The sequence below is a fragment of the Pedobacter frigoris genome (genome assembly GCF_005116445.1).
GTDB lineage: Bacteria > Bacteroidota > Bacteroidia > Sphingobacteriales > Sphingobacteriaceae > Pedobacter > Pedobacter frigoris.
The window spans coordinates 1-230,686 of the sequence record NZ_SWBQ01000001.1 but is presented as its reverse complement, the minus strand read 5'-3'; the positions used below and the strand labels follow the sequence as shown (position 1 = coordinate 230,686).

General features: G+C 41.1%; 182 protein-coding genes and 1 tRNA gene. 69 read left to right on the top strand and 114 right to left on the bottom strand.

Annotated elements, in window-relative coordinates; genetic code table 11:
- Positions 1-24: 24 nt before the first annotated feature.
- Both FA047_RS00900 and FA047_RS00895 read right to left on the bottom strand, forming a co-directional pair.
- Entirely contained in the window at positions 25-801 is a 777-nt protein-coding gene (locus tag FA047_RS00900; protein ID WP_136834109.1) for a tetratricopeptide repeat protein, read from the bottom strand.
- The gene (locus FA047_RS00895) at positions 798-1,367 is read right to left on the bottom strand and encodes an RNA polymerase sigma factor (protein WP_136834108.1); all 570 of its coding nucleotides are present in this window, start codon (positions 1,365-1,367) and stop codon (positions 798-800) included. Before FA047_RS00895 ends, FA047_RS00900 begins: the two co-directional genes overlap by 4 nt.
- 178 nt (positions 1,368-1,545) lie before the next feature.
- Here FA047_RS00895 and FA047_RS00890 point away from each other — a divergent pair, with 178 nt between their 5' ends.
- The 3 genes from FA047_RS00890 to FA047_RS00880 all read left to right on the top strand — a co-directional run bounded on the left by FA047_RS00890 (position 1,546) and on the right by FA047_RS00880 (position 7,356).
- Positions 1,546-2,529, top strand: coding sequence for a hypothetical protein (locus FA047_RS00890; RefSeq protein WP_136834107.1), 984 nt, complete (start codon positions 1,546-1,548; stop codon positions 2,527-2,529).
- A gap of 97 nt (positions 2,530-2,626) precedes the next feature.
- Entirely contained in the window at positions 2,627-4,663 is a 2,037-nt protein-coding gene (locus FA047_RS00885; RefSeq protein ID WP_136834106.1) for a DUF7849 domain-containing protein, read from the top strand.
- Complete coding sequence (locus FA047_RS00880; RefSeq protein ID WP_136834105.1) at positions 4,651-7,356, top strand: CHAT domain-containing protein; 2,706 nt, start codon at positions 4,651-4,653, stop codon at positions 7,354-7,356. Before FA047_RS00885 ends, FA047_RS00880 begins: the two co-directional genes overlap by 13 nt.
- On the opposite strand, the gene glgB is transcribed toward FA047_RS00880, so the two are convergent.
- The 3 genes from glgB to FA047_RS00865 form a co-directional block, all read right to left on the bottom strand.
- The gene (gene glgB, locus FA047_RS00875; RefSeq protein ID WP_136834104.1) at positions 7,310-9,217 is read right to left on the bottom strand and encodes a 1,4-alpha-glucan branching protein GlgB; all 1,908 of its coding nucleotides are present in this window, start codon (positions 9,215-9,217) and stop codon (positions 7,310-7,312) included. The genes FA047_RS00880 and glgB overlap by 47 nt on opposite strands.
- Positions 9,217-11,682: a glycoside hydrolase family 31 protein gene (locus tag FA047_RS00870; RefSeq protein ID WP_136834103.1), complete on the bottom strand. Its 2,466-nt coding sequence runs from the start codon at positions 11,680-11,682 to the stop codon at positions 9,217-9,219. The genes glgB and FA047_RS00870 overlap by 1 nt, the downstream gene beginning before the upstream one ends.
- 183 nt (positions 11,683-11,865) lie before the next feature.
- On the bottom strand, positions 11,866-14,736 hold the full coding sequence (locus tag FA047_RS00865) for a TonB-dependent receptor (protein WP_136834102.1): 2,871 nt from the start codon (positions 14,734-14,736) through the stop codon (positions 11,866-11,868).
- A 296-nt stretch (positions 14,737-15,032) separates the two neighbouring features.
- Here FA047_RS00865 and FA047_RS00860 point away from each other — a divergent pair, with 296 nt between their 5' ends.
- The 6 genes from FA047_RS00860 (at position 15,033) to FA047_RS00835 (ending at position 21,246) form a co-directional block, all read left to right on the top strand.
- Positions 15,033-17,471 carry a penicillin acylase family protein gene (locus tag FA047_RS00860; protein ID WP_136834101.1) on the top strand — a complete coding sequence of 813 codons (2,439 nt, stop codon included), beginning with the start codon at positions 15,033-15,035 and terminating at the stop codon, positions 17,469-17,471.
- Between the two features lie 4 nt (positions 17,472-17,475).
- A complete protein-coding gene (locus tag FA047_RS00855) occupies positions 17,476-17,826 on the top strand; it encodes a hypothetical protein (protein WP_136834100.1) in 351 nt (116 codons plus the stop codon).
- 28 nt (positions 17,827-17,854) lie between these two features.
- A complete protein-coding gene (locus tag FA047_RS00850; RefSeq protein WP_136834099.1) occupies positions 17,855-18,838 on the top strand; it encodes a LuxE/PaaK family acyltransferase in 984 nt (327 codons plus the stop codon).
- Positions 18,839-19,184: 346 nt separating this feature from the next.
- On the top strand, positions 19,185-20,495 hold the full coding sequence (locus tag FA047_RS00845) for an ATP-binding protein (RefSeq protein ID WP_136835121.1): 1,311 nt from the start codon (positions 19,185-19,187) through the stop codon (positions 20,493-20,495).
- Positions 20,496-20,497: 2 nt separating this feature from the next.
- Complete coding sequence (locus tag FA047_RS00840; protein WP_136834098.1) at positions 20,498-20,956, top strand: carboxypeptidase-like regulatory domain-containing protein; 459 nt, start codon at positions 20,498-20,500, stop codon at positions 20,954-20,956.
- Positions 20,953-21,246 carry a hypothetical protein gene (locus FA047_RS00835; protein ID WP_136834097.1) on the top strand — a complete coding sequence of 98 codons (294 nt, stop codon included), beginning with the start codon at positions 20,953-20,955 and terminating at the stop codon, positions 21,244-21,246. The genes FA047_RS00840 and FA047_RS00835 overlap by 4 nt, the downstream gene beginning before the upstream one ends.
- Before the next feature lie 2 nt (positions 21,247-21,248).
- Here FA047_RS00835 and FA047_RS00830 read toward each other — a convergent pair whose 3' ends face one another.
- Genes FA047_RS00830 through FA047_RS00815 form a run of 4 tightly spaced genes read right to left on the bottom strand, consistent with a single transcriptional unit; the run spans position 21,249 to position 27,730 of the window.
- A complete protein-coding gene (locus FA047_RS00830) occupies positions 21,249-24,170 on the bottom strand; it encodes an FAD-binding and (Fe-S)-binding domain-containing protein (RefSeq protein ID WP_136834096.1) in 2,922 nt (973 codons plus the stop codon).
- Positions 24,171-24,176: 6 nt separating this feature from the next.
- On the bottom strand, positions 24,177-25,706 hold the full coding sequence (amaB, locus tag FA047_RS00825) for an L-piperidine-6-carboxylate dehydrogenase (protein WP_136835120.1): 1,530 nt from the start codon (positions 25,704-25,706) through the stop codon (positions 24,177-24,179).
- A gap of 15 nt (positions 25,707-25,721) precedes the next feature.
- Positions 25,722-26,627, bottom strand: coding sequence for a DUF1338 domain-containing protein (locus FA047_RS00820; protein WP_136834095.1), 906 nt, complete (start codon positions 26,625-26,627; stop codon positions 25,722-25,724).
- 11 nt (positions 26,628-26,638) lie between these two features.
- Positions 26,639-27,730: a saccharopine dehydrogenase C-terminal domain-containing protein gene (locus FA047_RS00815; protein ID WP_136834094.1), complete on the bottom strand. Its 1,092-nt coding sequence runs from the start codon at positions 27,728-27,730 to the stop codon at positions 26,639-26,641.
- A 78-nt stretch (positions 27,731-27,808) separates the two neighbouring features.
- On the opposite strand from FA047_RS00815, the gene FA047_RS00810 reads away from it, so the two are divergent.
- The 5 genes from FA047_RS00810 to FA047_RS00790 all read left to right on the top strand — a co-directional run bounded on the left by FA047_RS00810 (position 27,809) and on the right by FA047_RS00790 (position 35,947).
- Entirely contained in the window at positions 27,809-28,705 is an 897-nt protein-coding gene (locus tag FA047_RS00810; protein ID WP_136834093.1) for a LysR family transcriptional regulator, read from the top strand.
- Between the two features lie 166 nt (positions 28,706-28,871).
- Entirely contained in the window at positions 28,872-29,474 is a 603-nt protein-coding gene (locus tag FA047_RS00805) for an RNA polymerase sigma factor (RefSeq protein ID WP_169304293.1), read from the top strand.
- Between the two features lie 93 nt (positions 29,475-29,567).
- Complete coding sequence (locus FA047_RS00800) at positions 29,568-30,752, top strand: FecR family protein (RefSeq protein ID WP_136834091.1); 1,185 nt, start codon at positions 29,568-29,570, stop codon at positions 30,750-30,752.
- 103 nt (positions 30,753-30,855) lie between these two features.
- Complete coding sequence (locus FA047_RS00795) at positions 30,856-34,209, top strand: TonB-dependent receptor (protein WP_225872595.1); 3,354 nt, start codon at positions 30,856-30,858, stop codon at positions 34,207-34,209.
- A 13-nt stretch (positions 34,210-34,222) separates the two neighbouring features.
- On the top strand, positions 34,223-35,947 hold the full coding sequence (locus FA047_RS00790) for a RagB/SusD family nutrient uptake outer membrane protein (protein WP_136834090.1): 1,725 nt from the start codon (positions 34,223-34,225) through the stop codon (positions 35,945-35,947).
- A 50-nt stretch (positions 35,948-35,997) separates the two neighbouring features.
- Here FA047_RS00790 and tyrS read toward each other — a convergent pair whose 3' ends face one another.
- Entirely contained in the window at positions 35,998-37,284 is a 1,287-nt protein-coding gene (gene tyrS, locus FA047_RS00785; RefSeq protein ID WP_136834089.1) for a tyrosine--tRNA ligase, read from the bottom strand.
- Positions 37,285-37,386: 102 nt separating this feature from the next.
- On the opposite strand from tyrS, the gene FA047_RS00780 reads away from it, so the two are divergent.
- From FA047_RS00780 to dapA, 3 genes are read left to right on the top strand one after another with little or no spacing between them, the layout of a single operon-like run.
- The gene (locus tag FA047_RS00780) at positions 37,387-38,073 is read left to right on the top strand and encodes an ACP phosphodiesterase (protein ID WP_136834088.1); all 687 of its coding nucleotides are present in this window, start codon (positions 37,387-37,389) and stop codon (positions 38,071-38,073) included.
- Between the two features lie 23 nt (positions 38,074-38,096).
- Positions 38,097-40,109: an NAD-dependent DNA ligase LigA gene (gene ligA, locus FA047_RS00775; protein ID WP_136834087.1), complete on the top strand. Its 2,013-nt coding sequence runs from the start codon at positions 38,097-38,099 to the stop codon at positions 40,107-40,109.
- Positions 40,110-40,119: 10 nt separating this feature from the next.
- Positions 40,120-40,998: a 4-hydroxy-tetrahydrodipicolinate synthase gene (dapA, locus tag FA047_RS00770; protein WP_136834086.1), complete on the top strand. Its 879-nt coding sequence runs from the start codon at positions 40,120-40,122 to the stop codon at positions 40,996-40,998.
- 135 nt (positions 40,999-41,133) lie between these two features.
- On the opposite strand, the gene FA047_RS00765 is transcribed toward dapA, so the two are convergent.
- From FA047_RS00765 to FA047_RS00675, 19 genes are all read right to left on the bottom strand, one after another.
- The gene (locus FA047_RS00765) at positions 41,134-41,310 is read right to left on the bottom strand and encodes a histone H1 (RefSeq protein WP_136834085.1); all 177 of its coding nucleotides are present in this window, start codon (positions 41,308-41,310) and stop codon (positions 41,134-41,136) included.
- A 260-nt stretch (positions 41,311-41,570) separates the two neighbouring features.
- The gene (locus FA047_RS00760; protein WP_136834084.1) at positions 41,571-42,812 is read right to left on the bottom strand and encodes an aminotransferase class I/II-fold pyridoxal phosphate-dependent enzyme; all 1,242 of its coding nucleotides are present in this window, start codon (positions 42,810-42,812) and stop codon (positions 41,571-41,573) included.
- A 165-nt stretch (positions 42,813-42,977) separates the two neighbouring features.
- Positions 42,978-44,612: a cell division protein FtsZ gene (gene ftsZ / locus FA047_RS00755; RefSeq protein ID WP_136834083.1), complete on the bottom strand. Its 1,635-nt coding sequence runs from the start codon at positions 44,610-44,612 to the stop codon at positions 42,978-42,980.
- A gap of 129 nt (positions 44,613-44,741) precedes the next feature.
- A complete protein-coding gene (gene ftsA / locus FA047_RS00750; protein ID WP_136834082.1) occupies positions 44,742-46,100 on the bottom strand; it encodes a cell division protein FtsA in 1,359 nt (452 codons plus the stop codon).
- Between the two features lie 25 nt (positions 46,101-46,125).
- Entirely contained in the window at positions 46,126-47,082 is a 957-nt protein-coding gene (locus tag FA047_RS00745) for a cell division protein FtsQ/DivIB (protein ID WP_136834081.1), read from the bottom strand.
- Entirely contained in the window at positions 47,075-48,430 is a 1,356-nt protein-coding gene (gene murC, locus FA047_RS00740) for a UDP-N-acetylmuramate--L-alanine ligase (protein WP_136834080.1), read from the bottom strand. The genes FA047_RS00745 and murC overlap by 8 nt, the downstream gene beginning before the upstream one ends.
- Entirely contained in the window at positions 48,420-49,544 is a 1,125-nt protein-coding gene (gene murG / locus FA047_RS00735; protein ID WP_136834079.1) for an undecaprenyldiphospho-muramoylpentapeptide beta-N-acetylglucosaminyltransferase, read from the bottom strand. Before murG ends, murC begins: the two co-directional genes overlap by 11 nt.
- A 7-nt stretch (positions 49,545-49,551) precedes the next feature.
- The gene (locus FA047_RS00730) at positions 49,552-50,715 is read right to left on the bottom strand and encodes an FtsW/RodA/SpoVE family cell cycle protein (protein WP_136835118.1); all 1,164 of its coding nucleotides are present in this window, start codon (positions 50,713-50,715) and stop codon (positions 49,552-49,554) included.
- Between the two features lie 11 nt (positions 50,716-50,726).
- Complete coding sequence (gene murD, locus FA047_RS00725) at positions 50,727-52,070, bottom strand: UDP-N-acetylmuramoyl-L-alanine--D-glutamate ligase (RefSeq protein WP_136834078.1); 1,344 nt, start codon at positions 52,068-52,070, stop codon at positions 50,727-50,729.
- A complete protein-coding gene (gene mraY, locus FA047_RS00720; RefSeq protein WP_136834077.1) occupies positions 52,070-53,317 on the bottom strand; it encodes a phospho-N-acetylmuramoyl-pentapeptide-transferase in 1,248 nt (415 codons plus the stop codon). The genes murD and mraY overlap by 1 nt, the downstream gene beginning before the upstream one ends.
- Positions 53,317-54,774, bottom strand: a complete 1,458-nt coding sequence (locus FA047_RS00715; RefSeq protein WP_136834076.1) for a UDP-N-acetylmuramoyl-L-alanyl-D-glutamate--2,6-diaminopimelate ligase — start codon at positions 54,772-54,774, stop codon at positions 53,317-53,319. Before FA047_RS00715 ends, mraY begins: the two co-directional genes overlap by 1 nt.
- A gap of 1 nt (position 54,775) precedes the next feature.
- Complete coding sequence (locus tag FA047_RS00710) at positions 54,776-56,875, bottom strand: penicillin-binding protein (RefSeq protein ID WP_136834075.1); 2,100 nt, start codon at positions 56,873-56,875, stop codon at positions 54,776-54,778.
- Positions 56,865-57,278 (bottom strand): FtsL-like putative cell division protein, encoded by a 414-nt coding sequence (locus FA047_RS00705; protein WP_136834074.1) that lies wholly within the window; start codon positions 57,276-57,278, stop codon positions 56,865-56,867. The genes FA047_RS00710 and FA047_RS00705 overlap by 11 nt, the downstream gene beginning before the upstream one ends.
- On the bottom strand, positions 57,275-58,180 hold the full coding sequence (gene rsmH / locus FA047_RS00700; protein WP_136834073.1) for a 16S rRNA (cytosine(1402)-N(4))-methyltransferase RsmH: 906 nt from the start codon (positions 58,178-58,180) through the stop codon (positions 57,275-57,277). The genes FA047_RS00705 and rsmH overlap by 4 nt, the downstream gene beginning before the upstream one ends.
- On the bottom strand, positions 58,170-58,643 hold the full coding sequence (gene mraZ / locus FA047_RS00695; RefSeq protein ID WP_136834072.1) for a division/cell wall cluster transcriptional repressor MraZ: 474 nt from the start codon (positions 58,641-58,643) through the stop codon (positions 58,170-58,172). The genes rsmH and mraZ overlap by 11 nt, the downstream gene beginning before the upstream one ends.
- Positions 58,644-58,855: 212 nt before the next feature.
- Positions 58,856-60,049 carry a phosphoglycerate kinase gene (locus FA047_RS00690; RefSeq protein WP_136835117.1) on the bottom strand — a complete coding sequence of 398 codons (1,194 nt, stop codon included), beginning with the start codon at positions 60,047-60,049 and terminating at the stop codon, positions 58,856-58,858.
- A gap of 419 nt (positions 60,050-60,468) precedes the next feature.
- Entirely contained in the window at positions 60,469-61,470 is a 1,002-nt protein-coding gene (gap, locus tag FA047_RS00685; protein ID WP_136834071.1) for a type I glyceraldehyde-3-phosphate dehydrogenase, read from the bottom strand.
- Positions 61,471-61,550: 80 nt separating this feature from the next.
- Entirely contained in the window at positions 61,551-62,420 is an 870-nt protein-coding gene (locus tag FA047_RS00680) for an MraY family glycosyltransferase (protein WP_169304292.1), read from the bottom strand.
- A gap of 178 nt (positions 62,421-62,598) precedes the next feature.
- The gene (locus FA047_RS00675) at positions 62,599-63,348 is read right to left on the bottom strand and encodes a glycosyltransferase family 2 protein (protein ID WP_136834069.1); all 750 of its coding nucleotides are present in this window, start codon (positions 63,346-63,348) and stop codon (positions 62,599-62,601) included.
- Between the two features lie 121 nt (positions 63,349-63,469).
- On the opposite strand from FA047_RS00675, the gene FA047_RS00670 reads away from it, so the two are divergent.
- Genes FA047_RS00670 through FA047_RS00630 form a run of 9 tightly spaced genes read left to right on the top strand, consistent with a single transcriptional unit; the run spans position 63,470 to position 74,004 of the window.
- Positions 63,470-65,773, top strand: coding sequence for a GumC family protein (locus tag FA047_RS00670; RefSeq protein WP_136834068.1), 2,304 nt, complete (start codon positions 63,470-63,472; stop codon positions 65,771-65,773).
- Positions 65,774-65,777: 4 nt separating this feature from the next.
- Positions 65,778-66,908: a glycosyltransferase family 4 protein gene (locus tag FA047_RS00665; RefSeq protein WP_136834067.1), complete on the top strand. Its 1,131-nt coding sequence runs from the start codon at positions 65,778-65,780 to the stop codon at positions 66,906-66,908.
- Complete coding sequence (locus FA047_RS00660) at positions 66,905-67,750, top strand: ABC transporter permease (protein ID WP_136834066.1); 846 nt, start codon at positions 66,905-66,907, stop codon at positions 67,748-67,750. The genes FA047_RS00665 and FA047_RS00660 overlap by 4 nt, the downstream gene beginning before the upstream one ends.
- Positions 67,747-68,421, top strand: a complete 675-nt coding sequence (locus FA047_RS00655) for an ABC transporter ATP-binding protein (protein ID WP_205943217.1) — start codon at positions 67,747-67,749, stop codon at positions 68,419-68,421. The genes FA047_RS00660 and FA047_RS00655 overlap by 4 nt, the downstream gene beginning before the upstream one ends.
- Positions 68,418-69,560 (top strand): glycosyltransferase family 4 protein, encoded by a 1,143-nt coding sequence (locus FA047_RS00650; protein ID WP_136834064.1) that lies wholly within the window; start codon positions 68,418-68,420, stop codon positions 69,558-69,560. Before FA047_RS00655 ends, FA047_RS00650 begins: the two co-directional genes overlap by 4 nt.
- The gene (locus FA047_RS00645) at positions 69,547-70,941 is read left to right on the top strand and encodes an exosortase Y-associated Wzy-like protein (protein WP_136834063.1); all 1,395 of its coding nucleotides are present in this window, start codon (positions 69,547-69,549) and stop codon (positions 70,939-70,941) included. The genes FA047_RS00650 and FA047_RS00645 overlap by 14 nt, the downstream gene beginning before the upstream one ends.
- An 11-nt stretch (positions 70,942-70,952) precedes the next feature.
- Positions 70,953-72,101, top strand: coding sequence for an XrtY-associated glycosyltransferase XYAG1 (locus tag FA047_RS00640; RefSeq protein ID WP_136834062.1), 1,149 nt, complete (start codon positions 70,953-70,955; stop codon positions 72,099-72,101).
- On the top strand, positions 72,098-73,531 hold the full coding sequence (locus FA047_RS00635) for a glycosyltransferase (RefSeq protein WP_136834061.1): 1,434 nt from the start codon (positions 72,098-72,100) through the stop codon (positions 73,529-73,531). Before FA047_RS00640 ends, FA047_RS00635 begins: the two co-directional genes overlap by 4 nt.
- The gene (locus tag FA047_RS00630; protein WP_136834060.1) at positions 73,456-74,004 is read left to right on the top strand and encodes a WcaF family extracellular polysaccharide biosynthesis acetyltransferase; all 549 of its coding nucleotides are present in this window, start codon (positions 73,456-73,458) and stop codon (positions 74,002-74,004) included. The genes FA047_RS00635 and FA047_RS00630 overlap by 76 nt, the downstream gene beginning before the upstream one ends.
- Here FA047_RS00630 and FA047_RS00625 read toward each other — a convergent pair whose 3' ends face one another.
- The 5 genes from FA047_RS00625 to FA047_RS00605 all read right to left on the bottom strand — a co-directional run bounded on the left by FA047_RS00625 (position 74,005) and on the right by FA047_RS00605 (position 80,339).
- Positions 74,005-76,791, bottom strand: coding sequence for a hypothetical protein (locus FA047_RS00625; protein WP_136834059.1), 2,787 nt, complete (start codon positions 76,789-76,791; stop codon positions 74,005-74,007).
- A gap of 5 nt (positions 76,792-76,796) precedes the next feature.
- On the bottom strand, positions 76,797-78,314 hold the full coding sequence (locus FA047_RS00620) for a hypothetical protein (RefSeq protein WP_136834058.1): 1,518 nt from the start codon (positions 78,312-78,314) through the stop codon (positions 76,797-76,799).
- 2 nt (positions 78,315-78,316) lie between these two features.
- The gene (locus FA047_RS00615; protein ID WP_136834057.1) at positions 78,317-79,129 is read right to left on the bottom strand and encodes a fimbrial biogenesis chaperone; all 813 of its coding nucleotides are present in this window, start codon (positions 79,127-79,129) and stop codon (positions 78,317-78,319) included.
- A gap of 101 nt (positions 79,130-79,230) precedes the next feature.
- Positions 79,231-79,764, bottom strand: a complete 534-nt coding sequence (locus tag FA047_RS00610; RefSeq protein WP_136834056.1) for a hypothetical protein — start codon at positions 79,762-79,764, stop codon at positions 79,231-79,233.
- A 41-nt stretch (positions 79,765-79,805) separates the two neighbouring features.
- Positions 79,806-80,339 (bottom strand): hypothetical protein, encoded by a 534-nt coding sequence (locus tag FA047_RS00605; RefSeq protein WP_136834055.1) that lies wholly within the window; start codon positions 80,337-80,339, stop codon positions 79,806-79,808.
- A 426-nt stretch (positions 80,340-80,765) separates the two neighbouring features.
- On the opposite strand from FA047_RS00605, the gene FA047_RS00600 reads away from it, so the two are divergent.
- Genes FA047_RS00600 through FA047_RS00585 form a run of 4 tightly spaced genes read left to right on the top strand, consistent with a single transcriptional unit; the run spans position 80,766 to position 85,697 of the window.
- On the top strand, positions 80,766-81,020 hold the full coding sequence (locus tag FA047_RS00600) for a hypothetical protein (protein WP_136834054.1): 255 nt from the start codon (positions 80,766-80,768) through the stop codon (positions 81,018-81,020).
- 59 nt (positions 81,021-81,079) lie between these two features.
- A complete protein-coding gene (locus tag FA047_RS00595) occupies positions 81,080-82,252 on the top strand; it encodes an HlyD family secretion protein (RefSeq protein ID WP_136834053.1) in 1,173 nt (390 codons plus the stop codon).
- Between the two features lie 9 nt (positions 82,253-82,261).
- On the top strand, positions 82,262-84,436 hold the full coding sequence (locus FA047_RS00590; protein WP_136834052.1) for a peptidase domain-containing ABC transporter: 2,175 nt from the start codon (positions 82,262-82,264) through the stop codon (positions 84,434-84,436).
- 37 nt (positions 84,437-84,473) lie between these two features.
- Positions 84,474-85,697, top strand: a complete 1,224-nt coding sequence (locus tag FA047_RS00585; protein WP_136834051.1) for a TCR/Tet family MFS transporter — start codon at positions 84,474-84,476, stop codon at positions 85,695-85,697.
- Positions 85,698-85,703: 6 nt separating this feature from the next.
- Here the strand turns inward: FA047_RS00585 and obgE are convergent, their stop codons facing one another.
- From obgE to FA047_RS00570, 3 genes are all read right to left on the bottom strand, one after another.
- Positions 85,704-86,708: a GTPase ObgE gene (gene obgE, locus FA047_RS00580; RefSeq protein ID WP_136834050.1), complete on the bottom strand. Its 1,005-nt coding sequence runs from the start codon at positions 86,706-86,708 to the stop codon at positions 85,704-85,706.
- Between the two features lie 73 nt (positions 86,709-86,781).
- Complete coding sequence (locus FA047_RS00575) at positions 86,782-87,351, bottom strand: adenylate kinase (RefSeq protein WP_136834049.1); 570 nt, start codon at positions 87,349-87,351, stop codon at positions 86,782-86,784.
- Positions 87,352-87,431: 80 nt separating this feature from the next.
- On the bottom strand, positions 87,432-88,337 hold the full coding sequence (locus FA047_RS00570) for an AraC family transcriptional regulator (protein WP_136834048.1): 906 nt from the start codon (positions 88,335-88,337) through the stop codon (positions 87,432-87,434).
- Positions 88,338-88,516: 179 nt separating this feature from the next.
- On the opposite strand from FA047_RS00570, the gene FA047_RS00565 reads away from it, so the two are divergent.
- Positions 88,517-90,382 (top strand): M60 family metallopeptidase, encoded by a 1,866-nt coding sequence (locus tag FA047_RS00565; RefSeq protein WP_136834047.1) that lies wholly within the window; start codon positions 88,517-88,519, stop codon positions 90,380-90,382.
- Between the two features lie 60 nt (positions 90,383-90,442).
- Here FA047_RS00565 and FA047_RS00560 read toward each other — a convergent pair whose 3' ends face one another.
- From FA047_RS00560 to FA047_RS00530, 7 genes are all read right to left on the bottom strand, one after another.
- Positions 90,443-91,114 carry a peptidylprolyl isomerase gene (locus tag FA047_RS00560; protein ID WP_225872594.1) on the bottom strand — a complete coding sequence of 224 codons (672 nt, stop codon included), beginning with the start codon at positions 91,112-91,114 and terminating at the stop codon, positions 90,443-90,445.
- 9 nt (positions 91,115-91,123) lie between these two features.
- The gene (locus FA047_RS00555) at positions 91,124-91,843 is read right to left on the bottom strand and encodes a hypothetical protein (protein ID WP_136834046.1); all 720 of its coding nucleotides are present in this window, start codon (positions 91,841-91,843) and stop codon (positions 91,124-91,126) included.
- 72 nt (positions 91,844-91,915) lie between these two features.
- Complete coding sequence (locus FA047_RS00550) at positions 91,916-92,392, bottom strand: DUF4625 domain-containing protein (RefSeq protein WP_136834045.1); 477 nt, start codon at positions 92,390-92,392, stop codon at positions 91,916-91,918.
- Positions 92,392-93,351, bottom strand: coding sequence for a DUF4625 domain-containing protein (locus FA047_RS00545; protein WP_136834044.1), 960 nt, complete (start codon positions 93,349-93,351; stop codon positions 92,392-92,394). Before FA047_RS00545 ends, FA047_RS00550 begins: the two co-directional genes overlap by 1 nt.
- Before the next feature lie 24 nt (positions 93,352-93,375).
- On the bottom strand, positions 93,376-95,790 hold the full coding sequence (locus FA047_RS00540) for a TonB-dependent receptor (RefSeq protein ID WP_136834043.1): 2,415 nt from the start codon (positions 95,788-95,790) through the stop codon (positions 93,376-93,378).
- Positions 95,791-95,884: 94 nt separating this feature from the next.
- Positions 95,885-96,226: a hypothetical protein gene (locus FA047_RS00535; RefSeq protein ID WP_136834042.1), complete on the bottom strand. Its 342-nt coding sequence runs from the start codon at positions 96,224-96,226 to the stop codon at positions 95,885-95,887.
- Positions 96,227-96,284: 58 nt separating this feature from the next.
- On the bottom strand, positions 96,285-98,057 hold the full coding sequence (locus FA047_RS00530; protein WP_136834041.1) for an SGNH/GDSL hydrolase family protein: 1,773 nt from the start codon (positions 98,055-98,057) through the stop codon (positions 96,285-96,287).
- A 213-nt stretch (positions 98,058-98,270) separates the two neighbouring features.
- On the opposite strand from FA047_RS00530, the gene FA047_RS20375 reads away from it, so the two are divergent.
- A complete protein-coding gene (locus FA047_RS20375) occupies positions 98,271-98,429 on the top strand; it encodes a hypothetical protein (protein WP_169304291.1) in 159 nt (52 codons plus the stop codon).
- Between the two features lie 96 nt (positions 98,430-98,525).
- Entirely contained in the window at positions 98,526-98,798 is a 273-nt protein-coding gene (locus FA047_RS00525; protein ID WP_136834040.1) for a hypothetical protein, read from the top strand.
- Between the two features lie 170 nt (positions 98,799-98,968).
- Here FA047_RS00525 and FA047_RS00520 read toward each other — a convergent pair whose 3' ends face one another.
- From FA047_RS00520 to FA047_RS00490, 7 genes are all read right to left on the bottom strand, one after another.
- Complete coding sequence (locus tag FA047_RS00520) at positions 98,969-101,611, bottom strand: metallophosphoesterase (protein WP_169304290.1); 2,643 nt, start codon at positions 101,609-101,611, stop codon at positions 98,969-98,971.
- Between the two features lie 11 nt (positions 101,612-101,622).
- Entirely contained in the window at positions 101,623-103,077 is a 1,455-nt protein-coding gene (locus FA047_RS00515; RefSeq protein WP_169304289.1) for a RagB/SusD family nutrient uptake outer membrane protein, read from the bottom strand.
- A gap of 38 nt (positions 103,078-103,115) precedes the next feature.
- Entirely contained in the window at positions 103,116-106,436 is a 3,321-nt protein-coding gene (locus FA047_RS00510; protein ID WP_169304288.1) for a SusC/RagA family TonB-linked outer membrane protein, read from the bottom strand.
- Positions 106,437-106,723: 287 nt separating this feature from the next.
- Positions 106,724-107,779, bottom strand: a complete 1,056-nt coding sequence (locus tag FA047_RS00505; protein WP_136834036.1) for a FecR family protein — start codon at positions 107,777-107,779, stop codon at positions 106,724-106,726.
- 81 nt (positions 107,780-107,860) lie between these two features.
- Entirely contained in the window at positions 107,861-108,262 is a 402-nt protein-coding gene (locus FA047_RS00500; RefSeq protein WP_136834035.1) for a hypothetical protein, read from the bottom strand.
- Between the two features lie 127 nt (positions 108,263-108,389).
- Entirely contained in the window at positions 108,390-108,809 is a 420-nt protein-coding gene (locus tag FA047_RS00495) for an ATP-binding protein (protein ID WP_169304287.1), read from the bottom strand.
- A gap of 57 nt (positions 108,810-108,866) precedes the next feature.
- Complete coding sequence (locus FA047_RS00490) at positions 108,867-109,448, bottom strand: RNA polymerase sigma factor (RefSeq protein WP_136834033.1); 582 nt, start codon at positions 109,446-109,448, stop codon at positions 108,867-108,869.
- 363 nt (positions 109,449-109,811) lie between these two features.
- Between FA047_RS00490 and FA047_RS00485 the strand changes: the two genes are divergently transcribed.
- The 7 genes from FA047_RS00485 to FA047_RS00455 all read left to right on the top strand — a co-directional run bounded on the left by FA047_RS00485 (position 109,812) and on the right by FA047_RS00455 (position 120,230).
- On the top strand, positions 109,812-110,390 hold the full coding sequence (locus FA047_RS00485; protein WP_136834032.1) for an RNA polymerase sigma factor: 579 nt from the start codon (positions 109,812-109,814) through the stop codon (positions 110,388-110,390).
- A gap of 65 nt (positions 110,391-110,455) precedes the next feature.
- Positions 110,456-111,676 (top strand): FecR family protein, encoded by a 1,221-nt coding sequence (locus tag FA047_RS00480; protein ID WP_225872593.1) that lies wholly within the window; start codon positions 110,456-110,458, stop codon positions 111,674-111,676.
- Positions 111,677-111,869: 193 nt separating this feature from the next.
- Positions 111,870-115,250, top strand: a complete 3,381-nt coding sequence (locus FA047_RS00475; protein ID WP_169304286.1) for a SusC/RagA family TonB-linked outer membrane protein — start codon at positions 111,870-111,872, stop codon at positions 115,248-115,250.
- Between the two features lie 16 nt (positions 115,251-115,266).
- Positions 115,267-116,685, top strand: coding sequence for a RagB/SusD family nutrient uptake outer membrane protein (locus tag FA047_RS00470; protein ID WP_136834030.1), 1,419 nt, complete (start codon positions 115,267-115,269; stop codon positions 116,683-116,685).
- Between the two features lie 36 nt (positions 116,686-116,721).
- Entirely contained in the window at positions 116,722-117,516 is a 795-nt protein-coding gene (locus FA047_RS00465) for a DUF4843 domain-containing protein (protein WP_136834029.1), read from the top strand.
- Positions 117,517-117,521: 5 nt separating this feature from the next.
- Positions 117,522-119,033, top strand: a complete 1,512-nt coding sequence (locus tag FA047_RS00460) for a PKD-like family lipoprotein (protein ID WP_136834028.1) — start codon at positions 117,522-117,524, stop codon at positions 119,031-119,033.
- Between the two features lie 3 nt (positions 119,034-119,036).
- Complete coding sequence (locus tag FA047_RS00455) at positions 119,037-120,230, top strand: TlpA disulfide reductase family protein (protein WP_136834027.1); 1,194 nt, start codon at positions 119,037-119,039, stop codon at positions 120,228-120,230.
- A 329-nt stretch (positions 120,231-120,559) separates the two neighbouring features.
- Here the strand turns inward: FA047_RS00455 and FA047_RS20735 are convergent, their stop codons facing one another.
- Positions 120,560-120,889, bottom strand: a complete 330-nt coding sequence (locus FA047_RS20735; protein WP_225872592.1) for an ORF6N domain-containing protein — start codon at positions 120,887-120,889, stop codon at positions 120,560-120,562.
- A gap of 416 nt (positions 120,890-121,305) precedes the next feature.
- On the opposite strand from FA047_RS20735, the gene FA047_RS00445 reads away from it, so the two are divergent.
- A complete protein-coding gene (locus tag FA047_RS00445) occupies positions 121,306-122,385 on the top strand; it encodes a TlpA disulfide reductase family protein (RefSeq protein WP_136834026.1) in 1,080 nt (359 codons plus the stop codon).
- A gap of 109 nt (positions 122,386-122,494) precedes the next feature.
- Entirely contained in the window at positions 122,495-123,505 is a 1,011-nt protein-coding gene (locus FA047_RS00440; RefSeq protein WP_136834025.1) for a zinc-binding alcohol dehydrogenase family protein, read from the top strand.
- 32 nt (positions 123,506-123,537) lie between these two features.
- On the opposite strand, the gene FA047_RS00435 is transcribed toward FA047_RS00440, so the two are convergent.
- Positions 123,538-124,410, bottom strand: coding sequence for an AraC family transcriptional regulator (locus FA047_RS00435; protein ID WP_136834024.1), 873 nt, complete (start codon positions 124,408-124,410; stop codon positions 123,538-123,540).
- A gap of 162 nt (positions 124,411-124,572) precedes the next feature.
- Here FA047_RS00435 and FA047_RS00430 point away from each other — a divergent pair, with 162 nt between their 5' ends.
- Positions 124,573-126,828 (top strand): glycosyl hydrolase family 95 catalytic domain-containing protein, encoded by a 2,256-nt coding sequence (locus FA047_RS00430; protein ID WP_136834023.1) that lies wholly within the window; start codon positions 124,573-124,575, stop codon positions 126,826-126,828.
- Positions 126,829-126,935: 107 nt separating this feature from the next.
- On the opposite strand, the gene FA047_RS00425 is transcribed toward FA047_RS00430, so the two are convergent.
- The 8 genes from FA047_RS00425 to FA047_RS00390 form a co-directional block, all read right to left on the bottom strand.
- Positions 126,936-128,117: a TlpA family protein disulfide reductase gene (locus FA047_RS00425; protein ID WP_136834022.1), complete on the bottom strand. Its 1,182-nt coding sequence runs from the start codon at positions 128,115-128,117 to the stop codon at positions 126,936-126,938.
- Between the two features lies 1 nt (position 128,118).
- Positions 128,119-129,273, bottom strand: a complete 1,155-nt coding sequence (locus FA047_RS00420; protein WP_136834021.1) for a peroxiredoxin family protein — start codon at positions 129,271-129,273, stop codon at positions 128,119-128,121.
- A gap of 10 nt (positions 129,274-129,283) precedes the next feature.
- Positions 129,284-130,831, bottom strand: a complete 1,548-nt coding sequence (locus FA047_RS00415) for a PKD-like family lipoprotein (RefSeq protein WP_136834020.1) — start codon at positions 130,829-130,831, stop codon at positions 129,284-129,286.
- A 10-nt stretch (positions 130,832-130,841) separates the two neighbouring features.
- On the bottom strand, positions 130,842-131,597 hold the full coding sequence (locus FA047_RS00410) for a DUF4843 domain-containing protein (RefSeq protein ID WP_136834019.1): 756 nt from the start codon (positions 131,595-131,597) through the stop codon (positions 130,842-130,844).
- 8 nt (positions 131,598-131,605) lie between these two features.
- Positions 131,606-133,012: a RagB/SusD family nutrient uptake outer membrane protein gene (locus tag FA047_RS00405; RefSeq protein ID WP_225872591.1), complete on the bottom strand. Its 1,407-nt coding sequence runs from the start codon at positions 133,010-133,012 to the stop codon at positions 131,606-131,608.
- A gap of 18 nt (positions 133,013-133,030) precedes the next feature.
- Positions 133,031-136,435, bottom strand: coding sequence for a SusC/RagA family TonB-linked outer membrane protein (locus FA047_RS00400; RefSeq protein WP_136834018.1), 3,405 nt, complete (start codon positions 136,433-136,435; stop codon positions 133,031-133,033).
- Positions 136,436-136,619: 184 nt separating this feature from the next.
- Positions 136,620-137,549, bottom strand: a complete 930-nt coding sequence (locus FA047_RS00395; RefSeq protein ID WP_136834017.1) for a FecR family protein — start codon at positions 137,547-137,549, stop codon at positions 136,620-136,622.
- 37 nt (positions 137,550-137,586) lie between these two features.
- The gene (locus tag FA047_RS00390; RefSeq protein ID WP_136834016.1) at positions 137,587-138,171 is read right to left on the bottom strand and encodes an RNA polymerase sigma-70 factor; all 585 of its coding nucleotides are present in this window, start codon (positions 138,169-138,171) and stop codon (positions 137,587-137,589) included.
- 242 nt (positions 138,172-138,413) lie between these two features.
- On the opposite strand from FA047_RS00390, the gene FA047_RS00385 reads away from it, so the two are divergent.
- The 3 genes from FA047_RS00385 to FA047_RS00380 are packed head-to-tail and all read left to right on the top strand — an operon-like array spanning position 138,414 to position 140,456.
- The gene (locus tag FA047_RS00385; RefSeq protein ID WP_136834015.1) at positions 138,414-139,748 is read left to right on the top strand and encodes a sulfatase-like hydrolase/transferase; all 1,335 of its coding nucleotides are present in this window, start codon (positions 138,414-138,416) and stop codon (positions 139,746-139,748) included.
- A 4-nt stretch (positions 139,749-139,752) separates the two neighbouring features.
- Positions 139,753-139,953, top strand: coding sequence for a hypothetical protein (locus tag FA047_RS20730; protein WP_225872590.1), 201 nt, complete (start codon positions 139,753-139,755; stop codon positions 139,951-139,953).
- Between the two features lie 26 nt (positions 139,954-139,979).
- Entirely contained in the window at positions 139,980-140,456 is a 477-nt protein-coding gene (locus FA047_RS00380; RefSeq protein WP_262709963.1) for a 3-keto-disaccharide hydrolase, read from the top strand.
- Positions 140,457-140,475: 19 nt separating this feature from the next.
- On the opposite strand, the gene FA047_RS00375 is transcribed toward FA047_RS00380, so the two are convergent.
- The 4 genes from FA047_RS00375 to FA047_RS00360 are packed head-to-tail and all read right to left on the bottom strand — an operon-like array spanning position 140,476 to position 147,457.
- A complete protein-coding gene (locus tag FA047_RS00375; RefSeq protein ID WP_136834014.1) occupies positions 140,476-142,638 on the bottom strand; it encodes an FN3 associated domain-containing protein in 2,163 nt (720 codons plus the stop codon).
- 9 nt (positions 142,639-142,647) lie between these two features.
- Positions 142,648-143,673, bottom strand: coding sequence for an NHL repeat-containing protein (locus tag FA047_RS00370; RefSeq protein ID WP_136834013.1), 1,026 nt, complete (start codon positions 143,671-143,673; stop codon positions 142,648-142,650).
- Between the two features lie 4 nt (positions 143,674-143,677).
- A complete protein-coding gene (locus tag FA047_RS00365; RefSeq protein WP_136834012.1) occupies positions 143,678-145,132 on the bottom strand; it encodes a DUF1501 domain-containing protein in 1,455 nt (484 codons plus the stop codon).
- A 3-nt stretch (positions 145,133-145,135) separates the two neighbouring features.
- The gene (locus tag FA047_RS00360) at positions 145,136-147,457 is read right to left on the bottom strand and encodes a PSD1 and planctomycete cytochrome C domain-containing protein (protein ID WP_136834011.1); all 2,322 of its coding nucleotides are present in this window, start codon (positions 147,455-147,457) and stop codon (positions 145,136-145,138) included.
- Positions 147,458-147,906: 449 nt separating this feature from the next.
- On the opposite strand from FA047_RS00360, the gene katG reads away from it, so the two are divergent.
- Positions 147,907-150,183 (top strand): catalase/peroxidase HPI, encoded by a 2,277-nt coding sequence (gene katG, locus FA047_RS00355; RefSeq protein ID WP_136834010.1) that lies wholly within the window; start codon positions 147,907-147,909, stop codon positions 150,181-150,183.
- A 150-nt stretch (positions 150,184-150,333) separates the two neighbouring features.
- Here the strand turns inward: katG and FA047_RS00350 are convergent, their stop codons facing one another.
- The 9 genes from FA047_RS00350 to FA047_RS00310 all read right to left on the bottom strand — a co-directional run bounded on the left by FA047_RS00350 (position 150,334) and on the right by FA047_RS00310 (position 162,041).
- Positions 150,334-150,786, bottom strand: coding sequence for a nuclear transport factor 2 family protein (locus FA047_RS00350; protein ID WP_136834009.1), 453 nt, complete (start codon positions 150,784-150,786; stop codon positions 150,334-150,336).
- A complete protein-coding gene (locus tag FA047_RS00345; RefSeq protein ID WP_136834008.1) occupies positions 150,783-151,463 on the bottom strand; it encodes an MBL fold metallo-hydrolase in 681 nt (226 codons plus the stop codon). Before FA047_RS00345 ends, FA047_RS00350 begins: the two co-directional genes overlap by 4 nt.
- Positions 151,464-151,521: 58 nt before the next feature.
- On the bottom strand, positions 151,522-152,076 hold the full coding sequence (locus FA047_RS00340) for a Crp/Fnr family transcriptional regulator (protein ID WP_205943216.1): 555 nt from the start codon (positions 152,074-152,076) through the stop codon (positions 151,522-151,524).
- 365 nt (positions 152,077-152,441) lie between these two features.
- Positions 152,442-153,731, bottom strand: coding sequence for an RICIN domain-containing protein (locus tag FA047_RS00335; RefSeq protein WP_136834006.1), 1,290 nt, complete (start codon positions 153,729-153,731; stop codon positions 152,442-152,444).
- Between the two features lie 111 nt (positions 153,732-153,842).
- Positions 153,843-154,730 (bottom strand): metallophosphoesterase, encoded by an 888-nt coding sequence (locus FA047_RS00330; protein WP_136834005.1) that lies wholly within the window; start codon positions 154,728-154,730, stop codon positions 153,843-153,845.
- A 12-nt stretch (positions 154,731-154,742) separates the two neighbouring features.
- Entirely contained in the window at positions 154,743-156,503 is a 1,761-nt protein-coding gene (locus tag FA047_RS00325; RefSeq protein ID WP_136834004.1) for a RagB/SusD family nutrient uptake outer membrane protein, read from the bottom strand.
- An 18-nt stretch (positions 156,504-156,521) separates the two neighbouring features.
- Positions 156,522-160,016 carry a TonB-dependent receptor gene (locus FA047_RS00320; protein WP_136834003.1) on the bottom strand — a complete coding sequence of 1,165 codons (3,495 nt, stop codon included), beginning with the start codon at positions 160,014-160,016 and terminating at the stop codon, positions 156,522-156,524.
- 130 nt (positions 160,017-160,146) lie between these two features.
- Entirely contained in the window at positions 160,147-161,319 is a 1,173-nt protein-coding gene (locus FA047_RS00315; protein ID WP_136834002.1) for a FecR family protein, read from the bottom strand.
- Positions 161,320-161,462: 143 nt separating this feature from the next.
- The gene (locus FA047_RS00310; protein WP_136834001.1) at positions 161,463-162,041 is read right to left on the bottom strand and encodes an RNA polymerase sigma factor; all 579 of its coding nucleotides are present in this window, start codon (positions 162,039-162,041) and stop codon (positions 161,463-161,465) included.
- Between the two features lie 225 nt (positions 162,042-162,266).
- On the opposite strand from FA047_RS00310, the gene FA047_RS00305 reads away from it, so the two are divergent.
- Positions 162,267-163,442, top strand: a complete 1,176-nt coding sequence (locus FA047_RS00305; protein WP_136834000.1) for a DUF4419 domain-containing protein — start codon at positions 162,267-162,269, stop codon at positions 163,440-163,442.
- Here the strand turns inward: FA047_RS00305 and FA047_RS00300 are convergent.
- The 5 genes from FA047_RS00300 to FA047_RS00280 all read right to left on the bottom strand — a co-directional run bounded on the left by FA047_RS00300 (position 163,439) and on the right by FA047_RS00280 (position 166,881).
- A complete protein-coding gene (locus FA047_RS00300; RefSeq protein ID WP_136833999.1) occupies positions 163,439-163,795 on the bottom strand; it encodes a response regulator in 357 nt (118 codons plus the stop codon). The genes FA047_RS00305 and FA047_RS00300 overlap by 4 nt on opposite strands.
- A gap of 94 nt (positions 163,796-163,889) precedes the next feature.
- The gene (locus FA047_RS00295; protein ID WP_136833998.1) at positions 163,890-164,258 is read right to left on the bottom strand and encodes a nuclear transport factor 2 family protein; all 369 of its coding nucleotides are present in this window, start codon (positions 164,256-164,258) and stop codon (positions 163,890-163,892) included.
- 771 nt (positions 164,259-165,029) lie between these two features.
- Positions 165,030-165,103 (bottom strand) — tRNA-Arg (locus FA047_RS00290).
- 110 nt (positions 165,104-165,213) lie between these two features.
- Positions 165,214-165,678 carry a redoxin domain-containing protein gene (locus FA047_RS00285; RefSeq protein WP_136833997.1) on the bottom strand — a complete coding sequence of 155 codons (465 nt, stop codon included), beginning with the start codon at positions 165,676-165,678 and terminating at the stop codon, positions 165,214-165,216.
- Between the two features lie 288 nt (positions 165,679-165,966).
- Positions 165,967-166,881, bottom strand: a complete 915-nt coding sequence (locus FA047_RS00280) for an SDR family oxidoreductase (RefSeq protein WP_136833996.1) — start codon at positions 166,879-166,881, stop codon at positions 165,967-165,969.
- Positions 166,882-167,207: 326 nt separating this feature from the next.
- Between FA047_RS00280 and atpD the strand changes: the two genes are divergently transcribed.
- The 13 genes from atpD to ilvA all read left to right on the top strand — a co-directional run bounded on the left by atpD (position 167,208) and on the right by ilvA (position 183,699).
- On the top strand, positions 167,208-168,710 hold the full coding sequence (gene atpD, locus FA047_RS00275; protein ID WP_136833995.1) for a F0F1 ATP synthase subunit beta: 1,503 nt from the start codon (positions 167,208-167,210) through the stop codon (positions 168,708-168,710).
- A gap of 100 nt (positions 168,711-168,810) precedes the next feature.
- Entirely contained in the window at positions 168,811-169,053 is a 243-nt protein-coding gene (gene atpC / locus FA047_RS00270) for an ATP synthase F1 subunit epsilon (protein ID WP_136833994.1), read from the top strand.
- 788 nt (positions 169,054-169,841) lie between these two features.
- On the top strand, positions 169,842-170,732 hold the full coding sequence (locus FA047_RS00265; protein ID WP_136833993.1) for a branched-chain amino acid transaminase: 891 nt from the start codon (positions 169,842-169,844) through the stop codon (positions 170,730-170,732).
- A 59-nt stretch (positions 170,733-170,791) separates the two neighbouring features.
- Positions 170,792-172,489: a dihydroxy-acid dehydratase gene (gene ilvD / locus FA047_RS00260; RefSeq protein WP_136833992.1), complete on the top strand. Its 1,698-nt coding sequence runs from the start codon at positions 170,792-170,794 to the stop codon at positions 172,487-172,489.
- A gap of 34 nt (positions 172,490-172,523) precedes the next feature.
- Positions 172,524-174,263, top strand: a complete 1,740-nt coding sequence (ilvB, locus tag FA047_RS00255) for a biosynthetic-type acetolactate synthase large subunit (protein ID WP_136833991.1) — start codon at positions 172,524-172,526, stop codon at positions 174,261-174,263.
- A 10-nt stretch (positions 174,264-174,273) separates the two neighbouring features.
- A complete protein-coding gene (gene ilvN, locus FA047_RS00250) occupies positions 174,274-174,891 on the top strand; it encodes an acetolactate synthase small subunit (RefSeq protein ID WP_136833990.1) in 618 nt (205 codons plus the stop codon).
- Positions 174,892-175,091: 200 nt separating this feature from the next.
- Positions 175,092-176,573, top strand: a complete 1,482-nt coding sequence (ilvC, locus tag FA047_RS00245) for a ketol-acid reductoisomerase (protein ID WP_136833989.1) — start codon at positions 175,092-175,094, stop codon at positions 176,571-176,573.
- Positions 176,574-176,649: 76 nt separating this feature from the next.
- The gene (gene leuC, locus FA047_RS00240) at positions 176,650-178,056 is read left to right on the top strand and encodes a 3-isopropylmalate dehydratase large subunit (RefSeq protein WP_136833988.1); all 1,407 of its coding nucleotides are present in this window, start codon (positions 176,650-176,652) and stop codon (positions 178,054-178,056) included.
- Between the two features lie 11 nt (positions 178,057-178,067).
- Positions 178,068-178,652 carry a 3-isopropylmalate dehydratase small subunit gene (gene leuD / locus FA047_RS00235; protein ID WP_136833987.1) on the top strand — a complete coding sequence of 195 codons (585 nt, stop codon included), beginning with the start codon at positions 178,068-178,070 and terminating at the stop codon, positions 178,650-178,652.
- A complete protein-coding gene (locus tag FA047_RS00230; RefSeq protein ID WP_205943215.1) occupies positions 178,652-180,142 on the top strand; it encodes an ATP-binding cassette domain-containing protein in 1,491 nt (496 codons plus the stop codon). Before leuD ends, FA047_RS00230 begins: the two co-directional genes overlap by 1 nt.
- 19 nt (positions 180,143-180,161) lie before the next feature.
- Complete coding sequence (gene leuB, locus FA047_RS00225; RefSeq protein WP_136833985.1) at positions 180,162-181,253, top strand: 3-isopropylmalate dehydrogenase; 1,092 nt, start codon at positions 180,162-180,164, stop codon at positions 181,251-181,253.
- An 11-nt stretch (positions 181,254-181,264) separates the two neighbouring features.
- On the top strand, positions 181,265-182,437 hold the full coding sequence (locus tag FA047_RS00220; RefSeq protein ID WP_136833984.1) for a 2-isopropylmalate synthase: 1,173 nt from the start codon (positions 181,265-181,267) through the stop codon (positions 182,435-182,437).
- Positions 182,438-182,448: 11 nt separating this feature from the next.
- Entirely contained in the window at positions 182,449-183,699 is a 1,251-nt protein-coding gene (gene ilvA, locus FA047_RS00215; RefSeq protein WP_136833983.1) for a threonine ammonia-lyase IlvA, read from the top strand.
- 48 nt (positions 183,700-183,747) lie between these two features.
- Here ilvA and FA047_RS00210 read toward each other — a convergent pair whose 3' ends face one another.
- The gene (locus tag FA047_RS00210) at positions 183,748-184,905 is read right to left on the bottom strand and encodes a glycosyltransferase (RefSeq protein ID WP_136833982.1); all 1,158 of its coding nucleotides are present in this window, start codon (positions 184,903-184,905) and stop codon (positions 183,748-183,750) included.
- Between the two features lie 193 nt (positions 184,906-185,098).
- Here FA047_RS00210 and FA047_RS00205 point away from each other — a divergent pair, with 193 nt between their 5' ends.
- Positions 185,099-185,515, top strand: coding sequence for a hypothetical protein (locus FA047_RS00205; protein WP_136833981.1), 417 nt, complete (start codon positions 185,099-185,101; stop codon positions 185,513-185,515).
- 60 nt (positions 185,516-185,575) lie between these two features.
- On the opposite strand, the gene FA047_RS00200 is transcribed toward FA047_RS00205, so the two are convergent.
- The 14 genes from FA047_RS00200 to hemA all read right to left on the bottom strand — a co-directional run bounded on the left by FA047_RS00200 (position 185,576) and on the right by hemA (position 198,097).
- On the bottom strand, positions 185,576-185,944 hold the full coding sequence (locus FA047_RS00200) for an iron chaperone (protein ID WP_136833980.1): 369 nt from the start codon (positions 185,942-185,944) through the stop codon (positions 185,576-185,578).
- Between the two features lie 21 nt (positions 185,945-185,965).
- Positions 185,966-186,958 (bottom strand): ABC transporter ATP-binding protein, encoded by a 993-nt coding sequence (locus tag FA047_RS00195; RefSeq protein ID WP_136833979.1) that lies wholly within the window; start codon positions 186,956-186,958, stop codon positions 185,966-185,968.
- 82 nt (positions 186,959-187,040) lie between these two features.
- On the bottom strand, positions 187,041-187,841 hold the full coding sequence (locus FA047_RS00190) for an outer membrane beta-barrel protein (protein ID WP_136833978.1): 801 nt from the start codon (positions 187,839-187,841) through the stop codon (positions 187,041-187,043).
- Between the two features lie 5 nt (positions 187,842-187,846).
- Positions 187,847-188,563: a hypothetical protein gene (locus FA047_RS00185; protein WP_136833977.1), complete on the bottom strand. Its 717-nt coding sequence runs from the start codon at positions 188,561-188,563 to the stop codon at positions 187,847-187,849.
- Positions 188,544-189,110 carry an RNA polymerase sigma factor gene (locus FA047_RS00180; RefSeq protein WP_136833976.1) on the bottom strand — a complete coding sequence of 189 codons (567 nt, stop codon included), beginning with the start codon at positions 189,108-189,110 and terminating at the stop codon, positions 188,544-188,546. Before FA047_RS00180 ends, FA047_RS00185 begins: the two co-directional genes overlap by 20 nt.
- Positions 189,111-189,189: 79 nt before the next feature.
- A complete protein-coding gene (hemJ, locus tag FA047_RS00175; protein WP_136833975.1) occupies positions 189,190-189,738 on the bottom strand; it encodes a protoporphyrinogen oxidase HemJ in 549 nt (182 codons plus the stop codon).
- 7 nt (positions 189,739-189,745) lie between these two features.
- On the bottom strand, positions 189,746-190,768 hold the full coding sequence (gene hemE, locus FA047_RS00170; protein WP_136833974.1) for a uroporphyrinogen decarboxylase: 1,023 nt from the start codon (positions 190,766-190,768) through the stop codon (positions 189,746-189,748).
- A 16-nt stretch (positions 190,769-190,784) separates the two neighbouring features.
- Positions 190,785-191,300, bottom strand: a complete 516-nt coding sequence (locus FA047_RS00165; protein WP_136833973.1) for a hypothetical protein — start codon at positions 191,298-191,300, stop codon at positions 190,785-190,787.
- Positions 191,300-192,004 carry a response regulator transcription factor gene (locus FA047_RS00160; protein ID WP_108203296.1) on the bottom strand — a complete coding sequence of 235 codons (705 nt, stop codon included), beginning with the start codon at positions 192,002-192,004 and terminating at the stop codon, positions 191,300-191,302. The genes FA047_RS00165 and FA047_RS00160 overlap by 1 nt, the downstream gene beginning before the upstream one ends.
- Positions 192,005-192,006: 2 nt before the next feature.
- Entirely contained in the window at positions 192,007-192,873 is an 867-nt protein-coding gene (locus FA047_RS00155) for a sensor histidine kinase (protein ID WP_136833972.1), read from the bottom strand.
- A 37-nt stretch (positions 192,874-192,910) separates the two neighbouring features.
- A complete protein-coding gene (gene hemL / locus FA047_RS00150; protein ID WP_136833971.1) occupies positions 192,911-194,284 on the bottom strand; it encodes a glutamate-1-semialdehyde 2,1-aminomutase in 1,374 nt (457 codons plus the stop codon).
- 3 nt (positions 194,285-194,287) lie between these two features.
- Positions 194,288-195,256 (bottom strand): porphobilinogen synthase, encoded by a 969-nt coding sequence (gene hemB / locus FA047_RS00145; RefSeq protein ID WP_136833970.1) that lies wholly within the window; start codon positions 195,254-195,256, stop codon positions 194,288-194,290.
- A gap of 9 nt (positions 195,257-195,265) precedes the next feature.
- A complete protein-coding gene (hemC, locus tag FA047_RS00140) occupies positions 195,266-196,846 on the bottom strand; it encodes a hydroxymethylbilane synthase (protein ID WP_136833969.1) in 1,581 nt (526 codons plus the stop codon).
- Between the two features lie 24 nt (positions 196,847-196,870).
- Positions 196,871-198,097, bottom strand: coding sequence for a glutamyl-tRNA reductase (hemA, locus tag FA047_RS00135; protein ID WP_136833968.1), 1,227 nt, complete (start codon positions 198,095-198,097; stop codon positions 196,871-196,873).
- 171 nt (positions 198,098-198,268) lie between these two features.
- Here hemA and FA047_RS00130 point away from each other — a divergent pair, with 171 nt between their 5' ends.
- The 3 genes from FA047_RS00130 (at position 198,269) to FA047_RS00120 (ending at position 200,817) form a co-directional block, all read left to right on the top strand.
- Positions 198,269-199,081 carry an alpha/beta hydrolase family protein gene (locus tag FA047_RS00130; protein WP_136833967.1) on the top strand — a complete coding sequence of 271 codons (813 nt, stop codon included), beginning with the start codon at positions 198,269-198,271 and terminating at the stop codon, positions 199,079-199,081.
- A gap of 696 nt (positions 199,082-199,777) precedes the next feature.
- Positions 199,778-200,020: a hypothetical protein gene (locus FA047_RS00125; RefSeq protein WP_136833966.1), complete on the top strand. Its 243-nt coding sequence runs from the start codon at positions 199,778-199,780 to the stop codon at positions 200,018-200,020.
- Positions 200,017-200,817 (top strand): Fic family protein, encoded by an 801-nt coding sequence (locus FA047_RS00120; RefSeq protein ID WP_136833965.1) that lies wholly within the window; start codon positions 200,017-200,019, stop codon positions 200,815-200,817. Before FA047_RS00125 ends, FA047_RS00120 begins: the two co-directional genes overlap by 4 nt.
- 47 nt (positions 200,818-200,864) lie before the next feature.
- Here FA047_RS00120 and FA047_RS00115 read toward each other — a convergent pair whose 3' ends face one another.
- Positions 200,865-201,407 (bottom strand): hypothetical protein, encoded by a 543-nt coding sequence (locus tag FA047_RS00115; RefSeq protein ID WP_169304285.1) that lies wholly within the window; start codon positions 201,405-201,407, stop codon positions 200,865-200,867.
- Between the two features lie 632 nt (positions 201,408-202,039).
- Here FA047_RS00115 and FA047_RS00110 point away from each other — a divergent pair.
- Positions 202,040-202,477: a hypothetical protein gene (locus FA047_RS00110; RefSeq protein WP_136833963.1), complete on the top strand. Its 438-nt coding sequence runs from the start codon at positions 202,040-202,042 to the stop codon at positions 202,475-202,477.
- Between the two features lie 33 nt (positions 202,478-202,510).
- Positions 202,511-202,996, top strand: coding sequence for a hypothetical protein (locus FA047_RS00105; RefSeq protein WP_136833962.1), 486 nt, complete (start codon positions 202,511-202,513; stop codon positions 202,994-202,996).
- 57 nt (positions 202,997-203,053) lie between these two features.
- On the opposite strand, the gene FA047_RS00100 is transcribed toward FA047_RS00105, so the two are convergent.
- The 5 genes from FA047_RS00100 to FA047_RS00080 all read right to left on the bottom strand — a co-directional run bounded on the left by FA047_RS00100 (position 203,054) and on the right by FA047_RS00080 (position 208,085).
- Positions 203,054-204,253, bottom strand: a complete 1,200-nt coding sequence (locus tag FA047_RS00100) for an ATP-binding protein (RefSeq protein WP_136833961.1) — start codon at positions 204,251-204,253, stop codon at positions 203,054-203,056.
- A 139-nt stretch (positions 204,254-204,392) separates the two neighbouring features.
- Positions 204,393-205,160, bottom strand: a complete 768-nt coding sequence (locus tag FA047_RS00095; RefSeq protein ID WP_136833960.1) for a hypothetical protein — start codon at positions 205,158-205,160, stop codon at positions 204,393-204,395.
- A 189-nt stretch (positions 205,161-205,349) separates the two neighbouring features.
- Positions 205,350-206,147: an SDR family NAD(P)-dependent oxidoreductase gene (locus tag FA047_RS00090; RefSeq protein WP_136833959.1), complete on the bottom strand. Its 798-nt coding sequence runs from the start codon at positions 206,145-206,147 to the stop codon at positions 205,350-205,352.
- 20 nt (positions 206,148-206,167) lie between these two features.
- Positions 206,168-207,334, bottom strand: coding sequence for a mandelate racemase/muconate lactonizing enzyme family protein (locus FA047_RS00085; RefSeq protein WP_136833958.1), 1,167 nt, complete (start codon positions 207,332-207,334; stop codon positions 206,168-206,170).
- A gap of 307 nt (positions 207,335-207,641) precedes the next feature.
- Positions 207,642-208,085, bottom strand: coding sequence for an RraA family protein (locus FA047_RS00080; protein ID WP_136833957.1), 444 nt, complete (start codon positions 208,083-208,085; stop codon positions 207,642-207,644).
- 169 nt (positions 208,086-208,254) lie between these two features.
- On the opposite strand from FA047_RS00080, the gene FA047_RS00075 reads away from it, so the two are divergent.
- Both FA047_RS00075 and FA047_RS00070 read left to right on the top strand, forming a co-directional pair.
- On the top strand, positions 208,255-209,121 hold the full coding sequence (locus FA047_RS00075; protein ID WP_136833956.1) for an AraC family transcriptional regulator: 867 nt from the start codon (positions 208,255-208,257) through the stop codon (positions 209,119-209,121).
- A 231-nt stretch (positions 209,122-209,352) separates the two neighbouring features.
- Entirely contained in the window at positions 209,353-211,365 is a 2,013-nt protein-coding gene (locus FA047_RS00070) for a tetratricopeptide repeat-containing sensor histidine kinase (RefSeq protein ID WP_169304284.1), read from the top strand.
- On the opposite strand, the gene FA047_RS00065 is transcribed toward FA047_RS00070, so the two are convergent.
- The 14 genes from FA047_RS00065 to FA047_RS20370 all read right to left on the bottom strand — a co-directional run.
- Positions 211,360-211,773 (bottom strand): L-rhamnose mutarotase, encoded by a 414-nt coding sequence (locus tag FA047_RS00065; RefSeq protein ID WP_136833954.1) that lies wholly within the window; start codon positions 211,771-211,773, stop codon positions 211,360-211,362. The two genes, FA047_RS00070 and FA047_RS00065, sit on opposite strands and share 6 nt — an antisense overlap.
- 16 nt (positions 211,774-211,789) lie before the next feature.
- Entirely contained in the window at positions 211,790-213,433 is a 1,644-nt protein-coding gene (locus tag FA047_RS00060; protein WP_136833953.1) for a sodium:solute symporter, read from the bottom strand.
- Between the two features lie 19 nt (positions 213,434-213,452).
- Positions 213,453-214,220, bottom strand: a complete 768-nt coding sequence (locus tag FA047_RS00055) for an SDR family NAD(P)-dependent oxidoreductase (protein WP_136833952.1) — start codon at positions 214,218-214,220, stop codon at positions 213,453-213,455.
- Positions 214,221-214,231: 11 nt separating this feature from the next.
- Positions 214,232-215,455 (bottom strand): enolase C-terminal domain-like protein, encoded by a 1,224-nt coding sequence (locus FA047_RS00050; protein ID WP_136833951.1) that lies wholly within the window; start codon positions 215,453-215,455, stop codon positions 214,232-214,234.
- 13 nt (positions 215,456-215,468) lie between these two features.
- Positions 215,469-216,779, bottom strand: coding sequence for an alpha-L-fucosidase (locus FA047_RS00045; protein WP_136833950.1), 1,311 nt, complete (start codon positions 216,777-216,779; stop codon positions 215,469-215,471).
- A 77-nt stretch (positions 216,780-216,856) separates the two neighbouring features.
- Positions 216,857-218,308 (bottom strand): alpha-L-fucosidase, encoded by a 1,452-nt coding sequence (locus tag FA047_RS00040; RefSeq protein WP_136833949.1) that lies wholly within the window; start codon positions 218,306-218,308, stop codon positions 216,857-216,859.
- An 18-nt stretch (positions 218,309-218,326) separates the two neighbouring features.
- Positions 218,327-219,235, bottom strand: a complete 909-nt coding sequence (locus FA047_RS00035; RefSeq protein ID WP_136833948.1) for an AraC family transcriptional regulator — start codon at positions 219,233-219,235, stop codon at positions 218,327-218,329.
- 67 nt (positions 219,236-219,302) lie between these two features.
- Positions 219,303-220,034 carry an NUMOD1 domain-containing DNA-binding protein gene (locus FA047_RS00030; protein ID WP_136833947.1) on the bottom strand — a complete coding sequence of 244 codons (732 nt, stop codon included), beginning with the start codon at positions 220,032-220,034 and terminating at the stop codon, positions 219,303-219,305.
- A 206-nt stretch (positions 220,035-220,240) separates the two neighbouring features.
- Positions 220,241-222,184, bottom strand: a complete 1,944-nt coding sequence (locus tag FA047_RS00025; RefSeq protein ID WP_136833946.1) for an OmpA family protein — start codon at positions 222,182-222,184, stop codon at positions 220,241-220,243.
- A 25-nt stretch (positions 222,185-222,209) separates the two neighbouring features.
- On the bottom strand, positions 222,210-223,181 hold the full coding sequence (locus FA047_RS00020) for a PorP/SprF family type IX secretion system membrane protein (protein WP_136833945.1): 972 nt from the start codon (positions 223,179-223,181) through the stop codon (positions 222,210-222,212).
- Positions 223,182-223,183: 2 nt separating this feature from the next.
- Positions 223,184-224,482 carry a gliding motility-associated C-terminal domain-containing protein gene (locus FA047_RS00015; RefSeq protein ID WP_136833944.1) on the bottom strand — a complete coding sequence of 433 codons (1,299 nt, stop codon included), beginning with the start codon at positions 224,480-224,482 and terminating at the stop codon, positions 223,184-223,186.
- 3 nt (positions 224,483-224,485) lie between these two features.
- On the bottom strand, positions 224,486-224,989 hold the full coding sequence (locus FA047_RS00010) for a hypothetical protein (protein WP_136833943.1): 504 nt from the start codon (positions 224,987-224,989) through the stop codon (positions 224,486-224,488).
- Positions 224,990-225,007: 18 nt separating this feature from the next.
- The gene (locus tag FA047_RS00005) at positions 225,008-228,769 is read right to left on the bottom strand and encodes a hypothetical protein (protein ID WP_136833942.1); all 3,762 of its coding nucleotides are present in this window, start codon (positions 228,767-228,769) and stop codon (positions 225,008-225,010) included.
- 99 nt (positions 228,770-228,868) lie between these two features.
- Positions 228,869-230,686 (bottom strand): hypothetical protein (locus FA047_RS20370; RefSeq protein ID WP_394347547.1); only part of this gene is annotated, 1,818 nt, incomplete at its 5' end.

Sequence of the window (230,686 nt, the reverse complement as noted above, 5' to 3'; positions counted from 1 at the left end):
TATCACTTATTATTCTGCAAAATCCTATTTCAACTTACTGATCAGCTCCTGTGCCTGCGTATAATTTGCTGTTCCTTCAGGGATTTTCTCCAGCCAGGTACGTGCATCCTTTTCATTTTCCTGCTTTAAGAAACTAAGTGCAGTATAATAAGCAGCATCGTATTTAAACACCGACTCCCCGTTGTAAAGCTTTAAAAACACGGTACGAGCTTCTGCTTCTTTACCTGTTTCGACTAAAGTGATGGCAAAGTAATAAGCCAGCAGTGTATTTTGAGGAGTCTCCATATACATTGGCTGTAATATTTTACGTGCTCCTGCATAGTCTTTTGCATTGTACAACGCAGCTGCTTTCTCAAGTGAGTTTGGCTGGTCTGCACCACGCTCTGCTACAGACATTTCTTTACTGATGCCATATTTCTCATATAGACTGGCCGACCAAGGTGCCCAGATCAGTAGACCGATCACCAAAACAGCGGCTATACTCATCCATTTCAGGTATGGTGCTATAGATAGTTTTGCTACCGGCACATCTGCTCTCTGTTCAGCAGGCAAATCTTTAATTAAATCAGCCGAATTAAAATATTGTTTATTCAATGTTTCCAGTGTCACCTGTACATTTTTATCTTCCACAGAAGGTGCAATCTTCATTTTTAAGGTTTGGTGAATATTGTTGTATTCAGCAACTAATTGTTGAAGTTCTGCATCAGCCTCCAGTTGTACCGCAAACCCTTCTTTTTCCTGAAGCTCCATATCACCCTCAAGGTAACGGGCAACAGTTAATAATTTCTCCTCATTCATCATTCTTCCGTTTTATAAGATTGAACCAATTTTATCAGAGAAGCCATGCATTCAGATTTCTTTTTTCTCAGGTAACCATAGGTGACACCCAAAGATTCAGCAACCTTTTCCTGTGCTTCTCCTTTCATGCTCCATTCTATGATCTCCCTGCAACGATCTCCTAATTTCTCAAATGCCCTAAAAAACAATTTGGACTGTGCCTCCTGGTTTTCAAGCTCATCTGCGTTAGCAAAAGTATCTTCTCCGATATGTAATAAATCCTCCTCGCTATTTGTTACCGGTAGAATTGATTTTTTTTTGATTTCATTCAGCCATTTGCGCTTGCATATCAGCAAGATATAAGGTTCGATGGGACAGGTAAGCTCCAGTGATTTGTATTTAGCCTGCCGGTAAACATCCATCAGTGCTTCCTGAAATATATCGGCAGCATCATCTTCACTCCCATTATTAAAGGTAATCCAGGATTTGACTTTGGCAGCACAACGTTTATAGATCTCATTGATGATCACGGCGTCATTGTTTACCAATCCGATAATATAACGCTGATCTGAATGTATGTTTTTGGCCATTGGCGGTGGTTATATAAAGGATACCGGCACTAATTTATAACTTCTTTTGATAGTGCGGTAAAAAAATATCGAAACAGGGGGTAACAAAATTCAAACGTCATTGATATCTATTCGAATCACATAAATGGCGGACGCTGAAAAGCCTGAAAAGAGTAAGCAATTTTTAAAATATGAAATCATGAAAAAGTTCAACTTAACATCAGCATTATTTATCGCATTGATCTCTTTAGGTCTGGCTTGTAAAAAAGAAAATGGCAGCGTAAGAAGTAACACTGTAAATTCAGCTAAGGAATTTACAGCTAAATTTGGTGCTCAAAAACAAACTAAGGAAATCAACGCTTCAGCACTTCCTCAGAGCGTAACTTTCCTTGACGGAACTAAAGTAACTTTCCCTGCGGGTTCATTAACTAAGGGAGGTGTACCGGTAACAGGTAGTGTCACTGTAGAGGCTTATGAAGTATTGAAAAGAAGTGCAGTCATATTAACTGGTGCAAATACAAATCATTTTTCAGGCGCTCCTCTTGCTTCTGACGGCTTTGTTTTTATTGATGTAAAATCTAACGGTGCTAGTGTTGACCAAAACCTGGCTGTACCGATTCAGGTTGCCATTCCTGCTAAACGTGACGGTGTTACACAGCTTTGGCAAGGTGTAGACCAGAATGACAAACCTCTGGTAGCTGGTGATGCTGCTCAAATGGCATGGCAGGCACCACGCAAAGCTAACGGCGTGAATGTAGAAGTAAATGCAGTTGCAAGTACGTTTACCTTTAACTTTGGAAACCTGGGATGGATCAACTGTGACGTATTTTATAACTATGCAAATCCTAAAACTACGGTAAGGGTTGAAGTACTGAACAATCCCGGATCGATGGCCAGCTTCCATTCTTATAGCGGCGAAACCTATGTATACTTCTGTGCTAAAGGCAGCAATGTAGTTGCTCAATTGTATACTCCTGATGGTGCTAATAAAGTAAAAAGTTATGACAACATGATGCCTATCGGTTCTCAAGGTCGCATGTTCTCTTTCTCTATCAAAGATGGCAAATTCTACTATACTGCCGTTGAAACTACAATCACAGCGAATCAGAACATTACCCTTAGCTTAACTGAAACTACTGAAGCTGCTGTGCAAGCTGCCATAAATAGTCTGGATAATTACTAACATCTGCTTATAAATACACCTTAAGATAAAGTCCTTTGATTAGGGCTTTATCTTTTTTTAGTTATTCTAGATAATATTGTTAATTTTATTACTCAGGATGAAAAATTTACTTTGCGCAATCTCTCTCCTGTGTTTCGGAACTGCCGGAGCACAAACCCAGCCTATCCCCCCTAAGATAGTTGCTGCCGATACTGTGCCTGCCATCATCAACCACAAGATCGAGAATGGCATAGTTAAATTTAGTTCTGTTTTGAGGCCTTTGAGGCCAATAGCCGGTGCACCGGAACCATTCTACACCTATTTCTGGGAATTTGGGGATGGTAAATTTTCCTTTGAAAAAGAACCTGAACATCAATATCCCGACTCGTTACTTTACAACGTTCGCCTGTTTGCAACCAACAGCTATGATGATGGAAAACCACCTCCCTCAAGACCAAAACCCTTAAAACCCGGAAGCAGTAGACCAATTTTGGCTTCAAGCCATACTGAACCTTCATTTTTTAAATCCGGAGGATCAATAGAAATTAAGACGAATTGCATGCCTAAACCTGGAGAAGACATGATGCTGATCCTGGGCTATAAGAATAAACGGGAGAGTGGACTTGCCAGCTTAAATGGCACCCTATCTGTCTTCTATAACGACAAGGAATTTACCAAAGACAATTTCGCCCTGGTAGAGACGAGAGCTTACAACAATGAGAAAAAGACAACCATTGAAAAAGAGGGCACATTTGCCGCTTTAAAACCCGCTGTTTCAGCACATCCTTTTTATGCCATTGGCGGACCCAATATTCCCGATTTTGACGCTGCTGTACTGGATCCCGATGGTACGGCTTTGATCCGCGAAAAAATGGCTGCATTCAGAACTACCGAAAGCTGGAAGTTTGAGGAACTTAAGGCTGGCGAGGAAAGGTTCCTGTTCATGCAATTCAAGACTACACCTGAGATGATCAAGGATACCAACGCCGTGGTAAAGCTAACGGGTATGTTCGTCCCTGATAACCCTTTGGCCACTACCGAGTTCTTTACCATGGAACTGCAGATTGTAGCCTCACATGACCCAAATAAGATGATGCTGAAAAACAGCCGAATGAACTATAGGTTCACAGGCAAGAAAAAGCAGCTTACTTATAAAGTAAGGTTTCAAAATACGGGAAAGGGTCCCGCAAAAAAAGTAGATGTGGGCGTAGCTATTGCTGAAGTGCTGGATATGAACAGCATTAAAATCCTGGATTCAAAACCCAAACTGATCATGGCCGACTCGGCCTATGCCAATCAGAGTGCGATGGATACCGTTCACACTGCCGACAGTGTGCATTTTGTATTCAAAAACATTTACCTGCCTGGTATGCAACAGAAAGGTGTAAAGGATGCCGACTCCACTATGGGTTATATCGAATACAGCATCGGTTTTAAAGTAAAGCCAAAGAAACTTCCTTTTAAAAGCGGAGCGGCCATTGTATTTGACAAAAATGAACCTATTTATACCAATAAAGCTGCAGGAAGGTATAAGATGGGCTTATCGCCCGGAATTATAGCCGGCTACGGATTTCCGTTTGAAAGCGGCAATACACCTTTTGCCGGACAAAAAAACATCACCTTTGGTGCTACATTGGCTCCTTATGCACCGCACAGGTATTACTGGCAGCTAGAACTGTACGCGAGTTCCTTTGCTGAAAAAGAATACCTGATACAAAGAACAGAGGGAAATGACCGGATCGTACCAGTGCTTGTAAATGGCAAGCAAGTAGAGGGCCGGCTAAAATATTCGGACAGTACCGCAAAAGTGAAAGTAATGACCATCAATATAGTTCCATTGCAGCTCAGGTATAATTTCAATAAGTATTTCGGTGCGGGAGCAGGTACACTGGTCTCTTTAAATATCAACAAGCAGTCCACTCCAGCCAAAGAAAGCTTATACGAAGTATTGAGTGCGAATGGAGTTGGAACACCATTGACTGTCAAGGAATCTTTTGATAAGATCAGCAGCAATTTCAGCGACTTTCAAAATACTTTATTTGCCGATGTTCAAATCGGGAAAGTACATGTTGGGCCATCGATAGGATTCAGATATTTGTTTACCTTACAAAACACAAATAACAGATTGATCACTTATTTAACGTGGAAGTTTTAACCCGGTTTTTACTAGTTTCACTACTCACATTTACTGTGGTCCAGGCTCCTAAGGATTCTGAACAGCACGTTAAAACCGCCTTAGATTCGTTAAAAAAGACCAACAACCTTACCGACTGGCTTTACACCAGAATAGACCACAGCAACATTAACCGTAGGAAAAGCCTGTCATTTTTAATGAAAACTGAGCAGGACGCCTGGAGAAAAGCTAAAACGCCAGACGAACACGGTGCCTGGCTAATGCTCCTGAGTAACCAGGGATACAATCAGCTATTTTCCGGTAATATTTTAGAGTCTATTAACAGCTATGAGCATGCCTATAATTACTGGACGAAGCATAACCTGAACATAGAAATCACCGACTACATATTAAAACCTTGGGCAAATAACTATACCAGGCTTGGCGATTATGAAAAAGCATTATTTATTCAGCAGAAGATACTGGACTTTGCGATAAAAGAGCATGATAATGAGCTCGCTGCCTCTACTTATAACAACATGGCCATATCTTACCGCTCTTTGGGTGATTTTAAGAGAGCAGAAGAATCCATCAGGCTCGGGATCACAAAAACTCAGGCCAATTCACGGGTGCGTATCTTGCTGGACAATACCCTGGCTGATATCTATAAAGATAAAAACGATCTTTCAAATGCGGAACAGATCATCAGCGCCAATATTGCCAGGCAAAAGAAACTGCAACTTGATATTCAAACCGCCTACTGGCTGCTCAGCAGTTACATCACAGCGGGTAATGTGCAACTGGCCAAAAGAAACTACACCACGGCAGAAAAATACTATCATCTCGGACTTTCAATAAACAACCAGTACTACAAAGGAAACCGGCTAAGGGAGAAAGCAAATATCATTACTGAACTCGGTAAAATTAAGCTGAACCAGGGTAAGGCAGTAGAAGCGATCAATTATTTCAATCAGACTTTGAGTACGTTTGGCTTATTGAGCCCATCAGGCAGTGTAAATGAAACAGCTATTTTTGGCGACAATCGTATCATTGATGTCTTCTATCAGAAAGCCCTTGCCTATTTAAGTTTGGGTGATGATCAATCGGCACTTGAAAACATCAGGCTGTCATTGTTTGCTGTCGATAAGATCCGTTTTGAACTGGCTGATGTAAAGACCAAGCAAAGGTTTCAGGGAGAAACGAAACAAATGGCCGAAAAGGCCATTGAGATCGCCTTTAAGCTGCTGGAACAAACAAAGCAACACCACTATGCCGAGGTAATTCTCGATATCATTGAAAAAACCAAAGCAAGAACTTTACTGGATGACATCAGGAGGAACCAGCAGCAGCTCACACTGCAGACCAAAGACAGCTTGTTTTTATCGAAACAACGTTTAGAGCGGGCAATAACATATAATGAAAAACAGTTGCTCCAGGATCCTGAAGAAATCAGGTCGTTGAGTAAAAGTAATGCCGATCTTAAATTCAAACTGGAATCTGTAGAGAAGCAGTTGAGAGAGAAATACCCGGCTTTGGGAAGCGTAACAGAAGCTAGAAAACTGGCTTCATCCGGAGTCCTGAAAAAACTGCCTCAGCAAACACACATCATCGAGTTCTTTATGGGCAAAGAAGTCATCTATGTGATAGAGGTAAAAAACAGGCAGGTCAAACACATCAAAAAGATCGTTAATGCATTGCCGGTAAAGAATTCCATCAACGAATTTGTAAACACTTTTTATCGTCATGGTCCGGCTGCAATGTTGGATCAGCCTAAACAGTTTTTCATGGCTTCGAATGCGATTTACAAAACACTACTGGCTGATTTTGAATTGCAAAATAGTCAGCAGGTAATCATTATTCCTGATGAGGTACTCGGACACCTGTCTTTTGATGGCTTGATCACCGACGACAAATACAATCCTTCAATTTCCGCATGGCCTTACCTGATCAAAAAAACCAGCGTATCTTACGCATTTTCGATACAAACTTTACTGAATCAGTCTGAGCAAAGAAAAAACGACAGTAAGGCGTTTGCGGGCCTGTTCATTACCCACGAGAACAAAGGAACAAAGTACATTCCTGCAGTAGCGAAAGAAGCCGAATCCATTAAAAAACTGGTGGCGGGCGACTTTATAACAGGCAAAGATGCTGACGTAAATCACTTCTTTGAGGCCTTCGATAAAGCCTCCGTTTTACACATCAGCACGCACTCCTATCTTTCCGGACTCCAACAGGAACCAACACTTGCATTGGAAGACAACCAGGTCTTTTTGTTTGAACTATCGGCCCGCAAAACAGCACCTTCATTGGTAGTATTGAGCGCTTGCCGGACTGCAGATGGCATTATGGCCTCAGGAGAAGGGATCATTAGTCTGAGCAGGGGATTTGCAGCAATAGGAACGCAGGGAACTATCGCAGGTCTATGGAATGTGAATGATGAAGCTGCTGCAGCCATTACCGCTGACACGTATCAAAACCTGATCAATGGAAAGGAAATCAGCAAAGCTTTACATCAGTCCAAACTAAATTGGCTAAATGGTAAAAGAAACGGCGAACAGGAATACCTTCCCTATTACTGGGACTCGCTGATTTTTATAGGTCATGATCAGAAACTGGCTATAGAACCTGCCGGAATGCCAATTCACATTTTACTAATCATTGGATCGGCGATCTTATTGGCATCCGGTATTATTTACCTTGCTTTAAAACGATTGCGGCCAAAGGTGGCACATTGATCTCTATGGAATATTCACGACCGTGGCAACTGACCTGCTGAGGTAATAATACGTTTTCATTCAGCTTTCCGCTTCCAAAAAACTCCGTTGCATCAGTATTGAATATTTCTTTCCACTTTGCTTTGAAAGGCAGCCCTACAAGATAGTTTTGCCTGTAAACAGGTGTCAGGTTCAGGATCACAATCAACGTATCTTTTGCCTTTTTTCCTTTTCTTATATAAATAAATATGGAGTTATCTGCATCATCAGCGGTGATCCACTCAAACCCTTCATGAGAAAAACTATGTTCGTATAAAGCAGGTTCGGATGTGTACAATTTATTAATGGCCCGTACTGTTTTTTGCATCCCTAAATGAGGAGGATGCTGTAGCAGATGCCAGTCTAAAGAGTTCTTAAAGTCCCATTCGTGTGTCTGGGCAAACTCATTACCCATAAACAGCAGTTTCGTACCGGGCTGCGTAAACATGTAAGCATACAATACCCTTAGGTTCGCAAACTTCTGCCATTCATCACCCGGCATTTTATAGATCATGGATGATTTACCATGCACCACTTCATCATGTGAAAAGGGCAGCATAAAATTCTCACTAAAAGCATAGGTGATGCTAAAAGTCAACTGATGATGGTGGTATTTCCTGTTGATCGGATCATTTTTAAAATACTTCAATGTGTCATTCATCCAGCCCATCATCCACTTCATTCCGAAGCCTAATCCACCTGCGTAAACCGGACGCGTAACCCCCGGATACGTACTGCTCTCTTCTGCAATGGTCTGCACACCTTCGTAGTTCCCATAGACAGCCTCATTTAAATCCTTAAGGAACAGTACTGCACCCAGATTTTCACTTCCGCCAAATTCATTGGTAGCGGCTTCTTCAGCCTTTCTGGAGAAGTCAAAATATAACATAGAAGCCACTGCATCTACCCGTAAGCCATCAGCATGGAATTTATCCAGCCAGTACAGTGCATTGCTGATCAGGAAAGACCTGACCTCATTTCTGTCATAGTTGAAAATATATGACTTCCAGTCGGGATGAAAACCCTTACGCATATCTGCGTGCTCATACAAATGCGTTCCGTCAAAATTGTACAGTCCATGTGCATCTCCCGGGAAATGCGAAGGAACCCAATCCAGTATCACAGCAATGTTGTTCTTATGCAGTTCTTCTATCAGGAACATCAGCTCCTGTGGTGTCCCGTGCCGGGAGCTTGCCGCAAAATAGCCTGTGATCTGATACCCCCATGATGGATAATAAGGATATTCCATAATCGGCATCAGTTCCACGTGTGTAAACCCCATGTCGAGTATATAAGGTACCAAACTAGCTGCTATTTCCTTATAAGTAAGCACACGTTTAGGATTGCTCGGATCGCGCTGCCAGGAACCAAGATGCAGTTCATAAACGGACATTGGAGCATTTAATGCATTTACTTTAGGGCGCTTTTTCAGCCAGGCCTTGTCCTTCCAGGTATAATCCATATCCCACACTACAGAGGCTGTCTTTGGCGGGTGTTCCCACCTGGTCGCATACGGATCGCCTTTTTCTATGGCGCTGCCATCAAAACCTGTGATTGCATATTTATAGACTGCTCCTTTCTGAACATTAGGAATAAAGCCTTCCCAGATTCCGGAGGAATCCAATCGCCGGTTTAAGGAATGCGCTTCCTTGTCCCAATGGTTAAAATCACCTATTACACTCACTGTCTGGGCATTGGGAGCCCAGACAGCGAAGTATGTACCATCTGCACCATTCAGTTTGATAAGGTGGGCACCAAATTTTTCGTATAGCCTGAAATGCTTGCCTGAGATGAATAATGATATGTCAAAATCGCTAAATAAACTGTGGGCAAGCACTTCCATTAATTGTATATTTTAATCGTGGTGAAATTTTTATTTGATTTAAAACGCAAACAGTTACGTTCATCTATTGTATAATCCGTGATGTCTGCATCATCAACAGTGATCTTATTTACATTGAAAGGTAAGCCGATCACATTGTAATTGTACAATTCATAGTTTGGAGTATACAATCCATCTCTGCTTTGTTCTATGGTCAAGGCGTATTCAGTTCCTTTTACAATGAATTTTTTCTCCGAATAGATATCCTGCTCATAAGCAAACGTATCTCCATGATCTTCGAACAGGAATGAATTGACCTCGTAATCGGCAAAGTAGACATTTAACATCACTTCGTCTATATCTTTTTCACCCACATACTGCATTACAGGATATTCAGGTATTACAGAACCAGCCCTTACAAACAAAGGCATGTGATCCAGAGGTGTTGCAATGTTGTGCTCGCTTTCGCCATTCAATACCTCATGCGTCCAGAAGTTATACCATTTGCCTTTTGGCAGATAGACCATGCGTGATGCGGCTCCCTGTTCCAATACAGGGCATACAAGAATTTTATCTCCAAACGTAAATTCATCCTGACGGAAGCTATTTCCGATATTTTCCTGTTCCAGCATGACCAAAGGCCTTAAAATAGGAAAACCATAGCGGTGATGTTCCCAGAACACAGAATAAAGATATGGCATCAATCTATATCTTAATTCGATGTAAGTCCTGTTGATGCTGGTATACGGTTCTCCAAAGCTCCATGGTTCTCTTTCTGCAGTATCTCCTGCAGAGTGCGCACGCATGAACGGAGAGAAAGTACCCAGTTGAATCCATCTCGTAAACAATTCCGGATCCGGCTCTCCACTAAAACCGCCTATGTCGGTTCCGCAGAACGGCACACCAGAAACTGACATCCTTTGACACTGGATATTCCCAATCTTCAGGTGCTCCCATGTGGCCACATTATCGCCAGTCCACACACAGCCATAGCGCTGCATACCAGAGTACCCGGCACGTGTGATGGTAAAAGGACGTTTATTGCGCATTAGTTTTTTCAACCCATCATAAGTAGAGCGTACCATTTGCATTCCATAAACATTATGTGCCTTACGGTGTGAGCCGCGGTAACCATCGTAGTTGTGTCTTACATCGTTCGGGAATGTTCCTGAACCGAATACTGCTGGTTCATTCATATCATTCCAAACACCGGCAACGCCTATATCTACCAGCTCTTTATACAAGCCTCCCCACCATTCACGAACGGTAGGATTGGTAAAGTCGGGAAACTGGCATCTGCCCGGCCAAACATGGCCTTCCATAAAGTAATCGTCACTTCGGCGACAAAAGAAGTTATTTTCTTTCCCTTCTTTAAACACCCAATAGTTGTCATCCACTTTAATTCCCGGGTCAATCATCACTACTGTTTTAAACCCGTCATTGGCCAGTTCCTTGATCATTCTCTTAGGATCAGGAAAGTGACTTTTGTTCCAGGTAAAGCAGCGGTAGCCATCCATATAATCTATATCCAGGTAAATGGCATCGCATGGAATGTTTCTTGAACGGAAACCATCTGCTATTTCTTTAACTTTCTTCTCCGGATAATAGCTCCAGCGACATTGGTGATAACCCAAGGCCCATTTCGGAGGCATCGGATGTGTACCGGTAAGTGTCTGGTATCTTTTTACCACGTCCATCATATGCGGACCGTGGATATAGTAATATTGCAATTCTCCGCCATCAGCCCAGAAACTGGTTTTGCTGTTGTCTTCTTTTCCAAAATCGAAATAAGAGCGGAAGGTGTTATCGAAGAAGATACCGTATGCCGCTTGCTGGTGAACGCCTGTGTAAAATGGTATTGTTCTATATAACGGGTCCTGGTCCCAGCCAAAAGAATAAGCATCAGTATTCCAGTTTTGGAAATGACGCCCTCTTAAGTTCATGTTTCCAGACTTGTCGCCCAGGCCAAAGAAGTTCTCCTCTGACTGGCACTTTTTGGTAGCATATACATAATAGCCTCCAAATTCAACGTTCTCTTCCCAGTGCATTGCAGAATCGTCTTCACTCATCACCATCTGACTAAGATTCTCCGTAAATGACACCAGAAAATCACTCTTTCTTACCTTACAGGTAATGGTATTTGTAGATATGGCGTAGTAATCCTCCTGCTCTTCCAATTTAAACGTGGTGACTTTCTGATCAACCACAGGAACTGCGTAAGAGAAATCATCCAGGAAGACACCATGAGGGGCAAGTCTTACGCGAATGATCTCATCGCTTACTACCCTTATTTCCACCCGGGCATTGCCATCTCCAAAAAAGAACTTATTGCCTTCGTTCGCTACGTTATTTACCGAACTTAAATATTTCTTAACGATTGGCTTTAAGTCTGTAACCGGGTTATTTAAATGCTGAATGATTTCTTCAGTTTCTTGAGTATTTATATTTTCTAGTATTTCTTTGTCTTGTCCGTTTATTTCTTCCATGAAAAATCGCTTTAGTAAAATTTATCCCACCATATGATCCTGCGTCAGATCGTGTATTTCATACACCTAAAAGTGTTAAAATTTCTATAAAAACCAAAGGATTATTGTGAGATAAAATAAGCGCATAAAAAAGGCCCTGACGATAACATCAGAGCCTTTTTTATAATTATTGATAGTTTAATCCTAAGGATTATAAGTAAATCCGATATAATATAATGCACCTACTGCAGGATTACCATATGAAGTAAAGTAGTACTTGTTCAAGATATTTGATCCGCCTACTTTAATCATAGATTTAACTGAAGGTATCTTTAAATTAACCTGTGCATCCAAAGTGCTGAAAGCAGGTACTTCTCCAGCTGCAAATGACGAGTTCCAGTAGAACTTGTCCTGCCAGCGATAGTTCACGTTAAATCCAAAGTTTTTAACGATCTCTTTATTACCTAAACCAAGGTTATAACGAACTTTAGGGGTATTGAAATCATTGATATAATCTGCAGGAAGATCCTGAAGTTTATTGTAAGACACGTTACCACTCAAGTTATAATTACCCAACAGGTAATCAATACCAAGGGCACCACCGTAAGAATTCACTTCTCCGTTAGCATTTACAGGTGCTCCGAATTTAGAGAATTTTGTTCCATTTTGCTGATACACCTCTACCGCAGTGATGAAGTCTTTATAAGTGTTATAATAAGCATATGCATCGATCAGGAATTTCGGACCAAGCAATCCTTTATAACCAATCTCATAAGCTTGTACACTTTCCGGACGAACACCGCGTGGGTCGAATTCATAAGCTTTTAACAAAGCAGGATTAGGTGCTCCGGTTGCAGCTGAGGCTAAGAATGCTCTGTAGCTCACATCTGTAAAAGCTTTGTTGGTAGTGAGCAAGTTATATTTATTCAACATTTCAGGAATACCACCAATTAAACGTTGTCTTCCGCCCGCAACTGATAAATCAATATATTGATTCTGTGTAGTTGGATTACGGTAACCGGTTTGGTAAGACACGCGAATGTTATTGTTTGGAGCTACTGTAAGTACACCAGACACCCTTGGAGTGAAACGACCATCAAAGTTAGTACTCTTATCGTATCTACCTGATACTGATAATTTAAACTTATCATTGAACATCTTTTTAGCCAATTGCGCAAATGCACCGTACTCGTTGATGTCAATTTTATCATTCAAATCGTCAAAGATAGTTCCGCCTGACCTCAGTTGATAGATTCTGTAAGATCCACCTACCTGTACTTCCAACGCATTGTTGAAGGCATCAGAGAAATCGTACATACCTTCGTAATGGTATAAATTGGTTTTGTCATTAAATCTAGCTCCCTGTCCAGATGAAATAGTACTATTTACAATAGCACTTTTTGCACCTTCAAACTGTGGTGTTCCAGGCATAAAACGGCCCCTGTCTGCAAATGACCTCGCAGCCGTATGAGCAGCCACATCACTTGCGCCGGTTGATTTTGCATCTCCATAAGCAATTGCGTATTGAGCGAACCAGCCTGAAGTAGGATCTGTTGCCGGACCCTCACTTGGACGATAAGCCTCATTGATAAAAGATCCAAGAATTGAAGAAATATAAGAATCTCCTGATCTTTCCTGCGTAGTGTAACCTCTAAGGAAGAAATCCTGACCCTTCAATTCCAGTTTATATTGTCCGATACTGAAATTACGTAATGAATAACGGTCAGAACCTGTATAAACAGAAGTTCCTCTACCCCAGTTCAGTTGTGCAATGGCCTGAACAGTAGAAGTAATCTTATAGTGTAGTGATCCTGATGCTTTTAAAGATTCCGTATCGTAATCTACCAGATTAACCTCATTATATCCTGTTCTGGATACATCCTGGTTAGAAACCAATCCTTTATTTAAGCCATAATATACACCGATAAGAGGCTGAGCAGCTGTTCCTGCCAAACTGGCTTTAATATTTGCATAAGGTATATTAGCTGCTATAGCATTATTGATATTGGTAAGCGCTGCCGGAGGCAGTTGGGCAACGAATCCACCCTGTAAGAGTCTTGAAACTGAAAGTACGTTTGCGTTTACTTCGTCACCATATACGTTTATACCATCGTAATTAGGATCAGAGGCTCTGTCTCCTGATTTAAACATCCTTGCATTACGGTCAAAGTTGCTGTAGTTATCTGCCTGCCAATCTTTAGCTTGCAGGAAGGAGAAAGTACCTTTAACTGCAAATCTATTCCATGCTTTAGCCATGCGCACATCCAGCTGATTGTACTGCTGATTGCCGGTATTGTCATCATTCAGGTGATTGATACCAGTTTTGAACTGGAAGCTTGCACCCTGATAATCATATGGGTTTTTAGAAGTCATTAACATGGTACCATTGATACCGCCGGCACCATACAAAGCAGATGATGCTCCCGGCAATAACTCCACATTGTCCAGATCCAAATCGGAAACACCAATGATATTACCAACTGAAAAGTTCAGTCCCGGAGCCTGGTTGTCCATACCGTCTACCAATTGATTGAAACGGGTATTACCATTTGAATTGAATCCCCTGGTATTAACAGACTTAAATGTTAAACTTTGGGTACTGATCTCTACCCCTTTCATGTTGTTCAATGCATCATAAAATGACGGCGCCGAGATTTCCTTAAGTGCTGCAGATCCCATGCGCTCCACAGATACTGGAGATTCCAGGATGCGTTCAGGAGTTCTGGAAGCAGAAATTACAACGTCCTGCCCAAGAACAATAGTCGACGGTTCCAGTTCAAACGCCAGGTTGGCCGTATTACCGGTAATTTCTTTCTCGAGTGAAGTGTACCCGATAAATGAAATAACAATTGTAAAAGGGGCTTTTTGCGTTGTACTGAATGAGAATTTACCATTTTCATTGGTCGCCGTTCCGGAAGTTTTTCCCTTGACAGTAATCCCAACACCTGGTATTGGTTCCCTTGTGGTCTTATCCGTTACAGTACCACTAATGGTTACACTTTGTGCCTGTGCTACTACTCCTGTAATACACAACAATAAAAGCGTAAAGATTGCTTTAGTAAAAGTTTTGCTCATACTTAGATTTTATACTAGGTTAATTTTATTATAAATCTAATACAAATTTTTAATTTTCCAAATTTGATTTTTTTTAAGTCAAATTATTCATCTAAATCTCCTATTCATTGAATTTGATTTGTTTTTCAATTGTGATGGAGCTATCAGATTTTTCAATGAATTAAATTTGTCCATACCATGCCGTGGTTTTAAAATCATGATGGTTTTCATTGCATTTGATTTAAGTTTTATGTTAAATTGCAAAAGCAAACCAGATATTCTATTCCAAAAAGTGGTTGTACCTTAACTGAGCTGTAATGAACAAAATTAAAGCACTAATTTGTGTTGTCATCCCCATATTAATAGCCTATATTTTTAATACAAAATTTGGCGACACCCCACCACTTTTGAAATTCCTGAATCCTTTTACCGGATTTTGGCAGAATGCAGAAAATGTAACCGTAAAGAAAAACAAACAGATCGTTCTGAAGGAAACAAAAGAAAGCGTTGAAATTGCTTTCGATGACAGGATGATCCCACATATTTTTGCTCAAAATGACTACGATGTTTATTATGCACAAGGATATGTGACGGCCATGCACAGACTTTGGCAAATGGATTTTCAAACCAGATTTGCCGCAGGAAGATTGTGTGAGGTTGTTGGTAAAAAAGCGCTGGAACTGGATAGGTACCAAAGGAGAATGGGCATGGTCTATGGTGCAGAAAAATCATTAAAAGGTATGATGGCCGATCCTAAATCGAGGGAAATGATCCTGGCCTATACTGCTGGAATCAATGCATATATACATTCCCTATCGAAGGCTAAACTACCTTTAGAGTATAAATTACTTGATTTTAAACCCGAAGACTGGACCCCGATAAAATGTGCATTATTGCTGAAACAGATGTCGGCCGTACTAGCCATGGGTTCTGATGAATTCTACATGACCAACATCAGGAAAAAATTCGGCACTGACGTGGTTAAGGATCTTTTCCCTGATTATCCTTTTAAAGAAGACCCAATTATTCCGGTTGGGACAAAATGGGATTTTACTCCCCTGCCTATTCCGCAAGCCCCTGCTGTTGCCGATGATTTAATAGCAGGCAATAACATCAGAACCAAACAGAAGGTAGAAGGCATCGGCAGTAACAACTGGGCGCTGTCCGGAAAAAAGACAGCCTCAGGTTATCCTATACTGGCAAACGATCCACACCTTGATTTGTCTCTTCCATCAATTTGGTATCAGATTCAACTTCATGCTCCGGGATTAAATGCCTATGGTGTTTCCCTCCCTGGTGCTCCCGGCGTAATCATTGGGTTCAACCAAAACATAGCATGGGGTGTTACAAATGTCGCTGCCGATGTGCTTGATTTCTATCAGATTAAATTTAAAGACAATACCAACGAAAGCTATTGGTACAATAACGAATGGAAGAAAACGAGTACCCGTTTAGAAAAAATAATCATCAGAGGGGGTAAAACAGAAACAGATACTGTTTTTTACACACATCACGGACCTGTTGTTTATCTGACAAAACCAGAGAAGTTTTCCAAATCACAAAACATTCCTACAGGAAGTGCACTAAGGTGGATTGCTCATGAGGAATCAAACGAGCTGAAAACATTTTATCTACTGAACAGAGGAAAAAATTACAACGACTACCGCTCAGCACTGACTTATTACACCGCACCGGCTCAGAATTTTATTTTTGCCTCTGCTGAAAATGACATCGCAATCACCGCCAATGGCAAATTCCCTTTAAAATGGAAAGATCAGGGCAAATTTATCCTTGACGGAACAGATCCTAAAAGCGACTGGCATGGCTGGATACCAGCATCTCAGAATCCTACCGTTAAAAACCCTCCGAGAAACTTTGTCAGCTCGGCCAACCAATCGTCCACAGATCAGACTTACCCGTATTACATCAATTGGGAATTTAGCCCGTACGAACGTGGAAAGCGCATCAACGACAGGCTAACCGTGATGACCAATGCCACGGCCGACAGTATTAGAAAAATGCAGACCGACAATTACAGCATTTACGCACAAAATGCACTTGGAACATTGATCAGCAATGTAAATGCTGGCTCACTAAATGCCACTCAAAAAGAAGCACTTTCTTTGGTATCCAAATGGAATAAGCGGTACGACGCCAATGAAATCGCAGCCAGCATTTTCGACTTGTGGAACAAACGTCTGCAGTTCAACATCTGGGATGATGACTTTACCATTGCCGATGTACCCATGCGCTACCCTACCAGGGACAGGACACTGCAGTTGATGCTAAATGAGCCTGATTCAAAATGGATTGACAATATAAAAACTCCTGCAAAAGAATCTCTGGCCGATCAGGTCAATGAAGCCTTTAAATACAGCTGCGACAGTCTGGAACGGAAATATGGTCCTATCGGCAAACTCTGGGAATGGGCCAATGTAAAACATACGACCATACAACACCTGGCTAAAATACCAGGAATGGGATCGCAGCCGCTGTTAATTGGCGGCGGCAAGATGACCATCAATGCAATGAATGAAGGCAATGGGCCTTCATGGAGAATGGTTGTTGAGTTGGGCAAAACGCCTAAAGGCCACGGGGTGTATCCTGGCGGACAATCAGGAAATCCAGGCAGTAAATTCTACGACAATATGATCGGCACATGGGCAAAAGGTGAATTGTATGATCTATATTTCATGAATTCTCCGGATGATAAATCGGCCACAATAATTTCTAAACTAAAAATATCAAAAAAATAGCCATATGGTTTTTATAGTAATACTTATCGCATCGTTTCTTCTTCAGATGGTTTTACCCTGGTGGATCATTGTGGTCATCAGTTTTGCTGCCTGTGGGTTGATCGGAAAAACCGGAAAAATAGCATTATGGTCGCCTTTCTTTGCGATCTTGCTGTTGTGGACCGGAATGGCATTATTTAAGAGCATCCCCAACAACCACATATTGGCCTCACGTATCGCACAAATGTTAGGCGTAAGTTCTTACATCCTCATTTTCATTTTGAGTTCATTACTTGGTGCATTCGTAGCCGGCATCAGCGGTTATTGCGGGTATCATTTTAGAAAAGCCGTACTGCTTAAGAAAACCAATCCCTAATTAAATTTTGTTGTGTATTTTTGCCAATGTGAAGGAATTAATCGACAAAATATTCTCAATACAGACACCAGATCAATTTGAAAACACCTGTCTGGAGGTATTCTACCATCAGGCAAAGCATTGCGATACTTATAAAGCATATATGACTCACCTGGGTGTGGTTCCCGAACAGGTGAATCATACAGCCGATATTCCTTATCTGCCGATTGCCTTCTTTAAAACACACGACATCTTAAGTTCGGGGGATGCGACGGAGATCATTTTCAGCAGTTCGGGCACTACCGGGATGTCTCAAAGTCGCCATTACGTTACAGATGTCAGCATATATGAACGCAGCTTTAACCAGGCATTTGAACAGTTCTATGGAAAAATAGAGCACACCTGTATCCTTGCACTTCTGCCCTCTTACCTGGAAAGAGATGGCTCTTCGCTGATCTACATGGTAGATGCTTTGATCAAACAAAGCAAGCATCCTGATAGCGGTTATTTTCTGCACAACCATGCTGACCTTCATGAGAAACTAAGTAACCTTAAAATAAGTGGGGTTAAGACCATTCTGATCGGAGTAACCTATGCTCTTCTCGATTTTATTGAAACCAATCAAATTGATTTCCCTGAACTGGTGGTGATGGAAACCGGCGGTATGAAAGGCAAAAGAAAAGAAATGGTGAGAGAAGAACTGCACCAGTTGCTGCAGAATGGTTTTGGTGTAAGCGCTATCCATAGCGAATATGGAATGACGGAGTTACTGTCTCAGGCATATTCCTATGGTTTGGGTATATTCGATTGTCCGCCCTGGATGAAGATTCTCCTGAGAGATACCAATGACCCATTGTCTTTAATAACCGGTCCGAAAACAGGTGGTATCAATGTGATCGATTTGGCCAATATTAACTCCTGCTCTTTTATAGCGACTCAGGATTTAGGCCGTGTTTTCGAGAACGGCTCTTTTGAAGTATTAGGGCGTTTCGACAATGCGGATATCAGGGGGTGTAATTTGCTGGTAGGCTAAGTCAGTCTGGTTCATCAAGTTTTTCAACAAATAACAGCCAGCAATCAATTTTTATAGCCTTTAGGGCACAACCTATTTCCTCTTGAAATAAGGGTGAGCCTGGACTGTGCAAGTATTTTACCTTACTTTATTTTTACTTCTATATTGCTATATTTTTGCCTTCATTTTGCTAAAAGCAAAAGGATAGCAAAAGAAATATACTACACAGAGCGAGTACAATTATACTCTAACGTTGTTCTTTTTATAGAAAATCAACCTATATACACTCTATTAAATAAAATACTATTTTTGTAACGGAGATTATCTTAATGAACATTAAGATAATCTCCGTTACAAAATAATGAACATGGAGTTTTACGGCAGAAAAAAAGAACTTGAAATCTTACAGATCAACGAGGTTCAATCTAAAAGAACCGCATGCTTTACCGTTATGGTTGGTCGGCGGCGTATTGGAAAAACATCCCTTTTGCTTGAATCTGTCAAGAACCAGAGATATTTGTATTTATTCGTCTCAAGGAAAAACGAGCAGCTCCTTTGTACCCAATTTCAAAAGGAAGTACAAGAAGCATTGGGACTACAGATATTCGGTTCGATCACATCGTTTGCAGATATTTTTGAGCAGTTGCTGATTTACTCCGTGAAAGAACATTACACCCTGATCATAGATGAATTTCAGGAATTAGAGTATGTGAACGCTTCTATTTTTAGCGATATCCAACGATTATGGGACAAATACAAAGACCAGGCGAAGATTAATTTCATTGCCTGCGGTTCTATATATTCTATGATGCTGAAGATTTTTGAAAACAGAAAAGAACCGTTATTTGGTCGTTTGACTTCGAAAATCGTCCTTCAGTCGTTTTCCGTAGGGGTGATGAAAGAGATTCTAGAGCATTATAATCCAAAGTATACCTCAGAAGATTTGCTTTGCATGTATACCATTACAGGTGGAGTCGCCAAATACATTACCTTGCTGATGGAGGCCGGAGCTACGACGGAAACGAGGATATTTGACCTGGTCACGCGTCCAGACTCTCCTTTTCTTGTGGAAGGGAAGGATCTTTTGGTGTCGGAATTTGGCAAAGAGTACGGCACTTATTTCTCTCTTCTACAACTGATTGCCTCAGGAAAGACGACGCAAACGGAGATGGATTCCATAGTTGGCAAAAACACCGGTGCCTACCTCGTCAATCTGGAGAAAGAATATTCGTTGATTGGCAGGAACAGACCTATGTTTGCTAAACCAGAAAGCCGCAAGTCCAGATGGAGCATCAGTGATAATTATTTGCGGTTCTGGTTCAGGTTTATTTATCCTAGTCAATCCATGATTGAATTGGGTAAGCATGAGTTGCTCCGTGAATACATCGTTCAGAATTATGAGCAGTATAGTGGATTGTTACTGGAAAAATATTTCAGGGAAAAGTTGTCCGAAACTGAACGCATTACGGCTATTGGCAGCTATTGGGACAATAAAGGAGAAAATGAAATTGATCTGATTGCGATTAATGATATTGATAAAACTGGTATCATCGCTGAAGTGAAGCGCAACCCTAAGAAAATCAACATTGACCTCTTAACAACAAAAGCTAAAGCATTGCAAAAAGAGCTGGCTAAGTATAAAATTCAAGTGAAGGGGTTTTCTATGAAGGATATGTAAAAATGGACCTAACTAAAAAGACACCACAGCAGTTTGTAGTTTTTGTACTCATGCTGTTCTTCTTTTCATTTCAATTTAGTGATGCCAGCGCTCAGGTAGTTTACAAGGGTACAGTGATGAGCGAAAACGAAAAGAAACCCCTTGTGTTGGTGACGGTAAAACTACAACAGCAGCAACGAGATACCATTTCTAATGAAAAAGGGATTTTTGAAATTCATGCTACTGAACAACCGGATACCCTGATCTTTAGCCATATCGGCTATAACACTAAAAAAATATCTACGACTAGCTTTAAAGATGGTCAAACTGTACTGTTGAATGAAGATAACTTCACACTCGGCGAAGTGCAGATCAGCTTGAAAAAAGAACATGAAGTTTTAGGCAAGTTCTCTTACGACCAGGCCAACTATATGAAACGGGCTATCCTGCTGAAGATTTATGCAATGAGGAAATCAAAGTGATCGCAGCATATGGAGATCAAATTCATGTAAATCTTTCAGAATATAAAATTATGGTCCCGAAAGGGGATTTCTTTATCGCCATACAATGGCTGCCAACCATTGGAAATGCAAGTCAGATCTCCTATACCACATTTTCCACGACCAAACTGACCGGTTTCAAACCCTTTATAGGAGCGCAGCCAATCAATGGTAAAGAACGTACTTTTTTAGTGAAAGATTACTCGGGAAACTGGCTACCAAGTACGGATAAGGCAAAATTGGCTATAGCTGTTACGGGCAGGGCAGAATAAAACTATCGTAACGCGGCATGTAATATTTCAACAGGATGGAGCGCCCTTTTACCAGTTCCATCTTTAATCTGGTGTCTGCAGCTGGTTCCCGGTGCGGCGATTACTACGTTTTCAGGTTGTTTTCTTACTTCGGGAAATAAAACCAGTTCGCCAATCTGCATAGAAAGTGCATAATGCTCCTTTTCATAACCGAAAGACCCCGCCATACCGCAGCAACCGGAGGCGATGGTTTCTACGTTATAGTTTTCAGGGAAACGCAGCAGTTGCTCGGTAGCAGTTAATAGTCCTAACGCTTTCTGCTGACAATGACCATGCAGTTTGATGGTTTTTTCATCAGTCTTAAACTGTGATTTTGAAATGCGGCCGGCTTTGATTTCATGAAGCAGAAACTCATCTATCAGCATTGTATTTGAGGCCAGTTCTCTTGCGGAAATGACCTGTTCTTCGCCGACCAGATCCGGGTATTCATCTCTGAAGGTAAGGACAGCTGAAGGTTCTATACCAATAAGAGGACTGTCTGCAGAAATCAGGGGGGCCAGCTGTTTTACATTGTAATCTGCAATTCTTTTTGCGCTACGCAGCAGGCCTTTAGAGATACTGGCTCTTCCGCTCTCCTGATGTTTAGGAATAATAACCTGATAGCCTAACTGCTCCAGTAACTGCACGGCTTTAATACCTATTTCAGCATCCTGGTAATTGGTAAACTCATCACAGAAAAGGTACACTTTTCTTTTGTTCATAACCTCAGGTTCACGTGATCTCCATCTGCTGTTAAACCATTCTTTCAGTGTGATATGGTGCAGCTCCGGCATGCTGCGTTCGACTGCAAAGCCCATGAATTTCTTAATTAGTCTGCTCATGATCCTGCCCGTTACCACGTAGTTGTACAGGTGGGGAACCAATGCTGTGAACCTGGATATGGTGTTAAAATTAGCGATCATTCGAGAACGGAACTGTATGCCATTTGTATCCTGGTATGCCTGTAAAAACTCGGCTTTCAGTTTGGCCATGTCTACGTTGGAGGGGCATTCGGATTTACATCCTTTACAGCTCAGGCAAAGATCCATCACCTCTTTTATCTCTGGATGATCAAAAGGATTAGCTTTGGATGAATTGGAAAGGAATGTGCGAAGCACGTTGGCCCTGGCCCTGGTGGTGTCTTTCTCATCACGGGTAGCCATGTAGGACGGGCACATGGTACCTCCGGCCAACTGTGTTTTGCGGCAGTCGCCCGACCCATTGCACTGCTCAGCATGCTGCAATACATTTTGCCCATAGTATCTAAATACAGTCTTGATTTCTGGTGCAGACTGGCCGGCAACATATCGCAGGCTGGTATCCATAGGTGGTGTGTCCACAATTTTCCCGGGATTAAAAATATGTCCGGGATCCCATGTATCTTTTAACTCCCTTAGCAATGCATAATTTTTATTGCCAATCATTCGTTGTATAAATTCACCCCTGAGCCTGCCGTCCCCATGTTCTCCACTGAGCGAGCCCCTGTATTTCTTCACAAGCGCAGCGACTTCTTCCGCAATCAGCCGGAACATCCGGGTGCCCTCCTCCGTTTTCAGATTAAGTATCGGTCTGAGATGCAATTCGCCAGATCCGGCATGGGCATAGTGAACGGAATGTAAACCATGCTTGATCAGGACTTCATTGAACTCACGGATGTAAGCCGGCAAGTCCTGAACATCTACTGCTGTATCTTCAATTACCGGCACAGCCTTTTCATCACCAGGCAGGTTGCTCAACAGACCAAGTCCGGCTTTTCTGAGCGTCCAGACCTTCCTGGTATCTGCACCGTACAATACCGGAAAATGATACCCCAACCCCATGGCGCGCATTTCGGCCTCAACCAAAGCGGCTGTCTGTTCAACCTCTTCCTGGCTATCCGCAGCATATTCTATAACCAGTAAAGCAGCCGGGTCGCCCTTCACAAAAAAACGGTTCTGCAATTGCTCCAAGTTACTTTTGGTACACTCCAGTATGTAGTGGTCGATCAATTCTACTGCGTAGGGTTTGTACTTAAGCGCAATTAGATTGGCCTTCAAGGCATCCTCTACCGAAGAAAAATGTGCACACAGTAAGCCGTTATGTACCGGAGGCAATGGTTCCAGAGACAGTGTGATTTCTGTGATGAAAGCCAGCGTACCTTCCGACCCGCAGATGAGCTTACAAAAATTGAATTCCCCAGCCCCTGCGGTGAAAGGATTGGTCTCCAGCAGCAGGTCTATCGCATATCCGGTATTTCTCCTTTCTATACTTTGCTTAGGAAATTCTCTGCGGATTTCCTGTTGGTTTTCATAATTACTGAGTTGACTGCGTACCGATCGGTAGAGTTTTGCCTCAAGCGTATCTCCTTCGCATTTCTTAATAAATCCTTCAAACGTGAGCTCCTTAAACTCTACTTCAGTGCCATCACTTAGCAGGGCCTTTACAGCCAGCGTATGTTCCCTGGTACTTTTATAGACCACTGAATTGGAACCACAGGAATTATTCCCCACCATACCACCTATCATTGCGCGGTTAGCCGTAGACGTTTCGGGCCCGAAAAAAAGCCCATGGGGTTTTAAGAAAAGGTTCAATTCATCCCTGATCACACCTGGTTGTACACACACCCGGTGCTTGATGGTATCCACCTCCAGGATACGGTTGAAATATTTGGAAATGTCTACAACAATCCCGCCGCCGACCACTTGTCCGGCTAAGGATGTACCAGCAGCCCTGGGAATCAGAGAGGTCCCTTCGCGATGGGCAAAAGCAATGAGCTGCCTGAGGTCCTCAACATCTGCGGGCAGACAAACTGCCAAAGGCATCTCTGAATAAGCTGAAGCATCTGTCGCGTAAATTGTACGCATCAACTCATCACTATAAAATTCTCCGGAAATGAGTCGCGACAGCTGCTCCAGCTTTGCTTTCATCGCAAACTACAGATCAAATTGAATGCCCTGAGCCAGAGGTAATGTGTTGGAATAATTGATGGTATTGGTTTGTCGGCGCATGTAGGCTTTCCAGGCGTCTGATCCGCTTTCCCTTCCGCCACCTGTTTCTTTTTCGCCACCAAATGCACCACCTATTTCCGCTCCGGAAGTACCAATATTGACATTGGCTATGCCGCAGTCGGAACCCGCAACCGACAGGAACTGTTCTGCTTCTCTTAAATTGAGGGTCATTATCGCTGACGACAATCCTTGAGGAACACCGTTCTGCAAGGCGATTGCCTGGTCGAGTGTTTTATATTTAATGAGGTACAGAATTGGTGCAAATGTTTCCTCCTGTACAATTTCGTAGTGGTTTTCTACCTCGGCAATGCAAGGTTTCACATAGCAGCCAGAAGTGTAAGCCTCGCTGTCCAACACGCCGCCTTCAACCACAAATTCAGCACCTTCTTTTTTACCCTTAGCTATCGCCTGTGTGTACTGTTCAACCGCAGCTGTATCTATGAGTGGCCCAACATGGTTGTGCTGGTCTAGCGGATCGCCAATACGCAGCTGGCCATATGCTTTGACCAGTTTATTTTTAAATTCCTCGTAAATATCTTCATGGATGATGAGTCGCCTTGTGGACGTACAACGCTGTCCGGCTGTACCTACGGCACCAAACACAGCACCGATGATTGACATCTCCAGATCGGCATCTTTAGAGATGATGATGGCATTATTACCACCAAGTTCAAGGATACTACGGCCAAACCTTGTGGCTACGGCCGCAGAAACGATCCGTCCGACACGGGTTGAACCGGTAAAGGAAACCAGCGGAATCCGCTTATCGTTATTGATCTTATCGCCTACCGCATTGCCAACCAGCAGGCTGCTGATACCTTCAGGCATATCGTTGTCTTTAAGCACCTTTGCAATGATGTGCTGACAGGCGACGGCGCATAAAGGTGTTTTTGAAGAAGGTTTCCATACACATACGTTTCCGCATACCCAAGCGAGGGCTGTATTCCAGCTCCATACCGCTACAGGAAAATTAAAGGCCGAAATGATCCCCACAATCCCCATAGGATGCCACTGTTCGTACATGCGGTGATTTGGACGCTCGGAATGCATGGTTAAGCCATACAGCTGGCGCGAAAGTCCAACTGCAAAATCACAAATATCGATCATTTCCTGTACCTCGCCCAAGCCTTCCTGCAGACTTTTACCCATCTCGTAAGACACCAGGACACCGAGGTCTTCCTTATGTGCGCGCAGGGCATCTCCAAACTGTCTGACAATCTCTCCCCTTTTTGGGGCTGGTACGGTACGCCAGAAAACAAAAGCCTCTTCTGCCTTTTTCATTACAGACTCATACGCAGCTTCATCAGCTACCTGCACACTGGCAATGGCCTGTCCGTTTACAGGCGAATAAGACACTATGTTTTTACCTCCGGTTTCCAGCCAGTTGTTACCTGTGGATGTTCCGGAGTTCGTTTCTTTAATACCCAATCGGGTCAATATTTCAGTAATGTTCATCATTTCTTTTTTTGATCAGCCTTTTGTTTGTTTGGTATAAGTGCTTTCAAAGATCTTATCTGCATTGCCAGTTTCAAAGCCTTCTCTGCGATGGATATTTTCAAGCGCGCCTTCAGGCACATTTATAAATTGAGGAAGCACTAAACGTTCAGCAAACTCTACATAACTACCTGCAATATCCATTTTTTCGCCATTTGCAAAAACCGCTTCCTGCATTTCTGCTACCGTGCTGCTTTGGCGCAACAGGCCGTCGGGGCTTACTTTTATTTTCCCACCCTCTGTATTCAGTTTCAATCCTAAAGATTCCACAAAAGTATTAAAATCCTCCAGATGTCTATATCCCGGCTTGAGGTCGTGCACGCTGATGGTATAGTGGTTCAGGTAATACCTGTTGTAAATTACCCAGGCGGCATACTCGCTTTCTTCCAGCAAAGCCTGATAGTCGGATTTTTCAGGCAATTGCCACAAAGGCTGGTGAAAAAACTCGCCGATCTGCGCCCCGTTGTCGAGATCAAGCGCATCAACGGGATCCGCATTGATGTGTTTGGTGTATTTTTCAATCAAAGCCTGGCCCTTGTTGGAAAGTTTCCCAACCATCAGTTCACTCATAAAAATCCGCGGATATTCCGGTGAAGGTGGAGCATACCAGTAAGCATTCAGTTTTTTCCCTTCAAAGTAGTAGTTGTCCCTTTTCTGATAGCCATGGTGCAGAAATATTTTCTCAAAAGATGCAATCCCGAGATGCGGCACACCCAATGTGCGGAAAGCAATATGATCGTTAGTGATTTCTTCCTGTCCCTCAATTACACCAGTACTGATCAGTGCATTGGTTATTTTTTTTACTGCCGGAACCTGCTGACTGTACCTTTCAAAAAGGATATTTAAAAAAATGTCCAGCGGACTTTGATTGTCAAACTTCATCAGTTTTGTATTTATGCTACTTCAATTTCACCCAAGATACCCTTTTCGAAAAGCTGACCGGTCTGCGTGGCCAGTAATCCTTCAAATGGAATGTCTTCCTGCTTAATGAAACCTTTGGACGGTAAAGCACCATTGGCTACCATTTCAATAACTGCAACCAGACTGGCTGCTGTAGTCCAGGAAATTGCCCGCCAGGCCTGTCCATCTATGGTTACAGGATTATAAGATTTACAGAATTCGTTCCTTTTCAGTTGTCCATCTTTCCAGCCTTCGGCCACGGCATATACCAGTACTACATCTTCCTCTACTTCCGGCTTTGCATTTTTAAGGATATCCTCCAGCTGCTGCTTGTTATTTTTCATGTGCAGCTCATGGATCAAAAAGTTCATCAGGTTGCAATGGCCAGGATAGCGAATGGTCTTGTAATCCAGTTTATCTACACGTCCTGCATAGGTTTCGCACATCGTGCCCAGTCCCCCAGAAGTATAAAATGCTTCATAGGCTGCGCCTTCGATATTGATGGTTTCCTTGCCCTGCAGACTCACAACCTGCTTACGCCGCCCATTATGAATGGCTTCCGCATCGTTGATGTATTCATTTACGACACCGGCGGCCGACCAGGTAAAGGAATAGCCCAGCTCGCCGTTCGGATATTTAGGCAGAGCACCCACACGCATTTCAATAGAACGCAGTTTTTGAAAATCCTTTGCCAGGTGAGCACCGATAATGCCAATGATCCCAGGTGCAAGTCCACATTGCGGGGCCATTACCGCTGTGGCTGTCTCACTTAAGCCAATGATGTATTTGGTCGTCTCTACATCTTCCGTAAGGTCGAAATAACTTTTACCTTCCTGGTGTGCAATTCTTGCGATGGTTTTATTAAGAAAATAAGGCAGGGCCGAAACCACGGCATCATGACCGGCAATCATTTGCTGCATCAGTACTTCATCTGTGACATCGCCCGTAATCACATTAAAAGGAAGTTCGTAAGGATAATGAGGTGCCTGCTTGTCCATACCGGTTACCTGAAACTGCTTGCTCAGCAGCACGCCAACCAGTGTACCTACTTTGCCGAGGCCAAGTGTCAATACTTTTTCAATCATTGGTCTATATATATTTGGTAATAACAGCTCAAATATCCATACATTTACCATTAGTAAACAATACATAATAATTAACAAATGATAAGCACAGCTAATCAATTAGAACTTCGACAGCTTAACTATTTTAAGGTACTGGCTGAGGAACTTCATTATAGAAAAGCTTCAGAAATTCTTTTCATCTCACAGTCGGCCTTAAGTCAGCAGATCAAACACCTGGAAGGCATACTGAAAGTTTCACTGTTTGAACGGACCAACCGAAAGGTTTTGTTGAGCGATGCGGGCAGGCTTTTTTATAAAGATATATTACAGGTATTAAACAAAGTTGAAATTGCTGCAACCAATATTAAACTGTACACTGCCGGAAATACTGGTCAGATCGGGATTGGTTTCGTGGCTTCAGCAATGGCTTCTGTTTTGCCTGGTTTACTTAAGCAGTTCAATAGCGATTGCCCCAATATCAGGTTCAGGCTGGATGAGCTCAACAATGCAGAACAATTGGTGGCCCTGCAAAATGAGACACTTGACCTGGGCTTTATGAGATCCAACCACCTGCCGGATGGTTTTAGCAGTAAAAGGGTATATACGGAGACGTTCTCTTTGGTTTTACCGACGAATCACCCGATTACCAATGCCGAATTCAGCAATATAGGTCAGTTCAGGGAGGAAAATTTTATTTTGTTTCCGAATGACCAAAGTCAGCTGTATTACCAGCAAATCATTAATCTATGTGCCGACCAGGGTTTTGCACCAAAGGTTGCCCATCGTTCTATTCACGCGCCAACCATTTTCAGACTGGTAGAAAACGGGATGGGACTTTCGGTCATCCCTAGTTCATTGGCGTCCACTGAAAACCCGAACATCCGCTTTATTGAATTGAAAGGTATTCCGCAACAAACAGCTTTATATGCGGTCTGGAAAAATTTAAATGGTAATCCGGCACTGCCTTACTTTTTAGAAATGCTCGTCGCAGTTTGATATGCGATATTTTGCGGGCTTTAATTTTTCTGTCAGACCAATATTACTTTCTCCTGATTAAAACAGATAGACTTAACCTGCATATGAAATTCGAAATTTTGTAATTCATTATAGAAATATGTATAAATGACCAATTTATATATCTTCGCATAGAATTAGTAATTTAGTGATCAAAAAAGAACACAACGAATCAGATCTTATTGAGGCTATCGCCGATGGAGATGAAAAAGCATTCAAAACTTTATATACACTCTATTTTAAAAAATTACACAAATTCCTTCTTAAGGTAACCCACAATAACGAAGATGCCGCTTCTGATATTTTACAGGAGTCGTTTTTAAGAGTTTGGCTCAATCGTGACAGGCTCAAAGAAATAGACAACTTTCAGGCATGGATCTATAAAGTTGTCAGCACTGAAGCTTTGACCCTGATCAGAAAAGAACTTCATATCAAGACAAAGGCCGACAGGCTGCAATCGAACATAGAAAACGAAAATTCAACCTTTTGCATCCAACAATCTGTTGAGTTTACTGAAATCAAGTCGATCATAAACGTAGCTGTACAGGGCCTGGCCCAACAGCGCCAGACCATCTACCTACTAAGTAGAGAAGAAGGGCTAAGCCCGGACCAGATCGCAAAAAAATTAAACATCTCTATTAATACTGTTTACAATACCCTGACCACTGCACTCAAACTGATTCGCCAGGAACTGGTGAACGCTGGCTATTCTGAATACCTGAGTATCCTCATCATATTAGGTATTTTTTAAAAAACTTAATATTCCAATAGTAGTCATATACAAAAGTCTATTCATACTATTAATCTGGATGAAAATCCAAACTAACCAAACAAAAGAACCCGCATGCGTAACGAACGAATCCGTTATTTACTGGAACAATATTATAGTAATACGCTGTCTGATCATGAGGCTGCAGAATTGTCTCAATTACTCGACACCATTGATCAGGAAGAATTAATCGATATACTCGGCCTGACGATCCCTCCCCTTTCAGCAACAGAAAATTTCATTGTGGACGAGGCTGAAATAGATGCGAAGGTCAATCAAATACTGGCGCTGGACAAAAACTTTCAACTGAAAACAACCCGCAGCATTTCTATACTTAGAATGCTGAAATATAGTGCTGTGGCGGCTATCGCCATTTTAATTGGATCCTATTGGTTGTTTAATCAAACCTTCAATGCCAGCACTGATCAAAAAACAGCAATTGAAAAAGATGTACAGCCAGGAAAAAATGGAGCCATATTGGTGTTGTCAGACGGCACGCAGGTTTCGCTTGATAGTGCCCTCGACAGTAAAGTAATAGTTAGCCGCAATGGCTCAAAAATTAGGATAAGCAATGGACAAGTGGTCTATCTGGACAGCAAAAACGTCAAAGAAAATGAGCTAAACAGCATTGAAACACCTGTGGGGCGCAAATACAACATTACTTTATCTGACGGGACCAAAGTCTGGCTAAATGCCTCCAGTAGCATTAGCTATCCTATTGCTTTTTCGAAAAAGACCAGAAAAGTGACCATTTCCGGAGAAGTTTATTTTGAAGTGGCAAAGAATCCCCGAAAACCGTTTATCGTAAACATTCAAAATAGCCAAACAAACATTGAAGTTTTAGGAACGCATTTTAATGTCAATACCTATGCAGATCATGGTAGTTACAAAACTAGCCTATTGGAAGGCAGCATAAAGTTAAATGCCGGTAAGCGAAATTACTTATTAACGCCCAATCAACAGGCAGTTAGCCAGCCTGGTTCTGAAAATGTACGGGTAATTAGTGACATCAATCCGGAAGATATTATGGCCTGGAAAAATGATTTGTTCCAGTTTAATGAAGCAGATATAGATGATGTGATGTTCGAACTGGCGAGATGGTACGACATTAAAGTGGTGTATGACGAAAACAGGCCTCCAGGCACTTTCACAGGAAAAATCCAAAAAAACCTAACGCTTAGACAAGCCCTTAAAATATTGGGTGCTACACGCGTCAAATATGAATTAACACAAGACAACAAACTAATCATCAAAAACTAAACCCAAGATCATATGAGTAAACACTAACATGCTACCTGAAGAAGCCATGTGCTTCGAAAAACTACCAACTAAAAACATTTAAATCTAAAATCTTTAGCTAAAAATGAACCCTAAAACTAACCAAAAACGAAACTACCACTTGAAGAGCGGGAATGGCAAAAAGCCTTTCGGTCTCTTTTTTGCCACCATGAAGATTGTCACCTTCCTTACGGTATTTATTTCAACCTTTGCGAACGCAAAAACTTTCTCACAAACTATTAAGTTACAGCTGAAATCTGCGAAAATCTCGGACATTTTAATTGCAATTGAGAAACAGTCTGACTACTCTTTTTTCTATAAAACGGACGACCTAAAAGGAATTAAGAAATTGGATGTAAACATTAATGAAAATTCAATTAACAGTGTACTACAACAAGTATTAGTGGGCTTGCCGTTAGAATATATTATTGAAAACAAAACTATTGTTGTCAATAAAGTCCTTGATAAACCAAGGGTGATGATTGCTGAAAAAATAGCGATTCCACAAGCCATTACAGGTACTATTAAAGACCAAAGTGGCTTACCTGTTACCGGAGCTTCTGTAACGGTGAAAGGCACTAACCGAGTTACACTCAGTAATGCCCAAGGTTATTTTAGTATAGAAGCAACTATCGGCGAAACACTAGTGATCAGTTCTATCGGCTACACACCTCAGGAGATCAAAATAAGTGGTCCGTCTTTAGGAAATATCATCCTTAGCGAATCGCTTGAAACACTCGGAGAAGTAGTCGTAATGGGTTATAGCACTCAGAAAAAAGAAAGTCTCACCGGTGCCATCAGCACAATCAGCGGAGATAAACTGAAAAATGTAACCTCTCCAAATGTACAAAACCTACTTGCCGGAAAGGCTCCTGGCCTATTCGTTGCACCAGGCTCGGGAAAACCGGGAACCGCAGGTTCAGTGATCATCCGGGGACAAGCTACTTTGAGCGGTACAACCAGTCCGCTTTGGGTGATAGATGGAGTGATCATAGGATCAAGCCCAGGAGAATTAAATCCGGAGGATATCGAATCTATGACGGTGTTAAAAGATGCTGCGTCGACCGCTATTTATGGTTCCCAGGGTGCCAATGGTGTAATCGTTGTGACTACAAAACGCGCAAAAGCCGGACAAATGACGGTAGATATTACCTCCAGAAATGGGTTTACCCAACTTACAAACGGCAATCTACAGGTGATGAACGGGGCAGAATTATATGACTATTTCGCTTCTTTCTCTAATGCAAGTGGTCTAAATTTTCCACGCTGGAAACCAGAGTTGCGTAACAGCAATTTCGATTGGTGGGATCTGGCAACTAAAAACGGCTTCAACCAAAATCACAATATCTCTTTACAGGGAGGCACTGAAAAACTCCAGTCATTTCTTTCTGTGGGATTTTATGATGAATCCGGCGCCATCAAAGGATATGATTATGAACGTTACAATTTTAGATTAAACACGGTTTTTAAGCCTTTTAGCTGGCTGACTGTTAAGCCTTCTTTAGTTGGTTCCCGTCGTGGTGTTATCGACAGACAATATTCTGTAACTTCAATTTATTCAAATCTTCCATGGGACAGTCCTTATGATGCCAATGGAAATTTAGTACCTCACAGATCCAGTACATGGGTAAACAGTGCAAGCACGAATTACCTTTATGATCTGCAATGGAACAAATCTGCAAATACCAACTACGAGTTTATGGGCAATTTTGATTTCGACATCAACCTGACTAAAAACCTGACCTTTTCTTCTGTTAACAATTATAGATTTAACACCTACTCTGCCAGTGGATACACAGATCCCCGCTCAAATGGTGGACTGAGTGTAAACGGACGTGTCACAGATTACAGGTCTGAATATACCCGTCGCTATACCAATCAGCTATTGCGGTATAACAATGCATGGGGAAAACATAGCCTGAACGCGCTTGCCGGATATGAATTCAATGACTTCAACAGTAAAACTTTAGATGCATATGGAAAAGGCATACCTCGAGGCTTTGAAGTCCTGGATGTTGCAGCAAGTCCTGAAAGGACAAAAGGCGCAATAAATGAGTGGGCGGTGCAATCTTTGTTATTTAATTCTAACTACGCCTACGATGGCAAATACCTGGCGCAGGTATCTCTTCGAAGAGATGGTGCATCAAATTTTGGCAAAAAATATGGTAACTTTTTCTCCGTAAGTGCCGGATGGAACATCAATCGCGAGGAATGGTTCAAAGCAGATTTCGTAAATACGCTTAAACTTCGCGCTGCATATGGTACCGTAGGAAACCGCCCTTCGGCTTTGTATCCTCAATATGATCTGTATGCTGTGAATACATCAGCAAGTTACAATGGAATTCCGGGAATTTTGATTAGCCAGATCGGCAACAAAAACTTAACCTGGGAAGAAACCTACACTAGCGGATTAGGATTAGATGCGACTGCTTTCAATAATAGGGTGAGGCTAACACTAGACTATTACATTAAAAGTACAGATAATATTTTGTACAATGTGCCGATTAGCGGTCTCACAGGCGTAACCAGTATTTGGCAAAATGTTGGTAAAATGCAAAACAAGGGTATAGAGATAGCGCTTGGAGGTGACATCCTCCATACAGAAGATTTGCTATGGAGCCTGGATGTAAATGTGGGACACAATGTTAACAAGCTTACTGACATCTATAAAACCCGGAATGAAGATGGAACTTACTCAGCGAAACCGATCATTATAAGTGATGAACTGGGTATTGCGGGCTCGGCACGCAGGGTACTGGAAATCGGACTGCCTGTTGATACCTATTACATGCCTGAATGGGCGGGCGTTAATCCTGATGATGGTAAGCCGTTATGGTACACTGTAACCAGGGATGCAAATGGTAACGAAACTGCGAGAACAAAAACTTCTGATTATTCAAAAGCCAGCCAGGAAAAACTAGACAAGGCCTCACCTGATCTATTTGGTGGCATCACCACTTATTTGAAATGGAAGAAATTTGATTTGAACGGGGTGTTCGGCTATTCGATTGGTGGAAAGGTGTATAACTATTCACGCCAGGAATACGATTCGGATGGAACTTATACGGACAGAAACCAAATGAAATTAATGGACGGCTGGAAGAGATGGGAAAAAGCTGGTGACATCGCAACCCACCCTGTAGCAAGATCCAATAATCAAGACAAAGGAAATTCGATGTCTTCACGCTACGTGGAAAGCAACGACTTTTTCAGATTGCGTTCTTTGGCTGTGGGTTACAACTTTGATCTTAAAAAATTTAATGTCAGAAATTTAAGAGTTTACCTGTCGGGAGAAAATCTATTTGTCATCACTAAATATTCTGGTGTAGACCCGGAAATACCGGTTAGAGAAGATAATCAGGCAATATTGTTTTCTACAGGTCCGTCGGTATATCCGATGGCCAGAAAATTCATGTTAGGACTTAATGTTTCATTCTAAAGTGTGTAAAAAAATGAAAAAAATATTAGCAACAATTTTTGTAATGATAGCTCTGTCATCTTGCGAGATTGATAGAGATCCATTTGGATCAATGAAGTCAGAGACGATAGATAATGACATCGAAGGATCTATAGATGGTTTATTGAACGGAATGTATGGTCAGTTGAAGGCCTGGTCTGATCCTATGCACCGCTTAGGAGAATATGCAGGAGATAATATGATGATCAGAGGTTCTTCCACAGATGCATTCTATGAGTTTATTTCCTTTGCAAGAACTCCAAATAATGGAAGGTTATCTACTTTTTGGGATAGCGGATATAAAGCAATCGCGCAGGCATCAAACATCATCAATAAGGTTCAACTGGGTAAAAGCCCCGAACTGGACAGCAAGCTAGGGGAATGTTTTTTTGTGCGTGGAATGATGTATTTCTATTTAGTACGCGCATTTGGACGTCCATACTATCAAAATCCGGAAACCAATCTGGGCGTACCTATCGTGAATGGTACTCCAGATGATGTGATCAATGCAACTTTCCCAGATAGAGCGACTGTGAAAGCAACCTATGAGCAGGTGATTTCCGATCTAAAAAAAGCTGAAGAATTAATCAATGTTAATAAAGGTCCTATTTTTGCATCCAAAGAAGCTGCGCAAGCACTGCTTTCCAGGGTTTATCTATACATGAGCGGGACTTATACCAGTCCTAACCAAACTTATGCCCAATTGGCCGTAGATTACGCTACGAAAGTAATTGGTGGAGGTACGAGATATAGCTTACTACCAAGGACCGATTTCATGAAATACAACACCTTTACACCAGAAAATAATAGAGAAACTATTTTTGCGATCAAACGTGTTGCATCCGAGTTTTCCGGCGAAGATCATTACTACGGTATTGGCGGAATGTATTCAAATATTGGCGGAATGGGCTGGGGAGAAATGTATGCCAGTGCAAAATACATCAATTTACTGAATGAAACCGGCAGAAATGACTGGAGACCTGACAAATACAAAATCGTAGATGCCAGAGCTGCATTCATTGAACCGACCTACTCTAAAACTACTGCTGGCGCCTTTACCGAAGTTTTTAGATTCATTAAGGATGATGCCGGAAACACATTGAACTACGCACAATTAACTATCAGCCGTAATGGCAATGTGATTACATGCGTAGAGGGCGTTAGTCCAAATCAGGTAGTGTATACCCTCACTCCTGTTGATGCCACACAGGAAATTTATTCCATCAATTACAAAGACGGCAAAACTTATACTGGAGTAATTGACTATTTTATTTCATTAAATCGCGCTTACCCTCAGTTTTATATTGTTAAGGCTTCCCGCGAGGGAGAAAATTCTCAACTACATTCTCCAGTGATCAGCAGGCTGGCTGAAGTATATCTGAACAGAGCTGAGGCTTATGCCAAGTTGCAAAACTATGGGGGAGCGCTTAGCGATTTGAATGAAATTAGGCGTCGTTCTATAGTAAACGGTGGATATGGTTCTTTAACCGCGGCAAATGCAGGAGATCTAATTGATAAAGAAAGGCAACTGGAATTGGCCTATCAGGCGGAACGTAGTTTTGACGTGTTCCGTAATGGAAAGTCACTCTCACGTCCATATCCAGGTCCTCAAAATCAAATGGGAGAAATACCTGCTACAGATTTTAGGGTTACATATTATATCCCTCAAACTGCTATTAATTCATACCCGGGAAAATTAACACAAAATCCGACCAATTAAAATAAAAAAAGAGCGGCTAAAATTAGCCGCTCTTTTTTTATTTGCATGATCTATTCTACAATCAGCAGGAAGTAATTCTTCTTCCCTTTTTGTACAATGATATACTTATTGTTCAGCAAATGATCTGTATTGAAAACAGCTGTCATCTCTTTGATTTTTTCCTTATTCACAGAAACTCCCCCACCCTGTATGGTCTTTTTCACTTCTCCTTTTGAAGGGAAAACACTGCTTTTCTCTGCAAGTAGCGTCGCAGCATCTAAACCTTGTTCCAACTCATTCCTGGAAACCGGAAACTGAGGTACACCCTCAAAAATTTCTTTAACCTGTGCATCATTCAAATTAGAGAAAAACTCCAGAGAACCATTTCCAAATAGGAAATCAGAGGTTTTAATGGCTGTTTCCAAAGCTTCTTCGGAATGTGTCCTGATGGTAATATCTTCAGCCAGGGCCTTCTGCAAAATACGCATGTGAGGAGCTGCATCGTGCTGCACTTCCAATGCTTCTATTTCTTCTTTTGTTTTCAGCGTAAATATCCTGATCCATTTCTTGGTGTCCTCGTCAGAAGCGTTTAACCAGAACTGGTAGTACTTATATGGCGAAGTTTTTTCAGGATCCAGCCATACCGCACCGCTTTCAGTTTTACCGAACTTGGTTCCGTCGGCTTTCTTAATCAACTGTGTAGTGATCGCAAAAGCGGTACCCGCATCTTTACGTCGGATCAATTCTGTTCCGGTAACAATATTACCCCATTGATCTGAACCACCCATTTGTACCAGACAGTTCTTATTTTTCCATAAATAATAAAAATCGTAACCCTGGATCAACTGGTAACAAAACTCGGTAAAAGAAAGACCTGAGTCACCTTCCAAACGTCTTTTCACACTGTCTTTGGCCATCATATAATTGACGGTGATGTGCTTACCAACATCCCTGATAAAGGTAAAAAGGTTCATGTCTCTAAACCAATCCGCATTGTTTACCATTACGGCACCATTGCCTCCATCTTCAAAATGGAGGAATTTGGAAAGCTGGCGTTTCATTCCGGCAAGGTTAAGTTCAATGATCTCTTCTGTCTGAAGGTTACGCTCGTCCGACTTACCGGAAGGATCTCCAACCATTCCTGTCGCTCCGCCAACAAGTGCATAAGGCTTATGGCCCGCACGCTGGAAATGAATCAATGTCATGATCTGGGTCAGGTGACCAATATGCAGTGAATCTGCAGTCGGATCAAAACCTATATATCCGGAAGTCATTCCTTCATTCAATTTCTCTTCAGTACCAGGCATCATGTCCTGCAACATGCCTCTCCAACGTAACTCTTCAACAAAATTGGTCATTCTTTTATGCTTTTAGGGCAAATATATAAAAAGCTAAGTTATCCTTAAATTCATATTGACCGGAAGCAGTTAAAACATTTAAAAATCGCTACTTTTAAAGCGATGAACTTTCTATCGCATTTTTACTTTGACAAATACAACCCTGACGAAAACATGGTACTGGGAGTCGTTTTGCCAGATTTTATTAAAAATGCCCAGAAGGATGTCAATCTATATCCCTTAAAGGAGAAACACTTGTTTCAGGATATGAAACTTCAGCAATCGATCCTTAAGGGCTGGGAAAGGCATATAGAGGTAGATAATGTTTTCCATTCTTCCGATTTTTTCAAATCACAGACCAATGTATTAAAACAAATTATCCTTCCTGTTTTCGAAAACAGTCCGGTAAAGCCTTTTTTTATGGCGCATATTGGGCTAGAGTTGGTTTTAGATCACCTGCTCGTCGTTAAGGGAATGATAGACATCAACACCTTCTATGATCAGCTGGTTAAAGCAGATAAAGTTGCCCTGAATGACTTTTTACAGAAAGCAGGACTAACAGACACTACAATCTTTTTTAAGTTCCTGGATGGCTTTATTTCAAGCCGGTATTTATTGAGTTATCAAAAAATAGAAAACATATCTTATGCGCTAAACCGGATATGCATGCGCATATGGGATAATCCGTTTACAGATGCTCAGCTGGCAATTCTCACCGGTAAATTATCTATTTTTAAAAACCTGATAGAGAACCAGTATCTCTCCATTTTTGATGAAATAACCCAGTACCTGGATCAGGAGCAAATTTAAAGGGATTTTGTATCTTCGCTCCTATGTCACTATTTGATATTAAAGACAGAATGGATGCTTTGGTTAAGGAGCTTAACCAACATACTTACAATTATTATGTTTTGGCGATGCCAACCATTGCGGATTATGAATTTGACAAGAAATTGGAGGAATTGGCCAAACTTGAAAAAGAATATCCTGATTATGCAGATCCAGATTCACCGACACTCAAAATTGGAGGTGATATTACGAAAACATTTACTACTGTAAACCATAGGTGGCCAATGCTTTCCCTAGGAAACACTTATAATGAGCAGGATCTTAGGGATTTTGATGAACGGGTAAGAAAAACAATCGGCGATAGTTTTGAGTATGTATGCGAACTTAAATTCGACGGTTTATCCATCAGCCTCACCTATGAGGATGCAAAGCTGGTAAGGGCTGTTACGCGTGGAGATGGCACCAAAGGCGATGATGTAACTACCAATGTGAAGACAATAAACAATATCCCGCATAAATTGAAGCATAGTGACATCCCCCCTCTTTTTGAGATCAGGGGAGAAATATTTATGCATCGCGCGGCATTTGACAGGCTGAATAAAGAACGTGAAGAACTTGGGGAAGTACAATATGCCAACCCAAGAAATTTTGCGGCTGGTACCGTAAAAATGCAGGATTCTAAGGAAGTAGCGAAACGTCCGCTCGATTGTTTCCTCTATTCCTTGAATACGGATAAGAATTATTTCAAAACGCATTGGGAAAGTCTGCAGAGCTTAAAAAACTGGGGTTTTCATGTTAGCAGTGATACAAAATTGGTCAGTAGCATCGACGAAGTACTTGAGTTCATCAAACACTGGGAACATCAGCGTTTTAAATTGTCGTATGACATCGATGGAATTGTAATTAAAGTGAACAGCTACGCCCAGCAGCAGGAGCTTGGGTTCACAGCTAAATCGCCCAGATGGGCAATTTCCTTTAAATATAAGGCGGAAGAGGTACAAACCGTTTTAGAAAAAGTGACCTACCAGGTAGGCCGTACCGGTGCTATAACGCCTGTGGCTAACTTAAAACCAGTTTTGTTGGCCGGCACAACAGTAAAACGTGCTACCCTACACAATGCAGATGAGATTGAACTGCGCTTGAAATTGCATGAAAATGATACCGTCGTTGTAGAGAAAGGCGGAGAAATCATTCCAAAAATAATTAGTGTTGTTTTAGAGAAACGCGTTTCTGATATACCTGTTAAATACATTGAAAATTGTCCGGAATGTGGCACAGCATTAATCAGAAAAGAAGGTGAAGCCAATCACTACTGTCCGAATGATGAAGCTTGCCCACCACAAATCGTAGGTAAGATCCAGCATTTTATCGGCAGAAAAGCAATGAACATTGATGGACTTGGCGATGAAACTATTGAAACATTCTATCAAAAAGGCCTGGTAAAGCACATCAGTGACTTATACACACTTCATGAAAAGGCCGAAGAACTAAAAACGTTGGAGCGGTTTGGGGAACGTTCGATTGAAAATATGCTCAATGGAATTGAACTTTCCAAGCAAATGCCTTTTGAAAAAGTCTTATTTGGACTTGGAATCAGGTATGTCGGGGAAACGGTAGCTAAAAAATTAGCGTTCGGAACAAAGAACATTAACACCCTATCTTCAGCTAGTCTTGAGGAGCTTATCGCTATCGATGAAATCGGTCAGCGTATAGCTGAAAGCATTATTGATTACTTTGGAAATGAGGAACATCTGAGACAAATAGAGCTACTAAAGTCATATGGACTTCAGTTTGAAGCCATAGAAAATGAAATTGCATTACAAAGTGACAAATTAACTGGAAAAACATTTGTAATTTCGGGCGTTTTTGAGAATTACAGTAGAGAAGAACTTAAAGATTTCATTGAAAGCAATGGTGGGAAAATATTAAGCGGCATATCGGCCAAACTAAATTACCTGCTCGCCGGAGATAATATGGGCCCTTCTAAACTTGATAAAGCGAAAAAACTAAATGTACCCCTAATTTCAGAGGATGATTTATTAGAGATGTTGAAATAATAATTTAAAGATGAACAAATTTCATGGAACCGGTGTAGCATTGGTTACGCCATTTAAAACAGATGGATCAGTAGATTTTGACGGGTTAAAAAACCTGATCAACTATTTGATAGACGGAAAGGTAGAATACCTGGTGTCATTAGGCACAACTGGAGAAGCATCAACACTCAATAAAGACGAAAAGAAGAAGATCTGGGAATTTACAGCAGAAATAAATAATGGCCGTTTGCCTTTAATCGCAGGTATCGGTGGCAATGACACTGCTTCGGTAAGCCAAAGTGTTAAAGACTTTGAAGCAAATGGATACAGCGCAATATTATCTGCAAGTCCGTACTACGTTAAACCTACTCAGGAGGGAATCTACCAGCACTATAAATCGATCAGTGAGGCAAGTTCCCTACCTATATTTCTTTATAATGTACCTGGCCGTACCGGAAGCAATGTAAGTCCGGAAACGACTTGCCGTCTTGCACATGATTTTAAGAATATCATTGCTACAAAAGAAGCTTCAGGCAACTTCGATCAGTTTAACCAGATCATGAGGGATAAACCTGAAGATTTCCTGTTGATCTCTGGTGATGATCCGGTTGCAATGCCGATGATCTCATTAGGAGCAGTCGGAGTGATCTCTGTAGTGGGTAATGCATTACCAAAACAATTGTCGGACATGATCAGGTTGTGTCTGAGCGGAGACTTTGCGAAGGCCTTACCTCTGCACCTAAGTCTGATAGAATTTACAAGACTGATATTTGCCGAGGGTAACCCGGCAGGTGTAAAAGCTGCTTTGAAACACTTTGGTGTTTGCGATGATCACTTGAGATTACCTTTAGTAAAAGTGTCTCCTGCGTTGCGTGAGGCAATCATTGCGGAATCGAAAAAGATTTCATAACATACTCGTTATCCTGACCTCGAAGAAGCTGCGAAGCAAATTTATTTCAGGATGACGACCGCTTTAAAACATTACCCAATAAAAAAAGCGTCCCGAATATCGGGACGCTTTTTTCATCAAAACAAAAATAAAGTATTAACCTTTATTTTTTGTTTCCTGAACCTCTAGACGAATCTCTTGAGCTAAGTTTTTAAGATCCTGCATACCTTTACGTACACGTGTTCCTGCAGCACTGTTGGCTTTGTTGTAGAATTTGTCTGCATCAGCTTCTAAAGATGCAACAAGTTCCTTTACTTGATTGAATTTTTTCATCGTTAATTTACTCCTTTTAGGTTTTTAAGGTTTTGATTAATACTCTATTACTAAAGTAAGGTGTTTATTTTAATAAAAAAACTTTTAGAATAATAAAAAAATATGCTAAACCTTGTTTTTTTCCACATTCAGGGGGATTATGAACAATTAACCGCACCAAAAACAACATCAACACCTTAAAAATCAACACCTTACAAACACAGCGTCACAAAAAAGCCCCTCTAAAGTCAATTAGAGGGGCTTTTCTAAAATTTATACTTTTAAGAAATCGCAAATTGATTTTCTTTATAATATCCATTCTTAAGTTTATCCGAAACTTCACTAAATGCATCAAGCGTTCGCTGAACATCTTCGAGGGTGTGAACTGCTGTTGGTATTAATCTAAGCTCAATCAATCCTTTTGGAATAACAGGATAAACAACGATTGAACAGAAGATACCATAATTTTCACGCAGATCCATTGTTAAGGCCGTTGCTTCTAATAATTCTCCTTTTAAAAACACAGGAGTAACCATCGTGTTGGTAACACCCAGGTCAAATCCTCTTTCTTTTAAGCCTTTTTGAAGCGTAGTTGCAATGGTCCAAAGTCTCTCCCTTAGCTCAGGATTATTTTTTAACAGCTCAAGTCTCTTCAACAAACCAATAACCATAGGCATTGGCAGCGCTTTAGCAAAAGTCTGAGACCTCATATTGTACCTGAAGAAGTTTGTCATCTCTTCAGTAGAAGCAACAAAGGCTCCTATACCTGCCATTGATTTGGCAAACGTACCAAAGTAAACGTCTACACCATCAATACAGCCCTGCTCTTCATGCGTTCCAGCTCCTGTAGGACCCATAGTACCAAAACCATGAGCATCGTCAATTAACAAGCGGAAATTAAATTCTTTCTTAAGTTCTACAAGTTCTTTAAGCTTACCCTGAGCACCAGACATACCAAAAACACCTTCGGTAATGACCAATATGCCACCACCGCTTTGTTCTACCAACTTAGTAGCTCTCTCCAGCTGCTTACGTGCACTCTCTATATCATTATGCTTGTATACGAAACGTTTACCCATGTGCAGACGCAAACCATCAATAATACAGGCATGCGATTCAGCATCGTAAACAATAACATCATTACGATCTACGAGACTATCGATAATGGAAACCATACCCTGGTATCCATAGTTCAATAAAAATGCATCTGGTTTTCCTACAAAAGCGGCAAGTTCCTGTTCTAATTGCTCATGATATTTAGAATTCCCAGACATCATACGCGCACCCATTGGGTAAGCCATACCAAAATCCGCTGCACCTTTTTCATCTGCTGCTCTAACTTCAGGATGATTAGCTAAACCTAAATAGTTATTTAAACTCCAAACTAAATGTTCCTTACCTCTAAAATTCATATGAGGAGCGATATCCCCCTCTAATTTAGGAAATGAGAAATATCCGTGAGACCATTTGTGATGTTGGCCGATTGGCCCCATATGTTTCGCTATCTTTTCAAAAATGTCCAATGTTATATGTATTTAGGTTTTTTATTTTTTTGCAAATTTAAGTTTAATATGCCTCATATGCAATATGAGGTAATTGATTGGCAATGTTTCGACAGACGCCATTATTATGCCAAAAAAGCCTTAACAAACTTTTGTTAAGGCTTTTATATTTTTATGATTTACTTTTTAATCAACATTATCATGTAAAAATGAATTATTTGGTCTGATCTCTGTTGAGCCATCTTCATCATTACTCAAAGTGAATCTTGAAACTTGTGATTCTGAGGAATGCTGAACCTGCTGCAATTGCATTTGTTTACGTTTGTATGCCGGTTCGTTCTCCAGTTCCTGTAATCCATTGCTCGTGCGCAATTTCATACTCAGATCTTTTAGCCTCAAAATCCTTTCTTTTGACTTTCTTAGCTGATCTTCTATAGACTCATCGTTTTTATCATCATCAGCACCTGCTTCAATAATTTCATCTTTCTGAGGTTCTACATCATTATTGAAAACAGCCGCAGGTGTTTCGAATACAAAATCAGTTTCTGCAAGTTTGATCTCAAACTCAAAACCTGACTCTTGTTTACTTTCCTGAGCAGGAGATTCCTCCTCTATCAAAGTATGTTTTACAATCGTATTTTCAGGCTCTTCAGTTTTTCTCGATTTATTGATATTAAATAGATCACCAAAAAGATCTGACTGCTTAATTTCTTCTTTTGCTTTTAATACAGGTTCTTGTTGCTGCACCTCTATTTTTGGTTCAATAAAAGAATTAACAGGTTCCACTGGTTTCACTAAAGGAGCTTCCTCAGGTGTCAGCAAAGAGATTTTTTTAACATTTTTTCTGTCTTCTTCTCTTTGTTCCTTAGTCTGGAATCCTGTAGCGATAATAGTAACAGACAACATATCTCCCAGATTCTCATCAATACAGTTACCCCATATTAAATCTGCAGAAAGACCTGCTTTGTCCTGAATGTAATCAGTTATAATAGTTACCTCATCCATGGTTACCTCACGAATCCCGGAACTAATATTTAACAGGATATATCTTGCGCCTTCTATTTCATTATCTTTTAATAATGGCGAAGCCAAAGCTCCTTCTACTGCGTTTAATGCTCTATTTTCACCTTCACATGCGAAACTACCCATGATAGATACTCCGCTGTCTTTCATAACAGTGCGAACATCTTTAAAATCCACGTTGATGTATCCAGGCACCGTAATGATCTCAGCGATACCTTTAGCTGCCGTAGTCAAAATATCATCAGCCTGCGCAAAAGCCGACCCCAGTGTAAGGTTACCGAATATTTCACGTAGCCTATCATTTGAGATCACCAGGTAAGAGTCAACGTATTTCTTAAGCTCATCCAACCCGTCATTTGCCTGCATCTTACGTCTCTTGCCTTCAAAAGCAAAAGGAGTGGTAATAATAGCAACAGTCAAAATATCTAATTCTTTTGCCGCTTTAGCTATAATAGGACTGGCACCTGTTCCGGTACCACCGCCCATACCTGCAGTAATAAACAACATTTTAGTAGTGCTTCCCAGCATCTGCTTAATGTCATCTATATTCTCAATAGCAGAATTTTTTCCCACTTCAGGAATTGACCCGGCACCCATTCCTTCGGTCAAACTTGCACCAAGTTGTACCTTATTAGGGATAGGGCTAAATTCCAAAGCCTGGGCATCAGTATTACATATAATAAAGTCTACACCAGTAATTCCTTGACGGTACATATGGTTTACCGCATTACCACCACCGCCACCAACACCAATTACCTTGATGATTGATGACTTATCTTTTAACATTTCGAACTGCATATCTTTATGAATCAGTTATTTAAAAATTCGTTTTTCCTGTTCATCTCTCTATGTAATATTAACACTTTTTTAACAGGCGTTTTCCACAACTGTTAAGAATGTGGAAAAATCGTCTTTTGTGGAAAAATATTACGGTTTTATATAATCCTCGTCACTTACGTTCATGTCGTCTTTGATGAAATCTTTAGTCTTTGCTAGCAATTTATCAAACAGTCCGCCTCCTGATCTTTTGGCTTTCTCCTTATCTTTCGGATGCTCTATAAATACACCGGGCTGCTTCATTTCTTCCAGCAACTCTTCTGCTTTTTGTATGCCTTTTATTAATAAACCAACACTAGTAGCATACATCGGGCTCTTCAAATCATCATAGATTGTTTTCGGCATATCCTCATATTTCGACAAATGCTCATTAGGATAACCAACCCTGCAATCTAAACCGGTTACATATTCTACCAATTGTGAAAGGTGTTTCAATAAGGCTCCACCACCTGTAATGACTACCCCACCGATCAGCTTTTTCTCATATCCTGAAGATTTGATTTCGTAATAAACATGCTCAATGATTTCTTCCATACGGGCCTGGATGACATAAGCAAGGTTCTTTACTGAAATTTCTTTAGGCTCTCTTCCTCTTAAACCGGGAACACAAATGATTTCATTTTCTTTGTTTTCTTCAGCCAATGCTGATCCAAAACGTGTTTTCAACAATTCAGCCTGATTTCTCATCACTGAACATCCTTCTCTGATATCTTCCGTAACACTGTTTCCTCCAAAAGGAATAACAGCGGTATGACGGATGATGCCTTCATGGAATATCGCAATATCTGTTGTGCCACCACCTATGTCTACCAAAACTACTCCAGCTTCTTTTTCTTCATCGCTCAACACCGACTCAGAAGAGGCCAATGGCTCAAGAATTAACTCCTGAGTTTGTAGCCCTGCATTAGTAACACACCTCATGATATTTTTTACGGCCGTAACCTGACCTGAAATGATATGAAAGTTTGCCTCCAGGCGAACTCCTGCCATACCAATCGGATCTTTTATCCCGGGCTCATTATCAATGGTAAATTCCTGAGGCAAAACATGGATGATCTCTTCTCCAGGTGCCATTACCAGCTTAAACATATCATCTATCAGCTTATCAATATCCTTTTTGCCAATCTCATTGTTAAGCTCCCTGCGGGTCAGGATCCCTCTGTGCTGTAAACTTTTAATATGCTGACCTGCAATACCAACATTTACAACGCGTATCTCCACATTAGATTGCCCACTGGCAAGCTCTACGGCTTGTGATATGCCCTGAACTGTTTTCTGAATATTAGATACTACACCACGGGTCACACCTGCTGATTCCGCCTTCCCTATACCTAATACTTCTATTTTTCCATGCTGTGTTCTGCGACCAACGATCACACAGATCTTAGTAGTACCAATATCCAAGCCTACAACTATTGGAGATTGAGTGGTTAATTTTTCTTTGCCCATAACGATATTGATTTTGTTGAGTTTATTATATTTTGTTTTTCCTGGTATCTGTTTTATCTTTTTTCTTTTCCTGTTCCGTACTACTTACCGGAGGTTTATCTCCAGAGGTAGAACCGGCATCAGGGTTTTCTTGTATAGCCTCCTGACTGTTATTAGAGGCCGTATCTAATTTAACCGTGGTTTTCACCTGAGTTGCTGAAGAATCAATTTTATTCTTCTCACAAACTACTTGGTTGGTATATTTTATATTAATTGTTTTATAGGTATCCCAGCCAACCTTAGGCATAGCTTGTTTGTAAAAGGCCAGCAAATTTCTCATTTTAACCTCCAGAGAATCAGCGCCACCTAAAATTATACGTTGGTTTCCGACCCTTGGAACCAACTCCATGTCGCCCTTGTCATCTACAAAAAGCTGCTCTATTTGCGCATCCCACAATGTATCTTGTTTGATGTATAACGCTGTTTTATAGAGGTCCCTGGCCATATCAGTAATTAAGGTATCTACCCTGCCACTGAAATGTTCCATTATCTTTCCATTCGCTACCAATACATTGGCTGTAAAATTTGGAGAAACCGGCATCTTCAATCCGTTCCTATCTATATAAAAATCCTGACTATTAAAGTTGATTACCCTCAATATCGGCTGACGTTGCTGAATTTCGACGTGAATCACCCCATCCATATCCGCATAGACAGTTGAAAATGCGATATAAGGATTTGCCTTAATGTTTTTCTCGATATCTTCAAGATTGATATCTTCCAGCTGACGACCGATCAGTTTACCCTGACTTTGTTTTAAGATAGCATCAATTTCTTCTCTTTCTATAAAGTTATCTGCACCAGGAATTAGAATCTTAACATTTGTACAGGTAAGCGTATGTTTCTTTACGCTGACAAAACTCATGAGGACAACCACCCCGCTCAGGCATATTACCCAGGCAAAACACTTAAATATCAGTTTCCAGTTTATCCTCTTAAGCATTTGTCAATAAATTTTTAAGTGGTTGTATTAATGTATCTATATCCCCAGCGCCAACTGTTAAAAGTAACTCCGGATTTTTAATCTTTATACGATCCAGTACCAAATCTTTTCCACATACTTCCTTGTCGCTCAGCGTGATCTTATTCAACAAATAATTCGAATCTATACCTTCCAACGGCAATTCTCTGGCCGGATAAATCTCCAGCAATATTAAATCATCTGCAGTGCTTAAAACTTTTGCAAAATCTTCTGCAAAATCACGGGTACGTGTAAACAGGTGTGGCTGAAAAATCACCGTTAATTTCTTATCAGGATACAACTGCCTTACAGCACCAAAACACGCTTTTAGTTCTTCAGGATGGTGTGCATAATCGTCTACATATATGTGTTGTGTTGAATTAACAATGTACTCAAACCTTCTTTTAACACCTTTGAAGTTACCGACGGCAGCTTTTATTTTGTCTGCTGAAATTCCAAGTTTCAGCGCTACAGCGATTGCTACAGTTGCATTTTCAACGTTGTGTTTTCCCGGCAACAGCAGTTTTATATCTTTAATAGTCAGATGCTCATCAGCATAATCAAATAGAAAGGCTGAATCCTCTACTCTTATATTGTTTGCATTTACCATCGGAGATCCCTCTGCTCCGTAAGTAATACCTCGCGACAAAGACAAACCTTCTTTTACAAACAAAGTACCTTCAGGCTTCAATTGACCAGCGAAAAGACGAAACGATTCTTCCAACTGCGAAGCATCTCCGTAAATATCCAAATGATCAGCATCCATTGATGTGATGACAGAAATATCCGGGTGCAGGGTTAAAAATGACCTGTCGTATTCATCGGCCTCAACAACAACGACGTTATTATCTCCGATTAAAAAATTACTATTATAATTTGTAGTTATTCCACCTAAAAATGCCGTACACCCAAAACCTGTATCAGTCAGAATATGAGCTATAATTGAAGAAGTTGTGGTCTTACCATGTGTTCCGGCAACTGCAATGCAAAACTGCCCTTTACTGATGATCCCTAACACCTGCGAACGTTTTTTCAGCGTATAACCATTGTCATTAAAATAATTAAGGATCAACGAGTTTTTAGGTATGGCCGGGGTGTAAACAACCAGTGTTTCTTCATCATGACTCAAAAACTCCTGAGGAATCGTGGCTATTTCATCAACATAGGAAACTATCATACCTTCTGCTTCCAACGCTGTGGTTAAGTTCGTTCTTGTTTTATCGTATCCACAAACCACACAGCCTCGCTTAACAAAGTAACGGGCAAGCGCACTCATACCAATCCCACCGACGCCAACAAAATAAACCTTCTTAATCGTTTCAAGCTCCATGACCTTGTTTCCTCCTTTCCGCTAAAATCAAAACCTGTCCGGCAATCACATTATCCGCATCCGGCAATGCCATTTTACCTATGTTTTCTGCCAACTGCTTACTTTTTTCCTTATTACCAAGAAGGCTCAATGCTTCTGGGACAAGCGTATCTTCAGCAGAATAATCCGTAATCAACAATGCAGCATTATTTTTAACCAATGCAAGTGCATTTCTTGTTTGATGATCCTCAGCAACATTTGGCGAAGGCACAAGTATTACCGGTTTTTTAATCAGACAAAGTTCAGCAATTGTACCTGCGCCTGCTCTTGAGATGATCACATCAGCTGCAGCATATGCCATATCCATTTTATTCAGAAATTCCAGTATCCTGACATTGGGGTGAAAATCCAGACCCAAACGCTCCATAATACCTTTATAATAAGACTTGCCTGTCTGCCAAATGACCTGTACATCTGCCTTAATCAAGTCCGGCAAATGTTTCTCTATACTTTTGTTTAAAGTTCCCGCTCCCAAACTACCTCCGGTGACCAGGATTGTCTTTTTCAAGGGATCAAGCCTCAATAACTCGGCACCTGCGTGGTGTTTGTCTGTAATGTCAACTACATCTTTTCTAACAGGGTTACCGGTTTTCAATATATTTTCTTCAGGAAAAAACTGTCCCATGTCATCAAAAGCGACACATACTTTAGCAGCCTTTTTCCCCAGCCATTTATTGGTAATTCCAGCATATGAGTTTTGCTCCTGAATCAGGTAAGGAATCTTTTTCAATGAGGCGGCAAACAAAATAGGTCCTGAGGCATATCCTCCAACCCCCACCACTACATCAGGTTTGAATTCATCAATCAACTGCATGGCTTTCCTCATACTTCCAAAAAGCTTGAAAGGGAGACTAAGGTTTTTCGTGATCGATCCCCTTTGAAGTCCGCTGATGTTCAGTCCTACGATACTATATCCCGCCGCAGGAACTTTTTCCATTTCCATCCTGCCTACTGCACCAACAAATAATATTTCGCAGCCAGGCTCCACACGCTTAAGCGCATTGGCTATAGATATGGCCGGAAATATATGTCCGCCAGTACCGCCTCCAGAAATAATTATTTTAGTTGGTCTCATCTTTATTTTATGCCATTGCCGGTATTTCACCGATGATTACTTTTTTACTGCTATTCTTCTCTTCTACGTCCTTGCTCACACTCAATATGATGCCAAATGCAATACTTGTAAACAATATGGAAGTTCCCCCCATACTCACCAAAGGCAAGGGAACACCGGTAACAGGGCCCAGACCTACAGCCACCGCCATATTTGCAAAGGCCTGAATGGTTAAACTAAAACTTAATCCCGCTGCCAGTAGTGCCCCAAACGCTTTCGGACTCTGTGTTACAATCCTTACACATCGATAAAGTAGTACAAGATATAAGACAACCATTGTCAACGCACCCATCAATCCGTACTCTTCCACGATAATTGCAAAAATGAAATCCGAATATGGGTGAGGTAAAAAATTCCTTTGAGTACTATTTCCCGGTCCCTTACCGAATAGTCCGCCTGTAGCCAACGCAATTTTTGACTGATCTGCCTGATACGTCTTATCTGAATGCTGTTCTTCAGGGTGGAGGAAAGAATTAATACGGGATTTGTACGTTGCAGCCCTTGGCCCCAGAAACACTATAAACATCAATAATACAGCTCCCCCGGCACAAACCATCATGATCTGCTTAATGCTAATCCTACCAATAATCAACAACAAAATACTCACCCCAAACAGCATCAGTGCGGTAGATAAATTGGCCCAGGCAATTAGTACGAAAACAACACATACTGATCCCATTATTGGAATGAATGCTTTCTTAACATCTTTAATATTCTCTTGCTTCCTGGTCAGCATCCTTGCCAAAAACGTGATCAAGGCCAATTTTGCCAAATCGGAAGTCTGAAAAGTAAGCCCGATTACAGGAATTTTAACCCACCTAGAAGCATCATTAATGTTTTCTCCAAATGCCGCTGTATACAACAACAATGGAATAGTAATGATCATCAGGATCTTTGATATACCTGCATAATATTTATAATCCAGTAGGTGGGAGATATAAATCATCCCTATACCCAGAATCACGAAAATCACATGCTTATACAATAAATACTTCTCTACTGTCACGCCTTTATTATAGGCAATAGTTCCCGTAGCACTATACACCGTAAGTATAGAGATTAGTGACAAAAGGATAATGATCAGCCAAATCCAGCGATCTCCCTTTGTCTTATCTAAAAGTGTATTTATCATCGTATTCATAATTACAATTCTTTAACCGCAGTTTTAAATTGGTTTCCCCTATCCTCGTAGTTTTTAAAAAGATCAAAACTTGCGCAAGCAGGTGAAAGTAATACTGTATCTCCTTTTTTTGCCAGATGGTAAGCAACCTGAACAGCCTCATGAGCAGAGAATGTATTCACAATGATCTCTACGTCATCTTCAAAAGCCTCGTGTATACGCTTATTATCTTTACCCAAACATACAATTGCTTTAACCTTCTGGTGCACCATATCTTTAAGCATGGTATAGTCATTTCCCTTGTCTACTCCACCCATAATCAGAACAACCTCACTCCCAACACTTTCCAGTGCATACCAGGTAGAGTTTACATTTGTGGCTTTAGAATCATTGATATAATCAACACCGGAAATCTTCGCGACGTGCTCCAACCTGTGCTCAATATTCTTGAAATCACCCATACTTTCTCTTATGGTCGTATTTCTAATATCTAATACTTTTGCTACTATGCCCGAAGCCATAGAGTTATAAATATTATGCTTTCCCTGAAGGGCTAACTCTGTAATAGACATGGTTAATTGGTCGTTTAGGTGTATATTTATGTGTATGTTATTGTTCTCAAGATATGCTCCTTCTTCTATCTTTTTCCTGATGGAGAATGGATAAGCTTTAGCATCAGTTTTTGTGCTTTTCAATATTTTCAAGGTCTCCTCATCGTCAGCACAATAGATAAAGACATCTTCACTACTTTGATTTTGGGTAATACGCATTTTTGATTCTGCATAATTGCCTAATTTATAATCGTACCGATCTAAATGATCAGGTGTGATGTTTAGCAGAACAGCTATGTCTGCTTTAAACTCATACATATCATCCAGCATAAAGCTCGATAACTCCAGCACATACCACTCAAAGTCCGTCGTCGCCACCAAAGCAGCGAAGCTATTTCCAATATTTCCTGCCAGACCAACATTCAACCCCGCTTTTTTCAGGATATGGTAGGTAAGCATTGTAGTTGTCGTTTTGCCATTTGAGCCGGTAATACAAACAGTCTTACCTTTTGTATAGCGTTTCGCAAATTCTATTTCAGAAATTACAGGAATCTTATTTTTCTTAATCGCTTTGATGATCGGTGCACTATCGGGAATACCCGGGCTTTTAATGACCTCTGATGCATTCAGTATTTTATCTGCGTCATGTTGCTTTTCTTCAAATGCAATATTCAATTCCTGCAGCTTTTCTTTATACTGGGTAGCTATCGCACCGAAATCCGAGACAAAAACCTCAAATCCCTGCTTCTGCGCTAGCATTGCCGCTCCAACCCCGCTTTCTCCAGCTCCTAATATGACAATCCTACCTTTTTCCATTACCTCAGTTTTAAAGTGATGATTGTAATAATTGCCAGTAAAATACCGATGATCCAGAAACGGGTAACGATCTTAGCCTCGTGGTAACCCTTCTTCTGGTAATGATGGTGCAGTGGCGACATCAGGAAAATCCTTCTGCCCTCACCAAATTTCTTTTTGGTATATTTGAAATAAGATACCTGCATGATCACAGATACCAACTCGATCAGGAAAACCCCGCATAAAATAGGAATCAATAATTCCTTCCGGATCATGATCGCAAAAGCAGCAATGATTCCACCAATAGCTAAACTCCCGGTATCTCCCATAAAAACCTGGGCCGGAAAAGAATTATACCAAAGAAATCCAACACAGGCTCCTACAAAAGCTCCCGCAAAAATCATCAGCTCACCAGAGTTGGGAATGTACATGATATTCAGATAGTCGGCAATGACCGTATTACCCGAAACATAGGCCAACAAACCAAGCGTTATACCAATCACAGCAGAAGTACCAGTAGCCAGTCCATCTATACCATCTGTAATGTTAGCTCCATTGGATACTGCCGTAATGATAAAAACAGTGAAGGCAAGGAAAACAAGAAAAGCATACTTTTCATAACCAGTCCCCAAAAACTTCAACACCTTCGCATAGTCAAACTCATTGTTCTTATAGAAAGGCACGTTTGTCAGTGTCGACTTTACATCCTGTGTATAATAGAAGCTTTCGCCTTTCTGTCTCAATACCATAGGAGCTGCCGCCTTAGAAACGCCTGCCTCGTCTACCGTTTGCCTCACCACAATATTTGGATGGAAGTACATCGTAAAACCGATAATCAGTCCCAGTCCTACCTGACCTACAATCTTAAATCTGCCTGCCAGTCCCTCTTTATTCTTTTTAAATACTTTTATATAGTCATCTACGAAACCAATTGCACCCATCCATATGGTGGTCACGATCATCAGAATCACATAGATATTAGTCAGATTAGCCAGCAAGAGCGTAGGAATAAGAATCCCCAGCAAAATCATGATTCCACCCATAGTAGGCGTTCCTTGTTTTTGCATTTGTCCTTCCAGTCCCAAATTCCTCACTGTTTCACCTACCTGCATCTTTTGCAGATAGTTGATGATTCTTCGACCATATACAGTAGTAATAATTAATGAAATGATAATCGCTAATGATGTACGGAATGTGATGTATTGAAACAACCTCAGTCCTGGGAAATCATAATTCTGATTCAGATATTCAAATAAATAATATAACATCAGCTGATCAAATTAAATTGTTCCATTAATACTTCCTTATCATCAAAATGATGTCTCACACCATTAATTTCCTGGTATTTCTCGTGTCCTTTTCCTGCCAGTAAAATAATATCGCCAGGCTTAGCCAATAGACAAGCTGTTTTTATTGCTTCCTTTCTGTCAGGTATTACCAGGCTCTTGCGCTGATTGGTAGGAGAAACTCCCTTTTCCATATCCTTTAGGATCGATTGAGGATCTTCTGTTCTTGGGTTATCTGAAGTTAAGATCACGCGATCGCTCCAATCGCAGGCTACCTGGGCCATAACCGGACGTTTGGTTTTATCCCTGTCGCCACCACAACCGATCACTGTAATCACCTGCTCAGTACCTTTTCTGATGTCCTGAATCGTACTCAATACATTCTGTATCGCGTCAGGTGTATGTGCGTAATCGATAATACCTACAATGTTCTGAGTCGAAGTGATATAATCAAATCTACCTTCAGCACCCGAAAGGTTACTCAACTCCGTCAGCACACTTAGCTTATCCTGATCAAGCAATATCGCTGTGCCATATACAGCAAGCAAGTTATAAGCATTAAAAGAACCTACCAGTTTAAAGAATACATCAGCATCGTCGATATCAAGATGAAGTCCGTTAAAACTATTTTCAATAATCTTAGCCCTGAAGTCTGCAAGTTGCTTTAACGCATAAGTTTTTTTCGAGGCCTTGCTATTTTGCAGCATGATCATCCCGTTTTTATCGTCAAGGTTTGTTAACGCAAACGCCGATTTAGGCAAAGCATCAAAAAAACCTCGTTTTGCTTTTATGTAATTGTCAAAAGTCAAATGGAAATCCAGGTGGTCATGCGTAATATTTGAAAATACGCCTCCTGCAAATGTCAATCCTTCAATTCTATGCTGAACGACTGCATGGGAACTTACTTCCATAAAACAATATCCACACCCTGAAGCCACCATCTTCTGCAGCAATTCATTCAATGCGATAGGATTAGGTGTAGTATGGGTCGATGGTATGATCTCATCATCTATCTGATTTTGTACGGTAGAGATCAAACCAACTTTGTATCCTAATCTGCGGAAAAGCTTAAAGAGTAAAGTAGCAATTGTTGTTTTACCATTTGTACCTGTAATCCCGATTAGTTGTAATTTAGATGATGGATTATCGTAAAAGTTGGTTACCATTACACCGAGTGCTACCGAGCTATCTTCAACCTGAACATAAGTAACAGCATCAGAAACATTTTCCGGCACCTGCTCACAAACTATAACCTTTACCCCTGCCTGAATCGTAGCTTCAATATAATCATGACCATCAGATAATGTTCCTTTTATCGCAAAAAACACATCACCGCTTTTTACGTTACGGGAGTCAAAAACCAACGCAGTCACCTCTTCATTGGTTGAACCAACCAATTTTCTAATCCCTACACCATATAATACATCCTTTAACTGCATCTTATTGTAATTCTATTTGTACAGACAAGCCTTTTCCGATCTTACTTCCTGCCGGAATAGATTGTGCTATAACTTTACCACGTCCTTTTACATTGGTTTTCAAACCCGCATTACCCAACAGGTACAAGGCATCCTTTAAGCCCATACCGTCAATATTGGGCATCACTCCTTTTAATGCACTAAACTCTTCATACACAACCCCATTGCTGGTATCCAGGGAATTAAAATATGGCGACTTTGCCGCATAGAGTGCTTTAATACCAAATGCGTTATATACTTTTTTTACAGCTTTACTCTGACCCGCTTTTGCTTCCGGATTACTCGTATTGCCCACCAGATGATCTGGTATATTATTATACATCTGCATATCACTTGCATAAATGCGATCAGCGATCTCTTTAAATACGGGTCCCGCCACCTGGGCTCCATAATACCCATTTTTAGGACCGTTTATAGATACCATAATTGAATACTTTGGCTTATCGGCAGGGAAATACCCGCAGAATGAAGCTTGGTAGCTCCGTTTACCCTTGTAACCCCTGTTTGCATCAGCAACTTGTGCAGTACCGGTTTTACCAGCAACCCTGTACAATGGTGAACCCATCAATTTACCTGTACCCTGAGTCACTACATTCTCCAGCATAGCCTGCAGCTTCTTAAGTGTCCTCTGCGAACAGATCTGATCTTTAATCACCCTTGCCTTAAATTGCTGTACAGGATTACCCAGACGCCTGATTTCTTTTACAAAAATTGGCGCAATGTATTTCCCATTATTTGCTACCGCATTATAAAACGTAAGCATTTGAAGAGGGGTAATCATCATTTCATAACCATAAGCCATTTGCGGTAAAGACATCTTAGTCCACGATTTATTCTTAGGACTCTTAATCACGGGCTTAGCCTCTCCAGGAATCTGCAGACCCAGCGGCTCATTCATATGGATATCATACAGATGATCAGTAAACTCTGAGGGGTCATCCTGGTAATTCATATTCACCAACTTTGCCACAGCAGTATTTGCAGACTGCTCAAAAGCCTTCATTACTGTTACCGTACCTATTCCTCCATGAGAATCTTTAATGGTATGGCCAGGAATTTTATAAAAGCCATCACCGGTAGCCACCATCGTGTTGGTATCTACCTTATTATCTTCCAATAAGGCCATGTAAGAGGCTAGCTTAAATGTAGATCCCGGATCCTGACTGCCACCGATCGCATAATTAAACTGTTCTTCGTAAACTCCCTCTTTCACTCTGGAATAATTAGCAACAGCTCTGATCTCACCGGTTGCCACCTCCATTAATATCACAGTACCAAAATCAGCATCACTGATTTTCAACTGTTTCTCAAGCGCACTTTGCGCTAAATCCTGCATGTTGATGTCAATGGTAGAAATGATATCTGCACCTTCTTTTGGCGCTACTTCAGCCTCGTCATTAACCGGCATCCAAACGCCGCCTGAAATTCTCTGAACAAGCCTTCTTCCTTTTTCTCCATTAATGTATTCCCCAAATGCTCCTTCCAAACCTACACCATTACTTACATTTTCATTTTTATAGCCAATAGTTCTGGAAGCCAGATATTTAAATGGCTTTATTCTTTTATTCTGCTGAACCGCAATCAGACCTCCGGTATATTTTCCTACGTTATATAAGGGAAAAGTTCTGATCGTTTTTAATTCCTGATAACCCACTTTTCGCTTGATTAGCAGGTAACGGGCACTATCCCTTCTGGCCGAACGTAAATACCTTGAATACTCTTTAGGAGTTTTGTCTTTAAAAAACTGTGACATTCGAAGCGCCAGGGAATCCACCTTGCTGTCGAATAATGTATTATCAGCTATTCCTCCTGCAAACATATCCATACGCAGTTCATATTCAGGGATAGAAGTAGCCAAAAGACTACCATCTACCGAATAAATATTACCGCGCGCAGCTTCTACATTGATATACTTTGTAGAGAGACTATCGGCCATGGCACGCCATCTATGTCCCTCCACAAACTGTACATCGCAAAGCCTGATCAATACTGCCACGGCAAACAGCACAATCAGTCCGAAAGACAGATAAACACGCAATAATATGTTAGCTCTAATATTCATTACTGTTTATTATAATTTTTTTTGGTGGCTCGGTTAGCTCCTTAATACCCAATGTGTCTACTTTTTTCGCAACCTCTGTCAGCTTGCTCTTAAACATCAAATCAGCTTTAAGTGACTTATATTCCCAGCTCAGTTCTTTTACTTCTTTATTTAATTTATCAATGTTTCTGATGTTCTTCACCGCCATGTGACTGTTTGCAATATATAACATGCACAGTACCGAGAGAAAAATCAAAAACGGTAACATCTCCGTTGCTGCCTCTTTACTAACCACACCCTCAGTAAATAACTTTTTAAAGAACAAATTTTCAGTTGAAGGCTCCTTTTTCTTAGCCTTTACCTCAATTTCTTCTTCCAATTCAGGCTCATCATTTTCTATATGTTCTCTGAACTTATTATTCATAACTTCTCCCCAATCCTCAGTTTCGCACTCCTGGACCTACTGTTACGCAGCAATTCCTCTTCATCAGCCACCACAGCTTTCCTCGTAATCACCTTAAAAGGCTTCAACTCATTCCCAAAGAAATCCTTCTCTACTTCACCTTTAAGCTTGCCTTTGGCTAAAAAATTCTTTACAGGCCTGTCCTCCAGAGAATGATAAGACATCACCACCAAACGACCGCCGCTTTTCAATACATCCGCAGTCTGCACCAGAAAACTTTCCAAAACATTAATTTCGGCGTTAACCTCAATTCTGAGCGCCTGAAAAACCTGCGCCATATATTTATGCTCCTTGCCTTTTGGAATATGCGCACCAGCAACCTTTTTAAAATCGGCAAGCGTCTGCACAGGCTGCTCCACACGTCCTGTCACCACAGCCTTGGCCAGCGACTTCGCATTTTTCACCTCTCCATATATTCCAAAAATCTTATGCAGCTGGTCTTCCGAATAGGTATTCAAAACTTCTGCGGCGGTCAACTTACCCTGCTTATCCATGCGCATATCCAACACAGATTCAAACCGGGTAGAAAAACCGCGTTCAGCTTCATTAAACTGATGAGAAGAAACACCCAAATCAGCCAGAATACCATCGACCGATTTAAAACCAAGCAGACGAAGATTGTTTTTTAAAAAGGCGAAGTTCTGATCCACAAACAAAAAGCGCGGATCATCTATTTTATTTCGTTGTGCGTCAGGGTCCTGATCAAAAGCGATCAGGACACCATCCTTGCCTAAATGTTTCAATATCTCCCTCGAGTGACCACCACCCCCGAAAGTTACATCCACATACACACCATCAGGTTTAATGTTTAAACCATCGATACATTCTTTTAACATTACAGGAACGTGGTAGTTATTTTCCATCTTCCCTCCTGTTCTTATCACCCATTACCTCAGCCGCAAGCATTGCGAAATCAGCAGGATCTTTATCAAACAACGCTTCATAAGATTTTTTGGACCAAACCTCAATCTTATCAAACTGACATGCGAGTACCAACTCGGAATTGATTTCAATGCCCACAGACTCCATCAGGGAGTTAGGCAAATTAATCCTACCGGTAGCATCCAGTGTCAATTCTGTCGCACCACGTGTAAATAACCTTATAAATTCTCTGTTTTTTTGTTCGTACGGATTCAGCTTACTCAAGTCCTCCACTATCGTTTCCCATACTTTCTTAGGGTAAATTACCAGGTGTTTCTCAAAACCCCTATTAACCACAAGTCCCTCTTGCTCAACATTAGGCAATTGTTTTTTTAAACTCGAAGGGACCATCAAGCGTCCTTTCGCGTCTAATTTACAATCAAATTCTCCTAATAACTGAACCATAACAATATATGCGCTTTTTATGTAGTGTAAAAATAGGTACTTCTACCACTTTTTACCACATTCTACCACAAAAAGTTTTCCACATATTATTTACCTACCACTTTCCCCCATTTTTGACTCAAAAAGCCATAAAATAGCGGTGGGAGGAAGTGGTAAAAAAAACAGGCGTCTCGTAAAAACGAAACGCCTGTCCTTAAAATGAGTCAGGCCTACTAATCATTAATAGCCTTAACACCAGGCAACTCCTTACCTTCCATATATTCCAACAATGCTCCACCACCGGTAGACACATAGCTAACTTTATCTTCTAAATTGAACTTAGCGATTGCCGCAGCAGAATCACCACCGCCGATTAAAGAAAAAGCACCATTATTTTGGGTAGCTTCAACAACAGCATTGGCTATCGCACGGGTTCCCTGCTCGAAATTTGCCATCTCAAAAACGCCCATAGGTCCATTCCACAATAGTGTTTTAGAATCTTTGATTACTTTTGAAAACAGTTCGATGCTTTTTGTACCTATATCTAAGCCCATCCAGTCTGCAGGAATCTCGCCAGAATCAACAGCATCTTTTCTGGCATCATTATCAAATTTATCTGCGATGATGGTATCTACCGGCAAAATCAGGTTTACGCCTTTAGCTTTAGCTTTTTCAAGCAGCTCTAGGCATAGTGCCATTCTGTCTTCCTCTAACAAAGATGTACCTATTTCACCACCCTGTGCTTTAGCAAAAGTATAAGCCATACCACCACCTATAATCAGGTTATCTACTTTATCCAGTAAACTTTCAATCAATAAAATTTTATCAGAAACTTTAGCACCTCCCATAATTGCTGTAAAAGGTTTATCAGCACCATGGTTCACTTTCTCTGCATTTTTCAATTCCTCAGCCATCAGGTAGCCAAAGTATTTGTCATTAGAGAAGAATTCTGCAATAATCGCCGTAGAAGCATGAGCACGGTGTGCTGTCCCAAATGCGTCGTTTACATAAACATTACCCAGTTTCGACAGCTTCTCTGCAAAAGCCTTATCACCTTTTTCCTCTTCTTTGTAGAAACGAAGGTTTTCCAGTAGTAATACTTGTCCGGGAACAAGATTTCTAGCCTTATCCACTGCCTGAGCACCTATACAATCATCCGCAAACTGCACTTCGATATCCAGCATCCTGGATAAATCACCTAAAATATGTTTCAATGAATATTTATCTTCCGGGCCACCTTTTGGTCTTCCCAGGTGAGACATCAAGATCACACTGCCACCGTCATTTAATATTTTAGTAATGGTAGGCAATGCAGCACGCATTCTCTTATCGTCTGTAATATTGAAATCTTTGTCTAAAGGGACATTAAAATCTACCCGGACTAAAGCTTTTTTATCAGCAAAATTGCATTGATCTATTGTTCTCATCATTAAATAATTTTATAGTATGGTTTTAGTATGTATGTAGTTCGTTTTAAACGGGTCAGTTTTGTATAGCAAATATATAGCAATTTATCACTTCGCCCAATCTGCAAAGGAATGAATTGTCCTTTTGTGTCTGATCCTTCTAAATACACCATCACCTTCCCTCTTTCTTTATTATATCCAATTCCTCATGAACTGCCTGTTTACTTTTGTTCTGTATTCGTTTTACGTTCGCATCTACAAAAGCTCTCCACAAGTCCTTCATAGGGGTTACTCAAGGGTTGGAAGGGCTACAGCTTCTCCAACGGTTGTGTAGGGGTTGTATAGTTGCTGCGTTTCAGTTGTAAATCTACGAACACACATCAAAAGCAAACCAAATGCAGTACGGAACAAAGTACTCAGAGGCAATATTTCATTTGCAGTTATACTTGAGCCTTAGTCGCCAGTATCCTTTGAACCACATCAACTAATCTGGAAGAATATCCCGATTCATTGTCATACCATCCCACTACCTTCACTAAGTCCCCTACGATAGAAGTCAATTGCGCATCAAATATGCAGGAATGGGTATTATCCAAAATATCTACAGAAACAATTGGATCTTCAGTGTATTCTACAATACCTAACAATTCATTTTCAGACGCTCTTTTAAAAGCGGCATTGATCTCTGCTATTGTTGTTGGAGATTTAAGGATACAAGTGAAATCGGTTAATGATCCGTTTAGCACAGGCACCCTTATTCCGGCCCCGCCCAACTTACCTTCAAGGTGTGGAAATATATTTGTAATTGCCTTAGCAGCGCCTGTACTTGTGGGAATGATGGATGCTGAGGCCGCTCTTGCTCTTCGCAAATCTTTATGTGGAGCATCATGCAAATTCTGATCACCAGTCATCGAATGAACGGTTGTAATGTATCCATCCAGGATCCCCCAATTGTCGTCAAGGATTTTAACCATGGGCGCCACGTTATTGGTAGTACATGAGGCGTTGGAAAGTATTGGAGAACTAAAATCTACATCGCTGTCATTTACCCCCAGGACTACCATCGGAATGTCCTTATCTGCAGAAGGGGCTGAAATCAACACCTGTTTTGCTCCGGCCTTCAAATGCTGCTCGGCGCCGGACCTACTGGTAAATTTACCTGTTGATTCCAGAACAAGATCAACATTTAACTCCTCCCAGGGTAATTCAGATGGATTGGACTTAGCAAAAACGACTATCTTTTTTCCATTAATAATAAGTCCTTCTTTATCAAAATCGACTTCCCCCTTAAATCCTCTATGTACCGTATCATATTTAAATAGGTGGGCAAGGGTGGCAGTATCTCCAAGATCGTTAATTGCTATGACATTTATGTTTCTTTCAATTGCAGCACGTAAAAAAATACGTCCTATCCTACCGAAACCATTAATTGCGATGTTCATTTCTTTGCGCTGTTTATGCGGGCAAAAGTACCTATATTATAGCGAGCAAGCCAACAATTCCCTAACGAAATCTCAAAGTTTTACATCGGAATTAACTTCTTTTTCCTTTTTTTATAGGTTATCCAAATATTAAAAATAATACAGACACAAAATAAAACACCTATTAATTCAGTAATATTAAGAAAACTCAGGGAAAATGCTAAGATTAAGATCCAGACATTAAAACACGCAAGAATCAAAACAATGCTCACATCACTGAAACCCAAAAACTTAAGTTTATGATGTATGTGATTTTTATCTCCTGCAAAAGGTGATTTACCACGTGATAGCCGAAGTAAAATCACCCGGATTCCGTCAAATACAGGTACAATTAAAATTGCCAGCGCAATTGCGGGCGACAGATCCGCTATGTCCGCATCTAACACATTTTGGCCGTTCAATGTTAAAAACCTAAGGGCTGAAGAAATAGAAATCAGCCCAATTAGCATTGAACCGCCATCTCCCATAAATACAGTTCCGGAAACAAAATTATACCTCAAAAAGCCAGCTATTGCACCCGTTATGCCAAATGACACTAAAGCCATAGTGGTATTCCCAAGTTTTAAAAAAAGTATCCCAAAACTAATATTAACAATAAACCCAATAGTGCCGGCCAAACCGTCAACCCCATCGATAAAGTTAAAAGCATTGACAACAAAAACCACAGTCCCTATTGAAAGAACCGCAGCACTCAATTCACTAAGCTCATAGATTCCAAACAAGCCATACATGCTCGTTATTTTATAATCCCCGATAAAAACGAGCACAACAGCCGCAAGAAATTGAACCTGAACCTTTTCCACAGGTAACACTCCACCCAGAATGTCATCTTTTAATCCAATAAAAAATACAACTCCCGTAGAAATCAACAAAGCTACAACCTCATCATTCTGAATATTTAAAAGTAACAACATGCTCAGCATAAAAGCTGAAAAGATGGCAACTCCTCCTAATCTGGATGTTCCAAGACCATGACATTTCCGATGAAACTCTAAATCATCATACAATTCAAACCAGTCACAATAATCGATGATAATTGGTATCTTAATTACTGTAAGAATAAAGGAAATGCAAAAAACGCCAAATAAATCACACATATCTAAATTGCCTTAATTTTCTCAGTTTCTTTAAGATCACACCTATAACCGGATTAAAAACGCTGTTTAACTTCATAGCCCTATAATCATGAAAAGCAGTTGAACATATCCTGAGCAAAGAATCATTACTCCTGCCGCCTGTCCTCATAATTACCATCACCCTATCCAAAAAAAACGCTGATACATCATTTTTATAAAAAAGTCTTAAAATCATTTCATAATCGCCGCTATTGCCAAACGACAATGAATACTCTCCACAATTTTTAAAAACTGCTCTTTTAAGGTATAAAGTCGGGTGAGGGGGCATCCAGCCGAATCGAAAATCTGATTTCCTAAACGAACCGGATTTCCATATCCTCACAATTTGTGTAAGATCATTACGCTTCACGAAATAGAGATTTCCATAGACTGCATCACAGGAATTTCTTCTGAAACAATTTACAACGGCAGACAAAACATCCGGATCTGCTAATAAATCATCGGCATTTAAGACGCCAATCACTTCCCCTGTCGCTAATCCAATGGCTTTATTTATGGCGTCATACATAGACAGATCGGGTTCGCTCCTCATGCACGAAATGTGCTTTGAATATTTACCGATGATCTCCAATGTTCCATCTGTGGATCCCCCATCAATTAAAATGTATTCTATATCCCGGTATTCCTGACTAATTATTGACCTGATACAATCTTCAATAAAGTAGCTGCAATTAAAAACTGCAGTAATCACACTAACTCTCATAATAGATTAATATATTTGCTCACAAGAATAAATAAAAAACAAATATAAACAACAATAAATACTATTAAATAATTTAAATTAACTATTAAGATACTGTAATTCTTTTCAGAATTCTAACCTTATGGCACAAAATATTGTAATAAAAGAAATTAGTTACCTAAAAATTCTAAGGATTTTGATCGGAAAATGGCACTGGATCGCATTTAGCTTGATCTTAAGTTTATCAATAGCATTTACCTATTTAACCTTTACCGCTCCGGTCTACAAATGCAATGCTTCATTGAAATTCGAAGAGAAGCGTTCTGAACTTTCAGAATTAACCAGTATTAGAAACATTTATGAAAGGACAAATAAAGTAGAGTCTGAAGCGCTGATCATCAAATCGAGAAGCGTACTCACAAAAGCAATCAGGTTATTAAATTACAATGTATCTTTTTATAGAAGATCAAATTTCAAATTAGCGGAAACTTATCCAACCAAACCCCTCACAATCAAAATCACATGGAGGAATCAAAGAACACCTGTCACTATTTTTGCTTTTCAGGCCATCAGCCACAACCGGTTTAAATTATCTTATAAAGACGCCGGCAGCAATCAGGTTCATCACTACTATAAATATGGTGATTTAATAAACCATCCTAACGCTTCATTCAAAATACTGGCTTCAGACAACGCCCTTCTTCATAAAGAAGTCGTTTCATTCCATTTCAACACCGATACAGAACTTATAGAGCGAATAACCCGGTCGTTAAGAATAGATGATCATCAAAACATCAACGTGTTGAATCTCGGGATTACAGACCATAATCCTTATTTCGCAACAGACATTTTGAATGCCATATTGGAACAGTACTTAATATTTGACAAATATCAGCGCCTGTCCTCTGCAAGTCAGACCGAAAAATTTATAGAGACATTACTCAATACAATTTCTGTCACGGCTGACTCTTCAGCTCAGGTTTTTCAAAAATTCAGAGAAGAGGAGAGCTTTCCCAGATCAAATGATGCTCATGAATACCTGGAAAAACTATCGATCCTGCAAAATGAGGCCCATGTAATAAGCACAAAAATTCTTGAATCTTCATTCATCAAAAAAAGCATGGATTCATCCGGCAATGAAGACCATTTCAATGATAACCTGCTATCGGTTACGGATCCCCAGTTGATTTATTTAATTACAAAATACAATGAACTTTTGGCAAAAAAAAGAGAATCAGTGCACCTGTTTCCAAAACGATCTGTCTTTTTAACACAAATTGAACAACAAATTGCTGAGCTTAAAATAGCCATTTCAAAAAACGTCGGGAGTCAGCATGAGGTGCTGATTAAAAAGAACGAACTTTTAAAATCAAAGACCGATCAGCTCCTGCTCAAATTAAAAACATTTCCACGCAGGGAGCGACAATTTGCAGCATTGCAATCCAGGTCAGAAATACAACAAAAAGTATTGAACTACTTAATAGAGAAAAAACTGGAAGCACAGGTTTCAAAATCAGCTGTAACACCCGGAGCCCTGATTATTGACAAGGCTGTTGCTCCTTCTGAACCGATAGCGCCTATACCCCGGAATATCTATACCATTTCTATATTTTGTAGTTTTTTACTATCCACGGGAGCTATATTGATTGCTAAAAAACTCAATCCGCATATACATACAAGAGAAGATATCGAAGATGCAACTGACATACAAATACTTGGAGTAGTACCGAAGTACAAACATGCAGATCTGCTCTCTATCCCTACATTACACAATCCTGAATGTTTATTTTCTGAATCAATTAGAATGCTCAGGAGCAACTTAAGTTTTTTAGCAGCGGAGAAATCAAGCAAGATAATCCACATTACCTCTGAAGTCTCAGGAGAAGGAAAATCATTCCTGTCAGTCAATCTGGCTACATCCCTTTCTCTGATCAATAAAAAAGTGATCCTGATCGCTGCTGACTTAAGAAAATCTTCGTTACATAAAATTCTGAACCTACCCAGCCAACCTGGCTTAAGCAATTGTCTGGTTACTGAAATAGGAATCGGGAATATTATAAAAAACACAAATATTCCAAATCTTGATTTTATATCTTCCGGCACCATTCCTCCAAATCCTGCTGAATTGCTACACAGTAAAAAAATGGAGGACATGCTCATAGTCCTAAGGAAGAGCTACGATTTCATCCTTATAGATTCGGCGCCTGTTGGTATTGTTTCAGACTGTAAGCCAATGATTAAAATGGCAGACATTAATCTGTTCATAATCCGGGCAGGAGTGTCAAGACATGACTATGCTTTTACTCCCCAAACACTAAAAAAGGAATTTAATTTGAGTAATATCTCAATAATCCTAAATGACTTTCAGCCGAACAATTTTCACGCACCCTATTATAAAAGCAAAAGAACCGGGATAAATTATCAGAATTACAATTACTCAGCTTAGACATATGAGCAAAAAACCAGTTCTTTTATTTCTTGGCTTGAGCATCTTCAATACCAATGGAGGCATTCAGCAGGTATGCAAATCATTGATTTATGCGCTGAGCACTATCGCTTTAAAGAGAAATATAGGTTTTCAAATTTGTTCATTACATGATAAAAATCCAGATCCAAAGTACGTTGAAAAAGCAAATTTCATTGGCTTTAGCAATAAGCGGGCGCATTTTATATTAAAAGTACTGAGCAATTTCAGAGATACGAAAACAGTCATTCTTGGTCATGTGCACCTGTTGCCCCTCGCATTCCTGCTAAAAACGTTAAGCAAGGATACTGAAATCATCATACTGGCCCATGGTGTTGAAGTGTGGCGGCACCTGAAAGCATGGCAATGCTATTTACTTAGAAAAAAAGTAACCATCTGGGCCGTAAGCAGCTTTACAAAACACATACTGGAAACCAGACACAAGATCAATCCCCATCGCATACATATTTTGAATAACTCCATTTCTCCATTTTTTTCGGTGCCAGATCATTTTCATAAACCCCGGGAATTGCAAAAACGATACGAACTGAAACAAAAGACGATCTTATTAAGCATCACCAGGAAAACTGGGGAGGATAGATACAAGGGGTATGATCATGTGATAAATGCTATTCCCTCCCTCTTATCCAGATTCCCTAACCTACATTACCTTATTTGTGGACAGCAATATAGCGATGAGAAACACAGAATCCATACACTAATTGGCAAGCTAAATATCAGGCCACATGTTACATTGTTAGATTTCATACCTGCTGAAGAACTTACCGCGCATTACCTCCTGGCAGACCTTTTCATTTTGCCAAGCAAAAAAGAGGGCTTCGGAATTGTATTCATTGAAGCAGCGGCATGTGGTCTCAAAATCATATCAGGAAATCAGGATGGAAGCATCGATGCCATGCTAAACGGGAAGCTGGGCTGCATGGTCGACCCTGATAACTCCACCCAAATCAAAGATGCAATCATTCGAAATCTAGGGCAGAAGCACAATTACACTAAAGCTAAACTCATTCAGAAAACTTGTTTAAAATACTTCAGCCATAAAAAATATGCTTTCAACGTAGAACATCTTCTAAATCAAACAGACCTTTTCAAATGACCAGAAAAAACCAAATATGGAACATCACACCACGGCCCGCAATATTTAAAATTCGGCTAAGAAATCTTTGTCCTTACCGCTATTTATTTGCAAAACTCATACAGCGCGAGATCACTTCATTTTACAGACAAACCTTACTGGGGCCGTTATGGTTTTTCATACAGCCACTACTTACTACATCAATTTTCGTTTTCACTTTTGGCAAGCTCACAAAAATCCCTACAGATGGCATACCCCCACCTCTCTTTTACCTCTCAGGGATAATCATATGGAACTATTTTACCGACTGCATTAACAAGACAGCAGGAGTTTTCAAAGACAACCTGCCTTTGTTCAGCAAAATCTATTTTCCCAGGATCATAATGCCGCTAAGTACAGTCACCGCTCTACTAATGAGATTCGGCATCCAATTGAGCTTGTTTATTACCCTTCTCATCTTTTATCGTTTTAACGGCTTCCGGTTCCATCTGAATTCATATATTTTTCTATTTCCTCTTCTGATCATCAATACCGCAGCATTAGGTCTTGGGATTGGTCTGTTAATATCAGCCCTCACGATAAAATACAGGGACCTCAATTTTTTAATCGCTTTTGGTATCCAGTTAATGATGTATGCAACAACAGTTATTTTTCCGCTTTCAGCCACCCCTAAACATTTCAGAAAGCTTTTACAAATTAATCCTGTAACTAACATCATAGAAACGTTCAGGTATGCGCTTTTTAGCAAAGGACTTACAAACCTCCAATCTCTTATTTCAGCATTGATCATCTCAGCTGTAATACTCTTTTGCGGAATTATTGCATTTAAAAGAGCTGAAACAAATTTCATCGATAACGTATGAGTAAAAATATGCCTGAGACCATAATCCACGTAGAAAATCTATCTAAGTTATATAAAAACAATCCCGTTAAGAATTCGGGATTTAATTACACCTCCACAACTTTCTGGGCCTTAAAAGATGTAAATTTTCACGTCATGCAGGGAGATATTGTAAACCTCAGCGGAGACAATGGCGCAGGAAAGAGTACCTTATTAAAAATCCTAAGCAGGATCACCTCTCCTACATTTGGTAAAATTACAGGATTCGGAAGGATAAACAGTTTACTTGAAGTTGGAGCAGGATTTCACCCCGAACTAACAGGGATCGAAAACATCTACTTAAATGGAGCCATGCTACTGATGAATAAGGCACAAATCAAATTAACTATTGATAAAATATGTGACTTCGCAGGGATCAGCAAGCACATTCATGTTCCCGTTAAAAGATATTCTACAGGTATGTATATGCGCCTTGCATTTTCTATGGCAATGCATCTTGAATCTGAAATTTTGATTCTGGATGAGATACTTGCTGTGGGAGATCATTCATTTCAGCAAAAGTGCCTTAAAAAAATAAAAGACATCAATTCAAAGCAAGGCAGAACCATACTTATGGTAGACCACAATAACAAATTCCCAAAAAACTTATACAATAAACAGATCAAACTGATCAATGGAAGGATTGAATTATGAAAACAATACAACTAGCTATCGTGGTGAGCCATCCCATTCCATATTATACCCCGGTTTTCAGGGAACTCGCGAAAAGCATCAGGTTGAAAGTATTTTACACAGCGGGAAATGAGCAATTTTATGACTTTGGATTTCAAAGAAACATGCAATGGGATGCCAATCTGCTGCAAGGATACGACCACCAGTTTTTAACCAATACCGGCAGACAACACCATTACATACATTTTTTCAGGATTAAAAATCCGGATGCGATAGAAGCCATAAAGCTATTCAATCCGCAGCATTTGCTAATCTATGGCTGGGCATACTACAGTCACCTTAGCATCATCAGGTATTTTAAAAACAAAGTAAAGATCAGCTTCCGTGGAGATTCTAATCTTTTAAATAGCTCATCCGGCCTAAAACACCTATTTAAAAAAATTGCGCTCCGATGGATATATAAACACATAGATCAGGCATTTTTCACTGGAACTCACAGCAAAATCTATTTTAAAGCATATGGACTAAAAGAAAGCCAGTTATTCTTTGCTCCGCATGCGATAGACAATCAAAAATTTGCAACAGTACCTCACGGATCAGAAAAACAAACTTTAAGAGATAAACTGGGCTTGCAGAACGATAACATCCTGATTCTGTTTGCCGGAAAATTCAATCCCAATAAAAATCCGCGATTATTACTGAATGCTTTCTTAAGAATAAAATCAGAACATTTAATACTACTTTTTGTCGGCAGCGGTATTCTGGAACACAAATTAAAAGAAACGGTCCGGAAGCGCCAGAATTCAAAAGTTCATTTTCTTCCTTTCCAAGACCAGGACTACATGCCTGGGATTTATCAGGCCTGTGATCTTTTCTGTATGCCATCCAACCATGAGACCTGGGGACTGGCAATCAATGAAGCAATGGCCGCAGGTAAAGCAATATTGGCTTCAGATCATATTGGGTGTGCTATAGATCTGATCCGGGAAAGTAATGGAAAGACTTTCAAAAGAGGTGACATCACTGATCTTCAAGAAAAATTAGAGCTGTTAATGGTCCGCAAATCCGATTTAACAGAAAGAGGATTAGCCTCAAAGTCCATAATAGCAAAATGGGACTTCAATACACAAATAAATAATATGCTGTATGCTTTTAAATGAAACTTACCGCAAAATAAAAATTCTGACCCCTCTGTATTTCCCATGGATTTTGGCTGAATCTATAGCATACTACGCTGAATTATCCTATTTCATTGCATGGATGGGATCATTCTATATTTTCTATTTAACAATTTTCTCTCCCTTTCGCTTTCAAAGTATAGATCTTCCTATGCGTCACCAGGTCATGAGACCCCTGGTCATGATACAGGTCATTTTCGCTGGTTTCATGTGCTGTACTTCAATATTCTACTTCTTAAACCATTTAAACCACTTTCAGCCTGATGTGCAGGGGCAGATCACATTAATAGCCAAATGCCAACGAATTTCATTATTGGCACATGCCGCTATGGTCAGTGGGATAATTATAGCTACCAAATCAAGACCGGTTATTCCCCACAAAATCCTAACAAATCCTTTCCTTCTGGTTATACTGTCGACGGTTGCCTATTCTTTAACTTTAATTATTGATTTTGTGCCGCTCCCGGCGCTTACTCAAATAAAATATCCGCTTCTGAATATTTCTATCAGTTGTGCGGCCTGTATTTTGGTTAAAGGAATAGCAAATAAAAACCCCTCAAACCTTTTTTTTGGCGGTTTTGCATTCTTTGCTCAACTCCTGAATTCCACACTTTCAGGATATAAAGAGACAATTATTGTCTACGTAATCTTAATCTGCTTTATTGCATTTCCGTATTTTAAAAAAACAGTTACCCTGTTGTCCTTACCCATAGTTTATTTATTGTTTTATACACTACCGACTTTCACTACGGTTATCAGGGCGCAGTCATGGACTTCAGGCAAACCTTTAAAAACAGCAAGGGAAAATGCTTATGAAACTTTTTTTAACGAAGAGGATCAGCAACAGATCATGATGAATAACGAGGAGTTTCTGATCAATAGATTGAGTGAGATAGGCATGTTTACAAAATATGTAAAACTGGTGCCCGAACAGCAGCCATATTATGGACTACAAATCATTTCCAATTCATTTTACAGTCTGATTCCGCGCATAGTATGGACCGACAAGCCAAATACAGAAAAAATTGCGATGGAAAGGGTCTATGAATGTGGAGTAGTTAGCAGGGCATCGAGCGTATCTGCCAAGACAAGACCTATAGTAGATGGATATCTAAGTGCTGGTTTTATCGGAGTATTCGTTTACATGTTCATTTACGGGCTACTCGCACAATTTTTATGCAATAAAGCCGAGCAACTTTTCGGCGGCTACCAAGTGGGCTGTATCATCATTTTCAACAGCATATTTCAGCCCTTATGGCGTGGAAATACCTTTGAATTCCTGCTCAACAACATCTTGTACGGATATCTCCTGATGTACCTCATTTATTTATTCATGAAAAAATTCAAGATAGTTAATCCATAAACACAGAAAAAATGAAGATCATACACATAAGTCCTTCTTATAAACCTGCATGGTGCTATGGTGGCCCCACCAGATCCATATCTCTGTTGTGCGAAGCACTGACTGCATCAGGCCAACAAGTTGAAGTGCTCACGACAAGAGCAAATGGGAATACGGAGCTAAAAATAGCGACATCTGATCCCACATCAGTAGACGGGGTAACTATCCGGTATTTTAAACGCATTACCAAAGATCACTCACACTTTTCCCCTACCTTGTTATACTACCTTTATAAAAACACCTCCTCCAGGAACTGCAATACAATTATACATATACATTCCTGGTGGAACCTAACGTCAATGCTGTCATGCTTAATTGCTAAAGTAAACCACAAATCTGTAGTGCTTTCGCCCAGAGGGATGCTTTCCAGCTATACATTTTCTGCGGGCAACAGTCGTCTAAAAAAGATGGTTCATAAAATCATCGGCAAAAAGCTCATTGATTATTGCCATATACATACCACAAGTAATCAGGAAAAGAAAGAAATACTCGAGCTGCAACAGGTAAGGAATAGCTGCACAATACCCAACCTGATCCAGTTACCTGAAAAACAAACAGACAATCTAAGAAAAACAATAAAAACAGCGCCTTTTAAAATGCTCTTCCTATCCAGGATTGATAAAAAAAAAGGTCTTGAATTGTTATTTACAGCACTGGCCGATCTGGATTTCCCCTGGTCGCTCACCATTGCCGGCAATGGCACAGACAGATATATAAAAATACTGAAAAGTTTGTCGGACACTCTTTCCATATCAAATTCCATTATCTGGCTGGGAGAGGTAAGCAACGCTGACAAATACACATTAATCGCCGGTCATAATCTACTGGCGCTATTTTCATACAATGAAAACTTTGCTAATGTCGTACTGGAAAGTCTGAGTATGGGCACCCCCGTCGCAATTTCAAATCAGGTAGGATTAGCTGATTATATACACCTCCATCAATTAGGCTGGATATCCGGTTTAACCATCCAATCTATTACAGCTACATTGTCTGATGCTTATAAAAATGACGTACAAAGAGCAATCATAAACAGATCTGCTCCCGCTATGATCAGAAATCATTTTTCAGCGACAGGTCTTGTACAGCAATACATTAACTTTTACCATAAGTTAGCGTGAGCAATCCAGAATTCTCTTTTATTATTCTGACATACAACGAAGAACAACACATTCCGCGTTTATTAGATTCTATCCGGATACTAGGGGCAAATACCTATATTCTGGATTCCTATAGCGAAGACAATACGATAGCTATATGCCATGACTACAACATCACTGTAGCTCAGTCCACGTTTTACAATCATCCAACACAGTGGCATCACGCACTTTCAACTTTCCAAATCAACACTCCCTGGGTGATTTGCCTGGACGCGGATCAAATTGTAACACAGGAGTTGATCGCTTTACTTATGGATTTTAAAGACCAGGATCACCTGGATTTCGATGGAATCTATTTTAACAGAAAAAATTACTTTAAAGGACGCTGGATCAGATATGGGGGATACTACCCAAAGTACCTCTTAAAGATGTTCAGACCCAACAAAGGCTGGTCTGATCTTACTGAAAACATGGACCACAGGTTTCAGGTACATGGAAAAACACTCATCTGGAAAACAGGGCATATTATCGAAGAAAATCTAAAAGAAAGCAGCATCAGCTTTTGGATCGACAAACACAACCGCTACAGCTCATTGCTGGCTGAAGAAGAAGTACAACGTATCAAAAACAGATTTAAACAATCTATTAAGCCCAGGTTATTCGGTAGTCCTAATGAACAAAATGCATGGTTTAAAAAGTTATGGTGGAGGTTGCCCAGATACCTCAGGCCATTGATATATTTCTTATACCGGATAATTTTACAACGGGGTATTCTCGATGGAAAGACGGGCATTATTTATCATTTCCTGCAAGCATTTTGGTTTAGGGTTCTGGTAGACATTAAGATCGATGAACATCTTAAAAAGCGAAACGGGTCAGAAAGCGCGATTGCTTTTCTGCTCAACTTCCTTATGCTCTCTGCAGTCTTCTATTGGATCAATATCTTTTTTATTGGCCTCACCACACCAGGTGGCTTTTACATCAAATGCCTGGATCAGCACCTGAATTATATTCATCATTGGCGCACTGCGTCAATATACATTACTTCGTCGGTACTGAGATCACTCGGATACATAGTTGAGGTCAGCGGACAAGGTCTGTCTGTTAAATACCATTCAGGTTTTAAGATTGTTTACTCCTGTCTTGGGTATGGAATAATGAGTTGCTTCGCTGCCTTTGTCATTTCATTTCCTAAATCCGCAAGATCAAAAATATGTTTTCTTATTACTGGCCTATGCCTGATACAACTCATCAACTTATTGCGTTTGACTTTAATCGCTATATTTTATCGCGATGTCCTTATGCTCTGGAAGATTGATCATCACGCCTTATACAACTACCTCACCTATACTATTATAATTTTTATTACTTACATATGGACAAATTCCCCCGGCTTAAAAAAGCATTTGATAAAGGAAAATTTTCTGAAGGTGCCTCAAAATTTAAAATAGCCTCCTGGTACCTCACAAGTCTTTTTTTGTTTCAGTCTGGATTAATGCCTTTTAGCAACATTCTTGTATTTATTCTAAAAATTTATGGCGCTAAAATTGGCAAAGACGTACGCATCAAGCCCTTTATACACATCAAATACCCATGGAAACTCAGCATAGGTGATCATTCATGGATTGGGGCTTGCCAAATAGAAAATTTAGACAGCGTAACTATTGGCAGTAATGTATGTATTTCCCAAAATGTAATGTTATTAACTGGCAACCATAATTACAAAGAAGCTTTGTTTGACCTCATCACTAAACCGATCATACTGGAAGATGGAGTTTGGATCTGCGCCAATGCAATAGTATGTCCAGGAGTTACCGCTTATAGTCAAGCTGTATTATGTGCAGGATCTGTAACCAGTTCAGACCTGAAAGCATCATACGTTTATCGCGGGAATCCTGCAATGGCCCTAAGAAAGAGAGCCTGACTATTTCTTCAGCGTAGGAGACACGAAACGTTTGGTCTCCACTTTCCTCTGTTTTACATTGAGTATCAGATCTACCTTTTGTGGAGTACTGGCAGTCAATTCTGTAATTATACCATTGTTTTTGCACTCCACCTCTCCGGACAATCCCTCCATATTCATACTAATCGCATACTTACCTACTGGTATGTAAAAAATGTATTTCCCCTCTACATTTGTTCTCGTAACATAGACTTGTCCGTTATCCGAAGTCGCTACTACCAGCAATCCCTCCTTTTGCTGTCCTATCTCGTAACTAAACTCCTGAAAAGAATACGAAATACTTCCCTTTAACGTCCCGGTTTTTTGCAATGGAATCTCAATCCGCTGCTTACCTTTAAAATTGATGCGCTGCTCAGGAGCATACCAGTCCTTTACCTTAGGCATCGAAATATTGTATTCACCCGCCGGAAGGTTTTTATAGGTCACAGTTCCATCAGCTTTCGTCGTAAATATCACATCATTGATGTAGAGCAGGTGGTTAACAGATATGGAGTCCCCCTGATCATACGTACCATTTTGGTTGATGTCCTTAAAAATAAATACTTGCATGGTTTCATTTTTTGCCCCCACCTTGGTATTCCGAAGTTTCTTAGTGATCCCCACCTCCAGGATACTAGAGTTGTATTGCCCATTGATAAATGTATACCGGTTATGATTGGCTGCAGCAAACAGGACCGTCTTAGGCAAAACCTCATATTCTGTCCGCCCCGTCACCTGCAATCCTTTTCCTGAAAACTTAGTATTGCTGTAATTCAAACCCAGCTCCATCCGCAGCCTATTCCGCATAAAATTACGCTGAACAAAAGGGGTTATATTTACAATATAATTGCCCTTAACGTTACTGGCATTGCTGTTGATTACCTCTCCAATGTAAAATGATCCGCTTTGTAAAGTAGCATTCAGGTTAAAAAATTTATAGCGATAATTTAAGTTCGATTTAGAATGAAACTGCATTCCCGGATCTGTGGATGCACTATAAAAACCATTCTCCATATTAAGCGAGACATATTGCTCTGCAGACAATGGAACTGTCAATGTCGTTCCAATATTCCATGACGACAACGAAACAACTTTTCCAGCTGAGGCCAGAAATTGATAGGTATTGTTTTGCTCTGAATTGAAAAAAGGTGAAACAGCCAGCGTAGCCTTATTAAATATCTTCTTTGAAACCCCAATCTCAGCCCTTAAACTGCTGTAAACAGGGTCAAACAGTACAACACCCGAAATACGCTTAGGCTGATAATTGTAATAATCTGTACTCAGCCAAATGCTTCCCCCCGACCTTGTATAGCTGATCCGCTCTGAAAAGCTCAATGCTCCCTGCCTCATACCTGGATAATAACCGGTACTGAAATAATTTACACTGCTGATATTGAAATCTTTTATATTTCCGTTCATCTCCATTCCGGCAGCCCATCCAAATTTAGATTTGTCACCATACCTGTACTCACTCACCTGTCCACCGTTGAAATTAAATATATACCTGAAATTTTTAAGTCTCAGCTTCAGCTGGTTCGTCAGCAAAAGGTTATTAACATTCAAAAAAGGGTTCAGTTCATAAATCGCATCACTGCTCAACTGCCACTTTTTTCCATTATGTACAAAAGAACCCCATGCAGCCCTGCCTTCCTTAAAGTCACCTATATATTTATCGCCCAACAAGTTGTTGCCAGAATTCACATAACCAACAGTATATTTATTATTGCTCGCAGTGTCACTAAAAAAAAATTCCCCACCCTTACCGCTGAGGTTTAAATCCATGTTCTTATTGATATTACCAGCCCTGATCCCCATATTATACCCCTCATAACCGAGATAAGTATTTCTGATTACTGCCTGTGTATATTGGCTGTTTTTATAACTGGTAGCATCCAGGTTATAGGCAATCTTTCCCTGTGGCAGTTCAAGCTCTCCCCTGCCCAGTAATAAATAAGACTCATTCGGACTAAACATCCCCTGTGAACTCAGCGTAAAGCTATTATTTTCGTAAGACTCATTATAATCCTGTGCATGGTAGCTCCTGTTATTCTTTGCATTTTGTATCCGCACATAGGCCATATTAAACAATTCGCCATTTGAATAAAGACCCGTGATGTTTACATCAAATCCATCAGCCGTAAACATCCGTCTGTTTACCCGCTTGTTAAAAAATACAAGCGTATCCTTGGATGGTGCCAAAACAAATTGCATGGAAGCCTGAACATCACCAGCATCTATGGCACTTGGGTAACCGCTGACCAAAGTGATCTTCTGAGGTGTATTGCCCATATTCACCACCTTTGCAGGAATCCTGATGGAATCAGTATTGCTTTCCAGCAGAAAATTAGAGATCTGCGTATACAGCAGCACATTTTTCTTAATACTGATTTGTACTTTACATGCATCACTACCGAGTGTATTTCCCGTGGTATCGGTTAAGATAAAACGCACACCGTGCGCTTTGCACGATTGGGCCCGCTGGGTCACAAAAACTTTTAGGGGTACGTAAGTACTGTCCCCGGATTTCAGGCTAAATAATATTTTATGTTTGGAAATCAGCTCCAGATCCTTGTCAGCCACCACACTTGCAGTTGCGGTCAGCACCTTACTGCCCTGGTTCCTTATCTTTACTGTGAGATCGGTAATCTCCTGATTACTTACCACAACCTCTGCTTTTGTAAACTTCACCAAAACACCGCTATCCTGTGCACGGGAAATTCCGGTGGAAAAGACCAGTAAAATAACAGAAATTTTGATCCACCCAGACATCGCAACTACATTGGAATTGCCACGAACAGTACGTTTGTCGTAAAAGTGCCCGAAGAACCGGAGAACCTGGAATCTCCCGGAGTGGTAAAGTACCGCAAATTGAATTCAACAACCTGTTGTGTATAATCAGAAAGCGGATTGGTTACAAAATACTGATCGACTATTGATAAAGGCCTGGTGTAGCAGGTGATTCCACCACTGGTAGTGGTGGCCTTCGTTACCTCCAGATTTATAGCGGCGACTGGAATGGTATTGCTGCTTGTTCCTGAAACCAGATTTGCGCCGCTGGTTTTTACCACCACCTGATAAGCCGAGTAACCCGTCACCTTAAGTCCCAGTGATTTTACTACCGATACGCCAGCAGCAATAGCTGCAGGAGTAGTTAAATTCATATCTACCTGGTTGGCCGAATTTTGCAGCACCAAAGTATAACTGTTAGTCGTAGAATTGATCTGGAAGTTCACAGCAACGGTAGTCGTCGAGATCAGCTGATTGGCCTGGTTGTAAAGACTAAAAATGAGATTAGTGGTATACGTACCGTTGGGAAGAACCAAATGGTTTCCTCCCTGGATAACCAGGTCAAATTTATGTTCCGTCCCCCCATTAAACGAAGCGTTGGAAGGATTGATCACATTGGCATCCGAAGTACTCAACGGCACCAATGTATTGGTTGCCCCAATGGCCCCCGCTGTTGGTGATCCTGAGTTTACCCGGTTAAACCTGATGGAAACATATTGAGGCGCAACGCTATTTCCTCCATTTACAAAATTCCCTGAAGCACGCACTTTTAGTGACCAGCCCCTGCAGGTCGCACCGTTCGGATTGTACTGAATGGTTGCGGCATCAGTCATCGTAGCGCCCGCCATTTGCTGCGCGTAAGTAGTAAAGGAATAAGCATTACTGAAGTAACTGCTCAATCCCACTCCTGTACAGCTGTTGCTGTAAAACACAGTAAAACTGGCTGTCAAATTTTTGGTGGATACGAGCACATTACTTGAATTGTATAAACTAAACACCAGTGTCGCACTGTAAGTACCTGAACCGACCATTAAATGGTTTCCGCCCTGAACCAGCATATCATACTTATGCACAGCATTGTAATCTGGTGGCGCCATAAATGGCGCATTGGAATTGATCAGCGTAACATCCGAGGTACTCAATGGAATGGCTGCTGTAGATACACCCATTGCAGCAGCAGAAGGTGAACCTGTAGTTACCCGGTTGAAACGCAAAGACACATATTGTGCATCGATTGTAGCAGATCCATTTGTAAAATTTGTCAGAGCCCGGACTTTCAGTTTCCAGCCCGGACAATTGCTATTGTATGGGATGCCGAATTGCAGGGTAATAAAATCAATAAAGGATTCTCCTGCCTGAATGTCTTCATAGGTATCGAATGAATTATATATGGGCGAACCAATATAAGCCCCATCCATATTAATCCCTGTACACTGGGCATAACTCCTGGTCACACCTGCGAAACAGAGAATACTCATCCATATGAAAACAATTCTGGTTTGCATGATCAACGCTCAAATTCAAGTTCAACAACCTTCAGCTCATCCTTATTACCGTAATTAATAATTGCGGTTGCATTGTATTTCCCCTTCTTCAGACCAGCAGGTAATAATTTCCTGATCAATCGCTTATCACCCGGCAGCGAATAAGAATCTATATCTTCGAGTTGTTGTTTTTCTCCTGTCTGGGTATTCAACAGTTCCCATTTAACTTTGCTTTCCAGCCAGATCTTACCGTTGTTTTCTACTTCAAGCTCCAGGTATCCCGGCTGATCCTTATGTTCAGGATCTATTTTATCAATAAAATTCAGCACATCAATACTTCTCTCTTCTGCCTGGGAAAAAGTATGGTATACCTTAACTCCCATGCGTACGCTTACCTTAATGGGCATTCCACTCTGACTTCTGGAATCTCCGGGATTCAGCTGTGTGAAAAAGATCATGGCTGTATGAACAGGCACATCGGTATTGGCAGTAGGCGGAACATTGAAAAGAACACTGATTTCTTTCTGTTCACCAGGCTGTAATGTAAAATAACTGCCCGGCATGAGTTGAATCCAATCTGCACAGGAAGTCTTTAAAGTTCCCGGATCGGTCGTAACGTTATTACCGGTAGCATCGTAACTCCAATCTGAAATTGATGCCCCGATCTGTAATTCTTTATTATTGGGGTTACTGACCCGGATCTTCTGGGTCGCTCCCATGCCCGGAGACAATTTATAATACATCTTCCCGGGACTCACCGTCATGCCGGCCTGACCAAACACATGAGGACAAAGCAAGCACAGGCCTGCCATTAAGGTAAAATATATGCCTTTCATTTTTATGACAACTAAGAGGAATGACTATTTAAGAAAAGCGTAGGGATATAAACCATCAACAGGATTATTCATAAAACTGTTGATGGCCAAAAATCAATAAATTATGGCTGAGTAACGGTATAGATCACGGGAACCACGTTTGCTCCTATAGTTTTACCAGCATACACACCACCTTCTCCAATTTTGTAAGTCACATTAAACTTATTGGCCGAAACCAATAGGTTCCATGAAGTTTGAGTCGAGCTGATTACTGTAGCAGCAGTTCCGCCCACTGCAGGCAATGCCAGGTTACTTGCGTAAGTAAATGTTCCACCAACATTACCCGCATTCGAAGTACCGATGGTTGTCGTTAGTTTTACAGTTGCTGCAGTCAGCGAAGAAGGGCCGGTGATTGCTCCAGAAATCGCTTTTACAGTATATCCTTTTGAACTGATTACAGTGATGTGATCAGCAAGAGGAAGAGTAACTCCTGAGGTATATTTAGCCTCTGTATCAAAGTTTACAGCTGTAGGAGCAGATACAGTCATAGACAATACATCTGAAAGGGTTACGTTAAGTGTTGCGGTTTGCGCAAATGATTTGTTTACTGACATAAATCCGGTCAGTACAATAGCGATGAGTATAATTCTTTTCATTTTGATCGTTTTATTTCGTTAATCCTATCTGTGAAGAAAGATTATGGTTGAGTAACAGTATAAATTACAGGTATCACGTTTGCACCGATTGTTTTACCGGCATACACACCGCCTTCTCCAATTTTATAAGTGACATTAAACTTATTAGCCGAAACCAAAAGGTTCCATGATGTTTGGTTAGAGCTGATTACTGTAGCAGCAGTTCCGCCCACTGCAGGCAATGCCACATCAGTTGCATAGGTCAATGTTCCTGCTGTATTACCACCATTCGTAGCACCTATCGCTGTACTTAGCTTTACAGTTGCGGCAGTCAGCGTTGACGGCCCTGTGATTACTCCGGAAATGGCTTTTACAGTGTATCCTTTCGAACTGATTACCGTGATGTGGTCAGCCATAGGAAGAGAAACCCCTGAGGTATATTTAGCTTCTGTATCAAAAGTTACGGCTGTAGGGGCAGTCACCGTCATGGACAGTACATCTGAAAGGGTAATGCTAAGACTTGCAGTTTGTGCAAATGCCTTATTCACTGAAATAAATCCCGTCAGTATAAGTGCGAGAAGTAAAATTCTTTTCATTTTTATTGGTTTATATGGTTAATTCCTTATCTACAAAGAAAATCAAAGGGAATGCCACATTAAAAAACACCACATATGACTCAAAACACCACTACCAATACTACAAACACAGGATTAATGAGCAATAAATTACCTACTATGTAGAAACATTTTTACACCTTATTCATTTTAAGCAGGAAAAACAATGGCTTCTTATCAACTGAACAAATTGAATAAAATGCTCAGGAAATAGCACTTAAACATGATTAAACGACATTTCTCCCATCAAACAGCTACGAAACAACTTGAATCCATTAATAAGCAATAGCCATACCACATTATCATTATTTTCATAATTATTACATTCGTTACCATGTTTGGCCAAACATAGGCGTATCCTGAAAAGCCTTAGAAGAGTAGGGGCTATAATCTTATCTTATTCCTATTATGAAAAAAATAGAATTAAACAATCTTGGTGTTCAGGAATTGAACACTGCAGAAATGGCAAAAGTTGAAGGTGGTGGTTTATTAAACGGATTGCTGGGCGGAGTTGGTGGCGGTCTGTTAGGCGGTCTTGGTCTGGGTAACCTTACAAGTAGCTTAGGATCAGTAACTGCTCCTGTGAAAACCATCTTAAACGATACTTTCTCGTTCCTGAACAAACAATTAAGCAATGTTCAGAGCTTAGTTAACGGCTTATAAGAACTTAATCTAACCGTTATCCCGAAACGGGGATAACGGTTAATGTTTACCAGCCAATTATGTCATTACCCAGCTTCGCTACCGAAACCATCTCCGGCACTGCCCTTTCTTACCGTGCCAGTATCAGTAAATCTACCCAGCTCATTTACATCACTACCGTACTGGCTGTCCTGCTTATCTTAATTGCGCTCCCACTCATCAAAACGCCGATCAGCGTAAAAAGCACCGGACTATTGCAGTCCGATGTCGAAAAATCAGAACTCATTGTGCCCGTAAACGGCCGCCTGATTACGCTTAAGTTAAAAGACAATAAAAAAGTAAAGCAAGGCGAAACCTTACTCATCATCGATGCTGCCCTGGCCAAACAGCAGGGGGCCATTGTACAAAACCGACAGGGACAACTGGGCCAGTTCCTGCAGGACATCCGCATGCTCCTGATCTACATGAACAGAAACGGATACAGCTACCCCCACCTGCAAACCAGCCAATACACGGCCACCTGGCAACAATTTGCACAGGAACTGGAAAATGCACGCATCGTAAAAAGCCAGGCCGAAAACACATTTAACCGATACAATAAACTTTTCCAAAGCAAAACCATTACCGAATCGGAATACGAACGCTACAGATTTGAACTCAACCAAGCCGAATCTGCCTACCGCATGGTCATTACCAAATATAAAACACAATGGCAAACAGAAGCCAATAACCTGCGCAATGAACTGCAGCAGCTGGGCGGACAGCAGGTAGAGCTGAACGAACAAAAAAAACAATATACCCTCAAAGCACCCATCGATGGCTCTATACAAAATCTGACGGGTGTTCAGGAAGGTGCTTACCTGTTTGCCAATCAAAAAATCGGCGAAATATCGCCCGATGGCGGTCTTACTGCTTTTTGCTACGTCAGGCCCTCTGATATCGGCCTGATCCGGAAAGGTCAGGAAGTCCGCTTTCAGATCGATGCCTATAATTATAACCAATGGGGACTGGCACAGGGTAAGGTTCTCGATATTTCAGACGACATCATCTTGATCAATAACAACCAACCAGTATTTAAGGTCCGCTGCGAACTACAAAAAAATCATCTGGCCCTAAAAAACGGTTATAAGGGGTACTTAAAAAAGGGCATGAGCTTTACCGCCCGCTTTACCGTAACTGAACGCAGCTTATATCAGTTGCTGTATGATAAGGTAGATGATTGGGTAAACCCTAACCTTGCCACAAAAATTTAAACGGGCACCATGAGCACAAAAGTAAAACAACGTGACATTACAGATTGCGGGGCCGCATGCCTGGCCTCCATTGCTGCCCATCATAAACTTAACCTGCCCGTCGCCCGCATCCGGCAGCTGGCCGGAACGGACAAAAAAGGGACTACCATATTGGGGATTGTTGCAGCAGCCCAGAAACTGGGCTTTGAGGCCAAAGGTGTAAAAGGCCCTTTCGAAAGCCTGTCCAAAATACCCAAGCCCGCCATTGCCCACATGCTGGTCAACGGTATCCTTCAGCATTTTGTAGTCATCGATAAAGTCGATAAAAAGTTTGTCCACATCATGGACCCTATCGATGGCCATCTGCACCTTAAAAGCCACGAGGAATTTAAATCCAGCTGGACCGGCGCCCTGGTACTCCTGCTACCTGCCGAAGAATTTGAGGCAGGCAACCAGAAAACATCACTGCAAGGGCGTTTCTGGAACCTCATCAAACCACATAAAAATATCCTCATCCAGGCGCTTTTTGGTGCTGTGGTTTATACTATACTGGGCTTATCTACCTCCATATTTGTGCAGAAACTGGTCGATTTTGTGCTGGTAGATGGCAACCGGAACCTGCTCAACCTGATGGGCATGGCGATGATCATCATCCTGATCATACAGCTCTTTATCGGCACCGCAAAAACCATTTTCACTTTAAAAACAGGACAGCTCATAGATGCCCGCCTGATCCTGGGATATTATAAGCACCTGCTCAAGCTGCCCCAGCAGTTTTTCGACACCATGCGAGTAGGTGAGATCATGTCCAGGATCAACGACGCCGTGAAGATCCGTACCTTCCTTAACGATGTCAGCGTCAATTTCCTGGTCAACATCTTCATTGTGGTCTTCTCCTTTATCATGATGTTTACTTATTACTGGAAGCTGGCCCTTATTATGCTGTCTGTTATCCCGGTATACCTTTGCATTTACTTCCTGACCAATAAGCTCAATAAAAAGGCGCAAAGAAAACTCATGGAAGATTCTGCCGAACTGGAATCTCAGCTGATAGAAAGCCTGAACACAGTGGGTACCATCAAGCGTTTCGGCCTGGAAAACCATACCAATGAAAAAACCGAGCTGCGCTTTGTGAAGCTGCTGCAGACCGGCTATACATCAAGCATGAACTCGCTGCTATCCGGTACATCTGCCGAGCTTACCTCCCGCCTGCTCAGCATTATCCTCTTGTGGACGGGCGCCGGCTTTGTGCTCGACAATATGCTGACCCCCGGCGAGCTGCTCTCCTTCTACACCCTCATTGGTTATTTTACCGGACCGGTTTCTTCGCTCATCGGCATGAACAAGGTAGTACAGGATGCCGTCATTGCGGCCGACAGGCTCTTTGAGATCATGGACCTGGAACGCGAAAACGACGAAAACCAAATCGAACTGGCGCCCGATAAAATCGGCGATATCCATTTTGAAAATGTATCCTTCCGCTACGGTACCAGGGTCAGCGTTTTTGAAGACCTTACCCTCAGCATCCCCAAAGGAAAATTTACAGCCATTGTTGGTGAAAGCGGCTCGGGTAAATCCACGCTAATGGCCATCCTTCAAAACATTTACCCCATCCAAAAGGGAAATGTAAGTATCGGAAAATACGACCTAAAATACATCAGCAATACCTCTTTACGCCAAACCATTGCCGTTGTACCGCAACAAATCGATCTCTTTGCTGGCAATGTGATTGAAAATATCGCTATCGGCGATCATGAACCGAATATGCAACGGATCCTCGATATCGCCGAACAGCTGGGTATCCTTGATTTTATTGAAACCCTGCCCCGCGGCTTTCAGACCTACCTGGGCGAAAATGGAACAACTTTATCTGGCGGACAAAGGCAGCGCATTGCCATAGCCAGGGCCTTGTACAGAAACCCGGAAATCCTGATCCTTGATGAGGCTACCTCTTCCCTTGATTCTGCTTCAGAACAATATGTCCAGAGAGCAATTGACATGCTCAAAATAAACAGCAAAACAGTTATTGTAATTGCCCATCGCTTAAGCACCCTCCACCATGCAGATAAAATCATTGTTCTTGATAAAGGAAAAGTGATTGAGCAAGGTACACACAGGGATCTGTTAGCTGATGATAACTCCTCTTACAGTAACTTATGGAAACTTCAGATCCCACAATTATCATCTTATTCAAAAGAATTATAATTTTATATATCTTGCGGCACTAAAAATATTTCACTTTATGGCAAAATCCCAAAAGGCCGCTTTGGGCTTCATCTTCGTCACTTTATTAATTGATGTGATGGGCTGGGGGCTAATCATTCCTGTTATGGCAGACCTGATCTCCCAACTAAAGGGCATCCCCGTAAATCAGGCCAGTACTTACGGTGCACTACTACTTTCAGTCTTCGCAATTACCCAATTTCTGTTTTCCCCTGTGATCGGAAATCTTAGTGATAGATTTGGTCGCCGACCTGTATTATTGTCGTCATTACTGGGCTTCGGAATTGATTACATTATATTGGCATTGGCACCAACGTATAGCTGGTTGTTTATCGGAAGGATAATTGCCGGGATTACCGGTGCCAGTTTCACTACAGCTACTGCCTATATCGCCGATGTAAGCACAGATGAAACATCCAGAGCTAAGAACTTCGGACTTATTGGTGCAGCCTTTGGATTAGGTTTTGTTCTCGGCCCTGCTTTAGGTGCACTACTCGCTACCTGGGGCATCAGAGCACCTTTTTATGCTGCCGCTGCACTTTGTTTGATCAACTGTATCTTTGGTTATTTCTTTCTGCCTGAATCTTTAAGTAAAGAACACCGCAGGCCTTTTGAATGGAAAAGGGCAAACCCATTTGGCTCATTAAAATTCCTGACCAAACACCCTGAAATCGGAGGACTGGCACTTGGCTTTTTCCTCATTTACCTGGGTGCACAAGCGGTACAAGGCAACTGGAATTTCTTCACCATCTATCGTTTCAACTGGAGTGAGAAGATGGTCGGTATATCACTTGCTGTAGTAGGTGTATTGGTAGGTGCGGTACAAGCCGGACTAACCCGGGTCATCAATCCAAAAATCGGAAATGAAAAAAGTATTTACCTGGGCTTGTCGCTCTATGCGCTTGGACTGATTCTTTTCGCTTTCGCCACGGAAGGCTGGATGATGTTCGCATTTCTTATACCGTATTGCCTGGGTGGAATATGCGGACCTTCTTTACAGTCCATCATATCGGGTCACGTAGAGTCTAACCAGCAAGGGGAACTGCAGGGAGCATTGACTAGTTTAATGAGCCTGACAACGATATTCGGACCACTGATCATGAACAGCACCTTTAGTTATTTCACCAGCGACAAGGCACCGTTTCACCTTCCGGGAATTCACTTCCTTATCGGTGCAGCATGCATGATCATGAGTATTTTTATTACCTACAGGGTACTGAGTAAAGAAAAGAAGACAGCATAATACTGTTTATGCTTGTTGGTTTATAGATTCCCAAAGCATGTCCTTCAACTGCAGCAGTCCTTTTTGAGCTACAGATGAAATAAATATGGAAGGAATGCCTTTAGGTAGTTCCTTCTTCATTTCCGCCACAAGCTCCTCATCAAGCATATCTGATTTGGTAATGGCCAAAATGTGCGGTTTCTGCATCAGTTCGGGATTATAGTCTTTCAGTTCCGATTTAAGGATTTCATATTCTTCCGCTATAGATCTGTGGGTATCGGCAGGCACCATAAACAGCAATACAGAATTACGTTCTATATGACGCAGAAACCTGAAGCCCAGACCCTTGCCTTTAGATGCCCCTTCGATAATCCCTGGAATATCTGCCATCACAAAAGATTTGCTATCACGATAAGATACGATACCTAAATTAGGTACGATGGTAGTAAAAGGATAATCTGCAATCTCCGGCTTAGCCGCAGATACAACAGATAAAAGCGTTGATTTTCCAGCATTAGGAAAACCTACCAGACCAACATCAGCAAGTACCTTAAGTTCCAGCACCATCCACTCCTCTTTGCCGGGTTCACCGGGCTGCGCAAAACGCGGAGTTTGATTGGTAGGCGTTTTAAAGTGCCAGTTACCCAGCCCCCCTCTTCCACCCGGAGTTAAGATTTTTGTTTCTCCTTCCTGTGTGATCTCAAATAAAACCTGTCCCGTTTCAGCATCTTTGGCAATAGTGCCCAAAGGCACATCCAGAATTTCATCTTTACCGGATTTACCCGTTGATGTAGCACTTGAGCCGGGCTGACCATCAGGAGCGATGATGTGTTTGCGGTATTTCAGGTGTAAAAGTGTCCAGAACTGGGAATTTCCCCTGAGGATGATGTGTCCTCCGCGTCCTCCATCTCCACCATCAGGACCACCAGTAGCTGTTCTAACGTCGCGGTGCAAATGTGCAGAACCTGCCCCCCCTTTTCCAGAGCGACAGCATATTTTAACATAATCTACAAAATTGGAACCTTGCGACATAATTGTGTTTTTTTTAAATAAAAATAGCGGGAGAAGTACTTAATTCCGTCCCGCTATCAGTAATTTTATAATACTAGTATTTATCAATCACAGCGCTCAGTTCAGCAAAGATATCATCGATTTTACCGATACCATTTACCTTACTTAACTTATTCTGTGCTTCATAATATGGCAAAACATGAATGGTTTTGCTAAAATATTCTTCAATACGTTTTTGCAGTTTATCAGCCTGATCATCCAGACGGCCGGTCTCAAGCTGACGCTGAGCGATACGTTTGGTCAATTCTTCCTGATCTACATCTAAAGCAATCACACCTGCGATTGAACTTCCTTTACCTGTAAGAAACTCATCTAAAGCCTGAGCCTGAGGTACCGTACGCGGGAAGCCATCGAAAATAAATCCTTTTGCCTGGGGGTTCTTATCCACTTCTTCCTCCAGCATTGCAATGGTAATCGCATCAGGAACCAATTGTCCATCAGCAATTAATTCGCTTACTTTCTGTCCCAGTGGAGATTGATTTTTAATATGCTCCCTAAAAAGATCGCCTGTAGAGATGTGAATCAATTGATATTTTTCAATCAATTTTTCTGATTGGGTGCCTTTGCCTGCACCCGGTGGGCCAAAGAGAACAAAATTAAGCATTCGGGTTGTCTTTAAAGTTAAAAAGTCCACTGCCTCTGCAGCGGTTACTTTTGAGCGTGCAAATATATAACTATTTTACTTTAAATGCTTAACATGGGCGAATTATTGACTTTATTGTAAGTGTTAATGTAGTCTTTTGGCGAGCTCCCTATCACACTTTTAAAGACTCTGTTAAAATTTGTGATGCTACTAAAACCCGCACCATAAGCTACTCCTGAGATATTATGACCTTTATTCCCGGCTACAAGACTTTTACATGCTTCATTAATCCGAACCTCATTTAGAAAAGAAATAAACTTACGGCCTGTATGTTTTTTAAAATACCTGCAAAAAGCCTGGGGTGTCATATAGGCAACGTCCGAAACATTTTCAAGCGTGATTGGCGTATTGTAATTCTGCATAATGAAATTCAAAATATTCCTTAGCCTAACCCCTTCATTTTCTGAAATGGCTGGAGAGTAAACAGGAGAACACAAGGGCACAATGTTTCGTATGCCGGATAGCTCGTTAAGCAGCTCTAAAAATTTAAACAAAGTATCCGTTTTTGTAGGTGGAGAAGCGTAAATATCGACCAGCTTACCAGAAACGCTCCTATTGTATTTCGCGGGCAGTTTAAATCCATGGCTATTTTGAACAATGAAAGATTTCAACTCTTTCATTTCAGGCAGATTGAACAGCGGAGCGAGTTTTCCATTCAAATTAAAAAAGACGATATATCCCTTTGCCCCGGTCCCAGTACGGATGTTAAAACTCTCTGAATTACTTTTAAATAAATGCGGCAGATTTGTTCCGATAAAAAAAATATCACCCGATTTAAAGGCATGCATGCAGTTCCCTATAATTAATGTCCCCTCACCTTCTTCTACCCATGTGATCTGATATTCTTCATGCCTATGTAAATAAGGATAGAAATGAGGCGCATTTACCTGCTGAATTATGAAACTTTTATCATCAGGGAGCAATACAGTAAATGGAAAAACTTTCATGATAGTTTAGTTAACAATTGGAAGCTACGAAATTTATCATGGAGACTAAAATATGACAGCACCTAAATGCTGAACTGGTTAATCTATTGCTACAATCGGTTAATTTATAAAAAATGTCTAGTGTTTTAGTCAGTATTTTAGTATACAATTAAACAAACAACCTAACCACCCCTAACATTATGAAAAAAACACTAACCCACATCATTCTTACTGTATTAGCCATTTTTGTAGCCTTTGGCTGTAAAAGAACACAGCTGGATGAAAAAGACGCCTCCAAATCTTATAAAAAAGATGGAATTGCTGTCAATTCAAACCCCAGCCTGACCTCAACAATCGGCACCAATATCCAGGAATTTAATGAACTAAAGGATGCCGTTCAGGAAGGGCAAAGAATGAGGATCAATTATTGGCGCTGGACAAATTTTGACCCTACAGGATTCTATATCCCAGCAAACACTACACTATCCATCAATGTACAGCAACTCGCAGGGACAACTTTACCTAAGCTGATCATTGGCACCTATTACAGGTATATGACGAGCCAGCAGGGCGATTTGCCCCACGTAGACCCACCCATTACGCAGTTAGTCGCCGGAACAAATACCATTTCATCAGGCAGCTATGGCGGGATGATCTGGATACGTTTCACAACTACTGGTACCCCGGCAAGTAAAGTTAAAATCACATTCAATAGTGGACACCTACGCGTGCCTGTCTTCATTAAAAATGTGACTACCCAAACAGACTGGAATACGCAACTGACAACCTATACCTCTCCTGATGTATTGCTGGTTGGCGACCGTGTATACCAGGTTTACAGCAGAACAAAAGCGCAGGGATTTCAGCCACAGGACAACAGCGGTATACTAACCACCCTGGACAGAGTATGGGATCTTGAAAATCAGCTTTCAGGTCTCGACGGTTCTGCAAGCCAGCACAATGTGTCTGTCCACAACAGGATTTTAGTAACAGAAACAGATCGTCCAAGCGGTCTTGCGTGGGCATATTATTATGGTGTCTATTTTACATCACCCTATGTAAGCAGTTTTGCCACCGTCAAAGCAGGAACCATCGATGGCTGGGCAATCTGGCATGAAATGGGCCACGAACATCAGCAGGATGTGTGGACATGGAGTACCCTGGGAGAGGTAACCAATAACATACATGCCTTGTATGTCGAAAGAACTTTTGGCGTGTCCCCATCGCGATTAAAAAGAGACAACAGGTGGCCTACAGCTATGACCTACTTAGCCAGTATTGATCCAACTAAAGACTTTAACAGTACGGCTTCAACACCAATCAATGACCCTTTCATCAGGCTTTGCATGTTTCAACAATTATGGTTGGCCTTTGGCGATGATTTCTTTGTACAGGTTCACAAAAAAGCCAGAACTGACAATCCAACAGTCTCTACAGATGCTCAGAAAATGCGCTGGTTTATGCTGGCCGCATGTACCATTACAGGAAAAAATCTAACTAACTTCTTCAACAAATGGGCACTAAAACCAGGTGCAAGCGTATATACCGAAATCGCGGCTTTAGGACTGCCTCAACCAACTGTTGAGCCAAGCACCTTAAATGAAGACAATGCGGGTTTGATTGAAAACGGAGCAAACTACAAACTGATTTCAGCGGTGAACAACACCAGTCTGATAGATGTAAACAGTCATACACCAGTAAATGGTACGTTGGTATCGTTATGGTCCAACAACTCCCCTTCTACGCTTAACCAGCAATGGAAATTAAGAAATGCAGGCAATGGATACTTCACACTAAAAAGCCTGACTGACACTACTAAAGTATTGGACGTTACAGGAGGAGTATCTACCAATGGAACTCAAATACAGGTTTATACCTCCGCGAATGTTAATGCTCAAAAATGGGCACTAAGCTATGTTGGTAATGGTTATTATAACTTAAGTCCGGCATGTGCACCGAATTCCAATCTTGACATCAATGGAGGGTTCTCTACAAACGGAACTAAAGTACAGATCTGGTCGAAAAATACCGGCAATGCACAGAAGTTTAAATTGGTTAAACAATAACGGATGAAGGAGAGTTAATTCAGTTATAAAAAAGGCCATCTTTTCAGATGGCCTTTTCAATTACATCGTTTTCCTTATTTTTAAAGCATCCTTTTTCGAAATCACTACTACATTAAAAACTACCGGACTCAACGGAACATCATCTTTATTTGTAGCTACAGCATTAATCGCATCTGCCACATCCATTCCTGCTACAATTTCACCAAATATGGTATAGTCACCATCCAGATGAGGAGTACCTCCTATTGTTTTATAAATCTCCCTTTCAGCTGCTGAAAACTTTTTCTTTTTCTTCAATTCTACCGCATCAAGTTGTGCATCCGTCTGTACCTTTCCCACCACAAAATAAAGCTGTGAGAAATAAGAGGCCTTCTCAGGATTGTCATCCCTACCTGCACCCAGAGTTCCCTTTTTATGAAAAACCCCCGGTTTGATTTCTGCAGGAAAACGTTTAGTTCCCAATTCAGGATGTCGCTTTTCCCTGTTTAATATCGTATCATCCAGTTCACCGCCCTGACTGACAAAAGCTTTGATCACCCTGTTAAACTCAGCATTTTTATACAACCCTTGTTTAACAGATTTTAAAAACATATCTCTGTGCTTCGGCGTTTTGTCGTACAGCATCACAGTGATATTCCCCTTATTGGTTTCGAAGCGCACAAACGCAGACTGCGACTTTACAGTAATGGTTGTTAAAACAAAAGACAGAACTACAATCAGTATTTTCATCATAACAATATATTATAATTCGGTTTTGGATACATACACATAAGCAGGACTAGTCACAGAAGCCCCAACATATACACCTGTCTTGGAGAAACTTCCCCCGGTCGAAATATAAAGTTTATCCTGGCTATCCATATGCAGATTCAGTGGTTGATGATCCTTCACCGGATGTTCAAACTGACTAGCTTCCCCATTCCTTTTTATCCGGTCAATGGTGGTCCTTAAAACCCAATTTGTACCATTGCCCTCAGTATCTGCACCCGAACTATACTTCAATCGGTAGGTTGTCAGGTCCTTCTTTGATGTAGCTACACCTGTTTGAATAAACCTTGCTCCATCATGATAAGATTGCCAGGTGAGTCCTTTATTTAGCGTATATGAAGTTGGCGAACCCGCATATTTCCTTCCCATTGCAGGATCAAATCCCGAAGCAATAAAAGCAAATATAGTATCCTTAGAAGTCAGCAAACCTGGTACAGTACCTGAAAAGTTTTTAGATTCTTTCCATGTTTTGCCCCCGTCTGCAGTGAAATATGCTTTTGCCAATGTAGTAACTAGCAGGGTATCGTCTATACTTCCTGCTACAGAATGAATCTCTCCTCCGGCCGGCACTTTTAACCGGATCCAATCGGGGTCATCAAAAACAGTTTCAACCTCAACAAATTTTGAGTCATCATTTTTCTCACAGGCAATTAAGAAAAACAAAAAGCTCATGAGCAGATATATTTTTTTCATAGGAATAGATTATTAGATGTGCGCAAAGATAAAATTTTAGGATAAGGAAATTTAAGGCCAAGGGTAACAATTCTATTGAATCTTAATACTTAGGCCCTTGATGGTCTGCCAGCCTTCTTTATCAGTTAACCTGATCATAAAATGATAGTCACCCGGATCAATATCCGCCGGCACCTGAATCTCAGCGCTTGCCCGATAAGATTTTTGTCCGGTCGGAATAACGACATTCTGAATCAGTAAGAATGGCTTCATCGGTTGTTTAACCGGCGACAGGTCACATTCTTCTAGCTCCGTACTATGTGTATGATGGTCAAAATTATGATGGATATCCAAATTTAATGAGCCCAACTGCGCATTATCACTTAGCAATGCTTTGAACACAAACTTCTCTCCTCTTTTAACTACACTACACTGTTTCGGGAATGCATCATTTGAGCTGGTATTGATCTCCGGATAAGCGGTATCTATCGGCCCGGCAGTATTTTTACTACAATTGCTAAGCACCAGCAAGGATAGCAGGCAGATGCTCAATAAACTAAGTTTCTTCATTATTTAAAATCGATTGTGATGGGAATTACCTTATAAGAACTGACGTTATGCGTGGTGTTTTTATACAGGATCACCCAATTGTATTTACCTGATTCCCATGCTTTGTCTCCGTCAATCGGATTCACAGCCGGTTCGTTGTTATCTTTATCCGCACCAATTTTGATGGACTCACCACCATACACGCCGTTGACCTGTTTTAGGGTGCTCACTTTCGAAGCAGCTGCAAGTCCTGTGTGCGTCACCTTGGTAACCACAATGGCTTTGCTCAAATTAAGGTTGTCTATACTTTCCGGATTATAGTTGGCACTTTTCTTAATGAGTATCGAATATAAAATACCATCGCCTTTAATGTCACTTACCTGCGCATGGAGTGTCAGTTCATCACCTTTTTTCACGATCAGCTCCGGCTCTACGAAAGTATTTGTATAATAGATCATAGTACCGTTGCGGGAGATGATGTCACGGCCAATTTTGGGATCAACAGGAACATTTACGGGATCAATGATGCTCAGATCTTCCTTGATTTCCAGTTTCGTTCCGTTTTCATCAAGCACAATAAAGTAGAAGTCATATTTACCTTCCGGTGCCTCTGCAGGAATTGTGAAATGCTTGTGTACGTTAGTGTTTTTAGCACTCTTGTATTCTGCCCAGTTCAGTTCAAATTTCCAGGGCGCAGTATATTTTTCGCTGCTTTTCTGCAATATCTTTACCTGAACATCTTTTATTTTGGTGGCAGCAACTACATCTGCATTGAAATGGAAATCCCTTCCCCTCAAGGCAAGTTTATTGCCCGATCCGATTTCTACATTTGTAGCTGTAGGGATCGACTTTTCCGGCTCAGCTTCTTTATCCTTTTTGCAGGCCTGGAAAGTAGTCATGATAATTATTAGCGCAACGATGATCTTCATTGATCTAATCGCCAATGATGTGTATTTGTTTGAAATTCTACTTGTGTTCATTTGTTGATGTATTAATGAGTTTTATTATTCTGTTTGTTTTAATGAAATGTTAAAGGGCATTTTCAAGGATAAGACTATATTTCTCCCCTGTTCAGGCAGCTCAATCAGCCTGTAAAAACTGGTATGGTTCAGATAACGGGTATCCAGCAGGTTTTGCACCTGAAAACTCAGCGCCAGCTGTTGCCCGGAAATATTAAGTTTAGTACCAGCCTGGAGGTTAATCAGTCCATAACCTGGTGTTTTCTTTTCCGGTGGAACAATGTTATCCTGCCTTGTGGTAAGCCGGTAGTCAACCGAAAAATAAGAATGTCTAAGCGCAGACTCCGGTGCGGGCGACCAGCTCAGATTGAACAAAGCGGACGCCGGGGGCGAGAAAGGGAGCGTATAACCTTTCTTATCTCCCGAGATCTGTTGGGCAAACAAATATTCACCTAAAAATTCAGCACTCAGGCTTTTCCATATCCTGTATTTTAACTGCAGCTCCCCGCCATACCTGATTACCTCGCTTTGGGCATACTGGAAAATCTGATTGCCCGCACCGTAGTAAAAGTCATGGTTTGCAGTAGGGTTCAGGTAAATATAGTTTGGAAAGTAATTGTAAAAGGGGCTGATCAGCACCGACCAGCGGGCTTCATTCCAGCCCAAACTTAGATCCAACTGGTACGACTGCTCAGGTGCTAACGTCGGGTCCCCTTTCTCATAGCTGAAATAATGATAATTGACCCCATTTGCACCTAACTCTTTAGCAATCGGCATCCTGAAACTTTTACCGGCATTGGCCTTCAACAGAAACTGCTCATGGTTGTAATTCAAACCTACCGACCATACCAGGCTGTTAAAACTACGCTTCAGATCATTTGCCCTGATTAGTTTCTCTGCTATTGTTGTCCCATCGGTTGTAAGCTCTGAATTAAACCAGTCGGTATATTTAAACATCCTGATCTGCCCACGGTCATACCGCAGCGCACCGTGCAACAAAACCCGCTCACCGATCTTATACTTATCATACACAAATATGCCCGCGGTGACTTGTTTAAAAGAGGGCACTAAAAAAGTCCAGCCATTAATGGTATTATCCTGATACTCCGAATTGAAGCCTGCGGTAAACTGATGATTTCCCAGAGTGATCATGTCCTTCAGGTTTATACTATAAACCTGTTTGTCAAATTCCCTTTCCAGCTCTGGCGAGACCGATAAACCATCAGGGTAAACAGGCGGCATATATCCATGATTTACATACTGACTGAATTCCTGCCGAAAATTCTGCTGGTACCCCAGTTCCATTTCCAGTTTATGTACCCCCATCCGATAATCACTGCGGTTGACCACCTTAAAATGGTTCACCTGCTGACTGGGCATCTGAATATCCCGGGCTGATGCATCGTGCATTTCAGTATTTACTCTTCTTGGTTCCAGACCATGCGCATTGGCAAAAAAGCCACTTTTATTATAAACATTACTAAAGTAAAATACAGACCTGAAATTTTCCTTTACATAACCCGTAGCCAGATGTAACCCGGTTTCTCTGCCGGCGGTGTTCCGCAATTGCCTGTTGTGCAACCTGACAGCATAATCATATACAAATACAGTATCCGTAGGTACACTATAGTCTCCATAGTTCTGATAAGTGACACGGGTATCCAGGAACCAATGTTCCCTTCTGCCAAATAAATTGACAGAAGTTCCATACAGGTTGTTATTACTTTTGCCGATCAGGTCAATTGAGCCACCTAAGGTATTTTTTTGCGGTGCACTGGCAGGCTTCACCTCAATTACACCGCCTATGGCGTCCGAACCATAGATAAAAGACGCCGCGCCCTTTACCAGTTCCACTTCGGCTGCTGCAAACTGGTCTATCTCCAGTCCATGATCAGCTCCCCATTGCTGGCCTTCATGCTTCACGCCTTTATCTACCACCAGAACCCGGTTAAAACCCAAGCCCCTTATCAGGGGTTTCGACTGTCCTGAGCCAATACCTATCGTTTTGATACCCGGCAAGCGCTCCAGGCTTTTCATCAAACTTCCGCCCAGGTTCCGTTGTATGAATTCGCTCCCTACCACTTCTATGTTCAGGGATTCTTCCTGTCGTCGGGCTGCTATGAGGCTGTGCTTTACCACCACCTCTTTCAATTGCTGGTCAGAGGTTTTCATAACCACCTTTATAGAAGTCTGTCTATTTTGAATATTGACCAGTAATTTTTGTGCATAGTATCCCCCAAGAGAAACCATTACCTGGTGATTACCTCTTTTAAGTCCATCGACAAAAAACCTTCCCTCTTTATCAGTGTACAATGTATTTTCACACCCTGAAATGGAGACTAAAGCTCCCTTCAATCCTGCCCCCTCAGTATCAAGCACCAGGCCGGCCAACGGGTATAACTGGGCGTTCAATTTACCGCAGACAAAAAGACAAAATAATAGAATAGAAATAAATTTCATAATGGAATGAAAAAATAATGCTGCACATACACGGCGCCATCATTTTCAATAAAGAAATGACACCCGTGAGTAAGATTAAAGAGTAAAAGCTGGTCTAAGCGAAGTAAGGTGGTCCTTTATTGCTAAAACCCGGTAAGGCAGGCTTACATAGACTTCCATTAACGGGAGTATCAATTGTGATTGCTTCAGGCAAGGCTACAGGCAGCACAATTGGCGTAAAATCATGAATAACCTTGCCATGATGGCGCACAAAATAATCACAAATATCACATTTTTCAGAAACGTGGAACTGGCTTTTACCCTTCCCCTGCACCAACTCGTGATCACCATGGTGATGAAATATCTGAATAGCTGATAGCGACAGGAAGATCAGCACAAGGAATACTGAAATTACCCTATAGCTCAACAGAAATGAATATTTGATGCTGTCTTTCACAATTGCATCAAAGTTGCATTTAATTATTTAGAATCACAAGATCAAAACAGATATTTTATCAATACTTTTTAATCTGCTGATTGATGAAATTACCAAGTTTCTCATAGCCCACAGCGTTTGGATGCAATCCATCAGAAAAAAGGGATTCGTCAATCTCTTTCGCAGGCTTTAGGAAAAGTTTTCCCGCATCAGCATATTTTAATCGCTTGCCTATTGCAATGGCAGCTATTTTTTTATTGAGTCCTGCGATTCTCTGCTCCATTTTACGACGTGGCAAAATCCCCATTAAGATTACATCAGCAGCAGGCTTTCTTACTTTAATCACGTCCAACAAGAACTTCAATCCCTGTACTATTTCCTCATCCGTATTATAGTCCAGGTTATTGGTCCCGATCATGAGTATGATCTTCTTTGGAGAGATCTCATCCAGTTCGCCATGATAAATTCTCCACAACACATTTTCTATCCTGTCCCAGCCAAAGCCCATATTCATAGCCTTTCCTTCAGCAAAGTATTTAGTCCATGCATCCTTTCCTTTCGCTCTTGAGGAAGCAGGTTCTCCTCCCCAGTAATGAAGGATAGAGTTGCCTACCAACACAAGTTCGGGCTGATTTGCTTTCCCATAATCCAAAACCTCCTGATGCCTGGTTTCCCAGTCATAACTACTTGCATCACGTCTTTGGGTCACAGGAATCATGGTTGAGACAGTCCCCTGAGGTTCATTAAAAATAGATTTGATCTTTTTCTCATAAGCCTCTGCATACCGCATCATTCCCAGATCATTTGGATGCGTACCATCTACCATACTTTCAATATCGTGCCCTATTTCTTCTTTAGAAAGCAGGTACAATCCTTTCACTCCTGATTTGATCAGCGAGTCTATTGCAGATTTTAACACCCTGTTTACCGCTTCATAATCCTTTTTTCTAAGCGGCTGCATTTCTCCATCTGTATAACCGTCATGCTCTACCATTAAGATCGGGGTGCCCGGTCTTTTCTTTTGAATTTGCCGAACCGCATCAACTATTTTCTGATTCAGCATCGCATCTCCAATTCCTCCTGTCAGGTTAGGAAGACAGTCCAACACAAACAACTTTGCATCAATCTGGGTAACAAAATCAAGCACCTCAGGCTCCAGTTTTCCATTACCAGAAAAGCCCAGGTTAACCATCGACCTGTCCAGTTTCCTTCCCAGAATTGATGTCCATGCCATGCCGGGTCTGGAAGCACACGCACCCTGCGCTATAGAAGTTCCGTATACTACAATTGGCTTTTCTTTGCGAACTGGAAGCGGTTTAAATTTAGCTTCCTTTGGAACAGAAATCTCCATCCATTTTACAGTGTTATACAAAGGAAGGTACAACCTGTATTCCCGGTCATCCACATGCTGGTCTTTGCCGGCAAGGTTAACAAATCTATAACTAACAGTATCACCAAAGGAGTACCTGCCTGCACACCACAGCCATTTGCCATCAATATTTTTTGAATACAGGTCTACTCCGCTTACCCCTGTTGCAGGCATATGAGGCATTGCCATTCCACCCGTCACTTTAAATTTAACGACAATCTCCTCAGCATTCGTCCGGAACTGCATATATAACCCCGAACTATTCTCAGACAATCCCCATACTGCTTTTCTCACATTTTTCTCCGCAGCAGCGGGTAAACGGTCATAACCACTTTTAAATCCACTTTCCCAGCTTCTACCTTGTATCACATTCAATGTATCTTTTGCCGGGTTCCATGACTTATATTCTTTACGCTGTGCTGTGCTATATCCAGATACAAACAGCATGATTATGCTAAAAATGGTTAAAAATCGTCTTATCATTACTAAAAAGTTTACAACAGCTAAACTAGTTAAAAATTCAGAATGTGATGTGCATTATTACGATACAAAGCATATTGCAGCATTTTTTCATAACATCAACTCCAATTACGAATAGCGACGCGCTTAGTGTTGCGTTATCTTATTGTTAAATAACGATTTAAGGAATGAAATTCAACATAAAATGCTTAAATTTAAGTAATTAATTAAATCGTTATGGAAATTGACTATGCCCTTCTTGGTCTGATTGCATTAGCCCTGATAATTTTTATCCTGTGGCTGGTCAGACGAAATATAAAAGATGAGAAAAAATTTGAGAAAGACAGCATTCAGTCTGAATTAAAACCAGAAAAGCATGGTAAGGATCATGTGTAAATCACATATTCATGTTAACTAATCGGACAGGCTTTAACATAAAGATAATACTATATTAACTCAATATTCATGTAATTTAGCCCAATCTCAAAAAGCATGAAAAAGAAAAAACTAAAGAAACTGGTCAAAGCTGCCAGAAAAACGATCAGAAAAGATATTGAGCAAAGTTTAATCGCTGAACTTAAAAGCTTAAGTGCCGGGCTTGGTCAAGATTCTAAAAAAGCCAATAAAGAAATTCATAAGGGTTCAAAGCAACTGGCAAAAAAACTTTCTAAGAACGTAAAGATTGACAGGTCAACGATGTTGCCAAAAGCACAAGCACAAGCAGCAAAACCTGCTATGACCGAAGCAGAATCATCCCAGGCTTAGGCGGCAGGAGAAATCTCTGAAACGCTATACCAATATCTTGAAAGGCTCGCCCCAGCCGCTGCACCGCTTTAATAAGGTGTAGCTGAGCTGAGGACAAACCGCCTAAACCAAGTCCTTTTTTTAACAAACGGCGGATACCTTTTTAAGGTATACCGCCGCTGTCCCACTAACTATTTCTCCTCATCCCGAAACAACAACACCCTTTTTCCTTCTGCATTGACTCTGTAAAAGCTGTCTCCTTCAATTAGCAAAGCTTCGCTTTTCCCATCTCTATGTTTCGTATCCGTATTGATCACTTTACCTCCATAATGAACGCTGATCGTATCGGCAACAATGGTATGGCCGGTTACGATATGCCTAACATTAAACTTTTGCAACGTACTATCTACCTGGGCTTCTTTGGCTTTATAGATCCATTTATTATTGCTTTTGCTAAAACGATTTGTAGCATAATACAGGCGGTACCAAAAAGGTGAAGTCGTACTACTATACAAGAGGTTAACCTTTGTATCCGCATTTTTAGCGACAGCACTGTCTGCATAAAATGGCCTTGCAATTAAATTTATCTGCTCAACAGAAAGCGGTTGATTGTTCAACTCTGCCGAAATGCCACCATGAGCAAACAATAAATCACCTATCTTTTCTACGATGTTCTTTGTTCTCAGCCACCTCCCTAGCTCACTATCTTCATTATAAAGTTGCATTAGTGTTTTGCACATTAAGGCCGCATTATTTTTATACTTATCCTCCACATAGCGATGATCACCCTGTAGGTTCATGATCTCATGATTACCTAATATAAAATGTACATATCCTCCGGCAGCTTTGGCTTTCTTCTCCAGCATATACACTAGCCAAAGGCACTCCGTAACCTGCAATCCCCTATCAAACATATCTCCAGCAAAAACAAGATGCCCATTTCCAAAAGTCCAGTTGAAATCAGAATCGATGATCTTATTAGCCTGCAGCAACTTCCTGAACGCTTCAAACTCACCTTCAATATCCGAAAGCACAAACAGCTTCTCTGGTCTAGTAGCGGTTACGGAAGGTTCCAGTGTCAGCTTGGTTTTAAGCTGAACAGGAAAGTTTTTCCGCAAATCATCAGTCCCGATTGTTATCCCAATACCCCTTTTTGCTGGGTACTTCAATTCAGTTACTGTTGAAGAATTCATACTGTAAGCTGTAATACCTTCTTTTCCATGAAAAACGTAAGGGCCGTCTTGCATAAGTGCAAGCTGTTCATAAATGTCACCGATCAAAGCCTGCCCATTGTCCTTCCTTGGATCTGGGAATAATCGATTGGCATGACGCCTTAAAGCACCTCCATGTGCCCTGCCAAATTCTCCATTATATAAAAATTCTCCCTTATTATTTAACATAAAAACGGCAGGAAAAGCTTTAAAATTAAACTTCGGATAGTCTCTAATGTTGTAATAATTAAGTACGGGGTGCATCTTCCCCTGTCCGTTTGTATACAGCTCTATTAAATTTTTCACAGGCGTATTAACACCAGACAGGCTATTTTGCCAAACAGTTTTATTCTTCTCCGTAGAGATATTTAAAAAGATCACATTAGAATCCTGTTGAAATACCCGGCTTACCTTCCTAAGGGCAACTTTCATTCTACTACATTCCTTACTGTCATCAAAAAAATTCAATAACACCAGTTTTCCCTCGAAATCCTTCTTCCCATAGGATTGTCCGTTGCCATCCTGCAATGCAAAATCCGGGGAATTTCCACCTACATGAATGACCCACGCTCTGATCATTTGTTCATAATCCCTCACATAGGCTTTATATTCCGGATACCCTGGTAACTTATAAAATTCATTTAATAAATATTCTATTTCAGGCGTACTGCCATCTTTAAGCGTATGTGTCTTTAAACCACCTTCTGTAAGTAGAAATACCTGAACACTTTGTAACACATTTCCTTTATAGATTTTTTTCGCGAAATTCCAGTAAGCGGTTTTACGGCTGGCATTCTTCAAGCTATCATGAGCATAATCAAAGTTGTATTTCCGTTCAACGGACCTACGTATAAAATCATAGAAATAATAAGAATTCAGTGCTTTACCTGAATAAGTATGTACCCAACTGGTTGATCCGCTATTTAAGGTTGAATCAAAAATTTGGCCCAGCTTTTCCCCTGAAAGCCCTAACACAGAGGCCTTATTTACCAACAAACCAAATTTATGGAGCCGCTGATATTCAACATCTGCGATTTCGGTTACTTTAAGGTAAGCATAGATAAAAGGTGAAATAAGCTTTTTATAGTCTTCAAAAAGTGAATCGATCAAAAGTAATTTCCTGTTCAGATAAAGATGCCATTCCTGATAATCCTTCAGGGAAGCAATAACTGATAACTTCGGGTTAGCAGGAAGGCTCAATTTTGACATGTTAATCTTGACTTCTTCCAGAAGTCTAAATTTTTCAGCCCCTTTTCCTGTAAACCTAGTTCCCTTCTTATCATACCTGATCTGTACACTATCTCCTGGCTCAAAAAGCGTATAATTATACGATTTCCCCAATACCTCAGATAAATTAATATATAAAGGACCATGACCCGGAAATCTAAATTTTACATATCCATTTTTGATCTCCTTATCTATGGGTCTATAACTTATGACATGAACAAATTTTATAAAGGATCCAGTATCGACTTTCATGCTATCTTTTTTATAATCAGCAGGTAAGTGGAATTCAACGACAATAGCACTACCGTTCAAATTAGATTTTTTCTGAGCGGAAAGGGTATGATAAAAGCATACCAAAAGTATCAGCACGCCTAACAACCTGTAACTCGTTCTCATAAAGATCAATTTCAATAATCAAGATTTTGAACAAGACCAGAGACCTTTACATCAAGGGCAGGAATCGGCGCAATGGCATTATTACTTGGGTAGGGTAAAACCTGGGTTGCAGCGCTCAAGGCATCCGCGCGGTTTACTCCTTTTTTCCACCTCAGCAAGTCAAACATCCTAAAGCCTTCAAAGGCAAGTTCTTTCCTACGCTCCTTATATATGGATTCCAGCAATGCACTTCCGGTTAATGTTGTAGCAGTTACTGTAGGATTAGCCCTTTTCCGGATGGCATCCAGGTAAAAGCCTGCGCTATCTGTATTATTTAATTGTGCGTAGGCTTCTGCAGCCGTCAAATACATTTCTGAAGAACGGATTACAGTTTGATAATAAGAACCTCCACCTGATACTTCTGGAACAACCGCTGTAGGAAATTTAATAACATTCCATTGGGTTATACCAGAAACTACAGCTGATGCCACCCAAACCTTCCTAGCATCATTAGCGTCTTCATTTAACAAGGTTGAAACATCTGAAGTGGCCAAAAAAAGAATGGTTGGTCTGTAATATCTTGAAGCAAAATTAGTAGCATAGCCATTGATTGCACCTGCACTTGGGGGTAGCTGAAACAGCGCTTCGGTTTCCGTAAGTGTGAACAATTTAGCGGGATAATTTGTCACCATGATGGGTACTGCCGTCCCTACCTGTCTGGCTAGGTTCTTTGCCAGCAGCCAATTTCCCTTAAAAAGATACACCCTTGATAACAGTGCCCTTGCTGCATTCCTATTCATCACTAAAGTGTTTGATGAAGTGGCTGGCAGTAAGGAGATGGCATTATTCAGATCTGAAACTAGGTTAAGGTATACTTCCGCAACAGTATTCCGATTATTTACCGGCATGGTCCAGTTTGAAGTGGTCACATAGGCGACACCGGGATGTGAAGCATCTGGGGTAAAATTATACGATTGAGCAAACACGTTCACGAGCAAAAAATGACTTAACGCCCTTATCGCATAGGCCTGCCCCTTTATTGCATCAGCAACTGCAGGATCCTGGCTCCGGTATTCATCAGCCTTTTCCAACACATAACTGGCTGACCTGATAACCCTGTATGCACCATAGGAAAATCCATTGAAATTTACTGCTGATGACGAAACAGTAACTGCACTGGAAGATTCATCTGCTTGCTGGCTCCAGTTGTAATGTATCCCTAACGGAACATTAGTTGAAGAACCCGAAACTGGCTTAACATTATCCGCTATAAGTTCTGGATAAATCATATGGTAGCCATGAAAAAGATTCCCTCCCATATCCGCATAAACCCCGTTCAGGTATTCATTTGTAGTTTTCAAATCAGTAACATAATCCTGGCGGATTAATGTCCCTTGTTCACTTACGTTGTCCAGAAACGATTTCTTGCATGACAGGAGACTAGTGATAAGTACAATGCCTACAAGTAATTTTTTATAATAGTTCATTATATAATTTTTTAATTCCATCAATCTATACGCTTTTATTAAAAACTAACATTTATCCCTGCCGAAAAAGATCTTTGATTGGGATAGGCAAACCCGGTACTTCCTCCCACATTCATATTGTCAGGATCCGGCCCCTGATATTTAGTCAATATTGCAAGATTATGCCCTTGCACATACAACCTCAATGCGGTTAAATGTAACCTGTCCAATAGTTCCTTCGAAAAATTATAAGCAAAGGTTACCTGCTGAAGCCGGAGGTAATCTCCTTTAAACAAATAGCGGGTAGATGTTCGGAAACCGAGATCGGTATTGTTTAGTAAACGTCTTGGGTTACTTACCTGATCCCCACTTTCTTTCCAATAATCCAATGCTTGTTTGGACTGGTTCACATAGGGGTAAAATCCATCATTTAAAAAGTAAATGGACGAACTGTCGTATATTTTTAAACCATACTGGTAGTACAAAGAGGCAGAAAACTCAAAACTTTTATACCGAAAAACGTTTTTAATTGCACCATAACCATCAGGCTGAGGTTTTCCAACAAACTCCTTTTTTGCTAAACTGAACGTACTTGTCGGTTGTCCGTTGGGAGCCATCCATTGTGGCTTTCCGTCTTCCTGATTCACCCCCATCCAGATTGGCATATAAAATGAATTAAAATTCCTTCCTTCCTCATTAGCCATCAAGCCCGATGCAATAGATTCTAAAGGAACATTGGCTTTAACCAGCTTATTCTGGTTTGAACTCCAATTGGCATTCAGGCTCCAGTTAAAATTCTTACTGTGAACCACAGTACCCGAGAGCGCCAGTTCAGTTCCGCTATTCTTCATATCGCCAATATTATCCAGCACAGAACCAAATCCGGTTAAGGAAGGAAGGTTTGTGATATAGATCAGCTCATCTGTTTTCCGGTTATAAATGTCCGCTGAAAAACTAATCCTTTCTTTCAAAAACCTCATTTCAAGTCCCAAATCCCAGCTAAATGTTTCCTCCCATTGAATGTCAGGATTACCTAAACTTGATGGGGTAATGGCATTGTTCCCTAAAAGTTTCTTCAACGTTAACCTGTCAAAACGGGTAAAAGCATCCACAGCTCCCGAATTTCCTGCAGCGCCCAAACTGCCCCTGATTTTTATATAATTAAGCCAGGGAGCATGTGTTTTTGCAAATTTCTCTTCACTGATGATCCAACCCGCTCCAGCAGACCAATAAGTTCCCCATTGATGTTGGTCACCGAATTTTGAAGACCCATCTTTACGAATACTTCCTGAAAGAAAGTATTTGTTTAGATAACCATAGTTTACTTGTCCAAAAACAGAAAGCAAGGTCTGTCTGCCAGCCCCACCTGTAATGCCGCTTGTTGTATACCCGGGACTGTTCAGCTGATTGTAATATGGCAGGGTTGTGGCTGTACCAACGGCTTCCGCCCCAAGCTGTTTTTGCAAGATGATTTGTGCCTCTTGTCCCAGCAAGATACCTAGCGAGTGCTCATTCTTAAAATTTGTATCAAACCGTAAGGTATTTGTATTGATCACGTTCGCCCTTCGTTCATCTCTTTCTGCTATGCGGGGCTGTAATACAGATTGAGAACTGGCGTAAAATCGCGGGTCATTTTTCTCTTTCAATTCTGCTAGCATAAAATCAGCGCCGAAATCACTTTTAAAAGTAAAATATTTCAGAAGATTTGCTTCTGCATAAAGCTTACTTAAACCACGATAACTTACATTTTTATTGATATTATACTCAGAAACTACGACCGGGTTCTGTAGTTCACCAATAGCACCAAAGGGATAAGTAAGCTTATAATTTCCATCGGCCAACCTTACTGGGTTAAGTGGCGACATCACCGCAGCCGCACCAAAACCTCCGGCACTTTCTTCCGCATTCGAATAATTCTGTATATTGAAAGACAGGGAGGTATTGGCGCCTAATTTTAACCAGTTAGCAGGTTTACTTTCAAAAGTAAAACGTAGAGACTTACGGTCAAAATCGGTTCCCTTCACTGCACCATTCTGCTTAGTATATTCAACATTCAGGTAAAAAATATTTCGTTCATTACCTCCAGAAATACTGATATCATTGGAGATTGTACGGGCGCGATCCGTGTATAACGCCCCGAACCAGTCACTTTCAGGGTAAAAATCGCCAGTTGTTGTAGTAGGAAATTTTATTTTCAAGTCAGCAAGAATACCCGCATCTGTCCAGGTCGCAGCATTTGTACTTTTATAGGTGTCATATAAAAGATTCAGATATTCCTGCTGGTTCAACATTTCTGTTTTCCCTGTAAGCTTTGATGATACATCCGTCTGATGTCTGAAACTAAAATTTGTTTTACCAGCTTTTCCTCTTTTTGTGGTAACCAAAATTACGCCATTGCTTGCTTTTGATCCATATAAAGCAATAGCTGCAGCATCCTTTAACACTGATATGGTTTCAATGTCTGAAGGGTTAAGCTGAGCAAGAGGATTCGTAACCGATGTCGCATTAAGTGTGTTTGAAAACTGAAAATTATCGTGGGTTACGGGAATACCATCAATAACAATCAAGGGGTTTCTAACCGTGGAACCAAAACTTACATCTGTTCCCGTGGCTATTCCCCTCAATACCATATTTGCCACACCGCCCCCCGGCTGCCCGGTGCCCCCTGTAATCTGCAATCCTGGAACAAGCCCTTGCAGACTCTTGTCAAAACTTCTATTAGGCAAATTCTCAATCTGGGCCCCACTAACAACGGTAACCGCTCCGGTCAAAGCTTGCTGCGTGGTTTTTCCGTAAGCCACCACAACTTCATTCAATTCAGCAGACTTCATTTCCATAGTGACGGTCAAGCTGGCTTTCGTAGTTACCTCCTTATCAAAATAACCCACATAGGAAATCACCAGAATCGCCTTATCATCCACACGCTGCAAGAAAAACACACCTTCCGAATTGGTCACAGCGGATTGCTGCGCACCCTTCACCTTCACCGTAGCACCAATCAACGGCAATCCCTTTTCATCCAATACCACACCCCTGACATCAATGGGAGGAGTAAAAGCATCCACCACCCTATCCAGAAAGGAAGGCTCTTTCGGCTTAATAATAATGTTCTTATCCTCTATGCTATAAATAAAAGGCTGATCATCAGACAGCTTTTCCAGCACTGCTTTTAGATCTGTATTCTTAAAATTTACATCGATCTGTTTACTCGCTTCTATCTTTTCAGGTGAGTATAATACATTGTACCCGGTCTGCAGGGTAATCTGCTTAAAAATTTCACGGAGGCTTGCGTCCTTCTTTGTGTAAGAAAGCTTCTGTCCGAAACTGGCGGCCGATACCTGTACGAAACCGGCGATCATAATAATTATGATTAGTCTCATAATTAAGAATATTTTTGGCGGCAGCCACTCACGCGGCATACCTGGTTTAAAAGGATATAATTTCATACCTTTATCTCTTTGGGTTAATACGTTAAACTGATCTCAAAATTTGTTTTTGGGTTAACTCAAAATCTTGCCGGATAGTGCTTAGACTCACTATTCGGCTTCTTTTGTCCCCATTAGCTTAAGGCCTATTCCCTTTTTTGTAAAATTCTTTTCATGCTGTCTGGTCTGTTTGTTAGTAATCGGTTAATTGGTTCTTTTCAATAGGTGAGATGATCGGGTTTTTATTTAATGACGATGATTTTTTTACCTTCTATTTTAAATTTCGCCGCTCCAGTTTGTGCGATAGCATTCAATATCCCGGAGACCTTATCATATCGGGACACAGATCCTTCCAGCAGCTTATTCTTTAGATCGTCGCTCTCATATTCTACTTCTACATTATACCACCGGGCTATTTGTCGCATTACAGTCTGCATAGGTGCCTTGTTAAATGAGAACAAACCATTTTTCCAGGCTACAGCCTCGGTTACATCCACATCTTTTACTTGTATCCGGTTAGGACCGGTTAAGAGGGATTGCTGATTGGGTTTGAGGATGACGTCATTTACCTTTACGCTACCTTCCAACAGCGTCGTCTTAATCGCACCCTCATCTGCGTAACTGTTTACGTTAAAATGCGTACCCAGCACTTCTACCTGCTGCCCATCGCTTTCCACGATAAAAGGATGAGATTTATCTTTTGCTACTTCCAGATAGGCTTCTCCTGTGAGTTCTATTCTTCTTTGTTTAGTACCTTTAAAGTCTGAAGGGAATTTTATAGAGGATGCGGCGTTAAGCCATACCTTGGTTCCATCAGGCAAGATCACCTGATACGTGCCCCCGCGAGGGGTACTTGCGGTAAGCATAGTCGCTGTTTTGACGCTATCCGTCACAACTACACTTTTCTTGTTGGTATCCAAGGCAATTACTTTACCATTGGCAAGCAAAAGGGTAGCAGTATTTTTACCAGGTGCTATGTCGTTTTTAAACACCACGTCACCCTGAACTTGTTTCAGGGCCCCAGTGTCGCTATTAAAAAACCAAATACCAAATACAATTGCCGCTACCGCAGCAGCAGTCACAGCCACACGCGGCCATAACTTATATTTATGCAAAGGCAGTATTGAGCCCCTGATATTCTGCTCAAATTTCAGCTTTGCTGCTGTAAGGTCTCCCACATTTAATTCCGAAGCCTCATCTTCCCCAAGGTGATGAAACCACTTTTGCAGCAGCTGTACCTCTTCAGCTGTGCACAACCCAGCTTTATATTTTTCAAGTAATTCCTCAGCTTCTTTCATAAATAACAAAAGCTTTTTTCGCTTTCATACTACTAAGACGGCAAAGGTTATGGGGTATGGGTACAAGGAGAGAAAAAAATATCAATACATCAAGCCAAACAGCCACAACGGAATCTTGTTGCCTGCTCCTATTTCCAAATCATCTGCGGCGATATAGGAATCTGAAAGCCCTGCGATCTGTTTAAATGTTTTAGTCGCACCCCCAACCTCAAAAGTTAACTTGTTGTCTACGGTAAAATCTCCAGCCTTAGCCAAAGCTACCTTATATCCTGAATTTCTGAACTGGTTGACAAAAAAACATTCTCTTCTGCTGTCTTCGTTGGCCGGACTGGAGGACAATGCTTCAAACAAATTGGGATTGTCCAGCAAAACTTTTGATGGTTTTTCTATCACCCCCATTCCCTTTCCTTCCAGGTAAACCTGCTGAATCAGCTTAGCGCTTTCCAGGTAATGGAAATACTGAACCAACGTAGTTCTACTCATTTTCAGTGTTTTAGCGAGACTCGTCATATTTGGCTTAAAAGGGACTTGGGTGGCCAGTATCCCCAAAAGCTGATAAATTTTCCTGATTTGCATTTTATCTATACCCTGCAAAAAAGCCAGGTCGTACTCAAACAGTCAAATTAACTACTCTGGAAAGCTGAATGAAATAACCTTCTTTATCCTCTTTATACTCCAGATACTCTCTAAAAGACATTCCATTGAGTTCATATTGCCTTGCTCTCCGACTTAAATCAACTTCAAGACCAAGCAATTCAATAATGGAAGATCCTGTTACAATCAAATGCAGGTCTTTATAGAAATCATATATATTCTTTACTTCCCTGACCCAGCCATTATATTTATGAACTTCGTCAATAAATAAATATTTACCCCCTAATTGTCTGAACCACTCAGCTGTTGCCAAAAGCGTATTGCCCGAAAAATATATATCATCCAATGTGATATACAAACATTCTTCCGGAGCAGCGTTCATCATTTTTATTCTTTGCAGTAATAAAGTGGTCTTGCAAGCTGAACGATTTTTCAATAAAACGAACTATTCATTGAACGATTTTAACAAATAACGTTCACTACACAGAACGTTTTACTTATAAAACAGCAACATCGCAATCCAAACCACCAATCCCAAACGTAGTCTCAGCACCTTCAATGCCCGCTTCATTTGTGTTGCCACAGTATGCTCTGAAATATTTAAAGCCTTTGCGATCTCCTTATGTGAAAGCTTATCCTTCCTGCTCAGTTCAAATATCTCCCTCATTTTTGGGGGCAAAGCCTGAATCTCTCGTTCTATTAAAGCAGACAAGTCCTTTTCCCTAACCAAAAAATCAGTCGACTCCGTGGCAATATCTATGAAACTTTGCAGCGATGCAATATATTTAGCCTCCACTTTCTTATGAGAAAACAAATCAAAAGCCTTGTTGCGGACCGCCGTAAAAAGATATGATTTAAGTGATACTTCAAAAGAAAAATCAAACCGCTTGTTCCAAAGCGCAATCAGTACATCCTGGATGACATCCTGAGACGCTTCCTTACTATGCAGTTTCTTATGCGCGTAAATATACAAGAGGCTATGGTAACGGTCATAAATCTGAGTAAAGGCATTCCTGTCCCCTTGCCTCAACAAAGCAACCAGTTCCTGATCGGTATATGCGCCGTAAGCAGCCATGAATTATAAATTATCCCCTTGCTTAAATTTAAACAATTTTATATTGCAAAGGTGTATAAACTTTGGTGAATAAACACAACACCAGCAGATTAAGATAATATTAAATAAAAGACCTGCATCAGGAATACATCATCAGGCGCTCCGCTAACCCTGCGCTCGCCTCTCCTACGCTCCAACTCCGGTCCTTCTGCGGTCCATCTGGGGTATTGGTTCGATTGCGATCGAACCAATATCCCAGATGATACGGAGCAATACCCTAGGTGATACGAGCGCAGGGCGAAGACATAGCAGTCACATTGGGAAATAATACATAAGTTTGTTTTGTAAAAAACACTAACTTTACATTCAAGGGGATAAATGGAAATGGCTGATTACAGCATGTATACGGATCAGGAACTGGCTGCTTTTCTAAAGCAGGGTGATGAGGTTGCATACACTGAGATCTTCGCCAGGTACAACTATATTTTGCATAGTCATGCCGTAAACAAGCTTCGCGACAGAGAGGAAGCCAGAGACATTATCCAGGAAGTATTTACTTATCTGTGGCAAAAAAAAGAGACGATTACTTTTACCAGCAGCCTGTCAGGATACCTCTACGGCGCGGTACGTAATGCCATATTAAACAGAGTGGTGCACAAACAGGTACAGGAAAAATATTTTGACTCGCTAAAAGCCTTTTCTCTGCGGGGAGAGGTAGTTACGGATCATCTGATCAGAGAAAAACAACTCAGGGAGTTTATAGAACAGGAGATTGCGCTGCTCCCCCCTAAAATGCGCCAGGTTTTTGAAATGAGCCGCAAAGAAAACCTGAGTCACAAAGAAATTGCTGAAAAACTGGATATATCTGAGCAAACAGTCAGCAAACAAGTAACCAACGCCATAAAAATATTAAAAACAAAACTCGGGGTTGTTGTCTATTTGTGGTTCATCATGGACAAATAAAAATTATTTTCATTTTCTTCTACCTGTTAGGGCTTAGTTACTTTCCTTACTATTAATGAGCGCAAATGGCCTCGTACAATAGCATGGAAAACAAAGCATTACACGAATTACTGGATAGATATAAAAAAGGCGGTGCAAGCGCTGAAGATGTCGCTTTTCTGGAAAGCTGGTATCAGCAATACAATAAAGAACAGCGTATGGAGATGACTGAAGCAGAACTTGAAGAAGACAGGCAGCTCATCTGGAATTCCATTCAGCAGGAACGTGTGGTGGCAACTCCAGTCAGGAAAGTGAAGCTATGGTCTTCAGAAACTTTCAGAATAGCCATTGCAGCAGCAATAGCCATCATCTTACTTGGCGTTTATTTCTTTAACACAACAAACCAGCCTACGAAAATCAAATCAGAAAATCCGGTATCGGCCAATGACGTCAAGGCAGGAGGCAATAGGGCTTTACTAACTTTGGCCGATGGAAGGCGTATTGTCCTCACAGATGCCGTTAATGGGGAACTTGCCAAACAGGCCGGAGTACGCATCACAAAAACAAAAGACGGACAATTGATCTATACCGTAGAAAATACGGGCCATGAGACCAAACCAGAATACAACACCATAGAAACCCCGCGGGGAGGCCAGCATATTGTAAACTTACCGGATGGTTCCATAGTAGTGCTTAACGCTGCTTCCAGCCTTAAATTCCCAACAACTTTCTCTTCTTTTCAGGAAAGGAAAGTTGAGCTGAGCGGCGAAGCCTACTTTGAAATATCCAAAGATAAAGCTCATCCATTTATTGTTAAAACCAATGGACAGGAGGTAAAAGTACTGGGAACGCATTTCAATATTAACAGTTATGCAGATGAGGGTAGTACAAAGACAACGCTGCTGGAAGGATCAGTGCGTGTGATTTCTGTTTTGTCATCCAGAGCGAATGCGAAGGATCCAGATCCCTCGGAACTCGGGATGACAAATAGCATAATACTGCGCCCCAACCAACAATCTGTAGTGACCACCAACGGTGACATCAAAGTCATCAAAGTTGATACTGAAGATGTAGTCGCCTGGAAAAATGGCTTCTTCGTTTTCAATGATGAAAGTCTGGAAAGCATCATGCGCAAAGTATCGCGATGGTATGATGTGGAAGTTGTTTATCAGGATAAGCTACCTCGCGTGTCGTTCCTTGGAGCGCTATCACGCTCAAAAAATCTATCAGCCTTAATCAACATACTCGAAGAATCGGGAGAAGTTCACTTTAAAATACAAGGAAGGAGGATTGTCGTGATGAAATAGACCTTTACTTTCAAAATGACAATCACAAAAAAGCCGGTTTCCGACAGCCATCGAAAACCGGCAAACATTGGATTGTCCCATTAAATAATGTGCAAACAAGATTCAACAAACCCAACTAAACAAATGTATGAAATTTTACTATCTATATAGGCCGAGATACGGTAGCTATATAAACAACCAATTATTGCGTATTATGAAATTGACCGTACTCATAATTACCTTATTCCTGCTTCAGGTAAGTGCTGCTACCAATGCACAGACCATTACCCTGAATGAAAAAGCTGCCCCTCTTGAAAAGATCATCAAAGCGATCAGGGATCAGACAGGATATGATTTCATTGGCAATACCAGGCTAATCAGATCGGCTGACCCGGTTACCATTCGCGTAAAAAAGGCTTCTATTAATGAAGTGCTACGGATATGCTTTGGAAACCAACCGCTTACCTATACCGTGGAGGAGAAGACGATTATCATCAAGAATATCGTTCCGAGTACTCAGGTTGCCACACAACGCGCATGGGTGATTGAAGGAACGGTAATTTCAGATGATGGGGAGATCCCTTTGGCAAATGCGACAATCCTTGCTGTAGGCACCGACATCAAAGCCTATACAGACCAGAATGGAAAGTTCTCCATCAATGTTCCTGAATCAGTGAAAGTATTACGTATCAATTATATAGGCTATGATTCCAGGGATTATAAAATAGATGCAAAAACAAAGAAAATTGTCATCAGACTCACCCTGCAGAATAACTCTTTGGACGAGGTAGTCGTGCGGACAGGTATCTATAAAAGACCTGTAGAGAACTTTACAGGTTCAGCTAAAACCATTACTGCAGAAGAATTAAAGAGAGTGGCGCCAAATAATATCCTTGCTGCCATTAGTATTCTTGATCCTTCTTTCAGACTTCCCGAAGACATCAACCTGGGATCTGATCCAAACAGACTACCAGATATAGAATTGAGGGGACAAAATAATTTCCCTGACCAGAATGCTTCCGCAAACTCCTCTGCAACGCTGAGAAATGTATACGGTGATAAACCCAATGCACCTTTATTTGTATTGGATGGGTTTCAGGTGACCCTTCAAAGGATCTTTGACCTGGACATGAACAGGGTGGAACGCATTACCATCCTAAAAGATGCTGCAGCAACTTCTATTTATGGTTCAAGGGCCAGCAACGGGGTGGTGGTTATAGATACGCGTCAGCCTAAAGAAGGCACCGTAAGAATTTCTTACAGAGGCGGTATTACGGTAACCGCGCCTGACCTCAGCAGCTATGACCTGTTAAATGCTTCTGAAAAGCTGGCATTTGAAAAGGAAGTTGGCTTCTATAAGGATAGCGGCACATGGCCATACCTGCAAACCGTGCGTGATGCAGAATACAATGAACGATTGAAGGCAGTAACCAGCGGAGTAGATACTTATTGGTTGTCTCAGCCTTTGCAGACCGGCTATGGCAATAGTCATTCTCTTTATCTTGAAGGTGGTGATCAGGTGGTTAGGTATGCTTTAAACCTGAGCAGCCAGAATGATGTGGCCGTAATGAAAGGTTCGGGCCGTGACCGTACCAGCGGTGGTGTAACGCTTACCTACCGCAACTCAAAACTGCTGTTTGCAAATGACCTGAGCATCAACAATGTAAAAGGAACAACCAGCCCTTACGGCAGTTTCGGCGATTATACAAGGCTAAACCAATATTGGTCGCCATATGATGAAAACGGGCAATTTGCCAGGTTCCTTGGTGAGCCGAGAAGAAACAGCTCAGGCGTACTTTATGCCACTTATGGAAACCCGCTTTACAATGCTGTATTACCGAGCAAGAATTTCAACGAGCAATTGGGCTTTACCAACAACTTCAGATTTGAATGGTCTGTATTGAATTGGCTGCGTTTTATGGGTGGTGTGGGTTATACGCACAACAATACGTCTTCAGATTATTATCTATCGGCCAGAAACACTGCTTTTGAATCCCTACCTATTACTGAGCGGGGCAGGTATAATAAAAGTACTGGTAAAACTGATCTGATAGATGCCAACTTTGGATTTGACATCCGCAAAACATGGAATAAAAATCTGGTTTTCGTTACAGGAAGCATGAATGCCAATGAAGGTAAAGAACAGAGTTACAATACTTCTGTAATCGGCTTCCCGAATGAAAAAGTAGCTGAACTGATCTTTGCCAGCAAATATGACCCAAGTACAAGCAGACCTTCCGGAAGTCAGGGCATCAGCCGCCTGATCAGCGGAAGGATGAATGCCAACTATGCTTACGACAATAAATACCTCTTGGATTTCTCTGTCAGTCTTGATGCCTCTTCGCAGTTTGGCAAGGACAGAAGTGTAGCGCCTTTCTGGTCAGCAGGTATAGGCTGGAACATCCACAGGGAGAAATTCATGGAAGATGTGAAGTTCGTTAGTTTCCTTAAGATCCGCGGTTCTGTGGGTACCACCGGCGACCAGAACTTCCCTCCTTACATGGCTTTAAGTACTTACAATTATTATTCTGATCAGTTTTACCTGAACCAGTTGAGTGCATACCTTGTTGGATATGGCAATTCGGCATTGGGATGGCAAAAAAGCTTAAAACGTAGTGCCGGGGTAGATGCTACTTTATGGAACAACAGGATCAGCGTGTCAGGAGATTTTTATTACAATACAACTAATGACCTGATCCTCGACATCACCACTCCTCCTTCATTGGGCTTCAGCAGCTACAAAGAAAATGCAGGTGCATTGAGAAATATTGGATGGCAGGGATATGTGAATGTAAACATCATACAAAAACCTAAAGACAACTTTTACTGGAGAGCAGGCCTTTCTGCATATGGGAATACAAATACCATCACCAAAATCTCCAACTCCCTGCGGAAGCTAAATGACGCTGTCAATACAATTGATCAGACGGTAAATGATCCGAACAGGAAAAAACCGAAGAGCTACTACCAGGAAGGTCAGTCGCTGACAGCCTTATATGTAGTAAAGAGTTTAGGTATTGATCCGGCAAATGGACAGGAGATCTTCATCGACAGAAATGGCAACTCGACTTATGTTTGGAATTCAAATGATAAGGTTGCCGTTGGTGACACCAGGGCTAGGGTGTCCGGCACCATAAGTACAGGTGTGGATTATAAAGGGTTCGGGTTTAATATCTACATGTCGTACCGCATGGGTGCCGATCTGTACAACCAGACTTTAGTAGACCGTATAGAAAATGCTGACATTACTTTTAACGTAGACCGCAGGGTATCCAGCGACAGATGGAAAAAACCAGGCGACCAGACTTTCTTTAAAGGTATTATAGGCAGTGCAGATGGTAAGGCAGTAGTGGAAAGTACGCTGGCAACTTCAAGGTTTGTACAAAAAGAGTACATGCTGGAAGCCTCCAGGGTATCCTTTACTTACCAGTTTCCGGAAAGTCTGAAATGGCTGAAACAGGCAAGACTGTCCAATACAAGACTGGAATTGTATGTCGCTAATCCTTTCCAGGTCTCTACCATCAGGAGAGAACGCGGACTGGACTATCCTTTCGCACACAGTTTCACGTTCAACATATCCACAAGTATATTCTAATTAAAACTATAGCTTTATGAAAAAGCCTTTATATATTTTATTAATCTGCCTCCTTGCTTCCGGAATCTCTTCGTGCAAGAAATGGCTGGATGTAAAGCCGGGAACACAGGTATTGCAGGACGAGATGTTCAGCACGGAAGCTGGTTTTAACCAGGCATTGCTGGGTTCTTACCTGCAAATGGGTACAGGACTCTACGCAGATAACCTGACCATGACTACAATTAGTGCCATGGGTCAGAACTACCAGACCACCTCTACCGGCCATCCCTTACTGGAACATGCCAAGTACAATTATGCTGCGCCGACAGTAAAAGCAAGCATTGCAACGATATGGGGCAACATGTACAAAGCCATAGGTGGTGTAAATAACATCCTTACTCATGTAGATCAGGCAAAAGGTGTATTCTTTAAAAACCACTATAACCTCGTAAAAGGTGAAGCACTTGGATTAAGGGCATATATGCATTTTGATCTGCTTCGTATGTTTGGTCCGGTACCAACCAATAATGGCGCTGTAAATGCAATTCCTTACATCAAGACCTTCGACAAACAGGTGACCCCGTTGAGTAGCACCTCTCAGGTAATAGAGCTTTGTCTGAAAGATCTGGATGAGGCCGAGCAACTGCTTTCAATCTATCAGGATATTGCATACAATACAGGAGACGGCGTAGATGAATTTACGAATTACACACGTAACCACTTCAACTACTGGGCGGTAAAAGCACTGAAAGCTAGGATTTACCTGTATGCAGGAAATAAAGCAAAAGCTTACCAGTATGCTAAAGAAGTAATTGGATCAGGCAAGTTTCCTTTTGTAGACCGCGCCACGTTCAACCTGAGTTCAAACCAGGACCGCACGTTCTCTACCGAACATGTCTTTGCCCTGAGTTTACCTTTAACCAAGGCGCTTGTCGACATACGGTTCCGCCTGGACGGAAATACAAGTTTCCAGTCCCAGACTTTTTACCTGACGAGTGCAACCATGAATACCCTGTTTGATGTGGCTACGGGAGGATCTACCGATTACCGCTACCTGTATAACATCAAAACATCCAACGGATATTCCTACAGCACCAAGTTCTGGCAGGATGGTATCACCAACCTGCAGCTCAGCAATCAGATACCATTGATCAGGCTTTCGGAAATGTACTACATCGCCGCAGAAGCCACGCCAGACCTGAACGAGGCGCTGGAACTGCTGAACAAAATGCGGACTCAAAGGGCACTTGCGACAATTGTAACCCCGCTTACGGAGATCACGCGCATGCAGGAAATTGCAAAGGAATACAATAAAGAGTTTTATGCCGAAGGACAATTGTTTTTCTATTACAAACGATTGTCGGTACTTCCTGTCCCGAGATCAGCAGTAGCAATGACGGCACAGACCTATGTATTCCCATTGCCTGATAATGAAATCGAATTTGGCAACAGGTAAAATTCTCCTAATTATTAAAATCTAAATTATTTGTAGATGAAAACTATAATTAAAAGTCATAAAATCAATTGCCTGCTGTGCCTTGCCACACTGGTTATTGGTATCACATCCTGCAGTAAAGAACTGGTTTATAAAAACATGCCGGGAATTTATATTGATAAAGAAAAACTAACTGCCAGAGATAGTACAGCATATTCTTTTGCTGAAAAATCCGCCACTTTAATGCTGGACACGATCTACATTCCTGTAAAAATTTCAGGAGAGCTGTCAGGTACAGACCGCATCGTACCACTGGAAGCCAATGCTGCAAAAACAAACGCTACAGCAGGAACACATTATCAGATACTGCCAACAGTAGTTAAAGCAAATGAACTAACGGCGCGCGCTGCTATACTGGTTAAAAGAACTCCAGACCAGAAAACCAAGCAACTGCGGATTTACCTTGAAATTGTACCCAATGCGGAGTTTCCGCTGGCAATAGCGAACACAAAAACGAACAGTACTTTCAACGGAGAGCCCTCTGCCACTTACAAACCGGGTTATCTGATTAAACTGACAGATCAGATTTTAAAACCCGATACCTGGGATGGTTCGGGCAGTTGGTTTAAGTATTATTTCGGCGCTTACAGTGCAGTAAAATTTAAGTTCATCATTGAAGTAACCGGCAGAACAGTATGGGGCGACAGGGCCAGATACGGAGCCGATGCACCTACTTCGGCACAATTGCAGGTCTACTACACCAAGGTGATCACCGCTTTGTATGAATACGAGAAAATAAACGGGCCGATGATAGATGAGACAGGCAATCAGGTAACCTTTCCTAAAATTTAAAAACAATGAAAACATTTATAAAAGCTGTATCGTTCATCTTTGTCATTTGCCTGGCGCTATTCAGCTGCACCAAAGACAAAGGAAACTACGATTTGAAACCCATCAACGAAATTATAGTTGATCCGCTAAATGACGGCAAAGAAATCGAAATTCTAAGCGGTGATGTTTTAAAACTCACGCCCGCGGTGAAGCAGGAGAATGTAACCAGTGGGACATATAAATACCGCTGGTACATGTATGGAGATAATTACACGGCGGCAATTGAACTTTCAGACAAAAAAGATCTGGACATAAAAATAACCGCACCGATAGGTGGGTACACACTGATGTATGTAGTGACTGACGCTGCAACAGGCATCACATCTACACAGCAGCGCCACATGACCATCACCTCTAAATACTCAAGCGGCTTGCTGGTGCTGGATGAAAAAGCTACGGGTGGAGACATTAGCCACATTTCATTGAACGGAGAGATCTTTAAAAACCTGTATAGTGAGGCCAATGGTGGCAGTCACATCAGCACACCTGCAAGTAAGCTGGTAGGATTTTTCTATAAGCGCGGACTGGATATACAGAAACCTGTTTCTATTTTTATTTCCTCACCAGGGAAAAACACAGTGGAATTAGATCCTGAAACGTATAAGGAAATCGGGCCTTTCTCTAATTTGCTGGTAACGCCACCGCAGGGTGCTGTACAACTTTCAGACATTACAGGGATGTCAAGTGGCGATCCTGTTTATGCGATTGTAAACGGCAAACTCCAGTTTAGCACAGGGGGAACTTCAACGCCTTTATTCCAGGGTGCATTGCTTGGCGATTACGAACTGGCACCTTACATCATCACCACCACCGCAGGAGGCAGACAAAATATCCCTTCACAAACCTATCTGATTACTTACGATCAGAAAAATGGACGTTTTCTATGGTTCGCTGGTTTTAACGTAGGCTCATTCAATACCTACAGTACCGACATGACCAACCCGGGTGCATTTGACCCGAACAACATCAAAAAACAGTGTGTATACGGGTATTATTCTAACCAATATGCCTATTACAACTGGATGATGAAAGATGCGGTGGGCAAAATGTATTTCTACCAGATGTTCCCGATTTCTACGCAGAAAGCTGCAACGCTCTACCAGGAAATCACATCTGCTCCGGAGTTGAACCAGGCAACGATCTTTGCCGGCTCGACGAAACTTCCGCAGATCTATTATGTGGCAGACAACCGCGTATACCTTTATGACTACACTGCCAATGTTGCCAGACTGGTCTACACATTTTCCGCAGGCGAACAAATCACAGATGTGAAGTTTGCAGTAGGTCGTGTTCCGGCCTATGAGACCGAATACAGGGTTCAACGGACACTGGATAAAATTTACATCGCAACCTATAACGGAACTGAAGGAAAAATCAAGGAATTCGACGTTGCGGCTACAGGCGATCTGGGTAGCCCTGTAAAAACTTACGGCGGCTTCGGAAAAATAACCAGCATGTTCTACAAAGAAAAAAGATAACCTATGAATAACAGACATATGCTTTCAATTGCTCTTGTGCTCGCTCCATTATTGGGAGCAGCACAGACTGGCAATCCTTTTACACTAAGCGGAAAAGTTGCAGATTATCAGCGTGTGGTAGATAATACCATCTATCTGAAATTTAAACAAAATGGCAAAGAGATTAAAGACAGTGCAAAATTGATCAATGGCAGCTATACATTTAAAGGCCAGATCTCCTACCCTGTTAAAGCCATCATTCAACTGAAAGTTGCGGATAGTGTAGAAAAATACCATGCAAGCACGCGTATCCTTAAAGATTATGCGCACGAATTCTACATCGACAAAGGAAAGCTTATCGCAAGTGCAGCTGAGAAACTAAACAGCACAATTGTTAAGGGCTCTAAAGCGGATGATGACAGACAGGAACTGTCTGCGAAACTGGCCGCATATTATGCAGCAAGCAGTAAGATCTATAAAGAAGAAGGCTCCCCTGCATATAAAAACAAGGACAGTTTAGCAATAGCTAACTATACTAAGAAGAGCTATAAAATTCAGGACCAGATAGATTCTGTTAAAAAAGCATACCTGTTTAGCCATGTGCAGTCGGGTACTGTAATGGAATTGCTCCACGAATATACCCGTACCATATTGGAACCAGCTGAAGTAGAGCCATTTTTTAGTAAGGTGCAACCTGCTATCAAAGCCTCTCCGGAGGGGCAGGCTTATGCGAAACGCATTGTGCAATCTAAAATAACAGCCTTGGGTGCAGCAGCACCTGACTTTACATTGAAAGATAAAAATGGGAAGGAGATCAGTCTGTCTTCTATGAAAGGAAAATTGATCCTCCTCGATTTCTGGGGAAGCTGGTGCGGTCCATGCAGAGCCACTCACCCACATCTTAAAAAGCTCTATGCGGAATATAAGTCCAAAGGATTCGAGATTTTCGGTGTTTCCAATGAGCTGAGCAATAACCAGGATGAAAATTACAAAAAGTGGGTTACTGCAATGGATGAAGATAAAATGGACTGGGTAAATGTGCTGAATGATAAAAGCAAAGGCGATAAAGCAGATGGAGTGCTGAGCAAGTATAGTGTGTCTGCATTTCCTACAAAAGTTTTGATCGACAAAGATGGCCGCATCATTAAGCGCCTTGTGGGCAGCGGAATGAAAAGCCAGGAAGAACTGGATAAATTATTGGAAGCCAAGCTTCATTAGTATTTATAGTTAAAAAGGCTCCTGAGAATTTCAGGAGCCTTTTTTTAGAGCTATACTGCCATTTCTATCGTGTAGTTCTCCTATTACTTAAATATGTTCCCATTATTTTGATTGTTTAATTTTATATCCTATTTGTTTTCTTTTCTGGTTTAAAACGGGGCTCAAATGATCTACTTTAGTTTGTAATTCATCTAAATATTGAAATACTATTTCCATATTCTTACCTTGATTATTAAGTATAAGTTTGATTTTCTCGATTTCAAGCCTCACCTCTATATTGTCAATCATTACTTCACGCACCTTAACAAATACATCTATAATTCTAAAGCTTATTTCACAATAGCACTCTGACTTTTTAACACGTTAGATAGCTGAAGAATGCCATGTTCAGTAAACGCACTTATAGCATACTTGCTATGAGCACCCCTTTTCTTTAAGGACGCATTTTGCGTCCTTAAAGAATCCGACTCCTCCCATGTTAGCACAAACACATACTGTGTAGGAAATCGTTCTGTATTTCTTCGGACCTGCTCTTTTAACCGCTTTGTTTCCACACCATAAAGTTCGGCTAGATCTCTGTCCAGCATCACCTTCTGACCTCGTATTTGATAAATTTTGCTTAATACAGTTTCGTCTGGGATTACAGTTTCTTTCGTCATGAGGTTCTTTTATCTTCTTAATTATCCTGACTGTAAAGATAAAAAGAATCCATAAATTAACTAAAAAGAAATGTTTTGTCTTTAAAATCAGTTTTCTGAAGAAAAATCTGGAATTCTAACATCTTATATTTGCATGTCAGCAACTTCATTCAGATATTTTATAAAAGCCAAATGCGATTTCATTTTCTTCAAGAAAAGATGACTAGTTCCAGCAGATAGTGTAAACAGACCCTCCACTTCCAGCTTCGTAATAGATTAAGGCCTGCTTAGGGTCTGCTTCGCAAAAGGGTACCTGTTTTGTGAAACAATCCCCTATCAGTCTTGAATCAGTCTACTACCAGTCGAGTAGTTGAACCTACCCAATGTAAAATCTTCTTTTGATTTGTATATTTAGGTTATCTTAAATCCAAGGCGTTATGCTAAAAAACATATTCATTTTATTACTTTCGGTTTTTCCGGCAATTTTGCTTGCGCAGGACAATGGCGGAAAAGTTGAATTCCCGCAAGCTGGCAAGAAATTCTCACTTACCGGAAAAATAACCGGCTTGGATACTGGCAGATTGATCTTAGCGTACACGAATGCCATGCAAAAATCTGTTATGGATACTGTGTTACTGAATAAAGGAAATTTCAAGTTCGAAGGCGTAATCAATCAGCCGACGGTGGCCAGACTAAGGTGTAATTTAAAAAATAATTCCATGGACCATCCTAACAATACCCGGATATTTATTGAACCTGGCGATATGGAAATAAGTTTAACTAAAGATGACTTTGGCCATGCCATACTTAAAGGATCTAAGACCCAGATTGAATACGACAAATTGAACACGCAGATAGAATCAATGGGATCAGATAAGGCAAAACAAATCAGACTGAATTATATCACCAGTCATCCCAATTCTTTTATCAGCCCTTTACTTTTATTCTTTTATGCAAATGTGCCTGAAGATTCCCTGAAAATGCTTTTCGGAAATTTGTCTTCGGGCATACAACAAAGTTCGCTTGGATTATCTATTGCCAGACAGTTGAAATCTGGTCAACTTGCTAAAGTAGGTGATATTGCGGCAGATTTCACTGCAAAAGATTTAAATGGGGAAATGATCAGTTTAAAGGATTTTAAAGGCAAAAAATACGTTTTATTAAAGTTTTGGTATCCGGGATGCATTCCTTGCAATGAACAAAACCCTCAAATAAAGCATATTTATGAAAATTATAAGAATAAAGGGCTTGAGGTCATCGGGGTTTCATATAACGGTAGTGATAGAAAAACATGGGAAAACGCCATTAAAAAAGAAGGGACTGGTATATGGCGGAACATCAATCACAAGGAGATTTCTAAATCCCAAGACAACTGGCCAATTAATTTGATTTACAATGTGAATGCCGCCCCTACGCTTGTATTGATCAACAAAGAGGGTAAAATCGTATACAGGACAACTGGCTTTAGCGAAGAAAAAGGTTTAAAAGCACTGGAAGAATATCTTACAGGTTTGTAAGAGTCCCTTGAAAACCGCACAGAAAAACTTTACAAAAAAACCATAAAAAACAACGCGTCTGTTCATGGCCAGGCTAATATATTTGTTAAGGTTTTTTAAGTCAGAAAAAATGAAAGCAATAGGATTCAGAACATCACTACCCATAACAGCTGCAGACAGTCTAATCGAATTTGAGACAGAGAAGCCTAGTCCGTCAGGCAGAGATTTGCTGGTAAAGATAGCGGCGATATCTGTTAACCCTGTTGATTTTAAAGTGCGTCAGAACAGCGCCAAAGACGTTTCTTTAGAGACACCAAAGATCATTGGATCGGATGCTGTAGGCATCGTAGAAGCTGTAGGTGAAGAAGTAAGCCTGTTTAAGGTTGGTGATGAAGTGTATTACGCCGGAGACATTACACGGGATGGATGCAATGCTGAATACCAATTGATAGACGAGCGCATTACCGGTAAAAAACCAAAATCGCTGAGCGCGGAAGCGGCCGCTGCTATTCCCCTTACGGCACTTACGGCCTGGGAAATTTTGTTTGACCGTATGCGCATCAATGAAAAAGATAAAGGCAAAACTGTTTTAATTATCGGTGGCGCTGGCGGCATGGGTTCTATAGCCATTCAAATCGCTAAAAAGGTAGCCGGTCTTAGGGTAATTGCAACGGCCTCCAGACCGGAAACTGTGGCCTGGTGCGAACAGCAGGGTGCAGATCATGTGGTAAACCATAAAGACCTGATAAATGAGGTTCACCAAGCTGGATTTCAGTATGTAGATTTTATCCTGGATTTTGTAGACACCGGACTGTACTGGGATACCATGGCTGAACTGATAAAACCACAGGGTCGCATCGCTTCCATCACCGGTGCCGCCAATCCGGTTGCGATCAACAAGCTAAAAAGCAAAAGTGTAAGCTTCTCCTGGGAATTTATGTACACTAGGTCTACTTACCAGACTGATGACATGATTGAACAGCACAACATTTTGAATAAGGTAGCTGATCTTCTGGATGAGGGAGTGCTAAGCACAACGCTAAAACAAACACTGGATGGCTTAACTGCTGAGAATCTGAAAAAGGCACATCAGCAATTGGAAGCAGGATCAACAATAGGAAAGATTGTGATTAAATACTAAATAGCGATTAAACACTCCGGGCTTCGCGGAACCTACAGCAGTTGCTGCCTGTATTGCCTTGGAGTGATTCCCATCATCAACTTAAAGAATTTGTTGAAATTGGAGATGGTGTAAAATCCACATTCAAGGGCCACATTTCCGATCAGCATGTCCTTGTTGGCAATCAATTTACAAGCCTGGGCTATTTTAACTTCGTTTACGAATTCAATAAAAGTCTTTTGAGTCCGCTCCTTGAAGAACCTGCAGAAGGCCTGCTTATTCATGCCAATCAGATTGGATACGGTTTCCAGATTCATTTCGGTTGAAAAATTGTCGAACACATACTTAAATACCTTATCCATTCTGTCGCGGTCCTTTAATTTGTAATTATTGACATATCCCGAAGTAGCCAGGAATTCGTATTCACTGGTTTTGGACAGGATCTTTAAGATATTGATCAGGAGGATCATTTTGGAAAAATCTTCCTTTTCTTCCGCAATCTTATAAACCAGGTCTATTAGATCAGTCTTGGTTTCACCATGGAATTTTATGCCCCTGCATGCCTTTACAATGATCTCTTCAAATTTCTTGAAATCGCCAAACTGAGTCAACAGATCGTTCAGTCTTTGAGGGTTAAAAAACAAGGAGATAGATCTGGCATTTATCTCTGTAATGTCTTTGGGCAACCGGCCTTTTTCATTATGCCAGACATGCGGAATATTTGGCCCTAAAAATATAAGTTCGCCGCTTTCAAAATGTTCTACGCTATCCCCTACTATTCGCTTCCCTTCACTTTCTATGACATAGACGAGCTGGCACTCCTCGTGAAAGTGAAAGTCAGTTGAAAAGGTAGGCCTGTTGACGATTTTTGTTGTGTAGATCTTATTCTCATATTCCTCTAAAATACTTGTTTTGATTGCTTTCATGACATTGCTTACGGCCAGGTTTATTACTCTACACTATTAGAATATTTCTATTGACAAAAGAATTATGCTAATATAAAGTAAATACTGGTGAATATACCCTTAGTAATACCATCCAATGTAGATGACCTTTAACTTTCATAAACCATTTATAAACACACACAAATGAAAAAGATAATCATCTTAATTTTACTGGTTGCCTCCATCGGCCGGGTTACAGCCCAGGTTTCCGCGGAATACAATCTTTCCTTTCCATCTCTCGCCTCAAAATGGGATGAGGCTATGCCTTTAGGCAACGGAATGCTCGGCGCTTTAGTCTGGCAGAAAAAGGGCAATCTGAGACTTTCACTCGACAGGGCAGATTTATGGGACGAGCGCAAAGCATTACCTGATCTGTCGCAATATAATTTCAAATGGGTTGAACAGCAGAAACTCAAAAAGGATTACCGCATTGTTCAGCAAACATTAGATGAGCCTTATAACAGACAGACCTATCCTACCAAGCTCCCTGCGGGTGCTATGGAGTTCAACATTTCTTCTTTTGGCAAGGTCATCTCCAATGTTCTCGACATCAAAACAGCAATCAATACGGTGAAATTTGAAGATGGCACCTTGTTCAGATGCTATATCCATGCAAAGCAAAACCAGGGAATCTTTACTTTCGAAAACTTAAAGAATTCATCGGTACTGCCGGAGCTTATTGTACACAATTATGCAGGAAATGAAAAGATAGCAGGTGATAATAGTCATGCCGGCGAGGGCTTGCAAAAGCTGGGCTACGCCAAGGGAGCAGTTACTAAAGATTCAAAATCCATTAGATATAAGCAACCAACCTATGATGGTCACTATTATGAGATCCTGATCAGCTGGACAAAATCGGGCAATAAAATTTCAGGCACATGGACGGTGAGCAATAACCAGCCTGCAGCCTTAACGGCAATTTCGGCCGCTCAGGAAAACATTCTACTGAAAAGCCATACCAACTGGTGGGCAAATTTCTGGAATCAGTCGGCAATTTCTGTGCCCGACAAATCCATTCAGAAACAATACTACATGGAACAGTATAAGTTAGGTTCCGTTGCCCGTAAAGGCGCCCCTGCAATTACACTGCAAGCCGTGTGGACGGCCGATAATGGCAGCTTGCCACCCTGGAAAGGAGATTTTCACAACGATTTAAATACGCAATTGAGTTACTGGCCGGCTTATACTTCAAACCACCTCGCAGAGGGAGAAACTTTTACCGACTGGCTTTGGAATATAAAGGCTGAAAGTAAAAAATACACGAAAAGTTATTTCGGTGTAGAGGGACTGAACGTACCGGGCGTAGTTACATTAAGCGGTTATCCGATGGGAGGATGGATTCAATATTCTATGTCGCCGATGGTAAATGCATGGTGTGCCCAGCATTTTTACTGGCAATGGAAATACAGCATGGATAAAAAATTCCTGACTGAAAGGGCTTATCCTTACATTACTCAAAGTGCATTATTTCTGGAAAACATTACCAGAATGGAAAAAGGCGTTCGTAAATTACCGTTGAGCTCCAGCCCTGAGTATCACGACAACAACATTAACGCATGGTTTTTAGACTGGAGTAATTTTGATCTTGGCCTGGCAAAATTCCTTTTCAAAGCCGCAGCGGAAGTCAGCCTGGCCAAGGGACTGAAAACGGAGCAGGAACACTGGCTGGGTTTATACAAACAACTGCCGGAACTGGAAAGCAACGGAGCCGGACTAACCATTGCTCCCGGTCAGGATTTAAATGATTCCCACCGACACATGTCGCAATACATGGCCATCTATCCTCTTGCTATACTTGATGCCAACAAATCTGAAGACAAGGTTGTGATAGACAATTCCTTTAAACGACTGGAAGAAAAAGGAACGAGGGCTTGGTGTGGTTATTCCTTCAGCTGGATGGCTTCTTTATATGCACGTGCTTATGAGGCCGACAAAGCTGTAAAACAACTGCAGATTTTTGCATCTAACTTTTGCTCACCCAATAGCTTTCACCTGAATGGGGATCAGAAAGGCGGACAGTATTCTGGTTTTACCTACAGACCGTTTACTTTGGAAGGGAACTTTGCTTTTGCCCAGGGGGTAAACGAATTGCTTTTACAAAGCAGAACAAACTATGTGCAGGTTTTTCCTGCTCTACCGGAGAGTTGGAAGGATGTTTCATTCAGCAATTTGCGAAGTGAAGGTGCATTTTTGATCAGCGCTTCTAAAGTAAACGGAACACCTCAAAAAGTTAAAGTTACTTCAGAACAGGGTGGCAAACTCAATATCAGGTTACCATTTGAAAATCTGATTGCTAAAAACCAGAAAGGGGTCATCATAAAACCATCCACTGTTAATGGAATTACTTCCCTTAACATGAAAAAAGGTGAGACTGTTGATTTTGTAAATGGGGCTAATTAATCAGTAGTAATAGTAAAAAAGAGGCTGTTTGAAAGGGTATATTTTGCGATTTGACTATCACGAGTGTACCTTTTCAAACAGCCTCTCTTTTTGAATGAACTGCCGTACTATAATTTACTGATGGTTTGTTCCAGCTTACTTTTCGCACTGGGACTAAAACCTACAAATTTATCTACGATTTTCCCTTCTCTATCTACCAGATAAAGCGTAGGAATCCCTGATATCATAAAATCAGCCATCGTTTTGTTTTTGTCAGGACTCAATACCTGCGACCATGGCATCGCTTCTTCATGCATAGCTTTTTTCCAGGCCGCTACATCGGTATCCACAGAAATACTCAACACCTCAAAACCTTTGTCTTTGTACTTGCCATATAAAGCTTTAATTTCTGGAATAGATTTCCTGCACGGTCCGCACCAACTTGCCCAGAAATCTACCAGGACGTATTTTCCTTTGAAACTATTGATGTCAATTTTATTACCCTCCGGATCATTGTACGCAATCTGCGGAATCGGGCTACCTTTCTTCAGCGAATTTCTCAATGCCGCTTGCGCCATATAATCAGATTTCAGCTGCCTTGCTTCGGCAAGGCCGGGATATCGTGTAATTAATTTCTCCAGTTCCGCAGCAAAATAGGCTTCTTCCCGTTCAGCGGGAAGCATACTCAAAAGGTAAACCAGTGCAGGACTATTCTGATTGGTTTTGATGAGCTGTTTTAACCGCAGCGATTCGAAATCTGCTTTACGCCTGATCAAACCGTTGGCTCTAAGGTGCGTAAGCCAGGTACTGTCTTTGCTGCGGTACTGCTGAGCTGCGAGACTTTCTGCACTTAGTATGTTCATTTCCTGTTCAGCCAGGTATTGGTTATAAGTGGCGGTGTTGATCAGTTGTGTAGCCGCCGACTTACTGTCTACAGCCACATAACCTGAGTTCTTCAACTTTACTGCTGATGTATCATAACCTCTGGCACTGATATTTACATCCTGATCTGTCCAGAACGTAGCGGTCTGCCATTTCAGGATATCCAGTTGATACAAACCTGGCGCCGCAGCTTTCACTGCAAAGCTGAAACTACCATCGGTGTTTACCGTAGCGGAGTCCGCCAACTTTCTCCCTTTACCGATGCCCGTGTACAGCCATACCTTATTGTATTTTTTTAGGATTTCGGGATTCTGAAAAGCTACCCTTCCTTTGATCACGATGCCTTTCTTTACCTGTGCAGATACTTGCAATGCAGTGCTGCCCAGCAGACACAATGCCAGTGCAAAGGCCGTATTTTTATATTCCATATTAATTCTTAAAAATTTCCTTCAATTTAGCATCAAGCTCTTTACTTGCTCCGAGCCATTTAGCGATTACTTTCCCCTCTTTATCCAGCAGGATTTGTGTTGGATATCCCTCGATGTTATACAGTGCCACTACATCCTGCTTCATATTGGTTTCATTATTCAGCACGTTGGTCCAGGTCAGTCCATCTTTTTCAATGGCTTCCTTCCACATTTTTTCTGCCTGAGCCTGTCCGCTTACTTTTTCACTTGACACACCCAGAATTTCGAAGCCTTTAGCCTTGTAGGTTGCATACAGTTCTTTTAAATGAGGATTTGCCGCGCGGCATGGTCCACACCAGCTGCCCCAGAAATCCAACAAAACATACTTGCCCCTGAATTGCGACAAACTCACTGGTTTACCGTTCACATCAGGCTTGGTAAAATCAGGTGCGGGTCCCCCTGCCTGCTGAATTTTACCAGCTGCAATTTTTTCCGCAAGGTTCTTGCCATAGCGTGTGCTTTTATAGGTATCCCCCAGTGCGTTAAAAGATGTCTCCAGCTCATCTGTTTTGTATTCCCTTGAGGCAGTAAACAGAAAATAAAGACTGGCAAACTCATTTGGATTTTCCTTAATGAACTGCCTGCGCGCAGCGGCGAGTGCAGTTCTGTTTGCCATCATTTTTTTTGCAACTCCCTCAAGCTCTTCTTTCACACCCATTGTACGCATTTCTGCCATTAACTTTTGCAGTTCACGCATTTCCTTAAGGTCTTTTCCGATTGCGTTGCGGTACTTGGTGAAGCTATCGTTATATGGATCTCCGGTTACTGAGGCCAGGTTCAGGTCCTGAGCTGAACCGCTGATAGTGATGTTTGCACCTTCGGTCAGCACAATTTCCAATGGCATTGGAGGTGTGTACATTCCGGTTTTGCCGGCACCCAGGTAGATATTACGATCAACACCGGTGCTCATACTCGTTACAAAAGGCTCTTTACCTGCTTTTCCGTTGAGTTCAAAGGCATCATTTTGCGCTTCCGTAGCAACCTCGCCATCAATGCCTTTTACGGATATTTTCAGATTGCCCTGACCGGCAAGTTTCCCTTTGATCGTGTAGTTTTGTGCCTGTACCGATAGCACGGCACCGAGCAATAACATAGTAAATGTGATTTTCTGTTTCATTTTTTAGTATTTAATTAATTTTCCACGACATGGCTTTGATTTTACCAAATCCTGTATATTTCTTTTCTGTTCCCGGAAGGATAGCACCACTGGTCTCATTTACGCCCATCTGATAAACGGTTCCTGTTTTAGTGCCCTCATTGTAAGTAGCGACGTATAAGATCTTACAATTGTTTTTAGGATCGAACAACACTCCGGCTGCGCGATTGGAATTGTAATACTTTTGCAGAGAGATATTTGTCACCACTTCACCTGCAGGAGCCGTCCAGGCTTGTGCGGTAGTGCCCTGGGTGTATCTAAACTGATACACGCTGTTATTTGCACTGTAATAAAATATTTCACCCAGATAACCCGCAGTCACGGCATTAATATTTGCGATTTCCGGACAAGCACTCATATCATATTTGCCCCTGCCAATGTTAACACCAACTACGTCTCCGCCTTTGAAGTTGGCACTCAACAACCAGTGTTTTCCTGCATTGTCCTTCATCACCATGTATTCCCAGTTGTTCCAGCCCATATCACCCATCAGGAGTTCCATTCCAACATTATTCACATCAAAGGGGGCAGTTGTCTGGGGACTGGTAAAAGGAACTACATCCGTTCCCCGGACAATTATTTTCATAAACTTCTTATTCGTCTGATCATAAAAAACTCCATCCAGAGGTGCCGGAGAAGTAGCCATCCAGGGTGCGAGGGTGCCGTAAGTCCCCCCAAGTGGATCACTAAAAGCCCTATCGCCCTGAACAAGTGTCGTATAATCAATCGTATGCACCCTGTTATTATTGATCAGCCATTCTTTTCTTGAATCTGTAGATCTAAACAGCAGCGGAGCTGTCACAGAAGGTTTGCTCCAGAATAATCCCTGGTTAAAATCAAACACCTTGGCAAAGGTATTCTGGTTTACCATTGACAATCCCTGACTACTTTGGACGTAAATCTTTCTTGCGTTCAGATTGGCATATGAATATAGAATAGAGCCTGGCGTACCTTTCATAGGCCCTCCATTTGAGGCGCTATAGATATCTAAAAATAACTTTTCAGCTACTTGGCTCTTAGAAATCTCATTGTTGGTAATTAAGCCTACATCGGTATTGCCATTACGTTCATAAAGCACCATCCAGCCTTCCGCCAGTGCAGATGTTATATTTACAGCAAATTTGGCAAATGTTTTTACCCCTGTATTGGCATTGGTGATTGTATATAGTATTTCCCAGGATAGTTCACGTTGGCTGAGATTGACATTGAGGTTGGGCATCTCTGATAACGTATGACGTTCTACTACATCACGACCCGTCGGATACATTTCCCAAACAAATTTCAATTCTGGAAACTGAGGCTTCTCCATATTAACGACTTCGCCTTTGTAAGTAATTTTTGGCGTGATGTTGATGCCGTTGAACCGCACAACAGAATAGGTTTGCGGTACATTTTCAAGGTTTATAGTTACTGCATCAAGAGCCTTATAATCGTAGTTGCCCTTATCCTTGCTACAGGATGCTATAACGGCTGTCCCGACCAATAGCATCAGGAATTTTATAAATTTATTGCTGTTCATGATTTCTTAGTTAAGGGAAAACAATAGTTTCATCACCATCTTTCAAGGGTTGACCGGGATGTTCCGCATTGTATTTCGCAAGTTCTAACTTGCAGCGAGACTGCCAGTACTGAGCCTGAGTATAATACACTTCATCTGGTGGTACCGGCACTCCCGCCGATCTTACCCTAAACGTAGGTATCCTACCAATCACGGTAGTGATAAACTGAAACTTTACATTGCTATAGGCACCAAAGAAAGTCGACAACCTGGTATACGGATAGGGTTCTACATCCCAGTTCGCAGGTTTGGAGAACTCTTCTTTCAGGATCACCTTCATACTGGACTGTTCTCTAACGCCTTTCTTGAAAGACTCATTCTCCGAAAGGGCGAAAACAACCCTTGCTTCCTTATTTTTAAAATCAGCTGATCTCTTGATTAAAATCGGGAAAACACCTTCATAGGTATTTGCTTTTAAAATATATTTAGGAAACACGTAATGCACACCTTCTTTTACGCGATCAAGATCTCCACTGATCGCCTTCAACTTGAACTCCCGGTCTTGATTACCTGGCAATCCGCTAAGTCTTACACTGAACTTAATCGTATCACTTTCGTTGAGCGACTTAAAAGCATAGTTGTACACCAGGCTGTCCTGCATCTGGAGATTAGCCCCCAGCCATATATTCAGAGTGCTCAGTTCATTGTCATACCTGAGTTCTTTAGCTTTCTCACAGCTGCTCATTAAAAACAAAAAGCCAACTGCATAAATCATATTTAATTTCATGTTTCCTCCTATCTATTATTAACTCTTCCAGGCGCATTGTTATATTCACTTAACGGAATCGGCAGTTTATATCCCTTTAAAGTGATGATATCGTAACTGGCAGCCCTGGGGATTCGAGGTATATTTTTTCGTTTATAATAAAAGAACAACTGACCCTCACCGATGAACTCCCTTCTGAATTCCTGTTGGATTACTGCATCAATATTACCCGCATCTATGGTGGTAGCTGTTAGTCCACGTCGTTCACGTACAGTGTTGATCATATTGGCGGCCTGGGTGATATTCGTGGTTTTCAGTACTTCAGCGGCGATAAAATACATTTCGGCCAGTTTAAGCACAGGCATCCTATTACGGGAAGCAGCCAAAATATTCTCCTGGTTATATTTGTTCAAATAATAGCTTCCATCTACAGTAATTGTAAACCAGCGCAGGTACCTGTAATCCGACGACGTATAATATTCATTATATGTAGCTGCCAACATCGAAAACCTGCTGCCTCCTGTCGCTGTAAAAGCGTTTTCGTGAATTGTCTCCAGTCGTGTTACATTTAAAGCAAATAAGTGCTCCGTCGAATAAATTAAATCAGTTGCAATATTGCCTTGAAGGATCCAGGGAAATTTATTGGCGTCTATGACAATCTTCGCATTTTCGTATGCTTTCTCCATATCCTTTTTGTACAGGTAGATTCTCGCAAGCAACCCTTTTACCGCATAATAATTGAGGTGCAATTGCCGGTTCATTAAATAGCCTTGATCATCCAGACTGGTTACCGTCCGGCCTGTCAACAATGGATCGCGCTTCAACAGTTCAGCAGCTTCATTTAAGTCTGCTATCGCCAGATCTAATACCTGGGACACCGTCAATTGGGGAGCGATTTCCTTACCAATCTTTTTAAAATACGGAATGGCCATTTTACCTGGATTTTCCTCGTAACTGGCTCCGAAAACCCGCAGCAGATCGAAGTGCAAAAAAGCACGGAGCGCTAGCGATTCACCTTTGATCACCTCATAGTTGTCTTGCTGAAAAACAGATTTCTGGCCATCAATTTCCTCCAGTATCTTGTTATTATTAGCGATTGCAGTATACATACCATTCCATACGGCATCTATCCTGGCCAGCGACGGAACGCTTGTATATTCAAAAAACTTATCGGAGTCATACTGTTCTGACTGGTAGTCCCATTCATAGCCCAACACACCCATTAATCCGAAAGTCATCTCACGTCCGTAAAGCGGTTCGTAGGTCAGCGAGGTATATACGCCCGCAAGTGCTTCCTTAAACCCGGTTTCCGTAGAAAAGAGATCGTTATCCCTCACCTGCGATTTAGGTTCTACATCCAGCCATTTGTTGCAGGACAGCAAGCAAAAGGGCAGGATCACCAGCATTCCTTTTATGTATATATTTTTTAATTTCATATTTGTGATGCTTAACTGTTAAAAAGTTGCCTGTACTGAACAGGAATAAGTCCGCGCAAAAGGAAAATCAAGTCCCCTTTCCGCTCTCACAGATGATATCCTTGCGATTTCGTTGGTAAATAAAGTAACCCTCAATCTTTGCATTCCCACCTGCTTCAGAAGTGCAGTGTTACGAAAATCGTAGGATGCATTTAATGACCCTAACTGCAGTTCGTGGAAATCCTGTACGAATCTCGAACTGGGATTGGTCCGGTTGGGCCTGGCCGTAATGCGTTTAAAGAAAACCTGATCACCCGGCGCCTTCCATGTATCTGTAAAAACCCTGCGGTCAACATTATATTGTATGTCCACGTTCTCTACCCGGTCTACTAAGGTCTGATTATAATATTGTCCGCCAATGCGGTACGTAAAACCGCAATTCAGCCCAAAGCCTTTATACTGTGCATTAAATCCAAAGCTTCCGCGCACTTTTGGATTGGTATCTCCAAAAGAAACCTGGTCATTGGCATCCCATATATAGGTAGTTTCTCCATTAAGCTTGCGGAAAATTTCAGTTCCATTGATAGGATCAATTCCCAAAGAAGGAACGGCCCAGAGTGTGGTAGTAGATTGTCCTTCCTGATACCGGGTAAATGGCTTGGTTGAAGTCCGTTCAGCCTCCAATTCATCATTCAGATTACTTAATCCATCAGATATTTTCAACAGCTTGTTTCTGTTCATTCCCACGTTAAGAAATATATTCAGAAAACTACCGGTACTTTGATCATTAAAAGCACGTACACTCATTACTGCATCAATACCGGTGTTTTGCAACTCTCCCAGGTTTTCTTTAATGGTATTAAAACCTATAGATCCCGGAAGACCGAGATCGGTCAGCAAATTACTGGTTCTGGAAATGTAATAGTCAAACCTCAGATTCACACGATTGAAAATACTGGCATCAATCCCGAAATTGTAATCCATTGTTTGCTGCCATTTGAGGTCTTCATTGGCCAGTCCCATCAACTTGGCTCCCACCACGTTGTCGTAATACGAGTCCGTGTAGTAGTTATAGGTTGCCATGGCCTGATAAGGGTTGAACTCCTGGTTACCCGTATATCCTGTTGAAGCTCTTAGCTTCAATTGCTGAAGCCACTTCTGTTGGTTCATGAAGGATTCCCGGTGTATATTCCAGCCGATACCTACAGACCAGAAATTACCCCACCTGTTATTTGCGCCGAACACACTGGAACCCTGTCTGCGAAATGTAAGATCTGCCAGGTAACGTTCGTCATAGGAGTAATTGAGTGCAGATAAAAGACCTGTCTCTCTTTTCAGCGCATCGGAACCACTAGGGCGGCCGTTTTGCAGGTACTGCAGTGCAAAGTTAATATTATCAACTCTGTCATTCAGGAATCCTTCTGCCGTCATGCCATGTGCTTCACGTTTGGTCTCCAACAGGTTCCAGCCTGCATTAAAAAAGAACAGGTGTTTATTGATCAGTTTGGAATAATTCAGCGTCAGGTCAGTTTTGATCATCCCATCTTTCCCATCAGTAATAGAGTATTGTCCACGTCTGAAAAAATCTGCTTCAGCATATTCTGTAAAGCGGGTGTGATTGGCAGGATAGAAATCTTCACGACTATCTATCTTTTGCGTATAACCCAATCGGCCTATAATTTTCAGAGATTTATTCAGAGACCATTCTGTCGAGAAATTATTCGTAATGTCTGTGTACTTGGAAAAGTTCTTTGTTCCCAAACTTGCATCATAAAGCGGATTAAAAAAATTACTTGGGGTACTTGCCCCCGCAGGAGTAAATTGGCCCAACACCTTTTTCAGCGTACCATTCAACTCATAAGGTGTCCAATATGGATTCAATCTTGAATAAGCAGAGAATGCACCATACGGTGAATCGTAGCCATTATTGCCCGTCACCATCAAAGTATTTCTAAACACAAAATTACTGAGGCGATAGGAAAGAAACACATTGCCGGACAAATTCCGTCGTCCGGATTCTTTCATTACCCCTGCTATGTCATTAAAAGTGAAATCTGCTCCATATCTCAGGTACACATCACCACCTTCCAGCGACAATGTATGCTTCTGACCAATGGCATTGCGTACTGGCTGCGCAAGCCAATCTGTATTGACACCCCGATAAACATCTGAGTAGATATTGTTATACTGTTCTTTCAGTCGCTGTTCAGCATATTGAGAAGAATTAGAATATCGGCCGGCGTCCAGTTCCACCTGCAATTTCTCAGCTGCATTGGTCAGCATATAACTGCTCAAATCTGGTGTCGTAAGGTTCAGATCACCCGTATAGCTCAGTCTTAGCTTACCCATTTCCGGTCGCTTCGTTTCTACAACCACCACCCCGTTTGCCGCACGCGAACCATAGATCGCTTTTGCTGCTGCATCTTTTAGAATTGTTACTGAAGCTACTCTGTTCATATCAAGATCGTAGATCTTTTCAAGGTTGGTTTCAAATCCGTCGAGGATAAACAGCGGCATATTTGGACTGCCTGCATATTCACCGCGAACATCAGGAAGACTGTTTGCACCACGGATCTGCAGGTCAGGAAGCGCATTCGGATTAGATCCCATTTGCAGATTCTCGACTTGTATAAAACTAGGGTCTAGCATCTTCAGGCTTTGTAAGACATTTTGATTTCCCACAGAACGTAATTGCTCCTGAGTAAATGTTGACGCCGCACCTGTAAAGCTTTCTGCCTTTCTGGTAAAAATACCGGTGACCACGATGTCTGCCAGTTCGTTCTCTTCTTGTTCCAGTACGACATTCAAATCGCCCTGGCCAATTTTCATTTCTCTGGATTTGTAACCGATATAGCGAAAAACCATAGTTTTTGCTTCTTCAGAGACACTCATCATGTAGTCTCCCTTAGCATCAGTATGCGTCACCAGATCGGGCTGCTCTTTGACCAGAACTGTAACCCCCGAAAGTGGCTCATCATTAACAGTCAGAACCCGCCCTTTCACACGGCCTTGGGGAGTAGACCCTCCCATAGTTCTCATTGGAACAGATTTTGGGGCACCGGAAGTGCTGGCCGGCACTGATGTCTTTCTTCTTATGATAACTTTGTTGTCTCTCAGCACATATTCCAGCCCTGGTTTATCCAGGATCTTTTCCAAAATAACATTTAGTGCCATTCCTTTACCCTTGAGAGTAACCTGATGTGCATTAACCTGCTCTTCGCTGAAAACAAAGTTATAGTTACTGTTTTTTTGCAGGTAATCGAGTGCTTTTTTTAATGATACGTTATTAAAATCAACATCAATCTTTTTGGCAGTAATAGTTTGAGCCCTGGCGGGGGACAGCACTAGTATCGATAAGGCGGTAGCAATACATAAAACGTTGCATAAAGTACATACCAGGTGCTTTATTTCAACCAGCCGTAACATACGGGTATATTTTTTCATACCTTCGATTGTGGTTTTTTAAAGTTTAAGATTTAGGAAACTAGGTATGGCCATCAGTTAGTTGATTGACATTAAATTTCTGATGGACATCATAAAACCGGAATGTTTATTTCGGTTTTGTTGTTTAGGTAAGTAATTATTCTCTCATATGCGGTCGGTTGGTTTGGTTTAGTTGATGGTTCGGTTAATTCGTAATGACAATGGTATTGCCTTTAGTGGTATAATTCAGACCCGTGGTGAGGGTCAGTGCGGTTAAAATATCATCCAATGTTTCTGTCTGCTCAAACTGAGCGGTGAAATGCATTCCTTCTAAACTTTTATGGGCAAAACCGATGGAGACATTAAATTTCTTTTCCAGTATACTGGCTACAGTTTTGAAATCCTGGTCGTTGAAAGCTAGCTTACCTACCATCCAGGAAATCACGTTGCTGGCCATTAATTTCTTCTGACTGATCTCACCTGATTCTTTATGGTATTCGGCCTGCTGGTCGGGCAATAACATTTCATTATTGACCGCCACTTTACCCTTGCTTACCGTAACATTAATAGTTTCCAACCATGAATAGGCATTGATGTTAAATGCAGTACCCAAAACGTTTGTCAAGGTTTTTCCCGCCTTCACCTGAAATGGCTTTTTGGCATCGTGCTTCACATCAAAAAAAGCTTCACCTTCCAACAGCGACACTTCTCTTTTATCACCATGGAAATCTTCAGGATAGCTCAGCGTACTATTTACATTCAGCCACACTATAGAACCATCGCTCAGCACAATGTTTTTCAGGTGATGCGCGTCGGTCTTTACGATAACTTCTTCACTACCCTTCCAAAAACCATATTGGTTTAATCCAAGCCATAGTGCACCCATCACCAGCATCACCGATGCCGCGATAGAGATATTCTTCCTGATGATTAGCTTTCTCTTCTTTTCGCTCTCCATACTTCCCAGAATTCTATTCAATACAGAATTCCTGATTTCAGCAGCAGGCCCCATTGTTTTTTCATCCCATGATTTGGGGTTTTTCTTAAAATTCTCAATAAGACCCTCAATACGCGTTTCCACGGATGCAGGATTGGTGTCAGATAAAGTATTTCTTTTGAAAAAATGAAGTTTCATATGGTGCTTTTCACTAAAGACACCTGAACCCCGGGTATCACCCAAAGAAATTGTAAAAAAAATATAAGATCAGTACCTCACCCATAAAATCCCGGATTTTACGAAGCCCGATATTGATCTGGTTCTCTACTGTTTTAGTACTCAGGTTTAGGCGTTCTGCAATTTCTTTGTTAGATAGGTGTTCTTTTCTGCTCATCATCAGAATTTTCCTGCATTTTTCCGGCAATGTCCGCAAGCCTTCTTCAAAAAGTGCATGGATTTCTTCTGAAAGGATCTTTTGATCGGCTGCTTCATTGGAAGACACCCTCAACTGATCCTCTCCGATATCTATTTGAAATTTTTCTGACCTGATCTTATTCAGTGTTCTGTTTTTAATGGCGATATAGAGGTAATCCCGGACGGATTTAATTTCGAGCTTTGAGCGGTTATTCCACAGATAGATAAATACGTCGTGAATGAGGTCTTCACAAATTTCGCGGTTCGGGAACAGGTGAAAAGCACATGCGTACATTTCAGACCAGTATTTATCATACACGAAGACGAATGCAGGTTGATCATGTTGTTTAATCAAACTGATCAGTTCATTATCCGACAGATCCGATAAATTACCATCAACCTTCATTTTATCCCCATATGCTATTGATAATTACACCTCCAAAGAGCTTATTCCGCAAATTGACGTGCTTACAGGCCGTAAAATAGCAATAATTTTTAATTATTGCTATCTATACCACCGCAGCGCAGAACTCCTTTGCTTTTTCTGCATACAAACCGATGATGTCGTAAAAAATCATCCAAATAATTTATACTTTTATAAGCCATATAAACCAGAATGCGCATTTGTATTCAAATCTTATTTACTAAATGAACCTAATAAAAAAGACTTCAGTTCTTCTGCTCTTATCTCTAATTTGTTTCAGCTTCAGTTATGCCCAGAAAAAACCAAACATCATCCTGGTATTAACAGATGATATGGGCTACAGTGATATTTCCTGCTTTGGCAATCCATTGATCAAAACAGAATTCTTAGATAAAATGGCACATGGAGGAGTTATGGGAACAAATTTCGTGACTACCTCTCCTACCTGCTCCCCCTCAAGAGTGTCCTTGCTGACAGGCAGGTACTGCAACCGCTCCAATTTAAATTATGTACTCAGTCCGGGCGATAAAACAGCAATTCCCGATGAAGAGGTAACCATTGCTGAAATGCTTAAGACTAATGGCTATTCAACCGCCTGTGTAGGAAAATGGCACATCGGTGATTATGGGAACGGCTTGCCAAATAAACAGGGATTTGATTCGTTTTACGGAATGCTGTATAGCCATGATTATAGATTCCCCTATGTAAAAACAGATACGATAATTAAGATCTTCAGAAATACCAAACCTGAAATTTATCAGCCAAATGACAGTATTTTAAACACGAACTATACGCAGGAATCCATTGAATTCATTAAAAAATCAAGTAAGGCGAAAAAACCATTTTTCCTATATCTTGCACACCATATGCCGCATTTGCCTATTGCCTTTGCTGCAAAAAAGAGCAGAACCACTACCTCTGCAGGAGGTGAACTGGGAGACGTGATTGAAGATCTGGATAAAGGGTTGGCTAAAGTGTGGGAAGCGGTTGTTAAAGCTGGCGAAGAAAACAACACGATTTTTATATTTACCAGCGATAACGGTCCCTGGACCAATGCGCCGAAGCGCATGTATGAAGATGGATTTACGAGACCTTACCATGTAGGATCAGCTGGAATATTCAGAGGTTCAAAAGCTGTATCATACGAAGGCGGCCACCGTGTCCCCTTTATCATTTACTGGAAAGGACATACCTTAAAGAATAAGGTAATCACATCACCTCTGGCCAATATAGATATCTTACCTACGCTTGCAGACTGGACAAAGAGCAATTTACCTAACAGAGTAATTGATGGAGAATCCATGACGGGCTGGCTGACCAATAATGACTACCGCAAACCGCATAAACCTATATATTATTATAATTATGTTTTGGAAGGAGTTAAAGATGGGGATTGGAAATTACGGGTGACTAAAAAAGATAAAGAATCCTATTATGAACTTTTCAATGTATCATGGGACCCTTCAGAACGTGTCAATCTATTTGATGATGCAAAATTTGAACAGCATAAAATTCATTTATTGGATTTATTTAAAGCTTATCCGGGAAATGCGGGTTGATCTGATGAAGAAAGTAATAAAGACTGGTGTGGCTTGTCTTGCCTTATCTATCTACATTTCGACTGCTCAGGGTCAGGTTAAACCTCTTCAGTTTGGAACAGAAAGGAGCCTGGATGAAATTTCAGGACAGTCAAAAGGCAAGGCCATTAACTGGATCAATGTAAATACTGATCCGGATACCTGGAAAAGGAAAAGGACTTACTGATCTGTTCAGGTAAACCGATTGGTGTGATGCGTTCAGAAAAAATGTATGAGAATTTCATCTTGCAGGTGGAGTGGAAACATATGGAAGCCGGGGGCAACTCGGGGGTCTTTGTATGGAGTGATGCCAAACCCGGAGAGAAAAACCGTCTGCCCGGCGGTGTAGAAGTACAAATGCTCGAACTGGACTGGGTAAACCAGAATATCAGTAATGGGGTAACACCTCCTATTGCCTATGTACATGGAGAACTTTTCGGGGTTGGTGGGGTGACTACAGTTCCCGATAACCCCAGAGGTGAAAGAAGTAAGTCAGTAGAGAACCGATGTAAAGGAAAAGGCGAATGGAACTATTATGAAGTGGTTTGTGTAGATGGCACCATCAAGTTATCTGTAAATGGGAAATTTGTAAATGGCATCAGTAAGTCGACCGTAAAAAAGGGCTATCTATGCCTGGAATCCGAAGGAGCAGAGATTCACTTTAGAAATTTCAGGATCACTGAGCTTTAACTAAAGTAAATCCCCGTACTCAATTCAGAAACACCTCATCAATAAAGATCCATGCAGGTTCACCTTTACCCGGATGCCATTTCGGAAGCTTCTTCAGGTTTTTTGCAACGATCTTCAGGCAACTGATTTTTTGCGTATTAAACTTTGTTTCTACGTTCATTAGTGTTTTCTCATCCGCAGGTAATGGCGCTCTGCTACTTGTTTTACCCAATAATACCAACTTATTTTTATCAGGACCTCCCCAAATCTCAACTTCTTCCGGAGGAAGTACATAAACCGGCAATTGCCGCATGACGTTTAAGCTAACTGCGCTAATGTTTACAGGTGTTTTGAAAAACATCAAGGCTTCCATATGATGCTCACGGAACCCGATCCAGCTTCCTGCATTGATATCGTAAGTTCCCATTTGACTATCTGTTAAAGCCTCCGGGCCGCTTGCCCTGTACTTTTCGTTGGCCGCCGTTAAAAAGACAACGCTATCTGGTTTAAAAGTGCTTTTGTAAAAAGTAAAGCTGACAGCATCACTCCCAAACCAGCCCTTCTTATAAGCTTTTGCCTTTATTGAGGTGTTTTGTGCGATGACTATCCCTTTTTTATACAGCAGAGATTTAATACTGTCGGGCTCACTTCCATCTGTAGTATACCTGATCTGGACTCCGTTAATCGCGTGCTTGATATCCAGGTTTATAGATTTGCTAAAAACAGATTTTTCATTGCCTATCCTGGGCAGGTTTAATTTAGCCGGACTCTTACCGTCATCTTTAAACCCTTTTATAACTTCCAGGTTGCCATTAAGTTTTTGCAACTGTGCTATTTCAGCCGGTGTTATCTGTGTATTCCAAAGCGCCAGTTGTTTCAGCTCAGGCATATTTACAATTTGTTTGATGGCAGCATAACTGACGCCCGTACCCGAGAGAGACAAACCATTTAGATGTTTCAGCGATTTCAGTTCTTTCAACCCCTCGCCATTCAGTGCTGTAAAATTGAGGTTCAATTTGCGCAGATTTACAAACTGGCTAATAATCTTCAAATCTGCATCTTTGACCGGCAAGCCATTCAGATTTAAAGAAATGATTTGCTGCTTTACTGAAGTCAGTTCTTTCAGCACCTCAGGCTTATACAGGTCTTTGTTATAGATATTTACCGCTAATGCCGGAGATTCCTTCGCAATAGGATACACAGCACGGTAATTGTTGTTCAATTTTGTAACGGTTTCTTCATCAGCCATTGCAAAATCAAATTTTTCCTCCACAGATTGTTCCGGGGCCAAAAATGCAGTAGCCAGCATTCTTAAAGAATCGCCAGGCGCAAGCTCAGTTACTTTACCTTTCAGCTGAGCATTTGCTTTAACCCAGAGCTTTAGGATCGCCACTTCGTCAGCAGTCAACTGCGGTTTTCCTTTAGGTGGCATGTGCTTCTTTTCATCCTCGGGAAGATGTATACGTTCCAATAGAAGACTGATCTCCGGTTTGCCAGGCACGAACAGCTTTCCGCTCTTGCCACCTTTAAACAATCCGGCCGAATCGGTCATGATCAGGCTTCCTTTCGCTTTTTCGAGGTTATGACAGTTCAGACACTTCTGAGTAAATATAGGCATCACCACATCCTTAAAAACCATAGCCTTTTCTATGGGAACTTTTACCGGTTCCGCAGCCGAGGTTACAGGTCCGAGTACAAAGTTCTCTCCATGAGTTAAGGTCGCACCAAAATGGCCTGTCGCCAACAGGCACGATACGATCACAACCGCCCCTACCCTGGATACCCCAAGCTTATACCAGGAAAAATCCCTGCACCAGTAGATTAGGGAAGCAATAAATACAATACTTACACCAGTCCACTTGTGCCATTGCAATACAGACCCTGTATATCCTTCTTCCTTCGAAAGAAATAACCCCATGATCACTGTTATTGCTGAAAAAAGCGCACCGGTAAGCAACAACCAGGAAACAAAACTCTGGTAAAATGGTTCCTTCGCATAACTTTCCTTAAAACGGAAAAAATCGAGAATCATAGCCAGCATCAGGATCACAATAGGAAAATGCAATATCATGGGATGCAGTCTTCCTATAGGTTGTAACCAGTAAGGAATGATGATCTCACCTCCAAATAATAGCAGAAAAAGAATAAAGACATTTGCAGCAAATAGTAAGTTCCCGGCAAAACCTTTAAGGGTAAATTTCATAAACTTCAATTATACACGGGTAAATTTATAAGGATAGACTTTACCTGATGCCCATTGTGCGACGTACAGGTTTTCATCATCGTCGACACATACATCATGTGGGTTTAGCAGAATCTGTTCTGCCTGTGCCATAGGTTGCAGTATTCCATCAAGATAAACCGGTGCATTACCCCCAATATTAGACACTACCCTATTGTTCTTATCCAGTATCGTAGCAAAGCCGCTTCCGTCTTTATCCAGATTCGGAGAGCGCAATACCGCAGCGTACAAGTAGTCTTTGTGGATCACCGGTCTGCATACGCAGGCCCCCGGCAACTGAATCACCTCTTTTAAATTTCCCTGCAGGTCAAACCGCTTGAAGCAGTTCCTGGTACGGTCGGTGACCAGCAATGTCGGACTGCCATGTCGCCTGTCTATACATACACCATGCGCATTGTCCAGGTGTTTCGTTTCCGTGCCCCTTCCTCCAAAATAAGACAGCAGTTTGCCTTTATGATCATAGTGAAGTACGTACTGCAGTCCGTAACCGTCTGCAATAAAAAAACTTCCATCATCAGCAACTGCAACTTCAGTCGGTACAAATTCTCCTTTCTTTTTATACAAACCGGTCTCCATCGGACAATCGATGGTCATTAAAACCTTCCCGTCCAAAGTAGTTTTATATACCTGGTGTCTGTTCGTATCAGTAATAAAAAGGAACTGTTTATTGTTTTCATTGGCAAGTGTAAGACCATGTGCTCCCGGAAATTCATGTCCCCAGCTGTCCAGCAGCTTACCTGATTTATTATAGATCAGCACATTGTTCCTGGTTTCATTGGTAAGCAAAATGATCCGTCCCTTTGCATCCTGTACCATCTCATGACAGTCATTCACCGGATTCTTTTCCGGGTTCAGTTGCCCCCATTTGGTATCCAGGGTATATTTCATGTTATTGTGTCCATAGACCGGGCCTTTAGGTTTAGCCAACAGGTCTTTGGTGATAAAAAAACTTGCAGAGACAATTGCTGTATGCTTTAAAAATGCACTTCTGTTCATGATATTAAATTAGAATGTCTTTAACTACTTTACCGGAAACGTCAGTCAGCCTGTAACGCCGGCCAAGATGCTTAAATATGAGTTTCTCGTGATTGAGGCCCAACTGGTGTAATACCGTTGCCTGAAAATCATGAACGTGTACAGGATCCTTTACAATGTTATAGCCAAACTCATCCGACTCCCCGTATACTATCCCCGGCTTTACTCCGCCACCCGCCATCCAGATACTAAAGCATCTCGGGTGGTGGTCACGTCCGTAATTGTCTACGGTCATTTTACCCTGACTGTAATTGGTCCGCCCGAACTCACCACCCCAGATCACCAGTGTTTCGTCGAGCAAGCCTCTTTGCTTAAGGTCTGTGATCAGGGCTGCAGAAGCCTGATCTACGTCCTTTGCCTGTCCTGCCATTTCCTTAGGCAACTCGCCATGCTGATCCCAACCCTGGTGGTAAAGTTGTACAAAACGAACACCATTCTCGCTCAGTTTACGGGCGAGCAAGCAATTGGCGGCAAAAGTGCCCGGCACCAGACAGTCCGGCCCATATAATTTGATAATATCGTCCGGTTCCTTAGAAAGGTCTGTGATTTCGGGAACAGCGGTTTGCATTCTATAGGCCATTTCATACTGCTGAATCTTGGCGTTGATCTCCGGATCACCAAATTCCTTGTAAGAGATATCATTCATTTCTGCCAGTTTATCCAGCATTTTCCTTCTTTCAAACCTATTGAGTCCATCAGGATCTTTGAGGTAAAGTACCGGGTCTTCGCCACTGCTAAACTGCACCCCCTGATGTGTTGAATCCAAAAATCCGTTTGTCCACAACTTTGAATATACACCCTGTCCATTACCCTTTCCTCTCGAAAGAAGTACGGTATAGGCCGGCAGGTTTTTATTTTCACTACCCAGACCATAGCTCAGCCATGCGCCCATGCTTGGACGGTTTCCCTGCTGTGCACCGGTCTGAAAAAACGTCAGTGCCGGATCATGGTTAATGGCTTCAGTGTACATTGACTTGATGATACAAATATCATCCACCACCTTAGCTGTATGCGGGAAAAGATCGCTGATCCAAGCCTGAGAATTGCCATATTGCTTAAAATCGTAATAAGATCCAACTAGTGGGAAGGAAGTTTGATTGGCAGTCATGCCCGTAAGTCGCTGCCCTGCTCTTATAGAAGGAGGCAACTCCTGCCCCATCATTTCCCTGAGTTTAGGCTTATAATCAAATGACTCCAGTTGTGATGGTGCCCCGTTCTGAAACAAGTAAATCACCCGCTTCGCTTTCGGTGCAAAATCAGGGATACCCGGAGGAAGACCAGCCTCATCGCCCGATCCGCCGGTAAACAAGTCCGGGATCAGCAGAGAGCCCAATGCAACACTTCCGAGCCCCAGGCTTAGCTTCGATAAGAAACGGCGTCTGTTAAAGTTTAAACCGTGCTCTAAAAAGTCCTTTTCCATAGCTCAAGATTTTGTGATGGTTTCTTCTAAATTATAAATGATGGTAATCGTCCCCATCAATGCCGCCATATTGATCTTGTTAATGTTAGCCGGCAGCGGATATTCACCAACGCTGAGCACTTTAAGTGCATCCGACTCCTTTTTAAATGCCTTCTGCTGATCGGCGTAGTAAGCACTCAGCAACTTAATTTCCTTATCTGTCGGCTTTCGGCATACAATCAACCTGAAAGCCTTGGTTACCTTTTCCTCCAGTGATCCATTTCCGCCAAGTAAACGGGCCGCTAAAACGCGTGAAGCCTCCAATACTGAAGGATCATTCATCATCACCAATGCCTGCAGCGGTGTATTTGTGTTTAAACGCTTCACTTCACACTGGTCACGATTGCTTGCATCGAATATGCCCATTGCCGGTGGTGGAACCGTCCGTTTAATAAAAGTATACATGCCCCTTCTGTAAAGGCTCTCTTTATGGTCCTGTTTGTAGCTGGCTAATATCCCTCTTCCTGAAGTAGCACTCTCCCATAACCCTGCGGGCTGATAAGGCTTTACGCTGGGCCCACCTATAGTTTTAACCAGCAAGCCACTGCTGGCCATTACGACATCCCTAACCAGTTCTGCAGGAATTCGGTACCTCGGCGCACGGGCAAGCAATACGTTCTCAGGATCTGTTTTCAGTTTTCCCTGGCTAATGACAGCCGATTGCCTGTAAGTAGCAGACGATACGATCTGTTTAACCAGTCGTTTGATGTTCCACCCATGTTCCATAAAATCCACTGCCAGCCAGTCCAGCAATTCAGGATGAGAAGGAAGTTCGCCCTGCATCCCAAAATCTCCGGAAGTTTTAACAATACCCCGTCCGAAAAACTCCTGCCAAACCTGATTTACAAAAACCCTGGCAGTAAGCGGGTTTTGTTTATTGAACAACCACTGCGTTAATCCCAATCTGTTCTTAGGATAACCCTCAGCAAATGAAAGGATTGATTTTGGAGTTCCTGCCTCGACTTCTGTACCGTGCGAATCGTAAACCCCGCGGTTAAGTATATATGTTTTTCTAAGCGTATCAGCATCACCCATCACCGAAACAATCAGTTTATCTGTATCCTGTTTGTTTACAAATTTCAGGATCTCTTTCACATCTTTATTGCTGATCTCCATTAAAGGCTTCTTGGCGTAGGTCTCCGGCCCTCCAACTGAGGATTCCAACCCCACTTCCTTCACATTGTTAAAGAAGGCAAAAACCTGGTAATATTCTTTCTGTGAGAAAGGATCATATTTATGATCGTGGCAATGGGCACACTCCAGGGTAACCCCGATAAGTGCCTTTCCAAAGGTATTGGTGCGATCGGTCACATATTCAACCCTATATTCTTCATCAATCACGCCCCCCTCTTCAGTAATTTTATGGTTTCGGTTAAAACCAGTTGCCAGCAACTGCTCTTTACTTGCATTGGGCATCAGATCGCCTGCGAGCTGCCATGAAATGAACTGATTATAAGGCATATTCTGGTTAAAAGCGTGGATTACCCAATCGCGCCATGGCCACTGTGAACGGTAATTATCATCCTGATAGCCGTGTGAATCCGCATACCTCGCTACATCCAGCCAGTGCAAGGCCATTTTTTCGCCATAGGCCTTACTCTGGAGCAAAGATTCCACCATCTTTTCATAGGCATTATTGCTTTTATCCGCCATAAACCGATCCATCATCTGCAGATCAGGAGGCAGGCCGGTGATGTCCAGACTAGCTCTTTTCAATAACCTTTCTTTATCGGCTTCTTTGTTAGGCTCCAATCCTTTTTGTTCCAGCTTATCTAAAATGAAATAATCAATGTCATTTTTAACCCAGACAGGGTTTTCTACTTCTGGTAGTGCCGGCTTCTTTGGTGGAATAAAAGCCCAGTGCTTTTCATATTTACCCCCCTGTTTAATCCATTTTTCGATGATTGAAATCTCATTGGCCGTCAGTTTCAGATTAGAAGATTTAGGAGGCATCATCACTGTAGAGTCCTGCGAAGAAATACGTAAAAACACTTCGGAAGCGTTGGGTTTAAATGGCACTATCGCATGAGCAGAAGGGTGTTCTTTTAATGCCTTATAAGCTTCCTCTGCAATATCTAACCGCAAATCTGCCTCACGCTTATTGGCATCAGGGCCATGACAGATGAAACATTTATCAGAAAGGATCGGTCGTACGTGAAAATTATAGCTGATGCTATCCGGTAATTTCTCGTCGGAAACAGCGGTTTTAGATGAACTATTACATGCCTGTATTGCATATATAATAGCCGCCAACCCCAGCGATAAACAAAATAGTCTACGATACATACAACAATATTTGGTTTTTTTAGGCTGGTTATTGAAAAAGGAATCATCCGTTATTCTATGCTTTCTTCTAATGCTTTTCGTCATCCTAAACTAGATTACTAATGACAAATTATTTTTAAAACGATCGTCTCGATGGAGCGCAGAGACGAGAGATCTCTTGAATTCTCATAACCAAAGATTCCTCGGGATGACGGGGAGCACAAAACGGCAAATCACTCTTTATCACACAGCCTTATTATCTAGCATAAAATACGGTAAATAAGCTTCATTAAAAATAGACAATCCGACTAATTAAGTGGACTATCCTGTGATAGATTCGTCGAATAACTAAATAGATTATAATTATCGAAACATAGAATTAAGTGATTGTGATTAGTTATCCAAATACCATAAATTTATAAAAGTTAGTACAGCACTAGCAGCCAAGTTTAACCTTATGTATTTATAATATGGAAAAAGAATCAAACGATATCAGTAAATGCCCTTTTCACAACGGCAGTATGAAACACAATACCGGTGGTGGCGGTACCAGAAATGGCGACTGGTGGCCAAACCAGTTAAAACTAGGTATCCTGCGTCAGCACTCCTCATTATCGAATCCTATGGGAGAAGATTTCGATTATACTGAAGCTTTTAAAAGCCTGGACCTGGAAGCAGTAAAAAAGGACCTGCATGCGCTAATGACCGACTCACAGGACTGGTGGCCGGCAGATTTCGGGCATTATGGTCCTTTGTTTATCCGCATGGCCTGGCATAGTGCAGGCACTTACCGCGTAGGTGATGGGCGTGGCGGTGCCGGTGCCGGACTGCAACGTTTCGCTCCGCTGAACAGTTGGCCCGATAACGTCAGCCTGGATAAAGCACGCAGGCTACTTTGGCCAATCAAACAAAAATATGGCCGCAAGATTTCATGGGCAGATCTTATGATCCTTACGGGAAATATAGCGCTTGAATCCATGGGCTTTAAAACATTTGGCTTCGCCGGCGGACGTGCAGATGTATGGGAAGCAGATGAATCTGTATACTGGGGCTCGGAAACCAAATGGCTGGGAGGCGACCTGCGTTACGCGCATGGTTCAGAAGGTGTAGCGAAACATGCGGTATTGGTGTCTGATGATGATGCAGATGGCGACATGCACTCCCGTAAATTAGAAAAACCTCTTGCCGCAGTTCAAATGGGACTGATCTATGTAAATCCGGAAGGCCCGGACGGTAATCCTGATCCTATTGCTGCTGCTAAGGACATCCGCGATACCTTTGGCCGTATGGCAATGGACGACGAAGAAACAGTGGCGCTTATCGCAGGCGGACACAGTTTTGGTAAGACACATGGTGCCGCCTCTTCAGATCATGTAGGGAAAGAACCTGAAGCTGTCGATCTGGAAATGCAGGGCTTTGGCTGGAAAAATAGTTATGGTTCTGGTAAAGGTGCAGACACGATCACCAGCGGACTGGAAGTAATCTGGACGAAAACACCAACGCAATGGAGCAACAACTTCTTCGAAAACCTATTTGGCTTTGAATGGCAGCTTTCTAAAAGTCCGGCCGGAGCACACCAGTGGGTAGCAAAAAATGCAGGAGACATCATTCCTGATGCGTTTGACAGTTCAAAAAAACATTTGCCGACCATGCTGACCACCGATCTTTCGTTAAGGTTTGACCCTGCTTATGAAAAGATCTCCAGACGTTTTCTGGAAAACCCGGATGCCTTTGCTGATGCCTTTGCACGAGCTTGGTTTAAATTGACACACCGTGATATGGGTCCGCGTGCCCGCTATTTAGGTGCCGATGTGCCCTCGGAAGAATTGATCTGGCAAGACCCCATCCCTGCTGTCGACCATAAACTTATAGATGAGAGCGACATCACTGCTTTAAAGTCAAAAGTATTGTCATCAGGACTCACAGTATCAGAACTGGTTTCTACCGCATGGGCTTCAGCCGCTACTTTCCGTGGCTCAGACAAACGCGGAGGCGCCAATGGTGCCCGTATCCGTCTTGCTCCTCAAAGGTACTGGCAGGTAAATAACTCCACACAATTGCAAAAGGTGCTGGATATTCTGGAAAGCATTCAGAAAGATTTTAACGCCTTGCAGTCTGATGGCAAAAAAGTTTCTATAGCAGATTTGATTGTACTGGCCGGTTGCACAGGTATTGAAAAAGCCGCCCAGGATGCAGGAAAATCAACGACTGTTCCTTTTACTCCGGGACGTACAGATGCGTCGCAGGAACAAACTGACGTGGAGTCTGTAGGTTATCTGGAACCTATTGCTGATGGTTTCCGTAATTACCGTAAATCAAAAATCCCTGTATCTACAGAGGAATTGCTGATCGACAAAGCTCATCTTCTGAACCTTACTGCACCTGAGTTGACTGTTTTGCTGGGCGGAATGCGTGTTTTAGATACAAATTTTGACGGTTCTAAGCACGGAGTTTTCACTTCACGTGCCGGACAGCTGACTAATGATTTCTTCGTAAATCTGCTTGACATGAGTACCGCCTGGAAAGCAGTATCTGATGACAAGGAGCTATATGAAGGTACTGACCGGAACACAGGTGCTGTAAAATGGACAGCCACACGTGCCGATCTTGTGTTCGGCTCTAACTCAGAGCTGAGGGCAATTGCTGAAGTTTATGGAAGTGCCGATGCCCAGGACAAATTTGTGAATGACTTTGTTGCAGTCTGGAATAAAGTAATGAATGCAGACAGATTTGATTTGTCTAACTAGATAATTGCCGTTTTTATAATGGCTGTAGGAGAGATCTCTTGTTATATTTCAAGAGGTCTCTCCTTTTTTTATGCAATGTCAATCATCCTGAAGTCCTAAAGCTTAATGTATTAGGATTTTACAGCTTTTTGTTAAATCGAAGATTTCGACCTATTGATGCTCATTTATGTCGTTATACTGCCAAAGGATATTTATTACTTTCCATTTTCCATTAGTTTTTACGATGTGCATATAATCTATCCACGTATCAGCAATTAATTTGACCGATGCAATTTTTGTTGAAATATCAAGTAGTTTAACATCCTTTCTCGGATTTTTGGGAAACTTATCACCTTTTATATTGTAGCTCTCTGCCAGAATAATCATGTTTTCTGTAAAAAATTCAGAAACATAATCCTTTTTTGTAGTCTTATTCTTAAAGACAGACCTTTTCACTAATCGAGGATGTAAGACATCCTCCATCAATTTTGGATTTGGATTATGCTGCGATTCAATATATGCCAAGGCAACGCGGTTGATATCAATTGTGTCTTGAGCTGTTTGGGCCTGAAGTTTAAAAGTTGTAATCAAAATAATCAGGAAGATTGATGTGCTATTTTTCATACGGCAGTTAAATTGTCAACGAAAATTTCGAATTCCCTATTTTTATTTACCATAACAGGGCCATGTCCAAAACAAATAATTTTTGGACGTAACTTAGATAATTTCCTTAATGATTTTATATTTTCAATTTGGTTAGTTGTAAATATATTTGGAGGCAAATGTAAACCTTGCCGGGTCGTTAACAGATTCATATTTGTAGCAACATCTCCGATGATGAGAATGCCATCCTTTTCTCTAAAAAAAGATAGGTGTCCGGATGAATGCCCAGGGGTTTCTATTATTCGAAAATTCCCAATCATATCATTCTCTTTAATCGTTTTGTCCACTTTGTGGCCTTTTCCTGCCCAGTATTTTTGTTGAAATTTTGCAATTATATTTTTGTGAGAAGGATAGTCTTTTGTTACTAACCCTGTTTCTGACCTTATTACTTCATCACTATGACAAAAGAGTGGAATTTTAAATTCATTACAGATCTTATCACTACAGCCCTGATGATCGGGGTGTGCATGTGTTAAAACATGTAGATGAATTGGGATTTTACTGAGCGATTGAGTTATTTTTTTGTATGAACTCCTGATCCCAGAGTCCACTAAAACGCCTTCAATGATATAACAATTAATGCTATTTCTCGGCATTAGAGAAATATGATATACTTCTTTTGCAATCTGTTGTGCCATTATATTCTATTTGATACAAAATTAAATTCTATCAAAAAGAATATAAAGGACATTTGTCCTAAAAAGAACTATCGGTAATGATTTCTTTTTTTATCCTCGACAACGTTCTTTGTGTAATGCCTAAATATGAGGAAAGATCTTGTGTCTTTACTCTTTTTATCAGGTAAGAAGAACTGGCCAAAACAAATAAATATTTTTCTTTGGCAGATTTGCTATTATAATTAAGTAAATAACTTTCTTTTTCAGCATAGTCCTGTTCGACCAACAATTGGGCTATGCGTGCCCATGAAGAGATCTTAGAAAGAAGATGGGTTAGATCTTTATAGCTGATACTCAAAATAGTACTGTCTTCAATTGCCTGGATACTTTTTTTAGAGGACCGCCTGGAAATTAGATCAGTATAAGAAGTAATGAATTGGTTTTCAAATTTGAAACAGGTAACATTTTCAATTCCATCAAAATTTGTAGAGAACGCTTTCGTACCTCCATTTATGATAAAGCCAACTTGATTACAAACTCTATTTTCTCTGATGAAGAAATCTCCATTTTTTATTTTTTTATGCTCAAAAAAGCCAATTGAGTAATTAATCTCATCTTCTGAAAGAAAATTCATTTTTGACAAATAACTCTTAAGTTGTTCATTCATAATTTTCATTGACTAAACGAATCAATTTAAAATGTTTCTTCATTAATTTTTAATAATGTAAAGATAAAAAAAGCTTGCAATGCATCCATACGGTTGAATTTACAACCTAACTGACTCTTCCGCTTTCTTTCCATCATCCGTTCGGCATGTTTTCATATCTACTAGAGCACTTCACAACCCCTTCATAGGGGTTAGTCAAGGGTTGGTAGGGCCATAGCTTTTCCAATGGTTATATAGGAATTGTATAGCTATTGCATTTCAGTTGCAATTCTATAATGCGTGACCGAAATAATAAGACAATCAGGGGAAGCGGTCGCTTCCCCTGATGTTATTTACTGTTTCACAAGTCTGAATTTTTGTGCGTTATATTGGTGTGCTGTATAGATATCTATCATGGTACCATTGGTAGTACTACCACCATTGACATCCAGATTTTTACCTGGCGCACAGGCTGGCGTCATGTTGTAATACCCCTCACCTAAATGGTTAATTTTCCATTTTTGTGCAGTGGAATTACTAAAATTGTAAACCTCAATTGGTGTAGAGTTTGATGAAGATCCACCGGTAACACTGAGTGCTTTAGTCGTATCTGCTACACTTTTGAATGCATAATCGCCATTTCCCAATGATCTTAATAACCACACCTGGTTATTACTTGTCGGGTAATTGTTCGACCAAAGTGTAACAGCGGTCCCGTTCACAGGGCTGGAGCTGTTTACATCAACCACACTATTGAGGTTAACTGCAGCTACAATTTTGTATTTTGCACCATTTATCAGTGTAGCAGGATAATTAAATTTAAATGTGATTAAAAGAACTGATAAATTACTGTACTGGGCTAATTTCGTCGCCAGATCTGCTTCGAGGTAATATCTTGACAGCGCCCAAGCATACATTTGAACACTATTTCCACCTACAGTTTTGGTAGCGAAGAAGTTCTTCATAGGTGTATTGACACTGGCATCATAGCTAATTCCGTCAATTCCATATGTAGTCAGTTTATTGAACATTTCCGTCATTGCGGTCTGTTGTTGTGCTTCGGTTTTACCGTAAACATCTTCCCAATTGCTGTAATAACTAACGGTCCAGCCCTGCTGCTTAAAACTCACAAGGTAGGGAATGTACTTGCTTTCTACGAGCACACGGTTTTTTATGCCATACAGGGCATCCATACTGTTCAGCGTAGTTAGAAACAACTGCTCGTTTGCACTACCGTTTAAGTCCTTACAATCCAACCACAAATGTTCAAAATTGGGCATTTTTTGGTTGAGGTTCTGGAAATATTGTGCCAGCGTTTGCCCTGTTGCGGTTGCCGCTTCATGGCCCACCAATAGCGTTGGCTGGCCGTTCTTCAGACCAACAAAAATATCGACCTCCAGACTTTTTATTCCTGCATTGATGATCTCATCAACTTTTAGAAGTTCATTTGCTCGGTGAGCAGCTACAATTTGTCCGGCACCAAGATTTAAGTTTTGCACTGTGCTCAGTTCGGATGGATGTCGTTTTGAATTCCCCTCCTGGTTAAAAGGTGTCGCTTTTGAACAGCTAAAAAGGGCCATAGCCAATAACATCAACATTTGAAGAATAACTGGCTTTTGCTGAATTGATACTACATTTTTCATAATTAATTTGTTAATAGGTTGCACGCTGCTGACTGATAGCCGGCATTCAAGTTAGCTTCCGAATAAAGGGACAACATGTGCATGATTTATAAATATGGATGATTAAAAAAATTAGAATTTATGAGACTTCGTACGGCCAACTCCTTTAACCTCGAAGCCATTAGGGTAAATCTCGAGAATACCATATGCATTCTGATCTGATGTTTCGACCATTCCCTCCAGCGTGATACATGGAATCGTGGAATGGTAACCAAAGTCGCCGCTATGGTGGTGCCCCGCAAAAAGTGCCTTAACGCAATTATATTTGGATATAACCTGAAGGATATTCGCACTATTTAAAGCTGTAAATCCCCTTGAAAAATCCAGCGGATGATGCGAAAAGATAAATACATTTGTACCCTCGCTTTGAGCCTTCGCCAATAAGCTGTCGACCCAAATCAACTGTCGGCTGCTGACTCCCCCATTATATTCCTCCGCATTGACTCCTTTGGCTACTTTAATACTGTCTACCATTTTTCTGAGCTCTTGCTCTTTCCACGTTCCAGTTATGTTGGCATATGAAGCGACTTCATTGGTATTCATCATGATAAATAGCCAGCCCTTTTTTGTAAATGAATAATATTCCGCCGGCATTCCAAGCTTTTTATATAAAAACTCATTTTCTGTGACGCCATGATAATCATGGTTTCCTGTGGTCGTATAGATTGGTTTCTTCAGCCTTTTTAAAATCGGCAATACTGAATCCAGATCCTTTGGGTTTCTATCTATTATATCGCCCAGGTTAAGTGAAAATTGGACTTTTTGCTTATTCAGCTCATCAACGCAATTTCTCAATTTGCTCAATGAGTTTCTATAATAACGCGTACCCCTTGATTCTATATCAGCGTACTGAATATCCGCTATAAGACCAACACGCAGAATAGGTTTCGATTGCTGGGCTTTGGTCATGAGACTTCCTGCTACAGCTATTACTGTAAGGAAATAAGTTATTTTGTTCATGTTTTTTCTATTTTACCAGCCTGGATTTGGAGCCAGCTTTGGATTGAGTGTAATTTCATTGGTTGGGATGCTTTCCAAATAATCGCGGTTGACTTTAAAACCATATCCATTTGGCAATTGGGTTTGGTAGGGATCAAGGAAACCATTACCATCAGTTTTATAGTTTATTTTTTTACCTACCCATTCAGCAGCATCATATGGATAGCCTTTCGGTCTTTTATTTAATAAAAGGTTATGGGCCCGCCACCTCATTAAGTCTGTATAACGAAAACCTTCAGCACCCAATTCTACAGTTCGTTCCCGGCGAATCTCCTGTAGTTCATTTGATATCGCGTAACCGTAATCAGCATAAGTACTTCGAAACGGGTCAGGTTGTACGGAGAAGTTCGGCATGTTTACACGGTTACGTAACAGATTTAGTGATTTGCCGTAATCGACAGCTTCACCTAATTCTGATTTGGCTTCAGCGTAGTTCAATAATGCCTCTGCATAACGAAAAACTATAGCGCCAGTTGTGCTGTTGGTATTCCACGAAACGCCACTTCCTGCCTGTGGATCTTTAGGATCATTACCTTTTCTGATCTGGAAACCGGTATTGTTTAGAAATTCGCCTGACTGATCGAGGAAAGGTTTGCTAAATGTTCCTTTTCCAAATCCATTGTCCCACATGATGGCATTTGGTGTCCAGATGGTCTGTGCAAGCCGTGGATCACATTCCTGGCCAATTTTGGTTAAAAACTTACTGCCTTTAACTGTTTTGCCTGTATTTAAGAAATCATAAGGGGCACCGGTTTTATCCAGATAATGCTGCACCTGCTGGAGTGTAAGCATATTTCCTGCGGTACGGTCAGAGACATAAATCTGAAATGAATGACCCATCTGTAAACCAATGTCATATTTTTTCCAAAGCAGGACTTCCCTGTTAGCAGACTGGTCTGTCAATGAAAATAATCTACAGTAGTCCTCATTCGGAGAACCAGTAGTGTAAATGCCATTGGTGTATTGCGCTTTCATCAATTCTTCAGCAGCATCTACCGAAGTCCTGAAATATTTATTCGGATCAACGCCTGCTGTGCCAAAATCTGTTCCCTTATGGTATTTTTGCCATGAACCTTCGAACAGTGCAACACGTGATTTGAACAATAGGGCAGCTTCCTTACTCAACCGGTTGTTGCCGCCAACTGCCGCTTTCAAGGGATTTAAGTATTCAATGGCTTTATCCAGGTTCCATAAGATCGAATCCACCACCACAGTCCTTGAATCACGGGGTTTATAGAGTTCATCAGATTCAATATTCAGGGGATTGCTAAACCATGGTACATCTCCATATGCGACAACTTTCTCAAAATAATACCATGCTTTAAAAAAGTGCGCTTCCCCTACATAATGTTTATAGGTATTCAAGGGTTCGATACACCTGCGGTAGTTCGCAAAAAATACATTCACACTTTGAATATTCGTCCAGCTCCAGTTCCCTCCCGATGTCACAATAGAGCGAGATCCGTTCCAGGTAGTGCTTGGTACACTTATGATCTGGGTATCAGAACCACGCGTGCCGTCCCACCCAATAAGGCCGGTATAGCTGCCAACGTTACCAAATGCCGGAAAACTAGCATAAAACTGAAGTGCGTATTTCTCCAGGTCACTCGCGGTTTTCCAATAAGCATCATTAGATATCTGAGTTAAAGGTTCTCTTTCCAGATAATCTTTTTTACATGAACTAAGCAAGATTATCAATAGCAGGCCTGCCTGCAAGCATATATTTCTTTTCATTTTCTGTTTTAGTTATGATTAAAACGTGATGTTTAAGCCAAGCGCCCAGATGGCTTGTGAGAATATGGTTTTGCCATTGCCAAGTTCTCCGACATTAGCTGTTTCCGGGTCAAAGCCCACAGGAACCTTGCTCCATGTCCAGATATTTTCACCTGAAAAATACAACCTTGCTCTGTTTAGCCCTATTTTACTGGTTGCCGTTTTGGGCAGGGTGTAACCGATCTGAAGGTTTTTTAATCGCAGGTACGCTGCACTCTGCAGATAGCGGGTTTGTACCTGCTGATTTTTGTTGTATAGTGCAGCCTGACTATATGGTCGCGGGAAATACGCATTTGTATTTGGTCCCAGGCCAGAGTAGGTGCCCACTTCGGCGTCGCGATAGTAATTCAGGTGATGTGGGAATAATGAGGTCTGATTCCAGTTGTTGAAACCCCAGAATACATTGCCGCTAATCCACAGATCACGTTTCGCTGTACCCTGAACAAAAAGTGATACATCCAGGCTTTTATAGTTTGCAGTTAGATTGAGGCCAAACTGGTAGCGGGGTGTAGAATTACCGATTACCTTACGGTCGCCGTGTTCGTTCACTGTATTTTTGCCATTGTCAATTATGCCATCATTGTTTAAGTCTTTATATTCCACATCGCCGGTACGCCATACCTGGGCATTGATGAAATTTTGCATTTTGCTTGAATTGATAAAATCGGCTCTATCCTGTGTTTGTATTAAGCCAACAGTCTCATAGCCCCAGATTTCGCCCACGGTCTTTCCTGTATAATCAGTAGTTAGTATACCGGTAGTGTTCCTGTATTTAGTGACTACACTTTTATAGTCGAAAAGCATTCCTGTAATGCTGTAATTGAAATCATTACCGATCTTATCTTTCCAGGTCAGTGATGCATCCCAGCCCCGTGTACGTAATTCCGAGTTGTTTTCCTGGGGTACAGCAGATCCCAGAACTGCCGGAAGGGCTTGTGCAGGTCCCAGGCGGTTGAAAGTTAAGCGCTGATAATAATCAAAACTCAGCTGCAGTCTGTTGTTGAAAATCCCCATATCAATTCCCGCATCAATGGTTTTGGAAGACTCCCATGTCAGTTCCTGGTTGATCAGATTAGGTGCGGTAGTATATGCCGGGCGGTTAGAGTTCAAGATCCAGCTCAGATTGGTTTGTACGCCCAATAAGGCTAAATCCTGGTAAGAAGCTACGTTTTGATTACCTAAACTACCCCACGAACCCCTTAATTTCAGTGTATTGATATGTTTTGAGATTTTCCCCCAGAATGGTTCATTCACTACATTCCATCCAAAAGAAAACGAAGGAAACCAACCCCAACGGTGATATTCAGCAAATCTGGATGTGCCATCGTACCTTGTATTTACTTCAAGTAAATATTTATCCAGGTAGTTATAATTAAACCTCATGAAATAGCCTTTGGTAGCCCAGTGAGTAAGGTTATCATAAATTTGCATCTCTCCGGTCGCTGTCGAGATTGAAGGTACTTCCGGAGTGATCAGCTCGCGTTTAAGTCCGCCGAGTAAGTCATATCGATTAGATTCCTGTTGATACCCCCCTAACAACGCAAAATGATGGTTCTGTGCCAGATCAAATTTGTAGGAGGAAAATATATTCAGGGACTTATAGGTGGTATTGGATTTAGATTTCGTGATGTAAGATGGAACTGTGGAGGCAATTGGAGTAAGGATGCCGTCAACCTGATCTTCGTAAGCCGTAAGATTCTCTCCTACGAATTGAGTAAATGGAAGCGTAACCGAATAATCAGCGTTAATGGATAATCCTTTCAGTGGAGTGATCTCTGTTGCAAGCCTTTGTAAAAGCTCACGCCTTGTTGTTGTTTCATTTCCAGTCTGCATTAACGGTATTCTTGACAATGCCGAGTACTGGCCGTTAGGGGATTTGAGATACTGGTTGGGATGGGTACGGAATATATGGTGGATTACCATGCCATAATCGCCTTCGCCGTTGTAAACCGGATTGATCCTGGTTTCTTCAACAATACGGGTATTGGAAGATAATTTCCACCAGTCGTTCAGGTTTAAGTCCACCTTTGAGTTGAGGTTAATCCGGTTATAGTTGTCACGGGCCATTTTAAAAATACCTTTTTCATAAGCGTGGCCTGCTGAAATAAAATAGGCTGCATCCTTACCACCGCCCTTTATAGAAATATTTTCCTGGTCACGGCGGCCATTGCCAAAATGAATGTCAATCCAGTCGTTATTTCCATTAGATAAGAGGTAGGTAGCCCATTTTGTCGGATTTGCCGGATCGGGAACAGTTTCGGGCAGACCGGGATTACTTTGTCTGGCAAGGATCCTGTCAATAGTTTCCTCTGAAAACAGTCTGGCTACGCCCTGGTTGTCATGAAATTCATTCATAGCCCTTACAAAAGTATAGGAATCAATCATTCGGGGTTTGCGGATGATTGACGTTATACTGGAATTAGCTGAAGCCTCTACCTGGATTTTTTGATTTTGCTTCCCGGACTTAGTGGTGATGATCAATACGCCATAAGGGGCTCTTGCACCATAAATAGCAGATGCTGCGGCATCTTTTAATACAGATATATTATCTATGTCATTGGGGTCGATGGTATTGATATCACCGGCTGTACCATCTATAATTACATATGGTGCTCCCTGACCCCTTATCTGCATGTTTGGACTGGCGCCGGGTTCAAATCCGCCGTTTCCATAACTGAAATTTACACCAGAAACCGTCCCCTGTAGCGCTTGGGTGACATTGTTGGTTGGTCTGTTTTGGAGCTTTTTACCATCAACCACTTCAACGGCACCAGTAAGATTCGTTTTTTTCTGTGTGCCATACCCGACAACAACAACTTGATTTAGCTCGTTAGTAGCCTCTTCCAGAGCGATTTTTAGCGAAGCCCCTCCGGTATAAGCAACTTCCTTGGGTTGGAAACCAACTGATGTGACCATCAATTTACCTTCTTCCGGAGCATTGTTGAATGAAAAATTTCCATCATTATCGGTGATGCTCTTTTGTGCGGTTCCTTTTATTGCCACAGATGCTCCCGGGAGCCCCATGCCTTTGATGTCTGTAACGGTACCTTTTAAAACTATCAAGTTAACGAAACCTAATACCGGGTCTTTCATCACAGAACCTTTTAAATTCCTGTCTGCTTTGGGCCTGACCACCACTGTGTTTTCAGTAATTATATATGACAATGATTGACCCTGGAATACCAGTCGCAAAGCGTTTTCTAGACCTACATCCTTAACCTTAATATTTATCGGTCTGGTACTATCCAGATCTTTGTCATTATAGATAAAGTCGTAACCGGTTTGTTTGGTTATTGATTTGATAATGGTACGCAATGATGCCTTATTTTCATTGAGCGTAATCTGTGCTTTAGTTAAAGCACTAACCTGGACTAAAGAGACAATAATTATGAGTGTGGTGATTTTCATAATGCGTAGAAATTGTGGAATGCTGCTTTTTATATGCCATTTCCAAAAAAAGATATTAATTTTCATTAATTTTACGTGTTTGGTTTATTGTTTAATTGATTCTGCCAAGGATAATTATGCAGCCAGATATTTTTATAAGCGGGGGTAGTTCGAAGTACTCCCGTTTTTTATTTATCCGGATGCCACGGGTATATTTCTATTGCATAACAATAATCCTCCTTTCTTCGATCTTAAAGTGAATGGCTTCCGTAAATTCTATTTTATTTAGTATAGATGAAATGTCATCATTGCGACTAATGGATCCTGTAAAAGTCATGTCAGGAATTTCGCCTGGGTAAACAATTTTTACATTATACCACCTGGAAATTGTTTGCATTACTTTTGCAATCGGCTCACGCTCGAAAACAAACTTTCCATTTTTCCATGCAATTACATCATTCGGTTCTACAGCTTTGATTTGCAATGCCTTGCCTGTTAGTATGGCTTGTTGTTTTGGTTTCAGGACTACATCATTTAAATCCTTCGCATCTGCTCCCGATGCCAGTACCCTCACACTACCTTCCAATAACGTAGTTTTTGTTTCCTCATCAGAATAACTGCTGATATTGAAATGTGTACCGAGTACTTCTACCTTCTGTCCAATGGTTTCTACAATAAAGGGGATTTTTTTACTACCTGTTTTTTCAGGGGAAGAGAGAAGTTTGGCTACTTCAAAATAGGCCTCACCCGTCAATTGTATCCTACGTTCCTTCAGTGCGGCAAAATTTGCCGGATACTTAATTGACGAAGCGGCATTCAGCCAAACCTTCGTTTTATCCGGTAAGGTTAAAATATAAGTTTCGCCCGCTGCTGTAGAAAGGCTATTGGTTTTTCCGCTTTCAACTCCCTCTGAATTGGTGATGCTATAAACAATCTGACCATCCGCAGTTTTTGTAATACTGACTCCTGCCTCTTTTGCGAGCTCACCATTTGTGGCATCAGATAAGATGATCTTTTTACCATCGGCCAGGGTTAATGTTGCACCAATTCTTCCCGGATTAATATCATTGACATAACTGTCCTTAACGTTGTTCTTTTTTGCATCATGGGAAAAATAAAACATTCCGGCGCCAAAAATAATGGCGGCAACTGCCGCAGCGACCGCAATACGGAGTCGTAGTCTTAAAATTCTTCCTGTTTGATTCTGTTTTTCTTTCTCGATTACTGACCACATTTCCTGACTCACGCGTTCGAGGCCTTCGTCTGAATATCCGGATTCTTTTTTTTGATTCAACTGCTGAATCCAGTACTTGGCGATCTTTTCCTCCTGGGAATTGAACTTTCCCGAACTGATCTTATTCAGAACCGTTTTGATGTTTTCACTTTTCATATCCGTATCGTTATTTTCCCGATATATATATGTAAAGGCGTTTGTGAAATACAAATTGGCTATTGCTGTTAAAAAAAATGTCGTAAGAACTCCAGAAAAAAATCTAACAAACTGATAATCAAAGAGAATAATTAACAGAAAAACTAAGTATTCATGATGTACAACACATAAACAACAAGTCCAAGTCTGGTTTTCAGAAGCCTGGAAGCTTTTTTAAGTTGATTGGAAACCGTATTTTCAGAAATATCAAGTTGAACGGCTATTTGCTTTGTACTTAGATAGTGTTTACGCTTCAACTCATAAATCTCCTTCATTCTTGGGGGCATAGCTGAAATCTCCTGATCAATGAGACGCGCAATGTCTTTCTCCCGAATTAAATAATCTGTATCTTCATTATCAACCTCGATATAATACTCACCGGCATCTACATATTTCTGTACGATGTCCCTGTGCCGGAATATATCAAAGATTTTGTTCAAGGTTGATTTGTACAAATAACCTGAGAGCGTAGTTTTCAGCACTAGCGACTGCTTGTTCTTCAATAACCAGAGAAAGATATCCTGAACTACATCTTTGGCCTCATCCTCATTACGTAGTTTATTAAAAGCGTACAGAAAAAGAAGCTTGTCATACCTGATATAGATCTCTTTAAATGCAGCATCGTCCCCTGACCGAAATAATCCAACCAGTTCAGAATCACTGTATTCACCATAGTCTGCCATCTGATGCTCTGCTTATTTAATTTACAAATATTCGCAATTATAGTTAATATTTGGCTATAGTCAACATTAAGTATACGTTACTATATCAGCGATTTCGTTTAGATACTCTATTATAAATTAGGTTCAAATAAGGAGGATAGCGTGTGGATTATCATTTGCTGATGGAATTAAAGATATAAATATTCTTATATTTAAACATCATTAACGCTTAATCACATATTCTCCATGAACAGGTACTACAGTATAATGCTTTTCCTTTTCTTCGCATCGGGTAAAGTACAGGCTCAATCGGAAACTTATCAAATCGAAACATTAACTAAACCCGAGAAATTGTTACCGACGGTCAGTCCTGATGGCTTGTTTCGCAATATTGACAAGAATTTCATCAAGTTGTCCGTTAATGATGATTTGGTAGATCTCGGTACACATCCAGTCATTACCGGTTATTTGAGAGCCTATCAAAGCCATTATCCCCTGACCATCAGTCCGGATATTGCCTGGTTATTGATTTGCCAGGGATTTGCCAATCATGTGAATGCTGACCCTGAAAAAGTCAGATCGCAATTGGTCAGTTTTGAAGGAAAAAAGACTTTAACTGTGAAGCGGGACCTGAGTAAACTGGATAATATGACTGATTTCCCATGGGAAACATTGTTTCCTGAATTTGCGGAGCAAATCGCAGGATTTACAGGGAAAGAACTGGCAGATAACTTATCAGCCGATTTTACCACGACAACGCCAACTGTACGGATAGCAAGTCAAATTACGCTCATGGAGTCAATGAAGGAATTTTTCAATTACAAAGTTGTCTTTATGGGGTGCGGGATTTCTGAAGTAACGGTGGAAGGTAGTGTTAAGGATTGGGAAAAAATCCTCAAGCGTCTGGACTATCTGGCTAAGTATGACCTGCAATGGTGGACATCGGAATTGAAGCCTGTTATTCAGAAGATCATCGATACAAAGAAAGGAAAGCTTGATAAGCAATTCTGGATGAATATGGTCAAATACCATAAGCTTGGAATCTATGGCTCATATGATGGCATCGATGGCTGGCTGCTAAAATTTTACCCCTATCTGCAAAGCAGCACTCCACCAGTGAATAATAAAGTAACTGCCAGTAAGGGGGGGCCTGCAGAGATTCAGGATTTTTTTGACGTAGCCGCATCTTCTAAAAACAGGACTCTATATTTAAGAAGGTCGGAGTTCAAAGAGATTACAAGCCTAAATAGCTTACCTAAAGAATTGACTAATGTACCTTTTATTGTGGAAGTTGCAGACACGAAAGGAAATGTAGTGAAGTCTTTCAACATGGAACTTTGGGCTGGCTTTATGGGTGTTAAACAAGATCAAAAATCGTTTAATATAAAGCCTGAAATTGGCTGGGCCATTAATAGAAATTAAGCGTTTTTCTTAACCACTTCTATCAGGTGGTCGATATCAAATGGTTTTTCAATATAGTCATCAGCTTTACATGCTTTGGCCTTTTCAGGCAAGTCGGCAGATGTAGAGGTCAGAACGGCCGATACGTCCTGCGTTTCAGGATCAGATTTTAATTCTTTAATGACGGCAGATCCTTTCTTTTTTCCCTTGATGTGATCATCTACAATAACCACATCGGGTTCAATCTCATCAATTTTTTCGATAGGATCAATTGTCAGAGACCCAGTGACATCAAAACCTTCTTCCTTCAAAACCTCATCCATAATATTCAGGATATCTTCATCATCCTGAATAAGAACAACTTTTTTCTTCATAACCACCAATTTATTATCAGTAAATGTATGAAGAAGAATACGGTTTTTCAGTTAAAATCACTTTTATCTCTAGTAGGTAACTTCTAACAAGTTTTTAAGCTACATGCAGCGGCACACTGCTTGCTGCTATGACTTTCCAATTCCCGTTAAATAACTTCCAGATCCTGGTGAATTTTAGCTTGTTCTCAAATGGCTGGTTCAGATAACTTCCTTTGATATCCTTGGTGACCACGACCACGCAGGTATCTCCGAACACTTGCAACTGATGGTCTGAGGCCACTAAACCGGCAATTTTTAAATCCCCGGTAATGTGTGGGGTCAGATCCTGCTCTTTGGAAAGCGCCATGCCGAGGTGGTTGACAAATACCAGCTGATCGTGAAGCAACTGATCTAATACTTCAACATCGCTGCTTAAGATAGCAGCAACAATTTGTTCTTCTAACTTTAAGATTTCGCGCTCCATAGTTGCTTTTTATAACGTTTATTTTGCTAAGATGCCTTCCGCGCTTGTCTACCAGATAAACGGGACGTAAGTGGCTATGAAATTTCTAATCCAATTGACTTAGTCTTTCAGACGCTAATTTTCTTACCTCTGGGTCTTTGTCTGTTTTGGCAATTTCAGTGAGACTTAGCTCAAAGGACATTTTGCTAATTGCAATTTTCCTAACCTCTGGGTCCTTGTCTGTTGTAATAGCTGTATACAAAATGGAGTCCGAATTTACACTAGTGGTTGTAAGTGTAACTTTTTTCGACTTATTAGTCTGTCTTAAATTAACATTACAGCCAACAATCGGAATAATTATCAATGAAAAGAATAGAAATCGTGGTGTTTTCATAGTGCGTTATCTATTGTGTTTGTTTTTATAGAGCATCTTAAATATAGGTCTAGCATCGTTATTTGTTATCCTAAAGTATCAAAAATATTTTATAAAGCATATAAGTTGCTTATAATTTGTCGCAGATTTCTTGTATTTACATACTTATAAAACTGAGTAGTTTTACTGCTTATTATGACCTAACAATATAGGATAAGATCGTGATTCACGAAATTTGACACCTTAGAAAAACGAGAATTCATTGATTTGATGTTCGACTCGAACCTTTACTTTTAAAATGGCATTTATCGAACACCTACCATGATGATTAGACTATCGATTAATTATTTGAAAATGAGATAATTAAAAGTCATGATTACAAACAAAAAAAGGGATGATTTTAAAATCATCCCTTCAAGTGCACTTGTAGGGATTCGAACCCCAAACCTTCTCATCCGTAGTGAGATGCTCTATCCAATTGAGCTACAAATGCATTTTTATTATGTTCCCGTTTCGTTAACGGATTGCAAAAGTAATGCTTGAAATTCAAAATAACAATATTTTTATCAAATTATTCCAGGCATTACTTTTACAAAAGCTCCATTATGCCTCTATTGACTTCTTAATCGCATCAAAATCAGGCATGTTACCTGCATCTTCCAATATTTCTGCATGAATAATTTTTCCTTCTTCATCGATCACAAAAGCAGCTCTTTTTGATACTCCTTTTAAATTGAACACAAAATCTTCATAAAATGCGCCATATGCTTTTGATGTTTCTTTGTTAAAATCTGAAAATAATGGAAACTGATAGGCCTGGTCTTCTTTGAATTTCGCCAGAGTGAATGGAGAATCTACAGAAATACCTACCACATCAGCATTCATTCCTTCATAATAGCCAAAGCTATCTCTCATTGTACATAACTGAGCGGTACAAACGCCGGTAAATGCCATAGGGAAAAAGTGTACTACTAATTTTCTGCCTTTATAGTCTGAAAGTGATACTTCTTTCAACTCTGAACTGAACAGTGTAAAATCTGGGGCCTGATCACCAATTTGTAATGCCATATTTAATTCTTTTTTTGTAAGATTATTTTAATTCCAAACTTAAACAAAATGCATGTTTAATTTCTTGCAAAAATCATATTATATTAGCGAATTAATAGTTAAACACCTATCAAAAAACTTCACATTTCAGTTGTAGACTTAGCCTCGGCCCCTCGTTATATTAACCGTAGGTCTACCCCACCCCTAGGCCACCTCTACCCCACCTTTTCTTAAAAAAAACGTGGGGTAGCAGTGCCAAAGAAATACGGTCAGTGTGGCATTGCTGACTACCAATATCGGCGCTGTCAGTTACTTTTGAGAATGCTGCTTTAATTGATGATCCAGGATAGCCAATCCCTCCTCAAAGCTATGGGGATTGTAACCAAGTTCATTTATGGTTTTATCTAATATAAAACCCGTTCTTACCGGTCTTTTAGCAGTTTGGTTTAAGGTCTCTGCACTGATCTCATTAATCAGGCCTTTATCCAGGTGCCAGTAGTCAGCTACTTTACCTACCAACTCTGAAATACTCATCATGTCTTTACCTGAGGCATTATATACACCATGCGCATCTTTTTGAATGGCAAGCAGGCAGCAATCGGCCAGATCCTCTGCAAGTGTGGGCATGCGCCACTGGTCATTTACTACATTAATTGGTGAGCCTTTTTCTAAGGCACCTTTTGCCCAAAGCACGATATTGCTCCGGCTCATGTCGCTTACAATTCCATATACTATAATAGTACGGAGAATGGCCCACTTACAACTGGAATTTTTAAGTACTTCCTCTGCTTCGAGCTTTGTTTTACCATAATAACTCAGAGGATTTGGTGCTGCAAGTTCATCATAAGGCCCATTTGCACCATCAAATATGAAATCAGTAGATAAATGAACCAATTGTATATTATGTATCTCTGCTATATTAATTAATGTCTGAACTGCCCCAACATTTAATGCATGGGCTAATTCCTGCTGATCTTCACAGGTATCTACATTGGTCATGGCTGCAGTATGAATAATGGCATCAGGCTGGTATTTTTCCACCACCTGCTTTACATTTTCAGGATCAAGAATATCCATCTCCGCATAAATATATCCTTCCTTAACCGGAAATCTGTTGGCACCCTTGGCTGTCGCAACCAGTTTAAATTGCTTCGTATCCAGCAGTCTTTCTGTGATCTTCTGGCCTAAAAGACCATTACTTCCTGTTACTAATATGGTTTTCATCTATATATAAGTTGCCTTTTAATTGTGATAAAGCTATCAGATTTATTCATCCCCATTGCGTGTTTTGAAAAATCTTGATGGTTTCATTAAAATTTATTTTGTCTTTTTAACATACTGTACCCTTTATAAATCGCCTTTTAACCGCTAAAATGCAATATGTTATGGCATTAGATACAAGTGCTAAATTACCGATTAAAAAACTGTGGAAAAACTTTTTATTTATATATACAATTCTTGTTTAAAAATTTTAACTTTGCAAACCGAATTGTGGGCTCTTAAAACAGCCTTTAACAAATTGATATTTATAATTTTACCCAAAACAATATATGCCTAACATTGGAAAAATAGCGCAGATTATAGGACCGGTAGTTGACGTGAGTTTTGCTGACGATGCTCATTTACCTCAAATTTTCTCTGCATTAGAGATTACAAAAGAAAACGGACAGAAAGTCGTTTTAGAAGTTCAACAACATCTTGGTGAAGACCGCGTTCGTGCAATTGCGATGGACTCAACTGACGGTTTGGTTCGCGGAATGAAAGCATTTGATACTGGTGCTCCTATTCAAATGCCAGTTGGTGATCAGATTAAAGGTCGCTTATTCAATGTTGTTGGTGAAGCTATTGATGGTATCAACACTGTTGATAAAACAGGTGGTCGTCCAATCCATAATGCTCCTCCAAGATTTGATGAGCTTTCTACTGAAACTGAAGTACTTTTTACAGGTATCAAAGTAATTGACTTACTAGAGCCTTATGCAAAAGGTGGTAAGATCGGTTTGTTCGGTGGTGCGGGTGTTGGTAAAACAGTATTGATCATGGAGTTGGTAAACAACATTGCGAAAGCATATGCTGGTTTATCTGTATTCGCTGGTGTTGGTGAGCGTACCCGTGAAGGTAATGACCTTTTACGTGAGTTTATCGAATCTGGTGTAATCAACTATGGTGAAGAATTCCTTCATTCAATGGAAAAAGGTGGATGGGATTTAAAAACTGTTGACACTGAAAAATTAAAAGAATCTAAAGCAACATTGGTATTTGGTCAGATGAACGAGCCTCCTGGTGCACGTGCTCGTGTAGCATTATCAGGACTTACGGTTGCTGAATATTTCCGTGATGGTGATGGCGAAGGCGCTGGAAAAGATATCCTTTTCTTCGTTGACAACATCTTCCGTTTCACTCAGGCAGGTTCTGAGGTATCGGCTCTATTGGGTCGTATGCCTTCGGCGGTAGGTTACCAGCCAACACTTGCTACTGAGATGGGTCTGATGCAGGAGCGTATCACTTCAACAAAACGTGGTTCAATTACATCTGTTCAGGCGGTTTACGTACCTGCGGATGATTTAACTGACCCGGCTCCGGCGACTACATTTGCCCACTTAGATGCAACTACTGTATTGTCACGTAAAATCGCTGAGTTAGGTATCTACCCTGCAGTGGATCCATTGGATTCTACTTCAAGGATTTTATCCCGCTCAATTTTGGGTGATGAGCATTATGATACTGCTCAACGTGTAAAAGAAACTTTGCAGCGTTATAAAGAACTTCAGGATATCATCGCCATTTTAGGTATGGATGAATTGTCTGAAGAAGATAAACTGATTGTTTCGCGCGCACGTCGTGTTCAGCGTTTCTTATCTCAGCCTTTCCACGTAGCTGAGCAGTTTACAGGCTTAAAAGGAGTATTGGTTGACATTAAAGACACGATCAAAGGATTTAACATGATCATGGATGGTGAAGTTGATGAATATCCTGAGGCTGCATTTAACTTAGTAGGAAGCATTGAAGAAGCTATAGAAAAAGGTAAAAAACTATTAGCTGAAGCTAATTAATTTACGATTTTAGATTTACGATTTACGAGACGGATATCCGAATTTAAATCGTCAATCTGAAATCCGAATCGTAAATCGTAAATCGTAATTCTAAAATTAAATGACCTTAGAAATATTAACCCCAGATAAGAAAGTTTTTGAAGGTGAAGTAACAGCAGTTACTGTACCGGGTACCATGGGTTCTTTCCAGATTTTGAAAGACCATGCCCCTATTATTTCAACTTTAGAAGACGGACCAGTAATTATTAAAAGTAAAACTGGCGATAATACCTTTATTATTAAAGGTGGTGTCGTTGAGGTTTTAAAAAACAAAATTATTGTCTTAGCCGAAGGGGTTGCATAATATTTAATCATATAATATTGTAAAGCCCTTTGAAAATTTCAAAGGGCTTTTTTTATGCATCACATCATCCTGACCTCGAAGAAGCTGCGAAGCAAATTTATTTCAGGATCTTAGCCTGCCCCGTTGCAGAACGGGGGAATAGAAAGTCCGCTTTGCAAGTGTGGGATCCTGAAATAAAATGCGTAGCATTCTTGAAGACTAAAATCAATGAATACTACTGAAAAATTCAGGATGACGAACGCCTTAAGTAGAGCATAAAAATCAAGATAGAGAAGTCGAGATTACAAGTGTAGAAAAGCGGGATAAATAAAAGAAATCAGAAGAGTTAAATAAGTGATTTTCATCAACTTTTTACATCACTTTACAGATTTTAAGCAGAAAATTAAAGAATTTACAATGCTTGCATAACACCTATACCGAATACCGATTTCATATTTGGTATAGCAGCATCCATGGTAAGATATGATTTACATATTAAAAAAGAAATTAAATACTTAAAAATACAAAAAAGGAAGAATTATATTTTTTTTCAATTATTTTTCTTCTTCTATTGATAGTCTAAAGAGCAACACCTAAATTGGATTCTAGAAAGCAACACTAAATAAAAACAAAATGAAACTTTCAATCAACGTCTTAATTACTGTCATTATTAATGTAATTCTTCTCCTGATTATTCAGAAGGAAAAGGCGCTGTAAATGAATATTTAATACATAAAATAATCAAGCGCCACCCGAAAGTGGCGCTTTTTTAATGAAACAACCAAAAATAAAACATACCGAGACCCAAAATGCAATACTTCAACTCAAATACCATACTTTACTTAAACGGCAGGTTTGAAAAAGCTGCTGAGGCGACCACCGATTTATATGGTCAGTCGCTTCATTATGGTTATGCAGTATTTGAAGGCATCAGGGCCTACAGTACACATAATGGTACACGGATCTTTAAAGCGAGAGAACATTTTGAAAGGTTGAAACGCTCGGCAGAATTAGTTCACATCCCTTTTACCTGGGACATCAATAAGCTGATCAAACAAAGTTACAGACTACTGGAAATGAACAATTTAAAAGATGCGTACATTCGGCCGTTGATATTTTGTCCGCCAGCCATGTCTTTGAGCGCAGCTAAAGAGGCATCTATCATGATCTGTGCATGGGAATGGGACGCCTATCTTGGCCACAAATTATTAAAGGTTTGTGTATCAGAGTTTGAACGCCCAAATCCTAAGTCCATTCCCATTGAAGCTAAGGCTAGCGGAAATTATGTCAATTCCATATTAGCTACTACCGCAGCAAAGAAAAAAGGGTTTGATGAAGCATTGTTACTGGACATGTATGGTAATATAGCTGAGGCACCTGGAGCAAATATCTTCGTTGAGAAAAACGGAAGATTGTACACCCCTCCTCTTGGAAATATCTTACCGGGCATCACCCGTGCAACAGTAATTGAATTGTGCCATATACTTGACATTGAAATCGTTGAAAAGCATTTGACAGTAAAAGATCTAAAACATGCAGATAGTGCGTTTTTCTGTGGCACAGCAACAGAGATCGCGGGAATAGCTTCGGTCGACGAATACACTTTCCCAATGAAATGGACTGAAAGTGCAGGTGCTACTATACAGCGCACTTATAAATGCTTAGTGCTTGAAAAACAGAATTACGAAGTGATCATTTAAGTAATGAACATTAAGATAAAACGAAACATACCTAATACAAAATAAGAAACAGACCTAATATGTCACAAACACCAGAAATCAACAGATACAGTAAAACTTTCACACAAGACCCTACTCAGCCGGCTGCTCAGGCTATGCTTTACGGAATTGGCCTGACCAAAGAAGACATGGACAAGGCTCAGGTCGGTATTGCAAGCATGGGATACGATGGGAATACCTGCAACATGCATTTAAATGATCTTGCTCAAATTGTAAAAGAAGGTGTCTGGAAAAACGATATGGTGGGGTTGACTTTCGGTACTATCGGAGTGAGCGACGGAATGTCTAACGGAACAGAAGGAATGCGTTATTCCCTGGTATCAAGAGATGTGATCGCAGATTCTATTGAGACGATCTGTGGCGGACAATACTATGATGGCCTGATCACCATTCCTGGTTGTGATAAGAACATGCCCGGGTCTATTATGGCAATGGGTCGTCTGAACCGTCCTTCTATTATGGTGTACGGCGGCAGCATCCATTCAGGAAAATATAAAGGTCAGTCGTTGAATATTGTTTCCGCTTTTGAAGCATTAGGACAAAAGCTTGCAGGAAATTTAAATGAAGAGGATTTCCAGGGTATCATTAAACATACTTGTCCTGGTGCAGGAGCATGTGGCGGTATGTATACTGCAAACACAATGGCTTCAGCTATTGAAGCACTGGGTATGAGCTTGCCTTACAGTTCTTCTTACCCTGCAATAAGCGAAGAGAAAAAGAATGAATGTATAGCGGCAGGAAAATACATCCGTATCCTGTTGGAAAGAAATATATTGCCTTCAGACATCATGACTGAAAAAGCATTTCACAATGCAATCGTACTCGTGATGGTATTGGGCGGTTCCACAAATGCAGTGCTTCACCTGATTGCAATGGCTAAATCAGTCGGATTGAACCTGAAGCTGGAAGATTTTCAAAGAATCAGTGACAGCACTCCTGTTCTTGGCGACTTGAAGCCAAGCGGAACTTACCTGATGGAAGATCTTCATGAAATTGGTGGTGTGCCGGCAGTAATGAAATATTTATTGAAAGTTGGATTGATCCATGGGGATTGCCTGACTGTAACCGGCAATACCATTGCAGAAAACGTAGCTAATGCAGTTGATCTCGACTTCGAAACTCAAAAGATCATCTTCCCGATTGAAAGTCCTATTAAAGAAACGGGTCACTTACAAATGCTTTACGGAAACCTGGCTACAAAAGGTGCGGTAGCCAAGATCAGTGGTAAAGAAGGGGAGAAATTCGTTGGCCCTGCCCGTGTATTTGATGGAGAGAAGTCATTAATGGCCGGCATCCAAAGTGGCCGTGTAAAAAGCGGAGACGTAGTGGTCATCAGACAAGTGGGTCCTAAAGGTGCACCGGGTATGCCCGAGATGCTAAAACCTACTTCATTAATCATAGGTGCCGGACTGGGTAAGTCAGTTGCGCTAATTACAGACGGCCGTTTCTCTGGAGGGACGCACGGATTTGTTGTAGGTCACATTACTCCTGAGGCCTGGGACGGAGGAAATATTGCCTTGGTTCACGACGACGACGTCATTACTATTGATGCGGTGAACAACTCCATAGATGTACACCTGACTGAAGAACAATTGGCTACACGCAGGGCTGTATGGCAACAATTGCCACCACCCGTCACCAAGGGCGTACTTTACAAATACATTAAACAGGTAAGTAATGCAAGCGAAGGCTGTGTTACCGACGCCTACACTGATTAATTAACTAGAAACCCCTACAACTAATAATAAAACAATGGATACAGCACAAGAGGACGCGACGACATTAACAGAACCTAAAAAAACAGTAACGGTTTCTGGATCTGTAGCGTTATTGGAAGGCCTAATCGCTGAAGGCACAGATACCATATTTGGCTACCCAGGTGGCGCCATCATGCCGATTTATGATGCGATATACGATTATAAAGATAAGTTAAAACATATTTTGGTACGTCATGAACAAGGCGGCACACATGCCGGACAAGGTTATGCACGTACGTCAGGTAAAGTGGGTGTCGTGTTCGCTACCAGCGGCCCAGGCGCTACCAACCTGGTAACAGGATTGGCTGATGCACAAATAGACAGTACGCCAATGGTATGTATTACCGGACAGGTATTTGCGCACCTTTTAGGTACTGATGCTTTCCAGGAAACGGATGTGATCAACATCACAACTCCAGTAACCAAATGGAATTATCAGATCACCGATGCTACGGAAATCCCTTCAGTACTGGCAAAAGCATTTTACATCGCAAGAAGCGGAAGACCAGGTCCTGTACTGATCGACATCACCAAAAATGCGCAGTTACAAATGTTCGAATATGAAGGATATACTCCATGTGAGCATATCCGCAGCTACCGTCCAAAACCATTAGTAAGGAAAGAATACATTGAGCAGGCTGCAGCTTTGATCAACTCTGCAAAAAAACCATTCGTGTTATTCGGACAAGGTGTTTTATTGGGTAGTGCGGAACAGGAGTTTAAAGCTTTTGTAGAGAAGAGCGGTATACCTTCTGCATGGACGATTTTGGGTGCCGGTGCCATTCCTACAGACCATCCTCTAAATGTAGGTATGCTGGGGATGCATGGCAATTACGGTCCTAACGTACAAACAAACGCATGTGATGTATTGATTGCTATCGGAATGCGCTTTGATGACCGGGTAACCGGCCGCCTGGATAAATATGCCAAACAGGCGAAGGTAGTTCACCTAGACATTGACCCTGCTGAGATCGATAAAAACGTAAAAGCAGACGTTCCGGTTTGGGGCGATTGCAAGGAGACTTTGCCTTTGCTTACTGCCTTGATAGAAGAGAAACAACATACGGAGTGGCTGGCAGAATTTAGGGCTTTTGATAAAATTGAGCAAGAAACTGTCATCCAAAAAGAATTGAACCCGGAAACCGGTGAAATGACCATGGGTGAAGTACTTAACCAATTGAATGAGTTAACTAAAGGTGATGCGGTGATTGTAACTGACGTTGGCCAGCATCAGATGGTAGCTTGTCGTTATGCCAAGTTCAATAACACAAGAAGCAATATCACCAGTGGTGGTTTGGGCACAATGGGTTTTGGATTACCGGCAGCAATTGGTGCAAAATTTGGCGCACCAGACAAAACTGTTGTAGCCATTATAGGTGATGGTGGTTTCCAGATGACCTTACAGGAATTGGGTACGATTATGCAGTTTGGTGTAGATGTTAAAATCCTGATCCTGAACAACAGATTCTTAGGAATGGTTCGTCAATGGCAGGAATTATTCAATGAAAAACGCTACTCTTTTGTAGACATTACGAGTCCTGATTTCGTAAAACTGGCTGATTCTTATTACATCGCAGGAAAAAGAGTAGAAGAACGTGCCGATCTTGCTGGAGCATTAGAAGAAATGCTGAACCACAAAGGATCATATCTTCTGGAAGTAATGGTGGCTAAAGAGAATAATGTATTCCCAATGGTACCACAAGGTATGAGTGTAAGCGAAATCAGACTTAAATAATTAGAAGATCATGAGCAATTCCAACGAAACAGAATTAAACGGAAAACAGGAATTTACGATTACTGTATATACCGAAAATAGAATCGGCATACTTAACCGTATAGCCATCATCTTTTCAAGAAGAAAGATAAATATCGAAAGCTTAAACACCTCTCCTTCTGAGATTGAGCACATCCACCGTTTTAACATTCTTATTCACGAGACTGAAGAAGTAGTGCGGAAACTTGCCCGTCAGATTGAAAAACAGGTAGAGGTATTGAAAGTATATTATAATACGAATGAAGATATCATCTGGCAGGAAATGGCGCTTTACAAAGTGCCTACAGATACCATTGCTGAACGTGCACCGGTAGAGCGTCTGCTGCGTGAATTTGGTGCCCGTGCCGTAGTGATCCGTAAAGACTACACTGTTTTTGAAACTACTGGTCACCGCGAGGAAACTGATAAACTGATTGAAGTATTACAGCCTTATGGACTGATTGAATTTGTCAGGAGTGCCAGGGTAGCGATCATCAAAGACAGTGATGGCTTTAACCGTAAACTGAGAGAATTTGAGCGCAGGGAACCGGGTGAAGATGTGATCGAGAACGAATTCCTTGATAAGGAAAAGAACGTATTCAGCATGTAAAGGCATTTGTCCTCTCAAGCTGGTTAAGCGGTCATAGGCCGGTATTGCAGCGTCATTCCGACGAAGGAGGAATCTCTTGAATTAGTTAAACAAGAGATCTCTCAATCGTTCCTCATTTCGAAATGACGCGCAAGCAGATTGAACGAAACAACAATACAAAACAAATTAAACGAACCTTAAAAAATCAAAACAATAAAAAGATGTCAAATTATTTTAACACACTACCTCTTAGAGAAAAATTAAACCAATTAGGTGTTTGCGATTTCATGAACAGTTCTGAATTCCTGGACGGCGTAAATGCATTAAAAGGAAAAAAACTGGTAATCGTAGGTTGCGGAGCCCAGGGCCTTAACCAGGGTTTAAATTTAAGAGATAGTGGTTTAAATGTTGCCTATGCTTTGCGTAAAGAAGCGATTGAAGGTAAAAGAGATTCATGGAAAAATGCGACAGACAACAACTTTACTGTAGGTACGTATGAAGAATTGATTCCTGAAGCTGATGTGGTAATCAACCTTACTCCTGACAAACAACACACCTCAGTAGTAAATGCTGTAATGCCTTTGATGAAACAAGGAGCTACATTATTGTATTCACATGGTTTCAACATCGTTGAAGAAGGCATGCAGATCCGTAAAGACATTACAGTAATCATGGTGGCGCCAAAATGCCCTGGAAGTGAAGTAAGAGCTGAGTATGTAAGAGGATTTGGTGTACCTACGCTAATCGCTGTTCACCCTGAGAACGATCCGGAAGGAAAAGGTCTTGCACAGGCTAAAGCATATTGTGTGGGAACAGGTGGTCACAGGGCAGGTGTATTGAAATCATCTTTCGTAGCTGAAGTAAAATCTGACTTAATGGGTGAGCAAACTATCCTTTGCGGTTTGTTGCAAACTGGCTCTATCCTTTCTTTCGACAAAATGCTTGAAAAAGGAATTGACGCAGGTTATGCTTCTAAATTGGTTCAATATGGTGTAGAGGTAATCACTGAAGCTTTGAAGCAAGGTGGTATCACTGCAATGATGGACAGATTAAGCAATGTCGCTAAAATCAAAGCTTTTGAGATCTCTGAGGAATTGAAAACCATCATGCGTCCTTTGTTCCAAAAACATCAGGATGACATCATGAGTGGCGAATTTAGCCGCATCATGATGGAAGACTGGGCTAATGGTGATAAAAACCTATTGGGATGGCGTGCAGCTACAGGTGAAACTGCTTTCGAAAAAACTCCTGCAGGTGATGTGAAAATCGGTGAGCAGGAATATTTTGACAACTATACTTTGATGGTTGCTTTCGTAAGAGCAGGTGTTGAACTGGCTTTTGAAACTATGGTTCAGGCAGGTATCAAACCTGAGTCTGCTTATTATGAGTCGCTGCACGAAACTCCGCTTATCGCTAATACCATTGCACGTAAAAAATTGTTCGAAATGAACCGTGTGATCTCTGATACTGCAGAATATGGCTGTTACCTGTTTGATGCTGCTTGTAAGCCTCTTTTGGCAGACTTCATGACAAGAGTAGATACTGACCTCGTTGGTAAAAACTTCAATGAAGGTAAAGATGGCGCTGTGGATAACAGAACTTTAATTGCTGTAAATGAAGCTATCCGTTCGCATGAGGTTGAGCAGATCGGTGCTGAATTGAGAAAAGCAATGACTGCAATGAAAGCGATTAAAACTGCATAATATAACAACAAGAGGATGTCTGGAAAGAGTGATGACGACCGTACCTTTTCAGACAACCTTTTTTAAATAGAATAAAATGTCAAAAACATTAGTAGAAAAAATTTGGGATGCACACGTTGTAAAAAGTGAAGCAGGATTTCCTGATATTTTGTACATAGATACACACTTGATTCATGAGGTAACTTCTCCACAGGCTTTTGATGGCTTGCGCAAACGAGGTTTACCTGTGCTTCGTCCAAAGCAAACTGTAGCTACAGCCGACCATAACGTACCTACGATCAACCAGCTTCAACCTATCAAAGAAGAACTTTCACGCTATCAGGTGGATATGCTGACTAAAAACTGTGCAGAGTTTGGCATTGAACTATATGGATTGGGTCATCCTTTTCAGGGGATCGTTCACGTTATAGGTCCGGAGCTGGGTATCACTTTACCAGGTAAAACGATGGTTTGCGGCGATAGTCATACCTCTACACACGGTGCTTTTGGTGCTATCGCTTTTGGCATAGGTACTTCTCAGGTAGAACAGGTTTTTGCGACTCAATGTCTATTGCAGCAGAAACCTAAGACCATGAAAATTGAAGTGAATGGTACCTTAGGAAAGGGCGTAACTGCTAAAGACATTATTTTATACATCATTGCTAAAATTTCTGCTGCCGGTGGCACTGGATATTTTATTGAATACGCAGGTTCGGCCATCGAAGCTTTGAGTATGGAAGCACGCATGACGATCTGTAACATGAGTATCGAGATGGGCGCCAGAGGCGGATTAATTGCTCCTGATCAGATTACCTTCGATTACATCAAAGGCAGAGAATTTGCTCCTGCAGGGGCAGAGTGGGATAAAGCACTTGCCTATTGGAAAACTTTGTACAGCGATGCTGATGCGAAATTTGATAGCGTACTGACTTTTGAAGCAGAAGACATTGCCCCTATGATTACTTACGGAACCAATCCGGGTATGGGTATGGGTATTAAAGAAAATATTCCTGCAACCAGTTCGCAGCCCGGCAAAGAGCAACTTTCTTATCAGAAAGCCTTGGATTATATGGGCTTTGACGACAATGCTTCATTGATTGGAAAACCTGTGGATTATGTTTTCATTGGCAGCTGTACCAACTCACGTATTGAAGATTTACGTGAAGTAGCTGAATTTGTGAAGGGCAAACAGAAAGCGGAAAATGTAACTGTATGGATTGTTCCGGGTTCTAAACAGGTAGAACAGCAGGCAAAGAACGAAGGTCTGGATAAGATCTTTGAAACTGCAGGCTTCCAGCTCCGGGAACCAGGATGCAGTGCTTGTCTGGGAATGAATGAGGACAAGATTCCTGCGGGAAAATACTGTGTATCTACTTCCAACAGGAATTTTGAGGGCCGTCAGGGCCCTGATGCCAGAACTTTACTGGTAAGTCCGCTTACAGCAGCAGCAGCAGCCGTAACGGGAAAAATCACAGATGTAAGAGATTTGTTGGCTGAAGCTTAAAGAGTAAGAAGATGAAAAAATTCGAAAGATTAACATCGGCAGTTGTGCCTTTAAATATAGAGAATATTGATACCGACCAGATCATACCTGCGAGGTTTCTAAAAGCTACTACCCGTGAAGGTTTTGGCGAAAACCTGTTCCGCGACTGGCGTTACAATGGCGACAATACGCCTAAAGTGGATTTCGTATTGAACGATCCTGCTTATAAGGGGCAAATATTGGTTGCTGGTAAAAACTTTGGTTGCGGAAGCAGCCGTGAACACGCAGCCTGGGCAATTCAAGACGCCGGTTTTGATGTGGTAATCAGCAGTTTTTTTGCTGATATTTTCAAAGGAAATGCATTGAACAACGGTCTTTTGCCTATCCAGGTAAGTGAGGATTTCCTTGCTGCTATTTTTAAAGCAGTAGATCAGGACAACAATGCACAGCTAGACGTTGACCTGGAAAGCCAAACGGTAACGATTGTTGCCACCGGAGAAAAAACAGATTTTGAGATCAATGCTTATAAAAAATCATGCCTGATTAATGGCCATGATGACATCGATTTCATTTTAAACCAAAAACAGTCAATAGAAGCGTTCGAACAAGCAAGATAATGTCAAACCCCGTCGTCCATATCACAAACCTTAACCTGAAGTATCACCACCATGTGGTACTAAAGGATTTGAACTGGGTCGTCCGTCCCGGAGAGAATTGGTTATTGTGTGGAAAAAGCGGAAGCGGCAAAACTTCACTGGCGAAAGCTATTGCCGGCATCTCACATGTCTATGGCAATATTGAAACCAACTTTAATCCTGAGAGCAAACTGCCGGCTTTGGTACATTATGTAGCAAACTGGTACCAGTTTAAAGACCTAGAAGGACAATCAAATTTCTATTATCAGCAGCGTTACAACAGTCAGGCTACTCCTACTACGGCTACTGTAAAAGCCGAACTGGAAAGTTACTGCAAAAAACATGGGCTGGAGTTCAGCAATGTTGAAGTTCTGATGAATGCATTGGGTTTTTCTGCATTGAAAAACTCTGCGCTTATTGAATTGTCAAGCGGAGAACATAAAAAGCTGCAAATTATAAAAGCATTGTGGTTAAAACCACAACTACTAATACTTGATCAGCCTTACAATGGATTGGATACACTTTCCCGTCAAAACCTGAATACCCTACTGGAATCTTTTTGTGAAGATGGAATGCAACTGATCCTGATCAGCAATGACAATGAATTGCCGTCAGTGATCAACCGCTATGCAGCTATCAGAGATGGTCAGCTTGATGAAATTGCTGAAACTGACAGAACACATGATGTGCCTGTAGCAAGTGGAAAATCTGTTCCTTCATTCCTGAACGAAGCCCCTATACCTGCTTCGCCGACAGTAATCAAAATGATTGATGTGAACATCAGTTATGGCGAGAAACAGGTATTGAAGAACATCAACTGGGAAGTAAAAGCTGGTGAAAAGTGGGTTTTACAGGGACCTAACGGTTCTGGAAAATCAACTTTATTGAGTTTAATCTGCGCTGATCATCCCCAGGCGTATGCAAACGAGTTTTACATATTTGGCAACAAGAGAGGAAGTGGTGAGAGCATTTGGGAAATAAAGGAACGCATAGGACTGATCTCTCCTGAATTGCACTGGTATTTTGATGCCTCTGCGACCGTATGGGAAAGTGTTGTTTCAGGATTTTATGACAGCTCAGGATTATTTTGTGAACCTGGCTATACCAAAACTGCCCAGGCAAACGAACTGATCAGTTATTTCGGTTTGGATGAGTACAGGAACAGATTAATGAACACCCTTCCGTTAGGAAAACAAAGGCTTTCACTTCTGGCCAGGACCATCATAAAAAATCCTCAGCTACTGATTTTGGATGAGCCCTGCCAGGGATTAGACCAGCGGCAAACCAAACATTTTAACCACCTGGTAGACGATTTGTGCAAAAATGGGACAACGCTTATTTATGTCGGCCATTTTGAATCGCAGCTACCAGCCTGTATAGAGAAAAGAATTTTATTAGAAAACGGTGAAGTAAAAACCGTAGAAAACATATTAAAGGTCGTCAAGAGTGTGGAGAACCTCGAAACGGTCTGAACATAAAACATATAGTACAATGAAGAAGAACATACTAGTTATACCAGGCGATGGCATCGGACCTGAAGTTACCACATGGGGTAAAGCAATTTTAGAGCAAATCGCTGAAGATTTTGGTCATGAATTTACTTTTGATGAAGCCCTGATGGGTCATGCTGCTATTGAAGCAACAGGCAACCCCCTACCCGATGAAACACTGGAAAAAGCGAAAAAAAGTGATGCCATACTTTTTGGTGCTGTAGGCCATGCTATGTATGACAATGATCCTTCTCTTAAAGTACGCCCTGAACAAGGTTTGTTAAAGATCCGCAAAGAACTTGGACTCTATGCAAACTTACGCCCTATCCTGTTATTTGATGAATTATTGAATGCTTCAAGCATCAAGGCAAGCATCTTAAAAGGTACAGACATCTTATTTTTCAGAGAATTGACCGGAGACGTTTACTTTGGTGAAAAAACTCGCTCTGAAGACAGGAATACGGCATCAGACCTGATGATCTATCACCGCTACGAAGTAGAAAGAATTGCCAGAAAAGCTTATGAAGCAGCCATGCAGCGCAACAAAAGGCTATGTTCTGTAGATAAGGCCAATGTATTGGAAAGCTCAAGACTCTGGAGAGAAACGGTACAAGCCATTTCGAAAGAATATCCTGAGGTAAAAACTGAGCACATGTTCATCGACAACGCAGCAATGCAGCTGATCAAAGATCCTAAGCAGTTTGATGTGGTACTTACCGCCAATTTGTTTGGTGATATCCTGACTGACGAAGCTTCTCAAATTGCAGGTTCGATGGGTATGCTGGCTTCAGCCTCAATAGGTGATGGAACAGGTTTCTTTGAGCCGATCCATGGTTCTGCTCATGACATTACAGGTAAAGACCTTGCCAATCCACTTGCATCTATTCTTTCGGTAGCACTGATGCTCGAAATAGGTTTTGGACTGAAAGAAGAAGCTAAAGTAGTTGTCGCCGCAGTCGACAAAGCGCTTAAAGAAGGCTTCAGGACCAATGACATTGCCGATGGAACAACCAATCCTTATAATGTATTGGGCACCAAAGAAATGGGCAAACTTGTATTAAAATTTATCGCACAAACAGCTTACACCAACTAAACCCCTGAATTATGTTACACGATCCAAATAGAGTCTATATATTCGACACCACCTTACGTGATGGTGAACAAGTGCCTGGGTGCCAATTGGCTACGCCAGAAAAAGTAGAAATTGCAAAAGCGTTGGAAGCACTGGGGGTTGACGTGATTGAAGCAGGATTCCCTATTTCAAGTCCGGGCGATTTCCAGAGTGTAGTAGAGCTATCGAAAGCTGTATCAGAGCCTGTGATCTGTGCGTTGACACGTGCCAATAAAGGTGATATTGACGCTGCAGTAGCCGCGCTTAAATTTGCAAAACGCCCGCGTATCCATACAGGTATCGGTTCTTCCGACATGCACATCAAATATAAATTCAACAGCACAAGAGAAGATATTTTAGCGCGTGCAGTTGAGGCTGTTAAATATGCAAAGCAATTCGTAGAAGACATTGAGTTTTATGCTGAAGATGCAGGCCGTGCAGACAATGTATTTCTTGCTCAAATGGTTGAAGCTGTGATTGCTGCAGGTGCTACCGTAGTGAACATTCCTGACACTAATGGTTATTGCTTACCTGAATTATATGGTTCAAAGATCCGTTTCCTGAAAGAAAATGTAAAGAACATTGACCAGGCGATCATTTCTGTGCATTGCCACAATGACCTTGGTCTGGCTACAGCGAATAGCTTGTCTGGTATCATCAACGGTGCCCGCCAGGTGGAATGTACCATCAATGGGATTGGAGAGCGTGCAGGAAATACTGCTTTGGAAGAGGTAACAATGATCTTAAAAACACACCACGACCTGAACTTGCATACCAATATCAACAGCAAACATTTCAGACAGATCAGTGATATGGTGAGCAGTATGATGCGCATGCCTGTACAGCCTAATAAAGCTATTGTAGGACAGAATGCATTTGCCCATAGCTCTGGTATCCATCAGGATGGTTTCTTGAAGCACAGGGAAAATTATGAGATCATAAAACCCGAAGATGTTGGTGTAGGTTCTGCAGATATTGTTTTGACTGCAAGAAGTGGCCGTCACGCCCTAAAACATCACTTGGAGAGATTAGGTCATGAGTTGGACAAAGCAAATTTAGACCTGGTTTATGAACGTTTCTTAATACTTGCTGACGAAAAAGGACGCATCAACGATGAAGACGTGTTGTTTTTGGCCAATGAAGTTCTGAAAGCTCAGGTACAATAAATTTAATAAACATGAATACAGAAAAAGAAGTGGAGTTAGATTTTGTTGCAGCGGCAGAGCGATTGAAAGGGACGGTAAAACGTACACCTTTAGAGTATAATGCGGGACTTTCTGAAAAATATGATGCAAATATTTACCTGAAAAGAGAAGACTTACAGTTGGTGCGCTCTTATAAATTAAGAGGCGCTTATAACATGATCAGCACGTTGCAACCGGAACAGGTAGCAAAAGGTGTGGTATGTGCAAGTGCAGGTAACCATGCTCAGGGAGTAGCCCATTCATGTAAAAAGCTGAACATTAAAGGCGTAATTTTTATGCCTGAAATTACGCCCAAACAAAAAGTAAAACAAACAGAAATGTTTGGCGGATCTCATATTGAGATTGTTTTGGTAGGCGACACGTTTGATGACTGTTTAAGAGAGGCAATCGCTTATACAGCCGAACATCAGATGACTTTCATCCCTCCTTTTGACAATGAAAAAGTTATAGAAGGACAAGGAACTGTAGGTGTAGAGATCTTTGAGGACCTTCCTGAGATAGATGTCGTAGTGATGCCTATTGGTGGTGGTGGATTAGCATCAGGTGTAGGCAGCTACTTAAGAGGATTAAAACCAGCAATACAACTTATCGGAGTAGAACCAGAAGGCGCCCCTTCCATGAAACTTGCCCTGGAAAACGGCTCGCCAATATTGCTGGAAGAGATAGATCGTTTTGTAGACGGTGCAGCAGTGAAAAAAGTAGGGAGCCTTACTTATCAGTATTGTACTGAACTGCTTGATCAGATGCTGTTAATACCTGAAGGAAAAATCTGCACTACAATTTTAAAACTGTATAACGAAGATGCCATTGTAGTGGAACCTGCCGGTGCCTTGGCTGTCGCTTCACTGGATCAGATCAAAGACGAGATAAAAGGTAAAAATGTAGTCTGCATTGTAAGTGGCGGGAATAACGACATTGAGCGCATGCAGGAAATCAAAGAGAAATCTTTGCTCTTTGAAGGGTTGAAGCATTACTTCATTGTACGCTTCCCTCAAAGACCAGGCGCATTGAAACTGTTCGTTAATAACGTGCTTGGCCCACATGACGACATTACCAGGTTTGAGTTCATCAAGAAAACGAACCGTGAAAATGGTCCGGCCCTTGTAGGCATTGAGTTGGCCAACCGTGCGGATTACGAATCTTTGGTTGCCAGAATGAAAGAGTTTAAGTTCGAGATCATAGAATTGAACAACGACCAGACCTTGTTTGAGTATCTGGTTTAACGATGTATTTTGATATTAAAAAGGCAGCCTATAGGCTGCCTTTTTTGTTTACAAGTGTTCTTCCTTTAAGATCCGGAGGAGTTCCTTCTTCACATTATCCGAAGCAAATTGTTCGCAGGCATAATCTTTCACTGCGTTACTACAATCAACATATTGCTGATCATCCATTGCCAGTACTTTCTCTATAGCATCGTTTAGTCCTGATGCTGATAAATCTTCCATTTCGAAGATAAAATCTTTGTGCGGAAAGCCACAATATTTACTCACTATAGGCACGAGACCGGCAGACATCGGCTCAATAGTTCCGCCCGGCAAACCGTCAACATAACTCGGAGTAATGGAATAGCTGCAAGAAGCAACAGCATTTCTCATCGCTTCAGAATTCATAGCAATATTCTTCAGTAGAATTACGTGGTCATTGTCATCTAAAACATCCTTGTAATGATTTTCTAGTGATTCATCCAAATAAGGAATGATAATAAAAAAGCACAGGTCCTTTCTTGACCTTGCAACTTCAAGAAGGACATGCAGCCCTTTATTGATGACCCTGCCTCCGCAAAGAAAGAGAAAATTCTTATTCCTTGATATTGCACTTTTCCGTTCGAAGCCGGAAAAAGCATTCAATATATTGTTGTTTAAAGAATAGGTCCTGTTTTTAAATTCCGATTTAAAATGTTCCAATACATCCCCATGGGCGAGGATGATTGCGAAATCTGCATCAAACATAGCGTAGTAAGTATTGCCTCGTAGCACAAGACCGTCTTCGGGAAGCCATAATCCAGACAGTGCATAAAAATCCTGCACCGACTTTAAGCTCATGGCATTATGAAGGTAATCATGCGCTCCTGTAATGAAATGAATTCTTGGAATTTGCCTGTTATGATCATAAAATGACCGTTCAAAACAATCGCCGAAGCCAAACACCACTGAATACTTACTGTAATCTATCTCGCTTGTATCTGAGAAATTATAGACATCCACATTATAGCCAAGTTTAGAAAAGCTTTCTGCAACGATATGGGCAGTCTGATAGTTCTGATGCTTGAAATCATTTGATTCCTGAAATGGAAGTGTTAGGTAAGAAATGAGCACATTTTTCTGATAATTAGTCTGATAAAAATTAATAATACCACTAACAACAGCCTTTTTTTCTTTCTTACCCAAAAGTCTATTCCACCTTTTGGTGATACTTCTTTTTATGTTCATTGCTAACGGCAGTACATTTTCAATCCAATTATACGGAAATATTTATCTGCATATCTCCATTTTCACAAAATTTATCATAGGTCAAAGCATCATTATTTTACATAACATTTTAATTACAAAATTCAACAAACCTATAGTTAATAATATTATGGCAGCAGATTTGCTTAACTATCTTCAAAAACACACAAATCACATGAAAAAGCTCCTATTTTTAATCCTTTGTACCACCACGCTGGGCTTGGTGTCGTGCAAAAAAGACACCATCATTCAGGAAACGCCTAACAGGACTTACATTTATACAATACAGCCCAGTTCATGGATTACTTCTAATAATGGACAAATGCATACTGCAGAATTACCAGTAAAAGAAATTGATGGGATTACACTTGATGACGAAGGTGTATTGGTTTATTTAAGTCACCCTGCCCTTAGCACCAGTTACATACAAGTTCCCTTTACCTGGAATGGTAATGCTTACAGCTATGAATTGTACAATGGTGGAATTGACATTAATATCCAAAGTGCAGACAGTCAATTCCTCAATCCTGCAAAACCTACTCAGGTAATGACAGCTAAGATTGTGATTATACCTTCTCAATTTCAGCCATAAATATAAAGGGACTCAATTATAATCCTAGAAAAAAGGCGGTATTTGCGAACACCGCCTTTTTTATTTCTTCTTTACTGGTAACTTTAAATTCTCTTCTACTCTGAATTTAGTAATCCGACTGATCAGATCTAAAGGCATTGGCTTATCAATTGGGAATTGTACGGATCCCTTCGCTCCTTTATATTTAGAAAGTTCTTCTTTAAATCCTTCAATACCATTTGGAGTAGGATATAATCCAATATGATTCTTGTAAGCAGCGAAATGAATTAAATTTCCGTTCAACTTATAGGTAGGCATTGCATAACCTATTGTTTCTTCCGCTTCGGGAGTGGCTTTACGGATCGCAGCGCGTACCTGCTCAAGGATTTCCCTCACCTCTTCAGGAAAACCTGATATATATTCTTCTACGTTTCTAACTTTATTTGTCATGGCAATTGATTTTAAACGATACTAAAATGTTAAAAATTGACTGATATTTGCCTGAACATGGTCGTTCTTTTTATGCTCACCTCTGTTCAATTGAACTGCCCTGATGACGACACCATTACGTTCTAACAGCAATTCTTCATAAAAACCTTTATAATACACATCTTTCACCTCAAAACGTCTGCTGTTCCATGAACTCTTTAACTCTACCCATTCCGGATAAAAAACCACTTGCGCAGCATCAGTCTGAATCCCAAGCTTTTCAGCTTCTGCAGCCTGCAGTACAATTGCATTGCCCAATATCTGTGCGGTATAAATATGGTCCGGATGATTGTAGATTTGTGACGGACTACCGCGCTGCAGGAGCCTCCCATCCTTTATAATCAGCAATTCATCTGACAAGAACAACCCATCTGCAGGATCGTGTGAAACCATAATTACAGTTACACCTGTATCTGCAGCAATTCTCTTTATGTCTGCTCGCAGTTGATTTTTCAATAAAGCATCTACCTGACTAAAAGGCTCGTCAAGTAATAAAACAGAAATATCACTTACCAAAGCCCTGGCTATGGCCACTCTCTGTTGTTCACCACCGCTTAAAGTAACTATTTTCTTATCCTTCAAATGATCAATGTGCAAATGGCGCATCATTTCCATTGTTTTTTCATGCTTGGTTTGCACATTGGTATTAGATAGCATAGAAGCTATATTGTCATATACCTTTGCATAAATATTCAATGAAAAATCCTGTGTCACCATTTTCATCTCCTTATGTCCGGGAATCAATTGCTCATCCGGACCCAGAACGCGTTTACCATTGTAAAGCACCTCTCCATCATCTACCTTAAGCAGTCCATAAATAGATTTAAGAAGTGTTGATTTGCCACTTCCGCTTTCTCCGATAATGGCGACGATGCTGCCTTTTTTTATCTCAAAACTAATATTCTGAATGCCGGAAGCCTGTTCCGTTTGATATTGCTTACTGAGGTTTCTAACGCTGATGATCTGTTCTTCCACATCGTAAAGATAAAATTAATTCCATAAAAAAATCCCGTAGCAAATGCCACGGGATCGGTTTATTTGTGTGTATGTGTGTTTATTAATTCAATCCAAAGGTTACTCCGAATGACATATTGGTCAGCCCTTTTTGAGGAGCGCTGGCAAACATGTCATTTGCATAAACTTTTGCAAACAGTCCCAGACCATTGTAGCCAAACCTTACGGTTCCTCCGTATCTAAAGGCCTGAAAACGATAATCATCTTTGAATTTCTGTTTCCCTTTTTCCTCGCTCACCTGTTTTACTTTTCCGTTTAAAAGAAACCCTACTTCCGGCCCAATTACAAAATAAAACCTGTTGCCATTATCATTTTCTTTCGTTCTCAATTCAAAGTTCAGGGGAATATGCACATAGCTGCTTGAGAAACGGTTTTTAGAATAATGAATGTCATCCTGTACATAAGTAAGTTGCTGCTGATCTCTTTGGATCGTGATGTCTTTGCGTAATCTGATATGCGTCCAGTCAAAACCACCCGCTACATAAATTTTAAAATGCTCATTAAAACGATAGCCCATTTGAAGGATATCAAAAGAAAAAGTGCTTGTTTTTCCCCCTTTATAATCCAAAAATTCATTCTCAGGAGATAAAGTAAAGCTACCATTATCCACTAACCTGCTAAAGCCAAGATCCATACGTGTAAAAGTAATTCCTCCCACAAACCGGCCTTTAGAAATGACCTTTCCCGTGGAATCTCTATATACCTTCCCGATATTAATACCGATACCTTCTCCTACCTCAAATTGTTTAGCTTTTTTTGTAGAATCCTGCTGTGCAGATGTAGTGTGTACCATGGCTAAGGTAAGTCCACTTACCAGAAGCGCTATTAATATTAGTGGTTTCATTTCGTTTATTTGTGTTTTTTTGAATTCAGTCTTATAAATCCGATGTTGATCGCTATCAATGATGAATTGTCGTCCTCATCGGTGTTAAATTTTAAAATTTTATTTTCTCTCTTGTCTACTTTATCAACTACATAATTGACAAGATCTCCTACATTCCTGATTCCTTTACGCTCAGGCCGCTCTGTTTCAGCTATTTCATTTTCCCTGTTTTGATCAGCAGTATTTGCACTTGCTATTACAATTGGCATATCTGTAGGTACAGGAGGTTTTACCATAACCGGTGTGTGTTCCTTTACATCTGCAGGCTTATTAACAAGATGCTCATCTACAACTTTAGGTTGCATGATGATTATTGTTTTTTTCTGACCCTCAGGCTTTAATCGCGGAGCGATGACAAGAGGCGTGCTTTGATACGACTGATCAGATTCTGTGTCATCAATAACCACATTAGCTGAAGGCTTTGAAACATCTTCGGCCTTAATATCTGCAATTTCAACAGGTGCCTGCAACCTGATCTTTTCCGTCTTAGGCATTAGCAATCCAATACCCACCACCATCACAGCTACCGCCGCTGCCATCCAGTAAATCTGCAATCCACCCTTGGGTTTAGATTCCAGCTCCGCTGAAATAGTATCCCACAGATTTGAAGACGGCTGTACCTCGGCCTCTTCAAAACGGTCTTTAAATAACTGATCAAACTCTTTATCCTGCATGTGTTGCATAATTTATGCCCTCCATTTTCATAATTTCTTCCCTTAATATTGCTCTTGCCCTCGACAATTGCGATTTGCTTGCTCCTTCAGAAATCCCGAGTGTTTCTGAGATTTCTTTATGAGAGTACCCTTCAATAATATACATATTAAATACCAGGCGGTATCCGTCTGCCAGTTTTTGTATCACCTTCATCAAATCCTGCATGCCCAACCGGCTAAAATCAAAACCAGTTGCGGGTTGTTCGTAAGCATCCTCTACAGGAACTACATTCATCGATCTCAATCCTTTCCGATAGCTCTCAATAGCCGTATTCACCATAATCCTACGTATCCAACCTTCAAAAGAACCGTCCCCACGGTATTCTTTTACCTTTTGAAAAACCTTAATATAACCCATTTGCAATACATCTTCAGCCTCCATTCTGTCTTTGGCATAACGCATGCAAACAGCAAACATCTTAGATGAGGTCTGCGTATAAAGCGCTTCCTGCATCTTTCGGTTGCCTGCTTTGCATCCTTCTAATAGTTCATCAATTCTATATTGCGTCAATTTCATTTGTGTGTTTGGTATATAGAAGATGAGGCAACTCTTGAAAAGGTTGCACAGGCATTGAAAATATTTTTGAGGGATTGACTTAGCAGTCGTGTTTTTTTCGGTAATGCTTGTACCATTTTACAGCGAGCATGATGACTACAGCGAATATAATGAGGCCAACAAGGCCATAAATCCAGTCTACAGCATTTTTAAGCACTACAGTAAACACAATGGCTACCAAAAGGATTGTGGCCACTTCATTCCACAAACGAAGCTTAAAAGAGCTCATTTTGCATTTGCCGTGTTTTAGCTGTTTCATGATATTCTGGCAAATGAAATGATAGATCAGCAACACGACTACAAACCCGAGCTTTACATGAAACCAGGGCACAGAGAGCAGCCATGGTCGGGTACAAACCATCACTACTCCTGCAAGTACTGTGAGTACCATTGCAGGGGTGGTGATGATGTGCCAGAGTTTGGATTCCATCCTTTCGTATTCGGTTTTCAGGATACTGCGGTCTGGCTCATTCCGCCCCTCTGCTTCAGTATGATATATAAAGAGTCGCACGCTATAAAACAATCCTGCCATCCAGCTCACCACAAAGATGATATGAACAGCCATGACGTAATAGTAGTACTTCTCCATTGAAATATTAGTATTTAAAATCCTTAATGACCTCTATGGCGTATTTCACATGATCAAAAGGAATATCCGGCATAATGCCATGGCCTAAATTGAATATAAACCCATTTTGTCCGCGCATGCGCTCAAACAAACGAAGAATCTCTCTTTTAATCACTGGCTTGTCGGCATACAGGATATGCGGATCCAGGTTTCCCTGAACGGCGATACCTGCCGGCAAACTGTTTTTTATATTCAGCAGATCTGCATTCCAGTCTACCGAGATCACATCTGGCTTAGCTTCGGCCATAACCGGTGCAAAAACCGAACTTCCTTTACAGAAAGAGATCACAGGGATATCTTTCCTGTTCAAATTGGCTATGATCTCCTGGATATACCTGTGAGAAAACTCCTGGTAGTCATTCCATGACAATGCCAGTGCCCAGCTATCAAAAATCTGAATGGCATTTACTCCGGCCGCTATCTGAAGATTCAGGTAATCAGCAGTAACTTTCGCAATTTTAGCCAATAACTTATGGGCCACTTCAGGCTGGTTATGCATCAGAAGTTTAGTCAATTTGAAGTCTTTAGACGAACCTCCCTCAACAAGGTAACTCATTACTGTAAAAGGGGCTCCCGCAAAACCGATCAATGGAATACTTCCGTTTAACCGCTGTTGAATCACTTTGATTGCGTCGGCAACATACTGCAAACGATCCAGTACATCTACCTCCAGGGCATCTACATCCCTCAATGTACGCACAGGATTTGCAAATTTAGGCCCTACTCCCTGGGTAAAGCTCAGGTCTCCTCCCATTGCTTCTCCTGTAACCAGAATATCGGAGAACAAGATTGCCGCATCTATTCCGAGCAGGTCCACAGGCAACATCGTTACATCGGCAGCAATTTCAGGAGTTTTGCACATTTCAAGAAATGAATACCTGTTCTTGATCTCCCAATACTGAGGCATAAAACGACCTGCCTGACGCATCATCCATACCGGTGGGCGCTCTGTTTGCTTTGAAAATGCTGCATCTAAAAATAACGTGTTCATCTAAAATCTAATTGTTTTATAAGCTGTTCGCTTCTTTCTCTATTTTATTAATTATGTCTTGTGCTTTTGGCGTACTTGCGAGTTCTTTCGCTTTCGCTATATATGCCCGGCTTCTCTCCCCGTCTTTCTTTCTCAATGCCAGGTTTGCCAGGTGGATCATTACAAATGCTTTGTCATTTTTACCTCCTAAGGGAAAGCGGCTGGCTATTTGAAAATGATGCTCGGCCACCTCATAATCTTCCTTTTTCAAGGCAATATTGGCGCGCATAAATTCGTAGTACCCTCTTCTGTTTCGGGCCAGTCTGTCCGGGTTTGGAACCTCGGCCAGCAACTGTTCTGTACGGTCATAATCCCCTTTTTGGAAATACTTGGAAGCAAGCACGATGGAACTGTGTTTAAAATGACTCCATAGCACGAAAGCGAACATTAGTCCGCCCAACGCTGCCAGCTGGTTTTGATCATAAAAAAGGCATACAATAGCGGCCGCTACAAAAAGCGCCATTAGTGCATACCTGCCTTTGGCGTTGTACATTAATGAATATCAGTGAATTTATAACCTACACCTCTGATTGAATGGAAATAAACCGGATTTTTTTGATCTGGTTCAAAATACTTACGGAAGGTCAGGATAAAGTTATCAATAGTACGGGTTGACGGATATACGTCATAATTCCAAACTGTCTCTAAGATCTGCTCACGTGACACGGCTTCATTCTTACGCTCGATCAACAATTTCAGGAGCATGGTTTCCTTTTTAGTCAGGGGAACAATCACGCCGTCATCCTGTTTTAGTTCGAATGAATTGAAATAAATAGTTTTATCACCTATTTTATAAGAGTTCAACTCTTTCAGGTCATCAGCTTTCATGCTGCGTTTTACCAGGATACCTACCCTAAGGATTAGTTCTTCCAGGTTAAATGGTTTCACTAAATAATCGTCTGCTCCTTTCTTCAGACCCATTACACGGTCTTCGCTCGTATTTTTTGCGGTAAGGAAAAGGATAGGAACCTCAGTATTTTCCAAGCGGATGGTTTCACAAACCTGGAAGCCGTCCATTTCAGGAAGCATTACATCCAGGATGATCAGGTTGAAACGCTCTTCTTTAAAAACCTTTAAAGCAGTTTTTCCATCTTTAACAGCGTGAACTTTATAACCTTCTAATTCAAGGTTTAATTTTATTGCATCTAATAAGTGGTCTTCATCTTCAACCAGTAATATTCTTAATTTCTGTGGCATAATCAATTAAATGTTATTTCAAAAATTGCACCATGCGGTACGTTATCTCTAACGCTGATGTCAGCGTCATGGCTTTGTAGAACTTCCTTAACAATAAACAGGCCTAAACCCGTACCTTTTGATTTTCTGACATTCTCATCACCAACGCGGTAAAATTTATCGAATATCAGCATCTTTTCATCATCAGGTATGCCAGGCCCCTTGTCAGCTACTTTTAAAAAAGGATGTCCATCCTTTTGTAGCAATTCTACTTCAACTTCCGCACAAGGTCCTGAATATTTCACTGCGTTTTCAACAAGATTGGTAACCACAGAAGAAAGCGCAAACTGGTCTCCCATGAGCTTAATTCCGGGTTTTATACTAGGGCTGATTACCTGTTCACAGCCGCAGGAATGAATCTGCAGGCGATCAGTAATCTTACTTACCAATTCAGAAAAGTCAAATTCTTCTTTTGGAAATGAATAAGACCTGTTCTCTATTTTCGTGGCCAACAGCATGTTTTCCACCAGGTCATCCAAACGCTCAATGTCCTTCAATGAGTTACTCAGCAAAGAAGTTTGTCTGGCTTTGTCCAGATCCCTTTTTACAATAGTTTGGATAGACAGTTTAATGGCTGCTAAAGGCGATTTCAATTCATGGGTCACAGACAATAAAAAGTTCTGCTGCTGTTCCCGTAATTTCTCTTCCTTTTTAATTGATTTATGCAGAAAATAAGCACCAACGCCCAATAAAAACAAAAACACCGAGCCCTCTCCCATCACCATTGCCATCCTGGCGGGCTGCAATTTCACTACAAGTGTACCCCATGATATCAGTTGAATCACTGAATACAACAAGAGAAAATAAAATATGATGATCGATTTTTTCAAGATGTTATCTGCTTTACCTTCTAAATATACCCATTATTTACTTATTCCTGAAAACAATATCGAGACTGTCAAATATTGCTCTTTTGGCTTTTTCCAACTCTATTTTAGTGTGTGCTGCAGAGACAAAACCTACTTCATAACCTGAAGGGCCCAGGTAAATTCCCCTGTTCAGCAATTCCCTGTGCATCACTTTAAATTTCTCCATGCTTGCCGGGTCAATATCTTCTGCAGTCTGAATTTTATCTTTATCTGTAAAGGCCAGCCAGAAGATTGACCCTACGTGGAATACCTTTAACTTATAGTTCCTTGCTGTCGCAAAACGCTGGATACTTTCCGCAAATTCTGAAGCCTTATTATTCAGCTCCTTATAGAAACCAGAACGTAATAACTCAGTCAGTTGCGCTATGCCAGCAGCCATCGCAACCGGATTTCCCGATAAGGTACCTGCCTGGTAAACACCACCATCCGGAGAGATGTGCCCCATAATTTCCGCCGAAGCGCCATACATGCCAACAGGTAATCCGCCACCTATAATTTTACCATAGGTAACAATGTCAGGCTTAATGCCATAATGTCCTGCTGCTCCTTCAAATCCAAGTCTGAATCCTGTGATCACCTCATCAAAAATCAGCAATGCCTTGTTGTCGTTACAGATCTTTTGAAGGAACTGCACATATTCCGCATCCTGCATCAACAAACCATTATTGGCTGGTATGCCCTCAATGATCACCGCTGCGACTTCACCTTTAAACTGCTCAAAAGCTGCTTCTAAAGCCTTTGTATCGTTTAATGGAATCACAATCGTTTCCTGTGCGAAAGATTTAGGAACACCTGCAGAAGAGGTTTCTCCGAAGGTTACCAGTCCTGAACCGGCTTTAACCAGCAATGAATCTGAGTGACCATGATAACAGCCCTCAAATTTGATGATCTTATCTCGTCCGGTATAACCACGGGCAAGCCTGATCGCAGACATTACCGCTTCAGTACCTGAACTTGTAAAACGTATTTTTTCAACAAATTTGTTGTTCTTGATAATCAGTTCTGCCAGTTCGTTTTCCAATGCAGTCGGTGCACCGAAACTCATCCCACTCTGCATTACCTCTGTCACCTTTTCCCTGACTTTAGCATTGTTATGCCCTAAGATCAAAGGACCCCAGCTTCCGCAAAAGTCTATGAACTGGTTTCCGTCAGCATCCCAAACAAAGCAGCCGTCACCTTTTTGAATAAACAAAGGAGTACCATATACCGATTTGAAGGCCCTAACCGGAGAGTTTACCCCACCCGGAAAATAGTTTTTTGCCTTCTCATATAGTTCGGCTGATTTTTCTCTGGAAATATCCGGCTTACTACCCGTATTTACAGGCACCTCACCCTCATTTCCCGAAAACATTTTCTTTAACGATTCTAACATATTTTATATCCAGTTTTTCTCTACCATATCCCTGATGTGATAAGTAGTAATTATACTTGCTCCTGCGCGGGCAAAAGCATGCATGGTTTCCATCACCACTTTTTGCTCATCTATCCAGCCTTTCTCAGCGGCTGCTTTTACCATTGAATATTCCCCTGATACATTATAGCAAGCTATGGGGAGATCTGTATTTTGCTTCAGCGTCTGCATAATGTCCAGGTAAGCCAACCCTGGCTTTACCATCAGCACATCAGCTCCTTCATTCTCATCCAGCAACGCTTCTCTCAATGCCTCATTTGGATTTCTAAAATCCATCTGATAAGCTTTCCTGTCCCCCTTGCTCGGTGCACAGTCTGCCGCCTCCCTAAAAGGGCCATAGTAAGCAGAAGCAAATTTTGTAGCATGACTCATGATTGCTGTGTTTACAAAACCAGCACCATCCAAAACACTTCTCATTGCTCCAACCCGGCCATCCATCATATCAGAAGGCGCCAGCATATCCGCTCCGGCCTGTGCATGTGTCAATCCCATTTTGGCTATCACCTCTACAGTAGGGTCATTCTGTACGTAATCATTTTCCATGATCCCGCAGTGACCATGAGTAGTATATGAACAAACGCAAACATCAGTCACCACATAAAGATCATCCCCAAAGTTTTTCTTTAGCAGACGAACTGCAGAAGGCACCAAAGAATGATCATGGTATGCAGAAGCAGCGTTTTCACTCTTCTCATCACCCACACCAAAAAGCATGATCTTATTCACACCAAGCTTTAATCCCTTTTCAACGTCTCTGATCAGTGTATCTTCAGAAAAATGACTTATACCCGGCATTGCTTCTATAGCATGAGTTACATTGCTTCCCGGCACTACAAAGTACGGGTATATGAACATGTCTTTAGACAACCTGGTCTCAGCCACCATTTCCCTCACTATGGGATTCTTTCTTAATCTGCGCGGACGTTGTAACATAATCTATTTTTATTTCATATCAATTCCAAAAACTGCCTCTGCCAGACCAATCTCATCCGGAGAATATGGCAAAATGTATTTCACACCCATCTCATCAAACTTTTTACCGGTAGAGTTGCCTATGGCAATCACCTGCTGTCCCGGATCTAATAAGTTATCAGCGAAATACGCATCTACATTCGATGGACTGGTAAAGATCAATACATCAGCATGAGTCTGGTCTATCTCGTCTTCTACTACAGTTTCATATATTGGCAGATCAATCACCTTGGTATCTGGCTTTAAAGCTTTTTGGATACTTTGCAAAGAATCCTGTGCTCTTGGAAATAAAACTGTTTTTCCAGCCACTTCTTCAGCAAATAGTTCAGCTACTTCTTCAATATCTCCTCCTTCACCTACATAATCGGCAAGGTGCCCAGCTCTCCTCAGCGAATCTTCTGAACCTCTTCCGGCTACACCAAATTTCACATGCTTAGGCAAAACAGGCTTAAGCTTGAAGAAGTAATCAACGGCATTTCTGCTGCTGAAAAAGATCCAGTCAATATGTTTCAGGTAAAAAGGATCTAGTACATTCACGATTGGGAAAGTACGGATCAGCGAACGGTCTTCAATCTCTATATTGTGTTTCTCTAATGCTTTTCTAAAGTAATTATGCTCCCCAACTTCCCTTGAAATGAACACCTTGGCAGGTTTCTTTTTATCGGCAGCAAACTTGGCAACGATCTTTTCAGAAAGTCCTTCCAGGCTATCCACACGGAAAAATACACGGTCAGGAAAATCCTCATCGGTCTCCGCTTTCGAGGTCCACACCTCGTATTGTCCATCTTCCTTTTTGCAATAACAACCCAAAGGCATATGACAACCGCCTTCAAAAAGGTTCAGTACTTTACGCTCAACAGCAATTTCTTCCGCAGTTTCGGGGTGATTTATTTTTTGAAGCACCTCAAACAGGTCAGTATCATTTTCTCTGATTTGAATAGCAAGTGCACCTTGCGCAGGCGCAGGCACTATTTCCACCGGATCTACAACCTCAACATGAAATTCTGAAAGATCTATATTCAAACGGTTTACACCGGCTTTAGCGATCATGATGGCATCATAATCTTCATCACGAAGCTTACCTATCCTGGTCGGCACATTCCCTCTCAAGTCTTCAATATTCAGATCAGTTCTTAAAGCCAATAGCTGCGCCTTACGCCTGTTTGATGAAGTACCCACCATTGCACCGGTCTTTAAAGATAGTTTTTGACTGATGTCTACACAATCTTTTAAAATCAGCAACAGCTCTGCCGGATCTTCACGCTCAGTTACCGCAGCGATAGTAAGCCCTGCAGGGTGTACCGTTGGCAGATCTTTATGTGAGTGTACAGCAATATCTATAGTACCTCCCAAAAGCTCTTCCTCCAGCTCCTTAGTAAAGAAACCCTTGCCTTCCAGCTTATCCAGTCGTAAATTTAAAATCTTGTCTCCCTGCGTTTTAATGATCTTAAGATCCGCATCTACGCCGATCTCCGCAAGTTTATCTTTAATGAAGTTGGCTTGCCATAAAGCCAGGTCGCTACCTCTCGTACCTATAGTAAGTCTTTTCACGTTAGTGCTAATTTTTGCGCAAATTTAGCTATTCTTTACCAATATCTCCTTTGCCATTACCATTGGTACGCTGATGTATTTTTTTTCCATGTAATTCATCACGCGTTCCAGCACCAGTCTCGACTGTTCATCCAGACCGTTGATCTCGTCGGCAAACACACCATTGATAGCAGTATGCTTAATTTCTTTAATTTTTTGAGGAACCCCGCTCATGGCAATTTCTATTTTGCGCTGGCGCAATACCAGTTCAAAATCTTTGATATTTTCATCAATGATGTGCTCGGCATTCACCAGCTCATCATAGCGTTCCTGAATATTTTTACGGGCAATTTCTTTTAAAGACTCTACCTCTATGAAGTGTAACGGGAAGTTTTTAACAACTGCAGGCGCAGTGTCATTTGGAATTGCCAGATCAACGATTACCTTTTTACCGGTATCACCATTTAGCAATTTGGTATAGATTTCTTCTGTGATGATCGGCTCTGTAGCACCTGTACAGGTGATGATTACATCAAAGCCTTCTTTAAAGTTTTCCAGTTCAGTCAGCGGGTACGCTTTTCCATTCAGGTCTTTAGCCAGAACCTCAGCATTTTCAACGCTTCTGTTGAAAACAGAGAAATTAGAATATTTATGTTTTTTAAGGTATTGAGCAATGTTTTTATTGGTTTCCCCTGCACCTATGATCAGCAGCCTTGAGTTAGCACACATTTTTAGGTCACGAAGTTTTCGGTAAGCCAGAGAAACAACCGAAACGGGGTTTTTAGAGATATTGGTATGGGTATATACTTCTTTAGCTGTCTTCACTACCCGGTTCATGATCATCCTCATGTAATCGCCTGTAAACCCGGCCACACGGCAAGCTTCGTAGGCCTTACGGATCTGGGCAAGGATTTCTTTTTCTCCTACTACTAGGCTTTCCAATGAACAAGACGTTCTCAACAAATGATTGAAGGCTTCTATTTGCTCATATGCAGATACATTAGCAATGAACTGTTCCATGTACTGCTCAGGCAAACCCATATCCAGTACAGTCAGGAAACGATGAATAAAATCTTTATCTAAATTCTGCGAAGAGGTGAATACAAATTCGACACGATTACACGTTCCAACATAGAATATTTCTTTAACTCCAAGCTCTGATTGAATGTTCCTCAGCCTGTCGTCCAACGTATGCTCACATATCACCAACTTACCCAGACTTTTCAGGTCAATCTGTTTATGTGTAAAAGCAATGATCTTTAAATATTCCAAAATATGTTACCCTGTTGTTTTTAGCGAAACAAAAGTAACAACAGAACCTTGATCCACTGTCATTGTGCTGTAACAAAGAACTATTTAGAAAGACTCTAAATTATAAGACAAACCTCAAACATCCCAATTCTAAATTTGTTATATTCGTCAATAGCAAGAATATAGTGACCTATGATACAGAAAGCGCAATTTACTCTTACAGGATCTGATGAAAAACCCTTATTTGGTGATTATACGTTTGACAGTGACCAGACTATTCTGGGCACTATAATTTTTGTCCATGGCTTCAAGGGGTTTAAAGACTGGGGTGCGCACAACAAAGTCGCCGCATGGTTTGCCGAAAATGGATACCGTTATGTCAAATTTAACCTTTCTCATAGTGGCGTAACGGAACAAAATCCCAATGATGTAACCGATATGGAGGCCTTTGCTTCAAACACTGTTAGTAAAGAATTAAATGATCTGGATCTTTTAATTGATTACGTTTCTAAGAATTTTGAATCACCGGTTATATTGATCGGACACAGCAGAGGTGGTGGGCTTAGCATCATAAAAGCAGCCACTGACACCAGAATCTCAAAACTCATTACATGGTCGGCCATAGCTGACTTCTCCAGTCTTTGGAAGAAAGAGCAGGAAGAAGATTGGAAAGAAACCGGAACCATCTATGTAGAGAATGCACGAACTAAAGAAAAAATGCCATTAAATAGTACGCTTCTTGAGGACTTTAATGAACACAAAGAAGAATTCAACATCCTCGCCGCAGCTAAGAGAATTAGTATCCCCTGGCTTATTCTACATGGCGATGACGACGTAAATGTGAATTTTAGCGTGGCACAGAAACTTGCACAAAAGCAACTCAAAGCCAAAATCCAGAAAATAGAAGGTGCGAATCATGTTTATGGTGCTTCACATCCTTATCATGCAAACGAACTTCCCGCACATTTACAGGAAGTTGTTGAAAAGACCCTTCGATTTTTGTAATGCCTTCAAAAAATTCCAGGTTTCCCTTTTCATCAAGTCGACCATTATTTCTTTCCACAACCGGTTTTCATTAACTAATCTCCCCCTTTGAATTAAGGATGACTTTGTACTGGACAGGTGTTTTGCCTTACTTTATTATTTCCTTTATATTGCTATTTTTTTGCCTTTGTTTTGCTAAAAGCAAAAGGATAGCAAAAGAGAAGCAAAACAATAGCAAAAGGATAGCAAAAGAAAAATAGAGCACAGATCGAGCACATTTACAGAACATCATGTAATGAATACTTAAAAAATAAGATTGAATTCAGAGCCGTATGGGCTTAGTTTAAAAGAATCTTTCGGAGCCTTAAATTAGCTGAAGAGCTCGCTGTCGAGTTTACCAATTTATTCTATTAAAATATATCCAAATGGATATCGTAAAAAGAACCAAAGCAAAGATGTACTAGAACTAGCAGAAGAAGTGAAGAAATTAAAAGCCAAATAATAATCACCTAATTCCAGGATATGGTTTAAATGCGGAATCACTGGCCAGTTTGCCTGAAATACCCACACTACCTGCTTTTTTGAAAATACAAGTATCTCTGCAGTATAAAAACAACGATTATTTCATTCAAGATCTGGATGAAATATATGCTGTTTAATCAATGTATTGCTTCTCCTAAAACATTCGTATATTTGACTGTTACATCTCAAATCAGAATGAATACACTAGATCTTTTGTCCAGAAGAATCCAGACTTTGATTGAAATCGGAGAGAGAGAAGGAGGAATATTCCTTACGGATCTTAGACAGGAATACCGTCGCGACCTCAAGCAGTTTATTGTTGGGGAAACTTTAACTGTAAAAAACGGCAAACCTGTGATTGGGAAAAAGCTGTATCAATCCTGGCTCTACAAACTCAAAGTCAAAGGTTTTGACTATGATATAGAACTTAAAAGATGAGTATCGAAAAAAAGCTGAATAAGATCAACGTCCTCCAAAGACAAATTCAGAAGAAAAGTTCAAACCAGGAAAAATGGAATGCAGACTTTATTGAACAGGTAAAAATCGATTTCACATTTAGTTCCAATAAATTAGAGGGAAACAGCATTACTTATGGTCAAACCATTCAGATATTGAAGGATTTTATCACCCCGAAAGATGCTTCAGTTTCCGATTTCTTAGATATTGTAAACCATAAAAAGGTATTAGATGCTGTCTTTGAAAATTATGAATCTGAACAAATTACCGAAGCAAATATCAAGAAGCTTCATAAAGAACTTATGAAGAGTTTTGTGCAATGGTCGGACGGCATACACCCAAATCCTGGAAGCTATAAGATAATGGACAATCGCACGTACCGATCTAACGGCAAAGAACACATCTATCTGAATCCAGAAGATGTACTAGTAGCGATGGCTAAGCTTATTGACGAAACAAATGAAGCGTTGAAAAGCATAAATATAAAAAGCTTAACACATCACCCATTAACTATTGCAACAAACTTTCACTATCAATTTTTAAATATTATCCATCCCTTTGGCGATGGTAATGGTCGTCTTGCAAGAATATTCATGAACCTGATCTTACTTCAACAGGGATTTCCACCGATCTTTATTAAAGTGATCGACAAAACTGAATATTTTGATTGCTTTACAAAAGAAGAGAAGATTCCGGGAACTATGCTAGATTTTATGGCTGACAGAATGATCGAGAGCCTAAAAGAAAAGAAAAAGTTTTTAACACAACGGAATAGTTAAGAAATTTTCTCCATTATAGTATTCACTTACTGCACCCATGTATTTACTCACATAGAGCCATCATAGAGCTGAGATTTTGTCCTTACTTTGACTTTACGTTTACTTAAACGTTGAATTTCTTCATCTAATGTCTCAGCGATTTCAGGTGAGCTGCTCAAATGCGCATAACTATCCTGATCGAGTACGATTAAATCATCTCTTAAAAAACCAACTGGTAACCGGTTGCCACGAATATCGTATTCAAATTCCTGTGGATGATCACTATAAAAACTATCATCTTTGTCATAGTCGTATTCATGAGCGCTCTGCTCACGAATTTTCATTAGCCTGTATTGCAATGCTTCCTCTTCCAGGGATTTCAAGGCAAGGACCTTCACAGCTTCGTCGTCGTCCTCATCCTCATCAAATTCATATGGATCCTCAGGGTAATCATCATCTTTCCCGGGCAATTCATACTTCCTTAGATTCATAACATTGATATTCCTGTACTCCCAATCCAGCTCCTCATTTTTTATCATTTCAAAGATGAACTCGTAAATTGGGATGAGGTCTATTTTACGGCGTGCTGGAAGATTTCTTAAGCTGTACAATATTTGCAAAACTAAAGTTTGTCTTTAGAATTTATAAAGCTCATGTTTACAATTGCAAAAAAAGCAGCTGTATCCTTCGGCGAAAATCTATGGGCCGTGCCCTTTCACGTCCTACGGCAATAACAGATATTTGTCCCTAGGCAGTGGAAAGTCCTCCTGGTGTCTAAAATAGTAGGTCATTGCCACTGTACCTCACCTCCATCATATATCCTAAAATTCTGATTATTTAACCAAAATATTGCAATATCATCCAAAATATTAATTACAGAGAAATGTTTGGTTGATTTTTATCTTTTGAGTATATTTGATAAAAATTAAAAGTATGTGATAGGCTAATATTATACATTTGCAAAATCTTCAAAATATTTGAAGCATTTAGCACTTAAAAATCTCGCTATAGAAACCTAGGAAATTTCAAATGGGGTGAGAGGATAAGTGACAAGTGCTCACGCTGAAAGCGTGGGCCTTGCTTATTCGCCCCAAGGTCTCCTAGGACCTCTATAGCGGTAAGTGGGGTTTCACGCTTTTTGCGTTTGATAAGCATTAGGCAAAACAAATTCAGGCAACCAACCTGAGCCCACTTTTCGGATTCTGTATCATATCGGCTTAAACCAGGCTAACAGAAGAATGCTATGAAAAGATCTAAGGTTCCAACTCCTTATATTCTAATAAAAGCCAGTACCACAAGTAAATGGGACGAGGTTACTTTTGCGATCATTCACCTCACGACAGATTGGATAAGCCGCATGGCGGAGCGCGTAGCGGCTGTTTCTCAGTTTAAAGCAAATAAGGAATTCTTTTGCCAGGTTTACTGGGATGCCCCACTGGGTTATTATACTGGCACCCTCCCCGGAAGTTTGCTTGATAAGATTCTTAGACGTCATGAAGATTATATCTATATCACCCTGGAAGCTGTCGAAGAAAGCACACTACCCAGGCCTGTAAATAAACTAGACGTGCACCAGTTATTCGTTACAAAAAATGGGATTGCACATTACAGGGGATATAATAGGTACACCGGCGAGGAATTTCGGACAGAAGAATTCAACTTAAGTAAACTCATTCAATGACAAACTAAACCTCATAACTAAATACATAATCTAATGAACAGAACGATTAAAATGGTCGTAATGGCCACGCTTTGCCTGAATTTTTGCTACGGACAAGCTAAAAAGGCTTGTCCTAAGCCTGGAACAACCAGAACTCACATCTATGCTTTTACGGGCTACAAATCCGGATATAAAAGTAGCTGTCGCATCAGTGCAGACGAGTTTATGCGTGGTAAGATGATTACCGTCCGCAATTACACCATCCCTCAATTGTATGCCCTTGCTTTGAGATTAGCACCGCCTCATGACTCCTCTTTTAAAACCGGTGAGCCGGAGAAAGTCATCATTGATGTTCGTCAACCTGAGAAACTGAAGCGGCTTTATTGTTATAAATTGGTAGTACCTTACAACCATCAGGATGATTTTTATGTACTGATGCACAGAAGCCTTGACGGGGAATGGCCGGAATATGAAGTGAAAATCGAGAAAAAGGGTAAGGAGTATTTTATGTTGATCAGGGATAGGGAGCAGGAGTTATAGCCTGCTCCAAACAGCACACCCCAAGTACAAGCAAGGTGCGCAAAAGCTACAGTGTGTCTAATACAGAAACCCGAACAGCCACAACGGGATTTTATTACCAAAACCGACTTCAATATCATCAGCTGTGATGTAAGCGTTTTCCAGACCTGCAATTTGCTTATAGGACTTATCTCTGCCCCCGACTTCCACAATATGCTTGCCATTAATCAGAAAATCTCCCTTGTTGGCCAGTTCCACGCGATGACCTGCATTCTTTAATTGACTAAACAGGAAGGTCTCCCGGATGGTACCAAGCTCCGGATTTCCATTTAGCGCATAGCTTAGATTGGTGTTTTCCAGATAAATTTTATCCGGCTTTTGTAATGCTGCAATACCTTGTGTAGGCCGGTTGATCAGATTCAAAAGTCTTGCACTCTGAAGGTGCTGTAAAAAGTTACTCACCGTATCCCGACCTAGATTCAGTTTCTTAGCAATGCCTGAAATGTTCGGTTCAAAGGGCGCGGACTCAGCAATAACACCAAGTAGCTTTTTAATCTTTACAGCATGTGCGGCAGAATAGTTTTGTATAAAAGCCAGATCATAGGAAATAGAGGAATCTATCACATGATAAAGCCTCGTCAGGTATTCTGTCTCTTTACTTGTTTCTGTAAAAGGAAGATACCCGCTGATCAGATATTCTTTGAATAATGCAAGGGGATTTTCCAGCATTCCATATGTTTTCGCAACCTGATCCATATGACCTGAAAATAAATCTTCCAAACCAAGCTTGGGTAGTTTAATGTTATACCGTAACTCCAGATATTCACGAAACGACATTCCTGCAAGTTCGTAAGTAAGCACCCTTCTACTCAAATCAGACTCGCCACGATAAATATCCAAAGCAGATGAGGCGGTAAATACAACTTTCATCGAGGGATAGCCGTCGTAAATATTCTTTAGTTCTCTTGACCAGTTTAAATACTTGTGCACCTCATCAATGTACAATATCCTTCCCCCCGATTTGTACCACTGGTCTGCAAGATCCAAAAGCGTATGTGTATAAAACCAGGGGTGATCAGCTGTTACATAGAGACTTTTATCACCATCTTCCGAAAAATACTTAATATGCTGCAGGATCATCGTGGTTTTACCTGCACCCCGTAGCCCCTTTATTGCAATCATACGTTGATCCCAGGGAACTTCCGTGTGCAAATACCGAAAAAAATTACCTTGGGTATGTACCAATAAATTTTGCTGATATCCTATTAAATCTTCCATATTTGACTTGACTTCAAGTCAAATATAAACATAAATTGACTTGAAGTCAAGTCAATTTATGTTTATATCTCGAAAATTTGAATTGGTTATTGTTGTAAATTGCTCGGTTCCGCAATCATGGAAAATTATGCGTATCCCATCAAAAAATAGTGAAATTGATTTTATCAAGCCCTGTATTACCCGTTTTAGGGTCATATGCGTACACATGAACTTCATAATCTCCTTTTTCATTGACAGGCAGAATAACTTCAAAATTGTTCCATACTCCGGTAAATTTGAGTGGCACCTCGGTTACTTTCGTACCATTTCGCTTGATGATCGCGTTTATCGTAAAATCATCTGAATTCCAAGTGCCTCCTTTTGATATTACACAACCACAAGCCATAGTTATACTTGCTTTTAACAACATTTTTCCATCGGCAATGGTTGACAATCTGGTGTATTGTTGAGTAGTGGGTGAAAGTATGTCTACAATGAAGCCAGGGATCTCTACAACTATTCCATCTCCAACAATGTGCTTTCCAGGGATTAGCCAAACCTGTGTAGTCACTTTCTTAGTTCCATTTCTGCGGTTGGTAGACGCATATACTTCTACATCTACAAAAGTGGGTTCCGTTAATTCCAGCGTAGCCATAAACTTAGATGTACCTTCGTCAGCAAGTTGCTGCCCACGGCTAATCGCATCCGCCATGATGAGTTCAGTATTGCCCGATCCGCCTGTCGCCATACCCTTTGCCATCACCTCCCCGGTCATGTTGTTTTTTATCGTGACGTGCACACCAAGTGTTGCAGGTAGAAATTTTGCATCCTTCGCCTTGGCACGTACAATCACATTCGTGGTTTGTGCGATACCAATTGCAGTTTGAAATATCAGCAGTAATAGGATCAGATTTGTTTTCAACTTCATACTCGTATATAGATTACTGTTGCAATTTAGAGATTTAATGTTTTTCGCCACCACCTAACACTCAATTATAAAATAAGAGGAAGTTTGCCCAATTACGGATATTGCTTTTAACGACTCTTTTAATGCCACATACAATCCTGCCATTCGGTAAACATATGAAATAACAATCCGACTGCAACAACCCTCGTTTTATTGACTGTTATCCTGCATCAGCGCACTTCTGCCTCCATCTATCAGGTAGGTGGTACCTGAAGCAAAGCTTGCATACTCACTTGCCAGGAACGCACACCAGCCACCAATTTCTTCAACGGTACCCAGTTTTTTTACGGGATGAAGGTCAACAGTTCTTTTTCTCTCCTGTTCGGAATCTTCAAAGGAATCAAACCATGGCTGGTTACCCGGTGTATCAATAAAACCGGGAGCTATTCCGACGATTCGGATTGCCGGTCCCCATTCAATGGCCAGACTTCTAACCAGACCAGTCAGGGCCGTTTTAGCGACGTTATAAGGAAAGCATCCGGGAATTGATGCATAAGCATGATTGGAAGTCATAATGATGATCACGCCATTATCTTTTTCGAGATAGGGCTTGCAGTGCTTAGCGAGTCGCCAATGCGCAGAAAGATTTAAGTCCAGGTTTTCCTGCCATTGCTCTTCCGAACAAGCCAATGCTCCTTCAAAAAAATTACGGCCAGCATTGGATACAAGGATATCGATGTGGCCGCCGGATATTTCTGCTACCGATTTTACCAAATGCTCCGGCGCTTTGGGATCTGTAAGGTCAGCCTTCAGGTATATGGCTTTTCCATGTTCAGCCTCGACAGCAGCAATAAAACCTCTAGCTTCAGCACTATCAGTTTCATGTTCTGCACAGCCAACTACTACAGCTCCAGCTTTTGCCAGCATTCGTGCTATGCCCAGACCGATACCGGAAGTGACACCTGTAACGAGTGCTACTTTTCCATCTAAATTAATTTCCAACGACATATCACGAATCTACGAATAGATTAAACATAAAATCCAGGTCTGGGTTCTAAAATTCCGGGATGTTTCTCCATTTCTTCTTCCACCAGGTCTACGCCAAGTCCGGGGCGGTCCGACAACTGTAAATGTCCGTCTTTTACCATATCTGCAATCGGGTGCGTGATGACAGTATCTCTCCAGGGCACATCGTTAAACATAAACTCCTGTCTAAAAAAGTTTGGCACTGAAGCACATACCTGGGCTGAAGCCAGCGTAGAAAGTGGTCCGTTTGGATTATGGGGAGCCAGCAAAACATTGTAGGCCTCCATCATGGTGGCCATACGCTTCATTTCAGAAGGGCCACCACAACGTGTGATGTCCGGCATCATGATGTCGCAGATATTCTTTTCCAGAACAGGTCTGATGCCATGTCTGGTATAGTGCCGCTCACCTACACAAATGGACACATTAGATGGTATGCGCTCGCGCATCGCCCGCAGGTTATCAGCACTTTCAGGCCCAGCCGGTTCTTCGTACCAGGTGATATCCAGTGCAGATAGTCGTTGGGCCATCTTCACAGCAACACGATAGTTCAGCATGGCATGGGTTTCAATCATAATGTCAAAATCAGGGCCCACAGCTTCACGAACTGCTTTACTCACATTAAATGCCAGATCCTGCTGTGCAGCAGTAAGGGTAAGATTTGAAGAAAGATCCTCTCCATACAGATAATTGGTATGTGCGAATGGATCGAATTTTAAACCTGTGAAACCAGCTTCCTTAACCTTTAAGGCCTGGGCAGCATAATCCTGTTCATTATGTCCGCCTCCTGTAAACCAATAGTTCGCATACAGCAAAATATCTTTTCGGAATGCACCACCCAATAGTTCATAACAAGGCACACCTAAAACTTTCGCTTTCAGATCAAGCAGGGCCATGTCTATACCGCTAATGGCACAAAGACTGGCACCATGCGGCCCCATCCAGTTTAAATCCCTGTATAGTTTAGTCCATATGAAATCAGTTTTCATCGGATCCAGACCTATAATTCTTTCACCGACATGTTTTGCAGCATGATAAACTATAGGGCTACCGGGCCAGTTTGTAGCTTCGCCTACCCCGGTATGACCAGTATCGGTATAGATCTTCAATAGGGTCCAGTTGTACTTAACTCCCTCTACCAGCCAAACTTTTACATCTGTAATTTTCATCTGTTTAACGTTTGTTTCATAAATTCTTTTTTATCATTAAGGGTTCAGGTGTAAATTGGTCACCAATCTTTTCCTCAACGATAGGATCCGGGTATTGTTTCAATTTCGTTATTTATTGAAATCTGAAAGATACACTTCCTTTTAATATTTTTCCTTTAATATTAATGCGTCCGTCTGTAAACGGCGATCCGTAAAATGGTTCTGAACCACTATTGCTGTAATCTGCTACCAATAATTGTATTTTTTCGTCTTGCAACCAGCTCCGCAATGCCTGGTATCGCCGCTGGCAAAGAAAGTATAGGTTAAATTACCGTCGCCGTTCGTGTACGTTGAACACCTCGGTGGATACATCAAACGGCACAATACAAACACCATCTCTATCCCCTATTACATAATCTCCGGAATTCACAATAACCCCGTTTATTTCTATTGATGACCTGAAGTCAACGACCTTTCCTCTTGGCGCCTGGTCCTTCGCATAACTTCCCAATGAAAAAGTGGAAAAACCCATGTCCAGAATACCCTTCGTGTCTCTGTGATAACCATTAACGACTGCACCGGCAGCGCCCAGTTTTTTTGCTCTGACGCTCATCAATTCACCCCACAAAGCATATGAAGGTGAGGTGCCCGCACAGATATAAACCTCATTTTTCTTTAGATCATCCAAGGCTTCCAGCATCAGACCAAATGGTTTATTTTCTAAGTACATGGATTCGTCTATATCCAGTCCCGAAACTGTCATCGTCTTCATTGCTGGGTATGTGAATTGAGTTCATCGTGTAAAGTTTAAAATTCTCTCCTGGTTAGAGATTTTAAAGTTATCGCCAATAAAAGGTGAAAACTTAACCTTTATTGTCCAACACCAACAGCATATTGTCCTAAAACTTGATTATTAGAAAATATTTTTGCAAATTTAAGACATGCAGCCACTACTAATAGAAACAAATACGGCTTTGCAGCAAGCCATCTTTGTCAAGGAAGTAAATGTAAAAAGCCTGAATAATCCCCTCCATTTCCACAAAGAGTACGAAATGGTACTCATCGTAAAAAGCAATGGAAGAAGAATAGTTGGGGATAGTATAGAAAATTTTACCGAAGGTGATCTCATATTGATGGGTCCAAACCTTCCTCATGTAATGTATAATGATAAAGAGTATTATGCACAGGATAGTGAACGGGAAGTAAAGGCGATAGTAGCACATTTCAGATTAGACTGGCTTAACGATAGTTTCTTGAATTCAAATGAAACTGCAAAAGTAGCTGAACTGCTAAAAGACATCAACAGAGGTATCAGGGTTTATGGGGATGCTCATCGTAAAGTGGCAAAAATCCTCAAAGAACTGCTGCTGGATTCCGGGTTGAAAAAAATCATCCACTTGCTCAGCATTTTGGATCTGCTTTCTGAAACCAATGAATATGAATGTCTTTCCAGTGTCGGCTACACCAATCACCATAACCTGAAAGATGTACAACGCATCAACAAGATCTACAATTTCATTATGGATAATTTTACGGAAGACATTACACTAAAAGATGCTGCCGCACTTGCGAATATGACCATTGCTTCTTTCTGTAAATATTTTAAAGGTCGTACTCAAAAAACCTTTACACAATTTGTAAATGAAGTAAGAATCGGATATGCCTGCAAGCTACTCTATAATGATCATTTGTCGATTTCACAGATTTGCTTTCAGAGCGGATTTAATAATCTGACCAATTTTAACCGGAATTTTAAAGAATATACAAAACTTAATCCCTCTGATTTCAAAAAGAGCCTAAGGCTTTAACGCAATTTCGTTTTAATATAACCCCTGTAGGGTCAAGCATTTTGATGAAAGATTAAGAAAAATTATTCTTAAAGAATAATTTTTCTTAATTGACCAACTAAGTAGATTTAATAAATTAATATTTAACCTAAATCACTAACTTAGAGGCGCGTGCTCAAAACGTCCCTTATGCTCCCATACCTGAATTACAAAATGATTGGCCGTCTTATACTTCTTTCTTGTCTAACTTGCATGTTGTTGACAGGCTGTCAGCATTACCGCACACAGACTCCGGATCATACATCTGTGACGGACAGCATAATTGACCGGGCAAACACCTTGCTGAATACAGGAAGAATTAATGATGCGCTCTCTCATCTTGACTCTGCCTATAACAAATTACAGAATCCCGGCCCAATTGATCTTTGGAAAAAATACAATTTCAAAAGCAATTTTTACCTCAATTACCAGATCATTCCTGAAAAGGCAAATCGCTATACAGACAGTATGTTTACGGTGTTAAAAGGCAACGAGTCTGCTCACAAAAATTGTTATGCCCAAACTATGTTTGCCAAAGGAGATGTGTTGAGAGCCAGAAAAAGTTTTGATGAGGCTTTTGAAAATTACTATAAAGGATTAGAATTTGCAGAAAAAAACCTGGACACCTGCCTTTTCACCAACTTCAGCAACCGGCTTGGCCTGATCCGTTATGCCCAGGAGGAATACCTGAATGCAATACCCTATTTTAAAAAAGCGCTTCATGAAAACAGCCATTGTACCGGTAGTGATTTCGCCGAGCAATTTGCCGTTCCGCAGTCTATTTATAACAATATCGCATTGAGCTTTGAAAAAGCGGATAAACCAGACAGTGCTTTACACTACTACCTAAAAGCAAGCGAATTTATCGATAAGCGTTCGAAGCCGTTCCCTGAAAAGATAGTCTTTATAGAAACATCCAAAGGGGTCATTTATGGTAACCTCGGGGGACTATATGCGCAGCTGCATCACTACGCGGAAGCTGAAAAATATTTAAAGGCCAGTATTAAAATCAATGATCAGCCAGGGTATGCAGTAGAAGATGCTCAAACGGCCAAATTAAAGCTTGCAAATTTATATCTGGATCTTAATCGTTTAGATGAAGCCAATAGTATGATCAACGAATTGGAACTGAATGTTTCATCAAGAGAAGGCTTCAACAATGAAAATAGTTATATGTTAAAGTATATATACGACTTAAAAAGCCGGTATTTTAATAAAAGAAATGATCCTCAAAATGCCTATCAGTACTTGTTAAAATACAGTGCAATCAGTGATTCTTTAAATACTGAGATCAGCGGACTAAAGAATGTCGATATTGACGCCGCCTTTAAACATTCTGAACAGCAGCACAAATTGAACCTGATGAACAGGGATAATCAGCTCAAAACCTTTTATCTGATTGCTGCAATAGTTTTCATTATTCTGGCAGTAAGCCTCATGTTTACTGCACGGGCCAACTTAAAACGTTCTCATAGCAACGTTGAAAAACTCACAGCGCTCAACAAAAGAATCACAGACCAAAATGAGCAGATGCACCTTACCCTTGCTATACTTGAACAAAGTCAGGCAGAGAATGCACGCATGATGAAAATTGTAGCACACGATCTTCGCACTCCGATTGGGGCAATCAAAATGGTGGCCTCACTGATGCTTCAAAAGTCAGTACTGTCTGATGAGGACAAGGAGCTACTGGATATGGTAAAGCGTTCATCAAAAGATTGTCTCAATTTAGTATCTGAAATGCTTCAGCCAACACAATCTCCTGAACAGTTAGAAAAAGAACCTGAAGAGCTTGATAAAATGCTTGGTTATTGTGTCGAACAGCTCAAACTAAAGGCTGAAGGTAAAAACCAGCAAATTACAATTCAAACGGAGCAGCTTCTCGTACCCATCAACAGTGAAAAATTATGGAGGGTAATGAGTAACCTCATCACAAACGCGATTAAATTCAGCCCCAACAATACAACCATTCAGATCAGTCTCATCAAAAAAGAGAATAATGCAATTATTTCAGTTAAAGATCAGGGAATAGGTATCCCTGACGAAATCAAGAACAAAATATTTAACCAATTTTCCGAAGCCCAGCGTAAAGGAACTGCTGGTGAACAAACCTTCGGACTCGGACTCTCCATTTCAACTCAAATCGTAAATGCGCATGGCGGAAAAATATGGTTTGAAAACAACACAGATAAGGGGGTCACTTTTTATGTCGAGCTGCCCTTATAAATGGAACACTTCCTCCATATTGGTCCAGATTTCATTTTTTGCCGCCGTTTCAGGCAATGGTTTCTGACAAGGGTCTGTTTCCTTCCACCAGCGTTGGGTATTGGGATCATCAGCCATCTGTTTCATGTCGGCATCAAAGTCTGTCCCCGTATATTCAAAATAGCTAAACAGGTAATACTCTCCGCCTATTTTCTGAAGGTAGATGGAATAATTTCCGATGTTACATTCCTTAATTTTTTTAAGTACTTCAGGCCAGGCGTTGGCATGCAGTTTTTTATAATATGCTAACTTCTCGGCTTTCAGACCTGTTACGGAACCAAACCGCTTTACATTCTCGGGCTTAACTTCGCTCTTGCAGGATGCCAACAAAACCACTGTAATAAATAAGGCAATAAGGTTATTTTTCATCTCTATAAAATTATTTTTATCTGAATATATAATACAACACACCCATCACCGCCAGTAAAACGACTGACAATAACTTGTAATTACCTATACCTTTCCACGATTGTCCCTGAAGCGGTTCCCATGGGCTTTTCCAGTATAAACCCTCACTTTCTGCAGTATGCTTTACCGGATAAACATAGGACAACGAGACTTGCATGATTACACATGCACAAAACAGGTAAAATGCCATCATCATAAAGGGAATATGGCCAATCATACTATCCGGAACCAGCTTATTAATAGCAAAAACTACCACGCCAAGTACCGAACCAATCCACAAAGTCAGCTTTGCTGATTCCGCAGAAGCTCCTTTCCAAAATACCCCCAGCAGGAATACACAGGTAATTGGCGGAGCAATATGAGCGATGATGTCATTGATTCCGCTGAATATACTCTCATACTGGTTCAGCAACGGCAGTAGTCCCAATGAAAACACAAGAGCAATAGCAGCCGCAATCTTTCCAATGCGGATCAATTGTTTATCGGATGCTTCAGGACGGTAACGCTGGTACATATCATAACTCACCATTGTTGAGATAGAATTCAGCGCGCCGGAGACCTGGCTCATCAAACCAGACAATAGTGCGGCTACCAATACCCCTACCAGGCCTGAAGGCAAAAGCTGGGTGATCATCAAAGTATAAATGCCTTTTGAATTCACATTGCCCGCAGCATCCAGCCCCAGACTGCTTACATCAAGGTGTCCGGATTTGGTCAGCGTATATGCAAACAGACCCGGTAACACAAAGATAAATACCGGAAGGATCTTGATGAAGCCGCAAAACAACGGACCCACCCTTGCATGATTTTCATCTTTTGCTCCCAAAACGCGCTGTACAATAGTTTGATCCGCACACCAGTACCAGATGCCCAAAATCGGGTATCCTAAAAATATGGTATACCAGGGCATTCCACTGCTGTCGCCATGTGGACGCAGCATTGAAAGCTTATCCATCTCGCCATTTTGCTTCAATACATCTGTCATGGAATCCCAGCCTCCCATCTTATTAAAGGCAGCATAGCTGATGATAAATGCACCCGTCAGCAAAACGACAGTCTGGATGGACTCTGTTACCACCACAGCTTTCAACCCTCCAATAATGGTATAAATAGCCGTAATGATACAGATTACGATAACGCTGACATACATGTTCAGCCCAAACAAGGTCTTGAGTACGATACCGCCAGCCAACATGGAGAAAGCGATGTGGATGATAATGGCCGAAATCACTGAAATGATGGCAAGCCAGTCACGACTCGCTCTATCGTATCGCTTTTCAAGAAAGTCCGGTAACGTTGCCACGCCAGATTTGATGTAGAAGGGGACAAAAAACAGCGACAATAAGATGAGCGTAAATGCTGCCATCCACTCAAAATTGCCATTTAACAGTCCGCTGTCAAATCCGCTTTGCGCCAGACTCACCAGATGTACCGTAGAGATATTGGTCGCGAATAATGCCAGTCCAATAGCAGGCCATTTTAAAGTCTTACCAGCAAGAAAGTATTCTCCTGCTTCATTCAACTTATTTTTACGCCTATGACTGATACCGGCCCAAAGGCCTACTGCCAGGATGCCGAGAATATATAAAATACTAATGCTTAAGTCGAGGGATTTTAACATCTTAAAATTTTTAATCTTTCTATTTTGCTGCCTTGTAGCCCAATTCCGCGCCTCCGCTTACCGGCAAGATGGTTCCTGTGATAAACCTGGCTTTATCCGAGATCAGAAAAACACAGGCATCTGCAATTACATCACCTTTCGGACAATATCCAAGTGGGTGTATATCATCCAGGTACTTCTCCATAGACTGAGGATCGGCTTGTTCCTCGTTCCATTGTTTCAATAATGGGGTCCATACACCTGCTGGCAACACCGCATTTACGCGGATGTGATGTGGTGCATAATCCAGCGCCATAGATTTCGTCAGTGCATTCATACCGCCTTTCGTTGCGGTATAAGCAGCATGATTTTCCTGCCCTATTTCACCGACAAGACTACTGGTGTTCAAAATACAGCCTTTACTTTTTTTCAGGGCTTCAAAACCGAACCTGCTGGTATAAAGCACACTTTTCAAATTCACATTCATCAATTGGTCCCATTCTTCATCACTGGTTTCATGTAGCGGTTTAGACGGGCTGGCAATACCCGCATTGTTATGGATGGCATTTATTTTACCATACTTAATCAGTGTCCGGCTAATCGCTTTAGCAACCTGAGCAGCATTCGATACGTCACATAAAATCCCAAGGTGTTGTTCGCCCAGCGTTGCGGCCACGACTTCCGGATCGCCCGAAGACGCCGCTATAACGACACTGGCACCAGCCCTGGCATAAGCTTTTGCACATTCCAAACCAATCCCCATCGAACCGCCCGTAAGGAAAATAACCTGATTTTCTAATAATTGCATATCCAACTGTATTAATCTTTCAAATCACAACTGCTTCCAGGTTCCATCGGCGTTTTATAGACGGCCCCTTCAACCCTAACAGGGTTTACAAAATGCTTTTGTAAATGTGGTATGTGTTCCAGGAATAAAGCTTCATGCCCCATACTGATATGATTGAACAACACCAGATGCTGGTGCAACTGCCCCATATCCCCTACATGTGGCACAACCGGTACATTATACTTCCGGCAAAGCAGGCTGATCGTAATAAACTCACTTACTCCGCCCACCCTCACGGCATCAGCCTGAATAAAGCCTGCCGATCCAGTTTGCAGGTAATTTTTAAAAATAATACGGTTCGGCACATGCTCTCCCAGTGCCAGCTTGGTAGGTGCTATCGCATCTGCCAATGTTTTGTGCGCCAGAATATCATCAGGATGTGTAGGTTCCTCTATCCAGTAGGGGTTCATTCCCTGTAGTTCCTTGCATATTTTAAGTGCCTGTGGAAGTGTCCACTGCTGGTTGGCATCCAACATTACCTTCACTGCATCAGCTGCAACCTCGCGAACGATATGCGCACGTCGTATATCTCTTTGAGGATCGGCACTTCCAACTTTCAACTTCATTGCAGTAAATCCTTCTGCGATAGCTTTCTTACAATTCTCTCTCACCTTCTCATCAGAATAATTAAACCATCCTATGGAAGTATCATAACCGGGATACCCGACAGTTGTAATTTTCTGCCTGTCTTCCTTTCCTGTTTGATTATCGGTTAATAGCTGAAGTGCTTGTTCTGCAGTCAATTCATCTTCAAGGTAGGATAAATCCAGCGTGTTCAGGATTTCCTGCGGCGACAATTCAGTAAGTAATTTCCAAAGTGGCAATCCTCTTTTTTTCGCCCAAAGGTCATAGCAGGCATTGGTTACTGATGCAAGTGCGAGATGTACTACCCCTTTGTGGGGGCCCAGCCAGCGGAACTGTTGTTCATTGCTCAGCGCATGAAATACTGCTCCGAAATCAGACATCAATTCCTCTATATCTCTTCCCTTTAATTGTTCAGCATAAAACTCCGCTGCCTTACATACCAGATCATTACCTTCTCCTAAAGTAAAAGCAAAGCCTGTTCCGACTAAACCACTGTCATCAATCAAGCTGGTTACGGCATAAGAATATATGGGATCACGGTGGATAGCATCACTTCCTGCCCCCGGCGCCAGCGGGAATCTGGCATCCCTGATCTGAATCTTTTTAATCATCTGTTATTGGGTATTAAATTACTGGTAAATTTTCTGCATTGGTATTCAATTCCAATACAATTACAGCATCGTTTTCGTCAGGAAGAACTTGTGGTAACTGCAGGGTAACGACACCGTTTGCATCCTGATCAAAATCCACTTTACCTCCTTTAACAAAGCCTGCACTATTTACCTTTACATCTTTTAAAGCAGGTAATGCAAGCGTTGGCGACTTTCTTTCAAAAACATGAATGTAAAGTCTGTTTCCCTTTCTGGTTGCGGCAAAAACTTCATTGGGTTTAAAAGGACCTCCTTTGGTACCATAAATGCTTTCTCCATATATTTTAAGCCAGTCACCCATTTCCTTTAAGCGTGCTACCTGGCGTGCTTCTATGCGTCCATCCAGCATCGGACCTACATTAAACAATAGGTTTCCATTACCTCCCGAAGTCTTCGCAAGAGTTTGAATACATTGTTTCAGGGTTTTCATTTTATCATTCGGTTTCCAGGCCCATTGATTGCAAATGGTCATACAGGTTTCCCATGGATCCTTCATATTGAGTTCCCCAATCTTTTGTTCCGGTGTCGCATAATCACCCAATATAGCAGGAGAAAGCTTTGGATGTTCGTTATTGGCACCCAGGCGATTATTGATGATCACATTAGGATCCAGCTTTTTGAGCATCTTGTAGATATCTACCCCATATTCGTTTTTCCAGGGACTTTCCCAGTTTCCATCAAACCAAAGCATATAAGGGTGGTAGCGCTTTACGATCTCCGTCAACTCATCCTTCATCGTCTTCACAAACTTGTTCATATCGGCGTCAGTCCTCATCTCCTTAGCCCCCGAAACAGGGACAGGATAATTGGGATCACGCCAGTCAAGAACGGTAAAATAAACACAAAACTTGATGCCATACTTTTTACAGGCTTTGGCCAGTTCGCCCACCACATCCTTTTTAAAAGGTGTATTCATAATGTTGTAGTCCGAAACTGCAGTCGGCCAAAGACAGAAGCCATCATGGTGCTTCGCAGTGATGGTCAAGTACTTCATCCCTGCATCTTTTGCTGTTTTTACCCACTCATCGGCTTTAAACAAAACAGGATTAAATTCTTTATAAAGATTGTCGTATTCCTCAGCCGGCACAGTGGTGCTCCTGCTCCATCCAATCTCTGTACCACGGAGTGCTACAGGTCCCCAATGGATAAACATCCCAAACCGCTGATCCATAAAATCATCCATTACGGCTTTCGGGGTTTTTATTGAAGAGTCAACTAAAGGCGCCTGGGCCTGTGCCTGGCCAGCCAAAAGGACAATTACCAGTAAATTAAAGAAAAGTTTCATTTGGTTAGTGTTAAGTTAAACCAAAAGTAGGATCGCATCAGCAATCCTGCAATAAACTATTTCTCTATTGTAGTGGATTATTCTATTGAAATATGATAGAAACCAACAGGCTTTGTTGCTGCAAGAATATTGATTTTAACCTTTTGAGCCTGAACCGGATTTTTTAGCTTAAAAGTCAGACATGCTCCGATCGTCGTTCCCTCATGAATCGTTTTCCACGAACTGCCAATATAAGCCTCCACATTAAACGCAGTTGTTCTAAAGCTGCGTTCCGAAGAAAACCCATCACCCAGGTCTTTCACGTCTGCGTACTCCAGCAGAGAGATCTGCCTAACTTTCTGAGGCTTTTTAAAGCTGATTTCAAGTGATGATTTGTCCTCCGCAGCCATCCAATAACTCTCCATATCTGTATCATTTGCTTTATCAGCAGGCTTTTCCGGTGCCGAACTGGTAGCTATTATCGGTTGCCCCATTGCCAAATTCACTTTTGCCTTAGGCAAAGGCTTCTTACCTCCACGGATCCCCAGCCTGTCTGCCAGCTCCAGCAAACGTTCACGCTCATTTGCCCTCTGCTGCCCTGTCTGATCAGGCGGGTAATTTAGCAGCAATACATTGTCATTGGAAGTACACCAGTAAAACAATTGCTCCAGTTCATCTAAGGGACGTGCAGCGATGATATCTTTCTTTTGAAACCAATTCCAACGGTCAGACAAGCAAATCGTATGTTCAAATGGCAAATAATAAGACTGCGTTCCATAGCTGTATATTTTCGGATCATCCGAGCGAACCAGGTTTGGGTCTTTTGTCCTGAAATCAACCGGGTAAAAACGGATGACATCCCCTTCTTTAAAGTTTCGGGGCTGTCCGATTCCTTTGGCATTCTGACCCACACCAATCGTATGATTAAAGGTAAAGGCACAATTGGGCTGTAACTTCTTGGTCAGTTCATACAAACCCGAAACATCCCAGTCCTCCGCTTTCCTATCCCAGGCACCGTCAAACCATAGCTCACAAACCGGACCGTAGTTAGTCAGCAGTTCGGTAAGCTGGTTTTTCATATACTTAATGTATTCTTTCTTATCAGCCGCCTTATACGAAGGTTCGTGCCTGTCCCACAGCGAATAATAGATCCCAAACTGGACTCCGTATTTTTTACATGCATCGGCTACCGCTTTCACCACATCGGTTTTTACCGGTGATGCTGCCACATCATAATCAGTATACTGACTGTTCCACAGGCAAAAGCCATCGTGGTGTTTCACTGTAAGCACTACATGACGGGCACCTGCCTCTTTAGCATCTGCAATCCATTGATCACAATTTAACGCAGTAGGCTGATAAGATGAGACAGGCAAAGTTCCATCCGACCATTCTGTCTGGTTGAAGGTATTGATCCCAAAATGCATAAATAACCCATAGCCTCTTTTGATCACCTGCTTTTGCAGCGGGTTAGGATTCGGATTAACGGATTGAGCCTGTACCGCAATATAAAACAAGAAAAAGCATAAGTAACTGAGGAAGTATTTCATGGTGTTTTTTTGTGTAGACTATGAGTGTGGTTTGGTGTCTTTAGTTCTCAGGTAACGGTATTGTTCGGGTGAGATCCCCATCAGCTTTTTAAAAATCCTGGAAAAATAATGCGGATCATCATAGCCAATCGAATAGGCAACTTCCTTGATTTTAAATCCCGGATCATAAAGCATCTGACAAGCCTTTTGCATTTTAAGCTGTATAAAATAATCTCCTGGCGGCATACCCGTAGCTTTTCTGAAAAGCGAAGAAAAGTAAGATGCAGACAGGTGGTTCAGGGCAGCAAACTCATCAATGTTGATGCGCTTTTGCAGGTTAGACCTCATGTAGTGAATGGTGCTGTTGATGACATCAGGCTGGCGCTCACCGGCAGATTTCAGGTGCTTTTCAGGATAGAAAAAAGTAGCTAAAAAATGATATAAGCAAAGGTTAGCATTGCAAAGATTGTCCTTACTGTATCCCATTTCCAGGCTCTGGTACATATTGTCCCAAATACCTATAGCTTTTTCATTAAATGTAATGTTTACGGGCCCGTTTTTCTCTTTTATGCTCAGCGATTTGTTAAAGGTCGCCATGTCCTTTCCGCTGTAATGCACCCAGTATATGGTCCATGGGTCTTCTTCATCAGCACCATAAAGCATGTATTCAGAAGTAGCCGGCAAATGGATAAACTGGTTAGGCCCTACCGTATATTTTTTGTTGCCAATCATATACCAGCCTTTTCCGCTCAGACAATAAATCAGGATGTTGTCATCACAACCTTTCTTGCGCTCACGGTAATGATAGGCTGCTTTCGGAAAGTAGCCAATATGTGTAATAAATAGCTGGCTCAGCAAAGGATTGGTCTGCCTGGCATTTTTATAAATACTGCCTGGTAAACTAATCAGTTTTTGTCCTTCAAAACCATCCTTTCGTTGATGAACCATATTTGTAAAAGTAAAAAAATAAGCAGGAAGAAGCTGCCAAGAGAACAGATTTTAAATCACAGGTACCTTAACCTGATTTAAGTGCCCGTTTCTTTTTCATATGACTTTCAAGCACCGATCCTTTATAACGTTCATGTCTGCGCAACTCATTGATATTAATGCGGAGCCGCGCGCCTTTCTGCCAAAGATACTTACCTGCAGTAAGCACTGTACCATTTAAAGCCTGTGCAATGCTGCTGTTATCTACCCCTGTTAGCTTACTGGCCATAAATGGATTTTCAAATGACCTAATCCATTTGCCATCGAGATCGTACTGTGAAATAGTCGTATCAAGCACGATTCTGGGATTGACTTTTATTTTCTTTTTGATTTCGCTGCTCCAGATGAATCCTCCGTATGTCAGGCCCCTGCCTTTTATCACTTTGCGGATTCCCTGATAATGTACTCCAACTGCACGGCCTGCTTCCTTTGTATCCACATATGAATTCACAAAATCTCCGTTTAAGTCGTATTGACCAACAACCTTTTGTTTTTTGCCCAGGGGAGAACTCCTGTGTAAGCGCCGTGAAGTTAAATCCGTAATATCGATTTGGGGGGCATTTCCACGCCTCCAGATGTAGCCATAAGCGGTGTGCACCTTTTTTGGAAGGAAAGCAGCGCCGGAAATATAGCTCCAACTTCCTCCAATAGCCTCCGCAGCAATCCTGGCATTCGAATAGGTTGCCAGCAATACTCCACTCAAACTATACCTGCTGATAGTTGAGATTGCTTTTTTTGGTATTTCTTCGTCGCTACTCATCCCTTAAAAGAAGTCCTTACCCTCTTATATTATTCGCTATAGTAATCAATTCTTATTGACAAATATATTTTAATTTATGAATCTTACCCAATTAAAATGGACTAGAATAAGAATAAAAAAGGGTGCCTTTAAAAAAGGCACCCAACCACACTAACCAACTAAAACTAATTGCAAAACGTTCTTTAAGCAATGATGACCATTATCGTTTAGTACTTTACAATTTTGAACTCCGTCCTTCTGTTTAACTGGTGGTCAGCTTCAGAACACTTCACCCCATTCCCGCAACGGTTTAACAACTGCGACTCTCCATAGCCTTTAGCCGTAATCCGGTTTTTACTAATTCCATGGTCAATAATGTATTGAACAGCTGAATTGGCCCGGCTTTGAGACAGCCATTGATTGTACTGGTCGTTACCACGGCTATCAGTGTGCGAGCCCAGCTCAATCCACATTGTAGGATTTTCCTGCATAATTTTCACCAGCTTATCCAGCTCTATTGCTGCATCAGGACGTATATTAGACTTATCAAAATCATAGTAAATATTCTCCAGACGGATAGGCTTGTTGAGCTCAACAGGCACCAGGTAAAAATCCTTGACCAAAGAAACCCGGGTTACAAAACTCGTATCTGCACTTCTGAAATTTGTCTTTTCTGCCAGTACATTATAGGAAACCTCCCTATCTATGTTAAAAGAATAGTAACCGCTTTCATCGGTACTTACTTTTAATGTTTGTCCGTCGTTATTTTTCAATGTAACCAATGCCTGACTTAATGGTAAACCTGTTTTCTTATTGTACACACGTCCCTCCAGCTTAATGGCCTGGATAATCTGACGGGTGATGCTGTATATATCATCACTACCCAGGCCTTCTGACCGGTTGGACGACAGATAGCCCGCTGTAGCGGTATACATATTGAACGCAAAATCATCCTGAGGGGAATTTACGGGATAGCCCTGATTTAATGGCTTACCAAAACCACTGCCCTGGGCGGCGGACTTGAATACATCTAAACCACCCATACCAGCCAGTCCGTCACTGCTAAAGTAGAAATCTCCAGCCTCATCAGCAGAGGGGCTACGTTCATTACCTCCGGTGTTCAATGAGCTCATGTTGTTCGCCATCAACCATTCACCTTCACCACCTCTGTGAACCGAGTAAATGTCTGTCCCGCCTTTGCCTCCGGGCATATCGGATACAAAATACAAAGTCTTACCGTCCTTGCTGATAAATGGGTCGCCGACAGAGTAAGCATTCGGACTGTTGTACTTAAAAGCTACCGGCTTACCCCATTTGCCATCTTCAGCTTTTTTACTGCTGTAGATCTCCACTTTTACTGTCGCCATTCCGCCTTTACCATATTGCAGGTCTTTTGGAATGCGGGTTAATGTAAAAAACATTTCTTTACCGTCACTGGTAAAACTTGCTGCACCTACGTGGTAACTGGTGCCGGCATCAAATGGAAATAAAGCTAAATTATCGGTATTCCCTGCGTTTTGAAATTCATAAAGGCGCAGGTAGGAATTACCGGTCCAGCCGTAGACATTCTTATCCGGGGTCTTTCCTGAATCAAACTTTAAAAAAGGCCGGCCACCTCCTTTTTGCGAATCTGCTCGTACTCCCCTGTCTGAGGTAAAGGTGACCAGTCCATTATTTAAAACTGCTCCCCAATCAGAAAATGTACTATTCATTTCCCTGACATTCTGAATGTTAATGGACACAGGATGTTGCATCCATTTCTGAGCCGAATCACAGGACTGAAGCCATAACGCCTGCTGGGCGGGGGCAACATCCTTTTTCAGGTCTATATATTTTTTAAATTGGCTTTTAGCCTCACTGTATTTACTGTTATTGACTAATGATTTTGCATACCCCAGCACATGCTCAGGCTTACTGCCTATCATACCCGAAGCAATGGCGTACCAGCTTTCAGCCTCCTTATAATTCCTGGTATGGCTATAGCTTTCGGCCAAACGTTCGGCGGCATGCAAGGTGTTTTTCTTAGCATAAGCCTGTTCATATAAATCAATCGCCCTGACATAGTTGTATAAATTATATTGCGCATCAGCCTCGTTAAGTACATACTGCGATTTTGCAGGTATACAGAACAGCAACAATGCAGATATACTGATCAATAAGCTTCTTTTCATCTTTTCTTCTTCTTTTAAATCCTGTTTAGAAATAACGGGGGGTAAGCATCCTGGTGTTTTTCTTATTGAAGTAATAGCCGACAGAAATTTCATGTGTGCCTCCACTATAACCCCTTAATGCGCCTACAGAAAAATCATAAGCATATCCCACCCTTAGGTTCTTAATTGGGAATACCTCCATTGCTGCAACTGCAGAGTTCTGGTTGCTCAGGTTTTTATCGAGATAGCTTTTGTCATACAGCTTCACTCCGGTACGGTAGGAACCACCTACCCAAATCATATCATTGAATAACACGAAAGCATTGACATCCAAACTTGTAGGACCTGCACGATCATCCTTTAACAGGAACGAAGGTTTGAGCTGTATACCTTCTGACAAAGGGACTAGCATACCTGCAGTTAAATAATAATGGGGCTTAGGTTGTGCAATAAAACCATCTGCCTCTACTTTAATGGCCTGTGCAATCATATTGTCGGCAGAAAAGCCCGCATAAAAACGACTATTGGAATAATATACACCTGCACGTGCATCTGGTACAACTTTACTTTGTACACCCGCCGGCTGGTACATCTCAGGATCATTTGGATTCAATTTAGATCCGTCTATTCCCATCTGAACCAGACCGACACCTACTCCAAAAGCAAGACGAGAGGTGCCATCTTCGTTCAATTTCAAACGATAAGCGTAATTCCCGTAGGCCGTCAAATTACTCTGTGCACCAAGACGGTCGCTGGCAACCTGCAGGGCCAAGCCCACATTACCATCATTGGCTATCGCATCAACAGCCAGCGACATGCTTCTTGGACCACCTGTAATTCCTGTCCATTGCGCGCGGTAAAAACTATGCACATTCAGTTGTTCTTTATAGCCGGCATAAGCAGGATTAATGTAAATCCCATTGAACATATACTGACTGTATTGGGCATCCTGCTGCGCATCGGCACGCTGTACTCCAAATAGCAGTAATGCTGCTATTAATATCTTAAATTTTCTCATTGTTACTTATTAAATGCCCTGATCAGTGTGATGTAACCTTTAAAGATCTTCCAGTCACTGTTCAGGCTTTCTTTCACCCGTAATACATAGTAGTAAGTACCTTCGTTCAGGCCTTCTCCTGCCCAGGTATTCCTGTAATTGGTTTGTTTGAATACCTCATTTCCCCAGCGGTTTACAATAACCAGGTCATTTGCTGCAAACAACTCAATACCGCGTACCTCGAATACGTCATTGTTACCATCTCCATTTGGCGTAAATAAGTTAGGAATCATCAGCGTCGAACCTGAGACACCATACTTGGTAAACCAGCTGCTATTGCCGGCCATATCCGATACCACATTAACCCCTAAACCCGTATGAACGCCCGACTGGGGATTGGTTGTTTTTAGAAAATCCCATTTGGATCCACTTAAATATTGCGAAACAGCTGCATTTGGATCTTTAAATAATTGGCCGTTGGTATTCTGATTGTGTTGCAGGGTCATATCAACCCGCAATGGCTTATTGCCATAGATCTGCCAGCTCCTGTCCATACCCAGTTCAGGCTTTAAACCTTTACTGAATGTGGTCGACCCGCTATAATTCTGAACGCTTACAAACAATGTCCCAGCGCTCAGCGGGCTAAGTGTTGCCGGGGTATAATCTCCTTCGGCAATACCTACAGGAAATACGAAAGATGATCCCGTAGCATACTCTTTGATCATATGACCATCTGTACTGTTACTGGTCACCACCATCCTATCGGCATTATAATTACTGATCTTACCAGCTGAATTAAAAGCAAGGTTATGTCCGTTCAGGATGATGTCGGCGTTATTGACTGACAGCGCTATCTCTTTACCAATATTTAAAGCGGCGGCCGTTGCACCCGTAGGGTTTACAGTTTTATAACCCGGGTCTGATACCTCGGCCAGAACCAGATTTTCTGCATTGCGGTGCTCTATCAGCAGGTCAATAAAAGCCCCATTATTGCCATCTATTTTTGTAGGGCCACTGGCCATGTCTACATAAAATGGATTTGCCCCGGGATTGTAAATTACAATCTTGCCACCGCCCCTAAAAGTAGCTCCCGGTGCAATCCATATGTTTTTACTGTAAATCTCCAGAACACCTTCAATTACCCATTCGGCCTGAGGACCGAAGTAACTGCCTTCAGAAAAACGCTGTTCGATAGTTCCAGCAGCTATCGTGACAACCGAATTGTCCACTGTTGTGCTCCCTGAACCCGTCTGGGCTTGTACAGCACTACGGAAAAGGAATGGTGCAACGAGAATTAGCGTATATAATATTTTAATTTTCATACCTTATTTCCAAAAGTTCCAAAGTTTACCATCAAAAACAGCTAGTGATTTACTGATCGTATCATAACACATCATACCAGGATAAGGGCCTTTAACGGTTAGATGAGGATTAGCAACCTTAGGTAAAATCATTGCTTTATCTGAAGCTTCTAATACCAGCACACCATCGGCTGTTGTTGTACGATTTCCTATAATGGTTTTTTTACCATTATCCACATTTCCACTGTAAGGTACAATCGCTGTAGTACTACCAGCTTCTGACAAATCTATCCAGGCACCATTTTGGTACATTTTGATTTTTTGATCTATTTTATATAATAAAAAAGTTCCATTAGCTGGTGTTGCCGGCAAGGTTTCTACAGCCGGGAGAATGATACCTTTAGTAGTACCCGCAGCAAAGTCGATCACGGATGAACCATCGGCAGTTCTTTTCTCTATAGCTGTTTGGGCTTTTAAGCCAACACTATAGCTAAACAATAAAATCGATAGTATTAAAATTCGTTTCATGCTATTTGTTTTAAATAATTAATTACAGCTTTTTTGCAAACAATTCCAGATTGTGCCATTGTACAGCTTTATACATGAGGCAGCGATATCATAAATCAACATTCCTTCAATAGGTGATAAAATAGCTGCTGACGACGACACCCTGGTGATTACAAATCCCTTATTCTTAGATTCAATGGCAATAAACCCATTTGGCACATTACCAGGCCATCCATTGGCAAAACCTTCTAAATTGGAAATACCCGTTTTTGTGTAAGCATCAGGAGTACCGGCAAGAGGAAATTTACCGCATAAAGTAATGGTTATGATTTGAGTTTGACATAGCGTTGGACTTGTACCGTTGACACAGGTCTGATAGTTTACTACATAAACTCCTCCAGGTACAGTGTTTGCAACATTAACCGCACCAGTAGTAGTATTTAATGTAATACCTGCCGGCCAAACACCTGATTGGCTTATTGTAACCAAGCCTGGCGTCGTTCCAATAACCGGAACTACATTATCTAACAAATCGTTGACAAGGATGTTAGCTGTAGTAAATGCGACACCTGTAATTCCCTGATAATTATCAGCGTTTAAGACCAGGCTATAACAAGCAGGATCCTTTAAATTAACATTTGCTGAATTGCCCAAGCTTTGGCCAATTGTATTGCTGCCATTATCAGCTGTTCCGCCTGTGTTAACTAAGTTTGGTACACCATTAGCATTGACACCGCCTGTTGTAGCAATATTAATACTTCCATCGGGATTCAACTGAGCCTTGGTTACATTTTCACTACCTTCTATGGCATCAGGGCAACCGTCTCCATCCGAATCTAAATCTAAATAATCTGGTTTCCCATCATTATCGGTATCCTTTTCACAATTTATAATACTAACCTTCCTAACAAAAACATCTCTACCAGTGCTACCCAAAGTACCTGTTACAGTGGAAATAAATTCAATTGTGACACTCGTACCGGTGGGTGTAAAACCAATACTTTCACCTTGTACAGCAAAATTTATATCGACACCTGCTGTTTTGCTATAGTAACTAATTCCATCTATAGTCACACTAAGCGTATTAGGATTTGTATTTGTTAGACCTAAAGCAAAAGCATCAAAGGTTAGGGCATAGGTTTTACCAGGTATAAGGCCATTTACTGTTTGTTTAATCGTATGCACCCCAGGTCCATCATAAGATGATTCTATGGCGATACCAGAACTTGCTATCCAGCCATTTGGATTTGGGTCTCTTGTCCAGCCAGTAAAACTTACCCCTGGCCCATTAAATCCATTTATAACTTTTTCTACAGGACCACACTCGTTAGCATCTAAAATCCCATCATTATCATCGTCCAAATCGCAAAAATCAAATATTCCATCTTTATCAGTATCAATTGTTCCACAAACACCAATTGGCTGACCACATAATGCACTATTTAGTGTTACTGTTGCAAGTCTTGTAACACAATTACCCCAAGATATTTTACAAGTATAAACACCATCATTAGCCGCCAAGTAAGAGGCAAATTCATAAAATCGTGTATTAGAAAGCACTGTTCCTGCAGAATTTATCCATTGGTAAGTTGCACCAGCATATTCGGGCATAGATAAAGTGTAAGGAGATCCAATGCAAGGCTGTGCGTTATTATTTGTAGTTAACACACCCACCGTTTTAATTTGCACAGTAGTGGGAAAGTTTCCGCCACAGGCATCTTTCAAATTCACTTCATAAGTGGTGTTTGCAACTAAATTATCAATCTGTAAGCTAGAATTTGATGTATTGATAACGGTATAGGCAGCACTCGAACCCTGAACCCTGTATTGCACCGTAAATGGAGCAACACCCGCTAAATTTAAATAAACAGAGCCCGTTGTTAGAGGAGTTCCTGCACCACTTTCGCAAATCACCCCGGTACTTGATGTAATTTTAGGACCGGTCGTAGAATTTGTTAAGGTTACCGTGCTACCCGGTATATAATAAGTGGAATTACACGCCACAACTTTTATCCTGGTAGTATAGGTACCGGCAGGAATGTTCGTGAAATTTCCCAGCACATGTGACGCGACTACCAAGCCCGATAGATTTAGCAATTCTACGGTATTTGTATAGGCACCATTGTATATTTTATTAGAATTAATATTTCCACCACCCGAACAAAAAGAGGTGCCTGTTGAGCTTAAGGATTGTTTCAATAAACCAGGATCTGAAGCAGAAATAGTTAAGGGATAAAATTTTTCAACCCCACAACTTTTTACAGAGACGCTATACGTTCCTGGCGCCATATTGGTCCATCCATAATATTGGCCATCAATTAGTGAAGCACTAACTCCAACGTTGGAAGGTCCGCTAACAATTTTTACAACAGCATTTGCCCTATCTGGTATATAGCCCGAAAATTGAATAACCGCTTGCACTGTACCCGTAGTTATTAATGGTTGTAAAGGGTCGCATCTCCAATTTGTAGTTTGATAAATAGACAATACTGGTGTACCGCTACTTACTGGACTAGTTACTGTTTTAGTTAACGATTCACCACACTGATCTGTTGCGGTTACCGTATAAGTTCCTAAAGGAAGGTTTGTAAAATTTGCAATACCGTAATAATCAACGGTAACTGGAGCACCTACCTGAACATTAGCAGCATTTTTTATGATTACCGTAACGGGAAATTTCCAATAAAACTGCTCAACAAAACTGGCAGAGATAGACATGGTTTCTGCAGCACCACAACCGGCATTACCAGAGGTAGCTAGAAAATTATTAAACTCAGGGTTTGCTTCTAAATATGTTAAATCATGTATATAAGACGCTGTTAAACCACAAGCATTTGTAGTAGTTATATAATATATATGGCTTGTTGATTCAGTATAAGCAATAGGGTTACCCGTATAAGTTCCATTAAATAAAATGGCGCCTGAAGCATTAGTATCCCTAATTTCCATTTTAATACCCGGGCTTAAATAATCATTTACAGAAACCGAATTGCCTGTAGTTGCGCCAAAACCATACCAAGCATACATTTCTGCTTTTTTAGGGCTATTTGGGGCGCAAATTTTTCTTGATCTCCAGAAAAACTTAATCGGCTCTAATGTAGGTGTTAACGTTTTCGTAAATGTTTTGTAATTTCCACACGCATCTTTTACACGGATCTGATAGGTACCAAATGCAGTAACATTTTTCGTGTTACTCGTAGTATATACACTAGAAGCATCAGCATAGGCTGGATCGTTTGATAAAACAAAAGAGTATTGATAAGGTCCGGTTCCGCCTATAACACTACCCACGGTTAAGGTACCTCCCTGGGTAAAATTAGTACAGAGATTAGAAACAACAATACTAGCATCGCTTATAGACACATAGCTATCTGCAACCGTAACATTAGGATTAGCAGAATAGACAATACTGTTATTATTTGAACAAACAATTTTCACCTCATAGTCAGTTCCGGGCTGTAAATTTGTAAAAGTGTAAGGACTTACAGGATTATTAACAGCCTGTTGTATGGAGCCTCCTTTAATTAGCTGAATGGTAATATTTGTAGCACTACTAAATGTAGCTTTAATGGTACCATTGCCGGCACAGGTATTTGGTGTTGTAGTAATAGTTGCAGTTACACTTCCTGCAGCGGAACATTGAGCGAATCCTGAATTGCCTGCAAAAAACACCAATACCATTACTGAAATTCCAAATACTATTTTTTGGATGGATAAGCTTAATCTCTCCTTGACAGCAGTGGAAAAAAATTGCAGTACAACTCCCGCTAAGGGTAATGTATTCATTAACATTTGTTTCATTATGTATTTTGTTAACCTTATCATGTTTACCATTTTGGTTAGGGATATTTTAGAATCACTTGACTGATATCCATGTCAAGTGATTCTAAAAAATAAAAACTATTTTTTATTGATCAATTGCTCTAATCTGATCAGTCGATCTTCTAAAGATTTAGTCCTTTCTTGAAGCACTTTAATTTCTTCGTCTTTCTCCGTCATCTTAGTATTTATCTCAATTACATGGAGATATAACTCTTCTAATTTTTCCAGCTGTTGCATGGATAATTGAGTCAAATCAAGCGTATAACCATTTTCAGTTTTCGTAATATCTTTTATTGGTGTTACACCTGGCAAGTGTTTATTTGCCTTGATAAATTCAGCAACTTCTTTCAGTGACTTAAATTTATATTTATCATAGATCTTAGAGAATCCATCAAAATAATAGTCAAAAACATAATCGGCATAGACACTATTGGTAGTGTATATTTTACCAGTAGTAGAAATATCACCCGCTACATGGAATTTTGGGTTTACAGTTACAGCGCCAACCGTGATGGCTGGAATAGTATTTACCCCAATCGCCACGCTACCCGTTTGATAGATATCATCTCCATTAGCTGTTGCTTTATTGGTAGTGGTTTGTATTTGCCAAGGCTCCACTTTAAGAGGCGTTAGATCTATAGTTGGATTATTAGCCTGCTCATTAGTATAAGTTAAGATACTTGTTGTTGAATTAAATGCCAACGTCGTATTGGTTTGAGCAGCAGGAGTAACTGAAATGGTTCCAGTTCCATCAATTGTTAATCCTGTTCCTGGTTTCACGACTCCTAAAGTAGTGCCAGTTGCTGTAGCAACATTCACCTTATAGGCATTGCCGGTTACGCCACCACCAGTAACGGTTGTATTTAAGCCATTTTCCAAAAGACCTCCTTGACCTTGTGGTCCAACCGGGCCAGCTACTCCGTTGTCTCCTTTCGGCCCTTTAATATTTCCTGTTACAGTCCAGGTACCGTTTACGTTTGTATAAATATCACCTGTAGTCGTGTTCACATAAGTATCGCCATTGTTGCCTCCGGTTGGAACACCAGTTCCGCTCGTGATTGATTTACCATCAACACCATTTGTTCCATTAGTTCCTGCAGGTCCTGTTGCACCAACTGCTCCCGCCGGACCTGCTGCTCCGTTGTCTCCTTTCGGACCTTTAATATTTCCTGTTACAGTCCAGGTACCGTTTACGTTTGTATAAACATCACCTGTAGTGGTATTCACATAAGTATCGCCATTGTTGCCTCCGGTTGGAACACCAGTTCCGCTCGTGATTGATTTACCATCAACACCATTTGTTCCATTAGTTCCTGCAGGTCCTGTTGCACCAACTGCTCCCGCCGGACCTGCTGCTCCGTTGTCTCCTTTCGGACCTTTGATATTTCCTGTTACAGTCCAGGTACCGTTTACGTTTGTATAAACATCACCTGTAGTCGTGTTCACATAAGTATCGCCATTGGCGCCTGTTCCAGCTCCAGGAGCACCAGTACCGCCCGTAATTGATTTACCATCAATACCGTTTTTACCGTCTATACCATTGTCTCCTTTCGGACCTTTGATATTTCCTGTTACAGTCCAGGTACCGTTTACATTCGTATAAACCTCACCAGTAGTCGTGTTCACATAAGTATCTCCATTGTTGCCTGTTCCAGCCCCTGGAGCACCAGTACCTCCAGTAATTGATTTACCATCAATACCGTTTTTACCGTCTATACCATTGTCTCCTTTCGGACCTTTGATATTTCCTGTTACAGTCCAGGTTCCGTTTACGTTTGTATAAACATCACCTGTAGTCGTGTTCACATAAGTATCGCCATTGGCGCCTGTTCCAGCCCCTGGAGCACCAGTACCTCCAGTAATTGATTTACCATCAATACCGTTTTTACCGTCTAT

Excerpts from the sequence above, each read along its gene's own strand:
- FA047_RS00900 (WP_136834109.1), bottom strand. The coding sequence starts at position 801 with ATGATGAATGAGGAGAAATTATTAACTGTTGCCCGTTACCTTGAGGGT.
- FA047_RS00895 (WP_136834108.1), bottom strand. The coding sequence starts at position 1,367 with ATGGCCAAAAACATACATTCAGATCAGCGTTATATTATCGGATTGGTA.
- FA047_RS00890 (WP_136834107.1), top strand. The coding sequence starts at position 1,546 with ATGAAAAAGTTCAACTTAACATCAGCATTATTTATCGCATTGATCTCT.
- FA047_RS00885 (WP_136834106.1), top strand. The coding sequence starts at position 2,627 with ATGAAAAATTTACTTTGCGCAATCTCTCTCCTGTGTTTCGGAACTGCC.
- glgB (WP_136834104.1), bottom strand. The coding sequence starts at position 9,217 with ATGGAAGTGCTTGCCCACAGTTTATTTAGCGATTTTGACATATCATTA.
- FA047_RS00870 (WP_136834103.1), bottom strand. The coding sequence starts at position 11,682 with ATGGAAGAAATAAACGGACAAGACAAAGAAATACTAGAAAATATAAAT.
- FA047_RS00865 (WP_136834102.1), bottom strand. The coding sequence starts at position 14,736 with ATGAGCAAAACTTTTACTAAAGCAATCTTTACGCTTTTATTGTTGTGT.
- FA047_RS00860 (WP_136834101.1), top strand. The coding sequence starts at position 15,033 with ATGAACAAAATTAAAGCACTAATTTGTGTTGTCATCCCCATATTAATA.
- FA047_RS00855 (WP_136834100.1), top strand. The coding sequence starts at position 17,476 with ATGGTTTTTATAGTAATACTTATCGCATCGTTTCTTCTTCAGATGGTT.
- FA047_RS00845 (WP_136835121.1), top strand. The coding sequence starts at position 19,185 with ATGGAGTTTTACGGCAGAAAAAAAGAACTTGAAATCTTACAGATCAAC.
- FA047_RS00840 (WP_136834098.1), top strand. The coding sequence starts at position 20,498 with ATGGACCTAACTAAAAAGACACCACAGCAGTTTGTAGTTTTTGTACTC.
- FA047_RS00830 (WP_136834096.1), bottom strand. The coding sequence starts at position 24,170 with ATGAAAGCAAAGCTGGAGCAGCTGTCGCGACTCATTTCCGGAGAATTT.
- amaB (WP_136835120.1), bottom strand. The coding sequence starts at position 25,706 with ATGAACATTACTGAAATATTGACCCGATTGGGTATTAAAGAAACGAAC.
- FA047_RS00820 (WP_136834095.1), bottom strand. The coding sequence starts at position 26,627 with ATGAAGTTTGACAATCAAAGTCCGCTGGACATTTTTTTAAATATCCTT.
- FA047_RS00815 (WP_136834094.1), bottom strand. The coding sequence starts at position 27,730 with ATGATTGAAAAAGTATTGACACTTGGCCTCGGCAAAGTAGGTACACTG.
- FA047_RS00810 (WP_136834093.1), top strand. The coding sequence starts at position 27,809 with ATGATAAGCACAGCTAATCAATTAGAACTTCGACAGCTTAACTATTTT.
- FA047_RS00800 (WP_136834091.1), top strand. The coding sequence starts at position 29,568 with ATGCGTAACGAACGAATCCGTTATTTACTGGAACAATATTATAGTAAT.
- FA047_RS00795 (WP_225872595.1), top strand. The coding sequence starts at position 30,856 with ATGAACCCTAAAACTAACCAAAAACGAAACTACCACTTGAAGAGCGGG.
- FA047_RS00790 (WP_136834090.1), top strand. The coding sequence starts at position 34,223 with ATGAAAAAAATATTAGCAACAATTTTTGTAATGATAGCTCTGTCATCT.
- tyrS (WP_136834089.1), bottom strand. The coding sequence starts at position 37,284 with ATGACCAATTTTGTTGAAGAGTTACGTTGGAGAGGCATGTTGCAGGAC.
- FA047_RS00780 (WP_136834088.1), top strand. The coding sequence starts at position 37,387 with ATGAACTTTCTATCGCATTTTTACTTTGACAAATACAACCCTGACGAA.
- ligA (WP_136834087.1), top strand. The coding sequence starts at position 38,097 with ATGTCACTATTTGATATTAAAGACAGAATGGATGCTTTGGTTAAGGAG.
- dapA (WP_136834086.1), top strand. The coding sequence starts at position 40,120 with ATGAACAAATTTCATGGAACCGGTGTAGCATTGGTTACGCCATTTAAA.
- FA047_RS00765 (WP_136834085.1), bottom strand. The coding sequence starts at position 41,310 with ATGAAAAAATTCAATCAAGTAAAGGAACTTGTTGCATCTTTAGAAGCT.
- ftsZ (WP_136834083.1), bottom strand. The coding sequence starts at position 44,612 with ATGCAGTTCGAAATGTTAAAAGATAAGTCATCAATCATCAAGGTAATT.
- ftsA (WP_136834082.1), bottom strand. The coding sequence starts at position 46,100 with ATGGGCAAAGAAAAATTAACCACTCAATCTCCAATAGTTGTAGGCTTG.
- FA047_RS00745 (WP_136834081.1), bottom strand. The coding sequence starts at position 47,082 with ATGCTTAAGAGGATAAACTGGAAACTGATATTTAAGTGTTTTGCCTGG.
- murC (WP_136834080.1), bottom strand. The coding sequence starts at position 48,430 with ATGGAGCTTGAAACGATTAAGAAGGTTTATTTTGTTGGCGTCGGTGGG.
- murG (WP_136834079.1), bottom strand. The coding sequence starts at position 49,544 with ATGAGACCAACTAAAATAATTATTTCTGGAGGCGGTACTGGCGGACAT.
- FA047_RS00730 (WP_136835118.1), bottom strand. The coding sequence starts at position 50,715 with ATGATAAATACACTTTTAGATAAGACAAAGGGAGATCGCTGGATTTGG.
- murD (WP_136834078.1), bottom strand. The coding sequence starts at position 52,070 with ATGGAAAAAGGTAGGATTGTCATATTAGGAGCTGGAGAAAGCGGGGTT.
- mraY (WP_136834077.1), bottom strand. The coding sequence starts at position 53,317 with ATGTTATATTATTTATTTGAATATCTGAATCAGAATTATGATTTCCCA.
- FA047_RS00715 (WP_136834076.1), bottom strand. The coding sequence starts at position 54,774 with ATGCAGTTAAAGGATGTATTATATGGTGTAGGGATTAGAAAATTGGTT.
- FA047_RS00710 (WP_136834075.1), bottom strand. The coding sequence starts at position 56,875 with ATGAATATTAGAGCTAACATATTATTGCGTGTTTATCTGTCTTTCGGA.
- FA047_RS00705 (WP_136834074.1), bottom strand. The coding sequence starts at position 57,278 with ATGAATAATAAGTTCAGAGAACATATAGAAAATGATGAGCCTGAATTG.
- rsmH (WP_136834073.1), bottom strand. The coding sequence starts at position 58,180 with ATGGAAAATAACTACCACGTTCCTGTAATGTTAAAAGAATGTATCGAT.
- mraZ (WP_136834072.1), bottom strand. The coding sequence starts at position 58,643 with ATGGTTCAGTTATTAGGAGAATTTGATTGTAAATTAGACGCGAAAGGA.
- FA047_RS00690 (WP_136835117.1), bottom strand. The coding sequence starts at position 60,049 with ATGAGAACAATAGATCAATGCAATTTTGCTGATAAAAAAGCTTTAGTC.
- gap (WP_136834071.1), bottom strand. The coding sequence starts at position 61,470 with ATGAACATCGCAATTAATGGTTTCGGTAGGATAGGACGTATTTTTTTA.
- FA047_RS00675 (WP_136834069.1), bottom strand. The coding sequence starts at position 63,348 with ATGAGAGTTAGTGTGATTACTGCAGTTTTTAATTGCAGCTACTTTATT.
- FA047_RS00670 (WP_136834068.1), top strand. The coding sequence starts at position 63,470 with ATGGCACAAAATATTGTAATAAAAGAAATTAGTTACCTAAAAATTCTA.
- FA047_RS00665 (WP_136834067.1), top strand. The coding sequence starts at position 65,778 with ATGAGCAAAAAACCAGTTCTTTTATTTCTTGGCTTGAGCATCTTCAAT.
- FA047_RS00660 (WP_136834066.1), top strand. The coding sequence starts at position 66,905 with ATGACCAGAAAAAACCAAATATGGAACATCACACCACGGCCCGCAATA.
- FA047_RS00655 (WP_205943217.1), top strand. The coding sequence starts at position 67,747 with ATGAGTAAAAATATGCCTGAGACCATAATCCACGTAGAAAATCTATCT.
- FA047_RS00650 (WP_136834064.1), top strand. The coding sequence starts at position 68,418 with ATGAAAACAATACAACTAGCTATCGTGGTGAGCCATCCCATTCCATAT.
- FA047_RS00645 (WP_136834063.1), top strand. The coding sequence starts at position 69,547 with ATGCTTTTAAATGAAACTTACCGCAAAATAAAAATTCTGACCCCTCTG.
- FA047_RS00640 (WP_136834062.1), top strand. The coding sequence starts at position 70,953 with ATGAAGATCATACACATAAGTCCTTCTTATAAACCTGCATGGTGCTAT.
- FA047_RS00630 (WP_136834060.1), top strand. The coding sequence starts at position 73,456 with ATGGACAAATTCCCCCGGCTTAAAAAAGCATTTGATAAAGGAAAATTT.
- FA047_RS00625 (WP_136834059.1), bottom strand. The coding sequence starts at position 76,791 with ATGTCTGGGTGGATCAAAATTTCTGTTATTTTACTGGTCTTTTCCACC.
- FA047_RS00620 (WP_136834058.1), bottom strand. The coding sequence starts at position 78,314 with ATGCAAACCAGAATTGTTTTCATATGGATGAGTATTCTCTGTTTCGCA.
- FA047_RS00615 (WP_136834057.1), bottom strand. The coding sequence starts at position 79,129 with ATGAAAGGCATATATTTTACCTTAATGGCAGGCCTGTGCTTGCTTTGT.
- FA047_RS00610 (WP_136834056.1), bottom strand. The coding sequence starts at position 79,764 with ATGAAAAGAATTATACTCATCGCTATTGTACTGACCGGATTTATGTCA.
- FA047_RS00605 (WP_136834055.1), bottom strand. The coding sequence starts at position 80,339 with ATGAAAAGAATTTTACTTCTCGCACTTATACTGACGGGATTTATTTCA.
- FA047_RS00600 (WP_136834054.1), top strand. The coding sequence starts at position 80,766 with ATGAAAAAAATAGAATTAAACAATCTTGGTGTTCAGGAATTGAACACT.
- FA047_RS00595 (WP_136834053.1), top strand. The coding sequence starts at position 81,080 with ATGTCATTACCCAGCTTCGCTACCGAAACCATCTCCGGCACTGCCCTT.
- FA047_RS00590 (WP_136834052.1), top strand. The coding sequence starts at position 82,262 with ATGAGCACAAAAGTAAAACAACGTGACATTACAGATTGCGGGGCCGCA.
- FA047_RS00585 (WP_136834051.1), top strand. The coding sequence starts at position 84,474 with ATGGCAAAATCCCAAAAGGCCGCTTTGGGCTTCATCTTCGTCACTTTA.
- obgE (WP_136834050.1), bottom strand. The coding sequence starts at position 86,708 with ATGTCGCAAGGTTCCAATTTTGTAGATTATGTTAAAATATGCTGTCGC.
- FA047_RS00575 (WP_136834049.1), bottom strand. The coding sequence starts at position 87,351 with ATGCTTAATTTTGTTCTCTTTGGCCCACCGGGTGCAGGCAAAGGCACC.
- FA047_RS00570 (WP_136834048.1), bottom strand. The coding sequence starts at position 88,337 with ATGAAAGTTTTTCCATTTACTGTATTGCTCCCTGATGATAAAAGTTTC.
- FA047_RS00565 (WP_136834047.1), top strand. The coding sequence starts at position 88,517 with ATGAAAAAAACACTAACCCACATCATTCTTACTGTATTAGCCATTTTT.
- FA047_RS00560 (WP_225872594.1), bottom strand. The coding sequence starts at position 91,114 with ATGATGAAAATACTGATTGTAGTTCTGTCTTTTGTTTTAACAACCATT.
- FA047_RS00555 (WP_136834046.1), bottom strand. The coding sequence starts at position 91,843 with ATGAAAAAAATATATCTGCTCATGAGCTTTTTGTTTTTCTTAATTGCC.
- FA047_RS00550 (WP_136834045.1), bottom strand. The coding sequence starts at position 92,392 with ATGAAGAAACTTAGTTTATTGAGCATCTGCCTGCTATCCTTGCTGGTG.
- FA047_RS00545 (WP_136834044.1), bottom strand. The coding sequence starts at position 93,351 with ATGAACACAAGTAGAATTTCAAACAAATACACATCATTGGCGATTAGA.
- FA047_RS00540 (WP_136834043.1), bottom strand. The coding sequence starts at position 95,790 with ATGAAATTTATTTCTATTCTATTATTTTGTCTTTTTGTCTGCGGTAAA.
- FA047_RS00530 (WP_136834041.1), bottom strand. The coding sequence starts at position 98,057 with ATGATAAGACGATTTTTAACCATTTTTAGCATAATCATGCTGTTTGTA.
- FA047_RS20375 (WP_169304291.1), top strand. The coding sequence starts at position 98,271 with ATGGAAATTGACTATGCCCTTCTTGGTCTGATTGCATTAGCCCTGATA.
- FA047_RS00525 (WP_136834040.1), top strand. The coding sequence starts at position 98,526 with ATGAAAAAGAAAAAACTAAAGAAACTGGTCAAAGCTGCCAGAAAAACG.
- FA047_RS00520 (WP_169304290.1), bottom strand. The coding sequence starts at position 101,611 with ATGAGAACGAGTTACAGGTTGTTAGGCGTGCTGATACTTTTGGTATGC.
- FA047_RS00515 (WP_169304289.1), bottom strand. The coding sequence starts at position 103,077 with ATGAACTATTATAAAAAATTACTTGTAGGCATTGTACTTATCACTAGT.
- FA047_RS00510 (WP_169304288.1), bottom strand. The coding sequence starts at position 106,436 with ATGAGACTAATCATAATTATTATGATCGCCGGTTTCGTACAGGTATCG.
- FA047_RS00505 (WP_136834036.1), bottom strand. The coding sequence starts at position 107,779 with ATGAAAGAAGCTGAGGAATTACTTGAAAAATATAAAGCTGGGTTGTGC.
- FA047_RS00500 (WP_136834035.1), bottom strand. The coding sequence starts at position 108,262 with ATGAGTAGAACTACGTTGGTTCAGTATTTCCATTACCTGGAAAGCGCT.
- FA047_RS00490 (WP_136834033.1), bottom strand. The coding sequence starts at position 109,448 with ATGGCTGCTTACGGCGCATATACCGATCAGGAACTGGTTGCTTTGTTG.
- FA047_RS00485 (WP_136834032.1), top strand. The coding sequence starts at position 109,812 with ATGGCTGATTACAGCATGTATACGGATCAGGAACTGGCTGCTTTTCTA.
- FA047_RS00480 (WP_225872593.1), top strand. The coding sequence starts at position 110,456 with ATGGCCTCGTACAATAGCATGGAAAACAAAGCATTACACGAATTACTG.
- FA047_RS00475 (WP_169304286.1), top strand. The coding sequence starts at position 111,870 with ATGAAATTGACCGTACTCATAATTACCTTATTCCTGCTTCAGGTAAGT.
- FA047_RS00470 (WP_136834030.1), top strand. The coding sequence starts at position 115,267 with ATGAAAAAGCCTTTATATATTTTATTAATCTGCCTCCTTGCTTCCGGA.
- FA047_RS00465 (WP_136834029.1), top strand. The coding sequence starts at position 116,722 with ATGAAAACTATAATTAAAAGTCATAAAATCAATTGCCTGCTGTGCCTT.
- FA047_RS00460 (WP_136834028.1), top strand. The coding sequence starts at position 117,522 with ATGAAAACATTTATAAAAGCTGTATCGTTCATCTTTGTCATTTGCCTG.
- FA047_RS00455 (WP_136834027.1), top strand. The coding sequence starts at position 119,037 with ATGAATAACAGACATATGCTTTCAATTGCTCTTGTGCTCGCTCCATTA.
- FA047_RS20735 (WP_225872592.1), bottom strand. The coding sequence starts at position 120,889 with ATGACGAAAGAAACTGTAATCCCAGACGAAACTGTATTAAGCAAAATT.
- FA047_RS00445 (WP_136834026.1), top strand. The coding sequence starts at position 121,306 with ATGCTAAAAAACATATTCATTTTATTACTTTCGGTTTTTCCGGCAATT.
- FA047_RS00440 (WP_136834025.1), top strand. The coding sequence starts at position 122,495 with ATGAAAGCAATAGGATTCAGAACATCACTACCCATAACAGCTGCAGAC.
- FA047_RS00435 (WP_136834024.1), bottom strand. The coding sequence starts at position 124,410 with ATGAAAGCAATCAAAACAAGTATTTTAGAGGAATATGAGAATAAGATC.
- FA047_RS00430 (WP_136834023.1), top strand. The coding sequence starts at position 124,573 with ATGAAAAAGATAATCATCTTAATTTTACTGGTTGCCTCCATCGGCCGG.
- FA047_RS00425 (WP_136834022.1), bottom strand. The coding sequence starts at position 128,117 with ATGGAATATAAAAATACGGCCTTTGCACTGGCATTGTGTCTGCTGGGC.
- FA047_RS00420 (WP_136834021.1), bottom strand. The coding sequence starts at position 129,273 with ATGAAACAGAAAATCACATTTACTATGTTATTGCTCGGTGCCGTGCTA.
- FA047_RS00415 (WP_136834020.1), bottom strand. The coding sequence starts at position 130,831 with ATGAACAGCAATAAATTTATAAAATTCCTGATGCTATTGGTCGGGACA.
- FA047_RS00410 (WP_136834019.1), bottom strand. The coding sequence starts at position 131,597 with ATGAAATTAAATATGATTTATGCAGTTGGCTTTTTGTTTTTAATGAGC.
- FA047_RS00405 (WP_225872591.1), bottom strand. The coding sequence starts at position 133,012 with ATGAAATTAAAAAATATATACATAAAAGGAATGCTGGTGATCCTGCCC.
- FA047_RS00400 (WP_136834018.1), bottom strand. The coding sequence starts at position 136,435 with ATGAAAAAATATACCCGTATGTTACGGCTGGTTGAAATAAAGCACCTG.
- FA047_RS00395 (WP_136834017.1), bottom strand. The coding sequence starts at position 137,549 with ATGAAACTTCATTTTTTCAAAAGAAATACTTTATCTGACACCAATCCT.
- FA047_RS00390 (WP_136834016.1), bottom strand. The coding sequence starts at position 138,171 with ATGAAGGTTGATGGTAATTTATCGGATCTGTCGGATAATGAACTGATC.
- FA047_RS00385 (WP_136834015.1), top strand. The coding sequence starts at position 138,414 with ATGAACCTAATAAAAAAGACTTCAGTTCTTCTGCTCTTATCTCTAATT.
- FA047_RS20730 (WP_225872590.1), top strand. The coding sequence starts at position 139,753 with ATGAAGAAAGTAATAAAGACTGGTGTGGCTTGTCTTGCCTTATCTATC.
- FA047_RS00380 (WP_262709963.1), top strand. The coding sequence starts at position 139,980 with ATGCGTTCAGAAAAAATGTATGAGAATTTCATCTTGCAGGTGGAGTGG.
- FA047_RS00375 (WP_136834014.1), bottom strand. The coding sequence starts at position 142,638 with ATGAAATTTACCCTTAAAGGTTTTGCCGGGAACTTACTATTTGCTGCA.
- FA047_RS00370 (WP_136834013.1), bottom strand. The coding sequence starts at position 143,673 with ATGAACAGAAGTGCATTTTTAAAGCATACAGCAATTGTCTCTGCAAGT.
- FA047_RS00365 (WP_136834012.1), bottom strand. The coding sequence starts at position 145,132 with ATGGAAAAGGACTTTTTAGAGCACGGTTTAAACTTTAACAGACGCCGT.
- FA047_RS00360 (WP_136834011.1), bottom strand. The coding sequence starts at position 147,457 with ATGTATCGTAGACTATTTTGTTTATCGCTGGGGTTGGCGGCTATTATA.
- katG (WP_136834010.1), top strand. The coding sequence starts at position 147,907 with ATGGAAAAAGAATCAAACGATATCAGTAAATGCCCTTTTCACAACGGC.
- FA047_RS00350 (WP_136834009.1), bottom strand. The coding sequence starts at position 150,786 with ATGAAAAATAGCACATCAATCTTCCTGATTATTTTGATTACAACTTTT.
- FA047_RS00345 (WP_136834008.1), bottom strand. The coding sequence starts at position 151,463 with ATGGCACAACAGATTGCAAAAGAAGTATATCATATTTCTCTAATGCCG.
- FA047_RS00340 (WP_205943216.1), bottom strand. The coding sequence starts at position 152,076 with ATGAATTTTCTTTCAGAAGATGAGATTAATTACTCAATTGGCTTTTTT.
- FA047_RS00335 (WP_136834006.1), bottom strand. The coding sequence starts at position 153,731 with ATGAAAAATGTAGTATCAATTCAGCAAAAGCCAGTTATTCTTCAAATG.
- FA047_RS00330 (WP_136834005.1), bottom strand. The coding sequence starts at position 154,730 with ATGAACAAAATAACTTATTTCCTTACAGTAATAGCTGTAGCAGGAAGT.
- FA047_RS00325 (WP_136834004.1), bottom strand. The coding sequence starts at position 156,503 with ATGAAAAGAAATATATGCTTGCAGGCAGGCCTGCTATTGATAATCTTG.
- FA047_RS00320 (WP_136834003.1), bottom strand. The coding sequence starts at position 160,016 with ATGAAAATTAATATCTTTTTTTGGAAATGGCATATAAAAAGCAGCATT.
- FA047_RS00315 (WP_136834002.1), bottom strand. The coding sequence starts at position 161,319 with ATGAAAAGTGAAAACATCAAAACGGTTCTGAATAAGATCAGTTCGGGA.
- FA047_RS00310 (WP_136834001.1), bottom strand. The coding sequence starts at position 162,041 with ATGGCAGACTATGGTGAATACAGTGATTCTGAACTGGTTGGATTATTT.
- FA047_RS00305 (WP_136834000.1), top strand. The coding sequence starts at position 162,267 with ATGAACAGGTACTACAGTATAATGCTTTTCCTTTTCTTCGCATCGGGT.
- FA047_RS00300 (WP_136833999.1), bottom strand. The coding sequence starts at position 163,795 with ATGAAGAAAAAAGTTGTTCTTATTCAGGATGATGAAGATATCCTGAAT.
- FA047_RS00295 (WP_136833998.1), bottom strand. The coding sequence starts at position 164,258 with ATGGAGCGCGAAATCTTAAAGTTAGAAGAACAAATTGTTGCTGCTATC.
- FA047_RS00285 (WP_136833997.1), bottom strand. The coding sequence starts at position 165,678 with ATGGCATTACAAATTGGTGATCAGGCCCCAGATTTTACACTGTTCAGT.
- FA047_RS00280 (WP_136833996.1), bottom strand. The coding sequence starts at position 166,881 with ATGAAAACCATATTAGTAACAGGAAGTAATGGTCTTTTAGGCCAGAAG.
- atpD (WP_136833995.1), top strand. The coding sequence starts at position 167,208 with ATGCCTAACATTGGAAAAATAGCGCAGATTATAGGACCGGTAGTTGAC.
- atpC (WP_136833994.1), top strand. The coding sequence starts at position 168,811 with ATGACCTTAGAAATATTAACCCCAGATAAGAAAGTTTTTGAAGGTGAA.
- FA047_RS00265 (WP_136833993.1), top strand. The coding sequence starts at position 169,842 with ATGCAATACTTCAACTCAAATACCATACTTTACTTAAACGGCAGGTTT.
- ilvD (WP_136833992.1), top strand. The coding sequence starts at position 170,792 with ATGTCACAAACACCAGAAATCAACAGATACAGTAAAACTTTCACACAA.
- ilvB (WP_136833991.1), top strand. The coding sequence starts at position 172,524 with ATGGATACAGCACAAGAGGACGCGACGACATTAACAGAACCTAAAAAA.
- ilvN (WP_136833990.1), top strand. The coding sequence starts at position 174,274 with ATGAGCAATTCCAACGAAACAGAATTAAACGGAAAACAGGAATTTACG.
- ilvC (WP_136833989.1), top strand. The coding sequence starts at position 175,092 with ATGTCAAATTATTTTAACACACTACCTCTTAGAGAAAAATTAAACCAA.
- leuC (WP_136833988.1), top strand. The coding sequence starts at position 176,650 with ATGTCAAAAACATTAGTAGAAAAAATTTGGGATGCACACGTTGTAAAA.
- leuD (WP_136833987.1), top strand. The coding sequence starts at position 178,068 with ATGAAAAAATTCGAAAGATTAACATCGGCAGTTGTGCCTTTAAATATA.
- FA047_RS00230 (WP_205943215.1), top strand. The coding sequence starts at position 178,652 with ATGTCAAACCCCGTCGTCCATATCACAAACCTTAACCTGAAGTATCAC.
- leuB (WP_136833985.1), top strand. The coding sequence starts at position 180,162 with ATGAAGAAGAACATACTAGTTATACCAGGCGATGGCATCGGACCTGAA.
- FA047_RS00220 (WP_136833984.1), top strand. The coding sequence starts at position 181,265 with ATGTTACACGATCCAAATAGAGTCTATATATTCGACACCACCTTACGT.
- ilvA (WP_136833983.1), top strand. The coding sequence starts at position 182,449 with ATGAATACAGAAAAAGAAGTGGAGTTAGATTTTGTTGCAGCGGCAGAG.
- FA047_RS00210 (WP_136833982.1), bottom strand. The coding sequence starts at position 184,905 with ATGAACATAAAAAGAAGTATCACCAAAAGGTGGAATAGACTTTTGGGT.
- FA047_RS00205 (WP_136833981.1), top strand. The coding sequence starts at position 185,099 with ATGAAAAAGCTCCTATTTTTAATCCTTTGTACCACCACGCTGGGCTTG.
- FA047_RS00200 (WP_136833980.1), bottom strand. The coding sequence starts at position 185,944 with ATGACAAATAAAGTTAGAAACGTAGAAGAATATATATCAGGTTTTCCT.
- FA047_RS00190 (WP_136833978.1), bottom strand. The coding sequence starts at position 187,841 with ATGAAACCACTAATATTAATAGCGCTTCTGGTAAGTGGACTTACCTTA.
- FA047_RS00185 (WP_136833977.1), bottom strand. The coding sequence starts at position 188,563 with ATGCAACACATGCAGGATAAAGAGTTTGATCAGTTATTTAAAGACCGT.
- FA047_RS00180 (WP_136833976.1), bottom strand. The coding sequence starts at position 189,110 with ATGAAATTGACGCAATATAGAATTGATGAACTATTAGAAGGATGCAAA.
- hemJ (WP_136833975.1), bottom strand. The coding sequence starts at position 189,738 with ATGGAGAAGTACTACTATTACGTCATGGCTGTTCATATCATCTTTGTG.
- hemE (WP_136833974.1), bottom strand. The coding sequence starts at position 190,768 with ATGAACACGTTATTTTTAGATGCAGCATTTTCAAAGCAAACAGAGCGC.
- FA047_RS00165 (WP_136833973.1), bottom strand. The coding sequence starts at position 191,300 with ATGTACAACGCCAAAGGCAGGTATGCACTAATGGCGCTTTTTGTAGCG.
- FA047_RS00160 (WP_108203296.1), bottom strand. The coding sequence starts at position 192,004 with ATGCCACAGAAATTAAGAATATTACTGGTTGAAGATGAAGACCACTTA.
- hemL (WP_136833971.1), bottom strand. The coding sequence starts at position 194,284 with ATGTTAGAATCGTTAAAGAAAATGTTTTCGGGAAATGAGGGTGAGGTG.
- hemB (WP_136833970.1), bottom strand. The coding sequence starts at position 195,256 with ATGTTACAACGTCCGCGCAGATTAAGAAAGAATCCCATAGTGAGGGAA.
- FA047_RS00130 (WP_136833967.1), top strand. The coding sequence starts at position 198,269 with ATGATACAGAAAGCGCAATTTACTCTTACAGGATCTGATGAAAAACCC.
- FA047_RS00125 (WP_136833966.1), top strand. The coding sequence starts at position 199,778 with ATGAATACACTAGATCTTTTGTCCAGAAGAATCCAGACTTTGATTGAA.
- FA047_RS00120 (WP_136833965.1), top strand. The coding sequence starts at position 200,017 with ATGAGTATCGAAAAAAAGCTGAATAAGATCAACGTCCTCCAAAGACAA.
- FA047_RS00110 (WP_136833963.1), top strand. The coding sequence starts at position 202,040 with ATGAAAAGATCTAAGGTTCCAACTCCTTATATTCTAATAAAAGCCAGT.
- FA047_RS00105 (WP_136833962.1), top strand. The coding sequence starts at position 202,511 with ATGAACAGAACGATTAAAATGGTCGTAATGGCCACGCTTTGCCTGAAT.
- FA047_RS00100 (WP_136833961.1), bottom strand. The coding sequence starts at position 204,253 with ATGGAAGATTTAATAGGATATCAGCAAAATTTATTGGTACATACCCAA.
- FA047_RS00095 (WP_136833960.1), bottom strand. The coding sequence starts at position 205,160 with ATGAAGTTGAAAACAAATCTGATCCTATTACTGCTGATATTTCAAACT.
- FA047_RS00090 (WP_136833959.1), bottom strand. The coding sequence starts at position 206,147 with ATGTCGTTGGAAATTAATTTAGATGGAAAAGTAGCACTCGTTACAGGT.
- FA047_RS00085 (WP_136833958.1), bottom strand. The coding sequence starts at position 207,334 with ATGAAAATTACAGATGTAAAAGTTTGGCTGGTAGAGGGAGTTAAGTAC.
- FA047_RS00080 (WP_136833957.1), bottom strand. The coding sequence starts at position 208,085 with ATGAAGACGATGACAGTTTCGGGACTGGATATAGACGAATCCATGTAC.
- FA047_RS00075 (WP_136833956.1), top strand. The coding sequence starts at position 208,255 with ATGCAGCCACTACTAATAGAAACAAATACGGCTTTGCAGCAAGCCATC.
- FA047_RS00070 (WP_169304284.1), top strand. The coding sequence starts at position 209,353 with ATGTTGTTGACAGGCTGTCAGCATTACCGCACACAGACTCCGGATCAT.
- FA047_RS00065 (WP_136833954.1), bottom strand. The coding sequence starts at position 211,773 with ATGAAAAATAACCTTATTGCCTTATTTATTACAGTGGTTTTGTTGGCA.
- FA047_RS00060 (WP_136833953.1), bottom strand. The coding sequence starts at position 213,433 with ATGTTAAAATCCCTCGACTTAAGCATTAGTATTTTATATATTCTCGGC.
- FA047_RS00055 (WP_136833952.1), bottom strand. The coding sequence starts at position 214,220 with ATGCAATTATTAGAAAATCAGGTTATTTTCCTTACGGGCGGTTCGATG.
- FA047_RS00050 (WP_136833951.1), bottom strand. The coding sequence starts at position 215,455 with ATGATTAAAAAGATTCAGATCAGGGATGCCAGATTCCCGCTGGCGCCG.
- FA047_RS00045 (WP_136833950.1), bottom strand. The coding sequence starts at position 216,779 with ATGAAACTTTTCTTTAATTTACTGGTAATTGTCCTTTTGGCTGGCCAG.
- FA047_RS00040 (WP_136833949.1), bottom strand. The coding sequence starts at position 218,308 with ATGAAATACTTCCTCAGTTACTTATGCTTTTTCTTGTTTTATATTGCG.
- FA047_RS00035 (WP_136833948.1), bottom strand. The coding sequence starts at position 219,235 with ATGGTTCATCAACGAAAGGATGGTTTTGAAGGACAAAAACTGATTAGT.
- FA047_RS00030 (WP_136833947.1), bottom strand. The coding sequence starts at position 220,034 with ATGAGTAGCGACGAAGAAATACCAAAAAAAGCAATCTCAACTATCAGC.
- FA047_RS00025 (WP_136833946.1), bottom strand. The coding sequence starts at position 222,184 with ATGAAAAGAAGCTTATTGATCAGTATATCTGCATTGTTGCTGTTCTGT.
- FA047_RS00020 (WP_136833945.1), bottom strand. The coding sequence starts at position 223,181 with ATGAGAAAATTTAAGATATTAATAGCAGCATTACTGCTATTTGGAGTA.
- FA047_RS00015 (WP_136833944.1), bottom strand. The coding sequence starts at position 224,482 with ATGAAAATTAAAATATTATATACGCTAATTCTCGTTGCACCATTCCTT.
- FA047_RS00010 (WP_136833943.1), bottom strand. The coding sequence starts at position 224,989 with ATGAAACGAATTTTAATACTATCGATTTTATTGTTTAGCTATAGTGTT.
- FA047_RS00005 (WP_136833942.1), bottom strand. The coding sequence starts at position 228,769 with ATGAAACAAATGTTAATGAATACATTACCCTTAGCGGGAGTTGTACTG.